General features: G+C 65.9%; 205 protein-coding genes, 2 pseudogenes and 1 riboswitch (2 of these 208 cut by a window edge). Of the genes and pseudogenes, 93 read left to right on the top strand and 114 right to left on the bottom strand.

Annotated elements, in window-relative coordinates; all coding sequences use genetic code 11:
• Positions 1 to 1,451, bottom strand: the 5' portion of a protein-coding gene (gene mdeB / locus ACSFBL_RS18990) for an alpha-ketoglutarate dehydrogenase (RefSeq protein ID WP_435517343.1). 1,207 nt of this gene lie to the left of the window's left edge; 1,451 of the gene's 2,658 nt are visible here — the first part of the coding sequence; it begins with the start codon at positions 1,449 to 1,451; its stop codon lies off the left edge, out of view.
• A gap of 106 nt (positions 1,452 to 1,557) precedes the next feature.
• Between mdeB and ACSFBL_RS18985 the strand changes: the two genes are divergently transcribed.
• The gene (locus ACSFBL_RS18985; protein WP_435517342.1) at positions 1,558 to 2,043 is read left to right on the top strand and encodes an Lrp/AsnC family transcriptional regulator; all 486 of its coding nucleotides are present in this window, start codon (positions 1,558 to 1,560) and stop codon (positions 2,041 to 2,043) included.
• A gap of 112 nt (positions 2,044 to 2,155) precedes the next feature.
• On the opposite strand, the gene ACSFBL_RS18980 is transcribed toward ACSFBL_RS18985, so the two are convergent.
• Entirely contained in the window at positions 2,156 to 2,461 is a 306-nt protein-coding gene (locus tag ACSFBL_RS18980; protein WP_435517341.1) for a helix-turn-helix domain-containing protein, read from the bottom strand.
• Positions 2,462 to 2,789: 328 nt separating this feature from the next.
• Between ACSFBL_RS18980 and ACSFBL_RS18975 the strand changes: the two genes are divergently transcribed.
• Entirely contained in the window at positions 2,790 to 4,256 is a 1,467-nt protein-coding gene (locus ACSFBL_RS18975; RefSeq protein ID WP_435517340.1) for a carotenoid oxygenase family protein, read from the top strand.
• Between the two features lie 38 nt (positions 4,257 to 4,294).
• Here the strand turns inward: ACSFBL_RS18975 and ACSFBL_RS18970 are convergent, their stop codons facing one another.
• Complete coding sequence (locus tag ACSFBL_RS18970) at positions 4,295 to 4,531, bottom strand: response regulator transcription factor (protein WP_435517339.1); 237 nt, start codon at positions 4,529 to 4,531, stop codon at positions 4,295 to 4,297.
• Between the two features lie 151 nt (positions 4,532 to 4,682).
• Between ACSFBL_RS18970 and ACSFBL_RS18965 the strand changes: the two genes are divergently transcribed.
• The 3 genes from ACSFBL_RS18965 (at position 4,683) to ACSFBL_RS18955 (ending at position 7,888) form a co-directional block, all read left to right on the top strand.
• The gene (locus ACSFBL_RS18965; protein ID WP_435517338.1) at positions 4,683 to 5,111 is read left to right on the top strand and encodes a hypothetical protein; all 429 of its coding nucleotides are present in this window, start codon (positions 4,683 to 4,685) and stop codon (positions 5,109 to 5,111) included.
• A gap of 16 nt (positions 5,112 to 5,127) precedes the next feature.
• A complete protein-coding gene (locus ACSFBL_RS18960) occupies positions 5,128 to 5,394 on the top strand; it encodes a hypothetical protein (protein WP_435517337.1) in 267 nt (88 codons plus the stop codon).
• Positions 5,395 to 5,485: 91 nt separating this feature from the next.
• Entirely contained in the window at positions 5,486 to 7,888 is a 2,403-nt protein-coding gene (locus tag ACSFBL_RS18955; RefSeq protein WP_435517336.1) for a PhoX family protein, read from the top strand.
• A gap of 63 nt (positions 7,889 to 7,951) precedes the next feature.
• Here the strand turns inward: ACSFBL_RS18955 and ACSFBL_RS18950 are convergent, their stop codons facing one another.
• Both ACSFBL_RS18950 and mltA read right to left on the bottom strand, forming a co-directional pair.
• Entirely contained in the window at positions 7,952 to 8,326 is a 375-nt protein-coding gene (locus ACSFBL_RS18950) for an SMR family transporter (RefSeq protein WP_435517335.1), read from the bottom strand.
• A 60-nt stretch (positions 8,327 to 8,386) separates the two neighbouring features.
• On the bottom strand, positions 8,387 to 9,529 hold the full coding sequence (gene mltA, locus ACSFBL_RS18945; RefSeq protein ID WP_435517334.1) for a murein transglycosylase A: 1,143 nt from the start codon (positions 9,527 to 9,529) through the stop codon (positions 8,387 to 8,389).
• On the opposite strand from mltA, the gene ACSFBL_RS18940 reads away from it, so the two are divergent.
• Complete coding sequence (locus ACSFBL_RS18940; protein WP_435517333.1) at positions 9,528 to 9,677, top strand: hypothetical protein; 150 nt, start codon at positions 9,528 to 9,530, stop codon at positions 9,675 to 9,677. The genes mltA and ACSFBL_RS18940 overlap by 2 nt on opposite strands.
• A 204-nt stretch (positions 9,678 to 9,881) precedes the next feature.
• Positions 9,882 to 10,529, top strand: coding sequence for a YiaD family glycine zipper/OmpA-like lipoprotein (locus ACSFBL_RS18935; protein ID WP_435517332.1), 648 nt, complete (start codon positions 9,882 to 9,884; stop codon positions 10,527 to 10,529).
• A 125-nt stretch (positions 10,530 to 10,654) separates the two neighbouring features.
• On the opposite strand, the gene ACSFBL_RS18930 is transcribed toward ACSFBL_RS18935, so the two are convergent.
• The 4 genes from ACSFBL_RS18930 to ACSFBL_RS18915 form a co-directional block, all read right to left on the bottom strand.
• Positions 10,655 to 11,281 (bottom strand): response regulator transcription factor, encoded by a 627-nt coding sequence (locus tag ACSFBL_RS18930; RefSeq protein ID WP_435517331.1) that lies wholly within the window; start codon positions 11,279 to 11,281, stop codon positions 10,655 to 10,657.
• 235 nt (positions 11,282 to 11,516) lie between these two features.
• On the bottom strand, positions 11,517 to 13,472 hold the full coding sequence (locus ACSFBL_RS18925) for a two-component system sensor histidine kinase NtrB (protein WP_435517384.1): 1,956 nt from the start codon (positions 13,470 to 13,472) through the stop codon (positions 11,517 to 11,519).
• 113 nt (positions 13,473 to 13,585) lie between these two features.
• A complete protein-coding gene (locus ACSFBL_RS18920; protein ID WP_435517330.1) occupies positions 13,586 to 14,401 on the bottom strand; it encodes a carbon-nitrogen hydrolase family protein in 816 nt (271 codons plus the stop codon).
• Positions 14,402 to 14,423: 22 nt separating this feature from the next.
• On the bottom strand, positions 14,424 to 18,596 hold the full coding sequence (locus ACSFBL_RS18915) for a YhdP family protein (RefSeq protein ID WP_435517329.1): 4,173 nt from the start codon (positions 18,594 to 18,596) through the stop codon (positions 14,424 to 14,426).
• Positions 18,597 to 18,621: 25 nt separating this feature from the next.
• On the opposite strand from ACSFBL_RS18915, the gene glnE reads away from it, so the two are divergent.
• Together glnE and ACSFBL_RS18905 are read left to right on the top strand one after the other, a co-directional pair.
• A complete protein-coding gene (gene glnE, locus ACSFBL_RS18910) occupies positions 18,622 to 21,402 on the top strand; it encodes a bifunctional [glutamate--ammonia ligase]-adenylyl-L-tyrosine phosphorylase/[glutamate--ammonia-ligase] adenylyltransferase (RefSeq protein ID WP_435517328.1) in 2,781 nt (926 codons plus the stop codon).
• Positions 21,395 to 22,450: a septal ring lytic transglycosylase RlpA family protein gene (locus tag ACSFBL_RS18905; RefSeq protein ID WP_435517327.1), complete on the top strand. Its 1,056-nt coding sequence runs from the start codon at positions 21,395 to 21,397 to the stop codon at positions 22,448 to 22,450. The genes glnE and ACSFBL_RS18905 overlap by 8 nt, the downstream gene beginning before the upstream one ends.
• Before the next feature lie 220 nt (positions 22,451 to 22,670).
• Here the strand turns inward: ACSFBL_RS18905 and ACSFBL_RS18900 are convergent, their stop codons facing one another.
• Entirely contained in the window at positions 22,671 to 23,528 is an 858-nt protein-coding gene (locus tag ACSFBL_RS18900) for a ferritin family protein (RefSeq protein ID WP_435517326.1), read from the bottom strand.
• Positions 23,529 to 23,657: 129 nt separating this feature from the next.
• Here ACSFBL_RS18900 and ACSFBL_RS18895 point away from each other — a divergent pair, with 129 nt between their 5' ends.
• On the top strand, positions 23,658 to 24,239 hold the full coding sequence (locus tag ACSFBL_RS18895) for a glutathione peroxidase (protein ID WP_435517325.1): 582 nt from the start codon (positions 23,658 to 23,660) through the stop codon (positions 24,237 to 24,239).
• A gap of 375 nt (positions 24,240 to 24,614) precedes the next feature.
• On the opposite strand, the gene ACSFBL_RS18890 is transcribed toward ACSFBL_RS18895, so the two are convergent.
• Positions 24,615 to 25,226: a glutathione S-transferase N-terminal domain-containing protein gene (locus tag ACSFBL_RS18890; RefSeq protein ID WP_435517324.1), complete on the bottom strand. Its 612-nt coding sequence runs from the start codon at positions 25,224 to 25,226 to the stop codon at positions 24,615 to 24,617.
• Between the two features lie 102 nt (positions 25,227 to 25,328).
• Here ACSFBL_RS18890 and ACSFBL_RS18885 point away from each other — a divergent pair, with 102 nt between their 5' ends.
• The 4 genes from ACSFBL_RS18885 to ACSFBL_RS18870 are packed head-to-tail and all read left to right on the top strand — an operon-like array spanning position 25,329 to position 29,508.
• Positions 25,329 to 26,471, top strand: coding sequence for a YjgN family protein (locus ACSFBL_RS18885; RefSeq protein ID WP_435517323.1), 1,143 nt, complete (start codon positions 25,329 to 25,331; stop codon positions 26,469 to 26,471).
• Positions 26,468 to 27,532, top strand: coding sequence for a M48 family metallopeptidase (locus ACSFBL_RS18880; protein WP_435517322.1), 1,065 nt, complete (start codon positions 26,468 to 26,470; stop codon positions 27,530 to 27,532). The genes ACSFBL_RS18885 and ACSFBL_RS18880 overlap by 4 nt, the downstream gene beginning before the upstream one ends.
• Before the next feature lie 36 nt (positions 27,533 to 27,568).
• Positions 27,569 to 28,948, top strand: coding sequence for an adenylosuccinate lyase (gene purB / locus ACSFBL_RS18875; RefSeq protein WP_435517321.1), 1,380 nt, complete (start codon positions 27,569 to 27,571; stop codon positions 28,946 to 28,948).
• Positions 28,948 to 29,508, top strand: coding sequence for a YaeQ family protein (locus tag ACSFBL_RS18870; RefSeq protein WP_435517320.1), 561 nt, complete (start codon positions 28,948 to 28,950; stop codon positions 29,506 to 29,508). Before purB ends, ACSFBL_RS18870 begins: the two co-directional genes overlap by 1 nt.
• Before the next feature lie 77 nt (positions 29,509 to 29,585).
• Here the strand turns inward: ACSFBL_RS18870 and ACSFBL_RS18865 are convergent, their stop codons facing one another.
• Both ACSFBL_RS18865 and ACSFBL_RS18860 read right to left on the bottom strand, forming a co-directional pair.
• Positions 29,586 to 29,891 (bottom strand): DUF2007 domain-containing protein, encoded by a 306-nt coding sequence (locus ACSFBL_RS18865; RefSeq protein ID WP_435517319.1) that lies wholly within the window; start codon positions 29,889 to 29,891, stop codon positions 29,586 to 29,588.
• An 8-nt stretch (positions 29,892 to 29,899) separates the two neighbouring features.
• The gene (locus ACSFBL_RS18860) at positions 29,900 to 30,361 is read right to left on the bottom strand and encodes a DUF3717 domain-containing protein (RefSeq protein ID WP_435517318.1); all 462 of its coding nucleotides are present in this window, start codon (positions 30,359 to 30,361) and stop codon (positions 29,900 to 29,902) included.
• 418 nt (positions 30,362 to 30,779) lie between these two features.
• Between ACSFBL_RS18860 and ACSFBL_RS18855 the strand changes: the two genes are divergently transcribed.
• From ACSFBL_RS18855 to ACSFBL_RS18845, 3 genes are read left to right on the top strand one after another with little or no spacing between them, the layout of a single operon-like run.
• Complete coding sequence (locus ACSFBL_RS18855) at positions 30,780 to 31,517, top strand: TerC family protein (protein WP_435517317.1); 738 nt, start codon at positions 30,780 to 30,782, stop codon at positions 31,515 to 31,517.
• 48 nt (positions 31,518 to 31,565) lie between these two features.
• A complete protein-coding gene (locus tag ACSFBL_RS18850; RefSeq protein WP_435517316.1) occupies positions 31,566 to 32,033 on the top strand; it encodes a hypothetical protein in 468 nt (155 codons plus the stop codon).
• A gap of 15 nt (positions 32,034 to 32,048) precedes the next feature.
• Positions 32,049 to 32,402 carry a phage holin family protein gene (locus ACSFBL_RS18845; protein ID WP_435517315.1) on the top strand — a complete coding sequence of 118 codons (354 nt, stop codon included), beginning with the start codon at positions 32,049 to 32,051 and terminating at the stop codon, positions 32,400 to 32,402.
• 21 nt (positions 32,403 to 32,423) lie between these two features.
• On the opposite strand, the gene ACSFBL_RS18840 is transcribed toward ACSFBL_RS18845, so the two are convergent.
• Positions 32,424 to 33,998, bottom strand: a complete 1,575-nt coding sequence (locus ACSFBL_RS18840) for a M48 family metalloprotease (protein ID WP_435517314.1) — start codon at positions 33,996 to 33,998, stop codon at positions 32,424 to 32,426.
• Positions 33,999 to 34,052: 54 nt separating this feature from the next.
• On the opposite strand from ACSFBL_RS18840, the gene moaC reads away from it, so the two are divergent.
• The 14 genes from moaC to ACSFBL_RS18770 all read left to right on the top strand — a co-directional run bounded on the left by moaC (position 34,053) and on the right by ACSFBL_RS18770 (position 50,626).
• Complete coding sequence (moaC, locus tag ACSFBL_RS18835; RefSeq protein WP_435517313.1) at positions 34,053 to 34,532, top strand: cyclic pyranopterin monophosphate synthase MoaC; 480 nt, start codon at positions 34,053 to 34,055, stop codon at positions 34,530 to 34,532.
• A 254-nt stretch (positions 34,533 to 34,786) separates the two neighbouring features.
• Positions 34,787 to 35,284, top strand: a complete 498-nt coding sequence (locus ACSFBL_RS18830; RefSeq protein WP_435517312.1) for a type IV pilin protein — start codon at positions 34,787 to 34,789, stop codon at positions 35,282 to 35,284.
• A gap of 19 nt (positions 35,285 to 35,303) precedes the next feature.
• Positions 35,304 to 35,891, top strand: a complete 588-nt coding sequence (locus tag ACSFBL_RS18825; protein ID WP_435517311.1) for a GspH/FimT family pseudopilin — start codon at positions 35,304 to 35,306, stop codon at positions 35,889 to 35,891.
• A gap of 15 nt (positions 35,892 to 35,906) precedes the next feature.
• Positions 35,907 to 36,350, top strand: coding sequence for a type IV pilus modification PilV family protein (locus ACSFBL_RS18820; RefSeq protein WP_435517310.1), 444 nt, complete (start codon positions 35,907 to 35,909; stop codon positions 36,348 to 36,350).
• 10 nt (positions 36,351 to 36,360) lie between these two features.
• Entirely contained in the window at positions 36,361 to 37,497 is a 1,137-nt protein-coding gene (locus ACSFBL_RS18815; RefSeq protein WP_435517309.1) for a PilW family protein, read from the top strand.
• An 8-nt stretch (positions 37,498 to 37,505) separates the two neighbouring features.
• On the top strand, positions 37,506 to 38,198 hold the full coding sequence (locus ACSFBL_RS18810; RefSeq protein ID WP_435517308.1) for a pilus assembly PilX family protein: 693 nt from the start codon (positions 37,506 to 37,508) through the stop codon (positions 38,196 to 38,198).
• 50 nt (positions 38,199 to 38,248) lie between these two features.
• Positions 38,249 to 42,190: a pilus assembly protein gene (locus tag ACSFBL_RS18805; protein ID WP_435517307.1), complete on the top strand. Its 3,942-nt coding sequence runs from the start codon at positions 38,249 to 38,251 to the stop codon at positions 42,188 to 42,190.
• Positions 42,191 to 42,496: 306 nt separating this feature from the next.
• Positions 42,497 to 42,958: a type IV pilin protein gene (locus tag ACSFBL_RS18800; protein ID WP_435517306.1), complete on the top strand. Its 462-nt coding sequence runs from the start codon at positions 42,497 to 42,499 to the stop codon at positions 42,956 to 42,958.
• Entirely contained in the window at positions 42,955 to 43,536 is a 582-nt protein-coding gene (locus tag ACSFBL_RS18795) for a pilus assembly FimT family protein (protein WP_435517305.1), read from the top strand. Before ACSFBL_RS18800 ends, ACSFBL_RS18795 begins: the two co-directional genes overlap by 4 nt.
• Before the next feature lie 2 nt (positions 43,537 to 43,538).
• Positions 43,539 to 43,955 (top strand): type IV pilus modification protein PilV, encoded by a 417-nt coding sequence (gene pilV, locus ACSFBL_RS18790; protein WP_435517304.1) that lies wholly within the window; start codon positions 43,539 to 43,541, stop codon positions 43,953 to 43,955.
• Positions 43,952 to 45,151 carry a PilW family protein gene (locus ACSFBL_RS18785; RefSeq protein ID WP_435517383.1) on the top strand — a complete coding sequence of 400 codons (1,200 nt, stop codon included), beginning with the start codon at positions 43,952 to 43,954 and terminating at the stop codon, positions 45,149 to 45,151. Before pilV ends, ACSFBL_RS18785 begins: the two co-directional genes overlap by 4 nt.
• Before the next feature lie 8 nt (positions 45,152 to 45,159).
• On the top strand, positions 45,160 to 45,801 hold the full coding sequence (locus ACSFBL_RS18780; protein WP_435517303.1) for a pilus assembly PilX family protein: 642 nt from the start codon (positions 45,160 to 45,162) through the stop codon (positions 45,799 to 45,801).
• An 8-nt stretch (positions 45,802 to 45,809) separates the two neighbouring features.
• Positions 45,810 to 49,946 (top strand): PilC/PilY family type IV pilus protein, encoded by a 4,137-nt coding sequence (locus ACSFBL_RS18775; protein WP_435517302.1) that lies wholly within the window; start codon positions 45,810 to 45,812, stop codon positions 49,944 to 49,946.
• Between the two features lie 176 nt (positions 49,947 to 50,122).
• Positions 50,123 to 50,626 carry an energy transducer TonB gene (locus tag ACSFBL_RS18770; RefSeq protein WP_435517301.1) on the top strand — a complete coding sequence of 168 codons (504 nt, stop codon included), beginning with the start codon at positions 50,123 to 50,125 and terminating at the stop codon, positions 50,624 to 50,626.
• Between the two features lie 397 nt (positions 50,627 to 51,023).
• Here ACSFBL_RS18770 and ACSFBL_RS18765 read toward each other — a convergent pair.
• From ACSFBL_RS18765 to ACSFBL_RS18750, 4 genes and pseudogenes are all read right to left on the bottom strand, one after another.
• A pseudogene (locus ACSFBL_RS18765) lies at positions 51,024 to 51,330 on the bottom strand (IS5/IS1182 family transposase); the annotation flags it as partial.
• 161 nt (positions 51,331 to 51,491) lie between these two features.
• Positions 51,492 to 52,598, bottom strand: a complete 1,107-nt coding sequence (locus tag ACSFBL_RS18760) for a glycosyltransferase family 4 protein (RefSeq protein ID WP_435517300.1) — start codon at positions 52,596 to 52,598, stop codon at positions 51,492 to 51,494.
• A complete protein-coding gene (locus tag ACSFBL_RS18755) occupies positions 52,595 to 53,494 on the bottom strand; it encodes an FkbM family methyltransferase (RefSeq protein WP_435517299.1) in 900 nt (299 codons plus the stop codon). Before ACSFBL_RS18755 ends, ACSFBL_RS18760 begins: the two co-directional genes overlap by 4 nt.
• On the bottom strand, positions 53,491 to 54,891 hold the full coding sequence (locus ACSFBL_RS18750; protein ID WP_435517386.1) for a lipopolysaccharide biosynthesis protein: 1,401 nt from the start codon (positions 54,889 to 54,891) through the stop codon (positions 53,491 to 53,493). The genes ACSFBL_RS18755 and ACSFBL_RS18750 overlap by 4 nt, the downstream gene beginning before the upstream one ends.
• On the opposite strand from ACSFBL_RS18750, the pseudogene ACSFBL_RS18745 reads away from it, so the two are divergent.
• Positions 54,873 to 55,061 (top strand): annotated as a pseudogene (locus ACSFBL_RS18745) (IS3 family transposase); the annotation flags it as partial. The gene ACSFBL_RS18750 and the pseudogene ACSFBL_RS18745 overlap by 19 nt on opposite strands.
• 14 nt (positions 55,062 to 55,075) lie before the next feature.
• Here the strand turns inward: ACSFBL_RS18745 and ACSFBL_RS18740 are convergent.
• The 12 genes from ACSFBL_RS18740 to sucC all read right to left on the bottom strand — a co-directional run bounded on the left by ACSFBL_RS18740 (position 55,076) and on the right by sucC (position 69,133).
• Positions 55,076 to 55,795, bottom strand: coding sequence for a glycosyltransferase (locus ACSFBL_RS18740; protein WP_435517298.1), 720 nt, complete (start codon positions 55,793 to 55,795; stop codon positions 55,076 to 55,078).
• Entirely contained in the window at positions 55,792 to 57,495 is a 1,704-nt protein-coding gene (locus ACSFBL_RS18735) for an FkbM family methyltransferase (RefSeq protein WP_435517382.1), read from the bottom strand. Before ACSFBL_RS18735 ends, ACSFBL_RS18740 begins: the two co-directional genes overlap by 4 nt.
• An 88-nt stretch (positions 57,496 to 57,583) precedes the next feature.
• On the bottom strand, positions 57,584 to 58,852 hold the full coding sequence (locus ACSFBL_RS18730) for a glycosyltransferase family 2 protein (protein WP_435517297.1): 1,269 nt from the start codon (positions 58,850 to 58,852) through the stop codon (positions 57,584 to 57,586).
• On the bottom strand, positions 58,812 to 60,872 hold the full coding sequence (locus ACSFBL_RS18725; protein WP_435517296.1) for a glycosyltransferase 87 family protein: 2,061 nt from the start codon (positions 60,870 to 60,872) through the stop codon (positions 58,812 to 58,814). The genes ACSFBL_RS18730 and ACSFBL_RS18725 overlap by 41 nt, the downstream gene beginning before the upstream one ends.
• Positions 60,873 to 60,940: 68 nt before the next feature.
• Positions 60,941 to 61,384 carry a pilin gene (locus tag ACSFBL_RS18720; RefSeq protein ID WP_435517295.1) on the bottom strand — a complete coding sequence of 148 codons (444 nt, stop codon included), beginning with the start codon at positions 61,382 to 61,384 and terminating at the stop codon, positions 60,941 to 60,943.
• 204 nt (positions 61,385 to 61,588) lie between these two features.
• A complete protein-coding gene (locus ACSFBL_RS18715) occupies positions 61,589 to 62,386 on the bottom strand; it encodes an MBL fold metallo-hydrolase (RefSeq protein WP_435517294.1) in 798 nt (265 codons plus the stop codon).
• A gap of 35 nt (positions 62,387 to 62,421) precedes the next feature.
• Positions 62,422 to 64,689: a CHASE2 domain-containing protein gene (locus ACSFBL_RS18710; protein ID WP_435517293.1), complete on the bottom strand. Its 2,268-nt coding sequence runs from the start codon at positions 64,687 to 64,689 to the stop codon at positions 62,422 to 62,424.
• Between the two features lie 39 nt (positions 64,690 to 64,728).
• Positions 64,729 to 65,385 carry an FHA domain-containing protein gene (locus ACSFBL_RS18705; RefSeq protein ID WP_435517292.1) on the bottom strand — a complete coding sequence of 219 codons (657 nt, stop codon included), beginning with the start codon at positions 65,383 to 65,385 and terminating at the stop codon, positions 64,729 to 64,731.
• A 68-nt stretch (positions 65,386 to 65,453) separates the two neighbouring features.
• Entirely contained in the window at positions 65,454 to 66,263 is an 810-nt protein-coding gene (locus ACSFBL_RS18700; protein WP_435517291.1) for a Stp1/IreP family PP2C-type Ser/Thr phosphatase, read from the bottom strand.
• A 27-nt stretch (positions 66,264 to 66,290) separates the two neighbouring features.
• Positions 66,291 to 66,971 (bottom strand): TerC family protein, encoded by a 681-nt coding sequence (locus ACSFBL_RS18695; RefSeq protein ID WP_435517290.1) that lies wholly within the window; start codon positions 66,969 to 66,971, stop codon positions 66,291 to 66,293.
• Between the two features lie 92 nt (positions 66,972 to 67,063).
• On the bottom strand, positions 67,064 to 67,957 hold the full coding sequence (gene sucD / locus ACSFBL_RS18690; RefSeq protein WP_435517289.1) for a succinate--CoA ligase subunit alpha: 894 nt from the start codon (positions 67,955 to 67,957) through the stop codon (positions 67,064 to 67,066).
• 9 nt (positions 67,958 to 67,966) lie between these two features.
• Positions 67,967 to 69,133, bottom strand: a complete 1,167-nt coding sequence (gene sucC, locus ACSFBL_RS18685) for an ADP-forming succinate--CoA ligase subunit beta (RefSeq protein ID WP_435517288.1) — start codon at positions 69,131 to 69,133, stop codon at positions 67,967 to 67,969.
• A 182-nt stretch (positions 69,134 to 69,315) separates the two neighbouring features.
• Here sucC and argC point away from each other — a divergent pair, with 182 nt between their 5' ends.
• Positions 69,316 to 70,239, top strand: coding sequence for an N-acetyl-gamma-glutamyl-phosphate reductase (gene argC / locus ACSFBL_RS18680; protein ID WP_435517287.1), 924 nt, complete (start codon positions 69,316 to 69,318; stop codon positions 70,237 to 70,239).
• 4 nt (positions 70,240 to 70,243) lie between these two features.
• Here the strand turns inward: argC and recX are convergent, their stop codons facing one another.
• Positions 70,244 to 70,693, bottom strand: coding sequence for a recombination regulator RecX (recX, locus tag ACSFBL_RS18675; RefSeq protein ID WP_435517286.1), 450 nt, complete (start codon positions 70,691 to 70,693; stop codon positions 70,244 to 70,246).
• Positions 70,694 to 70,763: 70 nt separating this feature from the next.
• Positions 70,764 to 71,840, bottom strand: a complete 1,077-nt coding sequence (gene recA, locus ACSFBL_RS18670; protein WP_435517285.1) for a recombinase RecA — start codon at positions 71,838 to 71,840, stop codon at positions 70,764 to 70,766.
• A 146-nt stretch (positions 71,841 to 71,986) separates the two neighbouring features.
• Here recA and ACSFBL_RS18665 point away from each other — a divergent pair, with 146 nt between their 5' ends.
• From ACSFBL_RS18665 to ACSFBL_RS18655, 3 genes are all read left to right on the top strand, one after another.
• Positions 71,987 to 72,472, top strand: coding sequence for a MarR family winged helix-turn-helix transcriptional regulator (locus tag ACSFBL_RS18665; RefSeq protein ID WP_435517284.1), 486 nt, complete (start codon positions 71,987 to 71,989; stop codon positions 72,470 to 72,472).
• A 69-nt stretch (positions 72,473 to 72,541) separates the two neighbouring features.
• Complete coding sequence (locus ACSFBL_RS18660; protein WP_435517283.1) at positions 72,542 to 73,216, top strand: response regulator; 675 nt, start codon at positions 72,542 to 72,544, stop codon at positions 73,214 to 73,216.
• Positions 73,217 to 73,379: 163 nt separating this feature from the next.
• On the top strand, positions 73,380 to 74,846 hold the full coding sequence (locus ACSFBL_RS18655; RefSeq protein WP_435517282.1) for a sensor histidine kinase: 1,467 nt from the start codon (positions 73,380 to 73,382) through the stop codon (positions 74,844 to 74,846).
• On the opposite strand, the gene ACSFBL_RS18650 is transcribed toward ACSFBL_RS18655, so the two are convergent.
• The 3 genes from ACSFBL_RS18650 to ACSFBL_RS18640 are packed head-to-tail and all read right to left on the bottom strand — an operon-like array spanning position 74,843 to position 76,453.
• Complete coding sequence (locus ACSFBL_RS18650; RefSeq protein WP_435517281.1) at positions 74,843 to 75,031, bottom strand: sporulation protein; 189 nt, start codon at positions 75,029 to 75,031, stop codon at positions 74,843 to 74,845. The two genes, ACSFBL_RS18655 and ACSFBL_RS18650, sit on opposite strands and share 4 nt — an antisense overlap.
• A complete protein-coding gene (locus ACSFBL_RS18645; RefSeq protein WP_435517280.1) occupies positions 75,028 to 75,825 on the bottom strand; it encodes a biotin--[acetyl-CoA-carboxylase] ligase in 798 nt (265 codons plus the stop codon). Before ACSFBL_RS18645 ends, ACSFBL_RS18650 begins: the two co-directional genes overlap by 4 nt.
• 1 nt (position 75,826) lies before the next feature.
• Positions 75,827 to 76,453 (bottom strand): SET domain-containing protein, encoded by a 627-nt coding sequence (locus ACSFBL_RS18640; protein ID WP_435517279.1) that lies wholly within the window; start codon positions 76,451 to 76,453, stop codon positions 75,827 to 75,829.
• Positions 76,454 to 76,668: 215 nt separating this feature from the next.
• Here ACSFBL_RS18640 and ACSFBL_RS18635 point away from each other — a divergent pair, with 215 nt between their 5' ends.
• A complete protein-coding gene (locus tag ACSFBL_RS18635) occupies positions 76,669 to 79,599 on the top strand; it encodes a DNA topoisomerase III (RefSeq protein WP_435517278.1) in 2,931 nt (976 codons plus the stop codon).
• Positions 79,600 to 79,613: 14 nt separating this feature from the next.
• Positions 79,614 to 79,781, top strand: a complete 168-nt coding sequence (locus tag ACSFBL_RS18630; protein ID WP_435517277.1) for a hypothetical protein — start codon at positions 79,614 to 79,616, stop codon at positions 79,779 to 79,781.
• On the opposite strand, the gene ACSFBL_RS18625 is transcribed toward ACSFBL_RS18630, so the two are convergent.
• Complete coding sequence (locus ACSFBL_RS18625) at positions 79,778 to 80,659, bottom strand: gamma-glutamyl-gamma-aminobutyrate hydrolase family protein (RefSeq protein WP_435517276.1); 882 nt, start codon at positions 80,657 to 80,659, stop codon at positions 79,778 to 79,780. The genes ACSFBL_RS18630 and ACSFBL_RS18625 overlap by 4 nt on opposite strands.
• 176 nt (positions 80,660 to 80,835) lie before the next feature.
• On the opposite strand from ACSFBL_RS18625, the gene ACSFBL_RS18620 reads away from it, so the two are divergent.
• Positions 80,836 to 81,891: a sugar phosphate isomerase/epimerase family protein gene (locus ACSFBL_RS18620; protein WP_435517275.1), complete on the top strand. Its 1,056-nt coding sequence runs from the start codon at positions 80,836 to 80,838 to the stop codon at positions 81,889 to 81,891.
• A gap of 126 nt (positions 81,892 to 82,017) precedes the next feature.
• On the opposite strand, the gene ACSFBL_RS18615 is transcribed toward ACSFBL_RS18620, so the two are convergent.
• Complete coding sequence (locus ACSFBL_RS18615) at positions 82,018 to 83,100, bottom strand: S1C family serine protease (protein WP_435517274.1); 1,083 nt, start codon at positions 83,098 to 83,100, stop codon at positions 82,018 to 82,020.
• Between the two features lie 448 nt (positions 83,101 to 83,548).
• Here ACSFBL_RS18615 and ACSFBL_RS18610 point away from each other — a divergent pair, with 448 nt between their 5' ends.
• The 6 genes from ACSFBL_RS18610 (at position 83,549) to ACSFBL_RS18585 (ending at position 87,208) form a co-directional block, all read left to right on the top strand.
• Positions 83,549 to 83,797 (top strand): hypothetical protein, encoded by a 249-nt coding sequence (locus tag ACSFBL_RS18610; RefSeq protein ID WP_435517273.1) that lies wholly within the window; start codon positions 83,549 to 83,551, stop codon positions 83,795 to 83,797.
• Between the two features lie 53 nt (positions 83,798 to 83,850).
• A complete protein-coding gene (infA, locus tag ACSFBL_RS18605; RefSeq protein WP_286519699.1) occupies positions 83,851 to 84,123 on the top strand; it encodes a translation initiation factor IF-1 in 273 nt (90 codons plus the stop codon).
• An 8-nt stretch (positions 84,124 to 84,131) separates the two neighbouring features.
• Positions 84,132 to 85,526: an ATP-dependent RNA helicase DbpA gene (gene dbpA / locus ACSFBL_RS18600; protein ID WP_435517272.1), complete on the top strand. Its 1,395-nt coding sequence runs from the start codon at positions 84,132 to 84,134 to the stop codon at positions 85,524 to 85,526.
• 33 nt (positions 85,527 to 85,559) lie between these two features.
• Positions 85,560 to 85,730, top strand: a complete 171-nt coding sequence (locus ACSFBL_RS18595) for a hypothetical protein (protein WP_286610847.1) — start codon at positions 85,560 to 85,562, stop codon at positions 85,728 to 85,730.
• 81 nt (positions 85,731 to 85,811) lie between these two features.
• The gene (locus ACSFBL_RS18590; RefSeq protein WP_435517271.1) at positions 85,812 to 86,135 is read left to right on the top strand and encodes a hypothetical protein; all 324 of its coding nucleotides are present in this window, start codon (positions 85,812 to 85,814) and stop codon (positions 86,133 to 86,135) included.
• Positions 86,136 to 86,296: 161 nt separating this feature from the next.
• Entirely contained in the window at positions 86,297 to 87,208 is a 912-nt protein-coding gene (locus ACSFBL_RS18585) for a c-type cytochrome (RefSeq protein ID WP_435517270.1), read from the top strand.
• A 15-nt stretch (positions 87,209 to 87,223) separates the two neighbouring features.
• On the opposite strand, the gene ACSFBL_RS18580 is transcribed toward ACSFBL_RS18585, so the two are convergent.
• Together ACSFBL_RS18580 and ACSFBL_RS18575 are read right to left on the bottom strand one after the other, a co-directional pair.
• Entirely contained in the window at positions 87,224 to 88,198 is a 975-nt protein-coding gene (locus ACSFBL_RS18580; RefSeq protein ID WP_435517269.1) for a tripartite tricarboxylate transporter substrate-binding protein, read from the bottom strand.
• Positions 88,199 to 88,231: 33 nt separating this feature from the next.
• Entirely contained in the window at positions 88,232 to 89,437 is a 1,206-nt protein-coding gene (locus ACSFBL_RS18575; protein WP_435517268.1) for a M20 aminoacylase family protein, read from the bottom strand.
• A 125-nt stretch (positions 89,438 to 89,562) separates the two neighbouring features.
• On the opposite strand from ACSFBL_RS18575, the gene ACSFBL_RS18570 reads away from it, so the two are divergent.
• Positions 89,563 to 89,748, top strand: coding sequence for a hypothetical protein (locus tag ACSFBL_RS18570; protein WP_435517267.1), 186 nt, complete (start codon positions 89,563 to 89,565; stop codon positions 89,746 to 89,748).
• Positions 89,749 to 89,778: 30 nt separating this feature from the next.
• Here ACSFBL_RS18570 and ACSFBL_RS18565 read toward each other — a convergent pair whose 3' ends face one another.
• The gene (locus ACSFBL_RS18565) at positions 89,779 to 90,090 is read right to left on the bottom strand and encodes a plasmid stabilization protein (protein ID WP_435517266.1); all 312 of its coding nucleotides are present in this window, start codon (positions 90,088 to 90,090) and stop codon (positions 89,779 to 89,781) included.
• A 183-nt stretch (positions 90,091 to 90,273) separates the two neighbouring features.
• On the opposite strand from ACSFBL_RS18565, the gene ACSFBL_RS18560 reads away from it, so the two are divergent.
• Positions 90,274 to 91,044, top strand: coding sequence for an SGNH/GDSL hydrolase family protein (locus tag ACSFBL_RS18560; protein WP_435517265.1), 771 nt, complete (start codon positions 90,274 to 90,276; stop codon positions 91,042 to 91,044).
• Between the two features lie 4 nt (positions 91,045 to 91,048).
• Here ACSFBL_RS18560 and ACSFBL_RS18555 read toward each other — a convergent pair whose 3' ends face one another.
• Both ACSFBL_RS18555 and ACSFBL_RS18550 read right to left on the bottom strand, forming a co-directional pair.
• Complete coding sequence (locus ACSFBL_RS18555) at positions 91,049 to 93,331, bottom strand: helicase C-terminal domain-containing protein (RefSeq protein WP_435517264.1); 2,283 nt, start codon at positions 93,329 to 93,331, stop codon at positions 91,049 to 91,051.
• Positions 93,332 to 93,446: 115 nt separating this feature from the next.
• On the bottom strand, positions 93,447 to 93,854 hold the full coding sequence (locus ACSFBL_RS18550) for an EF-hand domain-containing protein (protein WP_435517263.1): 408 nt from the start codon (positions 93,852 to 93,854) through the stop codon (positions 93,447 to 93,449).
• A 137-nt stretch (positions 93,855 to 93,991) separates the two neighbouring features.
• Here ACSFBL_RS18550 and ACSFBL_RS18545 point away from each other — a divergent pair, with 137 nt between their 5' ends.
• Genes ACSFBL_RS18545 through ACSFBL_RS18530 form a run of 4 tightly spaced genes read left to right on the top strand, consistent with a single transcriptional unit; the run spans position 93,992 to position 96,122 of the window.
• A complete protein-coding gene (locus ACSFBL_RS18545; protein WP_435517262.1) occupies positions 93,992 to 94,465 on the top strand; it encodes an ASCH domain-containing protein in 474 nt (157 codons plus the stop codon).
• Between the two features lie 20 nt (positions 94,466 to 94,485).
• Entirely contained in the window at positions 94,486 to 94,947 is a 462-nt protein-coding gene (locus ACSFBL_RS18540; RefSeq protein WP_435517261.1) for a GNAT family N-acetyltransferase, read from the top strand.
• Positions 94,948 to 94,963: 16 nt separating this feature from the next.
• A complete protein-coding gene (locus tag ACSFBL_RS18535; RefSeq protein ID WP_435517260.1) occupies positions 94,964 to 95,536 on the top strand; it encodes a methyltransferase family protein in 573 nt (190 codons plus the stop codon).
• A gap of 19 nt (positions 95,537 to 95,555) precedes the next feature.
• Positions 95,556 to 96,122, top strand: a complete 567-nt coding sequence (locus ACSFBL_RS18530) for a cold shock domain-containing protein (RefSeq protein WP_435517259.1) — start codon at positions 95,556 to 95,558, stop codon at positions 96,120 to 96,122.
• 18 nt (positions 96,123 to 96,140) lie between these two features.
• On the opposite strand, the gene ACSFBL_RS18525 is transcribed toward ACSFBL_RS18530, so the two are convergent.
• Positions 96,141 to 96,632, bottom strand: coding sequence for a cupin domain-containing protein (locus tag ACSFBL_RS18525; RefSeq protein ID WP_435517258.1), 492 nt, complete (start codon positions 96,630 to 96,632; stop codon positions 96,141 to 96,143).
• Between the two features lie 52 nt (positions 96,633 to 96,684).
• On the bottom strand, positions 96,685 to 97,980 hold the full coding sequence (locus ACSFBL_RS18520) for an Nramp family divalent metal transporter (protein ID WP_435517257.1): 1,296 nt from the start codon (positions 97,978 to 97,980) through the stop codon (positions 96,685 to 96,687).
• Positions 97,981 to 98,159: 179 nt separating this feature from the next.
• Here ACSFBL_RS18520 and ACSFBL_RS18515 point away from each other — a divergent pair, with 179 nt between their 5' ends.
• The gene (locus tag ACSFBL_RS18515) at positions 98,160 to 99,161 is read left to right on the top strand and encodes an SDR family oxidoreductase (protein ID WP_435517256.1); all 1,002 of its coding nucleotides are present in this window, start codon (positions 98,160 to 98,162) and stop codon (positions 99,159 to 99,161) included.
• On the opposite strand, the gene ACSFBL_RS18510 is transcribed toward ACSFBL_RS18515, so the two are convergent.
• The 3 genes from ACSFBL_RS18510 to ACSFBL_RS18500 form a co-directional block, all read right to left on the bottom strand.
• Positions 99,136 to 100,089 carry a YihY/virulence factor BrkB family protein gene (locus ACSFBL_RS18510; protein ID WP_435517255.1) on the bottom strand — a complete coding sequence of 318 codons (954 nt, stop codon included), beginning with the start codon at positions 100,087 to 100,089 and terminating at the stop codon, positions 99,136 to 99,138. The two genes, ACSFBL_RS18515 and ACSFBL_RS18510, sit on opposite strands and share 26 nt — an antisense overlap.
• A gap of 99 nt (positions 100,090 to 100,188) precedes the next feature.
• Positions 100,189 to 109,464, bottom strand: a complete 9,276-nt coding sequence (locus tag ACSFBL_RS18505) for an autotransporter-associated beta strand repeat-containing protein (protein WP_435517254.1) — start codon at positions 109,462 to 109,464, stop codon at positions 100,189 to 100,191.
• Positions 109,465 to 109,646: 182 nt separating this feature from the next.
• Positions 109,647 to 110,534, bottom strand: a complete 888-nt coding sequence (locus tag ACSFBL_RS18500; RefSeq protein ID WP_435517253.1) for a LysR family transcriptional regulator — start codon at positions 110,532 to 110,534, stop codon at positions 109,647 to 109,649.
• A 136-nt stretch (positions 110,535 to 110,670) separates the two neighbouring features.
• On the opposite strand from ACSFBL_RS18500, the gene ACSFBL_RS18495 reads away from it, so the two are divergent.
• Both ACSFBL_RS18495 and ACSFBL_RS18490 read left to right on the top strand, forming a co-directional pair.
• The gene (locus ACSFBL_RS18495; RefSeq protein WP_435517252.1) at positions 110,671 to 111,429 is read left to right on the top strand and encodes an SDR family oxidoreductase; all 759 of its coding nucleotides are present in this window, start codon (positions 110,671 to 110,673) and stop codon (positions 111,427 to 111,429) included.
• A gap of 80 nt (positions 111,430 to 111,509) precedes the next feature.
• Positions 111,510 to 111,989, top strand: coding sequence for an FKBP-type peptidyl-prolyl cis-trans isomerase (locus ACSFBL_RS18490; RefSeq protein ID WP_435517251.1), 480 nt, complete (start codon positions 111,510 to 111,512; stop codon positions 111,987 to 111,989).
• On the opposite strand, the gene ACSFBL_RS18485 is transcribed toward ACSFBL_RS18490, so the two are convergent.
• A complete protein-coding gene (locus ACSFBL_RS18485; protein WP_435517250.1) occupies positions 111,907 to 113,187 on the bottom strand; it encodes a DUF2252 domain-containing protein in 1,281 nt (426 codons plus the stop codon). The genes ACSFBL_RS18490 and ACSFBL_RS18485 overlap by 83 nt on opposite strands.
• A 128-nt stretch (positions 113,188 to 113,315) precedes the next feature.
• Here ACSFBL_RS18485 and ACSFBL_RS18480 point away from each other — a divergent pair, with 128 nt between their 5' ends.
• Both ACSFBL_RS18480 and ACSFBL_RS18475 read left to right on the top strand, forming a co-directional pair.
• Complete coding sequence (locus tag ACSFBL_RS18480) at positions 113,316 to 113,447, top strand: hypothetical protein (protein WP_435517249.1); 132 nt, start codon at positions 113,316 to 113,318, stop codon at positions 113,445 to 113,447.
• A 147-nt stretch (positions 113,448 to 113,594) separates the two neighbouring features.
• Positions 113,595 to 114,665, top strand: coding sequence for a pirin family protein (locus tag ACSFBL_RS18475; RefSeq protein ID WP_435517248.1), 1,071 nt, complete (start codon positions 113,595 to 113,597; stop codon positions 114,663 to 114,665).
• A gap of 4 nt (positions 114,666 to 114,669) precedes the next feature.
• Here the strand turns inward: ACSFBL_RS18475 and ACSFBL_RS18470 are convergent, their stop codons facing one another.
• Entirely contained in the window at positions 114,670 to 115,944 is a 1,275-nt protein-coding gene (locus ACSFBL_RS18470) for an extracellular catalytic domain type 1 short-chain-length polyhydroxyalkanoate depolymerase (protein WP_435517247.1), read from the bottom strand.
• Between the two features lie 90 nt (positions 115,945 to 116,034).
• Positions 116,035 to 117,012: a Bug family tripartite tricarboxylate transporter substrate binding protein gene (locus ACSFBL_RS18465; RefSeq protein WP_435517246.1), complete on the bottom strand. Its 978-nt coding sequence runs from the start codon at positions 117,010 to 117,012 to the stop codon at positions 116,035 to 116,037.
• 148 nt (positions 117,013 to 117,160) lie between these two features.
• On the opposite strand from ACSFBL_RS18465, the gene ACSFBL_RS18460 reads away from it, so the two are divergent.
• From ACSFBL_RS18460 to ACSFBL_RS18445, 4 genes are read left to right on the top strand one after another with little or no spacing between them, the layout of a single operon-like run.
• Positions 117,161 to 117,733 (top strand): VOC family protein, encoded by a 573-nt coding sequence (locus ACSFBL_RS18460; protein ID WP_435517245.1) that lies wholly within the window; start codon positions 117,161 to 117,163, stop codon positions 117,731 to 117,733.
• Positions 117,726 to 119,228 (top strand): bifunctional 3-(3-hydroxy-phenyl)propionate/3-hydroxycinnamic acid hydroxylase MhpA, encoded by a 1,503-nt coding sequence (gene mhpA, locus ACSFBL_RS18455; protein WP_435517244.1) that lies wholly within the window; start codon positions 117,726 to 117,728, stop codon positions 119,226 to 119,228. Before ACSFBL_RS18460 ends, mhpA begins: the two co-directional genes overlap by 8 nt.
• Before the next feature lie 21 nt (positions 119,229 to 119,249).
• Complete coding sequence (locus ACSFBL_RS18450; RefSeq protein WP_435517243.1) at positions 119,250 to 120,002, top strand: IclR family transcriptional regulator; 753 nt, start codon at positions 119,250 to 119,252, stop codon at positions 120,000 to 120,002.
• Between the two features lie 37 nt (positions 120,003 to 120,039).
• Positions 120,040 to 120,888, top strand: a complete 849-nt coding sequence (locus tag ACSFBL_RS18445; RefSeq protein WP_435517242.1) for a fumarylacetoacetate hydrolase family protein — start codon at positions 120,040 to 120,042, stop codon at positions 120,886 to 120,888.
• Between the two features lie 15 nt (positions 120,889 to 120,903).
• Here the strand turns inward: ACSFBL_RS18445 and ACSFBL_RS18440 are convergent, their stop codons facing one another.
• Positions 120,904 to 121,803, bottom strand: coding sequence for a LysR family transcriptional regulator (locus tag ACSFBL_RS18440; protein WP_435517241.1), 900 nt, complete (start codon positions 121,801 to 121,803; stop codon positions 120,904 to 120,906).
• A gap of 71 nt (positions 121,804 to 121,874) precedes the next feature.
• On the opposite strand from ACSFBL_RS18440, the gene ACSFBL_RS18435 reads away from it, so the two are divergent.
• Positions 121,875 to 122,876, top strand: coding sequence for a bile acid:sodium symporter family protein (locus tag ACSFBL_RS18435; RefSeq protein WP_435517240.1), 1,002 nt, complete (start codon positions 121,875 to 121,877; stop codon positions 122,874 to 122,876).
• Between the two features lie 153 nt (positions 122,877 to 123,029).
• Here ACSFBL_RS18435 and ACSFBL_RS18430 read toward each other — a convergent pair whose 3' ends face one another.
• From ACSFBL_RS18430 to ACSFBL_RS18410, 5 genes are all read right to left on the bottom strand, one after another.
• Complete coding sequence (locus tag ACSFBL_RS18430) at positions 123,030 to 124,031, bottom strand: aldo/keto reductase (RefSeq protein ID WP_435517239.1); 1,002 nt, start codon at positions 124,029 to 124,031, stop codon at positions 123,030 to 123,032.
• A gap of 72 nt (positions 124,032 to 124,103) precedes the next feature.
• On the bottom strand, positions 124,104 to 124,529 hold the full coding sequence (locus ACSFBL_RS18425) for an Lrp/AsnC family transcriptional regulator (RefSeq protein WP_435517238.1): 426 nt from the start codon (positions 124,527 to 124,529) through the stop codon (positions 124,104 to 124,106).
• 35 nt (positions 124,530 to 124,564) lie between these two features.
• A complete protein-coding gene (locus tag ACSFBL_RS18420) occupies positions 124,565 to 128,944 on the bottom strand; it encodes a DEAD/DEAH box helicase (protein ID WP_435517381.1) in 4,380 nt (1,459 codons plus the stop codon).
• Between the two features lie 72 nt (positions 128,945 to 129,016).
• The gene (acuI, locus tag ACSFBL_RS18415; protein WP_435517237.1) at positions 129,017 to 130,006 is read right to left on the bottom strand and encodes an acrylyl-CoA reductase (NADPH); all 990 of its coding nucleotides are present in this window, start codon (positions 130,004 to 130,006) and stop codon (positions 129,017 to 129,019) included.
• Between the two features lie 19 nt (positions 130,007 to 130,025).
• Positions 130,026 to 130,490, bottom strand: coding sequence for a ferritin-like domain-containing protein (locus tag ACSFBL_RS18410; protein WP_435517236.1), 465 nt, complete (start codon positions 130,488 to 130,490; stop codon positions 130,026 to 130,028).
• Positions 130,491 to 130,662: 172 nt separating this feature from the next.
• Here ACSFBL_RS18410 and ACSFBL_RS18405 point away from each other — a divergent pair, with 172 nt between their 5' ends.
• Positions 130,663 to 132,465 (top strand): NAD(P)-binding domain-containing protein, encoded by a 1,803-nt coding sequence (locus ACSFBL_RS18405; protein WP_435517235.1) that lies wholly within the window; start codon positions 130,663 to 130,665, stop codon positions 132,463 to 132,465.
• A 3-nt stretch (positions 132,466 to 132,468) separates the two neighbouring features.
• Here the strand turns inward: ACSFBL_RS18405 and ACSFBL_RS18400 are convergent, their stop codons facing one another.
• Positions 132,469 to 133,131: a TetR/AcrR family transcriptional regulator gene (locus tag ACSFBL_RS18400; RefSeq protein ID WP_435517234.1), complete on the bottom strand. Its 663-nt coding sequence runs from the start codon at positions 133,129 to 133,131 to the stop codon at positions 132,469 to 132,471.
• A gap of 133 nt (positions 133,132 to 133,264) precedes the next feature.
• Here ACSFBL_RS18400 and ACSFBL_RS18395 point away from each other — a divergent pair, with 133 nt between their 5' ends.
• Positions 133,265 to 133,696, top strand: a complete 432-nt coding sequence (locus tag ACSFBL_RS18395; RefSeq protein WP_435517233.1) for a VOC family protein — start codon at positions 133,265 to 133,267, stop codon at positions 133,694 to 133,696.
• Positions 133,697 to 133,702: 6 nt separating this feature from the next.
• Here the strand turns inward: ACSFBL_RS18395 and ACSFBL_RS18390 are convergent, their stop codons facing one another.
• Genes ACSFBL_RS18390 through ACSFBL_RS18380 form a run of 3 tightly spaced genes read right to left on the bottom strand, consistent with a single transcriptional unit; the run spans position 133,703 to position 139,041 of the window.
• Complete coding sequence (locus ACSFBL_RS18390; protein WP_435517232.1) at positions 133,703 to 136,909, bottom strand: type I restriction endonuclease subunit R; 3,207 nt, start codon at positions 136,907 to 136,909, stop codon at positions 133,703 to 133,705.
• Positions 136,902 to 138,416 (bottom strand): type I restriction-modification system subunit M, encoded by a 1,515-nt coding sequence (locus ACSFBL_RS18385; protein WP_435517231.1) that lies wholly within the window; start codon positions 138,414 to 138,416, stop codon positions 136,902 to 136,904. Before ACSFBL_RS18385 ends, ACSFBL_RS18390 begins: the two co-directional genes overlap by 8 nt.
• A gap of 22 nt (positions 138,417 to 138,438) precedes the next feature.
• On the bottom strand, positions 138,439 to 139,041 hold the full coding sequence (locus ACSFBL_RS18380) for a restriction endonuclease subunit S domain-containing protein (RefSeq protein WP_435517230.1): 603 nt from the start codon (positions 139,039 to 139,041) through the stop codon (positions 138,439 to 138,441).
• Positions 139,042 to 139,146: 105 nt separating this feature from the next.
• Here ACSFBL_RS18380 and ACSFBL_RS18375 point away from each other — a divergent pair, with 105 nt between their 5' ends.
• The 4 genes from ACSFBL_RS18375 to ACSFBL_RS18360 all read left to right on the top strand — a co-directional run bounded on the left by ACSFBL_RS18375 (position 139,147) and on the right by ACSFBL_RS18360 (position 142,119).
• Positions 139,147 to 140,103, top strand: coding sequence for a ComEC/Rec2 family competence protein (locus ACSFBL_RS18375; RefSeq protein ID WP_435517229.1), 957 nt, complete (start codon positions 139,147 to 139,149; stop codon positions 140,101 to 140,103).
• Positions 140,104 to 140,187: 84 nt separating this feature from the next.
• Positions 140,188 to 140,496 carry a putative quinol monooxygenase gene (locus tag ACSFBL_RS18370; RefSeq protein WP_435517228.1) on the top strand — a complete coding sequence of 103 codons (309 nt, stop codon included), beginning with the start codon at positions 140,188 to 140,190 and terminating at the stop codon, positions 140,494 to 140,496.
• Positions 140,497 to 140,584: 88 nt separating this feature from the next.
• On the top strand, positions 140,585 to 140,860 hold the full coding sequence (locus ACSFBL_RS18365; protein ID WP_435517227.1) for a helix-turn-helix domain-containing protein: 276 nt from the start codon (positions 140,585 to 140,587) through the stop codon (positions 140,858 to 140,860).
• A complete protein-coding gene (locus ACSFBL_RS18360; protein ID WP_435517226.1) occupies positions 140,860 to 142,119 on the top strand; it encodes a type II toxin-antitoxin system HipA family toxin in 1,260 nt (419 codons plus the stop codon). Before ACSFBL_RS18365 ends, ACSFBL_RS18360 begins: the two co-directional genes overlap by 1 nt.
• Before the next feature lie 48 nt (positions 142,120 to 142,167).
• Here the strand turns inward: ACSFBL_RS18360 and gap are convergent, their stop codons facing one another.
• Positions 142,168 to 143,169: a type I glyceraldehyde-3-phosphate dehydrogenase gene (gene gap / locus ACSFBL_RS18355; protein ID WP_028249889.1), complete on the bottom strand. Its 1,002-nt coding sequence runs from the start codon at positions 143,167 to 143,169 to the stop codon at positions 142,168 to 142,170.
• 42 nt (positions 143,170 to 143,211) lie between these two features.
• The gene (tkt, locus tag ACSFBL_RS18350; protein WP_435517225.1) at positions 143,212 to 145,263 is read right to left on the bottom strand and encodes a transketolase; all 2,052 of its coding nucleotides are present in this window, start codon (positions 145,261 to 145,263) and stop codon (positions 143,212 to 143,214) included.
• Positions 145,264 to 145,364: 101 nt separating this feature from the next.
• Here tkt and ACSFBL_RS18345 point away from each other — a divergent pair, with 101 nt between their 5' ends.
• Positions 145,365 to 145,754, top strand: coding sequence for an S-adenosylmethionine decarboxylase family protein (locus ACSFBL_RS18345; protein WP_435517224.1), 390 nt, complete (start codon positions 145,365 to 145,367; stop codon positions 145,752 to 145,754).
• A gap of 11 nt (positions 145,755 to 145,765) precedes the next feature.
• Positions 145,766 to 146,470, top strand: coding sequence for a nucleotidyltransferase family protein (locus ACSFBL_RS18340; RefSeq protein WP_435517380.1), 705 nt, complete (start codon positions 145,766 to 145,768; stop codon positions 146,468 to 146,470).
• A gap of 36 nt (positions 146,471 to 146,506) precedes the next feature.
• Here the strand turns inward: ACSFBL_RS18340 and ACSFBL_RS18335 are convergent, their stop codons facing one another.
• The gene (locus tag ACSFBL_RS18335) at positions 146,507 to 148,561 is read right to left on the bottom strand and encodes a hypothetical protein (protein WP_435517223.1); all 2,055 of its coding nucleotides are present in this window, start codon (positions 148,559 to 148,561) and stop codon (positions 146,507 to 146,509) included.
• 138 nt (positions 148,562 to 148,699) lie between these two features.
• Here ACSFBL_RS18335 and ACSFBL_RS18330 point away from each other — a divergent pair, with 138 nt between their 5' ends.
• Positions 148,700 to 150,085, top strand: a complete 1,386-nt coding sequence (locus ACSFBL_RS18330) for an aminopeptidase P N-terminal domain-containing protein (protein ID WP_435517222.1) — start codon at positions 148,700 to 148,702, stop codon at positions 150,083 to 150,085.
• A 23-nt stretch (positions 150,086 to 150,108) separates the two neighbouring features.
• Here the strand turns inward: ACSFBL_RS18330 and ACSFBL_RS18325 are convergent, their stop codons facing one another.
• From ACSFBL_RS18325 to ACSFBL_RS18305, 5 genes are read right to left on the bottom strand one after another with little or no spacing between them, the layout of a single operon-like run.
• Positions 150,109 to 151,701, bottom strand: coding sequence for an FAD-dependent oxidoreductase (locus ACSFBL_RS18325; RefSeq protein ID WP_435517221.1), 1,593 nt, complete (start codon positions 151,699 to 151,701; stop codon positions 150,109 to 150,111).
• A 1-nt stretch (position 151,702) separates the two neighbouring features.
• Positions 151,703 to 153,244 carry a polyamine aminopropyltransferase gene (locus ACSFBL_RS18320; protein WP_435517220.1) on the bottom strand — a complete coding sequence of 514 codons (1,542 nt, stop codon included), beginning with the start codon at positions 153,242 to 153,244 and terminating at the stop codon, positions 151,703 to 151,705.
• Between the two features lie 11 nt (positions 153,245 to 153,255).
• Positions 153,256 to 153,474 carry a DUF350 domain-containing protein gene (locus ACSFBL_RS18315; RefSeq protein ID WP_435517219.1) on the bottom strand — a complete coding sequence of 73 codons (219 nt, stop codon included), beginning with the start codon at positions 153,472 to 153,474 and terminating at the stop codon, positions 153,256 to 153,258.
• A gap of 24 nt (positions 153,475 to 153,498) precedes the next feature.
• Positions 153,499 to 154,977, bottom strand: a complete 1,479-nt coding sequence (locus tag ACSFBL_RS18310) for a DUF4178 domain-containing protein (RefSeq protein ID WP_435517218.1) — start codon at positions 154,975 to 154,977, stop codon at positions 153,499 to 153,501.
• Between the two features lie 10 nt (positions 154,978 to 154,987).
• Complete coding sequence (locus ACSFBL_RS18305; protein ID WP_435517217.1) at positions 154,988 to 156,025, bottom strand: SPFH domain-containing protein; 1,038 nt, start codon at positions 156,023 to 156,025, stop codon at positions 154,988 to 154,990.
• Between the two features lie 393 nt (positions 156,026 to 156,418).
• Here ACSFBL_RS18305 and ACSFBL_RS18300 point away from each other — a divergent pair, with 393 nt between their 5' ends.
• The 4 genes from ACSFBL_RS18300 to ACSFBL_RS18285 all read left to right on the top strand — a co-directional run bounded on the left by ACSFBL_RS18300 (position 156,419) and on the right by ACSFBL_RS18285 (position 160,032).
• The gene (locus tag ACSFBL_RS18300) at positions 156,419 to 158,758 is read left to right on the top strand and encodes an NADP-dependent malic enzyme (protein WP_435517216.1); all 2,340 of its coding nucleotides are present in this window, start codon (positions 156,419 to 156,421) and stop codon (positions 158,756 to 158,758) included.
• Between the two features lie 181 nt (positions 158,759 to 158,939).
• Positions 158,940 to 159,353, top strand: a complete 414-nt coding sequence (locus tag ACSFBL_RS18295; RefSeq protein ID WP_435517215.1) for a guanyl-specific ribonuclease — start codon at positions 158,940 to 158,942, stop codon at positions 159,351 to 159,353.
• Positions 159,354 to 159,400: 47 nt separating this feature from the next.
• Positions 159,401 to 159,832, top strand: a complete 432-nt coding sequence (locus ACSFBL_RS18290) for a barstar family protein (protein WP_435517379.1) — start codon at positions 159,401 to 159,403, stop codon at positions 159,830 to 159,832.
• Positions 159,811 to 160,032, top strand: coding sequence for a hypothetical protein (locus ACSFBL_RS18285; RefSeq protein ID WP_435517214.1), 222 nt, complete (start codon positions 159,811 to 159,813; stop codon positions 160,030 to 160,032). The genes ACSFBL_RS18290 and ACSFBL_RS18285 overlap by 22 nt, the downstream gene beginning before the upstream one ends.
• Positions 160,033 to 160,165: 133 nt before the next feature.
• Here ACSFBL_RS18285 and rsmA read toward each other — a convergent pair whose 3' ends face one another.
• From rsmA to ACSFBL_RS18270, 3 genes are read right to left on the bottom strand one after another with little or no spacing between them, the layout of a single operon-like run.
• The gene (gene rsmA / locus ACSFBL_RS18280; RefSeq protein WP_435517213.1) at positions 160,166 to 160,939 is read right to left on the bottom strand and encodes a 16S rRNA (adenine(1518)-N(6)/adenine(1519)-N(6))-dimethyltransferase RsmA; all 774 of its coding nucleotides are present in this window, start codon (positions 160,937 to 160,939) and stop codon (positions 160,166 to 160,168) included.
• A 19-nt stretch (positions 160,940 to 160,958) separates the two neighbouring features.
• Positions 160,959 to 162,353, bottom strand: coding sequence for a peptidylprolyl isomerase (locus ACSFBL_RS18275; protein WP_435517212.1), 1,395 nt, complete (start codon positions 162,351 to 162,353; stop codon positions 160,959 to 160,961).
• Positions 162,354 to 162,367: 14 nt separating this feature from the next.
• Complete coding sequence (locus ACSFBL_RS18270; protein ID WP_435517211.1) at positions 162,368 to 164,830, bottom strand: LPS-assembly protein LptD; 2,463 nt, start codon at positions 164,828 to 164,830, stop codon at positions 162,368 to 162,370.
• A 98-nt stretch (positions 164,831 to 164,928) separates the two neighbouring features.
• On the opposite strand from ACSFBL_RS18270, the gene ACSFBL_RS18265 reads away from it, so the two are divergent.
• The 5 genes from ACSFBL_RS18265 to ACSFBL_RS18245 all read left to right on the top strand — a co-directional run bounded on the left by ACSFBL_RS18265 (position 164,929) and on the right by ACSFBL_RS18245 (position 169,917).
• Positions 164,929 to 166,023, top strand: a complete 1,095-nt coding sequence (locus ACSFBL_RS18265) for an aminoglycoside phosphotransferase family protein (protein WP_435517210.1) — start codon at positions 164,929 to 164,931, stop codon at positions 166,021 to 166,023.
• Positions 166,020 to 166,748, top strand: coding sequence for a 16S rRNA (uracil(1498)-N(3))-methyltransferase (locus tag ACSFBL_RS18260; RefSeq protein ID WP_435517209.1), 729 nt, complete (start codon positions 166,020 to 166,022; stop codon positions 166,746 to 166,748). Before ACSFBL_RS18265 ends, ACSFBL_RS18260 begins: the two co-directional genes overlap by 4 nt.
• Before the next feature lie 38 nt (positions 166,749 to 166,786).
• Positions 166,787 to 168,142, top strand: a complete 1,356-nt coding sequence (locus ACSFBL_RS18255) for a M20/M25/M40 family metallo-hydrolase (RefSeq protein WP_435517208.1) — start codon at positions 166,787 to 166,789, stop codon at positions 168,140 to 168,142.
• A 36-nt stretch (positions 168,143 to 168,178) separates the two neighbouring features.
• Positions 168,179 to 168,646: a YidB family protein gene (locus ACSFBL_RS18250; RefSeq protein ID WP_435517207.1), complete on the top strand. Its 468-nt coding sequence runs from the start codon at positions 168,179 to 168,181 to the stop codon at positions 168,644 to 168,646.
• A gap of 98 nt (positions 168,647 to 168,744) precedes the next feature.
• Complete coding sequence (locus ACSFBL_RS18245; RefSeq protein ID WP_435517206.1) at positions 168,745 to 169,917, top strand: MFS transporter; 1,173 nt, start codon at positions 168,745 to 168,747, stop codon at positions 169,915 to 169,917.
• Here ACSFBL_RS18245 and ACSFBL_RS18240 read toward each other — a convergent pair.
• Positions 169,914 to 170,750: an alpha/beta hydrolase gene (locus ACSFBL_RS18240; RefSeq protein ID WP_435517205.1), complete on the bottom strand. Its 837-nt coding sequence runs from the start codon at positions 170,748 to 170,750 to the stop codon at positions 169,914 to 169,916. The two genes, ACSFBL_RS18245 and ACSFBL_RS18240, sit on opposite strands and share 4 nt — an antisense overlap.
• Positions 170,747 to 172,240, bottom strand: coding sequence for a M20 family metallopeptidase (locus ACSFBL_RS18235; RefSeq protein WP_435517204.1), 1,494 nt, complete (start codon positions 172,238 to 172,240; stop codon positions 170,747 to 170,749). Before ACSFBL_RS18235 ends, ACSFBL_RS18240 begins: the two co-directional genes overlap by 4 nt.
• Before the next feature lie 173 nt (positions 172,241 to 172,413).
• Between ACSFBL_RS18235 and ACSFBL_RS18230 the strand changes: the two genes are divergently transcribed.
• The gene (locus ACSFBL_RS18230; protein WP_435517203.1) at positions 172,414 to 173,220 is read left to right on the top strand and encodes a DUF72 domain-containing protein; all 807 of its coding nucleotides are present in this window, start codon (positions 172,414 to 172,416) and stop codon (positions 173,218 to 173,220) included.
• 7 nt (positions 173,221 to 173,227) lie between these two features.
• On the opposite strand, the gene ACSFBL_RS18225 is transcribed toward ACSFBL_RS18230, so the two are convergent.
• The 5 genes from ACSFBL_RS18225 to ACSFBL_RS18205 form a co-directional block, all read right to left on the bottom strand.
• The gene (locus ACSFBL_RS18225; protein WP_435517202.1) at positions 173,228 to 173,758 is read right to left on the bottom strand and encodes a bactofilin family protein; all 531 of its coding nucleotides are present in this window, start codon (positions 173,756 to 173,758) and stop codon (positions 173,228 to 173,230) included.
• Positions 173,759 to 173,889: 131 nt separating this feature from the next.
• Complete coding sequence (locus ACSFBL_RS18220; protein WP_435517201.1) at positions 173,890 to 174,486, bottom strand: IMPACT family protein; 597 nt, start codon at positions 174,484 to 174,486, stop codon at positions 173,890 to 173,892.
• Between the two features lie 27 nt (positions 174,487 to 174,513).
• Positions 174,514 to 175,101: a methionine biosynthesis protein MetW gene (gene metW / locus ACSFBL_RS18215; RefSeq protein WP_435517200.1), complete on the bottom strand. Its 588-nt coding sequence runs from the start codon at positions 175,099 to 175,101 to the stop codon at positions 174,514 to 174,516.
• The gene (metX, locus tag ACSFBL_RS18210; RefSeq protein ID WP_435517199.1) at positions 175,098 to 176,285 is read right to left on the bottom strand and encodes a homoserine O-succinyltransferase MetX; all 1,188 of its coding nucleotides are present in this window, start codon (positions 176,283 to 176,285) and stop codon (positions 175,098 to 175,100) included. Before metX ends, metW begins: the two co-directional genes overlap by 4 nt.
• 115 nt (positions 176,286 to 176,400) lie before the next feature.
• The gene (locus ACSFBL_RS18205; RefSeq protein ID WP_435517198.1) at positions 176,401 to 176,967 is read right to left on the bottom strand and encodes a TMEM165/GDT1 family protein; all 567 of its coding nucleotides are present in this window, start codon (positions 176,965 to 176,967) and stop codon (positions 176,401 to 176,403) included.
• Between the two features lie 7 nt (positions 176,968 to 176,974).
• Positions 176,975 to 177,157: riboswitch (yybP-ykoY riboswitch) on the bottom strand.
• A 250-nt stretch (positions 177,158 to 177,407) separates the two neighbouring features.
• Here ACSFBL_RS18205 and ACSFBL_RS18200 point away from each other — a divergent pair.
• Positions 177,408 to 177,923 (top strand): RNA recognition motif domain-containing protein, encoded by a 516-nt coding sequence (locus ACSFBL_RS18200; protein WP_435517197.1) that lies wholly within the window; start codon positions 177,408 to 177,410, stop codon positions 177,921 to 177,923.
• An 84-nt stretch (positions 177,924 to 178,007) separates the two neighbouring features.
• Here the strand turns inward: ACSFBL_RS18200 and ACSFBL_RS18195 are convergent, their stop codons facing one another.
• The 4 genes from ACSFBL_RS18195 to ACSFBL_RS18180 are packed head-to-tail and all read right to left on the bottom strand — an operon-like array spanning position 178,008 to position 180,998.
• A complete protein-coding gene (locus tag ACSFBL_RS18195) occupies positions 178,008 to 178,769 on the bottom strand; it encodes an SDR family oxidoreductase (protein WP_435517196.1) in 762 nt (253 codons plus the stop codon).
• Positions 178,770 to 178,810: 41 nt separating this feature from the next.
• Positions 178,811 to 179,452, bottom strand: a complete 642-nt coding sequence (lptC, locus tag ACSFBL_RS18190; protein WP_435517195.1) for an LPS export ABC transporter periplasmic protein LptC — start codon at positions 179,450 to 179,452, stop codon at positions 178,811 to 178,813.
• The gene (locus ACSFBL_RS18185; RefSeq protein ID WP_435517194.1) at positions 179,449 to 179,997 is read right to left on the bottom strand and encodes a KdsC family phosphatase; all 549 of its coding nucleotides are present in this window, start codon (positions 179,995 to 179,997) and stop codon (positions 179,449 to 179,451) included. Before ACSFBL_RS18185 ends, lptC begins: the two co-directional genes overlap by 4 nt.
• Positions 179,997 to 180,998, bottom strand: coding sequence for a KpsF/GutQ family sugar-phosphate isomerase (locus ACSFBL_RS18180; protein WP_435517193.1), 1,002 nt, complete (start codon positions 180,996 to 180,998; stop codon positions 179,997 to 179,999). Before ACSFBL_RS18180 ends, ACSFBL_RS18185 begins: the two co-directional genes overlap by 1 nt.
• A gap of 76 nt (positions 180,999 to 181,074) precedes the next feature.
• Between ACSFBL_RS18180 and ACSFBL_RS18175 the strand changes: the two genes are divergently transcribed.
• Positions 181,075 to 183,060 (top strand): monovalent cation:proton antiporter family protein, encoded by a 1,986-nt coding sequence (locus ACSFBL_RS18175; RefSeq protein WP_435517192.1) that lies wholly within the window; start codon positions 181,075 to 181,077, stop codon positions 183,058 to 183,060.
• Between the two features lie 6 nt (positions 183,061 to 183,066).
• On the opposite strand, the gene ACSFBL_RS18170 is transcribed toward ACSFBL_RS18175, so the two are convergent.
• The 7 genes from ACSFBL_RS18170 to rpmH form a co-directional block, all read right to left on the bottom strand.
• The gene (locus ACSFBL_RS18170) at positions 183,067 to 183,921 is read right to left on the bottom strand and encodes a hypothetical protein (RefSeq protein ID WP_435517191.1); all 855 of its coding nucleotides are present in this window, start codon (positions 183,919 to 183,921) and stop codon (positions 183,067 to 183,069) included.
• Between the two features lie 89 nt (positions 183,922 to 184,010).
• Positions 184,011 to 184,478 (bottom strand): cyclic nucleotide-binding domain-containing protein, encoded by a 468-nt coding sequence (locus ACSFBL_RS18165; protein ID WP_435517190.1) that lies wholly within the window; start codon positions 184,476 to 184,478, stop codon positions 184,011 to 184,013.
• An 84-nt stretch (positions 184,479 to 184,562) separates the two neighbouring features.
• Complete coding sequence (mnmE, locus tag ACSFBL_RS18160) at positions 184,563 to 185,975, bottom strand: tRNA uridine-5-carboxymethylaminomethyl(34) synthesis GTPase MnmE (RefSeq protein ID WP_435517189.1); 1,413 nt, start codon at positions 185,973 to 185,975, stop codon at positions 184,563 to 184,565.
• A 65-nt stretch (positions 185,976 to 186,040) separates the two neighbouring features.
• The gene (gene yidC / locus ACSFBL_RS18155) at positions 186,041 to 187,789 is read right to left on the bottom strand and encodes a membrane protein insertase YidC (RefSeq protein ID WP_435517188.1); all 1,749 of its coding nucleotides are present in this window, start codon (positions 187,787 to 187,789) and stop codon (positions 186,041 to 186,043) included.
• The gene (gene yidD / locus ACSFBL_RS18150) at positions 187,786 to 188,073 is read right to left on the bottom strand and encodes a membrane protein insertion efficiency factor YidD (protein ID WP_435517187.1); all 288 of its coding nucleotides are present in this window, start codon (positions 188,071 to 188,073) and stop codon (positions 187,786 to 187,788) included. The genes yidC and yidD overlap by 4 nt, the downstream gene beginning before the upstream one ends.
• Complete coding sequence (locus ACSFBL_RS18145; RefSeq protein WP_435517186.1) at positions 188,073 to 188,462, bottom strand: ribonuclease P protein component; 390 nt, start codon at positions 188,460 to 188,462, stop codon at positions 188,073 to 188,075. Before ACSFBL_RS18145 ends, yidD begins: the two co-directional genes overlap by 1 nt.
• Before the next feature lie 74 nt (positions 188,463 to 188,536).
• Positions 188,537 to 188,671 carry a 50S ribosomal protein L34 gene (gene rpmH / locus ACSFBL_RS18140; RefSeq protein WP_007834827.1) on the bottom strand — a complete coding sequence of 45 codons (135 nt, stop codon included), beginning with the start codon at positions 188,669 to 188,671 and terminating at the stop codon, positions 188,537 to 188,539.
• A 312-nt stretch (positions 188,672 to 188,983) separates the two neighbouring features.
• Between rpmH and dnaA the strand changes: the two genes are divergently transcribed.
• The 3 genes from dnaA (at position 188,984) to gyrB (ending at position 194,496) form a co-directional block, all read left to right on the top strand.
• Positions 188,984 to 190,363 (top strand): chromosomal replication initiator protein DnaA, encoded by a 1,380-nt coding sequence (gene dnaA, locus ACSFBL_RS18135; protein ID WP_435517185.1) that lies wholly within the window; start codon positions 188,984 to 188,986, stop codon positions 190,361 to 190,363.
• A 269-nt stretch (positions 190,364 to 190,632) separates the two neighbouring features.
• A complete protein-coding gene (gene dnaN / locus ACSFBL_RS18130; RefSeq protein WP_435517184.1) occupies positions 190,633 to 191,739 on the top strand; it encodes a DNA polymerase III subunit beta in 1,107 nt (368 codons plus the stop codon).
• A gap of 135 nt (positions 191,740 to 191,874) precedes the next feature.
• Complete coding sequence (gyrB, locus tag ACSFBL_RS18125) at positions 191,875 to 194,496, top strand: DNA topoisomerase (ATP-hydrolyzing) subunit B (protein ID WP_435517183.1); 2,622 nt, start codon at positions 191,875 to 191,877, stop codon at positions 194,494 to 194,496.
• Positions 194,497 to 194,542: 46 nt separating this feature from the next.
• Here the strand turns inward: gyrB and ACSFBL_RS18120 are convergent, their stop codons facing one another.
• Positions 194,543 to 195,772 (bottom strand): MFS transporter, encoded by a 1,230-nt coding sequence (locus ACSFBL_RS18120; protein WP_435517182.1) that lies wholly within the window; start codon positions 195,770 to 195,772, stop codon positions 194,543 to 194,545.
• 279 nt (positions 195,773 to 196,051) lie between these two features.
• Between ACSFBL_RS18120 and ACSFBL_RS18115 the strand changes: the two genes are divergently transcribed.
• The 3 genes from ACSFBL_RS18115 (at position 196,052) to ACSFBL_RS18105 (ending at position 198,394) form a co-directional block, all read left to right on the top strand.
• A complete protein-coding gene (locus ACSFBL_RS18115) occupies positions 196,052 to 196,549 on the top strand; it encodes a hypothetical protein (RefSeq protein WP_435517181.1) in 498 nt (165 codons plus the stop codon).
• Between the two features lie 101 nt (positions 196,550 to 196,650).
• Positions 196,651 to 197,112 carry a hypothetical protein gene (locus ACSFBL_RS18110; protein ID WP_435517180.1) on the top strand — a complete coding sequence of 154 codons (462 nt, stop codon included), beginning with the start codon at positions 196,651 to 196,653 and terminating at the stop codon, positions 197,110 to 197,112.
• A gap of 40 nt (positions 197,113 to 197,152) precedes the next feature.
• Positions 197,153 to 198,394 (top strand): metallophosphoesterase, encoded by a 1,242-nt coding sequence (locus ACSFBL_RS18105; protein WP_435517179.1) that lies wholly within the window; start codon positions 197,153 to 197,155, stop codon positions 198,392 to 198,394.
• 3 nt (positions 198,395 to 198,397) lie between these two features.
• Here the strand turns inward: ACSFBL_RS18105 and ACSFBL_RS18100 are convergent, their stop codons facing one another.
• The 3 genes from ACSFBL_RS18100 to ACSFBL_RS18090 form a co-directional block, all read right to left on the bottom strand.
• Entirely contained in the window at positions 198,398 to 198,820 is a 423-nt protein-coding gene (locus tag ACSFBL_RS18100; RefSeq protein ID WP_435517178.1) for a PaaI family thioesterase, read from the bottom strand.
• Positions 198,817 to 199,233: a MerR family DNA-binding transcriptional regulator gene (locus ACSFBL_RS18095; protein WP_435517177.1), complete on the bottom strand. Its 417-nt coding sequence runs from the start codon at positions 199,231 to 199,233 to the stop codon at positions 198,817 to 198,819. Before ACSFBL_RS18095 ends, ACSFBL_RS18100 begins: the two co-directional genes overlap by 4 nt.
• 74 nt (positions 199,234 to 199,307) lie before the next feature.
• Complete coding sequence (locus ACSFBL_RS18090) at positions 199,308 to 199,763, bottom strand: polyhydroxyalkanoate granule-associated phasin (protein ID WP_435517176.1); 456 nt, start codon at positions 199,761 to 199,763, stop codon at positions 199,308 to 199,310.
• 215 nt (positions 199,764 to 199,978) lie between these two features.
• Here ACSFBL_RS18090 and ACSFBL_RS18085 point away from each other — a divergent pair, with 215 nt between their 5' ends.
• Positions 199,979 to 200,551 carry an acyloxyacyl hydrolase gene (locus ACSFBL_RS18085; protein WP_435517175.1) on the top strand — a complete coding sequence of 191 codons (573 nt, stop codon included), beginning with the start codon at positions 199,979 to 199,981 and terminating at the stop codon, positions 200,549 to 200,551.
• A 6-nt stretch (positions 200,552 to 200,557) separates the two neighbouring features.
• Here ACSFBL_RS18085 and ACSFBL_RS18080 read toward each other — a convergent pair whose 3' ends face one another.
• The 16 genes from ACSFBL_RS18080 to ACSFBL_RS18005 form a co-directional block, all read right to left on the bottom strand.
• Entirely contained in the window at positions 200,558 to 201,370 is an 813-nt protein-coding gene (locus tag ACSFBL_RS18080; RefSeq protein ID WP_435517174.1) for a DUF4130 domain-containing protein, read from the bottom strand.
• Between the two features lie 9 nt (positions 201,371 to 201,379).
• Positions 201,380 to 202,357: a lysylphosphatidylglycerol synthase domain-containing protein gene (locus tag ACSFBL_RS18075; RefSeq protein WP_435517173.1), complete on the bottom strand. Its 978-nt coding sequence runs from the start codon at positions 202,355 to 202,357 to the stop codon at positions 201,380 to 201,382.
• A 23-nt stretch (positions 202,358 to 202,380) separates the two neighbouring features.
• Positions 202,381 to 203,631, bottom strand: a complete 1,251-nt coding sequence (gene clsB / locus ACSFBL_RS18070; protein WP_435517172.1) for a cardiolipin synthase ClsB — start codon at positions 203,629 to 203,631, stop codon at positions 202,381 to 202,383.
• A complete protein-coding gene (locus ACSFBL_RS18065) occupies positions 203,628 to 204,356 on the bottom strand; it encodes an endonuclease/exonuclease/phosphatase family protein (protein WP_435517378.1) in 729 nt (242 codons plus the stop codon). Before ACSFBL_RS18065 ends, clsB begins: the two co-directional genes overlap by 4 nt.
• 529 nt (positions 204,357 to 204,885) lie before the next feature.
• Positions 204,886 to 205,407, bottom strand: coding sequence for a Spy/CpxP family protein refolding chaperone (locus tag ACSFBL_RS18060; RefSeq protein ID WP_435517171.1), 522 nt, complete (start codon positions 205,405 to 205,407; stop codon positions 204,886 to 204,888).
• Positions 205,408 to 205,550: 143 nt separating this feature from the next.
• Positions 205,551 to 206,456, bottom strand: coding sequence for a pirin family protein (locus ACSFBL_RS18055; RefSeq protein ID WP_435517170.1), 906 nt, complete (start codon positions 206,454 to 206,456; stop codon positions 205,551 to 205,553).
• A gap of 82 nt (positions 206,457 to 206,538) precedes the next feature.
• The gene (locus ACSFBL_RS18050; protein ID WP_435517169.1) at positions 206,539 to 207,270 is read right to left on the bottom strand and encodes an aspartate/glutamate racemase family protein; all 732 of its coding nucleotides are present in this window, start codon (positions 207,268 to 207,270) and stop codon (positions 206,539 to 206,541) included.
• The gene (locus tag ACSFBL_RS18045) at positions 207,270 to 208,160 is read right to left on the bottom strand and encodes an ABC transporter permease (RefSeq protein ID WP_435517168.1); all 891 of its coding nucleotides are present in this window, start codon (positions 208,158 to 208,160) and stop codon (positions 207,270 to 207,272) included. Before ACSFBL_RS18045 ends, ACSFBL_RS18050 begins: the two co-directional genes overlap by 1 nt.
• Positions 208,157 to 209,074 (bottom strand): ABC transporter permease, encoded by a 918-nt coding sequence (locus ACSFBL_RS18040; RefSeq protein WP_435517167.1) that lies wholly within the window; start codon positions 209,072 to 209,074, stop codon positions 208,157 to 208,159. Before ACSFBL_RS18040 ends, ACSFBL_RS18045 begins: the two co-directional genes overlap by 4 nt.
• A 137-nt stretch (positions 209,075 to 209,211) precedes the next feature.
• The gene (locus tag ACSFBL_RS18035; protein WP_435517166.1) at positions 209,212 to 210,483 is read right to left on the bottom strand and encodes an ABC transporter substrate-binding protein; all 1,272 of its coding nucleotides are present in this window, start codon (positions 210,481 to 210,483) and stop codon (positions 209,212 to 209,214) included.
• A gap of 77 nt (positions 210,484 to 210,560) precedes the next feature.
• The gene (locus tag ACSFBL_RS18030; protein ID WP_435517165.1) at positions 210,561 to 211,673 is read right to left on the bottom strand and encodes an ABC transporter ATP-binding protein; all 1,113 of its coding nucleotides are present in this window, start codon (positions 211,671 to 211,673) and stop codon (positions 210,561 to 210,563) included.
• A gap of 87 nt (positions 211,674 to 211,760) precedes the next feature.
• Positions 211,761 to 213,038 carry a biosynthetic peptidoglycan transglycosylase gene (locus ACSFBL_RS18025; protein ID WP_435517164.1) on the bottom strand — a complete coding sequence of 426 codons (1,278 nt, stop codon included), beginning with the start codon at positions 213,036 to 213,038 and terminating at the stop codon, positions 211,761 to 211,763.
• A 7-nt stretch (positions 213,039 to 213,045) separates the two neighbouring features.
• Positions 213,046 to 213,618, bottom strand: coding sequence for a hypothetical protein (locus ACSFBL_RS18020; protein WP_435517163.1), 573 nt, complete (start codon positions 213,616 to 213,618; stop codon positions 213,046 to 213,048).
• A complete protein-coding gene (gene xrtQ / locus ACSFBL_RS18015; protein ID WP_435517162.1) occupies positions 213,599 to 214,393 on the bottom strand; it encodes an exosortase Q in 795 nt (264 codons plus the stop codon). Before xrtQ ends, ACSFBL_RS18020 begins: the two co-directional genes overlap by 20 nt.
• Entirely contained in the window at positions 214,333 to 214,530 is a 198-nt protein-coding gene (locus ACSFBL_RS18010; protein ID WP_435517161.1) for a hypothetical protein, read from the bottom strand. The genes xrtQ and ACSFBL_RS18010 overlap by 61 nt, the downstream gene beginning before the upstream one ends.
• Positions 214,531 to 214,542: 12 nt before the next feature.
• Entirely contained in the window at positions 214,543 to 216,609 is a 2,067-nt protein-coding gene (locus tag ACSFBL_RS18005; protein ID WP_435517160.1) for a VIT and vWA domain-containing protein, read from the bottom strand.
• A 326-nt stretch (positions 216,610 to 216,935) separates the two neighbouring features.
• Here ACSFBL_RS18005 and ACSFBL_RS18000 point away from each other — a divergent pair, with 326 nt between their 5' ends.
• Positions 216,936 to 219,320, top strand: coding sequence for a penicillin-binding protein 1A (locus tag ACSFBL_RS18000; RefSeq protein ID WP_435517159.1), 2,385 nt, complete (start codon positions 216,936 to 216,938; stop codon positions 219,318 to 219,320).
• Positions 219,321 to 219,384: 64 nt separating this feature from the next.
• The gene (locus ACSFBL_RS17995) at positions 219,385 to 219,990 is read left to right on the top strand and encodes a hypothetical protein (RefSeq protein ID WP_435517158.1); all 606 of its coding nucleotides are present in this window, start codon (positions 219,385 to 219,387) and stop codon (positions 219,988 to 219,990) included.
• Here the strand turns inward: ACSFBL_RS17995 and creC are convergent.
• A complete protein-coding gene (gene creC / locus ACSFBL_RS17990) occupies positions 219,984 to 221,423 on the bottom strand; it encodes a two-component system sensor histidine kinase CreC (protein ID WP_435517157.1) in 1,440 nt (479 codons plus the stop codon). The two genes, ACSFBL_RS17995 and creC, sit on opposite strands and share 7 nt — an antisense overlap.
• Positions 221,420 to 222,151, bottom strand: coding sequence for a two-component system response regulator CreB (gene creB / locus ACSFBL_RS17985; RefSeq protein WP_435517156.1), 732 nt, complete (start codon positions 222,149 to 222,151; stop codon positions 221,420 to 221,422). Before creB ends, creC begins: the two co-directional genes overlap by 4 nt.
• A gap of 78 nt (positions 222,152 to 222,229) precedes the next feature.
• Here creB and ACSFBL_RS17980 point away from each other — a divergent pair, with 78 nt between their 5' ends.
• Positions 222,230 to 223,186: a YcjF family protein gene (locus tag ACSFBL_RS17980; protein ID WP_435517155.1), complete on the top strand. Its 957-nt coding sequence runs from the start codon at positions 222,230 to 222,232 to the stop codon at positions 223,184 to 223,186.
• A 21-nt stretch (positions 223,187 to 223,207) separates the two neighbouring features.
• Here the strand turns inward: ACSFBL_RS17980 and ACSFBL_RS17975 are convergent, their stop codons facing one another.
• The 3 genes from ACSFBL_RS17975 to ACSFBL_RS17965 form a co-directional block, all read right to left on the bottom strand.
• Entirely contained in the window at positions 223,208 to 223,978 is a 771-nt protein-coding gene (locus ACSFBL_RS17975) for a TIGR04325 family methyltransferase (protein WP_435517154.1), read from the bottom strand.
• 126 nt (positions 223,979 to 224,104) lie between these two features.
• Positions 224,105 to 224,299, bottom strand: a complete 195-nt coding sequence (locus tag ACSFBL_RS17970) for a heavy-metal-associated domain-containing protein (protein ID WP_435517153.1) — start codon at positions 224,297 to 224,299, stop codon at positions 224,105 to 224,107.
• 53 nt (positions 224,300 to 224,352) lie between these two features.
• Complete coding sequence (locus ACSFBL_RS17965) at positions 224,353 to 224,631, bottom strand: acyl carrier protein (RefSeq protein ID WP_435517152.1); 279 nt, start codon at positions 224,629 to 224,631, stop codon at positions 224,353 to 224,355.
• A 172-nt stretch (positions 224,632 to 224,803) separates the two neighbouring features.
• Between ACSFBL_RS17965 and ACSFBL_RS17960 the strand changes: the two genes are divergently transcribed.
• On the top strand, positions 224,804 to 225,109 hold the start of the coding sequence (locus tag ACSFBL_RS17960) for a response regulator transcription factor (protein WP_435517151.1). Its footprint extends 384 nt past the window's final position; 306 of the gene's 690 nt are visible here — the first part of the coding sequence; it begins with the start codon at positions 224,804 to 224,806; its stop codon lies beyond the right edge, outside the window.

The following is a 225,109-nucleotide window of genomic DNA, read 5'->3' as shown; positions in this document are numbered from 1 at the left end:
GGCATGCTGCCGCCGAGCGCGGCCCGGCGGCCCAGCAGGTAGTGCATCTCAGGGCTGTTGTCGGCCGGCTTGTAGAAGGCAGCCTGCGTCGCCTGCTCGTCGGTGAGCGGCAGGTTGAAGCGGTTGCGGAATTCGATGAGGTCCGTGTCGTCCAGCTTCTTCTGCGAGTGCGTGGTCATCTTGCCCTGCCCCGCGGTGCCCATGCCGTAGCCCTTCTTCGTGTGGGCGAGGATCACCGTCGGCTGGCCCTGGTGGGCGGCAGCCGCGGCGTAGGCGGCGTGGATCTTCACGAGGTCGTGGCCGCCGCGCTTGAGGCGGTCGATCTGCTCGTCGGTCATGCCCTGGGCAAGCCGCACGAGTTCCTCGTCCTGGCCGAAGAAGGTGTCGCGGTTGTAGCGGCCGTCCTTGGCGGCAAAGGTCTGCATCTGGCCGTCGACCGTGTTGGCGAAGGCGCGCACCAGGGCGCCGTTCACGTCGCGCGCGAAAAGGCCGTCCCAGTCGCTGCCCCACACGAGCTTGATCACGTTCCAGCCGGCGCCGGCAAAGAGCTTCTCCAGCTCGTCGATGATGCGGCCGTTGCCGCGCACCGGTCCGTCGAGGCGCTGCAGGTTGCAGTTGACCACCCACACGAGGTTGTCGAGCTTCTCGCGCGCAGCGAGCGTCAGCGCGCTCATGGACTCTGGCTCGTCCATCTCGCCGTCGCCGAACACGCCCCAGACCTTGCGGCCTTCGCAATCGAGCAGGTTGCGGTGCGTGAGGTAGCGCATGAAGCGCGCGTGGTAGATCGAGCTGATCGGGCCGATGCCCATCGAGCCTGTCGGGAACTGCCAGAAGTCCGGCATCAGGTATGGATGCGGATAGCTGCTGAGCCCTCGTGCGCCCTTGCCCTCTGTGAAGGCGGGCGCGGTGAGTTCCTGGCGGTAGTGGGTCAGGTCTTCCTCGCTGAGGCGGCCTTCGAGGAAGGCGCGCGCGTACACGCCCGGTGCGCTGTGCGGCTGGAAGAAGACGAGGTCGCCGCGATGCGTCTCGGTCCGCGCATGGAAGAAGTGGTTGAAGCCCGTCTCGAACAGGTCCGCCGCACTGGCATAGCTGGCGATGTGGCCGCCGAGTTCGCCATACGCCTGGTTGGCGCGCACGACCATCGCGAGCGCGTTCCACCGCATCAACGACGCCAGCCGCTCCTCGATCGCGAGATCGCCCGGGAAGGCGGGCTGCGCTTCGGGGGCGATGGTGTTGACGTACGGCGTCGAGAGTTCGGGCTGCCAGCCGATGCGCTGCGCCCGGGCCATCCGCGCGAGTTCGTCGAGCATCCAGCGGGCACGCTCGGGGCCGTGCGTCTCGGCCAGCGCGACGAAGGCGTCGCGCCATTCGGCGGTTTCGACGGGGTCGGCATCGTGGAGGGACATGTCGAGCAATGCGCGCATTTGGTCGGGGGACATCGGGGCGTTCATGAACCGCACTTTAGGCCGCGAGATTTGAAATGGGATGCTGTTTCATGGCATTTACACGCATAGCGGCCACATAGAATGCCGCGATTCCCCCCTTTCGCAGCATTTCATGCAACTCGACACCATAGACCTCCGCATTCTGGACGAACTGCAACGCGATGGCGCGCTTTCGAATGTGGAGCTTGCGCGCCGGGTCCACCTGTCGCCCTCGCCCTGCCTGGCGCGCGTCAAGGCGCTCGAAAACACCGGTGTGATCCAGCGCTACGTCGCGCTGGCCAGTGCGACGGCGCTGGGGCTCGGGCTGAATGTGTTCATCTCGATCAGCCTCAAGACGCAGAGCAAGCAATCGCTGGCGGACTTCGAGCAGCGCATTGCGGAGCACGACGAGGTGATGGAGTGCTATCTGATGACGGGGGACAGCGACTACCTGATTCGGGTCGCGGTGGCGGACATTGCGGCGCTGGAGAAATTCATCCTCGAGCAGCTCACGCCGATTGCCGGGATCGAGAAGATTCGGTCGAGCTTTGCGTTGAAGCAGGTGCGCTACAAGACGGCGTTGCCGCTGCCGCAGGAGGCGGCATTGGCGCGCAGGTAGAGAAAGGCCAAGGTCTGCACAGTCCGGCAGGGCATGAGCCCTCACGTTCGAGCAGCCAAAAAGAATGCGCGAACGAAAAAGTCCGCCTGAACATGTCGGTTCGATCAGCGCCTCAGCGCTGCAGCGCACGCACGTGCTCGTAGTACGCACGCGCATCCGAACTCGCTGAAAGCAGCCGTGACGAAATCGGCGCCTGCGCCCGCGCCTCGCTTGGGCTGTAGCCGAAGTGCCGCCGAAAGATGCGACTGAAGTGGGAGGCGTCGACGAGCCCGAACTCCTCGGCGATACCAACGAGTTGTCGCGTGGCATGTTCAGGCGCGACGATGGCCGCGTGGATGCGCTTCAGTCTGCGCTCCTTGATGTAGTCGGCGACGCCGCCACGCGCCTCGAACAGGCGGTACAGCGTGCTGCGTGACACCTTGAATGGTTGAACTGGTCAGCCCGTGCGAGCCGGGCCGTTCGCTTCGAGATCATCGGCGTGTAGTCGCCCGTTGTCAGGAGGTGAGGCCCGAGATTCCACAGCCGGGTCCGGCAGGCTGGCGTCGAAAGTGATGGGCGAAACGACACGCGCCGCCTCGCCTTCATGCGAACCGACCCTGTCCTGGGGCACTGATCGCTCACTCATGAGGGGCCGAGTTTCCCACCTTTGAATCAGGCGGAACAGACATGGGACGCGCAGTCAACGACAGACGAAGCGGTGCTCCCTAACATTCCTGTGTCGGCAAGATTGAAATGCAGGAGGCCGAATGAACAGCCAATTTGACCGCGACCGACGCGAGTTTCTATTGAAAGGGGCCGCCATGGCTTTGACCGTTCCCGCCAGCTTGAGCGCGGCCAGCGTGCATGCGGCGTCCGTGATGGACGACCGGCCGCCCGAGTGGACCAGCGAGAACCCGTTTCTTCAAGGCGCGTTCGCGCCGGTATTCGATGAGCGGGACGACATCGACCTGCACATCGAAGGCGAATGGCCCAAGGGCCTGAATGGGGCTTTCATGCGCAACGGCCCGAACCCGGAATTCGAACCCGACGCGCACTACGGCTACCCCTTCGACGGCACCGGCATGCTGCACGCGGTGTTCGTGCAGGACGGGCGCGCCCGCTACCGCAACCGCTGGGTACGGACGAAGGAGTTGCTGGAAGAGCGGGCCGCCGGCCGTCGCCTCTACAACTCGACCTTCTCGGCGCCGCCCCATGCCAACCTGGCGAACACCAACGTCATTCATCACGCCGGGCGCTACCTGGCCTTGTACGAAGGCGGCGCGCCCTACCTCGTCGACGGAAATCTCAATACCGTCGGTGCCTTCGATTTCGGCGGGAAGCTCCCTGGCCACATGTCGGCGCATCCGAAGATCGACCCGCGGACGCATGAGTTGCTGTCGATCGAGTACGACCTGCACACCGGCGACATGCTCTACACACGCGCCAGTGCCGCCGGGGTGCTCGACCGGGTCGTTCCCTTCCGTGCGCCCTGGAAGGCGATGGTCCACGACATTGCGATCACCGAACGCCATGTGATCGCCTTCTTCTGCCCGCTGGTCTTCGACCTCTCGGGCAAGGGCCCGCCGGCCGAATGGGAGCCCGAGCGCGGAACGATGATCGCCCTGGTGCCGCGGGATGCGAAGGTCGCCAACGAAGTGAAGTGGATCAAGGGTCCCCCGTTCTTTAATTGGCACACGGTCAATGCATTCGAGCAAGGCGATCGCATCGAGGTGGTGTTCCCCTGGTACGACGCTTTCTCCCTCACTGCGCGTTCGAAGCGACTGGAACTGCACAGGCTCGTCATCCACACCGCGACCGGTGCGGTGGAAGACCACGCGTTGGACGACCAGGCCTGCGAGTTTGGGCGCATCAATCCGGCCTACCTGGGACGCAAGGCGCGCTATGGCTATGTGGGACTTCGCGATCCCAGGCCCGGCGAGCGGCAGCAGAGCGGTGCATTCGAGGCCATCGCAAGGTATGACCTGGCGACGGGAGAGAAGGTCGTCCATCGATTCGCCGCGGGCGCGACGGTGTGTGAACCCGTGTTCGTCGCCGACCCCCATGGGCGCGGCGAAGCCGACGGATTCGTGCTGAGCTTCGTGCACCAGGCCAGCAGCCCTGAGGGAAGCTTCGTGGTGCTCGACGCCCGGCATCTCGACGCGGAGCCGGTCGCCCGCATCGTGCTTCCGCGCCGGGTCCCTGCCGGCTTGCACGGGTCCTGGATCAGCAGCTGAGTTGGAGGCTCCGTCCGGCACGCCAGCGCCCGACCGTCTCAATGCACGCGGGCGTCTGGCCTGACAGGCGGCGTCGAGCGATGCAGGAGACTCAGGAGGTCGGCCTGCCTGGAAGTCCCCGTCTTGGAGAAGATGCGCTGCAGGTGGGTGCGAACGGTCGGCTCGCTGATGCCGAGCATCTCCGCCGATTCCATGCCGCCCAGGCCCTGGGAGAGCGCCAGCAGGACGCGCAACTCGCCGCCGGATAGCAGCTTGAACAGCCGCAGGTCGTGCAACTGGTAGTGCGACCCCTGGTCGATATCAGCGCGAAACCAAATTCACCAGCGATCCGGGCCGCTTCGTCATCGCTTCGGATGACGCCATTCCGGGAGCGATCTTCTACGCTCGCTCGCGAGTCACGGGGCTCTCCCGAAGAAAGGTTTGCCGATGTTCGACCGCACCATCGAATACCTGTCCACGGCCGCGAGGAGGACATCGCCGCGCTACATGGTCACGCTGGCGATCTGCATCCTTGTGGCGCTCGTCTGGAAGACGCCGGTCGGACATGTCGAGGCCGCCATCAAGAATCCGGCGCCGAAGGGCACCGCCGCGTTCGTTTCGCCGGACGCCCCGAAGTTCGATGCGCTGCGCAGGGAAGCGGCGAGTGGAGACGAACGCTCCAACCCCGAACTCTCCAACGCCCTGATGGACAGGTACGACCAGAACGGCAACCCGGATGACCTCTACGAGGCCCTGGAATGGATCGACAGGCGATGGGACGTGTCCGCCAACGCGGAGCTGGCCGGCCGCGTCGTCGCGAACTATTGCGGGCAGCGCGTGGTGCAGTGGCACCGGTTATGCGTGCATGGCGAATGATTCAAGGAGAAGCCCTGTGAAACCTGATGCCGATCCCGGCCGCGCGCGGGAGTTCGAAGTGTTGGCGATCCTGATCCTGTTCGCGCTGGCCGCGGCATCGATGGCGGATTTCCTGCGCGCACCGGTCTGGCCAACGCTGGTCGATGTGTCGCAGCCCGCGGACGACGACGAACTGCATGGCACTCTCATCGAGCCCTGGATTCCGGAAGTGCCGGACAGCGACCCGCCGGCGCCGGTCCACGCGACCCAGGGCGGCGCATCCGCCGTGGCACACCGCTCCTGAGACGAGGCACGAATGCGCAAGCGCGAAGCACTGCAACAAAAGTTTCATCTTGCGTCGCTATGGTCAGGCTCCCCTCAGCAAAGCCTGTCCAATGAAGAATCTTCCCACGCCTCCCGCTCCCGACAACCACATCGACCCGGACGACCTGGACAACAACCCGACCTCGAACACCAGCCTGCATGAAGTCATCGCGGCGCGCGTGCATCGCCGCCACCTGCTGCGCGGCGGCGTCGGCGCACTGACGGCCGCGACGCTCGGCCCGCTGGCCTTGAGCGCCTGCGGTGGCGGCGGAAGCAACGGCGTCTTCCCCATCGCACCGCCCGCACCCGCACCGGCACCGCCTCCCCCCGCGCCGGCGCCCGCACCCGCTGCCGACCCCAAGCTGGGCTTCTCCGCCGTCGGCAAGGACCTGGCCGACCGCATCACCGTGCCGGCCGGCTACACCGCCACGGTGATCTACGCGACCGGCGATTCGATCGACCCGGCCGTCACCGACTACAAGAACGACGGCACGGACGACACCTTCGGCCGCCGCAGCGGCGACCAGCATGACGGCATGCACTATTTCGGCCTGACCCCCGACAGCAAGCCCTCCCTCAGCAGCACCGAGCGCGCGCTGATGTGCATCAACCACGAGGCGATCAATGGCACCGTGATGTTCATGCATCCGAACGGGCAGACCAACATCGCTTCCAGCGCCGGCCCGCGCCCCGAAGCGGAAGCCCTGAAGGAAGTCGAGGCGCATGGCGCTTCGGTGGTCGAGATCGCCAAGTCGGGCGGCAAGTTCGGCGTGGTCAAGAACTCCACTTTCAATCGCCGCGTCACGCCACGCACGCCGATGGAGTTCGGCGGCCCGGCGCGCGGGTCGGCATTGCTCAAGACGGCGTACTCGCCGACAGGCACCGGCACGCGCGGCATGATCGGCAACTGCGCCTCGGGCTACACGCCCTGGGGCACCTACCTCACCTGCGAGGAGAACTTCGCGGGCTTCTTCCGCCGCGGCTCGGCGGACGATGCGAAGCGCAGCGCCAAGGAACTGGTCGCTTTCAAGCGCATCGGCCTGGCGCAAGGCGCGCCTGGCGGCCAGCGCTGGGCCACGGTCGTGCCGGCCGATGGCACGAACACCGAATACGCGCGCTGGGACACGAGCAGCCTCGGCGCCTCGACCGACGGCACGGACGACTTCCGCAACACGGCCAACACCTTCGGCTGGGTGGTGGAGATCGATCCGTACAACCCGACGTCGACGCCCGTCAAGCACACCGCCCTCGGCCGCTTCGCGCACGAAGGCGCATGGCCGAGCAATCCGGTCGTCGGCAAGCCGCTGGCCTTCTACATGGGCGACGATTCGCGCAGCGAGTACGTCTACAAGTACGTCTCGAAGGCCGTCTGGAGCGCGGCGGACGCGAATCCCGCCGACCGCCTCGCGACGGGCAGCAAGTACCTCGACGACGGCACGCTCTATGCGGCCAAGTTCAATGCCGATGGCTCGGGCACCTGGCTCAAGCTCGACCTGACGAACAGCGCCATCTCGGGCAACAGCGCCTACGCCTTCGCCGACCTGGCCGACGTGCTCATCAACGCACGGCTCGCAGCCGATGCCGCCGGCGCCACCAAGTGCGACCGGCCCGAATGGACCGCCGTGAACCCGAGGAACGGCGAGATCTACATCACGATGACCGAGAACCCGGACCGCGGCTCGGTCGGCACGACCAGCAGCAACAACGTGCCGAACCCCGACGTGGACCCGGCCTTCCCGCGCTACTGGCTCGACAACAAAGGCGTCTCCACGCAGAACGCCGCGGCGTCGGTCTCCAAGGGCGACGTCAACGGGCAGGTCATGCGCATTCGCGAGACCGGCAACGATGCGTCGGCCACCACTTTCAACTGGGACATCTTCCTGTTCGGCAGCCAGGCCAAGGCCGATGCCGGTCTGGACGATGCGAACTACCAGAAGAACGTGAACCTGTCCGGCCTGTCGGACTTCAACGACTTCTCCAAGCCCGACGGTTGCTGGTTCTCGCGCGCGAGCGGCATCCTCTGGATCGAGACGGACGACAACGCCTACACCGATGTCACCAACTGCATGCTGCTGGCGGCAGTGCCGGGCACCTACGGCGACGGCGGCAAGATCGACGTGGTCAACCAGGCCAACGGCAAGCCCGGCGCGGCGGGCACGGGGCCGGTGACCGTGACGACCTACGCCGGCAAGAAGATGAACGACACGATCTTCAAGCGCTTCCTCACGGCGCCGCTCGGTGCGGAAGTCACCGGTCTGGCCGAATCGCCAGATGGCAAGGCCTTGTTCATCAACATCCAGCATCCCGGCGAGAACACGGCCGCTGCCAACATTGCCGACGCGAGCAAGTACGAAAGCCATTGGCCCGGCGACGGTGCCGGCGTGACCGCCTACGGCGCGGGCGGCAGCACGGCACGTCCGCGCTCGGCGACGGTGATGATCACCAAGGACGACGGTGGCGTGATCGGGCTCTGACGCAGGCAGGCAGCGGCGGAGGCGACATCCGATGCGGGTGCCGTCTTCGCGGCGGGCCCGCGCTCAGTTCCTGGCGAGCACGACGACGCCGACCAGGATGATGGCGATCCCGAGGATCCGGCCCGCGGTCAGGGGCTCGCCGAGCAACTGCCATGCGAGCAGCGCGGCGACCACGTAGCCGATCGACAGCATCGGATAGGCGATGGTGACGTCCACACGGGTCAGCGCGACGATCCACAGCCCGACACTCACGACGTAGCAGAACAAGCCCAGCAGGATCCAGGGCTGGGCGGCCGCGCTCAGGGCCGTGGAGAAGAGCGAGGCCATGCTTCCCATGGACACCGAGCCCAGTGTCCTGGCTCCCGCCTTGAGCAGGAGCTGCGCCACCGAATTCAGGAGCACGCCGCCGAGGATGATGGAAAAAGTGTTGAGGTTCATGGAGTCTTCTCGCCGCTACGGCATGCGCGGATCATGCCGCACGCGAACATCGGGCCCCGCCTACTTCGGCCACAAGGCCCACAGCCGCAGCGGCTGGTTCATGCGCGCGGCGAGGCGGCCCGCGTCCGCACCGGTGCCGGCGAAGTAATCCGCCCGAACCGCGCCGACGATGGCACTGCCGGTGTCCTGCGCGACCACCAGCTTGGCCAGCGGGACGGCCGGGCCCGGCGATGCGAGCCAGACCGGTGTGCCGTAGGGAATGCTGTCGCGGTCCACCGCGATCGAGCGGCCGGCCGTCAGCGGCACGCCCTGCGCACCGATCGGCCCCGAGGACGCATCGACCTCGTTCAACGGCTCTTCGCGAAAGAACACGTAGCGGGGATTGCTCCACAGCAGCTGCGACAGGCGCTGCGGGTTCTGCGCGACCCAGAGCTTGGTGTCGTCGGGCCAGAGGCTCACCTTGGTCACGCCCTGGTTCGTCAGCCATTGCTGCACGCTGCGATAGGGTTGCTCGTTGGTGGCCGCGAAGGCCACGCGCACCGTGCGCTGCGAGCCGTCGGGCTCTGTGATGCGAAGGCGCCCCGAGCCCTGGATGTGGAGCATGAGGACATCGATGGGGTCCACGAGCCAAGCGATCTCGCGGCCACGCAGCGCGGACTGGGCCTGCGGCAGCGTGTCGATTTCCTGCCGCGTGTACCAGGGACGCTTGGGCACCAGCCCGGCAGGCGCCTGGTAGAGCGGCACGGTGTTGGTCACCGTCGGCCTGCGCGTGGCTTCGAACACCGGCTCGTAGTAGCTGGTGAGCTTGCCGTCCGTGGGGCCGGTGTACGACTCGATCCGGAAGGGCTGCAGCCGCTGCATCATCCATTCACGCTGCTCCGCGGTTTCCGCGAGCGCCAGCTGACGCACCTCGCGGCACAGCGGCGCGAACGCGGCATTCGGACGCGTGCAATTGGAGAGCATGGCGACCCAGCCCTCGTGCAGCGCGTCTTCGTTGAAGCCGGGAAGCTCCGACCACGCGACCGGCACCCACCGGCTCTTCGGATGCGCGAGCGAGCCGGTGAGCGGTCCCAGATCGCGTGAGGCGCCGGGGCCCGGTATCGGAGTGAAGACAGGCGCTTCGGGCTGCCGCGTTCCGGTCGAGCAGGCGGCGAGCGTTGCTACGATCGCGAGCCCAACCAGCCACTGGAGTCCTTTTTTCATGGGTCTGATTTTGCTTGAAGCACTTGGCGCGGGAATCGTGTTCATCCTCATCATCTGGTGGACCATGTTCTCCGGCCGCAAGCGTGGCGAGCTCGATGCCGACGCCGAAGACGCGCCCGCACCGAAGGACCCTTCTCCGCGCGATTGACGTCGCGTCGTTCGATGGCGCTTGCGCATGTCGGCGTGCGCCTGCACGCTATTTATTCGATAGCGGGCGTGCGAGATTTGGCGCGCTTCTCCAGACCATGACCGAAATCGGAACATTACATGCGGAAACGTCTGGGCGGGCAGATTCACTTGCAGCACTCGGGATAATCGGCGCTCTTTGAATCCATGGTCGAAAGGGACTGACATGAAAAAATTCGTACTCGCCACCTGTGCCGCAGCAATCGTTCTCACAGGCTGCGCGACCGGCATGAGCGACACGCAACGCAACACCGCAATCGGCGCCGGCGGCGGCGCACTGGCCGGCGCGGCGATCGGCAGCGCGACCGGTGGCAAGGCCGGCACCGGTGCGGCCATCGGCGCACTGGCGGGTGCGGCAGGCGGCTACCTGTGGTCCCAGCGCATGGAAAGCCAGAAGCGTCAGATGGAAGCCGCCACTCGCGGCACCGGCGTTGCCGTGACCCAGACGCCCAACAATGAGCTGAAGCTCGCGATCCCGAGCGACATCTCCTTCGACGTGGGCCGTGCGGCGATCAAGCCCAACTTCTCGCCGATCCTCGACCAGTTCGCGACCGGCCTGCGCAACAACCCGAACGCCGACGTGCGCATCATCGGCCACACCGACAGCACCGGCACAGATGCCATCAACAACCCGCTGTCGATCGAGCGTGCCGCAGCCACGCGCGACTACCTCGTCGCACGCGGCGTGCCTCCCACCGCGTTCCGCATCGAAGGCCGCGGCTCGCGCGAACCGGTTGCGGACAACAGCACCGATGCCGGTCGCGCGCAGAACCGGCGCGTAGAAATCTACGTCGGCGAACGTCCGCAAGGGTGACACCCTCTCCAACTGACCCGGTCCCAAGCCAGTAACACCGGGGAACCGGCTCCGCCGGGCCCCAGGTGTTGCCCCCGGCAGGGGGTAGGCGAAGCGACACGAAGTGCGCGAGCCTGGGGGCGAGTTCACTTATCGCGTAGAAGGTTGGCCAACTCCACGGCCGATTTCACTTCCATCTTCTCGAACACGCGCGCACGGTGAACTTCCACCGTGCGCACGCTGATCGCGAGTTGTTCCGCGATCAGCTTGTTGGGTAGCCCTTCCACCACGCAACGCATCACGTCGCGTTCGCGGTCGGTCAGTTCATCGATGCGGTGCTTCAGCAATTGCCGCGCGCGCTTCGCCTCGATGGCCCGCAAGGACGCGCCGAGCGCATGTTCGATGCGGTCCACCAGCGCGTTGTCGGAAAACGGCTTCTCGCAGAAATCGAAAGCGCCGCGCTTCACTGCGTCTACCGCTGTCGGCACATCGGCATGCCCGGTCAGGAAGATCACCGGCATCGTCTCCAGCAGCCCCCGCTCCGCGAGACGATCGAACAACACCAACCCACTCGTCCCCGGCATGCGCACGTCGAGCAGCAGGCAGTGCGGCTGGCCGAGCAGAGGTTCGTCGGCAAGACGCGCCTCGAAAGCTTCCGCACTCGCAAAGTTCTCACTCACCAGTCGTCGCGAACGCAGCAGCCACGCCAGCGCCTCGCGAACACTGGCGTCGTCATCAACAATAAAAATAAGCGCATCAATCAGCGGTTGCACACTTGGCTCCCCCCCAGGCTGCGCGCACTTCGTGTCGCTACGCCTACCCCCTGCCGGGGGCAATACCAGCAGCCCGGCAAAGCCGGTTCTGCGGTATTTCCCGGATTGAGGCGGGCTTGATCGGGGCGTCCTGCATTCTTCCAGAAATGCCGCGGAACCGGCTTTGCCGGTCCGCTGGCGTTGCCCCCTGCAAGGGGGTGGAGAGCGACACGAAGTGCGCGAGCCTGGGGGTTAGTCATGCCGCCAGGGGTAGGGTGAAGCGGAAGATCGTGCCGCGGGGGCGGTGGGGCTCGTACATGAGGACGCCGCCGTGCTGTTCGACGACGGTGCGGCAGAGGCTCAGGCCCAGGCCCATGCCGTCGGGGCGGGTGGTGAAGAAGGGGGTGAAGAGGCGCTGGGCGACTTCGTCGCTGATGCCGCAGCCGAGGTCCGCGACAGAGAATTCGAGCCAGCGGCGCGCATCGGCGGGCATTGCGCCGTCGCCGTCCCGGCCGGTGCTGCCTGCGCGCACGACTTTCAGGCGCAGCACGCGGTCGGTGAGTTCGGGCATGTCCATGGCCTGCATGCCGTTGCGCGCCAGGTTCAGCAGCACCTGCTCGACGAGGGTGCGGTCGCAGAACACGGCAGGCAGGCGATCTTCGAGCGACAGCTCGATGCGCACACCCAGCTTGCGCGCCTGCAGTCGCACCAGGGGCAGCACCGCGTCGATCAGCGCATGGGGCGCGACGGCTTCCCGGGTGCGATCCCGCCGGCGCACAAAGTCATGCACGCTGCGGATCACCTGGCCGGCGCGGTCAGCCTGCTCGGAGATGCGGCGAACGGCCATCGCGATGTCATCGTGGTCGCGACTTCGCGGGGAGCGGTCGGCATTCAGCAGATTGAGCGAGCCGTTCGCATAGCTGGTGATCGCGGCCAGCGGTTGCGTGAGTTCGTGGCTGAGCAGCGATGCCATCTCGCCGACCGTGGCCAGCCGCGCGCTGGCCTGCAGGCGCTCCTGGCTGGCGCGCGACAGTTCCTCGATATGCCGCTGCTCGCTGATGTCGATGAAGGCGCTCATCCAGCCGGTCTGCGAGCCATGCGCATTGATGAGGGGCGCCTCGAAGATCAGCACCGGAAAGCGGCTGCCGTCCTTGCGCATGAAGACCGACTCGAAGCCTTCGCGCGGCGGCACGGCGCCCGCCAGGCGCACGGCCTGTCGCCGCTGGTACTCGTGCGCGAGTTCGGTCGGCCAGTAGGGCGTGCCTTCGCTGGTCATCAACTCCTCGGCGCTGAAGCCCACCATCTCGCAGAACGCGGGGTTGACGTAGGTGATGCGGCCCTGCAGGTCGCGCGCACGCAGGCCGGTGATGACCGAGTCCTCCATCGCCTTGCGGAAGGCAAGCGCGTCGGCCAGGTCGCGCTCGGCGCGCAGGCGCCTTCGCGTGTCGCGGGCGAGCAGCACCAGCACCGACACGAGGGCGATCGAGATCGCCGTGACCAGCGCGGTCAGCATGTTCGGGAACAGGTCCGGCACCGCGCGCCAGCCATCGACGCGCAGCATCATGGGGGCGCCCGGCAGGTCGATGAGTTGCTGCGCGGTGAAGACGCGCGTGCCCACGCGGCGCGGCGCACCGATGGCCACGAGCCGGGTGCCGTCGACTTCGGTAAAGGCCACCTCCTGCCCGCGGCTGAGCGTGGGCGCCACGAGTTCGATGAGCGTGTCGCGCAATGAATACGAGGCCACCAGGTAGCCCCCGCCTTCCACCGGCAGGCAGAGCTCCATGACTTCGAGGCCGCTGCCCTGGGCGACGGGGACGTAGTGGCTCGGCGAATATGCTGGCGCCGACAGCTTGCGCGCAGCGGCGCAGGCGAGCATCACATCGGGCTGGTCGGCACCGCCCCGGCCTTCGTCGAAGATGTGCTGGCGGTAGGGCGTGTCGACTGCGCCTTGCAGCCGAAAGGCGGCGTCGCGCCATTCGAGCCGCAACCACTCGCGGTGCTGGCGCAGCAGGTCCGATGCGCGGCTTCCCCAACGTTCGCGATCGACGCCTTCGCCGAGCGAGGCGCGCAGCGTCTGGGCATTGCGCTGCAGGCCGACGCGCAGGTCGGACACGGCGTCGGCCGTGTCGCGGTCGAGCACGCTCTGGGTCTGCTCGACTTCGTGCCGTCCGGCCAGCCAGACGACGGTGACGAGCAACGCCAGCACCAGCATGGCGAGCAGTACCCACAGGAACCAGCGCCGCCACACGGAGCGCAGGAAGCGCAACCGCGCGAACGCGGGGCGGAGGACGCGGGAGACAGGCAGCGGAGGCGAGGACACCGTCTTCAGAGTACGCAGTGGGTCAGCACCGGCAGTTGCGATCGCGCGCGCTCCACCTGCATGGCGTCGATGTCGAACAGCACTACGGCTTCGTCGACCGCCTGCTGCGCCACCACCGCGCCCCAGGGATCGACCACCATCGACTGGCCCCATGTGTGCCGCCCGTTCTCGTGGGTGCCGCCCTGCGCGGGCGCGACGACCCATGCGAGATTCTCGATCGCGCGCGCACGCAACAGCACCTCCCAGTGGGCCGCGCCCGTCGTCCGGGTGAAGGCACTGGGCACGAGCATCAATTCGGCGCCCTCACGCGCCAGGGCGCGATAGAGCTCCGGAAAGCGCAGGTCGTAGCAGACGCTCATGCCGATCCGCCAGCGGTGGCCGTCGCGCGATGGCAGGTCGAAGCACACGGGCTGCGAGCCCGGCGCGATGACGCGGCGTTCGTCGTAGCGCTCGCGGCCGTTGTCGAAGAAGAAGAGGTGGATCTTGTCGTAGCGCGCGATGCAGGCGCCGTCCGGCGCATAGACCAGCGAGCTGTTGAAGACGTGGTTGTCATCCTCCGTTTCGAGCGGCAGCGTGCCGCCGACGATCCAGAGCCCGAACTCGCGTGCGGCATCGGCAAGGAAGCTCTGCACGGAACCGGCGCCGGCCGTCTCGCGCAGGGCGAGCTTGTCGGTGTCGCGCGCACCCATCATGCAGAAGTACTCCGGCAGCACCGCGAGCTCGGCGCCTTCCGCCGCGGCCTCGGCCAGCAATGCGTGGGCTCGCGCGAGGTTGGCCTCGCGTGCGATGGCCGACACCATCTGGATCGCAGCGACTTTCATGGCGAGTCTCCTTGTGCTTGTTCTATCGTACGGCCGGTGCGGCGGGCGGACTCACAGGGCCCAGCGCCTCGGGTGTCGAGCGGCGGGCCACCTTGGTGATCTTGGGGTCGGTCCAGGTGCCGTCGATCTGGAACTCCTGCGTGGCCGCGGCAATCAGCGGTCGGCTCAGCACCATCTGCGCGAGGAAGGTGCCGATGCCGATGGCCGGGTTGATCGCCGTCGCGACCAGTGCGGCCGTGCCCGCGCTGATCTCAGGCACGACGACCACGCGGATGTTCTGGGTCTCGCGCGCGATGTCCGCCGACCCGTCCATCAGCACGGCGGCATTCACGCCCTTCATCTGCAGGTTGTTGGTGGATGCCACGCCCTGGTCGATCTTGACGTCCCCACGCAGGAAGTCGAAGGCAAAGCCTTCGCTGAAGATGTCGCGGAAGTCCAGCGTGAGACGCCGCGGCAAGGCCTGCAGGCTGAGCACGCCCAGCAGCTTGGCGATGCCCGGGTCGGCCTTGAGGAACTGTCCGGATTCGACGTTGATCTGCAACTGCCCGCCCAGGGTCGGATAGTCGAGCGAGAAGGGCGACCCGGTCCAGTTCACGCCGCCTTCGAGCCGGCCACGTCCTCGCCGCACGACGTCCTTCATGCCGAAGCGCGTCAGCAGGCCGCCGGCATCGGTGATGTCGAGCTTGAAGTCCATGCTGGTGCGACGCTGGTCGCGCCCGGCGGCCGCGGTGGTTCCGGGCGGCGTGGCCCAGCTGCCCTGTGCGGTGAAGGTGGCATCAGGGTTGGTGAGGGCCAGCCGGTTGAGCCGCCATTCGCGGCCGGCGCCGCCACGGTTGACCGCATCGATCTCGGCGCGGCCCAGGCGATGCCCGAACAGTTCGAAATCGTCGACGACGATGTCGAGCGCCGGCAGCGTGCTGGGTTGCTCGTCGAGCAGCGATTCGACGGCCGTGGCCTCGCTGCGCGCGATCTTGAGGCGCGCGAGCCGAGCGAAGAGGCGCCCCGCCTGCGCATGCCGGTATTCCGCGTAGCCGCTGAGTTCGGTGGCGTCGAGGTTCGCGCGCCAGACCTGCCCCTCGCGGGTGCCGCCGAGCACGACGTTGTTGAGCGTCCGGCCGCCGAACACCAGTTCCTGCGCCCGCAGCGCGATGACGGTGGGCAGGTAGGCCTGCATCTCGTCGGGGCCGTCGGCAACAGCTGCCGCTTCAGCCGGCTTGCCGGTCGCGGCACTGAAGATCGACTGCCAGGCGCCCACGTCCAGCCGCGAGAACCGCAGGTTCGCAAACACGCCGCGATCGGGCGGCGCGGCGGATTCGCCCGCCGCCAGGCCGATGCCGATGCCGCCGCGCAGCACCTTCGCGTCGTTGCCGGAAATGTCGCGCACATAGACCACCGACGCGACACGCCCCAGGTCGACCGAAATCTGGTCGTTGACGACCGGCGCCGAAGGCGCACGTGCGTCGCGCGGCATCACCTTCTTCTCGACGCGCAGCGCCATCGATTCGTCGGCGGCCTTGGTCATCGGCGGCGGCAACTGCAGGGCGAGCCCCTGCAGCGTGCTGGTGAGCAGGAATTCGGTCGCGCCGTCGCGCACCGAGAAGTTGAGGGCGTAGGGTGTGCTGCCGGTCGCCTTGGCGGCGATCCGGGTGAGCCAGTCGACCTCGCGCGCCGCGCGCAGCCCGTCGGCGGTCGCGGTGCCCTGCACCCGGAAGTTCAGGTCCTGCGAGGCGTCGCCGAAACGCCCGCTGCCTTCGATGCGCATCGCGCCACCCAGGCCGCGGGCCTGCACGCCTGCCAGTGAGAAGCCGCTTTCCGTGAAGTTCAGCGTGCCTTTCGCCTGCGACAGCGTCGGCGCCTGCGGCGAGAGCTGGATCTCGTTGTCCGCCAGCGCGACGCTGGCCTGCACCTTCGATTTGTCCAGGGCCGCGAGCGGCAGTTCGAGCTTCAGCTTGTAGTCGGCATTGCCGGTCGTGCGAATGGCCGCGAGGGTCGGCTCGGCCGATCCGGTGAGAGGCGCGCCGGCTCGCAGCAGTTCGTTGATCGGCCCCTTCGCCTGCGCGTCGACCTTGAGCTGCGCCGCATGGTGCGTCATGTCGGGGATTTGCGCCTCGGCCCGGGTCACTTCGATGCCGGGCGCGCCGACGATGCGGCCGCGCGCGTTGCGCACCAGCATGCCGGCGCGCTCGAAAACGAGTTCGCCCGACAGGCCGCTCAGGGCGGGCCAGGCGACCTTGGCGCCCGACGTGGGAGGCACGTAGGCATAGGTCACATCGGCAACCCGCGCGGCGATGCGGAAGTCGCCTTGCTTCGGATCCATGAAGGGCATGTCGTGCAGGTCGCCCCTGACCTTGAAGTCGACGGTGCTCGCGGTGCCCTTGGTGACCGCGTCGCGCACGTAGTCGCGCGTGTGCTTGGGGATGTGCAGCGGCAGGTAGCGGTAGACCCGCGTTCCGTCGGCGCGCGTGAGCTTGCCCTGGAGGTCGAGCACCCCCGGGTAACGCCCCGCACTGCGCGAGACGGCTGGATCGCTCGTGTGCCAGCTGGCTTGCGCCTCGCCGTCGGCATCGGGGTTGGAGAAGCGGAGGCCGGAGACCTGGAGCTGGGCTGCCTCGCCGTCGATCTTCCACTGAAGCTGCGTCGAAAGCTGGTCGATGGGCACCACGGGCTCCTCGAACACGCCCGGCAGATCGAGCGCGCCCTTCGCGATCGACAGAGCCGCGCTGCCGCCGGCCTGGTTCGCGTCGAAGTCGATGGTGGCGCCGCGCACGCCGGGCGTTCCCACGGGAACGGGCGGCGGCTCGGCGGGCGCAGTTGCGGTTGCGCCGTTCGAAGCGACGGCAGGTCGCGCAGCGCTTCGGGCTGTCGCGTTGCGCGCCGCTTCGGCCGCCGGCGTCTCGACATGCTCGCCAGGCTGCGATGCGATGCTGAAGTTGCTCATGCGGCCACGCAACTGGTACTTGTCGGGCGCACCGGGCGGGCCCTGCCAGCTTGCATCGATACGCTCCACCAGTCCGCGCGGCTGGTACGCCTCGATGTGCTTGCGCGTGGGGGCGTCGAGCGGCAGGCGGTCGGCGATCAGCGCCAACGCGGCCAGGTCGAGCCGGTCCGCACGAAACGCCCCGCGTTCGGCAACCCGATCCTTCGCCGGCGTGCGCTGGAACCAGAGGTTGCCGCCTGGCCAGCGCATGCCGTCGGCGGTGTCGAACTGGAGGTTGGTCGTGGAGAACTCCAGCGTCTGATCCGTCATCTTGCCGGCGAGACGCCCCGTGACGGCACGCAGCACCAGCGGCTCGAGTCCCTTGGCGAGCGAGGCGTCGATCTTCACCAGTGCCAGGTCGGTCACTGCGCCCGTGAGCCGGCCATCGTCGACATCGGCCCACAGGCGCATGCCGCCGCTTCCCTCGCGAATCCGGGCGTCGAGTTGCACGTAGCTGCCGAGGCGGGTGATGTCGATGTAGGGCAGGTCCGCATAGATCTCGCCGCCCCATGTTCGCCAGTTGCCGCTGCGCACCGAAAGGAGGGGCTGGTGAAACTTGGCGCGCACGGTGAAACGCTCACCCCAGCCCGCGGGCGGCGTGGCATCGATGCGCATGTCGTGGCGACGGCTGCCGTTGCGGGCAATGAACTGCACGTCGGTCAGGGGCAACGGGGTGGTCTTGCGCATGTCGTCGGTCCAGCGCACCGTGCCGCCCTGGACGACCACCTCCCGCTGGGCGAAGAACCAGTCGGCGCCATCGCCTCCGCCGGTGGTGTCGGTGGACATGTCCAGGCCCGCCACGTGCAGCTTGCCGAGCGCATCGCGGCGCACCTCCACCTCGGGTCGTTCGATGTAGAGCTGTTCGAAGCTGAGCTTCCACAGTGATCGCGGGGAGACGCTGGCGACCACGCGTTCGAGCCGCAACGCTGCCTGCTGGTGGGCGTCCTGGAGCACCACGTCGCGCAATTCGACGGTGGGGAAGATGCCGCCCGACTGGGCCGAGATCGAACCGATCAGGACCGGCACGCCGATGGCGCGGGTGGCCTGCGCCTCGAGCGCGACACGGTAGTCGCCGATTCGCGGCACAATCCAAATGTGTAGGACAACGACTGACAGCGCCAGCAGGAGCCATGCACCGATCAGCAAACCCAACAACCAGCGCGCCGTCGCAGCGGTGATCTTGAGCAGACGTGAAGGGGAAGACGTCGTGTCGTTCATTGAGGATCGCGCTGTGTCAGGAATTATGACCGCCAGCTCCCACCCGGGTTCAACCGACGCCGACGCGACAGCGCATCGGCCGCCCTCGGCATCCACCTCGCCGGCTCCACTGTCCGCCTATTCGCGCTTCGTGCAACGGCTGCGGCGTCGCTATGCGGGCGAGCTTCCGCTGTTGCCGACCGGTGCGCCCGTGAAGACGCACATGGTCGAAGCCTACGAAGCCCTTCGGAAACGAGGGAATAGCGTTGCCGATTCGCTGCGCATCGTCAGGCAACTGGTCATGGAACGGCTCGTCACGCTCGACTGCGACGAACAGGCGCCGTTGTCCGTCGTCACCACCGCATGCACTGAACTCGCCGAATTCGCGCTCGACGTCGCGTGCCGCGAAGCCTGCGCCGAACTCGATGCCGTGCACGGCGCCCCCCTCGGTGCCGACGGCCAGCGCGCGCAGCTCTGGGTCGTGGGCATGGGCAAGCTGGGCGCCCGCGAACTCAACGTGTCGAGCGACATCGACCTCATCTATCTCTACGACCAGGACGGCGAGACGGCGGGCGACGGACGCTCGCGGCTGTCGAACCACGAATACTTCGCGCGCGCGGTCAAGCGCATCTATGCGCTGGTGGGCGACACGACGGAGCACGGCTTCGTGTTCCGCGTGGACCTGGCGCTGCGTCCCAATGGCAACTCCGGTCCGAGCGTGGTCTCGCTGGACGCGCTCGAAGAATATTTCCAGCGGCAGGGCCGGGAGTGGGAGCGCTTTGCCTGGCTCAAGAGCCGCGTCGTCGCGCCTTACGCGGTGGTGGCCGACCGATCGGCGCAGGCGCTGCGCGGCGTGGTGCTGCCCTTCGTCTTCCGGCGCTACCTCGACTACAACGTGTTCGATTCCCTGCGCACGCTGCATCGACAGATCCGCGAACAGGCGGCGCGCAGGAGCGCCGGCCGTCCAGAGCGCGCGAATGACGTCAAGGTGTCACGCGGCGGGATTCGGGAGATCGAGTTCACCGTGCAGCTGCTGCAAGTGGTGCGCGGTGGGCAGTTCCCGGAGCTTCGGACCCGTCCCACGCTCGACGCGCTGCAGCGCCTGGCGCGCGCCAATCTCATGCCGCAGGAAGCCGCGGATGCGCTGGCCGCCGCCTATGAATTCCTGCGCCGGGTCGAGCATCGCATCCAGTACCTGGACGACCAGCAGACCCATGTGCTGCCCGTCAATGACGATGACGTGCGCTGGATCGCGCAATCGCTGGGTTATGCCGACTGTTGCGACTTCCTGGTGCAGCTCGATGCGCATCGGGAGTTCGTGGCGCAGGAGTTCGACAAGCTGCTGGGCGGCAAGAAGCCTTGCACGGGTTGCAACGGCAAGTCCAAGGCCGTTCCCGTCATCGACCTCGCCGACTTGATCGACGGACTGCCAGAACCTTTCGCTGCGCGCATCAGGCTCTGGCGCGAGAATCCGCGCGTGCTGGCGCTGCGCGACGAAACCCGGCTGCGCCTGCGGCAGCTGGTGCAGCGCACCGGCCAGTGGCTGCGCGAGCCCGACAGCGACGCGCCGGGCAAGGTCGGCCACCACGTCGAAGCCGCGCTGCGCTGGGCCGACTGGATCGAGCCTCTGCTGCGCCGCGACAGCTACATCGCCTTGCTGGTCGAGCGGCCCGCGGTGCAGGAACGGCTGCTGCGCCTGCTCGGCTCCGCCAAATGGCCGGCACGCTACCTCATGCAGCACCCGGGCGTGATCGACGAGCTGGCCAGCGACGAAATGCTGTCGGGCCGCTTCGTCGCGGCCGAGTTCGAACGAGAACTCGAGAGTCGCCACCTGTCGCTGACGCGAACCGGGGAGGCCGACGAAGAACGCCTGCTCAACCTGCTGCGCCACGCGCACCATGCCGAGCTGTTTCGCACGCTGGCCCGCGATGTCGACGGTCGCATCACCGTCGAACAAGTGGCAGACGATCTCAGCGCGCTGGCCGATTCGGTGCTGCGCGTCACGGCGCGGTGGTGCTGGCCGCACCTGCGCAACCCGCATCGGGAGCAGCCGCAGTTCGCGATCATCGGCTACGGCAAGCTGGGTGGAAAGGAACTGGGCTACGGCAGCGACCTGGACATCGTGTTCGTCTACGACGATGACGACGAGCGCGCGGGCGAGGTCTACGCCGCCTATGTGCGCAAGCTGATCAACTGGCTGACGGTGAAGACACGGGAGGGCGATCTCTTCGAGATCGACACCGCGCTGCGACCGAACGGCAATTCGGGCCTGCTCACGACCAGCTTCGAGGCCTACGAGAAGTACCAGCTCGGCCGGGGCAGCAACACGGCGTGGACCTGGGAACATCAGGCCATGACCCGCGCGCGCTTCGTGCTGGGCGACGCCGCGCTGGGCGAACGCTTCGACCGCGTCCGGGAGGCGGTGATCACCGCGCCGCGCGATCGCGACGCGCTGAAGGCCGAGATCGTCGCGATGCGCGAGAAGGTGCGCGCCGCGCGCCCGGTGAAGCCGGACCGTTTCGACGTGAAGCACAGCGCGGGCGGCATGGTCGACGCGGAGTTCGCGGTGCAGTACCTGGTGCTGTCGGAAGCGAAGGCCCATCCGGAGCTGGTGCCGAACGTCGGCAACATTGCGCTACTGCTGCGCGCGGAAACCGCCGGGTTGCTGCCCGAGGGCATCGGCCAGAACGCGGCTTCGGCCTATCGCGAGCTGCGGAGGGTGCAGCACCGGGCACGGCTCAACGAAGAGCCGACGCAGGTGCCGATGACCTCGCTCGTGGCAGAGCGCGAGGCCATGCTGGCGTTGTGGAAGGCGGTGTTTGGCTAAGCGGCGCCTGCGGTCGCAACGCGCGCTCGCGCTGGCCGCGGGGGCGACGCTCCTTTTCCTTGCCGGTTGCGCCAGCGGACCCCGGGGCATCGGGCGCGACGGGGCGGACGCCAATCCGCCGGCGGGCCTCGGCCAGGTGCCGGATGCGGAGCCTCGGGTCGAGCCGATCCGCAGCAGCGGCGGCACGAGCAAGCCCTACGTCGTGCTCGGCAAGTCCTACGTGCCGATCGTCGACGACCGGCCTTTCCGTGAAAGCGGCCTCGCGTCGTGGTACGGCCGCAAGTTCCACAGCCAGTCCACCGCGAGCGGCGAACCCTACGACATGTACGCGATGACGGCGGCACACAAGACGCTGCCGCTGCCGAGCTATGTGCGCGTACGCAACCCGGCCAACGGGCGTGAGGCGATCGTGCGGGTCAATGACCGCGGCCCTTTCCACGAGGATCGCGTCATCGACCTCAGCTACACCGCGGCGCTCAAGCTCGATCTGCTGCGCGGCGTCGCGCCCGTCGAAATCGAGCGCATCACGAACGACGACATCCGGACCGGCGCGTGGCGACGCGGCAACGTGGATGCGACTCAACTGGCGCAGCATGCGCCACCGGTGACTCCCGCGCTTCCCGTCCAGCCCGCTGCCTCGGACAACGTCGCAGTCCCGGCAGCCTGGACCGCCCCGGTCGCCGCCGCCCCGCGCATCGAATCGATGGAAGTGACAGCGCTGCCGCCCCTGGCCCCGCTGACAGCCCCACCGGCACCAGCACCAAGCGCAACACCCCTTCCGTCCCCGGCCGAAGGAATCGCTTCCGCGCCGCCGCCTGGCTTCTGGGTGCAACTCGGCGCCTTCAGCCAGCGAGATGGCGCCGCCCGTTTCCAGCAGCAGGTCGCGCGTGAATTGCCCGCCTTGGCCCCGTCCCTCAACGTATTCACCGAACGCGGCACCCACCGGCTACAGGCGGGCCCCTACGCATCACGCGACCTCGCCCGCGACACGGCGGAGCAAGTCCGCAACGGACTCCAGCTCACCCCCGTCATCGTAGAACGCCGCTAGACCGCAAGCGGTAAACCCCAGAAATACCGCGGAACCGGCTTTGCCGGGCCGCAGGTATTGCCCCCGGCAGGGGGTAGACGAAGCGACACGAAGTGCGCGCAGCCTGGGGGTGAGCTCAGGAAACACCGCGGAACCGGCTTTGCCGGGCCGCAGGTATTGCCCCCGGCAGGGGGTAGGCGTAGCGACACGAAGTGCGCGCAGCCTGGGGGCGAGCCCGTTGCTAGGCTCCTTGGTACTCGGGCTTGGGGCCCAATGAAGCCGCCAGTTCCTTGCGGTACCGGTTCAACTCCTGCACGGTCTTGAAGCTCCTGTTCATCAACAGGCTCAGGTTGTGCAGGATGCGATCGCCGACCTTGTTTTCCCAGACGGCGTCGAACTTGATCTGCTTGTCGAGCCAATGCTCGAGCCAGTCCGGATCGGGAACGCGGCTCTGAATCGTGTCATTGGGAAACAGCGCCTTGTTCACGTGCAGATTGGTCGGATGCAAGGCCTGCGCCGTCCGGCGCGCGCTCGCCATCAGCACGCCGACCTTGGTGAAGGCCGAGCGCGCCTCGTCGCCGAACTTCTCCAGGGCGCGCTTCATGTAGCGCAGGTAGGCGCCGCCGTGGCGGGCTTCGTCCTGGCTGAGCGTGGTGTAGATGTGCTTGATGACCGGCTCGGTGTGCCATTCGGCCGCACGGCGATACCAGTGGTTGAGGCGAATCTCGCCGCAGAAATGCAGCATCAGGGTCTCGAGCGGAGGTGCCGGGTCGAAATCGAAGCGCACCTCGTGCAGTTCCTGCTCGGTCGGGGCGTATTGCGGGCTGAAACGCTTCAGGTATTCCATGAGCACGAGCGAGTGCTTCTGCTCCTCGAAAAACCAGATCGACATGAAGGCGGAGAAATCGCTGTCATGGCGGTTGTCGCGCAGGAACATCTCCGTGGCCGGCAGGGCTGCCCACTCCGTGATGGCATTCATCTTGATGGTCTGGGCCTGCTCGTCGGAGAGCCGCGTCGCGTCGAAAGACTGCCACGGAATATCCTTGTCCATGTCCCAACGGACGGATTCGAGTTGTCTGAAGAGTTCCGGATAGAGCATCTATGTCTTTCTTGTGCCGACGGATTTTAGTCGGCAGCTTTGGCGCGCCTGTGACAACAGCGCGATGATGCGTGGGTGCGCCGCTGGACGGCGCCGGTCCAAAGGGCTATTTACATAGGTAAAACCGTCATGCGAATCCCCATTCAGCGGCTAGTGCCATTTGCGTCGGCGATCGTCATCGCAGCCTGCTTCCTGCCCGGCCACGCCCGTGCCCAGGCGGCGCCGGCGGGTTGTCCGGCCATCCTCCAGCACACTTTTCCGCGCCTGCAGGATGAAAAACCCCAGACGCTCTGCCAGTACACCGGCAAGGTGGTGCTGGTCGTCAATACGGCGAGTTTTTGCGGGTTTACGCCGCAGTACAAGGGGCTGGAAGCGCTGGATAGCAAATACCGGTCGCGCGGACTGGTCGTGCTGGGATTCCCCTCGAATGACTTCGCCCAGGAATCAGGCTCCAACAAGGATATTGCCGAATTCTGCGAAAACACCTTCGGCGTCAAATTTCCGATGTTTGCGAAATCTTCTGTTCGGGGCGTGGACGCCAATCCACTGTTCAAGGAGTTGGCGCAGGCTTCGGGCACGACGCCGAAATGGAATTTCTACAAATACCTGATCGGCCGCGACGGGAAGGTCGTCGATTCGTATTCGAGCATGACGGCGCCGGACGATCGTTCGTTCGTGCGCGCGGTCGAGAAGGAACTCGGGCCTAACTGAAACCGCGGCCGGACGCCATCAGACGTCACAAACGTTTACCACTGCGGTGGGAACCGGGCCCGGCGGGGTGATCTCATACGGGTTCGGGCTTGGACGGCCCGACCGTTTTCATGTTGCGAGGTCTTCCGGGCGCTACCGTCTGGTTGAAATCCCGAGGCGATTCTTCTCCTCCTCCCTCCCTCCCTCCTTCGTCTTGGGGCGCCTCGCAACGTTTTTATTACTCGGGGCATTGCTCGCCCCCAGGCTTGCTCGCTTCGCGTAGCCGCCTACCCCCTACCGGGGGCAACACCTGCGGACCGGCGGAGCCGGATCCGCGGTGTTTCACGAACAAAAGCCCCGCATGCGGGGCTTTTTGTTTGATTGCGCTGTGCCGGCTCAGGGCTTGGTGTCGGCGAAGCTGGGGCGCAGCATGAGTTTGTCGTAAAGACGGGCGAGGTTGGTGTGGTCGCCGCGCCAGTCGATCTCGGGGAAGCGGTAGCCGACCCAGCCCAGGGCACAGCCGACCGCGATGTCCGACAGGCTCAGGTGGATTCCGCTGCAGAAGGGCTTGTCGCCCAGGCCCTTGGCCATGGCGGCAATGCCGCCCAGGACCTTGCCGCGCTGGCGGTCGATCCAGGCCTGGCTGCGTTCGCCATCGGCGCGGTGCGCCCAGGTCGCTTCGAGGCGCCAGAGCACGCCGGCGTCCATCACGCCATCGGCCAGCGCTTCCCAGGTCTTGACTTCGGCACGTTCGCGGCTTTGCTGCGGGATCAGCTTGCCGACGGGCGACAAGGTGTCGAGGTATTCGACAATCACGCGCGAGTCGAACATGGCCTCGCTGCCGTCCATGATCAGGCAGGGCACCTTGCCCAGCGGATTGGCGCTGGAAATCGTGGTGTCGGCAGACCAGACGTCTTCGATCACGAACTGGTAGTCGAGCCGCTTTTCGGCCATGACCACGCGTACCTTGCGCACGTAAGGACTGGCAGCGGATCCGATCAGTTTCATGCGAGCTTTCCCCCCATCAGGGCATCGTTGTAGCGCTTTGATTCTAGGGGAACGCGCGCGGTGCAGAATCCGGCCCCAACACCGAAGCGAGGGGGAGCGCGCGTGAACGAGGAATCCAACACACCGGGCGGGACGGCACTGCATCGCCATCCGATCGAATTCACGGCCACCGGCAGCGAGTACTTCCGCATCTGGATCGTGAACCTGCTCCTGACGCTGGTGACCCTCGGGATCTACCTTCCGTGGGCCAAGGTCCGCAAGCTCAAGTACTTCTACAGCAACACCTGGGTCGACGGCGATGCGCTCGACTTTCACGGCGAGCCCCGCAAGATGCTGCGCGGCACCTTGATCGCGGCGGCGTTCCTGATCACCTACTCGGTCGGCAGCAATTTCTCAGGCTGGGCTGCATTGCTGGCGGCCCTGGCCTTCGTGGGACTGTGGCCCGCGCTGTTCCGGGCCGCGATGCGCTTCCGCCTGGCCAATACGAGCTGGCGCGGGCTGCGCTTCCGCTTTCTCGGCGACATGCCGGGCGCATTTGCCTGCATGCTGCCGCCGCTTGCCCTGGCGCTGCTGCCGGTCGCCATCGCAGGGACCATGACGCAGCGTGGCATGCCGCCGGCGGCCTCCGGACTGATGGGCGTCGGGATGCTCGTCTTCCTTGCGGGACTGCCCTACTTCCTCTGGCGCGTGCGGCGCTACCAGCACGGCAACTACGCGATCGGGGAACTGCAGACGCGGCTCGACGCCGATGTGGGCGTGCTCTACGGGATTTTCATCAAGCTGGTCGGCGTCACGCTGCTGGCCCTGGTGGTCATCGGCATCCTGGTCGGTGTCTTTGTCTTCACCGGCAAACGCGTCGGCGCGGGTGCGGGATTCATCGGCCTGTCCGTGATGCTGGGATTCGCCGGCATCCTGCTGCTGAACATCCTTCCGAAGTCGTATCTCCAGGTCCGGCTGCAGAACCTGATCTGGTCGAAAACGGGAAACGACGTGCTCCGGTTCAAAAGCGGCCTGCGTCTGTCGAGCTACCTTCGCCTGCAGTGCAAGAACTACCTGCTGATCATCCTGACGCTCGGGCTGTACTGGCCATTCGCGGTGGTGAACACCCGGCGGGCGCAGGTCGAAGCCGTCGAGTTGCGCACCCGCATCGCGCTGGACGAGATCACGCAGGTGGCGGCGATCGAGCATCCCGGCGCCGTCGGCGACATGGCGGCCGACCTGTTCGGCGTGGACATCGGCATGTGACAAGCCTCGACGTTCGCTATTTCGACGGCTGCAGCAGCAAGCCGCATGCGGCACGCCTGCACGTGCTGGAAGACTGCCTGACGGTTGCGCCCGTCGCTGGCGACAATTTTCCGCCATTGACGATCTCCCTTGACCAGATCCGCTGGCCGGAACGCACCCGGCATGGCGGTCGCATCGCCCAGCTGCCACAAGGTGCCTGCGTGCAGGCGCTCGATGCGGCCGACTGGGACGCCTGGGTGTCGCAGTTCGGCCGCCGCGAGAGCTGGATCGTCCGCGCCCAGCAGAGCTGGCGCGGGGTCGCCATCGCCTTCGTGTTGCTGACGGTCGGGCTCGCGGCGATGTACCAATGGGGCCTGCCGTGGATTGCGCGCGGCGTCACGGCCATGGTGCCGCCGCGCGTCGACGCGATGATCGGCGCCCAGGTCCTCCAGTCGCTCGACCAATCGCTGCTGCAGCCCAGTGCGCTGGAGCCGGCAGACCAGGACCGAATCCGCAAGGCCTTCGCGCAGATGGTGCGGACCAGCCACCCCGACGATGCGCCGGCGTGGAAGCTCGAATTCCGCCGCAGCCGCGATTCGACCGGGAAGCTGGGCCCCAACGCGCTGGCCTTGCCAGGGGGCGCCATTGTCCTGACCGACGAGCTGGTTGCGCTGATGCCGGACAACGATGACGCCGTGCTCGGGGTCCTGGCGCATGAATTCGGCCATGTCCGCCAGCGCCATGCGATGCGGCAACTGGTTCAGGTGTCCGCGATCGGCATCGCGGCATCGGTTGCGGTCGGCGACTACGGCACGCTGATCAGCAGCGCGCCCGTCCTTCTCGCCTCGCTGGGCTACTCGCGCGATGCGGAGCGCGAGGCCGATGCCGAATCGCTGCGCCTGATGCGGGCGGCGGGCATCCCGCCCCGCGCGATGGTCGCCTTCTTCGAGGCCGTCGAACGGTGGCGCGAAACAACGCACCGCGGCGCCGGAGGGGATGGCGATGTCATCGGGCTCGCGTTCTCGTCGCACCCGGCCACGGTGGAGCGGATCGCCTACTTCCGGGACGCGCCGGAGGACTGAAATTGCTTCCCGCGGGGCGCAACCTAAAATTCGCCAATGAGTTTCTCCACCGTTTCCGCACTTTCTCCCCTCGATGGTCGCTATGCGGCCAAGCTCACGGCGCTGCGTCCGCTGATGAGCGAACAGGGCTACATGCACCGGCGGGTGCAGGTCGAAGTGGCGTGGTTCATCGCGCTGTCCGACTGCGGCTTTGCCGAATTCAAGCCCCTCACCGGAGGGGCCCGCAAGTACCTGCTGGGGCTCGTCTCCAACTTTTCCGAGGCGGATGCCGTCGCGATCAAGCAGATCGAGAAGACCACGAACCACGACGTGAAGGCCGTCGAATACTGGATCAAGTCGAAATTCGAGGCGCGCCCCGAGCTGCTCGCGGCGTCCGAGTTCGTGCACTTCGCCTGCACCAGCGAAGACATCAACAACACCAGCCATGCGCTGCAGATCCAGGCGGCACGCGAGAAGGTGATGCTGCCGGCCATCGACGGGCTGATCGCGACGCTGCGCGACATGGCGAACAAGTTCGCCGGGGTCTCGATGCTCTCCCGCACCCATGGACAGACCGCGAGCCCGACCACCGTCGGCAAGGAGCTCGCCAACGTCGCCGTGCGTCTCGCCAAGGCCCGCGAGCAGATCGCCTCAGTGCAGCTGCTGGGCAAGATGAACGGCGCGGTCGGCAACTACAACGCCCACATGGCGGCCTGGCCCGAGTTCGACTGGGAAGCCTTCAGCCGCAAGGTCGTCGAAACCCCGGCACCGCTGGGCCTGGGCCTCACTTTCCAGCCCTACAGCATCCAGATCGAGCCGCACGACTACATGGCCGAGTTGTTCGACGCGGTGGCGCGCACCAACACCATCCTGGTCGACTTCTCGCGCGACATCTGGGGCTACGTCAGCCTGGGCTATTTCAAGCAGCGCCTGAAGAAGGGCGAGATCGGCTCCTCGACGATGCCGCACAAGGTGAACCCGATCGACTTCGAGAACGCCGAGGGAAACCTGGGCCTCGCGAATGCCGTGCTGCGGCACTTGAGCGAGAAGCTGCCCATCAGCCGCTGGCAACGCGACCTGACCGACAGCACCGTCCTGCGCAACATTGGGGTCGCATTCGGCTACTCCACGCTGGCCTATGCCAGCCTCGCGACCGGCCTGGGCAAGCTCGAGCTGAACGAGGAGGCGCTGGCCGATGACCTCGACGCCTCATGGGAAGTGCTCGCCGAGCCCATCCAGACGGTGATGCGGCGCTTCGGCGTGCAAGGTGCCTACGAGCAGCTGAAGGAAGTCACGCGCGGCAAGACCGTGACTGCCGAGGCGCTGCACGGGCTGATCCGCTCGCTGGCCATTCCCGAAGAGGAAAAGGAACGTCTGCTGGCGATGACGCCTGCGAGCTACATCGGCAAGGCAGCCGAACTGGCCCGGCGGGTCTGATGGCGCTCAAGTCCACGGTCTTCAAAGCGAACCTGGCCGTCGCCGACATCGACCACAACTACTACGCCGACCACGCGCTGACGCTCGCGCGTCATCCCAGCGAGACCGACGAGCGGATGATGATCCGCCTCGCAGCGCTCGCGCTCAATGCCTACAAGCTGCAGGCGGTGTGCAACGGCGACGGCACGCTCGCCTTCGGCGCCGGCTTGTCGAACCCCGACGAGCCCGATGTATGGCTGCGTGATTTCACCGGCGAGATCAAGCTGTGGATCGAGGTCGGGCAGCCGGAAGACAAGCCCATCATCAAGGCCTGCGGCAAGGCCGACGAGGTCATCGTCTACTGCTTCAACCATGCCGCCGAGATCTGGTGGCGAGGGATCGAGAACAAGCTGACGCGGCCGCAGAACCTCAGCGTGTTTCGCGTGCCGACGGCGGCATCGCAATCGCTCGCGACACTCGCGCAGCGGTCTATGCAGTTGCAAGCCACGATCCAGGAAGGCGCGTTGATGCTTGGCGACGGCACCCACAACATCGACATCGAACCTGTAAAACTCAAATAGCTCGCCCCCCAGGCTTGCTCACTTCGGGCAACACCGGCGGCCCGGCGAAGCCGGTTCCGCGGTGTTTCTTGAACTTGCTACCCGAGCGGCATCATTGCGCCGCAGTGCCAGCATTGTTCGAAGCCGCCTTCGACGAGCTCGCCGCAAACGCAGTGCCAACGGTGCTGCGGTCGATGACGCAGATCGTGCAGAAGCCGCTCGGCGAGTGCGAACTGCGCGTCGTCCTCGATCCAGATCTCGGGCAGGCACTGGTCGGGCGGCAACTGGCCGGCGGCGGCGCCAAGATATTCGCGCTGGATGGATGCCTGCACGCCGTCTTCGCGCAACGCATGCACCCATAGCGTGGCGATGGCCAGGTTGGGGGCTTGCGCGAGACGACGCATGGCGAAGCTCAGTCCACCTTGCCGGAAGCGACTTCGCCCGCACCGTCATCGGTCCAGACGTGCTCGGCCTCGCGTGCGCGCTCCGCATACTTGTTGAAGCGCCAGGCGCTGTCCTGCATGGTGATGCGGCGCCAGGTCAATCGCTTCTCGGCCGGCGTCATCGCAGGCCAGTGCTGGACCTCGTCGAAGCTGCGGCCGCAGCCCTTGCATTCGTCATCGCCCTGGCTGGTCGAGCAGATCGCGATGCAGGGCGTGTCGGGCGTGCTGTGGTACCACGTGAGCCAGGCGGCCCACGCCTCGGCGGGGAAGCCGACTTCGTCGACCTCGTCTTCATGATGAAACACCATCAGCGCGTACACCTCTGCCAGCGCGCGCAACTCGGGCGCGAGCGTGATGCCGTCGGGCGAGGGTTTCCTGTCGCGCCAGTAGTTGATGGCGGCCTCGATGTCGGTGATGTGAATGGCGGCCATGGGGGGTCGAAAAAATGCGAGCGGGCATCATAGTCCGGCAAAGTCCCGCAACCCGCGAAGGAATTGATCGCTATCAAATACGTAGCATCGACTGCCCTGCCGGCGCAGGTTTCCAGCGCGTTTCGCTTATGAACCCATCGCCGGGAGGTTGCCTTGCAACGACTCCGATGCTCTAATCCCGCCCACGAAGGGGAGTAGCTCCCGCCCGCTTGCACGAGAGCGGGCATCGCCAGGTCGTCAATACGAAGCACAACACTTCCGGCCTGTCGGGCAGCCATTGCGCTGCCGAGCAAGACCTTCGATTTGAACCTGTGTCGGGTTTGATCGAAGCAATTGCAAGTTCCTCGAGGATCCCCGATTCTCAGTCAGCCGCTTCATCCGACCCGCACAGGCGGAATCGAAACGAATGGAGGACTTTATGGAACTGTTCATGACCCCCGAGTTCTGGGTCGCTGTCGGTCAGATCATCATGATCGACATCCTGCTCGGAGGCGACAACGCCGTCGTGATTGCACTGGCCTGTCGCAAGCTGCCGCCGGCGCAACGCACCAAGGGCATTCTCTGGGGCACCGCGGGCGCGATCCTGTTGCGCGTGATCCTGATCTTCTTTGCGCTCACGCTGCTCGCCATTCCCTTCCTGAAGCTGGCAGGCGCGCTTCTGCTGATGTGGATCGGGGTCAAGCTGCTCGCACCGGAGCATGACGACGCGCACGGCAACATCAGCGCGAGCGACAAGCTGTGGGCCGCCGTCAAGACCGTGATCGTCGCCGACCTGGTGATGAGCGTCGACAACGTGATCGCCATCGCTGGCGCCGCGCAAGGTGCCGGCGAGGGCCACCAGATGCCGCTCGTGGTTTTCGGCCTGCTGGTGAGCATCCCGATCATCGTCTGGGGCAGCCAGCTGGTCATCAAGCTGATGGACCGCTTCCCGATCATCATCACGCTCGGCGGCATGCTGCTGGGCTGGATCGCGGGCACCATGGCGATGTCCGATCCCGCGGTCGCCAACGCTGCGGACTGGACCTGGGTGCCGAAGGTGCCGCAAAGTGACGTGGTCCGCTACGCCGCGGGCGTCATCGGTGCGCTGCTGGTCCTCGCGATCGGCAAGTGGGTGGCGGCACGCCGCCCCAAGCCCGCAGCCCCCGTGACCGTCTGATCCCGCTCGATGCCTCTGACACTCCAACCAACGAAAGAAGGAGCACTCATGGACAAGATCATTCTGTATGTCGATGACGCAGCCTATGCGCGAGAGTTTCTCGCCAAGGTCGCGGCAGACGGCGGCAGCGGCGCCGGGCCACGCCATTGGGTGCTGGTGGCCTGCCCCCCACGCATGACGCAGCGCATCAGCAAGTGGGTGAGCCACAGTGCGCGCGAGAACTGGCGGGCCAAGTGGTTTGCGAAGGTGCAGGAACAGTTGCTTCCGCTGCTGGCGCAGGAAGGCGGTCAGGTCCTGCCGGTCCTCGCCAGGGGGCCGCTGACGGACTTGACCAAGCGCCTGAGGTTGCTGCACGGCGCCGCGCAGGTCGTCGACGCACGTCGGCCGAAGGTGGGCGTGGACCTCGAACCGGTGGCGCCCGACGTGGCGCCCCCCGGACAGTCGAGCTGGGCGTTGCCGGGTGCGGTGGTTGGCATGGGTGCCCTGCTCATGCTGGCCAACGAGATGGCCGAATAGGCGCGCAGCCACTGAATGCGACTTCTCATCAAGTGGCTGCTCAGCGCACTCGCGCTGCTCGCAGTGACCTACTTCTACAGCGGTGTGCAGGTGACGAGCTACACCTCCGCACTGCTGGCCGCCGCGGTGATCGGCCTGCTCAACATGTTCGTGCGTCCGGTGCTGATCGTGCTGACGCTGCCGGTCACCATCGTCACGCTGGGCCTGTTCCTGTTCGTGATCAACGCGCTGCTGTTCTGGGCCGCGTCCGGGCTGCTGTCGGGCTTTCACGTCGATGGCTTCCTGGCCGCGCTGATCGGCTCGCTGATCTATTCGCTGCTCGGGCTGGTCATCGAATCCGCGCTGGGCGGGCTGTTCTCAAAGCGTTGACGCGCGGTTGCTCGCGCCCTTCTATCTCGGCGGCCCCTCGGCCACCTGCTCCTTGTAGAGCGCCTCCACGGCGCGCGCACGGGTGTCGATGATCGACGCCTCGAAGTGGTCGATGGGCACGCCCTGTCCTCCGTTGCGGATCAGGTCCTGGGCGGCGCGGAAGCGATCACGCGCGCCTGCGAAGTCCAGGATGGCCACGTTGGCCTCGGCGTCGGCGCGCACCGCGCGGAGCGTGTCGTTCTGCGCCCCGTAGAGGTTGGCCAGGGTGCGCCAGGCGTACGCGTCGCGCGGATGGACGGCGACCCAGTCGCGCAAGGGCGGGATCATCGGCCCCGGGTTGCGCGTGGCGACCGCGGCCTGCGCCGCCAGCAGCATTTCAGGCCGGTCCTTGGCCTTGGGATCGAGCAGCGCCGCCGCCGCGGGCGCCGCATTCGCGCTGAGTTCGATCTCGGCGGACAGCAACCGGGCCAGGCGTGCGGAAGGTGCATCGCCCGCCGTGCGTGTGACGAGGCGCTGCGCGAGCGCTCGCGCTGCCTTGAAGTCGCGCAGTTCGCTGGCCGACAACGCCGCCGCGTAGAGCGTCCCCGCCTGCTGCGCGGGCGAACTCTTCGCAAACTCCCCGCCGGCAGCGGCATCGACCCACAAACGCAGCACATCGACGCCCGGACGCGTGAGCACCCTCGCTCGGGAGGCGATCATGGCGTGGTCCATCGCAAGGGGCAGCGGCGCTGGCGGCGATCCGGACTTGAACTGGAAGCGCCCCTGCATGTCCGCAATGCGCTCGCTGTTCAGCGGATGGCTGCGAAGGTAGGGATAGGAGCCGTTGTCATTGAGGCGCGATGCGTACTGGAGCTTCTCGAACATCGCGGCGGCGCCTTGCGGTGAGTAGCCGGCCTGCGTCATGACGCCGAAACCGACGCGATCGGCCTCGCGCTCCATGTCGCGCGAAAAACTGAGCTGGTTCTGCATGAAGGCGGCCTGGCTGCCCATGATCATGGCCTGCCCGGCGTCTCCGCTGTGGCTCTTGCTGGCGGCGATCACGCCGAGGATCATGCCCGCGAGCATCAGCGGCAACTGCTTGCTCTGCTTGGACATCATCCGCGCGATATGGCGCTGCGTGACGTGCGACAGCTCATGGCCCAGCACCGTGGCGAGTTCGTCCCGGCTGCCGACGACCGCGACGAGGCCCAGATTCACACCGAGATAGCCGCCCGGCAATGCAAAGGCGTTGATGTTGCGGTCGCGCCCCAGCACGACCGTCCAGGCGAAGCGCTCGTCGAGCTCGGGCGTCAGGTCGCCGCGCGTGCGCGCCGCCGCGAGGAGGCGCTGCCAGATATCGTCCACGTACTCCCCCAGCACCGGGTCGTCGATGAAGTCCGGGTCGCGATACAGCTCGCGGGCGATCTGGTCGCCGAGATGGCGCTCGGCGGCTGCAGTCATTTCGCCGCCGTCGCCCATGCCGGGCAGCTGCGCCCGGGCGGGGATCGGCAGCGCCAGCTGGGAGGCGATCAACAGGGCGGCACCCAGGCCCTGCAAGCGGCGGCGTACGGGCCGGCGCTTGCCCGAAGAAGGTGGAAATGGATTCAACCGAGACATTCCTCGTCAATGGTTCGGCCTCGTATGATGCGGCACATCGCGGATCGTTCACAGATGAGTTCCCTTACACATTTCGACGCCCAGGGCCAGGCGCACATGGTCGATGTGGCCGGCAAGGCCGCCACGCACCGTGTGGCGGTGGCGACCGGCCGGATCGAAATGCAGGCGGGGACCCTGGCGCTGATCGAATCGGGCACCGCGAAGAAAGGCGACGTTCTGGGCGTCGCGCGCATCGCCGGCATTCAGGCGGCGAAGAAGACCAGCGACCTGATCCCCCTGTGCCATCCGCTCGCGCTCACCCGCGTGGCGGTCGCATTCGCCATTTCCGACGGTGGGTTGCCGCAGGTGACCTGTACGGCCACGGTCGAGACCGTGGGCCCGACGGGCGTCGAGATGGAAGCCCTGACCGCCGTGCAGGTGGCGCTGCTCACGATCTACGACATGTGCAAGGCGGTCGACCGTGGGATGAGGATCACCGACGTCCATGTGCTGGAAAAGCACGGCGGGAAGTCGGGGAGTTGGGTGGCGGGCTGAGGCCCCGACACGGTCGCCAGACCTCCCTTCCGGTCCGTCCATCGCGCCGGGCCGTCCGGGCCACCCGTGGGCGACTGAAATAGCGCCCATCGCCGCCATCCGCCGTCTCGAATTGGCCGAACCTCTGACGGCGACCTGACGGAAGGCGCAATCATCGCGACCGGCGGCTTTGGACATGGGCCGGACACCCAAACACAATTCGACAGATTGTTAGTGAATTACCACTTCGCCAGCATTCCTTGAAAGGCGCCATCGTGAAGACTACGGCCCCATTCGCCACCGCCGGCCGGCGTCGCGCCAAGACGGGATTCACCCTGATCGAAGTGATGATCGTGGTGGCGATCATCGGCATCCTCGCCGCCGTGGCGCTTCCCGCCTACAACGACTACGTCCGCCGGGGCCAGGTTCAGGAGGCGTTCGGCTTCCTCTCCGACTATCGGGCAAAGCTCGAGCAGTACTACCAGGACAACCGCAACTACGGCACTTCCGCCGCGTGCGCGCCGGACGCGACGGCGAACACCTGGAACAGTTTCGCGCCGAGTTCAGCGAAGTACTTCGCCTTCTCCTGCGCGACGAACACCAACGCCGGCGACACCACCCAGCAAAGCTACACCCTCACTGCCACGGGCAACGCGGGCAACGCGATCGGGTTCGTCTACACGATCAACCAGAACGGCGACCGCGCGACCACGAAATTCAAGGGCAATACCGTCGCCGCGACCTGCTGGCTCACGAAGGCGTCCACCTGCTGACGCCCGACCGGAGAGATCCATGCGTCAACGCGGCTTTTCGCTGGTCGAGCTGGTCATCACACTGGCCGTCCTGGCGGTGATCTTCATGACCGCGTTGCCGAGCGTGGCCAGCTGGCTCGGCAACGCACGCATCCGCAATGTCGCGGACTCGCTCCAGAACGGCATCCAGACCGCGCGGGGCGAAGCCGTACGGCGCAACCAGAACGTGTCGTTCTGGCTGGTCGCGCTCGGCGATCCGGGCGTCCTGAGCAATGACTGCACGCTGTCCGCGAGCAGCGGCTCGTGGGTCGTCAGTGTGAACTCGCCTGTCGGCCATTGCGCCGACGCGCCTTCGACCGATTCTTCACCCATGCTGGTCACGGGCCGGGCCGTCGGCGACGGGGGCGGCAACGTGACCGTGGCTTCCGTGCAGTCCGACAACACGACCGCCGGCAAGTCCATCACCTTCGATGGCTTCGGACGCATCACGAATGCCGATGCCATCAGCCGGATCGACGTCACCGGCACCGCGTCGAGCGTGAACCTGCGCCTTGCCGTCTCCCCGGCGGGGATGGTGCGCATGTGCGATCCCCGGGTGACCGACTCCACCGATCCGCGCAAGTGCTGAAGGGAGGAAACCGAAATGCACGCCCAGAAGATGACCCGCGGAAAGCAAGGTCCCGTGGCTTCGCGCCGCGTCCGGGGCATTGCCTTGATCGAAGTGCTGGTGGCCATGTTGATCTTCCTGCTCGGGGTGATCGGCCTGGTCGGTCTGCAGGCGGCCATGACGCGCGCGCAGACCGAAGCCAAGTTTCGCGCGGACGCGGCCATGCTCGCCAACGACGTGGTCGGCCGCATGTGGTCCGACCTCACCGGCATGGCGAGCTACAGCGGGAGCGGTTGTGCATCGCAGGCCCGCTGCAAGGAATGGCAGAACAAGGTGGCGAACAACCTTCCGGCGGGCACCGGTGCGCTGGTCGTCGATGCACCAACGGGTGACGTCGAAGTGACTGTCACGTGGACGATGCCCAACGGGGAAACCCACAAGTACGTGACCCACACCACGGTCGCGAAGGCGGGGGGCTGAGATGCACAACATGAACGCAACCGCCCGCGCGCCCTCAGCCCAACGCGGCTTCACGCTGGTCGAGCTCATGGTGGGCCTGGTGCTGGGCATGCTGACGGTGCTGGTCATCGCCCAGGTGCTCGTCCTGTCCGAAGGCAAGAAGCGTTCGGTCTCGATGGGCAGCGACGCGCAGGTCAACGGCGCCATGGCGCTCTATACGCTGCAGCGCGACGTACAGATGTCGGGCTATGGCGCGACGTCCAGCCTGGATGCGCTGGGCTGCCCGGTGCATGCGAAGTTCGACACGGGCGCCGCATTCACCTTCACCCTGGCCCCTGTCGTCATCAACGATGGCGCCAACGATGCGCCCGACACGATCACGCTGCTTCGCGGGCGCACAGCGGGCTTCTCCGCGCCCATGGGCCTGTCGGGCGCCCACACCGCCACCGACAACCACTTCAACGTGAACTCGTCGTTCGGGGCGGTGGCCGGGAACATGATGATCGCGGTGCCGGTGATCCAGGGGCCCAGCAACTGGTGCGCTCTCTTCAGCGTCACCAACGACATCGGCGCACCAGAGACCACGCTCAGCGCAGGCGTGGTGCCGCACGTCCTGACCACCACCAGCAAATGGAACCAGAACAGCGTGTTTCCCGCCGGCGGCTATGTCAAGGACGACTATCTGCTGAACATGGGGTCGCTGGTTTCGCGCACCTATTCGATCAACACCGTCGACAACGCGAACAATCTCCAGGTCAGCGACCTGTCGCTCATCAGCGGGCTGCGGACATCACAGGATCTCTACCCGCAGATCGTCAATCTGCAGGCGCTCTACGGCAAGGGCACCCAGGACGCCAGCGGCAACGTCATCGTCGACACCTACGACAACGTCACACCGCTCACCAATGCCGACTGGCGCAGGGTCGTCGCGATTCGCATCGCCGTCGTGGCGCGAAGCAACGAGTTCGAGAAGGACATCGTGACGACTGCGGCGCCGCAATGGGATGTGGGCGCCACCGCAACCATCACCGGCCCCGCCACCACCACCTGCAACGGCGCCAGCAAGTGCATCGCCCTGAAGGTGAATCAGCTCGCCGATTGGCAGCACTACCGCTACAAGGTCTACGACACGATCGTGCCCTTGCGCAATGTGCTCTGGAACTCCTGAGTCGAGTCATGCAACGCCACGCGTCGCCCTCCGTTCCGCATCCGCGCGCGCAGCGCGGTGTCTCCCTGTTGTTTGCCCTGTTGGCGCTGGTGGCGCTGTCGCTCGCCACGCTGGCGCTGGTGCGATCGGTCGATACCAGCGCCCTGCTGTTGGGCAACCTCGGCTTCAAGCAGGACGCGACTTCAGCCGCGGACCAGGCCGCGCGGCAGGCCATCAACTGGCTGACGCTCAACAACGCCACACTGAACACCGACATCCCGACCAGCGGCTACTACGCCAGCACGCAGGAACTCGCGGCGGATGGCATCACGATCAAGCCGCCGATCGATGTGACCGGCCAGCAGATCAGCACGGCCAATCGCCAACTGGTGGACTGGGATGGCAATGGCTGCCGGAAATCGGCCAGCGACACCTACAGCGGCTGCACCGTGCTGCCGACGAGCGCCGGCACCATCAACGGCAACAAAGCGAGCTACGTGGTGTTCCGGCTGTGCTCCAAGCCCGGCGACTACATCGCCGACAAGAGCATCAGTTGCGCCAACCGGGCATCCAACACCGACTCCTGTGGATCGAAGGGCGCCCTGAGCTACAGCGACAACCCGCTCGCCTGCGCGACGAACAGCGCGTACTACCGGATCGTCGTGCGCGTGCTGGGCGCGCGCAATACCGCCAGCTTCACCGAGACGATCGTGCATTTCTGATTTCCGACGAGGGCGCGCCATCCGGCGCCAATTGAGAGAGGAACACTGCCATGGAGAACACATTCCTTGCAGCTGCCCGGGCCGTCGCCGGCCAGGGCAGCCTCGTCGGCCGATGTGCGAGATTGGCGTTCGCCGGCGTGCTGGTGATTGCAGCGTTCGGTCACGTCGCGAAAGCCGGTGTGACCGACTTGTCGAGCCAGCCGCTCGCGACGCGCCCCACCGTCCAGGCCAAGCCCAACCTCCTGTTCCTTCTGGACGACTCCGGCAGCATGAGCTCCGCCTTCATGCCGGACGACATGGACGACACAGCCACCTACGGCTACCGGTCCGCCCAATGCAATGGCGTGGCCTACGACCCCACGACCACCTACGCACCGCCCCTTTTCGCGAACGGCACGTCCTATCCGAATGCCAGCTTCACCGCGGCCAAGGACGACGGCTTCTCTTCATCGAGTTCCACCACCAATCTCGCGAACAGCTACTACTACGTCTACAACGGCACCAGCGGCACCGGTGCCGCGCGCCAGCCCAAGATGGGCTGGGTCTACACCAGCAGCGGCGTCGTCAACAACACGTTCTATCAGGAGTGCACGACGCGCACCACCGTGAACACCACGCTGTTCACGAAGGTCACAGTGACCAGTGCGTCGTCCGACTGGCAGAACTATGCCAACTGGTATTCGTACTACCGCAAGCGCTACCTGCTGATGCGCACGGCCATGGGGCGGGCGATCTCGGCGCTCGATTCCAGCTACCGCGTCGGCTTCAGCACCATCAGCGACAAGACGGCCGTGGACGGCACCAACTACTTCCGCGACGTGAAGGACTTCGACGCCACGCAGAAGGCCAACTTCTACAGCAGCCTGTATGGGGTTTCTCCCGATCCCTACACGCCGTTGCGGGGTGCGCTCTCGAAAGCCGGCCGCTATTTCGCGAACAAGGTGTCGGGGCAGACCTACGACCCCATGCAGTACTCCTGCCAGCGCAACTACGCACTGTTGTCGACCGACGGCTACTGGAACACGCACGACGAAAGCACGGGCTCGCCCAAGTTCGGGCCGTACCAGCTCGACAACGCCACGCTGGTCGGCAACCAGGACGGCACCGAAGTGCGCCCGATGAAGGACGACACGCGCGACGTCGCGACGACGGTGACGACCTACACCGCCACGGCGACCCGAAGCAGCAATTCGAGTCATTCGAGAACACTGACCTGGGAACGGACCTCCACCACCATTTCGTCCACGACGGGGGGCAGCTGCAGCAACACGCAATACCGGGTACGCAAGCGGCAGCAGCAGGCCAACGGAACCCAGACCGAAACCTTCAGCACACCGCAGTCCGCGACGGCGACCTACACCGTGACCACGGTGACGACCGATGGCGTCGTGACCTCCGGCCCGACGACCAGCGCAGTCAGCTACGGCGCCTGGACCAATTCGGGCGCCGCCGTCGTATCGAGCGACTCCGGCACGCCCACGGGTTCCTACGCCAACGTCGGTAGCAACGTCGATACGTGCCAGTCCACGAAAGGCACCGGCGTCGCGACGTTCTCGACCCCCGCGGTCGTGACCACGGGCTCCTATGGCAGCCTAACCACGACCAACACGAACCCTGTGGTCGGCACGTTCACCGCCGGTACGCCGAGCGTGACGCCGTCGACCATCGGCGGATCGCCGAACACGCTGGCGGACGTCGCCGAGTACTACTACAAGACCGATCTGCGGACCGACGCCCTGGGCAACTGCACGTCGAGCACCTCGGGCAGCAGCCAGGACGTCTGCGCCAACATCGTCCGGACGGCGGGCAGCGACACGGCGACGTGGCAGCACATGAACACGTTCACCATCGGACTCGGGGTGAGCGGCACCCTGCCCTACGACCGGAACTACCTCACCCAGACCGCAGGCTCCTACGTGGACCTCACCAGCGGCGCCGTGAGATGGCCGACGCCTGCATCGACCTCCAGCGGTGGCGACGCAACAAACGTCGACGATCTCTGGCACGCCGCCGTCAACGGGCGCGGCCAGTACTATTCGGCGCTCAATGCAAGCCTGCTCGCGGATGCCATCAACGGCGTCATCACGTCCGTCCAGCAGGTCTCCGGGTCCGCCTCCGCCGCTTCGACCAGTTCGCTCGAACTCGTGGCGGGCGACAACAACCAGGTCTATCGGGCCAGCTACACCACCGAGGCGTGGACGGGCGACCTGCAGGCCTTCGCGCTCAATGCCACGGACGCCACGATCGCCACCACCCCGACCTGGTCGGCGCAGGCCAAGCTCGATGCCACTGCCGTGGCGAACCGGAAGATCTACTTCCGCGGTGCGAGCGGGCTCCAGGCCTTCGCCTACAACAACCTGACGACGGCGCAGCAGGCCTATTTCAACAACCTGTGCTCGCAGGTGGTGGTCGCCGCGCAATGCGCGAACCTCAACGCCAGCGACAAAGCGCTTGCCAACACCGGGGCCAATCTGATCGACTACCTGAAGGGCGTCCGGAGCTACGAGGTGGCTGTTGCGACGGCATCCACCGGCGTGAGCGCCACCTCGTCGGCGCTCTATCGCAAGCGCGAGCATCTGCTCGGCGACATCATCAACGGCGCGCCAGTGCATGTGGGCAAGCCCCCCTTCAAGTACGGCGATGCCGGCTATGCCGACTTCGTGACGGCGCAGGCCAACCGCACCAACGTCATCTACGTCGCAGCCAACGACGGAATGCTGCACGCCTTCTCCGCCGACACGAGCAACGGCGGCACCGAACTCTGGGCCTATGTGCCCACGGCCGTGTTGCCGAACCTCTACAAGCTGGCCGACGCGAGCTATGCGTCGAAGCACCAGTATTTCGTGGACGGCGCACCGGTCATGGCCGACATCAAGGTGGGAAGCACGTGGAAGACCATCCTTGTCGGAGGGCACAACGCCGGTGGCCGTAGCTATTACGCGCTCGACATCACCGACCCGGCGAATCCGAAGTCGCTCTGGGAGTTCACCGATACGAACATGGGCCTGACCTTCGGCAATCCGGTCGTGGCCAAGCGAGCCGACGGTACCTGGGTCGTGGCGTTCACCTCGGGCTACAACAACACCGACGGCGACGGCAAGGGACATCTCTATGTCGTCAACGCCAACACCGGCGCCCTGCTCCTGGACATCGCCACCACCGCCGGCAGCAGCACCGACCCGAGCGGCCTGGCGAAGATCAACGGGTGGATCGACAACACGGCGGACAACACCGCCAAGCGCTACTACGGCGGCGATCTGAAGGGAAACGTGTGGCGGTTCGACGTCGACAACCTCGTGGCGCCGCTGCAGGGCGCGCTGCAACTCGCCAAGCTGCAGATCGACGCCTCGACACCGCAGCCGATCACGACCAAGCCCGAGCTGTCGCTGGTCAGCAGCAAGCCCGTGGTCATCGTGGCGACAGGACGCTACCTCGGCGTCTCCGACATCACGGACACGACGCAGCAGAGCATCTACGCCATCAAGGACAAACTGAATGCGACGGGCTGGGGTGATGTTCGCGCCGACACGACCAACTTCGTGAAGCAGACTTTCACGCTGAACGCATCCGCGGCAACCGCGACGATCGCCGCGGTCTCCGACACCACTGTCGACTGGACGACCAAGGGCGGCTGGTGGGTCGACCTGCCGCATTCCGGCGAGCGGGTGGCGACCAACATGGGCCTGCAGTTCAACACGCTGGCGATTGCGAGCGCGATCCCGAATGGCGATGCCTGCGCATCGGGGGGTTCTTCATGGCGCTACTTCCTCGACGTGACGAACGGCGGTGTGGTGACCACGAACCCATCCGGCATCCTGTGGAGCAGCAACTCGCTGATCGTGGGCCTGAGCTGGGTCAAGGACACCAACGGCAACATACGCATCATTGCCCAGGGCAGCAGCGGCGAGCTTCGGACGGAGATTCCGCCGATTCCGCCGATGACGGGGAGCGGGAGCGTTCATCGGTCGTCGTGGCGCGAGTTGACCGACTGATTCAGCCGATAGGGATCGGCGGGGCCCCGGACTGGCCTTGCCTCACCCGTGTGGCTGGACGAGGACAGGGCGCGCGCACGCGTTGCGATGGCGCCACGATGCGCCTCGACAATGGAGTGGGCGCTAACACTTCATCAAGAGCAGCCCATCAGGCCGTCTTCGGGTTAGCCGCTCCTCACCCCGCTCGATGTGACCAACGGTAAGAAATCGCCGATGGTCGGCGCGTCCAATCGGTGACGTATTGTCACAATTGCCAAGAATTGACACCCGCCGAAGCGGGCCACCCTTTCACTCAGGTTTTCGCGCATGCCCAACCAACATTCCGGCAAATCAATGCGGCCAAGCCGAGCGCGTGGCTTCACGTTGATCGAATTGATGATCACCGTCGCGATCATCGGCATCCTCGCTGCCATCGCGCTTCCGGCTTACAAGGACTACGCCTTGCGCGGCCAGATCACGCAGGCTACCAACGCCCTGTCCACCTTGCGCGCGAACATGGAGCGGCACTATCAGGACAACCGCCAGTACACGACGAGCGGCACCTTCACGTCCCCCTGCGACGGATCGACGACGGCCGGCACCTTCACCATCAGCTGCCCCACGCTGACGGCGACAACCTTCAAAGCGCAAGCGCAAGGCAGCGGCGGGACCAACGGCTTCACCTTCACCATCGATCAGACAAATACGCGTGCGACCCCGAATGTCGGCGCCGGCTGGACTGCATGCGACTCGGCCTGGTTGACGCAGAAGGGCATGGCGTGCCCATGACGCGCCGCGCCCGGGTCAATGGCTTCACCCTGATCGAACTGATGATCACGGTGACGCTGCTTGCCATCCTGATGGGGCTCGCGATGCCTGCCTTCATGACCTGGATCAAGAACAGCACCGTGCGGGCGACCGCTGAGGCCTTGCAGAACGGCATGCGACTGGCGCAGTCCGAAGCCCTCCGTCGAAGCCGCCAGACCGTGTTTTCGCTCACCAACAGCGCCACGCCGTCAGCCACCCCGGCGGCGGTGGCTGACGGCAAATTCTGGTCGATCAACACACTCGGCATCCAGAACGAGACGAGCGATGTCGGCGAATTCATCGAAGGGGGCGCGCTCGGCAACCCACGCAATGACGTGCAGATCACGGGTACTGGATCCCTCTGCTTCAGCTCCCTGGGCCGACTGATCGCGGTGCCGACACCCGGTTTCGGCGCGGCCTGCCCCGGTGGCCCGGTCGCCTACGAAATCACGATGCCGGGCGCCGATCGCAGACTGCGGGTCACGGTGGCGATCGGCGGCCAGGTTCGCATGTGCGATCCGAACAAGACGCTCTCGGCCAGCACGCCGGACGGATGCTAGCCATGACGAATTCCCATCGCTCCCTCCGCCCCCGCCAGCAGCGCGGCGTGGCCATGATCGAAGTGCTGGTGGCAGTGCTTCTCTTCTCCCTCGGCGTCCTCGGCCTGATGGGGCTGCAGGCGCAAGCCATCAAGTATTCGGTCGAGTCCGAGGACCGCAATCGCGCGGCACTGCTCGCCAACGAAATCGCCAGCGCGATGTGGACCACCAACACGGTCGCCAGCGATGCGAATGCATGGACCGCGCGGGCCCTTGTTGCGCCGTACTCACTTCCTTCAGCAGTGGTCGCGATCCAGCCGGAACCCACGGTCACCAACAGCGCGAACGTCACCATCACCTGGTCGCCACCACAGCGCACCGCGAACGAGGCGGCCACGAGCAGGCTCACCACGCGCGTCACTCTTCCCCCGCCGCCATGAACCGAATGCCAAGAACTCTTTCGCCTCGTCAGCGCGGCGTGACGCTGATCGAACTGCTGGTGGCCGTCGTCATCGGCATGGTCGTAGTCCTGGTGGCCACCAACGTGGTGGTCATTGGCGAGGCACACAAGCGAAGCACCACCAGCACTAACGACATCGGCCAGAGCGGCGCCTTCGCTGCCTATGCAATGGACAAGGCGCTGCGCAGCGCCGGCTCGGGCTTTGCGCAGGCGTGGGACCAATCCGTCTTCGGCTGCAAGCCGAACGTGTCGTCAACGGCTGCCGGGGGATCGATCCTGCCGCGTACGACCCCGTTCCCCGCGCCGTTTCAAGGCTTCCTCGGCGGAGGGGCCGCGCCCACGGCGGCCGCGCTCGTCCTGGCCCCGGTGCTGATCGGCCAGAACCAGTCGGCTGGTGGCTCGGACGTGATCATGGTCATGAGCGGCAACGGGTCGGCCGGTGACATCGCGCGGCCGATTCGCTCCTCTGTTGCCGGTACCAATCTGCGCTTGGACAGCACCGTGGGACTGCAGAACGGCGATCTCGGCCTGGTGACTCAGCCCGGAAACGCGACCTGCTATCTCGAGCAAGTTGCGGTCACCGACGCCGCCGCTTTCGGCGCCGCGGGCAACGATGTGCTTCCAATGGGCGGCAAGTATGGCAACACGGCCTCGCTCGGTGCCATAGCCGACAGCGGGACCGGCTTCTTCTCGGCGCTGGGCAACGTGAACGCCAACAACCTTCAGTTCCAGCTGTTCGGCGTCGACACCAATCGCACGCTCGTCGCCTACGACCTGCTTCGCAGCGCCGCTGTCGCGGGCAACACCGACCCGGTCCAGCCGATCGCCGACGGCGTGGCCGAGATCCACGCGATCTACGGCATCGACTCGACGAATCCGCACGACAACATCGTCGACAGCTGGCAACTGCCCACCGGCACGTGGGACATTGCCCAGTTAATCACGAAGCCCGACCTGATGCGGCAGATCGTGGCCATCCGCGTCGCCATAGTCCTGCGTTCATCGAACTATGAGCAGAAACCGGTGACCGCAGAACGGCCGGCACTTTTCGCTGACACCCCCACCCCGATTGCCGCTGTGCCGTATGTCGCGACCGACGACAACGCCCATTTCCGCCTGCGCGTCATCGAAACCACCATCCCGCTGCGCAACATGCTGTTGCTGCCCGCATCATGAAGCGTCCCTTGCGTTCACCCCGCGCCCACGCGCCGTCGCTTCAACGCGGCGTCGTGCTGCTCTTCTGCCTGATCGTCCTCGTCATCCTGCTTGCCGCCGGCGTCGCGGTCGTGCGGTCGATGAACTCCTCGATGTTCACCGCGGGCAACCTCGCCTTCAGGCGTGACCTGGTCAATCAGGGCGAGCAGGCCATCTCGCAGGTTCTGAAATCGTTCGCCGGTGGTGCCGCCCTGGATGGCGCGGTTTTTCCGAACGTGACGGCGACGAGCCTCCCCTCCGCGAACTACAGCGCGATCGAGCTACAGACGAATGCGCAGGGCATACCGAAGCTGCTCTTGATCAACGGCGCCTCTCCAAGCGGACCGGACGTCACCAACGCAACCTTCACGCCGACAGCCGGAGACATCACCGGCCGCGACGGCGTGAAGATCCGCTACGTGATCGATCGCCTGTGCAACACGACTGGCACTTTCGCCGCATTGGGCAACAACCGCTGTGTCTACTCACCCGTCAGCGCCGCGACCGGCGGTACCGCCGGCGAAGACCGCCCTGCCGTCAGCTCGCCACCCCTTTATCGCGTGACCGTTCGTGTCACCGGACCGCGCGAAACGCAGGTGTTTCTCCAGTCCTCCTTCAGCAAGCCGGAATAGGTCACCTCATGAACAAACGGATTCGACAAGGCGCCCTGGCTTTGCTGCGCGGCGCGATTGCCACCGCGGTCGGCCTGTCCCTGGGCGCGACGATGATCGCCTCGGCCACATCGCTGGCCGACCAGCCGGTGTTCTCCACTTCGAGCGTGCCCGGCAACCTCGCCCTGACGCTGTCGGTCGAGTGGCCCACCGCCTCGCGGACGGCGCATACCGACAACTACAGCAGCGCGAGCACTTACCTGGGGTACTTCGATCCGAACAAGTGCTATCTCTATCAGAGTGACACGACGTCCAACGGCGTCACCGCGGCCGACAAGGGCGACTCCAGCTATTTCTATCCCCAGGGTGCCGCAACCAATCGCAAGTGCTCGAATGCCTGGAGCGGGAATTTCCTGAACTGGGCATCCACGCCCACCATCGATCCGTTCCGCTGGGCGATGACCGGTGGCTATCGCGTGGTCGATACGCCGACCACCACCATCCTGCAGAAGGCCTATCACGCGGGGCAAGGCCTGTTCGACGACCGCTTGCTGACGCAAAGCGAGATCGCCGGCGCGACGCCGTTCAGCACGGCCACCAGCCTCAACGTGTCGATCGGCGGGCGCGGTTTCGTGATGCAGTTGACCGCCGGGGCGCCGAGTTCAGGACGCTCGTTCTCGGGCAACTTCTACCAGAACAATCCCTATCGGACGGTCGGGGGAACGGTTGTCGCGACCGTCACCAACGACTCCTTGAACCACATCTGGAACGGGGCGAACCCGGCGCCGGGCGTGAATCCCGAATACTTCTCGGTGACGTACACCGGGACCTTCACGGCCCCGGAAACCGGCAACTACCAATTCCAGACGACCTCGGACGACGGTGTTCGCGTGTTCGTCAATGGCACCAAGGTCATCGACAACTGGACGGACCACGGCGCGGTGACCGACACCAGCGGCAATGTTGCCCTGACCTCCGGCCAGAGCTTCTCCGTTCAGGTCGACTTCTACCAGGGCAATGGCGGCGACCAGGTGCAGCTGTTCTGGAAGAAGCCTTCCACCAACTCATTTAACCTGTTCACCAGCGACTCCTCCGTCACCAACTACACGATGCGCGTGAAGGTGTGCGACCCTTCGCTGGGCGTCGCACTGCTGGAAGCGAACTGCAAGGCCTACGGCAGCAACTACAAGCCCGAGGGCCTGATCCAGCAGTACTCCGACAAGATGCGCTACAGCGCGTTCGGCTACCTGAACGACAGCAGCGGCACGCGTGACGGCGCCGTCCTGCGCGCCCAGCAGAAGTTCGTCGGACCCACGTACCCGGTTCCGGGCGCACTCCCCGCTGCCAATTCCGCGCAGGAATGGAGCTCGGTCGACGGCACGATGACCCGGAACCCCGATGCGGCCGACGCCGCGACGACGACCTCCGACACCGGCGTCAACATCAGCGACAGCGGGGTCATGAACTACCTCAACAAGTTCGGCCAGCTGATTCCCGGCGGCTACAAGAACTACGACCCGGTCAACGAGCTGTACTACGCGGCGATGCGCTACTACCGCAAGCTGGGCAACGTGCCGGAATGGAGCGACACCAGCACCACCGGCGACACGAACACCCGGAGGACGTGGATCGACGGCTTCCCGGTGATCAAGAGCTGGAACGACCCCATCCAGTACGCCTGCCAACGCAACTTCGTTCTGGGCATCGGCGACATCTACACGTGGAACGACAAGAACGTCCCCGGCAACACGCGCACGGACTCGGAGCCGACGATGCCGGCGAAGGTCACGGCCGACACCACCGTCAACGCCATGACAGCCACGGATGCGGTGGGCGTCCTGCAAGGCATGGGTGCAAACCTGTCCGGCGCGGCCACCGGCGCCGGCGGCTCGAGCTACTACATGGCCGGCCTGGCCTTCGACGCCAACACGAAGGACATCCGACCGGACCTGACCGGCATGCAGACCGTGCAGACCTACTGGGTCGACGTGCTGGAGCAGCCCTTCCAGACCAACAACAAGTTCTACCTCGCCGCCAAGTTCGGTGGCTTGAACCAGCGGAAGCTTCCCGCCGGATTCGATCCTTACACCTTCGCCGGCACCATTCCGCTGGACTGGTGGTCGACCAGCGGCGACAAACTGACTGATCCGCGCACCAACGTCGCGGTGGACCGCCCCGACAACTACTTCGCGGCGGGGCGGCCCGACACGATGCTGGCGGGCCTGACCAAGGCGTTCCAGCGGATCTCGAACGAGATCGATGCGTACACCACGTCGTTCTCGCTTTCGACGGTGCAGGTTCAGTCGACGGGTGCGGCGTCCTATGGCGCCCAGTACGACGCCACGACCTGGACGGGCATCGTGAGCGGCAGCGAGATCGTCTTCGACTCCACGGGTGCCCCGTCGAGCGTGACCCAGAAGTGGGCCAGTTCGACCACGCTAGAAACGCAGTTCAGCGGAAGCGGCTGGAACAGCAACCGTCGGGTGGTGACGTGGAATGGCACTGCGGGAACGTCATTCCGCGCCGCCAACCTGAGTTCTGCGCAAACCAGCGCGCTCGACACGCCGTATGTCACCGGCGACGACAGTGGCAACTACCTGAACTACCTGCGCGGCGACCGCAGCAACGAAAAGTCCAATTCGGATGCCACCAAGCCCTACCGTCAACGTTCGCTGCTGCTGGGCGACATCGTGGACGCCAAGGTGACCCCGGTCGGGCCGCCGAACAGGACCTACTCGGACGCCATCAACCCAGGCTATGCGGCATTCAAGACCTCCAAGGCGGGGCGCTCCACCATGGTCTATGTCGGCGCCAATGACGGCATGCTCCACGCCTTCAACGGCGCGCTGACGGGGTCGTTGGCAGGCACCGAGCAGTTTGCCTATGTGCCGAGTGCCGTGATCACCGGACCGAGCGGAACCCCGCAAGTCGACGGCCTCGCGCAACTCGGCAGCCCCAACTACGACCATCACTACTACGTCGATGCGACCGCCAAGGCGTTCGACGTCGACTTCAACACGACCTACGGCAACTTCACGACCACCAACGCGGCGAGTTCGGAATGGCACTCGATCCTGATCGGCGGCCTGGGCAAGGGCGGCAGAAGCTTCTATGCCATCGACATCACCGATCCGGACAGCATGACGACCGAGACCGCTGTCGCGGGGAAAGTCTTGTGGGAGTTCACCGATCCGACGATGGGCTACAGCTTCGGCTCGCCCAACGTCATCAAGACCCAGAAGTACGGGTGGGTCGTGGTGCTGACCTCCGGCTACAACAACACCGGCGGCGGCGGAAAGAGCTACCTCTACTTCATCAATCCGAAAACCGGCGCACTGCTGGAAAAGGTTGCCACGGGCGCCAGTTCGGACGGCCTGTCGGAAGCCTCGGCCTACGTCCAGGACTTCTCGGACAACACGGCCGATGCGATCTATGCCGGCGACCTCAACGGTCAACTGTGGCGCTTCGACGTGACGGCAGCCCGGGGCAGCAGCACGGCCTATCCGGTGGGTACCATGCTGGCCGTCGTGACGGACAGCGCGAGCAACGCGCAACCCATCACCACGCCACCGCTGATCGAGATCCAGCCTCGGACACGGCAGCGCTTCGTGATGTTCGGGACGGGTCAACTGCTGGACGCGGTCGACATCGGGTCCAAGAAGGAGCAGAGCTTCTACGGCATCCTCGATGGCACGGCGACCTCCTTTGCGGCGGCGAGCGCGAGTCCGATCACGCGAACCCAGTTGACTGCGGTTACCGATGTGTTGAGTGGCGTGAGCTTGCCGGCCACATCGCTTGGCTGGTATTTGGATCTGGGCGTCGACACCACGACGGGCATCGCCTGGCGCGTGGTGAACAACTCGACGACCTTCAGCGGCATCGTTTCTTTTGCACCGCTGTTGACGACAGGCGATGCCTGCAGCCCGTCCGGTCAAAGCCGGCTCTATGCCTTGAACTTTGCGACAGGCCAGTCGGTCCTGACCAACAGTACGGCCTATGTCTCATACCCGAATGCACTCACGGACATCAAGTTCCTGGGCGTTGACGGTACGGCGCGGCTGGTGACGGGTGACGTCAAGGCCAACCTCAAGAAGGTGGATTTCACGCTCCCGGCCGGCCAAGGCATTCGCCTGCTGAACTGGCGTGAAGTGCCGACGGTCGATTGAGGAAGAAGGCAACGCAGTTGTGGGATGAGGGGGGCTGGGCGCTGCCGGTATGCGCCGGCATATCGGTGGCGGCGCATCTGCTTTTCCTGGGGACGTTGCACCCCGGCGCGCCACCAGGGCGGTCGGTCGAATCGCGGGCACTTGGCGCACCGGAGTCGATCAGCGCTCGCTTGATCTTGACCCAATCGACCATCGCCCGCGACGTCCCCGCGGTTCTTGAAACTGACCGCCGCGCGCCGCGAGACGAGGCGCGGACCGGGCAGCCGATAAAGCCCCTGCGTTCGACTCCAGGTGTTTCATCGGCAACTCCATCGCAGCGAGATCGCGCTACTGGGCCGCCTGGTGAGCGCTCAATCGACATTCCGACCGCGACGAGCGAATTGGACAGCTACATTCCGAGTTCGCTGCTCTCAACGCCGCCTCTTGCCTCGATGCCAATCCCGATCGTGTCACCGCAGGTCGAAGCCGCAGACCTGACCCTTGTCGCAGTTTTCTCCATCTACATCGACGAAACCGGGCTGGTTCGCCATGTCATTGCCGAGGAGCCGGCGCCGTTGCCCGAACTTGAACAGGCGGTGCGCAAGGCCTTTACGGACGCGCACTTCTTGCCGGGGCAAGTGGGCAGCGTGCTGGTCAAGTCAAAGATTCGGATCGAAGTGAGCTTTGGGGATGCGGGCTAGTTCAAACTTGATCCAGAGAGACAGTCCCCCAGCACCAACAACTGAACCAAGAGGGGCGTCCGCCGTGAAGATCACGACTGTCGGCATAGACCTGGCCAGGCCGATCGGCCTTTCGGCACCTCGTTGGAAGACATGTTTCTTTGACCGCTTACAGTTCAGACTTTGGCCAGCTCGCTGCGATCCGTACGCCGCGCGCTTCTGCTTTGGCCGCAGCCGCGGCGCTAGGTTCTATACCGTGCAGACGGCATGCTGATGGTAGTCCGGCCAGCAGATGCCCCGTGTAGCAGCCCACCTCGAGCACATCTATAGGATCATCGGGACTCATCAACTCGCCGCGACACAATCCTCATCCAGATTGTCGCGCGACTCGCACTTAGATTGACGCGCCAGAGCCTCATTGATTGCTCTTCTTGGTCTGATGCATCTCGGGATCGCGCGTGTTGTCTGCGTTCTTGGTCGGGCTGGGCGCCGCGATGATGGTTGCATCCACGATGGTGCCGGTGCGCATCAGAAGGCCTTGGTCGGCAAGGTGCGTGTTGATCTCGTCGAACATCGCCTTGGTGAGGTCGCTGTCCAGCAGCAGGCGCCTGCACTTGAGCAGCCTGGGGGCATCGGGGATTCGCGCGACAGCTCGATCCCCACAAAGTCGCGCAGTGCCTGGCTGCGTACAGAGCATCTTCTGGCGCCTCATCGGCCAGGCAGTACTGCGCAGCATCTTGGGCACGCCGATCGGCTGATGTCGACCGGAATGCGCAGCGCCGCGTGCGTTCCAGTGCAACGCCACGCGTCGCGGAACACGGTGATCACGGAGACAACGGTGTCGTGCATGGCCGCGTGCACCAGAAGCGCTTACTGTTCGAGATCATTACCGACAGGCCAGCGCGACCTCATAAGCAGCTGACGTTTCCCGTGCGCACTGGTCCCAAGAGAAAAACCGCAGCCGCCGCAGTCCAACTTGTACAAGTTGGCGTTGCCGATCCTGGTCCGACAACACGGACTCGACCGCGTGCGCGATCGAGTCCGGGTCGTTCGGATCGAAGAAGTCAGCAGCATCACCGATGACTTCGGGTAGTGAACCAGCGTTGCTGGAGATGACAGGGCACTCGCATGACATCGCTTCCAAGGGAGGAAGACCGAAACCTTCGTAAAGTGAGGGATAGACGAAGGCTGCCGCAGAACGGTAGCACGCCGCCAGCACCGCGTCGTTGCCACCCAGATGGTGCAGACCATCCACGCGCACGCCGGCGTCGAAGGCTGCTTGCCTTTCCTCTCTGCCGAAAGGCCGGCCACCGAAGGCTAGGATGTCATACGCTGACCGCAGTGCCGGACGGGAGCCGACAGCGCGCAGTAGGGCCCGGAAATTCTTGTAGCCATGGCGCTGCCCCACATACAACAGGAACGGCCGGCCCGTCTCCGTCGCAACGGTGCGATTCGGGTACGGCAGTGGGTCGAAGCCGTGGTAAACGACGCTCACCTTGTCCGGCGACACGTCGAATAGGTCGCACAGATCATTTTTCGCTGACTTCGAAACCGCGATCAGGTGATCGGCCCTGCTGGTCGAACTTTTCTTACGTCGTGTGGTCCCGTCCTGCAGACGGAAGCACTCGGGCATCCGTTCGTGGATCATGTCGTGCACAGTGACCACCACCCTGGTGCCGCCCAAGTTCACGGGGCGATCTGTGTAGTAGGTCTCGTGCACGACGTCGGGTCGCCAAGTTTGGCGGTTTCGCAGTTTGAGTATTGTTCGATTTGTCGCAAGCAGCAAAGGGGCAGCTTCAGGCGGGAAATACGGCAGGCGGATGCTGCCGCGCTGGGCAGCAAAATCATTCAGAAACTGGTTGATGTGCAATGGGGCGAAGATCCTGGCGTCGTGGCCGTATTGTCCAAGATACTCCGCCAGACGAACAACATAGCGGGAAACGCCTCCGAACGACTGAATGCTGAAGGCCTGGTGATCAAAGGTGATCTTCATGACGCCCTGATCCCCTCACGTTCATGCTGGATCAGAGCTTGGAAAATGTCCGCATCTGCGATCGAGAAGCAGCAGAGGTCGAAGTAGACTGCCCCGCCGCCTGCGCCGTGGCGTTGCATCACATTGGCGACCAGGTCTTGCGCCAAGCCGCGCGTGAGGTCGGTACCCATCAGATAGTTGCCATAGTTGTCATACACAACGACCGAGCGATAACCGATACCACCCAAGCCTTCGACTGCTGCGACGGCGTCCGAGGGGTTCGAATTCCCGATGAGAGGGTCAAATTCGAAGAACAGGATCGGCATGTCCAAGGCCAAGCTGTCCAGCGCCCCGAGCAAAATGGCAAAGTCGAAACCGTCCGTGTCTGTCTTGATGAGTTTGACGGGCCCAAGATCGGCATTCTTCGCCAATATTTCCCGCACCGTAGTCGTGCGACTGGCGCCCTGTTCACGCATAACCATCCGCCTTGGCATCAGATGCGCCGTGCCTCCCGTGGTCAGTACTTCGAAATCCACGTCGTCGGCCCCCGACGGACGGATGAAATTTGGAATCACGCGGTTCGTGCCGGGCAACGGTAAAAGGTTGGCCTGCAGATATGGCAGGAACGCCGAATTGCCTTCCACGCACAGGATCGGGCCGCTTACGATCGATCGGATTGCGACGGCTGAATCGCCAATGTTGGCGCCGATATCCAGCGTCACCATGCCTGAATACTTGCTGTCGACCAGTCTGGCGATGACGGGCAGTTTTCGATCGTAGTTGAGAAACGCCTGCTGGTATTCGTCCAGCCTGTGCCCAGGTGGCAGCGTGATACGGTGCGTCCCAACGACATAGTACCGATGTTGCCGTTTTGCGAGCCAGCGCTTGGCGAACTTCAGAAGAATCCAGATGCTCATTTGCGGTCGATTTTCGAGAAGGTGAGTCCTAACTGCCTCTCGATCTGGGGGCGATACAAGATGCCATACAGTGTGCCAAGTGTGATGGCAAAGAATGCGGTGAAGACATAGACCATAGCGTCGATGCCCGCCGTTCGGACCACAAGAAATTTCAAGGGAACCCCGACAGCAACGATGATTAGAACTGCAACGGCCTGCGGCCGGAGTATTCCCATGCCATTCATAAACATCGCAAAGCAATTAGCCATCGCCGCTGCAATGGTCCACGTGCCAAGGGCATAGACAAGACTGGCCGATGGGGCAACCTGACCGTCCGTCCAATAGCGCAGCAAGGGAGCGCTCAAAAAGGCCAAGACCGCCACCGACGTGGCGGAATATGCGAGCGTCAACTGGGCTGCCGAGCCAAGCGTCTTGCGGATGAACGCCCGGTCATTTCGTGCATTGGCATCTGCGTATGCGGGCCACAGTGGGCTGTTCAAGATGTGTATTGGCTGGGCAGCGAACAGGTACATGTGCTGAACCAGCGTGAAGGCGGCAACAGCGGACGCGCCCAGCGTGCTGGAGATGATCAAGCTGTCCATTCCCCACCCAAACGCAGTGCCGATCTGCAGGACGAAGAAAAGCAGACTCACGCGTAGCAACTTCGGTTTCTCAATTTTGGTTGAACGAACCAAGCCGGCAAGGCGAAACAATCCTTTGCGCCCCAGTTGAATCCACAGCCAGACTCCGGGCATCATGCCCCCCACCATGCTACATAGGAGCAGCACTAGCATGCCAGCGTGGTATCGCGTCGCGATGTACAACAACAAAAGCCCGACAAAGGTGCAGGGCACGCTGGTGGCGAAGACCTCAAAGCCACGCTGCAGGCCATGGTAGACCCGCAGCACGCCATTGGTGAAGATGGATGCGGCAAACAATCCTGCAAACGTCAATACAGTGATGCGGATTTCATCGACCAGTGCGTCCGAGGTGGTCTTGATCAACACCTGCCACGGCAGCAGCCATGCAGCGGCGCCCAGCAACAGCAACAGCGCGAAGGCTAGGATAGCCAGCACTCCAAGTCCGCCGCTGACGGCCTGCGAAAGTTCGTTGATCCCAAGCTCGGACGCAGCACGCGCGATGCGGTTGGTCAGGCCATTGCCGACCCCCAGGTCGAGGAAGCTCAACACAGCGGCCAAGCTGGCAATGGTCATCCATGCGCCAAAACGCTCTGCGCCGAGATAGGGGACTGTCCAACTAACGGATAGCACCAAGGCGAGCATGCTGGCGGCACTGCTTGCTGCGTGCGCCAACATGGTCCACGAGGCTCGCCGGTAGCGCTCGGCCGCCCGGCCTTCCTCGGTGTCGGCAGGGAAAGGCTTTATCCGCAGATGGCGCGCGACGACGACAAGATTCACGGCTACCGCCTAGCTTGCTCATCCAGATAAGCCACCTGACCGACGACGCTGTACTGGTGCATATCAAGGCCATTCATGCCGAGACGCGCGGCGGCTACGGCTGGCCGCGCATGTGCAAGAAATTGCTCGCGCGCGGCATCCGTGTAGGCAAGGGCAGGGCGCAAAGGCTCTCGTTGGAGGCGCATCAATTGCCCCTGTGCCATCGAAGCCGGAACCATTTGAATGGCTGCCAGAGTGCTGCTGCGATCGGCCCCAAGTAGCGCCCAATGATGGCTGGCTGCGCTCGGACGAAATTGACGTCGAAGGTACGTGATGACAACCCCGTGGCAGCGTACCAGGCAATCGGAACCGCCAGATATCGAACGCGCCGTCGCAGGTTCGCATCCCACAACAGGCGAATGTTCAGCAGATGGTCGGCATGCGTGCGAAAGCGACGCATGAAGGGTCCGTGCGTGGCAATTGACTCGCGAGAATAAACAATTCCCTGATGGCAGACGTTGAGCACCAGGATCTGGAAGCGGCTGGGTCGAGTCCGATGAAGACCCTTCGAGCCCCAATAAACGTCGGAGAAGACGGCTGCAGGCGCTTCGGCCGCGACTAGGCTCAAAACCTGGTGCACAGAAGGCAAGAGGATGTCGTCCTTGCCGAGAAAGTAGAGATAGCGTCCCGTACTGGCAGCAACGCCATCGTTCATGGCGGCGTACACGCTCGGTCGCGACTCGGCGACTACGCGAGTATTTGGAAACCGCTCGGCCGCGTCGACCAACTTGCTGTTGGGTAGCACGAGCACGATCTCGCGCATTTCTGAATCGGGGATTGCCAGACACACCGAATCCACACAGCGACGCAGCTCGAGGTCTACGTCGAGTGCCGGGATGATGATGCTTAACAGCGGAGGCGTCACGACTGCGCTGCCTGCTCACGACGGAAGATGCCGTCAATCTGCAGCAGTTGGCCGGTCTCGGCATTGCCGAAATTGTTTTCGACCCCGACCAGCACGTACCCCTTGCGACGCAGGTCGGCGTACAGGTCATCGAACAAGGCCTGACCCGCATAGAGCGGCGCCAACGACATCTCCACCTGTATCGTGTCGATTCGCTCCAGGCTGCGAACCGCGCCTCGAAGGACCTGGGCCTCGTAGCCTTGCGTATCGACCTTGAGGTAAATGTTGCGCGCATTGCCACAGGTCTTCTCGAACATGGCATCGAGCGTCTCGACCCGAATGGTTTCCTCGCCGATGTACCGGGAATGGGGCGCAGCATCCTCGTGCAGTTTCAGCATTTCCAAAATCGAACTGCTCTCGGAATTTCCCGCCACGTGGATCGTCTGAGTGCCCGAAGCATCGCCCAAGGCCATTTGCAGCACCTGCCAGTTGGCGTCCCCAAGTGCTGCGCGCTCCAGCTGAGCGTAGGCGGCGCTGAGCGGCTCAAACGACACGATGCGCCCTCGGTATCCGAATTGTCGACGCAGCTCCAATCCGAACTGACCGGTATTGGCCCCGACATCCAACACGGTGTCTATTCGATGGTGTTCGATCAAGCGCCGCCTCCGCGCGATCGGATGTGAACCCGGCTTGTAAGGTACGACGTCGACGCCAAAGCGACGAGCAACCAGCTGAGCGGATTTGAGAATACCCATCAGCATCGATGATCCTTCAGCCACTCTGCGGGCTGGCTGATATTTGGAACTCAAAGCGCACCGCATCGCGAACGGTCCGGTCGCCTTGCGCAACGCCAGCAGGCACCTCACGGCCACATCATTGATGAAAGACTGATGCCGCTGATGGGGACTGAACACCGAAGCCCAGCGAGGAACGGCAGTTTTTTCCCGGTCAATGAAATGCTGCGTAATCAAACTTTTGCCGTCGTGGGAAACCAGGTCCCCATAGTGGTCAAAGAATGCATGGATCTGACCCAGCAGGCTACTCGTCCAATCGTCGCGCACGATTACCTTCCAGGCTCGTTGCGAACGCTTCACCAGCCCGGGGTGTCGGCCGATCACGTTGGCGCCATGCTGGCGATACAGGAGCGTCGGCTCTTCGTCGTACACCACGACGCCGAAGGCGCTCACGACCAGATAGATCCACCAGTCATGAAAGCGAACCGACGTCGGTACGCCGGCCCGTTGCAACAGTAACAGTGCCGCGCGATTGATAGCCGCCGTGCAACCAACGATGATGTTCTCGGTCAAGGCGTTCGCCATTGAGGGACTGCGTGGCAGGGGCGGCGTTCGACCGAGCGGATGCAAGTTCTGGTCAACGAACGTCTGCGCGCTTCCGTACAGCCCGGGCACACTGCCAAGCTGGTTGAGGCGTTCCCACGCACGCTGAAGCTTGTCAGGGAACCAGACGTCATCCTGGTCGGCAAGCATGACCATGTCTACGTCTTTTGGAACCAGTGACAGCAAGGTGAGAAAGCTCTGTCCGAAACCCAAGTTCTGGCCGGCGATGATGGTGATCCGCGGGTCGGCCAGCGCCGCGATTTCGTCCACTGTTCTGTCGGTAGATCCATCGTCTCGTACAAGCACAGTGCCTCGCGCGGGAAGCTGTGACAAGACGGACAGCATTTGCTCTCGTACATAGCGCTCGCCTTGGAAGGTCGACATGATCACGACCACGTACGGCGCGTTTGCTGCAGTCCCCGGGCTTCTTGTTGCTGATGTCGAATCGGGCAGATTGTCACGGGCCACCACGTTAGCCCCCAACTGTTTGTCCTGTCGCCGCCGGCGGCCGGCGGGAATCGAATGCGCTGCGCAGCGCGGCAAAAAAAATCGATGCGAGCACCGATTGCGTTCCCATCAGCAGCAGCGCCACGCCGGGAATGATCTGACGCATCGCCGCTTCTGGTTGCAGTGCGCCGAATCCGCTGCTGCCCCATTGCCAAGTCAGGCTTGCACACAATGCCAGACCCGCGAAGGTAGCGAGTCCGCCGCCGGCGGGCAGCAACGACCCCCTCGCCACGTGGAGCGCCCACCGATCGCGAGGGTGAATCGTGTTCAGGTGAGCCCAGTGGCGCGCAAGCACCGCACCCATCGCAAAAAGCATGGTTTGGTACCCGAGCACCATCCCGGCGGCCGCAAGCAATTGAGTGTGAATGCCGACGGGCCATCGACCCCATCCTCCCGGGTGCGCATGCGCGAGTCCCAACTGGACCAACCCCAGCAGGGCGAGCGCAGCGCCCGGATAAAGAAACAGCCATCGCGGCGTGAACAGCAACAGAAAGCGCAGATGGCGCCACCCATCGCGCCATGTGCGCAAATGCGGCGGCCGATCGCGCCCATCGGGAGACAAGGTGGTCGGCACCTCGGCAATGCGCAGGTGGCTCAAGGATGCCTTGACGACCATCTCGCTGGCAAACTCCATGCCTTCACAGCACAGCCCCAATTGCGAGATCGCTTGCCGCTCAAAGCCGCGCAGCCCACAGTGAAAGTCGCCGATGGGTGACTTGAAGAACAACCGACCCACAAAACTGAGCACCGGGTTACCGAGGTAGCGATGCAGCGGCGGCATGGCGCCGGGCAAAATTCTGCCGCGAAAGCGGTTGCCCATCACCAGCTGACTGCCATTCCGCAGTGCAGCGACGAAGCCGTCGAGCTCGCCGAAGTCGTAGCTTTCATCGGCATCTCCCATAACGACATATTGCCCCCTTGCAGATGCAATGCCGGCGAGCAACGCCGCGCCGTAGCCACGCACGGGCGCAGAGACGACGCGCGCCCCGCATGCCATGGCCAAGGTTTGCGAGCCGTCGCTCGATCCGTTGTCCGAGACGAGGACTTCGCCTCGAACGCCGCTCCGAGTCAGGAAGTCTTGAGCCTTGGCAATGCAGGCCGGCAAAGTGAGTGCCTCGTTCAGGCATGGCATCAGAATGGTCAATTCGATCTTGCCGTCCTGGTCGCTTGCCGGCGCGACCTGCACCCACTCTTCAGAAATCACTTCGTTCGACATGGAAACGTCCTCGTTCACGCCAACACTTCAACGGGCGCGGCGACTTGATCCACTCATTCGCACTGCCCAAGCCCGAGAAGTCGCCACCGCCTCGAAGCAGATCCGCAAATCGCACCCAGCCATCATCATTCACCCAAATTGCGAAATCTGGATAGCCGCGGCGCCAGATGGAGCCGTTGCGCACGCTGGTCGTGTGTCGCGAGCGAAAAAGATCAGGGCAGGCGCGCTCGACGCGATCGAGCACCTGATCAGCCAGGCGCTTGCTCGCCAGCTCGGCGTCGCTCAGCCCGTCTCCGGGCACCAAGCGGCAGGTGTAGACATAAATCTGATCTCGCGAGCCAGATCTGGGCCCGACCTGCTCAATAGCATCGGAGTAGCCACGGTAGCGGATGTATTCGCAGTCGCTGACATCGACGCGCAGGCCGAGGCGCCGAAGTGGGTAGTCAAACGTGGCAGCAGCTGGAGCAATCGGCCGACCATCCAGTTCCACTTGCCGCACGAGCGTAAGCATCCGCAGTTGCGGCGAGTGGGTTTTGATTAGGGCGCGAATGCGCTGACCGTCGCGGCCCTCAGGATCGACGTCGGCGCCCATGCCGACGAAGGCCGAGCCCGGTGCCAAAGACGGCACCAAGAAGGACTGCGATTGTGAGTCCATCGAGAGATATAGAAATGGCTGCGACTTGAGATTCGTGGGCACAGTCGCCTGAGTCCAGGCACCGTCCCAAGGTTGTGCGCTCCATCTAAGATCCGCGGCTTCGTAGAGCAAGAGCGCTTGCACGCCCAGCAACACCATCACGGCGTAACCTTGGACGCGGGGCATGCCGCTCAGAACGCGGTGCACGCCAGCTATCAAAATCACGGCCGCGATGCAGGCCATGGGAATGAAATATCGGCTGTTACCGCTGATGAGCAACCAGAGCACCCAGGCGACAAGGAAGGACATTGTCAGGCTCGCCCAGGCGCGCTGGCTCGGTGGATAGGCAGCAAAAGGCGCCGACTGCGACCGGCGTCGCAGGGTAACGACCAGCCACAGCACGGGCAAGCACATCAGCGCCGCGTAGCGCATGTCAGCCGCCATCGTCTCCATGTGGATCATGCGCCGAGCGGCCAGCATGTCGAACGGGCGCATGAACGCCTCGGCCAGTGACGAGGGCAGGAAGCGCGGGTCGCGCATGACATCCATCGCCCCCAGCAATCTGAAAAGAGGCGACGCCGGCTCCGCGGCGACAGCGACCGCACCACCCACAGGTGCAGCCGGGTTGAAGAGACCGTCCAGCATCGGAAACAGCGGATTGCCGAATGTCGTCCAGAGCGCGTAGGCCCATGCTCCGCCGATCAGAACCAGAGCGCCCGCTGCACAGGCGCCAAATAGCAGCAGGCCCTGCCAGCGCGTGCGCCAGTTCCGCGCTGAGCCAAGCACCAGCGGCAAGGCAGGCATCAAGGCGAAGACGGCGTTCGACATCTTGAGGGCCGCAGCAGCGCCTAGCAAAACACCTGCGAGGGCTAACCGATTAACACGGTGAGCATGAAAAGAATTGACCAAGGCCACATAGCCGCCCAAGGCCAACGTGCCGGTCGTAATGTCGGTAAAGGACGAGCCCAAGGCCTGCAACAGAGCCGGGTTGGCCAAGGCCAAGGCAACTGCACTCCAGATCACCAGTGCCGGACTGCGGCCTTCTTCATCCCGGCTAACTGCACGGGCCAACTCCCAGGTCAGCCATAGCGCTAGGGAATGCAAACACGCGAACGCGATGCCAATAGCCAGCGACGGCCAGCCGGCGCCCACCATCAGCGACAGCGGCGCGTGCGCATAGGGAACAAAATAGGTTTGGGGGCCAGCCGGGAAATAATCTATGGCCACCCTGTCGTGAAAAACGCTATAGCCAGCGTATAGGTGGTAGTGCAGCGCGTCCCACGGCACATCTTTACCAGCAAATGCGGTCCATGCAGTCGCAAGAACGGTGCACAACACATACGCGCCAATGCGATCAGCCGACCTTCCCGCTGCAGGTTGGCAGGCCAGGAGCGTTGCAAGCATGTTGCGACAAACGTGTTGTCCGGCGAACAAAAAACCGCCCGAAGGCGGTTTTTGCAGAGCTCGCCAGCTTAGCGGCATTCCGAAGGCAGGTACTTGGCGGCGATATCCGCGGACGCGCACTTCCACGTCAGTTGACCAGTGCCGGCTGTCACCTCCTTGGGGGTCAGCGTCACGGTGCCAGTTGCGTTCGGGACGATCGAACTGATGGAGACGACGCCCGTCGTGTCAGCAATTGTGACGCCCCCAACGTACTTCGTGGCGCCGGGGAAACTGTAGCCACTGTTTACCAGGGTAACGGACGCAAGGGAGCCCAGCGACGAAGTCGTTTCAGCGACAGCAAGCTTGGCGGGCGCGCCCATGATGAGCACTTCGGTCATCTTCGAACGGGTCGTGTAGTCCTGATAAGCCGGCAGAGCCACGGCAGCCAAGATACCAATGATCGCCACGACGATCATCAATTCGATAAGGGTGAAACCCTTTTGCACATTGCGTGCGATGGAACGACGGTTCATTTCAGTTACTCCAGGTTAGTTGCAAGGGCCCGAGGAGAGCCCCCGGTGCGATCAACTAACCGCAGCATCTGTGCCATCCCGGTTTCTTAGTTTGCGCCCCCGGTTGCTGCGGATTTGTTCACGTTCTAGTTACAACGTGTGACCAAAACTGTTGCCGGGAGCCGACGTCGACTGACATTTTTGTCACCAACTCGGCAAGCATGGTCACACTTCCAGCACGCCAGCCGCCTGCAACCACCGAATGTCGATGCCACGCGTTTGCGAGCCGTCAGACAGATCGTCAATCTGGCTCATGATTTCATCCGTCTCAGCCGGCTTGGTATGCGTGATGTAGATCGGGTAATCCTTCCCCTCAGCAATCTGCGCCAATTCCCCCGCCAGCGTCGCCGGCGAAAGATGCAAACTCCGCCGCGCCAGCGCCTGCTCCCGATTGCTGAAAGCCGTCTCGATTACCAGCATCGCCACTTCGAGCTGATTGACCCGCTCCCAGAACGGCGCATTCCGCTCCGTATCCCCGCTGAACACCCAGTTCGGTCCGCCCTGCGCGCACCGCACGGCAAATCCGCATGCCGGCACCGTGTGTACGGCAGGTAGCACTTCAATATGCTTGAGCTTGCCGGTCCCGATCTGCAATTGCTGGCCGATCACCAGGTCATGAAAGCACACGAATGGCGCTTCCCGGCTGGGAATGCTCGCGAAGTCGGGCCAGATGACGTTGTTGAAGACATGCGCCCGGAGCGCCTCGATGGTCGCGCGAAGCGCATGCACACGCAGCGGCCGTGTGCGGCGGCTTGCCACGGCGTCGATCATCAGGGGGAGAGCAGCAACGTGGTCGAGATGCGAATGGGTAAGCACCACGTCGTCGATGCCGGCCATTTCGTCGAGGGTCAGATCGCCAACGCCAGTGCCGGCGTCGACCAGCAGGTCGCTATCGACCAGGAAAGAGGTCGTGCGGCAGTCCTTGGCGATGGCGCCTGAGCACCCCAACACACGCACCTGCATTCGCGAGACCCTTCATCTGCCAGCCTTGTGGGCTGTTATTTTGTTTCGAACCGGGTTGCGCCATCCCAGTTCGGATCCTTGGGCTGCAACGACATCGAGGCTAAACGCTGCGCATAGAGCTGGTAAAGGACTTTTTTGGCATCCGGCTCGCGCAGGGGCGCAAGCATAACTTGACCTTCCTGCCAATCTTGCGCTCTATAGGCCGCAAGGACCTGGTTCCAGCGTTCGAGATTTTCATCCCGCGCTCGGTTGCCGTCGCCCACAGTGCCGACAGGGGTAAAGATCCGAACGACTCGAAGCTTGCCTTGCACTTGCACGCAGTCGAGTTCCTGCCAGACGAATGCGGGCGCCAGCCGCGTCGTAGCCTCGCTGGCGACGATCTCGACGCCATAGTGATATCCCAAGCCCTCGATCCTTGAAGCGAGATTGACCGCGTCTCCGACGACGGTATAGCTCCGGCGGACGGCCGAACCCATGTCCCCGACGCTCATCACCCCCGTATTGATGCCGATGCCGACGCTGATTTCGGGTCGTCCGCTCTCGCGGTGTGCGGCATTCAGTTCCTTGACCGCGGCGACCATCTCGACGGCCGCGCGGACGGCCAGCTCGGCGTGGTCGGGCGTGTCGACCGGCGCACCCCAGAACGCCATGACGCAGTCGCCCATGTATTTGTCGACGGTTCCGCGGTGCGCGCTGATGACCTCCGTCAGGCGGCTGAAAACCCTGTTCAGAAAGTCCTGCAGCGCGACGGGCGCCATTTCCTCGGCCAGCTTCGTGAAGCCGCGCATATCGCAGAACATCACGGTGAGCTCCCGGCTTTCCGCACGCATGCTGTAGCGCTCGGGGTCGGCGCGCATTTCGCGCACCAGCTCCGGCGGAACGTAGGTGCCGAAAAGATGGGCCAGGTTCCGGCTTGCGCGCGCCTCGACGAGATAGCCCCAGCTCATGTTCAGGACGAATGCCAAGGCAATCAGCGCAAGCGCGGCCGCCAGGGGCAGCACGAGGCCAGCCTGGATGAAGAGCCATGTGTTGACGCCGACGAGGACCGCGGTCGTGATCGCGGCAATCAGAACGGCGCGCACCGCGGAGCTCAGGGTGAGGCCGAAGGCCAGCACCAGACCGGCTGCGAGCACCGTCACCAGCTCGTAGCCGGGCGCGTAGTCCGGCACAGCGGGCATCCGGCCGTCTAGCAGACCGGAGACGATGTTGGCATGCACTTCGACGCCCGGGTACGCCGCGCCGACCGGCGCGGAGCGCAGATCCTCCAGGCCCGGAGCCGTGGAGCCGACCAGCACGATCTTGTCCTTCAGTTCGCCAGGGGCCAGCGCACCGCCGATGACATCGGAAGCAGAGATGTGACGGAACGAGCCCCCGCGCGCGCCTCCGAGACCGCGAAACGGTACGAGCGCGCTGGCCGTGGAATCCACGGGGATCCGTAGCGACCTGCCGCCTGCCTTCAGCAAGAGCGCTACGAGAGGGGGCGGACCGGTGCCTGCACCGACGGGCGCAAACACGGGTACGACGGCGTCCGCGCCGACCGCCTCGCGGTAGACGGCGAGCCCAAGGGATTCGTAATAGCCGGGCTGGCCCTGTGTACCGGTGTACTGCGCGATCAATGGGACCGATCGCACGATGCCGTCGCGGTTCGCGTCGAGGACGACGTTGAGGAAGCCGGCCATGGGCGCGGCCTTGGCCAACTGGGGGATGGTTCCGACGAAGCCGTTCCAGCGTGTCGCGTACCAACGACCCTCGGGAAAGGCGCCCGGGGGCAGGATCGGTTCGGGCAGTACGCCGTTGGCGCGAGGCTCCAGCGTCTGGGTCAGGTAGAAGCCGAGTGCGATGCGTTGTCCCGCCAGCGCGTTCGCGAACGCCGCGTCATGGTCAAGATACGGAGCGACTCGCTCGATTTCCTCGGCGAGTCCCGCTTGTCCGCGCAGGGGCCCCTTCGCCAGACGCCTGAGCATCTCGAGCCCGGAGCTCTCGTCGGGCTCGACGAACAAAACGTCGAAACCGAGCACCACCGCCTGCTGACGCTCCATCACCTCCGTGGTGAGACGGGCCAACTTGTCCCGGCTCCACGGCCATTGGCCAAATTGCTGAAGGCTTGGGTCGTCGATGTCGACGATCACGATGCGCGGATCCAGCGTGCGCGGCATGGTGGCACGCAGGCGGGCGTCGTAGATGAAGTTGTCGATCTTTTCGAGGAAGGGAAAGCGCCAGATTCCCCCCACGTGCGCAACGGCCAACGCAACCGGGACCAGGGTGATGGCAAGGCGCGCCCAGCGTTGGCGCAGCGCGTTCATCGCGCCCCGCATCCGCTCATCCGAGTCGAAGGTGACAGGTCAGGTGACGACGAACTGCATCCGCGTGCCGCCAAGCTCGAGCACGTCGCCATCCTGCAACGCAACAGCTTCGCTGCCGAGCGGCTCCCCATTGAGGGCGGTGCCGCCATCGATCGGGGCGACGACATAGCCATGCAGGCGTCGGGTGACTGCCGCCACGGCCACGCCGGGCTTGCCGATGGTGGTGACGACCTTCTGCAGAGAAAGCTCCCGTCCGGCGCCAGTACCGGAAAGCACGCGGATGACTGCCACGCCAGCGGTGCCGCCGCCCAGCGGTGCCTGGACCGTCGGTGCAGACGAGAGCGGAATCGGACCCGAGGGTGCAGGCGATACGACCGTGCGAGTGGCGGTACCGCTTTCAGGCGCACCGGCAGTCGCCATGTAGCGCACCTTGTACTTGCCGACCTCGATGATGTCGTTCTGTTCGAGCGCCTGCTTCTTGATGGCCCGCCCGTTGACGTAGGTGCCGTTCGTGCTGTTGAGATCTTCCAGGTAGACATCGCCGCCGATCATGTGCAGCACGGCATGCTCGCCGCTGATGGCCAGATTGTCGACCACGATGTCGTTGTACGGCCGCCGCCCCAGCGTCGTGCGGTCCTTCGCGAGCGTCACTTCCTTGATGACGACACCGTCGATCGAAACGATCAATTTCGGCATGGCCGACTCCTGAATCTCATTTTTCTATTCACAGCGGGCCCTTGCGGTGGATGGTTTTCCTGAGCTTGCTATCCGGTGGCCTCGGGCGCCTCGTTTCCTCCCGCCCTGGCCAGGACGACTGAAATGTTATCCCGGCCACCATTGTCGTTGGCAGTTGCAACCAAAAGTGTTGCTTTTTCCGATAGGTCGATATTCTGTAACAAAAGTGTGAAAATCTGCGCGTCCGTAACCATCTCGCTCAGCCCGTCGGAGCAGAGCAGGAAAAGATCGCCAGCTCTCACACTGTGTTCGTGCATCTCCAGTTCGACTTGGCGTTCGATGCCCAGCGCACGGGTGACCAGGTTGCGATGCGGTGACTGAACCGCCTGCTCGGGCGTGATGGCACCTGCGTCGAGTTGCTCTTGCAAGAGCGAATGGTCACGCGTGAGCAACTCGAATTTGTCGCCGCGCAATCGATAGCACCGCGAATCGCCGATGTGGCCGATGATCGCGCGCTTTTGACCGAATGCGGCCAGCACGAGGGTTGTCCCCATGCCTTGAAGCTGCACATTCGCGATGCCTGCTTCGAGGATCGCCGAATTGGCCTCGTCGGTGCCGGCCTGCAAGGCGCGACGCACCGCCTTCGGATTGGCGTTAGGCCCCGCATGCGCAAGCCAGCGGCCGAAGCTGGCCTGCAGCAGCGCGATAGCCATCCCGCTCGCGACCTCGCCGCCGTTGTAGCCGCCCATCCCGTCGGCCAGGAGAACAAGCCCCAGCGACGCATCGAAGGCAATCGTGTCCTCGTTGTTCGCGCGCACCTTCCCCGGGTCGGTCAGCGCGGCGAAATCCCAGTTGAGCACGCCGGAATCGGTGGAAACGGGTGCACCGGGGTTTGCCATGAATCAGTCAGTCAGAGATGAGGAGGGTCAGTGCTTGGTGTGCGCACGCTTCTGCAGCCCGCGGCCCACGGCCACGACGAAGGCCGCGCCAGCGGCGGCCGCTGCGTAGTGCAGCCAGGGGTTGGCCGCCAGGACGTCGCGCAGGATCGTGTCGCTCACGATCGTCTCGCCACCGACCCAACCGATGAGGGCGGCGCCGAGCATGACGATGATGGGGAAACGTTCCATGAGCTTGATCATGAGCGTACTGCCAAAAATCACCAACGGAATACTGATTGCGAGGCCGAGGATCAGGAGCACAATGCTGCCCTGCGCGGCTGCCGCGACAGCGATCACGTTGTCCAGGCTCATGACGAGGTCGGCCAGGAGAATGGTCCGCACCGCGGCCAGCATGCTGCCGTATTCCTTGTCCTCGCCTTCGCCGTCTTCCTCTTCGCTGAGCAACTGGGTGCCGATCCACAGCAATAGCAGGCCGCCGACGATCTGGAGGTAAGGCAGCGCGAGCAGCTTCGCCGCGACGACCGTTAGGGCGATCCGCAGGACCACCGCAGCGCCCGAGCCGAACAACACCGCCGTGCGCTGCTGGTGCGGCGGCAGCGAACGCGCCGCCATGGCGATGACCACCGCGTTGTCTCCGGAAAGGATGATGTTGATCCAGACGATCTTGAGCAGGCCGATCCAGAAGTCCGCGGTTTGCAAATATTCCATGTCTCTATTCCACTGTTATTGATTGAAAAAGCGCCCGCAACCTGAATTGCGGGCGCTTCCTCTTTGTGTGGTTCAGTGAGGGAGCAAGTGTCTCAGATCAGTGCCTTGAGGCGCTTGGCCAGCTCGGAGAAATTGCGCGTGACCGTGAAGCCGCACTCTTCCATGATGGCGAGCTTGGCATCCGCGGTATCGGCGCCGCCGGAGATCAGCGCGCCGGCGTGGCCCATGCGCTTGCCGGGGGGCGCCGTCACACCGGCGATGAAGCCGACGATCGGCTTCTTCATGTTGTCCTTGCACCAGCGTGCCGCATCGGCTTCGTCGGGGCCGCCGATTTCGCCGATCATGATGACGGCGTCGGTGTCCGGATCGTCGTTGAAGGCCTTCATCACGTCGATGTGCTTCAAGCCGTTGATCGGGTCGCCGCCGATGCCGACTGCCGACGACTGGCCGAGGCCGATCTCGGTGAGTTGCGCCACGGCTTCATAGGTCAGTGTGCCGGAGCGGCTGACCACGCCGATGCGGCCCTTGCGGTGGATATGGCCGGGCATGATGCCGATCTTGATCTCGTCGGGCGTGATCAGGCCGGGGCAGTTCGGGCCAAGCAGCAGCGTCTTCTTGCCGCCGGCAGCTTCCTTGGCCTTCATCTTGTTGCGCACTTCGAGCATGTCGCGAACGGGGATGCCCTCGGTGATGCAGATCGCCATGTCCAGGTCGGCCTCGACGGCTTCCCAGATCGCGGCGGCCGCGCCGGGCGGCGGCACGTAGATCACCGACACGGTGGCGCCGGTCTGCTGGGCTGCTTCCTTGACGGAACCGAAGATGGGGATGTTGAAGATCGACTCGCCGGCCTTCTTCGGATTCACGCCGGCCACGAAGCAGTTCTTGCCGTTCGCGTATTCCTGGCACTTCTCGGTGTGGAACTGGCCGGTCTTGCCGGTGATGCCTTGCGTGATGACTTTGGTGTCTTTGTTGATGTAGATCGACATGACGTTTCCTTAGGCTTTCTTGACTGCTGCCACGACCTTCTGGGCCGCTTCCGCCATGGTGTCGGCGCTGATGATCGGCAGGCCCGAATCGGCCAGCAGCTTCTTGCCTTCGACTTCGTTGGTGCCCTTCATGCGCACGACCAGCGGCACTTGCAGGTTCACGGCCTTGCAGGCTGCGATCACGCCGGTGGCGATGGTGTCGCACTTCATGATGCCGCCGAAGATGTTGACGAGGATCGCCTCGACATTCTTGTTCTTCAGCATGATCTTGAAGGCTTCGGTGACCTTCTCGGGGGTGGCGCCGCCGCCCACGTCGAGGAAGTTGGCGGGCTCGCCGCCGAAAAGCTTGATGGTGTCCATCGTGGCCATCGCGAGGCCGGCGCCGTTCACCAGGCAGCCGATGTTGCCGTCGAGGCTGATGTAGGCGAGGTCGAACTTGCTGGCTTCGACTTCGGCTGCGTCTTCTTCGTCGAGGTCGCGCAGCGCCACGATTTCGGGGTGGCGGAACAGCGCGTTGCTGTCGAAGTTGAACTTGGCGTCCAGGGCGATGATGTTGCCCTTGCTGTCACGGTTGAGCGGATTGATCTCGACCAGCGAGGCGTCCGTCTCCATGTAGCAGGTGTAGAGCTTCTTGAAGATGTCCACGGCCTGGGCGGTGGAACCGGCCGGGATGCCGATGCCGTCGGCGATCTGCTTCGCCTGCGCGTCGGTCAGGCCGTCCTTCGGGTCGGCGTAGACGGTGATGATCTTCTCGGGCGTGGAGTGGGCCACTTCCTCGATGTCCATGCCACCTTCGCTCGAAGCGATGAAGGCCACCTTCTGCGTGGCGCGGTCGGTCACGGCCGAGACGTAGTATTCCTTCTGGATGTCGGCGCCGTCCTCGATGTAGAGCCGGCGGACCTTCTGGCCTTCGGGGCCGGTCTGGTGCGTCTTGAGCTGCATGCCGAGGATTTCGCCGGCGAGCTTCTTGACGTCTTCGATCGACTTGGCGACCTTGACGCCGCCGCCCTTGCCGCGGCCACCCGCGTGGATCTGGGCCTTGACAACCCAGACCGGGCCGCCGAGCTTCTGAGCGGCTTCGACCGCCTCCTGCACTGTGTACGCCGGGATGCCGCGCGGCACAGGCACGCCGAACTTGGCAAGAATTTCCTTGCCTTGGTACTCGTGAATCTTCATGAGGGTGTCTCTCGGAACGAGGTGTTGAGAACGGGAGAATTTGGCTGTTGTCCACGGGCCACGGCGCCCAGAGGACGGGGGCGGCGAACAGCGGAGGACTGTATCATGGGGCGCCGTACCAACGTCAGACCCGTCACTGTGGTCAATACGTAGTTTCTCCAGAGGCACCCCGAGGCTCCCCTATGGTCAAGGTCTTCATCGATGGCGAAGCCGGCACCACCGGTCTCCAGATCCGCGAGCGGCTGCAGCAAATGCCGCAAATCGAACTCGTCAGCATCGCCCCCGAACTGCGAAAGGACGTCGCCGCCAAGCGCGAGCTGATGGCCGGCGTCGATCTCGTCGTGCTGTGCCTGCACGACGACGCCGCGCGCGAATCCGTGGCACTCATCGACGAGCTCGAGGGCCGCCGCCCCAAGATCATCGACGCCTCGACCGCGCACCGCACGGCCGCGGGTTGGGTGTTCGGCTTTCCCGAACTGGTGGCCGGGCAGAAGGACGCCGTGGCAAAGGCCGAGCGCGTGGCCAATCCCGGCTGCTATGCGACCGGTGCCATCGCGATCGTCCGCCCGCTGGTCGACGCAGGGCTCCTGCCGCCCGATTTCCCGATCGCCCTCCCCTCGGTCAGCGGCTATTCCGGTGGCGGACGCACCATGATCGAAGCCTACGAGAGCGGGGCGGCGCCCCTGTTCGAAACCTATGCGCTGGGACTGAAGCACAAGCACATTCCCGAGATCATGAAATACACCGGCCTCACGCGCCGGCCGGTTTTCATTCCCTCTGTGGGTAACTTCAAGCAGGGCATGCTGGTGCAGCTCCCGCTGCATCTGGATGACCTGCCCGACCGCCCCAAGGCCAGCGACCTGCATGATGCCTTGGCGGCCCACTATGCGAAGAGCAACACGCCGGAACAATTCGTGAAGGTGCTTCCGCCCACCGAGGACGGGAAGATCGACGCGCTGTCACTCAACGACACCAACCAGCTCGACATCCGCGTGTTCCCGAACGAGGACCATCGCCATGCGGTCGTCATTGCACGGCTCGACAACCTGGGCAAAGGCGCGAGCGGCGCCGCGGTGCAAAACTTGAAGCTCATGCTGGGGGTCTGACCCCTCACTCGTCGGGGTCGTGGCGCAGCACTTTCGCGACCACGGCGCTGGCGAATCCGCGTGCCAGGAGAAAGCGCACTTGCCTCGCGCGCTCCGTCGCATCCTGCGGTAGCTCGCCGAAGCGGCGGCGCCAGACTTCACGCGCCCGTTCCAGTTCGTTGCCCTGAAGGCTCGCGACGGCTTCGGCGACCGCGTCGAGGGCGATGCCCTTGTGCAGCAGTTCCTGGCGCACGCGGGCGGCACCATGGCGCCCTGCCCGCTGGTGCAGGACCGACTGGACCACCCTCGCCTCGCTGATGAAATCCTTGGCGGACAGTTCGTCGAGCGCGAGCGCCAGCGTGCCGGGTTGTTCCTCGTATTTCGCGAGCTTGCGTTCGAGTTCGGCACGCGAATGCTCCCGCTGGCTCAGCAGTCGCAGGGCGCGCCCCTTGAGAGATGGAGCGGCAAAGGCCATGGCTTGCTTTGAATCACTGCGTGTCAAGGCCCACCCGCCGCTCAGGGCGGGTGGCGCGGGCGAATCGACCTTACTTCTCGGCCTTCTCGGCCGGCGCGTCGCCCGCCTCGGCCAGGAGGAGCGGAATGCCCAGGGACTCGCGCACCTTGTTCTCGATCTCGCGCGAGAGCTCGCGGTTCTCGCGCAGGAACTCGCGGGCGTTGTCGCGGCCCTGCCCGATCTTCTCGCCGTTGTAGGCGTACCAGGCGCCCGACTTGTCGACGATCTTGGCGGCTACGCCCATGTCGATGATCTCGCCCTCGCGGCTGATGCCCTCGCCGAACAGGATGTCGAACTCGGCCGTCTTGAAGGGCGGCGAGACCTTGTTCTTGACCACCTTGACCTTGGTCTCGTTGCCGATCGCCTCGTCGCCCTTCTTGATGGTGCCGATGCGGCGGATGTCCAGGCGCACCGAGGCGTAGAACTTCAGCGCATTGCCGCCGGTGGTGGTTTCGGGCGAACCGAACATCACGCCGATCTTCATGCGGATCTGGTTGATGAAGATGACCATGCAGTTGGTCTTCTTGATGGTGGCGGTCAGCTTGCGCAGCGCCTGGCTCATGAGGCGGGCCTGCAGGCCGGGCAGCGAGTCACCCATTTCGCCTTCGATTTCGGCCTTGGGCGTGAGCGCGGCGACCGAGTCGACCACGATCAGGTCGACCGCGCCGGAACGCACCAGCGAATCGACGATCTCGAGCGCCTGTTCGCCGGTGTCGGGCTGGCTGATGAGCAGGTCGGAGAGATTCACGCCGAGCTTCTGCGCGTACTGCACGTCGAGCGCGTGCTCCGCATCGACGAAGGCACAGGTGCCGGCCTGGCGCTGCATCTCGGCGATGACCTGCAGCGTGAGCGTGGTCTTGCCGGACGATTCAGGGCCGTAGATCTCGATCACGCGGCCGCGCGGCAGGCCGCCGACGCCGAGCGCGATGTCGAGGCCCAGCGAGCCGGTGGAAACCACCTGGATGTCCTCCAGCGCTTCGCCTTCGCCGAGCCGCATGATCGTGCCCTTGCCGAACTGCTTTTCGATCTGGGCCAGTGCGGCCTGGAGGGCCTTGGCCTTTTCGCTGCTGGCGACCGAGATGCTTGCGCCCTTGACGACTGCGTCCATGTGGAAAACTCCTTGAATATCAACGGGTTGTGTTGGATTCATCCCGCTGCTTTTAATTACAGGCTGGATGCTTGAACAGTAGTGTAGGGGCCAATGGAGAGGAGTAAACCTGTTTTTTGGTCAGTTTGATTTACTATCGCCGAGCCATGGCAGACCCTCTTTTTCCGATCGACCACGACGCCTGGCGCCAGACCCACCTCGGTCGTCTGCTCGGCCACGCCATGCGCCGTTTCGACGAGCGCGTGCTGGCGCTGATGGCCCATGACGCCGAGGTGCCGCTCGCGCTGTCGAACCTCGCGGCGCGCGCGCAGGTGAGCGCCGCGCACATCCACATCACCCGTCACCTCTCCCGCGACGGCTCGCGCCTGACCGAACTCGCCGAGCGTGCCGGCATGACCAAGCAGGCAATGGGGACCCTGGTCGATCAGTGCGAGGCATGGGGTCTCGTGACACGCGGGCCCGACCCGCTCGACGCGCGCGCACGCCGCGTGCAGTTCACCGCCGACGGCCTGGCGTGGCTGGAGGCCTTCCGCAATGCCGTCGCACAGGCGGAAAAGGAGTTCCGCGCCAGCGTCGGCGACGAGATCGCCACCGTGGTAACCATCGGTCTCGAAGCCTATGCCGCCGCCTAGAATTCGACGGGGAGTCGATGGGTGGAAGGGTCTGGCGGCAGTGTTTGCCGCGACGTCTGGAGGCACGGCATGCGGATACTGATTGCGGAAGATGACCAGGTGCTGGCCGACGCCCTCCTGCGCAGCTTGCGCACTTCCGGCTCGGCGGTCGACCACGTCGCGACCGGCTCGCAAGCCGATGCCGCGTTGATGACCAACAGCGAGTTCGACCTCCTGATCCTCGACCTCGGCCTGCCGAATCTGCACGGGCTCGAAATCCTCAAGCGACTGCGCGCACGCGGCTCGCAGCTGCCGGTGCTGGTGCTGACCGCCGCCGACAGCGTGGAAGAAAGAGTCAAGGGCCTCGACTACGGCGCCGACGACTACATGGCCAAGCCCTTCTCCCTGCAGGAACTCGAAGCACGCGTACGTGCGCTCACCCGGCGCGGCATGGGCGGCACCAGCAATGCGATCAAGCACGGCCCGCTGGTCTACGACCAGGCCGGCCGCGTCGCGACCATCGACGGCAAGATGGTCGAACTCTCCGCCCGCGAACTCGGCCTCCTCGAAGTGCTGCTCCAGCGCGCCGGACGCCTGGTCAGCAAGGACCAGCTGGTCGAGCGCCTGTGCGAGTGGGGCGAAGAGGTCAGCCTCAACGCAATCGAGGTGTACATCCACCGCCTCCGCAAAAAGATCGAGAAAGGCCCGGTGCGCATCGCCACCGTCCGCGGCCTCGGCTACTGCCTCGAAAAAATCCCCTCTTGATGCCCCAAGGCGCATCCCCCAACCCGCACCCCATGACCCCCCCGGCCGGCGCAGCCCGGCCCGTTGGTGAAACACCGCGGAGCCGGCTCCGCCGGGCCGCCGGTGTTGCCCCCGGCAGGGGGTTGGCGAAGCGACACGCAGTGCGCGAAGACTGGGGGCGAGCGTGAAGCTCTTTCAACGCGCACAGCGCTCCCTCTTCGGCGAAATCCTCGACTGGATGCTCACGCCGCTGCTGCTGCTCGTGCCGGTCAGCATCGGCGTCACCTGGCTCGTGGCGCAGGGCATCGCCAACGCGCCTTTCGATCGTGCGCTGGAATCCAACATCCAGATCCTCGCAAGACTGGTCGACGTCGAGAACGGGCGCGTCCAGTTCGTGCTGCCGCAGCCGGCGCGGGAGATCCTGGGCGGCGACGACACCGACCACGTCTACTACCAACTGCTCGACGAGCACGGCACGCTGCTCAGCGGCGAGCGCGAGATTCCGTTTCCGGGCACCGACGATCAGCCGACGCCCGGCGTGGTCTACCTGAGCAATGGCCAGATCCACGGCAAGCCGGTGCGCGTGGCATCGCTCTGGCTGGCCGGCGCCACCCCCGATTCACCGCCGACGCTGCTGCAGGTCGCGGAGACGCGCGAGAAGCAGTCGGTGCTGGCCACCGAGATCATCAAGGGCGTGCTTCTGCCGCAGTTCGCGATCCTGCCGCTGGCAGTGCTGCTCATCTGGCTCGCCCTGGTGCGCGGGATCAAGCCGCTGTCCGTGGTGGAGGCGCGCATCCGCGAGCGCCGGCCGGGCGACCTGAGCCCGCTCGACGAGTCCTCCGTGCCGCTGGAGGTGGTGCCGCTGGTGTTGTCGGTCAACGATCTGCTCAACAAGCTCAATGACTCGATCGGCACCCAGAAACGCTTCCTGGCCGACGCTGCGCACCAGCTCAAGACGCCGCTGGCGGGCCTGCGCATGCAGGCCGACCTGGCGCAGCGCGAAGGCGCGAATGCCGACGAACTGAAGCAATCGCTCAAGCAGATCGGCCGCGCGAGCGTGCGTGCAACGCACACGGTGAACCAGCTCCTGTCGCTCGCACGCGCCGAAGGCAGCGGCGCCAACATCGGGCGGCAGCCTTGCGACTTGGCGAAGCTCACGATCGAAGTCGTGCGCGAAGCGGTGCCGCGCGCCATCGACAAGCGCATCGACCTTGGCTACGAAGGCGCTGAACCGGGCGCGCCGGGCGTGACGCTTGAAGGCAATCCGACGCTCCTGAAGGAGCTGGTGCGCAACCTGCTCGACAACGCCATCAACTACACGCCCTCCACGCCGGAAAGGCCAGGCGTGATCACCGCCCGGATCTTGGCCGACCCCTTCGGCCGCATCGTCGTGCTGCAGGTCGAGGACAACGGGCCGGGCATCCCGGAAAACGAGCGCGACCTGGTCTTCCAGCCTTTCTACCGCGTGTTGGGCAACGAGGCGGACGGCTCCGGCCTGGGCCTGCCGATCGTGCTGGAAATCGCGCGGCAGCATTTCGCGACCGCCCGCCTGGAAGACGCACATCCCGGCCAGCATCCGCCGGGCACGCTGGTCAGCCTGCGATTCGACGCGAACGAGAGCGAGCGCCATGCCGGGCGGCCGCGCACCTAAGGCTTCGGCGGCTCTTCCTTGCGGATCTGCAGCATCTGCGGCCGCACCTGTTGCGTCAGGCGCTGCGGCTCGCGTTCGCTGAAACGGGCCGGCTCCATGCCGAACACGGCGAGTCCGCCGCGCGTCCAGGCGTAGTAGCCCAGGTTCGCCACCAGCAACACAACCACGATCAGGCGGATGATCATCGCGGCACGCGCACCGGCCGCACGCTGACCTCGGCGCTGGTGATCGTCTTCATGCCCGAAGCCGTGCGAACGAGCAGCTCGCCGCCCCAGCCCACGCCCTCGCAGACGCCTTCGGTGCCGTCGCTGAGCAGCACCTCGCGGCCGCACAGTACGTCGCGGGCGGCGAAGCGGGAAGCGAAGGGCACGAATCCCTTTTCATCGAAAACCAGGACGTCGCGCAATAGCGGCAGCGCCACGTCACGCAGCACCTCGGGCGGTCTCGCGAGCGGGCGCCATTCCTGCAACCAGGCCGGTGCGGTGCTTAGTCCGCTGGCCTCGCGCGGCCCGACGTTGATACCGATGCCGATCACCAGATAGCGCTCAGGCGCATCCGGCTGCAGGAGCGCGGTTTCGATCAGGATGCCACCGAGCTTGCGGTCACGGACCCAGAGATCGTTGGGCCACTTGAGTGCAAGACCCGAGGCGATGGATGGATCGAGACTCTCCGCAACACTCACGCCTACTGCGAGCGACAGGCCCGACCAGTCTCGCGGCGCCAGCGGAAGGCCCAGCGAAAAAGTCAGCGATGCGGGTTCGAGCCCGTCTTGCGCGCTCTGCCACTGGCGGCCCAGCCGGCCCCGTCCGGCGGTCTGCCGCTCGGCCACCAGCAGCACCGGTTCGCGCCGTCCGTCGCGGGCGCGCCGCATCAATTCGGTGTTGGTGGAGTCGATCTCGGCGACGACTTCGACGCGCAGCCCGGGCAACAGCGGCGCCAGTGCGCCGGCGATCTCGTCCTCGAACCAGGGCCCGACCATGTCAGCGCTTGCCGGACTTGGCGGACTTTTCGCCCTTGCCCGACTTGGCCTTCTTCGAACCCTTGAGGGGCTCACCGGCCTTTCCGTTGAGCTTCTTCCCGCTTTTCTCGCTCTTCTTGCCAGCCTTCTTGTCCTTCCTCTTGCTTTTCTTGTCCTTGTCTTCCTTCGGCGCCAGCAGCGTGCCGCGGCAATTCTCGGAGCCGCACCAGCAGGGGAACTCGGCCTTGAGCTTCTTCGTGTACGGTTCGTCGATGATCAGTCCGTAGTCGTAGCTGAGCTCCTCACCGGCTGCGATGTTGCGCAGGGCCTTGATGAAGACGCGGCCGTCCTGCTCGTCGGCTTCGCAGCTCGGTTCGCAGGAATGGTTGATCCAGCGCGCCGCATTGCCGTTCACGCCGCCGTCGATCACACGGCCGTCATCGATATGGAAGTAGAAGGTGTGGTTGGGCTGGGTCGGGTCGTGCGGATGGCGGCGCAGCGCTTCCTTCCAGGTGATGACCTCACCCTTGTACTCGATGAGCGTTTCGCCCTCCGCTATATCCTGCACGGCAAAGACGCCGTTGCCATGGACGCCGGAGCGCCGGGTCTGGATGCGGCGGCCGCCGGAATTGGGGGATTTGGATGGCATCGCCGAAGTCTGTTAGTTTGAATATGTACGCATGCGCGTGCGCGTACGCACGCGAGAAGCGCCAGATTGTAGATGTGGCCCCCACGCTCCCGCACTGCGTGTCGTCGCTGCCCCCCGAGGGGGCCGCAGGCCGCCTTGGGGCGGCCCGGCGGCGGCCTGAGGGCCGGCGCCTCGGCGATGGTGGTGAAGAACAGAATTTTTAGGATGACGAGTCAATGAAGACTTTGGTGATTGCAGAGAAGCCGTCGGTGGCCCAGGACATCGTCCGGGCGCTCACGCCCGTGGCTGGCAAGTTCGACAAGCACGATGAACACTTCGAGAACGAGAAGTACGTCGTGACCAGCGCCGTGGGCCACCTGGTGGAGATCCAGGCGCCGGAGGAGTTCGACGTCAAGCGCGGCAAGTGGAGCTTCGCCAACCTGCCGGTGATCCCGCCGCGCTTCGACCTCAAGCCGGTCGACAAGACCAAGACCCGCCTCAATGCGGTCGTGAAGCAGGCCAAGCGCAAGGACGTGACGCAACTCGTCAATGCCTGCGACGCGGGCCGCGAGGGCGAGCTGATCTTCCGCCTGATCGAGCAGTACGCCGGTGGCAAGTCGCCGCTGGGCAAGCCGGTCAAGCGCCTGTGGCTGCAATCGATGACGCCACAGGCGATCCGCGACGGCTTCGACCAGTTGCGCAGCGAGCAGCAGATGCAGGGCCTGGCCGACGCGGCGCGCTCGCGCTCGGAGGCGGACTGGCTGGTCGGCATCAACGGCACGCGCGCCATGACGGCGTTCAATTCGCGCGACGGCGGGTTCTTCCTGACCACCGTCGGCCGGGTGCAGACGCCGACGCTCTCGGTCGTGGTCGAGCGCGAGGAGAAGATCCGCAAGTTCGTCAGCCGCGACTACTGGGAAGTGCATGGCAGCTTCCTGGCCGAGGCGGGCGAGTACCCGGGCAAGTGGTTCGATCCGAGCTGGAAGAAGCCGCCACCCGGACCCGACGGCGTGGCGGACCCCGAGCAGCGCGCCGACCGCGTGTGGAACGAACGTGAAGCCCGCGAGATCGCCGATGCCGCACGCGGCAAGCCCGCCACCGTCACCGAAGAAAGCAAGCCCACCACGCAGGCTTCGCCGCTGCTCTTCGACCTGACCTCGCTGCAGCGCGAGGCCAACGGCCGCTTCGGCTTCAGCGCCAAGACCACGCTGGCACTGGCGCAGAGCCTCTACGAGCGCCACAAGGCCCTGACCTACCCGCGGACCGATTCGCGCGCGCTGCCCGAGGACTACCTACCGGTCGTCAAGCAGACCATGGGCATGCTGGCGAACAGCGGCATGCGCCACCTGGCGCCCTTTGCGCAGCAGGCGATCGACGGCAACTACGTCAAGCCCTCGAAGCGCGTCTTCGACAACGCCAAGGTCAGCGATCACTTTGCGATCATCCCGACCCTGCAAGCGCCGAGCGGCCTTTCCGACGCAGAGCAGAAGCTTTACGACTTCGTGGTCCGTCGCTTCATGTCGGTGTTCTTCCCGAGCGCCGAATACCAGGTGACGACGCGTATCAGCACCGTCGAGCAAGCTGGCAAGAAGTATCCGTTCCGCACCGACGGCAAGGTGCTCGTCAAGCCGGGCTGGCTCGCCATCTACGGCAAGGAAGCCCAGGACGACGAAAAGGAAGACGACAAGGACGGCAAGCGCCTCGTGCCGGTGAAGCCCGGCGAAGTGGTGAAGGTCGCGTCCGCGGACCCCAAGGCCCTGAAGACGCGTCCCCCGGCGCGCTACTCGGAAGCCACGCTGCTCGGCGCGATGGAAGGCGCCGGCAAGACCATCGACGACGACGAACTGCGCGAGGCCATGCAGGAGAAGGGTCTCGGCACGCCAGCCACGCGCGCGGCCATCATCGAAGGCCTGCTGGCCGAGAAGTACATGCACCGTGAAGGCCGGGAGCTGATCCCGACCGCGAAGGCCTTCCAGCTCATGACGCTGCTGCGTGGCCTCGGGGTGGAGGAACTCTCCAAGGCCGAACTGACCGGCGAATGGGAATACAAGCTCGCGCAGATGGAGCACGGCAAGCTCAGCCGGGAAGCCTTCATGCGCGAGATCGCCGAAATGACGGAACACATCGTCAAGAAGGCCAAGGAGTACGACCGCGACACCGTGCCCGGCGACTACGCCACGCTCGCCACGCCGTGCCCCAACTGCGGCGGCGTCGTGAGGGAGAACTACCGTCGCTACACCTGCACCGGCAAGCCGGGGCAGGAGCCTTGCGGCTTCTCCTTCGGCAAATCGCCTGCGGGCCGGACCTTCGAGGTGGAAGAGGCCGAGCAACTGCTGCGCGACAAGCACATCGGCCCATTGGAAGGCTTCCGCTCCAAGGCCGGCTGGCCCTTCACCTCCGAGATCATCCTCAAGTTCGACGACGATGCGAAGAACTGGAAGCTGGAGTTCGACTTCGGCGACGACAAGAACGCCGAGACCGGGGAGATCGTCGACTTCGCCGGCCAGCAGTCGCTCGGCCCGTGCCCGAAATGCGCCTCGCGCGTGTTCGAGTACGGCAGCAACTATGTGTGCGAGAAGTCGGTGCCGACGGAAGCGCAGCCCACGCCGAGCTGCGACTTCAAGACCGGCAAGATCATCCTGCAGCAGCCGGTGGAGCGTGCCCAGGTCGAGAAGCTGCTCGCCACCGGCAAGACCGACCTGCTCGACAAGTTCGTCTCGATGCGCACGCGCCGTGCGTTCAAGGCCTTCCTGGCATGGAACAAGGAAGAGGGCAAGGTGACCTTCGAGTTCGAGCCCCGGACCAGCAAGTTCCCGCCGCGCAAGACCTTCACCAAGGCGGCGGCGCCGGTCGCGGCGAAGAAGACGGCCGCGAAGACACCCGCGGCCAAGAAGGTCGCGGCCAAGAAAACCGCTGCCCCGAAGGCCCCGCGCAAGCCCGGCGCCGGCCTCAAGCCCAGCGACGCGCTGGCCGCGGTGATCGGCGCGGAACCCGTGGCACGCACCGAGGTCATCAAGAAGCTGTGGGACTACATCAAGGCCAACGGCCTGCAGGATGCGACCAACAAGCGTGCCATTAACGCCGACGCCAAGCTGAAGCCGGTGTTCGGCAAGGACCAGGTCACGATGTTCGAATTAGCCGGGATCGTCGGCAAGCACCTGGCCTGACTCGGGAGATTCACATGAAGCAGTTCTTCGCCATCTCGTTCACGCTCGCCCTATGTCTCCTTGCCGGCTGCGCGTCGCGCGGCGGTGGTTCGGCGAGCACGGACGACACCGGTGGCAGCGGCATCACCGTGTTCGGCACGATCGATGCCGGCGTGAGCCACACCAGGAACCAGAGCCGCTAGCCCATCAGCAGCGCCTGGCGCAACAGACGCGCGGCCCGGTTGCGGATGCGGCCGGGGGCGGTGCGCAACGGCCCGCGCGGACTGACCTTCGCGGTCGCGCAAGCCCACAGGAAGTCCTGCAGGATGGCCGTGTCGTCCACCGTATCGGTCGCGCCGTACTGATGGAACTCCGGATGCCACTGCGTGGCCGCGATGTAGCTGCGCCCACGCTCCGGACGGCGACGGATGGCCTCGGCCACATGGTCCGGAAGGCTCCAGGCCTCGACCTCGAAGCCGGGCGCCAGATCCTTGACCCCCTGGTGGTGAATGCTGTTGACCCGCGCCGTCTCCATGCCGGGATAGAGACTCGAAAGCCGTGATCCGGGGCTGACGCGGATCTCATGGAAATTCTGGTCGTAGGTCACCGGGTCGCGGTGCCGCTGCGCGTTGGGATGCTGCGCCTCGATGTCCTGGTAGAGCGTCCCGCCGAAGGCCACGTTGATCAACTGCAAGCCGCGGCACACGCCGAAGATCGGCTTGCCGGCCTCCTCGAAGGCCTCGACCAGCGCGAGGTCGTAGAGATCGCGGACGCGGTCGCCGATCCATGCGTCCTTGAGCGGCACCTCGCCGTAGCTGCCGGGCCAGACATCGGCGCCGCCGTGCATCACGACACCGTCGAGCCATTCGGCGTAGTGGGAGAGCTTGGTATCGCCGCGCGCCGTCTCGCCGGTGGGGCAGGGGACCATGACCACCATCGCGCCGGCCGACATCAACCAGTGGGCGATCGACTGCTCCACATACTGCAGCGTCTTGTTCGTGAACAGGGACCGTGCAGGATCAGCGTGGGAGAAGCAGGCGGACAAGCCGATCTTCAGGCGCCCGGAAACCGTTTGTGACATCGCTCTTTCGGGCCGCCGCGCGAGCCGCGTCGCCCCCGGTTGGAAAGAGATCCATTGTGAGTTGTTCCATCGCGGAGCGCACACACCATCGACCAATGGGGCGTGTCGGACGGCGCCTTGCGTTGCGTCGGCGCAAACGAGTGCATCATTTGCACCGAACGACAAGGAGACAACGGATGAAGACCATCAAGGGACCTGCCATTTTCCTGGCCCAGTTCGCGGGCGACACTGCCCCATTCAATTCGCTCGACGCCATCGCCGGCTGGGCCGCGGGGCTCGGCTATAAGGGCGTGCAGATTCCGAGCTGGGACGGCCGCATCTTCGATCTCGCGAAGGCTGCCGAGAGCAAGACCTATTGCGACGAAGTGAAGGGCACTCTCGCACAGCACGGGCTCGAGATCACCGAACTGTCCACCCATCTGCAAGGCCAGTTGATTGCCGTGCATCCGGCCTACGACGCTGGCTTTGACGGCTTCGCCGCGCCCGAAGTCCGCAACGACCCGGTCAAGCGCCAGAAGTGGGCCGTCGAACAGCTGCACTACGCCGCGCAGGCATCGGCCAACCTCGGATTGACGGCCCATGCCACTTTCTCCGGCGCCCTGGCGTGGCCCTACCTGTATTCGTGGCCGCCGCGCCCACCGGGCCTCATCGAGGAAGCCTTCGACGAACTCGCCCGACGCTGGAAGCCGATCCTCGACCGCTTCGACGAGGCCGGCGTCGACGTCTGCTACGAGATCCATCCCGGCGAGGACCTGCACGATGGCGTGACCTACGAGATGTTCCTCGACCGCGTGAACAACCATCCCCGCGCCTGCCTGCTGTACGACCCGAGCCACTTCGTGCTGCAGCAGCTCAACTACCTCGACTACATCGACCACTACCACGAGCGCATCAAGATCTTTCACGTGAAGGATGCCGAGTTCAACCCGACCGGCAAGCAGGGCGTCTACGGCGGCTTCCAGTCCTGGCTCAACCGCGCCGGCCGCTTCCGCTCGCTGGGCGACGGCCAGGTCGACTTCGGCGCCATCTTCTCGAAGATGGCCGCCTACGACTTCCCCGGCTGGGCAGTGCTTGAATGGGAGTGCTGCCTCAAGCACCCCGAGGACGGCGCCCGCGAAGGGGCCGAGTTCATCGCCAAGCACATCATCCGCGTAGCCGACCGCGCCTTCGACGACTTCGCGGCAGGCAGCGTCGACACGGCAGCGAACAAGAAGACCCTAGGCATCGCCTGAGCACAAGGCCGCGAAGCAAGGCCCGTTCGCAAAACACCGCGGATCCGGCTCCGCCGGTCCGCCGGTGTTGCCCCCGGTCAGGGGGAAGGCGAAGCGACACGAAGTGCGCGAAGCCTGGGGCGAGCTCTAGATCCCCTCGGGTTTGCGCAGAGTCTGCATGCGATCGACCGCGTGCACCCTGACCTTGCGCACCTCCGAACCCTGCTGCACTGTCAGCTCGACATCCGCATCGGCGCCCGGACGCTTCCATAGCTGCTTGTAGAAGGCCTCGAGCGTCGTGACCTGGATCCCGTCGATCTCCAACACCACATCGCCCGGCTGGAGGCCGGCCTCGAGCGCCGGCCCAGAGCGGTCGACCCGCACGATTTCCACGTGCCCCCCGCGCTCCGAGGACGACAGGCCCAGCCACGGCCGGATGCTGGCCCGACTCCTCCCCGTGGACTCCATCTCAGCGAGCACCGGCCGCAGAAGGTCGACCGGCACGAACATGTTCCCGGGCAAGGTCCGATCCGGCCCCTCGGCTTCCAGCACGAACAGGCTGCCGATGCCGAGCAACTCGCCGTTGGCGTTGAAGAGCGATGCGCCGCTGTGATTCGACACCGGCGGGCTGGTGAAGATCGCGGCCTCAATGTGATATTCCCAGTAACCCGAGAACGGTCGCGTCCCGACCAGGAGGGTGAAACCCACCTCCGTCCCGCTGCTGCTGCCGGTGGCGACGAGCAGGGGTTGCCCGGCCTTCAGGGTGGACACCCCCCCCAGCGGAACGGGCTCGACCCCTCGCAGCGGCACCAGCGGGCGAAGCAGCCCGAACCCGGTCGCGATGTCATAGGCCACCTGGCGTGCGGGCAGGACACGCTCATCCTGGGTAATGACCTCTATGGTTTCGGCTTCGAGCAGCAGGTACCCAATGGTGAGGATCAGTCCGTCGGAACCGATGACCACGCCGGAACCCGAACGACGCTGACCCAGGCTGTCGGCCGAGGTGGCACCTTCGGTCGCGGTGACGTTGACGGCGACGACTGCATCGCCGGCACGCTTGAGCGCCCGGATCTGCGCATTGGCGGACTTGCTTTCCGGTGAGTTGGGGGCCGGAGCGACCGGCAGGCACACGAGCGCGGCGCTGCTCGCCAGCAGGCAACCGATCCAACGAACGCGCGCGCCTGAAAGCCAGCCCCGCGAAGACCGATCAGGTGATCCTTGCACTTGCATGGCCGCGCTCCTTGGAACGATGGACTCCATGGTGCGCCGCAAGCGCTGCGCTCGCAAGTCCGGGTCTCTTCCGCCGGCAGCAAGATGCGAGGACCGATGCGATGCGCTGGCGATGGGTGACGATTGCCCGAGGGTCGCGCTGTCACGCGAATGAAATAGCAACTGTCGTGCCAGATCGGCTAGAATCAAGGGTTCGTTTCGATACCACGACGAAGCACTTCGTCAATTCGCTGGCTGGCCTGGAGTTTCCAGGCCCTTTTGTTTCAAGCCGGCTCTCACAGTGTGTTGGTGCGCCAGATCGGGCGCCCATGATTGCCACCACTGCCTTCGTACTTGTTGAAGCGAACAGCGCGCTGTCCGCTCCGGTGGGCGCCTTTTCCGGCCGGCCTGCGCTCGTTTTTTTCAATTGTTTTCAGCGCAACGCGGCGTCGCGGAGTGCAAGGCTTTCATGGACATCATTCAACACAGCATTGCAGTGGGCAAGTATCTCGTCTCACCGCTCATCAAGGACCTGGACGACGGCCGCTTCGCGGCTTCCGTATCGATCCGATCCGGCCAGGGAAGCGGCACGCACGATCGCGTCATCCGCCTGACCCCAAGCTTCGGAAACCGTGCCGCCGCCGTGCGCTATGCCGTCGAGCAGGGCCTGGGCTGGGTGCGCGAACGCACGGCCCCGCGAGTGCACTGCGCCGCTTGAACCGCCCCCCCTTTTTCCTATCCAATCACGATAACCATTCAAGAAGGTAATTCATGCCCAAGGAAGAACTGATCGAAATGAACGGCGCAGTGACCGAAGTCCTGCCTGACTCGCGCTACCGCGTGACGCTCGACAACGGCCACCAACTCATCGCCTACAGCGGCGGCAAGATGCGCAAGCACCACATCCGCATCCTGGCGGGCGACAAGGTGTCGCTGGAGCTTTCGCCCTACGACCTGACGAAGGGCCGCATCACGTTCCGCCACCTTGAACGCCGCGGTCCTCCGCCGGTGAACAGCGGCGGCAACAACTCGCAGCGCCGCTGAATCCCGCAGTGACCGGTCCCGCCACCGACTTCGCCACGCTGCCGCTTTCGCCACAGACGCTGGCGAACCTGACGCAGCTCGGCTATCTGCAGATGACGCCGATCCAGGCGGCCAGCCTGCCCGTGGCGCTGCTCGGCAAGGACCTCATCGCGCAAGCCAAGACCGGTAGCGGCAAGACAGCGGCCTTTGCCCTGGCATTGCTGGCCAACCTCAATCCGCGGCGCTTCGCCGTGCAGGCCATGGTGCTGTGCCCGACCCGCGAACTGGCCGACCAGGTGACGACGGAAATCCGCCGTCTCGCGCGCGCCGAGGAAAACGTCAAGGTCGTCACCCTCTGCGGCGGTGTCGCGTTGCGCGGCCAGCTCGCCAGCCTCGAGCATGGCGCGCACATCGTGGTCGGCACGCCGGGCCGGATCATGGACCACCTCGATCGCGGCAGCCTCTCTCTCGAAGCCCTCAATACGCTGGTGCTCGACGAGGCCGACCGGATGCTCGACATGGGCTTCTTCGACGACATCGCCAAGGTCGCGCGGCTATGCCCCAAGGAGCGCCAGACGCTGCTTTTCTCGGCCACCTACCCCGAAGGCATCGCCAAGCTGAGCGCGCAGTTCATGAAGAGCCCGCAGCAGATCACCGTGCAGGCCCAGCATGACGAAGCCAAGATCCGGCAGCGTTGGTACGAGGTGGACGACAGCGAACGTCTCCATACGGTGAGCCGGCTGCTGAACCACTTCCGCCCGCTCAGCACGCTCGCCTTCTGCAATACCAAGCAGCAATGCCGCGACCTCGTGCAGGTACTGCAGGCGCAAGGTTTCAGCGCGCTGGCGCTCTTCGGCGAACTCGAACAACGCGAGCGCGACCAGGTGCTGGTGCAGTTCGCGAATCGCAGCTGCTCCGTGCTGGTCGCCACCGACGTGGCGGCACGGGGCCTCGACATCGCCCAGCTCGAAGCGGTGATCAACGTCGACGTCACGCCCGACCCCGAGATCCACATCCACCGCATCGGTCGCACTGGCCGCGGCGATGCCGAAGGCCTGGCGCTCAGCCTCGCCAGCATGGACGAGATGGGCAGCGTCGGGAAAATCGAGCAACTGCAAGGCCGTGAATCCGAATGGCATCCGTTGGCGGAACTCGCCGGCGATCCGACGCCCCTGCAGCCGCCCATGGCCACCCTGCAGATCGTCGGTGGCCGCAAGGAGAAAATCCGGGCCGGCGACGTGCTCGGCGCGCTGACCGGCGAAGCCGGCTTCGCCAAGGAGCAGGTCGGCAAGATCAACGTCAACGAGTTCTCCACCTATGTGGCGGTCGACCGGCGCATTGCGCGCGAGGCCGTGCACAAGCTTTCCACCGGCCGCGTCAAGGGCAAGTCCGTCAAAGTGCGGCTGCTCGACGATGTGGCTTAATTACGTCCTTCGATTCTTTTTACCGAGCTTTCCATGCCCAAGAAAATCCGCACCGAGGCAGACCGCATTGCCACCCCCAAGCCCGTTCCGATGGCCGGCTACAACGTTCCCAAGTCGGGCGGCGGCCAGAAGGTCAGCCTCGAACGCGGCACCGCGACCCGCAGCAAGAAGAACCCCGGCAAGCGGGCCAAGAAGGGCGGCTGATAGCCTTCGCGATCGCCGAGCTTTGCCTCTTCTAGCCAAAACGCGCCTCCGGGCGCGTTTTTCTTTGGATGGTCCCGAACCATGGCCGACGACTACCAGATCGACAATCCTCCCTCGTTCTTCGCGGTGTTCACCGACGGCAGGCAGCGCCTGAGCGAGCCGCTCGCCGTCGTGCGCCAGCGTTACGAAGTCTGCGAGGACCTTGCCAACCATCTGGTGCAGCACGCGCAGATCCTGCATCACGCCGAAGTGCCGTCGGAGAGCGAAATCCTGCGCCGGATTCTTGCGGGCCTGGAATCGCCGGATGCGGGCGTTTCGGGCGTCGAAGGGCGCTGGATCGTGCAGCGGCTCGCCGAACTGCTCGGATGGGCCTGTCCTCCGCTAGACGACACGCCCGCCCCTTGAGCGCGCTCAGGCCGCTGCGCGCGCGGCCACCACACACTTTCGGCCAGGGCCCCCGGCAGAAGTGATATTGACGCTGCTTCAAAATTGACGCCATCATGCATTTTTTTGAACATTCAATCCATGAATGAGCGCCATTACTCGCTTGCGCTGAAGGTGCTGGCGTGAGCACGACGGCCGGCAAGCGCTGGCTGAAGCGCATCGTCGTCGCGCTGGTGGCACTTCTTGCACTCGCCGCGGCAGCACTCTTCACGGGCGACCAATTGGCGCGCCACAAGATGGAGCGCAAGGTCGACATCGCCGTACAAGGCGTTCCCTTTCGCGATGACGCCGCGTCGCTCGAACGGGGACGCTACCTCTTCGCATCGCGCGGCTGCGTCGACTGTCACGGCGCGAAGGGCGGTGGCGCGGTGTTCGTCGACGACGGGAAGGGCATGCGGATCGCAGGCCCCAATATCAGCCCCGGCCCGGGCAACGTCGTCGCAGGCTACACGCCCGAGGACTGGGTGCGTTCGATCCGCCACGGCGTCAACCCGAAGGGCCACGCGCTCATGGTGATGCCCAGCGAGGACTACAACCGCCTGACCGACGACGACCTGGCTTCGCTGGTCGCCTACCTGCGCCACATGGCGCCCGCATCCGGGGGCGGCCCGGTGCTCGACCTGCCCCTGCCCGTGCGCGCCTTCTACGGCTTCGGCCTGATACAGGATGCCGCCTCCAAGATCGACCACGTGCGGCCGCCCGAGCAGCCCGTGCCCGACGGCGTGAACGTGACGCACGGCGCCTACGTCGCCAACATGTGCCAGGGCTGCCACGGCGCCAAGCTCAGTGGGGGCAAGATTCCCGGCGGCCCACCGGATTGGCCGGCCGCGGCCAATCTCACGCCGGGCGAGGGCACCGCGATGACACGCTACGCCGATGCCGACGCGTTCGCCGCCATGTTCAAGAGCGGCAAGCGTCCCGACGGCACGCCGGTGAAGGTGATGCCCTTCGGCTCGCTCAGCGCGATGAGCGACACCGACGTGCGCGCACTGTTCCTGTACCTCAAGACCTTGCCGGCAAGTCCGCACGGCTAGGGCGGCGGCACGGCGTCAGTCGACCTTCGCGCCCGACGCCTTGACCACCGCGCCCATCGCATCCCAGTCGGCGCGCAACAGCTTCTGGAACGCCTCGGCGCTCTGGCTGCGAGGCTCGACGCCCAGGCGCTTGAAACGCTCCTGGATCGCCGGATCCGCTAGCACCTTGTTGGTCGCGGCGTTGAGCCGGTCGACCTCCGCCTTGGGCGTTCCCGCCGGCGCGAGCAGGCCGATCCAGGAATCGAAGGCGTAGCCCGGCAGGCCGCTCTCCGCGACAGTCGGCAGGTTCGGCAGGAAGGGACTGCGCTCCTGGCCGGTGGAGGCCAGCAGTTTCATGCGGGGATCGTTCTGGAAGCCGATCACGCCGATGCTCGACGAGATCACCGCCTGAACGCGGCCCGCGAGCACTTCGTTCACAGCCTCGCCGGTCGACTTGGTCGGGATGTGCGTCATGTGCAGGCCCGCCTTGGCGAGGAACGATGCCATCGCCAGGTGCGTGGCACTGCCATTGCCGGCCGATGCGTAGTTGAACATCCCCGGATTGGCCTTGACCAGCTTGATGAAGTCGGCCGTGCTCGACACGTTCAGGTCGCCCGCCACCGCCAGCACGTAGCCGGCGTTGCCGATGTTCGCGACGCCCACGAAGTCCTTCAGCGGGTCGTAGGGCAGCTTGCTGTAGAGAAAGCCCGCGATGTGATGGCTGGCCGCCGCGAGCACCAGCGTATTGCCATCGGCCGGGGCCTTGGCCGCGATGGCCGCGCCCACCGTGCCGCCCGCGCCGGCGCGGTTCTCGACGATCACCGCGGCGTTGAGCGCGGTGCCGAGTTCGCTGTTGAAGGCGCGCGCGACCGTGTCCTGCACCGCGCCCGTGCCGAAGGGCACGACGATGTGGATCACGCGCTGCTGCGCAAGGGCAGGGCCCACGGCCCCGAGCGCCAGTGCGCTGGCTGCCGCGAGAACGGCCGAACGTCGTGTGGAGTGAAACGTCATCGTTGAGAGCACTTTCCGTATCGGTGGAGGGGATCAGGCGCCGGCGCCGACCGGGAGCCAACGCTCCACCAGCTTCACGAAGTAGCTGGCACCGATCGGGATGATCTCGTCGTTGAAGTCGAACGAGGTGTTGTGGATGATGCAGGGCCCGGGCCCATGGCCGTCGAGCCGATGGTCGCCGTCGCCATTGCCGAGGAAGGCATAGCAGCCCGGTCGTACCTGCAGCATGTGGGCGAAGTCCTCCGCGCCCATCACGGCCGGGAAGTCGTCGGTCACCATGTCGTCGCCCACCACTTCACGCATCACGCTCGCCGCGAAGCGGGCCTCGGCCGCATGGTTGACGATTGGCGGCGACGCACGGTTGAAGATGATCTCCGCCGTGCACTCGTGGGCAGCGGCCACGCCCTCGGCGACCGTGCGTAGGCGGGCCTCGATCTTGTCGAGTGCGTCGATCGAGAAGGTACGCACCGTGCCGCCGACCGTGGCCGAATCGGGAATGACGTTGGGCGCGTCCGAACCCTGGAGCTGCGTGACGGCCAGCAGGGCGCGCTCGGTGCTCGCGATGGTGCGCGGCACGATCGTCTGCAACTGCTGCGCGAGCGTGACGACGGCCGCCACCGGATCGATGCCGGTATGCGGCATCGAGGCGTGCGTGCCGCGGCCGCGCAGGGTGATCCTGTAGGTATTGCTCGACGCCATGAGCGCGCCTTCGTTGAGCGCGAAACGCCCCACGTCGCCCACAGGGAAGTTGTGCAGCGCAAACACCGCATCGCACGGAAAGCGCTCGAAAAGGCCGTCCTGGATCATCTTCTTCGCGCCCGCCTTGCCCATCTCCTCGGCCGGCTGGAAGATGAAGTGAACCGTGCCGTCGAACTGGCTGCCCTTCTGCGCCAGGTGCCAGGCGGCCGCCAGCAGCATGGCGGTGTGGCCGTCGTGGCCGCACGCGTGCATGCGGCCGGCGTTGGTGGATTTGTGGGCGAACTCGTTCGCTTCGTGCAAGGGCAACGCATCCATGTCCGCGCGCAGGCCGATGGTGCGCGTGCCAGTGCCGCGACGGAGCACGCCGACAAGACCGGTGCCGGCAATGCCGCGATGCACCTCGATGCCCCATTCCTCCAGCAGCTTGGCCACCTTTTCGGAAGTGCGGTGCTCTTCGAAGCCGAGCTCCGGATGGGCGTGGATGTCGCGGCGGATCGCGACGAAACGGGTGACGTCCGCAAAGGAATCGGCAAGGTTCATGGAGCGAGGTCGGAAGGAACGAGCCACGGATTCTGGCTCAGTCCGGCACCGCGCGTGCATGCGCAGTTGGCCCCGACGACCTGAAGCCCTACGATGGCTCCAATGCCCCCCGATGGAGTTTCGACATGAGCAACGAACTGCGCAACAAGCTGCATGAACTGCAGGAGCTATCGAACAACGCGCCCGATCCGCAGACGCGCGCGATCATCGAGGCGCTGCGGTTGCAGACCGCGATCCTCAACGAGCGCCTGTTCCGGATCGAGCTTCAGCTCACCGAAGTCACCAGGCGCTGGGACGCCGACCCCGCCTGATCCGGCGGAGAAGCGCCTCGGCGCCGCCGGTCAGCTCCGGTGCTCGGCGTTGCGCTTGCGAGTGGCCGCGGCCTTCTTCGCCGAAGCGGAACGCTCTGCCGCACTTCGCGACGCGGACGCCGCGCCGCCCAGCTTTCCGCCCTTGTGGGCCGGCGCATGGTTCTCGGCCTTGCCGCGGCCGGAGCTGCTCTTCTTGCCACCGCCGGTCTCCGCATTCACGGTCGCCCAGGCGCGGCGCTCCGCTTCACCCTTACCGACGCCGCGATGCTCGTAGCCCTTCTCGATGTGCTCGGCCTGGCGCTTCTGCTTGCCCGTGTACGACGACTTGTCACCCTTTGGCATGGTGTTGCTCCTTTTGATCTGGAGCAACCCATGTTTGCCAACTCGCTTGCGCAGTGGGTAGGAAGAGCCGGGCGGTCCGTGTCAGTGCTCGCTTTCACGGCGCGCACGCTGGCCGTTCGGCCGCTTCCTACACGCCGGCGAACTCGCTACCTTTACGCTTGAGACATTCGACGAGGAAAGCGCGTGAAACGCCACAACACTGCAGCTATCGCCGGCCTGTCCGTGCTGGTCGGGCTGGCCGCCGCCACCGCAGGCTATGCCGCCATTCGCCTGCGCGAATCGGCCCGCCTGGCACGCAAGAGCCACCCCTTCGACAAGCTCGCGCGGCCCGAGGGCGCCCGCCTGCTCGTGGTCGGCGACAGCACCGCCGAAGGGACGGGCGCTACCGACCCGGCCTGCAGCCTGCCGGGCCTGCTATGCCGGGCGAACCCGTGGCTGACCGTCGTCAACAGGGGCCATGCCGGCGCGAGGTTCGAGGACTTCCTCTCGCAGCTGAAAGGGGACGAGCGCTTCGATGCCGTGCTGGTCGTCGGCGGCGGCAACGACGTCATCCGCATGACGCGCGATGCGGCCCTGCGCGACAGAATCCGGCGCGTCGCCCAGCGCGCGCGGGTGCGGGCCGACCTGGTGGTGTTCATGCCGCCGGGCAACCTCGGCAGTGCGAAGTTCTTCCTTCCGCCGTGGAACTGGTGGATGACCTACCAATCGCGCCGGCTGCAGGCCATCGTCGCGGCCGAGGCGCAGGCCAACGGCGCCCTGCATGTCTCGCTGTTCCGCGAGCGCGAGGATGATCCGTTCGCGCGCCATCCCCAGCGCATGAGTGCGCGAGACGGCCTTCATCCCAGCGACGCGGGCTACGAACTCTGGCAGCGCGAACTCGAAACGCAGACACAGTTGTCCGCCAAGCTCCGCAAGATCGGCCGCGGCGCCGCGACGCGCGGCCCCGCCTTCTGATCGCCTACCGCTGCGCCGCGAACAACGGCTGCACGCGCCACCAGGCGGGCAGCAGCGCGCGGATTTCCTGTCGGGCAAAGCGGTCGTCCAGCAGGTAGAGCACGCCCGCATCGGTCTCCGTGCGGATGACGCGGCCGGCGGCCTGCACCACTTTCTGCAAGCCGGGGTAGACGTAGGTGTATTCGTAGCCGTCGCCGAACAGCGCGTGCATGCGCTCGCGCATGACTTCGTTGGGCTCGTTGTACTGCGGCAGCCCCAGGCTCGCGACGAAGGCGCCGACCAGCCTGTCGCCCGGCAGGTCGATGCCCTCGCCGAAAGCGCCGCCCAGCACCGCGAATCCGATGCCTTGGCCGCCGGTAGCGAAGCGTGCCAGGAAGGCATCGCGATCCGCCTCCCGCATCCCGCGGGACTGCGACCATGAAGGGATCTGCGGATGCGCCTCGGCGAATGTCGCGGAAGCACTCGCGAGATAGTCGAAGCTGCTGAAGAAGGCGAGGTAGTTGCCCGGGCGCTCGGCGAACTGGCTCGCGATGATGTCGGTCAGGGCCTTCAGCGATCGTTCGCGGTCGCGGAAGCGGGTCGAGACATCCATCGCCACCCTCACCGTCAATTGCTCGCTTCGGAAGGGCGAGCCCACGTCGAGCGTGGCCGTGTCCTCCGGCAGGCCCAGCGTGTCGCGATAGAACGAGAAGGGCGCCAGGGTGCCGGAGAAGCAGGCTGCGGAGCTGCAGTCGGCGAACCGGCTCTGGAGGAAGGGCGCAGGCACGAGGTTGCGGATCGCCAGGCTGCGCGCGCCGTCATCGCCCACGCTGCACTCGAAGACCGAATGCTTGCCAAAAGAGTCGGCCAGGCGCGCGAAGCGGAGAAGCTCGAAGAAGCACTCCTGCAGCAGGCCTTGCGCATCGTCCGGCCTCGCCGTGAAATGCTCCGCCATCGTGCCGACCGCATCCAGCAGGGCACGCGCGAAACGCTCGGGGATCTCGTCGCGCGCCTCGTAGGCAGCGACCTGGTCCCTCTGCAGCAACTGCCACTCGCGCTGCAGCTGCCCGAGCACCGTCTTGATGAAGGCCGGCGCCTTCGCGCGCACGGCATCCACGGTCGAAGCGTCCAGCTGCGCGGAATACATGCCCCGCGCGCGATCCAGCAGGTTGTGCGCCTCGTCGACCAGCAGCGCGACGCGCCACTCCTCCTCTTTCATCAATCCGAAGAGGAAGGCACTGCCGTCGAAGTAGTAGTTGTAGTCGCCGACGATCACGTCGCTCCACCGCACCATTTCCTGCGCGAGGAAGTAGGGGCAGATCTCGTGCGAGAGCGCGATGCGCCGCAGGGCGGTCCGATCGAGCCACGCGTCCTGCACCGCCTCGCTGCGCGCGGCCGGCAGCCGGTCGTAGAAGCCACGCGCCAGCGGGCAGGCTTCGCCATTGCAGGCGCGGCCGGGGTATTCGCAGGCCTTCTCGCGCGCAGTGAGTTCCAGCACGCGCAGCGGTGCGCGCTCGCGGTCCAGCGTGCGCAGTGCGTTCAGTGCGATTGATCGGCCGGAAGTCTTGGCGGTGAGGAAGTAGATCTTGTCCAGCTTCTGCGCGGGCCGGGCCTTGAGCAGCGGGAAGAGGGTGGCGACCGTCTTGCCGATGCCCGTGGGCGCCTGCGCAAGCAGGCAGCGCTTCGAGAGCGCACCGCGGTACACCGCCTGCGCCAGATCGCGCTGCCCCGAACGGAATTCGCCGTGCGGGAAGCTCAACGCACCGAGCGCTCCGTCGACTTCGGCGCGGTGTCTGGCCTCCTGCTCGGCCCACGCGAGGAAGCGGCTGCCGAGCAGTTCGAAATGCTCGCGCAGGCCCTGTCGCGTGCAGGCCTCTTCGAGCACCACTTCGCGTTCCGTGCCCAGATCGAAATAGACCAGCGCCACTTCGACCCGTTCCAGCGCGTCGCGCTCGCACAGCATCCAGGCGTAGGTCCGGGCCTGTGCCCAGTGCAGCGCGCGATGGTTGGCCTTGATGGCCTCGAAGTCGCCGCGGAAGGTCTTGATTTCCTCGACCCGCCGACGATGCGGGTCGTAGCCGTCCGCGCGTCCGCGCACGTGCAGCCGCTCGTACTGGGAGGCGAGCGAGATCTCGGTTTCGTAGGCCGGGCCTCGGCGCGCCTGGACCGTGCGATGGCCGGCCTGCCCCTCCTGCGCGCTCGGCGCAGGGACGAAGCGCAGATCGAGGTCGCCCGCCTTCGCGGCGAACGCGCAGAGCGTCTTCACCGAAACCGTGAAAGCGGGGGACGAGGATGTTGCGGCGGGCATGCGGGCTCCAGCGCCTGGACACTGGATGGACGTACACATGTTAGCGGTGAATCGCCGCTTTCGATGGCTCGCGCCGATGCATAGCGCACCGCCTCTGCCCGCGTGCGAAAGGCTCCTACTTGGCCTTCAGCGTCAATGCCCGAAGGTATTCCGACAGGTCCAGCGTGCCGTCGTTGTCCGGATTGGCCTGATCGAAAGTCTTCTTGCCCTTGATGCCCGCGTTCGCCGCTTCCTTGCGATCGAGCGTTCCGTCCTTGTCGGGATTGGCCTTCTCGAACTGATAGCTCACAGCCGCCATGAACTCCTTGATGTCGAGGGTCCCGTCCTTGTCAGGGTTCGCATGGTCGAAGGCTTGTCTGGAGATGCCGAACTTCGCGGCTTCGGCTCGGCTGACCGTGCCGTCGTTGTCGGGGTCGGCCTTCCTGAATGCCGCGGCAATCTCTGCTTCCGTCGGCTGCCCGCCGGCTGCGAGCGCGGTCAAGGACACCAGGGCCGTCGCGACTGCTGTCAGAAGCGCTTTCATGGAATACCTCGCTTTCGATGCGCAAGCATGCGTGCGCGGCCGTCGCTCACCTGTCGGCAATGAACCTATGATCCGGTCGGTTCGAATCCGGCAATCGTTGCCGCTCGACGCTGTCGCCCGCCCCTGTGTGAGAGCTCGTGAACATTCCTTCAAGCATCGCCATGTTCTGGGCCGCCTTCTGTACTGAAGTCGGAGAAGACTGCTCCGCCCGGTTCTTGGAGGCCTTCCACTTCGACGACAACGAGCCCAGCGCCAACGAACTGGCCGATCTCGTGCTGGCCGACGTCAAGCGGGCTACCGCCAGTCTTGTGTGGTCGTTGGAGAGCGCAGGTCGCTCCCCACCCCGGCCGGGCGCCCTCAGCGTGGTCACCTACTGGGATGGAACCCCTGCCTGCGTCATCGAGACCCTGCAAGTCGAAGTCATGCCGTTCGAGCAAGTCAACGCTGAGTTCGCTGCGGCCGAGGGGGAAGGCGACGGGTCGTTGGCGTATTGGCGCCGCGTGCACTGGGCATACTTCGGCCGTGAGTGCGCCCGTGTGGGCCGTCAACCCAGTCTCGCCATGCCTGTCGCGTGCGAGCGTTTCAACGTCGTCTACCGGCCCACCGGCTGAAGCCCACGGAGTCGTCTTTCGTGCCTGAACAATTCATCATCCGCCCGGCCGTCGAAGGCGACTTCGCTGCATGGCTGCCGCTCTGGGATGGCTACAACGCGTTCTACGGCCGCAGCGGAGCGACCGCATTGCCGGCCGGGGTCACGCGGACGACGTGGTCGCGTTTTCTCGACGACAACGAGCCCATGCATGCGCTGATGGCCGAAGGCCCATCAGGGCTCCTCGGCCTCGCTCATTTTCTTTTCCATCGCAGCACCAACCAGCTCGGTCGGAGCTGCTATCTGCAGGATCTGTTCACGGTCGAGGCTGCGAGAGGAAAGGGCGTCGCGCGCGCGCTCATCGACGAGGTCTATCGACGAGCGAAGGCCGCCGGTGCCGCGCGGGTGTACTGGCAGACCCATGAGACCAACGCCGTTGCGATGGCGCTCTACGACAAGGTGGCCGAGAAATCGGGCTTCGTCGTCTATCGGAAGATGCTCTGACCCAAGGGCCTTCGCCATGCATCTCGTCTACCGATACCTGTTCCCCGCCCTGTGGCTGAGCTGGGCCGCCTATTGGTGGGCGATGTCGCGCAACGTCAAGGCGACCGTGCGCCATGAGTCGGTTCGCTCGCGGATGGCGCACATCGTTCCGCTCGCGATGGCTGCGGCCCTCCTGTGGATCCCGAACCCGTCACTCCGGCTCCTCGCGGAACACATCCTTCCTCGTACCGCATGGGCCTTCTGGATCGGCGCGGCCGTCACCCTTTTGGGCCTGCTGTTCAGCGTCTGGGCGCGCGTTTATCTGGGCAGGAATTGGAGCGGCACGGTCACGCTCAAGCAGGGCCACGAACTCATCACCGGCGGGCCCTACGGCATCGTCCGTCATCCGATCTACACCGGGCTGCTGCTGGGCGTCGTGGGCTCAGCCTTCGCCCGAGGCGACCTCGCAGGCGCAGTGGCCGTCGCGCTGGCCGTCTGGGCCTTGTGGCGCAAGCTCCGCATCGAGGAGCGCTGGATGCGCGAGCAGTTCGGCGAAGCGTATGTGGCCTATAGCCGGCGCGTGGCGGCGCTTGTTCCGTTTGTCCTGTGAGTCGCGGGGAGGCGGAAACATGGATCTGACCGGAAAGCTCAGTCGATGGAATGACGACCGCGGGTTCGGCTTCATCGCGCCGCGAAACGGTGGCCGCGAGTTGTTCGTCCACATCAGCGCGTTTCCAAAAGATGGATCGCGTCCAACGGTGGGCGAGACGCTCACCTATGAACTGGGCCGCGGCAGGGACGGAAAGCCGCAGGCGGTGAACGTCTATCGGCAGGCGCTCGGAAAGCCATCCACATACCCGCGTAGCCAGTCGAAGCGCACCTACGAGCGACGCTCTCCGGTCAGCGGGCTTGTCGGCCTCGTCCTGGTGGTCGCCATCGGGGCCTTCGGTTACGCGCAGTACCAGCGGCATCGGGTGCGTCTGGCGCCAGTCGCCGAACTGCCGACCCGAGAACCGGTCCTCGCCGAGCCCATGCCCAGCCGTTTCCGATGCGACGGGCGGACGCATTGCTCGCAGATGACCTCGTGCAGCGAGGCCACGTTCTTCCTGAAGAACTGTCCCGGCACTCAAATGGATGGAAACCACGACGGCGTGCCCTGCGAGCAGCAATGGTGTACGGGCCCCTTCGCAAAGTAATCGTGGATTCGCCGGGCGCTATGGCAAGCGAACGCCAGCCGCCGCCGCAGCGGCCCGAACCCGCGGCGGCCAGTTGATGTTGCCCGGATCGCGCCCGCTGGCGATGCCGATGAGATAGGCGGGCTCGGAGGCGATGTTCCTGAAGCCGCGGGAAACGCCCGGCGGTATCGCGATCGTGTCCCAGGTCTCGAGCACCACGCTGCGCTCGCCGGCCGGGCCCCAGAAAATCTCCCATCGACCCGAGAGGGCGACGAAGACTTCCTGCGTCAGATGGTTGTGAAGCGGCGCCGACTTGCCGGGATCGCAGCACACGATGTTGAGATGAAAGTCCTCGGCCGGAAGGGGTGCGGCGGGCTGCGTTCCAACGACGCGCCAGGTGCTTCGCTCGCAACCCGGAATGGACGAATCGACGTAGTCGTCGGTCGGGCTCAGCGAACGGAAGCGCGCGACGCAAGCCTCCATCTCCGTGACGGTCGGATTCGCGTCGGTGATCGGGGCCGTGGGTGACATGGCTTGCTCCTCAGGCATCGGCAGGCCAGTGTAGTTTCCTGCGTGCTTCCGATCATCCGATGGAAACCACGCCCAGCGCCACGGATGCCGCCCCCATCGCCCCGGTGGCAAGCCAGCCCAGCACTACCCACTTGCGCGGCAGCACCATCTCGCGCATCACCTTGCGGCTCGACGCCGCGATCATCACGGCCGCCATCACCGGCACGGAAATGACGGCATTGATCACCGCGGCCCAGTAGAGCGCCGAGATCGGGTTGAGGCCCGAGAGACTGATCGCGACGCCGATCGCCATGGCGGCGGCCAGGATGCCGTAGAAACTGCGACCCTGCGCCGGCGTCAGATCCAGGCCCTTGCGCAAGTGGAAGTAGCTCGCGACCGCCTCCGCGGCGGAGCCGGCGAGCACGGGCAGCGCGAGCATGCCGGTACCGATGATGCCGAGCGCGAACAGCAGGAAGGCCGCGTCGCCTGCGATTGGACGCAATGCGGCAGCCGCCTGTGCGGTGGAGTCGATCTGCGTCTGGCCATTCGCATGCAAGGTCGCGGCCGCGGCGGTAATGACGAAGAAGGCGATCAGGTTCGAGAACCCCATGCCCACCGCCGTGTCGATGCGAAGGCGGCGCAACTGGCGCCGCGCCTGCTCGGGCGCGATGCGCAGCGGCTGGTCCTCGGGGACGCGCTTGATGTCCTGAACTTCCTGCGAGGCCTGCCAGAAGAAGAGGTAGGGGCTGATGGTGGTCCCGAGGATGGCGACGATGGTCGTCACGTACTCCCTGCTCCAATGGAAGGACGGCGCGAACACGCCGCGCATCGCCTCACCCCAGTCGACGTGGACCGCAAAGACGACGCCCACGTAGGCGAAGAGCGAGAGCGTGAGCCACTTGAGCACGCGCACGTAGCGCTCATAGCTCATGAAGACCTGCAGCAACAGAGACAGCACGCCGAAGCCCGCCGCATACCAGGCCGCATGGCCGTGCAGCACGAGCGCGGCCGAGTCGCCCATGGCGCTCAGGTCCGCGCCGAGGTTGATCACGTTGGCGACCAGCAGCAGCAGCACCAGCGAAGCCACCATCCAGCGGGGACAAAAGCGCGCGAAGGTCTCGGTGAGGTTCTTGCCGGTCACGCGGCCGATGCGCGCGCTGGCCAGCTGGATGCCCATCATCAGCGGAAAGGTGATCAGCAGCGTCCAGCCCACGCCGTAGCCGAACTGGGCGCCGGCCTGCGAATAGGTGGCGATGCCGCTGGGGTCGTCGTCCGCCGCGCCGGTGATCAGTCCGGGCCCGAGCTTCGACCACCAGCGTTCACTGGTCGGTGGGGTACCGCCGGTCGCAAGGTTCGAAGGGGCGCTCATGAAGACTCCGCATGTCGCAGCGTCCGGACTTTGATGCGAAGTCGCGGCAAGCGAGATAGGTGCGGGGCCCGGCGCACTGTGGGACGTCATCGACGTCTGCGCGGGGGATGCGGCCTTGGATGACACGGCGCACCGCGAAGCCTGCCTACGGTGGGGCATTCTTTCCAGGAGCGCTTCAAATGACTTCACCCCACGACCCATCGAGTCCCGACACCGGCGACGTCGCCGTCCAGCACCGAAAGGTGCAGCGCGAGCAGGACGACAAGGACCGCGCCGCCGACACCAAGGCCAAGAGCAAGAAGCCGATGCAGGCCGGCCACGTGCCCGAGCCCGAGAACCCCATGCCGTCGCAGCATCTGAAAAAACCCGGCATCGAGGCCGACATGGACCTCCAGCCGCGCTTCAAGGCCTCCGGCTATCTGGGCAGCGGCAAGCTCAACGGAATGGTCGCGCTCGTGACGGGCGGCGACTCGGGCATCGGTCGTGCGGTGGCGCTGCTGTATGCGCGGGAAGGTGCGGAAGTCGCGATCGTCTACCTCGAGGAAGAGCAGGTCGATGCGGAGGAAACCAAGCGCTGCATCGAGGCCGAGGGCCAGCACTGCGTGCTGATTCCGGGCGACGTGCGCGATCCCGCTTTCTGCAAGCAGGCGGTGCAGGAAACGCTGCAGGCCTTCGGCAAGCTCGACATCCTCGTGAACAACGCGGCGTTCCAGCTGCACGCGGCATCCATCGAGGACATCACGGACGAGCGGCTCGACCTCACGTTGCGGACCAACGTCGTCGGGTACTTCCAGATGGCGCGCGCGGCGGTACCGCACCTCCCGAAGGGTGGATCGATCATCAACACAGGTTCGGTCACGGGGCTGGAAGGCAGCGCGCAACTGCTCGACTATTCGACGACCAAAGGCGCGATCCATGCCTTCACCAAATCGCTCGCCAGCAACCTGCTGGACAAGGGCATTCGCGTGAACGCGGTGGCGCCTGGCCCGGTGTGGACGCCGCTCAACCCCGCTGACCGCTCCGGCGACGAGGTTAAGGACTTCGGCAAGGACACCGACATGAAGCGTCCCGCCCAGCCCGAGGAACTGTCGCCGGCCTATGTGTTCCTCGCGGCGCCGTGCTGCTCGAGCTACATCACCGGCATCGTGCTGCCGATCACGGGGAGTGTGGGCGCGGTCTAGCGTGGGGCGGGGTCGGCACGCGATCCGTGCCGGCCTCGGCCTCCTTCGCCATGACCTTGGTGGCGGCCAGGGCCTTGGCGCCTGCGACCGAGCCGTGCTCGTTGGCATACACCTTGGTGAACTCCGCGCCGAGCAGGAAGATCTGCGCGGCGTAGTAGACCCACGCGAGCAGCACCACGAGCGAGCCGGCGGCCGCGAAGGATTCGGTGACGCCGCTCTTGCCGATGTAGAGCCCGATCAGCAGCTTGCCGACCTCGAACAGAACCGCGGTCACGGCGGCACCGATCCACACATCGCGCCACGCGATCGGCGCCGTCGGCATGAGCTTGAAGATCATCGCGAAGAGCAGCGTCGTGATCGTCAGCGACACGAGCACGTTGAGTACCTGCAGCAGGACCTCCCAACCCGGGAGCATCCCGCCGGCCCAGGTGCCGAAGGCGGCCACGGCGGCGCTCACGATCAGCGACACCATCAGCAGGAAGGCGAGCCCCAGGATCAGGCCGAAAGACAGCAGCCGTGCCCGCAGCACGGCCCAGACGCCGGAAGGCTTGTCTTTTTCCGGCACGTGCCAGATGCGGTCGAGCGCACTCTGCAGTTCGGCGAAGACTGTCGTCGCACCCACCACTAGCACGACGATGCTGACCACCCCGGCGATCAGGCCCCGCTCAGGCTCGCTCGCGCTGCGCACCAGCCCCTGCACCGCGATCGCGCCATCGCGGCCGATCAGCCCGGTGAGCTGCGCGACGATCTCGCCCTGCACCGCTTCGCGCCCGAACAGCGCGCCTGCAATCGCGATGACGATCACCAGCAGCGGCGCCAGCGAAAACATCGTGTAGTACGAGATGGCGGCACCCATGCTCGGTGCCAGGTCGTCGATCCAGGCCATCACGGCCTTGCGGCAGAGGTCGAAGAGATGACTGGGCTTCATGGCTATTGGGCGGAGTCGAGAGCGACACTGTCGCTCCCGCGCGGCCCATCGCCATGCGCCAAGTTTGCAAGTTGAAGTAGGCGCCGGCCCACTCCGGGCTCAGAACTTCCAGAGCAGGTTGGCCTTGATGCCGTAGTCGGTGAGGCCGCTGCCCACCTGCCCGATGTAGGTCAGGCCCAGGGTCACGTCACGGCGGAGCGCAAGGTCGAGGCCGCCCTCGATCACCGCAACGTTCTTCGCGATAGGCACCCCTGCGACCGTGAAGGCCGGCTGTGCTGCCAGCGCGAGCGTCGCCGTCTGGTCCACGCTGCCGAAGGCGTGGCGCCAACCCAGCATGCCGCGCAGCGTGGCCTGCATGCTGCCGATCTCGACCTGGCTGCTGCCGCGAAGGCCGAGCGTGCTGAAGGTGCTGTCGGTGCTGCTGCCGCCGGCGCCGAGCGCTGCGACGCCGCCGCGTTCGGCAAAGCCGTCGGTGTGCAGGTGCACGTACGCCAGTCCGGCGAAGGGCTCGATCGTGCCGCTGCCCGCGTCGAGGCGCCAGCCCAGCTCGCCGAAGGCCTGGGCCGTCTGCGCCTTGTAGCTGCCCGCCAGCATGTCCGCGAAACCGGTGAAGCCGACGGCGCGATGCGTGTCGATGCTGCTGTCGGTGTAGCCGGCGCCTGCGCGCAGGCCCAGCGCGCCCCATTGCCGGCCGCCATACACGCCGAGGTGATAGTTGTCGCTGCTGGCCGAAGAAAAGCGGCCGTCGACGTCGACGTTGGCATAGCTGTAGCCGCCGAGTGCGCCCACGCGCCAGTCGTCGCCGACGCGCGTGTCGCCGCCGATCAGCACGCCGCTCGTCGACCGGTCGATGGCACCGGCATTGCCGTCGCCGACGGTGTCGCCGCGGGCGCCGAAGGCATAGGCCCAGACGCCGTTGTTGGCGGTCATGTCGGCCGGTGCGGCCACGCCGCCGAGGGCCTGGCGCACGCGACTGAGGCTGGCGTCGCGCACGAAGCGGCTGTCCTCGACGAGCGCGGACTTCACCGATGCATGCACCTCGCCCGAGAGCTGGCGGAAGGCCAGCTGCGCGGTCGGCGCATCGAGCTGGACCACCGCGTTGAAGAGGGTGCCTGCGGTCTGCGCCTGGACGGCGGCGCCGGTCGCGCTTTCGTTGGGCGTGGTGCCGATCGATTCGAAACTCACGTCGTTGCGCTGCAGGCGCAGCGCCACGTTCCGCCCGTCGTAGCTGAGCGTCGGGTCGAGGAAGGCGAAGTTGCTGGTGACGCCGCCGAAGCGGCCGGTCACGCCGTTGCCCGCGCTCACGATGGTGTACGTGGTGGTCGGGTTCCAGCGGCCGTCGGCCAGCACGCTGACGGCGCCGCCTTGCAGGTTGATCGCGCCGGTCGCGCGGATCTGGTCGACGCGACCATCGCCGTTGGCTTCCACCTGGTAGAGCGAGCCCGCGGCCAGTGTCATGTCGCCTGCGACGTGCAGCGTTCCGATCGAGTTGCCCGGGGCCACGGTCGCGCCGGCCTGCACGACGGTGGTGCCGACGGTGCCGGTGCCCTTCAGCGTGGTGCCGCTGCCCATCGTGAGGGTGCCGCCGAGCGCGCCGTTGACCGCGAGCGTGCCTGCCGTCACCTGCGTGCTGCCGGTGAAGGCGCTGCTGTCGGCGGTGAGGTTCAGCGCACCGGCGCCGCTCTTGGTAAAGCGGCCGTTGCCCGACAGGGGGTTGGTGAAGGTGGCGTCGGTCGGCTGTCGGACCTCGAGCGCGGCGTTGTCGACGATCGCGCCGGCGCCGAAGCTGGCCGCGTTGCCGATCAGCGTGCCGGCCGAGATGGTCGTGCCGCCGGTATAGGCATTGGCGGCGCTCAGCGTGGTCGTGCCGGTGCCGATCTGCTTCACGCCGCCAGTGCCGGAGATCAGGCCTTCGAAGCTCACTGCGTCGCTGCGATTGAAGGCCAGGGTGCCGTTGTTGCTCACGTCACCCGTGATGGAGCCGGTCGTTCCACCGTTGCCGAGTTGCAGGGTTCCTGCCGAGATCGTGGTGCCGCCGGCGTAGGTGTTGGTGGCGGTGAGCGTCGTGGTGCCGGTGCCGATCTGGCGCACGCCGCCGGTGCCGGAGATGACGCCATTGAAGTTTGCGGCATCGCTGCGGTTGAAGGCGAGCGTGCCGTTGTTGGTCACGTCGCCCGTGATCGAGCCCGTGGTGCCACCGTTGCCGAGCTGCAGCGTGCCGGCCGAGATCGTGGTGCCGCCCGTGTAGCTGTTGGTGGCGGTCAGCGTGGTCGTGCCGGTGCCGATCTGCTTCACGTCGCCCGTGCCGGAGATCACGCCATCGAGGCGCAGGGCGTCGCTGCGGTCGAAGGCCAGCGTGGCGTTGTCGGTCACGTTCCCGGTGATCGAGCCGGCCGTGCCGCCGTTGCCGAGTTGCAGCGTGCCGGCCGATATCGTCGTGCCGCCGGTGTAGGTGCTGTCGGCGGTCAATGTGGTTGCGCCTGTGCCGGTCTGCTTCACGCTGCCGGTCCCGGAGATCGCGCCGTCGAAAGCCACGGCGTCGCTGCGATTGAAGGCCAGCGTGCCGTTGTTGGTTACGGTCCCGGTGATGGCCCCTGTCGTCCCTCCGTTGCCAAGCTGCAGCGTGCCGGCGGAGATCGTGGTGCCGCCGGTGTACGTATTGGCGCCGGTCAGCGTGGTAGTGCCGGTGCCGATCTGCTTCACGCTGCCGGCGCCGGAGATCACGCCATCGAAGCTGACGGCGTCGCTGCGGTTGAAGGCCAGCGTGCCGTTGTCGGTCACGTTCCCTGTGATCGAACCAGTCGTGCCGCCGCTGCCCAACTGCAGCGTGCCGGCGACGATCGTCGTGCCGCCGGCGTACGTGTTGGCGGCCGTCAGCGCGGTGGTGCCGGTGCCGATCTGGCGCAGGCTGCCACTGCCGCTGATCGCGCCGCCGAAGATGTTGACGTCGCTGCGATTGAAGGCCAGCGTGCCATTGTTGGTGACGTCACCGAGGATCGATCCGGTGGCGCCGCCGTCGCCGAGTTGCAGCGTGCCGCCCGAGATCAGCGTGCCACCGGTGTAGCTGTTCGCGGCCGTCAGCACGAGCGTGCCCGAGTCGGTTTTCTCGAGCCGTGTGGCGCCTGCCAGTTCTGAACGGACGGTCGCGGTAACGGGCGTTGCGCTGCCGTCGCCGACGCGAACGATCGCCTGCGGGCCCGTCATCTGGATGGGGCCGCCCTGCACCACATAGCCATCGCTGGCGAACTGCATGCCGGTGACCGCCACCGCGCCTTGCGAGTTGTCGACCGTCACCGTGCCCGCGGTGCCCTGGAAGATCGCAAAGCCGGGGCGGGGCGTCATCACCGAATCGATCGTGCCGTCCTGGTTCGCCCAGTTGCCGCTGGTCGCAGTCCATGTGCCCGTGCCGCCGTCGACGATGCCGTTGTTGAGGTGGGCGATGCTGCCGCCGTCCCAGAAGGCCAGCGTCTGGCCGGCGGTGTTCACCAGGTTGACCTGGCTGGGAATGGCGGTCTGGACCGACAGGACGGAGCCCGTCGGCGCGGCGCCGATCTGCAAGCCGTTGTCGACCAAGGCGCCGCTGTAGTTGAAGAGCCGGTACACGCCCGCGCCGAAGCCGCCCATGTCGGTGACGTTGACTTGCCCGTCGAGCGTGAGCGCGCCGTTCACCTGGAACAACGTGGGCGCGCCGGCTGCACCGAGGGTCGCGTTGATGCTGGAGGTGCTGCCCAGGGTGAGGGCGCCCGTGGTGAGCGTCTGGCCGCTGCGGCCTTGCAGGGTGGCGCCGTTGGCGATGCTCACAGCGCCGCCGATGGTGCCCGCGCCGGCCAGCGTCGCGCCGGAAGCGACACCGACTGCGCTATTGAGCAGTGCGCCGTCGACCTGCAAGGTGCCGCCCGTCACGCTGGTGTTTCCGGTGTGCGTGCTGACGCCGGTGAGGATGGCCGTGCCGGTGCCGGCCTGGGTCACGGTGCCGGTCCCGAAAATCGAGCCGCCATAGGTCATCGCGCCCGAGCGATTGAAGACCAGCGCACCCGCGTTTGCGATGTTGCCGGCGATCGAGCCGGTGGCGCCTCCGTTCCCGACCTGCAGCGTGCCGGCCGAGATGGTCGTGCTGCCGGTGCGGCTGTCGTCGCCCGTCAGTAGCAGCGTGCCGCTGCCGAGCTTGGTCAGCTGGCCGATGCCGGTGACCGCGCCGCCCAGCGTCACCGTGTTGCCGTTGGTGTTGAGGGTGCCGCCACCGCCGTTGACGGAAACGGCCCGCGTCGCCGCGACGATGTTGCCTGTGGCGTTGAGCGTGCCGCCGTCGAAGGTGATGCCGCCATTGGCGTTGCCGAGATTGCCGTTCTGCGCGACGGAGATCGTCCCGCCCGTGATCCTGGTGCCGCCGGTGTAAGTGTTGGCGGCGTTGCCCAGGACCAGCGTGCCGCTGCCGTTCTTGGTGAGCGCACCCGTTCCCGCTGCGCCGGACACGACGCCAGTGAGCGTCAGCGTCGTGCCGCTGTCGGGGCTGAGCGCCCCGCCGGCCGCGCCGAGGGCCACTGCGCGCGCCGAGGTGAGGGTCTGCGTGGTGTCGAGCGTGCCGCCGCTGAGCGTAAGACCGCCGCTCGTGGCCCCCAGGTTCCGGTTGTCGGCGATCGAGAGCGTGCCGCCCGACACGATCGTGCCGCCGGTGTAGTTGTTGCCGACGTTGGTCAGGACCAGCGTGCCGCTGCCACTCTTGGTGAGAGCACCGGTGCTCGTGACCTGGCCCGAAAGCGTCAGCGTCGTGGCGGCGTTGGTGTTGAAGTTGCCGCCGCCTGTGCCGAGCGTGACGACGCGGTTCGAGGTGAAGCCTTGGGTCGTGTTGAGCGTCCCGCCGCCGCTGAGCGTGAGTCCACTGGCCGCAGTGCCCAGGTTTGTGCCCAGGCTCGCGTCCTGCGAGATCGACAAGGTGCCGGCGGAGACGGCGGTTCCACCGCGGTAGCTGTTGTTGCCCGCGAGCACGAGCACGCCGGTGCCTGCCTGGGTAAGGCGTCCGGTGCCCGAGACCGCGCCCAGCAGCGAGAGGGTCGTGGCCGCGCCCGTGTTGATGGTGCCGCCCCCGGCGAGTTGGACTGCGCGGTTCGTGGCAAGGCTGGCCGTGGTGTTGAGCGCGCCGCCGTTGAAGATCACCGTGCCACCGTTGCCGAGGTTCGCGTCGCTGGCGATCGAGAGCGCACCTGCGGTGATCGTGGTGGTTCCGGTGTAGCTGCTGTTGCCGCTCAGTGTGAGCACGCCGGCGCCGAGCTTGGTCACGGTGCCGGTGCCGGAAATCGCACCGCCGTAGCTGGATGCGTTGGAGCGGTTGAAGACGAGCGCGCCGCTGTTGCTGACGTCGCCGACGATGGAGCCCGCCGTGCTGGCGTTGCCGATCTGCAGTGTGCTGCCGCCGGAAACCGTCGTGAGGCCGGTGTAGGTGTTGGTGCCGGCGAGCACGACGGTGCCGCTGCCGAGCTGGTTCACTGCGCCGGTGCCGGAGATTACGTTGGCGAATGTGCGCGTGTCGCTTCGGTTGAAGGCGAGGGTGCCGTTGTTCACGATCGCCCCGCCGGCGATCGCTCCGGTCGTCCCGCCGTTGCCGATCTGCAGCGTCCCGGCCGTGATGGTGGTGGTGCCGGTGTAGGTGTTCGTGCCGGTCAGGACTGTCGTGCCGCCGCCGATCTGCGCGACGCCGCCCGCGCCGCTGATCACGCCGCCGAAGGTGGCGGTGTCGTTGCGATAGAAGGCGAGCGTGCCGGCGTTGGCCACGTCGCCGACGATCGAGCCGGTGTTGCCTCCGGTACCGATCTGCAAAGTGCCTGCCGAGATGGTGGTTCCGCCCGTATAAGTTTCCGTGCCGCCGAGCGCAAGCACCCCGGCTCCCGCCTTGGTCAGACGACCCGCGCCGCTGACGGTACCGCCCAGCGTCAGGGTGGTGCTCGCCGCCGTGTTGATCGTCGCGCCGGCGCCGAGCTGCACCGCGCGGTTCGTGGCGAATGTGCCCGTCGTGTTGAGCGCGCCGCCGCTGAAGACGAGGTTGCCGCCGTTGCCCAGGTTCGCGTCGCTGGCGACCGAGAGCGCCCCCGCCGCGATCGTCGTGGCGCCCGTATAGCTGCTGCTGCCGCTGAGCGTGACGGTGCCCGTGCCGAGTTGGCTCACACCGCCGGTGCCGGAGATGGCGTTGCCGATGGTGAAGGCGGTGGTCCGGTTGAACGCCAGGGTGCCGTTGTTGACGATGGCGCCCGTCGCGTCGATCGAACCCACCGTGCCGCCGTTGCCGATCTGCAGCCTGCCGGCGGAGATGGTGGTGATGCCGGTGTAGGTGTTCGCGCCCGTCAGCACCGTGGTGCCGCTGCCGAGTTGGTTCAAGCCGCCAGCGCCCGAAATCACATTGGCAAAGGTACGGGTGTCGGTCCGGTTGAAGGCGAGGGTGCCGTTGTTCACGATCGCGCCGCCGGCGATCGCTCCGGTCGTCCCGCCGTTGCCGATCTGCAGCGTCCCGGCCGTGATGGTGGTGGTGCCGGTGTAGGTGTTCGTGCCGGTCAGGACTGTCGTGCCGCCGCCGATCTGCGCGACGCCGCCCGCGCCGCTGATCACGCCGCCGAAGGTGGCGGTGTCGTTGCGATAGAAGGCGAGCGTGCCGGCGTTGGCCACGTCGCCGACGATCGAGCCGGTGTTGCCTCCGGTACCGATCTGCAAAGTGCCTGCCGAGATGGTGGTTCCGCCCGTATAAGTTTCCGTGCCGCCGAGCGCAAGCACCCCGGCTCCCGCCTTGGTCAGACGACCCGCGCCGCTGACGGTACCGCCCAGCGTGAGCGTGGTGCTCGCCGCCGTGTTGATCGTCGCGCCAGCGCCGAGCTGCACCGCGCGGTTCGTGGCGAATGTGCCCGTCGTGTTGAGCGCGCCGCCGCTGAAGACGAGGTTGCCGCCGTTGCCCAGGTTCGCGTCACTGGCGACCGAGAGCGCCCCCGCCGCGATCGTCGTGGCGCCCGTGTAGCTGCTGTTGCCGCTGAGGGTGACGGTGCCCGTGCCGAGTTGGCTCACGCCACCGGTGCCGGAGATGACATTGCCGACGGCGAAGGCGTTGGTCCGGTTGAACGCCAGGGTGCCGTTGTTGACGATGGCGCCCGTCGCGTCGATCGAACCCACCGTGCCGCCGTTGCCGATCTGGAGCCTGCCGGCGGAGATGGTGGTAGTGCCGGTGTAGGTATTCGCGCCAGTCAGCACCGTAGTGCCGCTGCCGAGTTGGTTCACGGCACCGGTGCCGGAGATTACGTTGGCGAATGTGCGCGTGTCGCTTCGGTTGAAGGCGAGGGTGCCGTTGTCCACAATCGCCCCGCCGGCGATCGCTCCGGTCGTCCCGCCGTTGCCGATCTGCAGCGTCCCGGCCGTGATGGTGGTGGTGCCGGCGTAGCTGTTCGTGCCCGTCAGGATCGTCGTGCCGCTGCCGAGCTGGCTGATGCCGCCGGTGCCGGACACCACGTTGGCGAAGGTCCGGCTGTCGCTTCGGTTGAAGGCGAGCGTGCCGCTGTTCACGATGGCACCGCCCGCGATCTCGCCGGTGGTCCCGCCGTTGCCGAGCTGCAGCGTGCCGGCCGTGATCGTGGTGGTGCCGGTGTAGGTGTTCGTGCCTGTCAGCACGGTCGTCCCTGTGCCGATCTGCCTCACGGCACCCGCGCCGCTGATGATGCCGCCGAAGGTCGACGTGTCGCTGCGATTGAAGGCGAGCGTGCCGGCGTTGACCACGTCGCCGGCGATCGAGCCGGTGTTGCCCCCGGTACCGATCTGCAAGGTGCCCGCCGAGATGGTGGTGCCGCCCGAATAGGTGTCGGTGCCGCCGAGCGCGAGCACGCCGCTTCCTGTCTTGATCAGTCGACCCGCGCCGGAGACCGTGCCTCCGAGCGTCAACGTGGTGTTCGTGGCGGTGTTGAAGGTGCCGTTGCCCGCGTCGATCTGGACTGCGCGCGTCGGCGCGGTTGTGGCGGTGGTCAGCAGCGTGCCGCCGTTCAGCGTCAGCAGGCCCGCGCTGTCGCCGAGGCTCGCGTCCGTCGCGATCGACAGCGTGCCGCCGGCGATCGTCCAGGGCGTGAGCGCGGTGGTCGCGCCGGTCAGCGTCCAGGTGCTGGTGCCCTCCTTGCGGAAGGAAGCGAAATTGCGGTACTGCGACGTGTTGCCGATGTTCGCGGCATTGAAGCTGCCGTTGGCCGTGCCGCCCAGGATCAACCGGTCGTTGCTTCCCGCGGTCGCCACCACATTGCCCGTGATCGCGGAGCCCGCTGTAAGCGACAGCGTGTTGTTGCCGCCGAAGAAGCGGATGGCGTCGGCCCGCGCAGTGCCCACGAGGCCGCCGGAGATGGCCCCGCTGTTGGTGACCGTGACGCCACCCCCCGTGGCAATGATCCCGACGCCGCCAGCGCCCGCCGCCCCTGCCGTACCGCCCTGGGTGGCCGCACCGCCCGCACCGCCCGTGCCGCCTGAGATGGTGCCGAGGTTGGTGAGGTTCCGCGTCCCGGTCAGCAGCACGCCGGCGCCGCCATCCCCGCCTGCGCCTGCCGAGGCCGCGGTCGACGCGCCGCCGGCGCCGCCGGTCCCGCCGCCCACGGTCCGGCCCGCATTGACTGTCACGTCGCCGCCCGCACCGGTGACGAGAAGGCCAGTACCTCCCTGTCCGCCGCCGCCAGCGCCACCGTACCCCCACGCCGTCGGATTGAAAGGCGAGGGCGCGCCAGCCGCGCCACCGGCAGCACCGTTGCCACCGGTGACCGTCGCGTTGATCGCCACGGTGCCGCCGGTCGACGTGGCCACGCCAGCGCCCCCGGCACCACCGCCGCCGCCGCCGCCATCGATGAAGCCGCCCACCACCGCCGACGCGGCCGCACCCGCGGTGCCGTTGCCGCCGGTGGCGTTCGCGCCGATGGCGATGTTGCCGCTCGTGGAGCGCTGCGCGGTCGTGCCGCCCGTGCCGCCGGCCGCCACGGCACCGCCGCTGCTGCCGCCCGTGCCGCCGGCCGCGCCGTCGCCGAAGGTCGTGCCGGTGGTCAGGGTCGCGCCACCGCCGCCGCCGCCGCCCTGCGTGAAGGAGGTCCACGCCCCCGACCCGCCAGCAACGCCCGCCGGTTGCGACAACGTCCCGCCAGCGCCCCCTGCACCGGCGTTGCGCCCGCTGCCACCGTTACCGCCGTCCGCCCATCCGTTGCCCGCAGCCATCGCGGCCAGCGCCATGACGCAAGCCGAAGCGAGCACCGACCGGCGTGGTGCCGAAGAGATCACGGCCCCGGAGCCGCTCGCGCTGCCCCGCACGGAGGTGGCCGTCTCCGACACGGCCTGGCAGACGCCGGTGGCGCGGTTGAAGACGATCCGGTGCACGCGATTCATTCGATGTCTCTGGCGGTTTGATTACTAAAGATACACATTGTGGATTTCACGCCACGAATATGTAACTACTTCGTGCTAGTTTTTTGCGCAAAACCGCGAATTATGTTGGCGCGCTCGGCCGCGTGCGAGGGCGTGTCGCGCCGAAGTAACGCGCGCCCGCCGAACGGTCCCTGCCGACCGCCTCAGCCCAGAACCCGCACCAGCTCGTCGTAGACCAGCCGAACGCGCGCCGGCACCGGCGAGCGCCGGGACCGATAGACGTACATCGGCCAGGGGTCCGGCGCCTCGGCGTCGAGCACGGATACCAGCGCGCCCGATTGCAGTCCCGGCTCGGCCAGCGAAGCGACCAGTTGGCCGAAGCCCAGCCCGACGGTCACGGCGGCGCATTCGGCGTCGGTGTCGTCGGTGATGAAGGCCGCCGGCGGCATCGTCACGTGCCGCCCCCGGCTGAAGAGCCAGGCCCACGGGCGGCCGGAGTTGCCATCGATGAGCGCGGTGATGGGCAGCGTGGCCAAAGCGTCGACATCCTCCGGCATGCCGACGCGCGCGATCAGCGACGGGGCGGCGACGACCTTGAGCGGCACCTTGCCGATGGGGCGCGCGACGAAACGGCTGTCGCGCAACGGGCCGATGCGCACGCCGACGTCGATCTGCTGGTCGACCACGTCGGCGAGTTGTTCCGAGAGGCGCAGGTCCAGCGTCAGCCCCGGATGGGCGAGCAACATCGGCCCCAGCGCCCGCGGGATCAGCCGACGCCCGAGCACGCCCGGCGCCGCGACGCGCACGACGCCGGCATGCTGCGAAAGCGCCCGGCGGTCGATGCGGTGAAAAAGCTCGTCCACGCCGCCGACCGCAATGCGGGCACGGTCAGCCAGTTGCCGCCCGAAGTCGGTGAGCTGCACGCCGCGCGTGCTGCGGTGAAAGAGCGGCTCGCCCAGTTCCTCCTCCAGTTCCCGCACGGCGCGCGTCACGACCTGGGGCGAGACGGACAGCCTCACCGCGGCGTCGCGGAAATTCGCGGCATCGGCGGCCGTGCAGAACACGCGGAGGGCTTCGAGGCGGTTGGACACGTGGGTTCGTTGGGGCGGGGGCGGGGATCAGTATTCCGGAATGGCGAATTCTGAAGTCGCCAGAGTTCCATTTACGGAAACACGCGGATTTTCCACACTGACGCCATCCCATCAACCACGTCCCAAAGGAACTGTCATGACTGCAACCATCGAGAACAACATCGCCGGCAAGGTCGCCATCGTCACCGGCGCGAGCAGCGGGCTCGGCGAATCCACCGCGCGGCACCTCGCTGCACGCGGCGCGAAGCTCGTGCTCGCGGCCCGCCGCACCGACCGGCTCGACAAGGTCGTCGCGGAAATCCGCGAGGCCGGCGGCGACGCGATCGCGGTCGCCACCGACGTGTCGAAGCGCGCAGACCTCGAAAAGCTGGCCTCCGCGGCCGTCGAGGCCTTCGGCCGCATCGACGTGCTCGTCAACAACGCGGGCGTGATGCCGCTGTCGCCCATCGAGAAGCTCAAGGTCGACGAGTGGGACCGCACGATCGACGTGAACATCAAGGGCGTGCTCTACGGCATCGCGGCCGTGCTGCCCCGCATGAATGCACAGGGCAGCGGCCACATCATCAACATCGCTTCGGTCGCCGGACTGAAGGTGTTCACGCCCATCGGCACGGTCTACAGCGCGACCAAGTTCGCGGTGCGCGCGATTTCCGAAGGCTTGCGCGCCGAGACCGGCAACGGGATCCGTGTGACCATCGTGTCGCCCGGCGCGGTCGAATCCGAACTGAAGCACGGCACGAGCGACGCCGAGAGCGCCGCAGGTGTGAAGGCCTTCTACGACGCCAACCAGATCCCCGCCGACTCCGTGGCGCGCGCGGTGGTCTACGCGGTCGAGCAGCCCGCGGACGTCGACATCAACGAGATCGTTCTGCGCCCGGTGACGCAGGACTTCTGAGTCGCTGCCGGAATGCCGCGCAGGGCGAATCCGATGCCCGTGCGCGGCATCGTCGTGCTTCCTTTATGCTGCGCGACGCTATGAAGATTCAAAAAGACTCCGTCGTCACCCTCCGCTACAAGGTGGCCGACGCCACCACCCAGAAGCTCATCGAAGAGAGCCGCGACCCCATGGTCTATCTGCATGGTGGCTACGACAACACCTTCCCGAAGATCGAGGCGGCGCTCGACGGCAAGGAAGCCGGCTTCCAGACCACGTTGAACCTGCAGCCGGAAGACGCATTCGGCCTGCGCGACGAATCCCTGGTGCGCACCATCCCGAAGAGCGACTTCCCGCCCGGCGTGAAGGTGGGCGGGCAGCTCGAAGGCCGCAACGACGAGGGCGAACCGCAGGTCTTCAACGTGATGAAGATCAAGGGTCCGCAGGTGATCCTCGACGGCAACCATCCGCTGGCCGGCAAGGCGCTGAAGTTCAGCGTCACCGTGACGGGCGTGCGCGCCGCGACCGAGGAGGAGATCGCGCATCGCCACGTGCACGGCGAGCACGGCCACCATCACTGAGGTTGAAAGCACCGTCGTCGTACGCCGAAGCGTAGGTCGCCCAGTCGCGGCGCACCTGCGCGGCACACTCGACGGAAGCGTCGAGCATGCGTGCCCTCCACTTGTTGCGCTTGCCGAAGTCGATCAGTTCGTCGGCAATGGCCGAACCTTCGCGACCGGCGCTGCGCAGCTGCGCCCACGCGACCAGCTTTCCCATCACGGCGATCACGCCTTCGAGATCGGTCGCGCCTTGCGCTGACTTGCCGCCCAATGTCACGCGGTCCTCGGTCGGTTGCAGGCCGCGCAGCACGTAAGGCGATCCGTCCACCATCACCGGCTGCAGAAAGGCCATCGAGACGGCCTGGAGGCGACGCTGCAATGCGACGACGCGATGGGCTTCCGACTTCCACTTCGGCTGCGGCACCTTCAGGTGCGGCACCAGTGACGACGGGAGCGCCTGCTTCAGGTCCAGCACATAGTTGCCTTCGGTCGAGCCCTTGCCCTCGACCAGGATGGCATATCGGTCCACACCGAGGCTGCCCGTGCCGGCGATTCGCCGCGCCACGTCCAGCACGCGGTAGAACTTCGGATTCGCCTGAGCTGCTGCGTATCGATCGACGACCTCGATCACCTTCGCCCGCTGTTCGTCGGATGCGGCCAGGGCCTTCTTGCCGTCCGTTCGCAGCACGCGAAGTCGGCCATCGATGTCCGTTCGGCCCGCGAGAAACTGCGAGCGCTGCCGCTCCCGCAGGCCGTCGAGCAGCGCGCGCACCAGCCCCTGCGCGGTGTCGCGCTCCACCCAGTAGGCCTTGCCGCCCGACAGGGCCAACGCATAGCTGTCGAGGAAGATCTCGCAGAGCTTGCGCGCCTCACGCGGGCGCACCGGGATGCTTTCCGCGCCGACCCGGAGGCTCGTGAGAAAGCGGACCAGGTCCCAGCTTGCCGGGGCCAACGCCGCCTCGTCGAAATCGTTCATGTCGAAATAGACGAGACGGTTGTCGCCCTTGAAGCTGCCGAAGTTCTCGAGGTGCAGGTCGCCGCAGACCCAGGTCAGCGGCGCCGCGCGCGGCACGCCGATGCGGGAGAGCCGGTCGTAGAACAGATGACATGTGCCGCGCAGGAAGACGAAAGGGCTCGCGCGCATGTTGCGGTACTTGAGCAGCAGGCGATCCGGGTCGCGGCCTTCGTTGAAGACGCGGATCTCACGCACGACATCCATGGCGGACCTCCTGTTTCGACATGCCTCGAAAACGCTCCCGGCCACGATACGCGATACGGCACGAGAAGGCACTTCCGCCGTCAGGGAGCCATCAGCCTCGCAGATGCACAGTTCAACCCATGACGCGGATGTCCATCAGAAGCAGGCGCTGGAAGCGCATCAGGCATGCGCGCCCACTGTCCGTCGTGCTCAGCGCCTTCGCGGCGCTGGTGGCAGTTTTTGCCGCGGCATATTCGATCAACCTGCTGATCCATCACTGACGCGGCTCGCGTCGCATCACGACACGATCGTTGCACGCGTGACGCCACTGCGTTGCGCGATCCGCCCTTTCGTGGCTGCCGAATGGCCCCATATTCCATGGACCGTCCCTGTCGCATCGACCGGGCAATCCAAAGGAATCGCGCGCCATGACCACCGCCAGCCCCATCGTCCAGATCAAAGCCCTCGGGTTTCCGTGGGAAACGATCGATCCGTTCCTGTTCTGCGCCTACCACGACGACGCCTACCCACGCGCCAACGCGCAGATGGGGCCCGACGTGCCGCTCGCGGGCCGCAACCTGGGGCAGGACTTCAGCCGCAAGGACGGCTGGAGCATGTACCACGGCGACACCGTGCCCGGTTTTCCGGGGCATCCGCACCGCGGCTTCGAGACGGTGACCATCGTGCGCAAGGGGCTGATCGACCATTCCGACTCGCTCGGCGCGGCGGCGCGCTTCGGCGGCGGCGACGTGCAGTGGCTCACCGCCGGCAAGGGCATCGTGCATTCGGAAATGTTCCCGCTGATGAACACGGGCGCGCCCAACCCGCTGGAGCTGTTCCAGATCTGGCTCAACCTGCCCGCCCGCAGCAAGATGGCGGAGCCGCATTTCACGATGTTCTGGTCGGAAGACATTCCGCACTTCACCGCGACGGACGCCGAAGGCCGCAAAACCGAGGTCGCCAGCGTGGCGGGCCGCATCGGGCCGGTGGACGGCGCGCCGGGCGAAGGCGGTCCGCTGGCGCCGCCGCCGGATTCGTGGGCCGCGCAAGCCGACGCGGATGTGGCGATCTGGACCTTGCGCATGGAGCCCAGCGCGCGCTGGACGCTGCCGGCCGCAACGGGCCAAGGCACCCGCCGCACGCTCTATTTCTTCAAGGGCCGCACGGTGTGCGTGGCGGGCCAGGTCGTGGACGGCCACGCGGCGATCGAACTGCGCGCGGACGCCGCGGTGGAGCTGATTAATGGCGACGAGGTGAGCGAGTTCCTGGTGCTGCAGGGCCGTCCGATCGGCGAGCCGGTGGTGCAGTACGGTCCCTTCGTGATGAACACGCAGGCCGAGATCGCCCAGACGATGGCCGACTACCGCCGCACCCAGTTCGGCGGCTGGCCGTGGCCCGGCGAAGCGCCGGTGCACGGCCGCGATCCGGCCCGCTTTGCGCGGCATCCGGGCGGGCGCGAGGAACGGCCCGAAGGCGTGGTCGAGCCGGCCCGCGCCTGACCCGTCAATTGCAGCCCGCGGGCGCCTGCGCGAACCAGCGCCCGCCGGTGCCCTGGAACAGGCGCACCTGCGAGAAGTAGAAGTCCCAGACGAGCCCGATGTCGCGCATGTCGCCGGTCGTCAGCGCGCGCAGGTTGAAGAAGCCGCCCGGCACGGCGCGGCCCGTGCTGACATGCGAGCCCGGCGCGGCATTCACCGAAGTGCAAGCGGGCGGCGGTGGAGGAGGTGGCGGCGGCGTTGTCGACGTGTCCATCGCGTGGCGCGAGAAGAAGTCCCACACGATGTCGGGATAGCTCGGTCCCTGGCGGATGGCCCAGGGCCCGTCGCGGCCGTCCTGCCCGCCGATCCAGTAGTGGCCATGGTCGGTGTCGCTCGTGTTCGGCGTGTCGATCGGGCCATCGAAGAACACGGTTTCGACCAGCGAGCGGCTGCCCGGCTGCGCATCGCCCGTGTAGAAGATCTGTTCGCATCCGAAGCTGTTGCCGAACACCGGTGCGCAGGGTTGCTGGCGTGCTTTCGCACTGGCCGGCGTGTCGTGCGCGGCGTCGCCATTGAGCTGGAGCTGGGCGTCGCGGATGTTCCGCCCCGCGGGCTGGATGACGGTGCAGTCCTTGTTGTTCTGCAGGACCATCAGCGGGATCGCGTACGGGCTGTCGCGCTCGCTGCGCATGGCGGCGACGATCTGGCTTACCGGACGGAAGGTGGCGGAGCCCGGGCAGCCCGAGAACGACACCGAGGCCGCGTCCTCGCCATACGGCAGGCCCGAGGCACTCGCGGCAGCAGCGAAGTACTCGTTGTGGGTGACGGACAGCACCACCGCCATCGCCGCACCCGATGACAGCCCCGTCACGTAGCGCCGCTTCGGATCGATGCCGAAGCGCGATTCCACCTGAAGGCCGATCTGGTGCAGGTCCTCGGGTTCGCCGCGGCCCTGGTGGCGGTGCTGGTCGAGCCAGAAGCCCCAGCAGTTGGTGTTGCGCAGCCCGTCGTAGCTGGTGATGAAGGGCGCGACGAGGATGAAGCGGTAGCGGTCGGCGGCAGCGACCATGCCCCAGTCGCGCAGGACGTCGTCATGGGTCTGCTGGCAGCCGTGCAGCACCATCACCATCGGCGCCGGAGCGCTGAGACCATCGGGGACGTAGACCTTGTACAGGCGGGCCCGCGAGCCCGGGTAGCCTTGTGCCGCGAGCGTGAACGCACTGGTGGTGCCCGCCGGTGCGGGCAGTGCCGAGAGCACGAGCAGGACGACGGCGACCCAGCGTGTGAGCAAGCGAATCATGGCGCACCGTCCTCGGGATGGGGTGCAGGGACCTTAGCCCGCCGTCATCGAGGTCGCAAGAGGACGGTCGCCATACGGCGACTGGCCGACTCATTCGAGCTTGACGTTGGCCTGCTTGATGACCGCGCCCCACATCGCGCGATCGGCATTGATGAAGGCGGTGAACTCGGCCGGCGTGTTGCAGCGCAGTTCGCCGCCGTACTGGCGCCACTTCTCTTCCAGTTCCTTCGACTCGCAGGCCTTCTTCATCGCGGCGCTCAGCTTGTCGATGATCGGCTGCGGCGTGCCTGCGGGTGCCAGCAGCCCCTGCCAGGCGATGGGCGCGTAGTCGGGCAGGCCCGATTCGGCGAAGGTCGGCACGTCCGGGAAGCTCGGATGGCGCGCCTTGCCGGTGATGGCCAGCAGCTTGAGCTTGCCGGCGCGGATGTTGGCGGCCGCGGCGGGCAGCCCGTCGAACATGAGCTGCACCTGGCCGGCGATCAGGTCGGTGTAGGGGCTGTTGCTGTTGTAGGGCACGAGGTTGGTCTTCACGCCCGCCGCGTTGTTGAACCAGACGCCCGACAGGTGCGAGTAGCTGCCGATGCCCGCGGTCGCGACCGTCGCCGAGTCGGGCTTGGCCTTGAGCTCGGCGATGAGGGCACGGGCGTCCTTGGCCGGCACAGCGGGGTTGGCGATGAGCCCGGTGTTGAGCACGCCCATCAGGCTGATGGGTGCGAAGTCCTTCTCGGCATTGAAGGGCAGCTTCGCATAGAGATGCGGCACGACAGACAGCGAGCTGGTGGTGCCGATGTAGAGCGAGTAGCCATCGGCCGGCGCCTTGGCGGCGACTTCGGTGCCGATGATGTTCGATGCGCCCGGCCGGTTCTCGACGAAGAAGGACTGGCCGAGCACCTTGGTGAGCTCCGCCGCGATCTCGCGCGCATTGGCATCCGGTCCGCTGCCGGCCGGGAAGGGGGCAATGATCCTGACGGGCTTGGCGGGGTAGTCCTGCGCGTGGGCGGCCAAGGCCGTCAGGACCAGCATGCAGGACGCCAGCAGGCGGGCGGAAAGGGCATGTCTCTCGTGCATCGATGTCTCCATGTGATAACGCGTGCAACCCGCACACGTCGCGATCATACGAAAACTATGTTGATTGTCAAAATACGATAATCTAGATATTATTTCTCCGACGCTGACGCGAAAATCCTTTTCTCGTTATCGAAGAGAGACACTGGCGATGACACCTACCACCCCCACGACAACCGATGGCTTGGCACTGCAGTTCAGTCATATCGGCTTCTATGTGCGCGACTTGCCGCGAATGGCCGGCTTCTACAAGGACGCGCTCCGCTTCACGCAGACCGACGCGGGCGACCTGGGCACGGTGCAGCTCGTGTTCCTGAGCCGGGATCCGTCGGAGCACCACCAGATCGTGCTGGCGACCGGCCGGCCCGAGGACCTGCCTTTCAACGTGATCAACCAGATCTCCTTCCGCGTGCCCGATCTCGCGACGCTGCGGCGCTTTCACGATCGGCTGCTGGCGCACGGCGCGCGCGACGTGCAACCGGTGACGCATGGCAACGCGATCTCCATCTACTGCCGCGACCCCGAGGGCAACCGGATCGAGCTCTTCGTCGACACGCCCTGGTACTGCGAACAGCCGCTGCGCGAGCCCATCGACCTGGGCCGGTCCGACGAGGAGATCCTGGCGCGCGCCGAGGCCATCGCGAAACGGCTGCCCAGGTTCATGAGCCGCGCCGAATGGCAGGCCGGCGTCGCCCGCCGCATGCTGGAAGACCAGCGTGTCTGACCGCGACGACACGATGTTCGACGTCGCGATCGTCGGCTTCGGCCCGACCGGCGCGACGCTCGCCAACCTGCTGGGCAGCGCGGGGCTCTCGGTGCTGGTGCTCGAGAAGGAAGCGGAGGTCTATCCGATGCCGCGCGCGATCCACTTCGACGGCGAGGTGATGCGCATCTTCCAGAGCATCGGCCTGCGCGACGAGGTGATCGCGATCTCCCGGCCGGGCACCCAGGGCATGCACTTCGTCAATGGCGCGGGCGAGACGATGCTGATCCGCGGCGGCACGGCGGCGCTGGGGCCGCACGGCTGCGCCAACAACTACTACTTCCACCAGCCAGAACTCGAAGCGCTGCTGCGCCGGGGCGTTTCCCGCTTCGGCAGCGTGTCCGTCAGGCTGCGGCACGAGCTGGTCGGGCTCGCGCAGGATGACGACGGCGTCGCGCTCTCGGTGCGCGATCTTGCCGGCGACCGGTGCAATGACTTCAGGGCACGCAATGTCGTCGGCTGCGACGGCGCGCGTTCGCCGGTGCGCGCAAGCATGGGCACGCCGATGGTCGACCTGGGCCTGCGCCAGCCCTGGCTGGTGTTCGACGTCATGCTGCAGCGCGAAGTCGACCTGCCCGACCACACGGTGCAGCACTGCGACCCGACGCGGCCGATGACCTATTGCAACGTGATCGGCGCCCGCCGCCGGTGGGAGATCATGGTGCTGCCGGACGACGACCGCACCGCCCTCGTCGCGCCCGACAACCTGTGGCGAATGGTCTCGCGCTGGGTGCGGCCCGAGGATGCGCGGCTGGAACGCGCGGTGATCTACACCTTCCATTCCGTCATTGCCGAAGGCTGGCGACAGGGCCGGCTGCTGCTGGCGGGCGATGCCTGCCACCAGACGCCGCCCTTCCTCGGGCAGGGCATGTGCGCGGGCATCCGCGACGCGGCCAACCTGGCGTGGAAGCTTGAAGCCGTGTTGCGCAACCGCGCGCCGGAGAGCCTGCTCGATACCTATGAAAGCGAACGCGCGCCGCACGTGCGCTCGCTGATCGAACTGGCCGTGCGACTCGGCAACCTCATCCAGACCACCGATCCCGCGCTTGCGCGGGAACGCGATGCGAAATTCCGCTCCGGCCAGCCCGAGATCTTCGAGCTGCCGGCACAGTTGCTGGGCGAGGGCGCCTTCGATTCGCAGCAGGGCACGCCCGCTGGCAGGCCCTTTCCGCAGCCGAGGCTGGCCGATGGCCGCCTGCTCGACGAACTGCTCGGCCGGCGCATGGCGGTGATCGGGCGCAACGGCACGATCTCCGGCGTGTCGGCCGCAACCACCGAACGCTGGCAGCGCGCGGGCGCGATCGTGATCGACCGGCCCGATGCCGGACTCGCCGCATGGCTGGACGCCCACGACGCCGATGCGGTCGTGCTGCGCCCCGACCGATATATCGTCGGGGTCGCGCGCACGGCCGGAGACCTGGAACGCATTTCGCAGCACATGCCGGTCGCGCCATGAACTCACGAGGAAGGAATCGGCGTGCCGGAAAAATCAATGTCCAGCCTGGGGCGCATGCTGGGCGTGCTCGACCTGTTCGACGACACGCGGCTCACGCGCACCGCGGAGGACATCGCGGCGGCGATGGAGGTCTCGCTGCCCACGGGCTATCGTTACGTGCGCACGCTGCTGGAGGCCGGGCTGCTGCAGCGGGTGGAGAACTCGCACTACACGCTGGGGCCGCGCATCATCCTGCTCGACCACTACATCCGCAAGGCCGATCCGGTGCTGCGGGAGGGCATTCCGGTGATGCGGGAGCTGGTCGAGAAGACGGGCTTCGACTGCGTCACCTCCGGTCTCTTCGGCACGCAGGTACTGGACACGCACCGCGAGATGGGCGGCGCACCGGCCACGCTGGCCTATGGGCGCGGGCGTCCGCGTCCGCTGTTCGAGGGCGGCGCGCCGAAGGTGCTGCTGGCGAGCTTCACGCCCGCGCAGTTGCGCAAGGTCTTCGACGCGCGGCACGCGGAGATCGTCCGCTGCGGGCTGCCGGCCGAGTGGAGCGAATTCCGCAAGTACTACGCGGCCATCCGCAAGGCCGGCCACTACGTCTCGGTGGGCGAACTGGAGCCGCAACTGGCCGCCGTCGCCGCGCCAATCCTGAAGAGCGACGGCAGCGCGTGGGCCGCGCTGTCGATCGTGCTCGACACCTCGCGGCTCGCGATCGTCGACACCCGCAAGCTGGTCCAGCTCGTCACCGAGGGCGCCGCCCGGATCGGCGCACGGCTGACCTGACGGATTTCCTTCCACCCCTTCGTTTCACAGGCACACCATGAAGCTCAGCAGTTACCAGTACAACGGCCAGGACGGCTACGGCACCGTGCAGGGCGACCGCGTCGTCCCGTTGCGCAGCGTCTTCGGCGACCGCGCGCCCGATCTCAAGGCGTTGATCGCCGCCGGCCTCCTGGCCGAAGCCGCGAGCGCGGCCCGGACCGCGACGGCGACGCTGCCGCTCAGCGAAGTGCGCTTGCTGCCGGTGATTCCGAATCCAGGAAAGATCGTTTGCGTCGGCCTCAACTACGGCGACCACGTGCGCGAGACCGGCCGGGAGATCACCGAGAAGCCGACGCTCTTCCTGCGCGTCGCCGAATCGCAGGTGGCGCACGGCGAGGACATCGTGCTGCCGCCGGAATCCTCGCGGCTGGACTACGAGGGCGAGATCGCCGTCGTCATCGGCAAGGGCGGTCGCCGCATCGCGGAGGCCGACGCGTGGGCGCACATCGCGGGCTACGCCTGCTACAACGACGGCAGCATCCGCGACTGGCAGTCCGCCACGCCGCAATGGACCGCCGGCAAGAACTTCTGGCGCACCGGCGGCTTCGGCCCGTGGATGGTCACGCGCGACGAGATCGGGGACGACCAGGTGATGACGCTCGTCACGCGCCTGAACGGCGAGGAGATGCAGCGCACCACCACCGACAAGCTGATCCACAGCATCCCGCGGCAGATCGCGCACATCTCGGCCTTCACGCCTTTGTCGCCCGGCGACGTGATCGTGACCGGCACGCCGGGCGGCGTCGGCGCCAAGCGCACGCCGCCAGTCTGGATGAAGCCGGGCGACGTGGTGGAAGTGGAAGTCGACGCGATCGGCGTGCTGCGCAACGGCGTGCGCGCGGAGTAGCGGCCGACCGGCGGCTCAGCCTTCGCTGCGCTGGGCGGCCACTTCGCGGATCAGGTTCCACACCCGCTGCGCCAGCGGCGATGGCGCGCGGTTGCGGCGATGCACCAGCATGATCGATCGCTTCACCTTCGGTACCAGCGGACGCACGACCAGCGCCGGCAGGCCCATCGGCGGTATCGCGAAGGCCGGCATGACGCTGATGCCGAGGCCCTGTTCGACCATGCGGAACGCCGTCGTCGGATGGCCGACCTGCTGACGCACCTCGCAGCGCGCACCTTGCAGTTCCAGCGCCTCGTCGATCAGGCGACGGCTGCCGGAGGAATGGTCGAGCAGCACCAGCGGCTCGCCGTCGAGCGCCGGCCAGCGCACCGATGGCTTGCCCGCGAGGCGGTGTCCCGGCGTCATGACGAGGCAGAAAGGGTCGTCCAGGATGGCCTCGCAATGCAGATCGTCGGTGGAGGGCGGCTCGACCACCACGCCGAAGTCGACCTCGCCGGCCCGAACGCTGTCGAGCACGTCCTGCTGGATGCGGTCGAGCAGCATGAAGTCGACATCCGGATCGCGCCGGGCGCATTCGGCGATGCAGGCCGGCATGAGGTTCGCCGACAGTGTCGGGCTGCTGGCCACGCGCACCTTGCCGCGCCGCGCACCGGCCATGCCGTGGACTTCGGCGAGCGTCTGGTCGAGATCGTCGAGCACGCGATCGAGCCGCATCGCGAGCGATTGGCCGGCATCGGTGAGCACGACTTCGCGCGTGGTGCGATCCAGCAGCTTGAGGCCCAGTTGCGATTCGAGCTCGACGATGGACCGGCTCACCGCCGGCTGCGTCAGGCCGATCTGGTCACCCGCGCGGCTGAAATTGCGGGTCTCGGCGATGGCCTGAAATACGCGCAGTTGCCGCAGGGTGACGTTCATGCGTGCAAATCATATATCTATCAGATAAATCCATTTCTCTTTTGAATGGCGCGCGCGTCCAATTGCTCCCCATGACACGCTCACGCTTCCTCCCCGACAACTTCACCCTGACGCTGGTTGCGGTCGTCACGCTCGCCAGCCTCTGGCCCGCGAGCGGCGTCACCGCCCACGTCTTCGAGCAGCTCACCACGGTCGCGATCGGCCTGCTGTTCTTCCTGCACGGTGCCAAGCTCTCGCGTGAGGCGATCCTCGGCGGCATCACCCACTGGCGGCTGCACCTCCTGGTCTTCGCCAGCACCTTCATCATGTTCCCGGTGCTTGGCTTGCTGCTCAAGCCGGTGCTGACGCCGCTGGTCACGCCCGAGCTCTACACCGGCGTCCTCTTCCTCTGCGTGCTGCCCGCGACGGTGCAGTCGGCGATCGCCTTCACCTCGATCGCACGCGGCAACATCCCCGCGGCCGTGTGCAGCGCCTCGGCATCCACGTTGCTCGGCGTGTTCGTGACGCCCTTGCTGGTCAACCTGCTCGTCGTGCAGCACGGCGCCGCCGGCGCATCGCTCGACGCCATCGGCCGCATCCTCTTGCAATTGATGGTGCCCTTCATCGCCGGCCATCTGCTGCGCCCATGGATCGGCGGCTGGATCAAGCGCCGCGCCTCGGTGCTCACCCTCGTCGATCGCGGCTCCATCCTGCTGGTGGTCTACACCGCCTTCAGCGCCGCGGTGATCGAGGGCCTGTGGAAGCAGGTGCCGCCGTCCGCATTGGCCGGCCTGCTCGTCGTCTGCGCCGTCCTCCTCGCCCTCGCACTGGCCGTCACCACCTGGGCCGCTCGCACCCTCGGCTTCGACAAGGCCGACGAAATCACCATCGTCTTCTGCGGCTCCAAGAAGAGCCTCGCCAGCGGCATCCCCATGGCCAAGGTCCTCTTCGCCTCCCACGCCGTCGGCGCCATCGTGCTCCCCCTGATGCTGTTCCATCAAATGCAGCTCATGGTCTGCGCAGTGCTCGCACAGCGCTACGCCCGCCGTCAGGAAGCAGCAAAGCCGCCCACTGCCGCACAAACCCCAGCCTGATCCAGAAATGGAACCGGCTCCGCCTACAGGCATTGCCCCCGGGAGGGTCCGAGCCCAGAAACACCGCGGAACCGGCTCCGCCGGGCCGCAGGTGTCGCCCCCGGTAGGGGGTAGGCGAAGCGACACGAAGTGCGCGCAGCCTGGGGGCGAGCCTTATCTAGGTGCGTCGCCCTTGCGGTACTCGGCGGTGAGCTCGTCCAGGCGCTGCTTGAGGCCCGCATCCAGCTTGTATTCCGCAGCAGCCAGCGTGGCATCCAGCTGCTCCGGCCGGCTCGCACCGAGCAGCGGCGCAGTGATCAGCGGATTCGCCATCACCCATGCCACAGCCAGCGTCGCGAGCGGCACCCCCGCTTCGTCCGCCAGCTTGTGCAACTGCGTGACGGTCGCGAAGCTGCGCTCGTTCCAGTAGCGGTCCTGGTACATCGACCCCGCCGTGCCGAGCGTGAAGCGGGTGTTCTCCTCCGGCTTGCCGCCGGCCTTGTACTTGCCCGTCAGCAGGCCGCCCGCGAGCGGGTTGTACGGGATCACGCCCAGCCCTTCCTCGCCCGCCAGCGGCAACAGTTCGCGCTCGATTTCGCGGAACAGCAGGCTGTAGCGCGGCTGCACGGACACGAGGCGCGTCAGCTTGTGCAGCTCGGCCCGGCCGATGGCGCGCGCGAGCCGATAAGCCAGGAAGTTCGACACGCCGATATAGCGCGCCCGGCCCGACCTGACGATGGTGTCGAGCGCTTCCAGACTCTCGTCCACCGGCGTCTCGCGGTCATCGCTGTGCAACTGGTAGAGGTCCACATGGTCGGTCTGCAGCCGCTTGAGCGAGGCATCGATGGCGTCGAGCAGGTGCTTGCGCGACGCGCCCTGGTCCCAGGTGTTCGGACCGACCTTGCCGACCGCCTTGGTCGCGAGGATGAAGCGGCCGCGCCCTGTCGCGCGCAGCCAGCGGCCGATGATCTCCTCGGTGCGGCCTGTGGTCTCGACGGGGCCGCCGAGCGGGTACACGTCGGCGGTGTCGAGGAAGTTGATGCCCCCGTCGGTCGCCTTGTCGAGGATGCTGTGCGACACCGCTTCGTCGGTCTGCAGGCCGAAGGTCATGGTGCCGAGGGCGAGCCGCGACACGGTGAGGCCGGTGCGGCCGAGACGGGTGGTGGGGATGCTCATGGAAGGAACTCCGATCGCTGGGGGCGGAAGGCCATCATAGTCAGCGGCGCGATTTCCTTCAGGGCGCCGCGGCTAGCGGTAGGTCGCGAGGTGGATGCTGGTTTCGGTATTGCGGATGCCCTTGAGCAGCCGGATGCGTTCGAGCACCTGCGACAGCTCCGTCATCGACGCGGCGCGCAGTTCCGCGAGCAGGTCCCAGCGGCCGTTGGTGTCGTAGAGCGCCGCCACACCGGGCTCGCCGAGCAGGTTGGCAATGACCAGCCGGGTCTGGTTGCCTTCGACCAGGATGCCCATCCAGGCGCGGATCTCGTCGACCCGCGCCTCGGGGCGCAACTGCACCGCATAGCCGACGATGACGCCGCCGTCCTCCAGCTTGCGCAGCCGGTTCGTCACCGTGCCGCGCGAGACGCCGAGCTTCTGCGCCAGCGTCGCGGCGGGCAGGCGGGCGTCCTGGCGGAGCAGTGCGATCAGCCGATGGTCGATTTCGTCGAGTTGCATGCCGACACTGTGGGTCAGTCCCGGCGTTTTGCCAATCAGCCGCCGGCGGCCGCCAGTTCCAAGAAGCGCATGGAAGGCTCCGACGAAAGCGCGCGCGTCGCGGCCTTCGTCTCCTCGGGGCTCAGCGGCACCAGCAGTTCCACCTGTCCGGCAACGCTGGTCGCGAGCGGGATACCGTCGCGATAGAGGACGCGCGAACCCGCGACGCGGGCCACCTTGGGCCCGGGCAGGATGGTGCCCAGAAGGTTGGCAGGATCGGTGGCCGCGAGGCAGACCAGGCCATCGTCCGGCGGCTGGCGCCGCACCTGCCGCATGAGCCCGATGGCTTCGGGCAATGCGAACTGCTCGCCCGCCACGCCGGCGATGAACCGACCGCCCCGGATTTCGCCCCGCGCTTCGAGCCGGCGATAGGCGCGCACCAGGTCGCGCCACGGCGGCAGCCATGTCGGCTCGCGCTCCAGGATGCGCCAGCACACGACGCCATAGCGGCGCAGCAGGATGCGCGCGACCTGCTCGATCGCCTCCGGTGCAATGGCGGGGGCCGCGTCGGCGGCAGCAGGCGCACGTTGGCGCACCAGCGACCAGCGCCCCGCATCCTCGATCCCGAAAAGCGTGGAGCGGCGACGCCGGCGGGCGTGCGTCGACGCGCGCTTCGAGGGCGGAATAAGCAATGCACGCAAGCCTGCATAGCTGTCGCAATGCGCGCGGCCGCGCACCACGAGTTCGCTCAGTGCATCTTCGAGTTCGGTGCCCAGCAGGTGCGTGCCGTGGACGATCTCATCGAAGAAGGAGGCGCCATGTTCGGCCAGGAAAGTGGCGACACGCTGGGCCCGCGAGCCCAGCCCTGCTTCGGCCTCCGGCTGTGGGACGAGGCCGGTCCACAGCGATGCGGTTCGGCGCGGCAGGAGAAGAATCGGCGTCGTGCGCAGCGATGTACCACCGCCAGCCCGTGCATCGCCGGCAACGGGACGCAGGCGTGTCCACAGCGTGCGGCCGGCGGTGCAGAGGTCATCCAGCCACACCGCCGTGTAGTCCTTGACCCGGGCCGGCAGCAGCTCGGCCTCCCAGGTTCCGGCCGGTGCCTCGTAGCCTTCGAGCTGCATGAGGATGCCGGCGAGGGCATCGGGGCCGCTGACCCGGCTCGCGGCGCCGACGCGCTGCCACTCAAACAAGAAGCGCACGAAGTCGCGCGGCTCGACAGGCTCGATCTCGCGTCGCAGGCGCTTCAGGGTGTAGCGGTGGATGCGGGCGAGCAGGTGGCGCTCGCACCACTCGATCGCTTCAGCACCGGGGGTGAAGCGGCCCTGCAACACGTAGCCTTCTGTCTGCAAGGCGGACAGGGCGGCGTCGATGTCGATGTGCGGCAGGCGCAATTGCGCCGCAAGCGCGTCCGCCGACAAGGGTCCGAGGCCCGTCAGTCGCGAGCGAAGCAGTTCGCGCAAGGTGTCTTCCGCCTCACCCTGTGCCGCGTATTCCTCCGGCGGCTGGATGACGGGCTGCATCGTCGTGAAGGTGTACAGCGTGGCGATCTGCGCAAGACGCTCGGCCGGCACCCACAGGCCCGCGCCGTGTGCATCGCCCTTGGCCGGAACCAGCCGTGTCGCGCGGCCGGCCTGCGCGAGCGCCGTCAGCCACTGCAGCCAGTCCGCGTTGTTCGTTGCCTCCGCATCGGTGACGACGCCGAGCCCGTTCAGCGCCTCGTGCATCTCGTCGGCATTGCGCGCCCGGGGCCAGGCCTCCTGCCTCACGCTCTCGATCGCATCGGCGTCGAGCTGGCCGAGGTCGTCGGCGCTTTCCGGATCGACGTAGCGCCGGCTCTGCACGGCCTGCGTGCGGCGCTCCTCCAGCGGCGCGTCGTCGAGGAAGGCGTAGGGTCGCGCGTTCAGCACTTCCGCCGCGAGCGGCGAGGGTGCAGGCAGGTCGCGCGCCACGACCTCCACCTCGCCGGACTCCATGCGACGCAGCAGGCGAAGCCAGCCGTCGGCATCCATCGCGTCGTAGAGGCAGTCGTAGAGCGTCTGCGCCACCAGCGGATGCGCCGGAACCTCGCGCTCGCCCGCGATGTTCTCGGCGCACGCCACCTGATCGGGGAAGACCGCAGCCAGCAAGTCCTCGGACTTCATGCGCTGGAGTTGCGGCGCGACCTTGCGCCCGCCGACGAAGCGCGGCAACGCCAGCGCGGTGGTCGCGTTCCAGCGCCAACGCGCGCCGAACAGCGGCGCATCGAGCAGCGCCTGGACGAGCACGTCGAGGGCCGTCGCCGAATGGAGGTAGCGCGCCACTTCGTCCAGCGGGAAGCTGTGGCTGGTCGACAGCGACAGCACGATCGCGTCCTCGGTCGCGGCCGCTTGCAACTCGAAGTTGAACTGGCGGCAGAAGCGCTTGCGCAGCGCCAGGCCCCACGCGCGATTGAGCCGGCTGCCGAACGGCGAATGGACCACCAGCTGCATTCCGCCGGATTCGTCGAAGAAGCGCTCCATCACGATGCGCTGCTGCGTCGGCAGCGCGCCGAGCGCACGCATCGCACGGGCGAGATGGTCGACGATCTGGCGGGCAGCCTCCGCCGCCATGCCAATGTCGCGCGCCAGCCACTCGACCGTCGCGGGAACACCCCGGTCCGCGAGGCTCTCGCCGATCTCGCCACGCAGGCGCGAGACGCCGAAGGACAGCTCATCGGTACGACCGGGCGCCTCGCCCAGCCAGAAGGGAATGTTGGGCGCGGCGCCATGCGCGTCCTCCACCCGCACGCGGCCGGGCTCGATGCGCAGGATCCGGTAGCTGGTGTTGCCGAGCTGGAAGACGTCGCCCGCCAGGCTTTCGACCGCGAAGTCCTCGTTGACCGTGCCGATCTTGTGCGCCTGCGGTTCGAGCATCACGGTGTAGTCGCCGGTCTCCGGAATCGTGCCGCCCGAGGTCAGCGCGGTAAGGCGCGCGCCCTTGCGCTCGCGCAACTGGTGATGCACGGCGTCGCGATGCACATAGCTCGCGCGCTGGCCCAGGCGCGTGGTGAAGCCTTCGACCAGCATGCGAACGACGGATGCGAAGCTCTCCCGCGTCAGCGCGGCATACGGCCAGGCACGCCGCACGAGATCGAAGAGTGCATCCTCGTCCCACTCGCGCGATGCGGTCTCGGCAACGATCTGCTGCGCCAGCACATCGAGCGGCGCAGGCAGCACGCGCAGCGCGTCGAGTTCGCCGCGGCGCACGCAATCGAGCAGGGCGGCGCATTCGACCAGTTCGTCGCACGACTGCGGGAAGAGCCGCGCCTTCGGCACGCCGCCCACGGCATGGCCGGAGCGCCCGGCGCGCTGCAGGAAGGTGGCGATCGACCTTGGGGAACCCAGCTGGCACACGAGATCCACATCGCCGATGTCCAGGCCGAGCTCCAGCGAGGCCGTGGCCACCAGCACCTTCAGGTCGCCGCGCTTGAGGCGCTGTTCGGCATCCAGCCGCGTTTCCTTGGCCAGGCTGCCGTGGTGGGCGGCGACCACTTCCTTGCCCAGGATCTCGCCGAGGTGCCGCGCGGCGCGTTCGGCCATGCGCCGGGTGTTCACGAAGACCAGCGTCGTGCGGTGCGCATGCACCATCCCCGCGATGCGCGCGTAAACCTGCTCCCACTGCTCGTTGGACATCACCGCGGCGAGCGGCGTAGGCGGCAGTTCCAGCGCGAGATCGCGTTGCTTGGCATAGCCGATGTCGACGATCTCGCAATCGGCGACGCCCTGCCTGACGGCACCGGCCCCGACGAGAAAACGCGCGATCTCGTCGATGGGCTTCTGCGTGGCCGACACGCCGATGCGGGTGAGCGGTTTCGCGCAGATCGACTGCAGCCGTTCGAGCGAGAGCGCCAGGTGGCTGCCGCGCTTGGTGGCGACGACCGCGTGGATCTCGTCGACGATCACCGTGCGCACCGTCGAAAGCATGCGGCGGCCCGACTCCGAGCCCAGCAGCACGTAGAGCGACTCGGGCGTGCTGACCAGGATGTGCGGCGGCTTGCGAAGGCTCTGCTGGCGCTCCTTGGCCGGCGTGTCGCCGGTGCGGACGGCCGTGCGGATGTCCACATCGGGCAGCTTCAGCCTTGCGAGTTCGCGGCGGATGCCGGCCAGCGGTGCCTTCAGGTTGAGCCCGATGTCGTTGGAAAGGGCCTTCAACGGCGAGATGTAGAGCACCGAGGTCTCGTCAGGCAGGCCGCCAGGCTCCAGCCCGTCACGGACGAGGCGGTCGAGCGCGGCCAGGAACGCGGTCAGCGTCTTGCCGGAACCCGTAGGCGCCGCGACCAATGTGTGGCGGCCTGCGGCGATGACCGGCCACGCCGCGGCCTGGGCCTCGGTGGGGCCCGGGAAGGTGGCGTTGAACCAGTTGGCGACGGCGGGATGAAAGTCTTGGAGCACGGCGGGCGCGGTCTTGCTGCGCAGTGTGGCGCAGGAACTGAAGTCAGGCCGGCCGTGTGGATGTCAAGGCGCCCGCAAGGCCGGCGGTGTATCCATTCATGACGCGCCCAGATCCACGAGCACGCGGCCGCGCACCTGCCCCGCGAGCAGTCGCGGTGCGAGGTCGGCGACGGCGGCCAGGCCGATGGTCTCGGTGTTGGCGTCGAGCAGATCACGCGGCAGTTCGTCGGCGAGGCGCTGCCAGGCGGCGAGGCGGCGTGCCTGCGGCGCATAGACGCTGTCGATGCCCGCCAGCGTGATGCCGCGCAGGATGAAAGGCGCCACGCTGGCGGGCAAGTCCATGCCTTGGGCGAGGCCGCAGGCGGCGACAGTGCCGCCGTATTTCAGGCTCGCGCAGACGTTCGCCAGCGTGTGGCTGCCCACGCTGTCGACCGCCGCGGCCCAGCGCTCCTTCTGCAAGGGCTTGCCGGGCTCGCCGAGCGTGGCGCGGTCGATGATCTCCCGCGCGCCCAATTTCTGGAGGTGCGCCCCCTCGCTTGTCCGGCCGGTCGATGCATGCACTTCGAAGCCGAGCTTTGCCAGCAGCGCGATGGCGATGGTGCCCACGCCGCCGTTCGCGCCGGTGACCAGCACGGGCCCGGCGGCCGGCGTCACGCCGTGCTGCTGCAGCGCCATCACGCAGAGCATCGCCGTGTAGCCGGCAGTGCCGATCGCCATGGCATGGCGCGCGTCCATGCCCTTGGGCATCGGCACCAGCCAGTCGGCCTTCACCCGCGCCTTGCGTGCAAGGCCGCCCCAGTGCGTCTCGCCGACACCCCATCCGTCGAGCAGCACCGCATCGCCGGGCTTGAAGCGCGCGTCGGTGCTTTCCGCCACGGTGCCCGCGAGGTCGATGCCGGGCACCATCGGGAATTTGCGCACCACCGGCGACCTGCCGGTGATCGCGAGTGCGTCCTTGTAGTTGACGGTGGAAAAGGCCACGTCGACGAGCACCTCGCCCTCTGGCAGTTGGGCTTCATCGATGGCGGTGACGGCGGCTTTCGTGGTGCCGTCGTCGGCCTTGGTCAGCAGCAGGGCGTCGAACATGCGCGCGTTCCTTTCCGATTCAATCGTTGCGGGTGGCGAAGGCACGCACCTCGCCCGGCTTGCGCAGCATCTTGTCGACATCGGCCGCGTGGAGCTCTTCCGACTGGATCATCTGCCGCGCGAACTCCTCCAGCGCGACGGAGCGGCCTTCGACCAACTTGAGCAGGTCGCGGTACAGGTCGAGCGCCTTGCCTTCCGTCGCGAGCGATTCCTGCAGGATCGCCGACATGTCGTGCTTGTGCGAATCGAGCAGCTCGCCGATGCCCAGCGACGGATATGCGCCGAGCGTAGTGATCCACTCGCCGACCTGCTGCGCGTGCAGCAGCGATTCGTCCGCCTGCTCGCGCAGCCACGAGACGATCGGGATGCGCGAGAAGCCGAACACGAGGAAGGAGTAGTGGGTGTAGCGCACCACGCCGGCCAGCTCGGCCTCCAGCAGACGGTTCAGGACGTCGACGACCTGGGCCTTGTCGAGTTGGGTCATGAAGCACCTCCGCCACCGAAGTCGACGCCACGGCGGCGCCGCGCAAAGGCTCGCACGAAGCACGCGCTTGCGCAAGCGCCGAACGGCGTTTGACGCCGGCGGACGATGGGCGTACGGTTGCCGCCCGGCCCGCATGCGAGTGCATCGGGACCGGCAAGAAGGAGACAAAGAGATGACGGATCTGTCCACTCATCCGACGCAGATCGCCAGCGCCTGGCTGGCCGATTTCACCTCTGCGCTGGAACGGCAAGACATCGATGCGGCGGTCGCGCTCTTCGAGCCCGACTGTTACTGGCGCGACCTGGTCGCTTTCACATGGAACATCCGGACACAGGAAGGCCCGGAGGCCATCCGGAAGATGCTCGAGGCGCGATTGGCCGACACGAAGCCCACCGCGTTCACCGTCGAAGGCGACGCGACCGAGGCCGGCGGCGTGGTCGAAGCATGGTTCACCTTCGAGACCGCGGTCGCACGCGGACGCGGCCACCTGCGGCTGCGCAACGGCAAGGCCTGGACCCTGCTCACGACGATGACCGAGCTGAAGGGATTCGAGGAGCGCAGGGGCGAGCGTCGCATCAAGGGTGCGGAGCACGGTGCGAACCCCGGACGCAAGACCTGGCTCGAAAAGCGCGACGAGGAGGCGAAGACGCTCGGCTTCACCGAACAGCCTTATGTCGTGATCGTCGGTGGCGGGCAGGGCGGCATCGCGCTGGGCGCGCGCCTGCGCAAGCTGGGCGTGCCGACGATCATCGTCGAGAAGAACGCACGGCCCGGCGATTCCTGGCGCAAGCGCTACAAGAGCCTGTGCCTGCACGACCCGGTCTGGTACGACCACCTGCCCTACCTGCCCTTCCCCGAGGACTGGCCCGTGTTCTCGCCCAAGGACAAGATCGGCGACTGGCTGGAGATGTACACGAGGGTGATGGAACTCAACTACTGGAGTTCCACGACCGCGAAGAAGGCGCGCTACGACGAGGCGAAGAAGGAGTGGGAAGTCACCGTCGAGCGCGACGGCAAGGAGATCACGCTGCGGCCGAAGCAGCTGGTCTTCGCGCTGGGCGTCTCGGGCTATCCGAACGTGCCGAAGATTCCCGGCGCCGAGAGCTTCGAGGGCGAGCAGCACCATTCCAGCGCGCACCCCGGGCCCGAGGCTTGGCGCGGCAAGAAGTGCGTGGTGCTCGGCTCCAACAACTCGGCGCACGACATCTGCGCCGCGCTGTGGGAGAACGGCGCCGACGTGACCATGATCCAGCGCAGCTCGACGCACATCGCGCCCTCCGATTCGCTCATGGAACTGGCGCTCGGCGGCCTGTATTCCGAGTCCGCGCTCAAGGCCGGCGTGACCACCGACAAGGCGGACCTGATCTTCGCCTCGGTGCCCTACAAGATCATGGCGCCGATGCAGGTGCCGGTGTACGACGAGATGAAGAAGCGCGACGCCGACCTCTATGCGCGCCTCGAGAAGGCGGGCTTCCTGCTGGACTTCGGCGTCGACGGCTCGGGCCTCTTCATGAAGTACCTGCGGCGCGGTTCGGGCTACTACATCGACGTGGGTGCCTCGGAGCTGGTGGCCAATGGCAGCATCAAGCTGCGCAGCGGCGTGACCATCGAGCGCATCAACCCAAGTTCGGTGACGCTCAGCGACGGCAGCGAATTGCCGGCCGACCTGATCGTCTATGCCACCGGCTACGGCTCGATGAACGGCTGGCTCGCCGACCTGATTTCGCCGGAGCTGGCCGACAAGGTCGGCAAGGTCTGGGGACTGGGTTCCGACACACCGAAGGACCCGGGCCCTTGGGAAGGCGAGTTGCGCAACATGTGGAAACCCACGCAGGTGCCGCAGCTGTGGTTCCACGGCGGCAACCTGCACCAGTCACGCCACTACTCGCAGTTCCTGTCGCTGCAGTTGAAGGCGCGCATGGAGGGTCTCGCGACGCCCGTGTACGAACTGGCTCCGACGCACCACAAGCGGTGATTCCTACAGACCCTTCTCGACCATGTCGAGCAGGCGTTGGCCCAGCGGATCGGTCTGCGCGCGGGGGAGGCCGCGCAAGGGTCCGTCGATGATCAGCATCGCCAACCCATGCACGGCCGACCAGGCAAGGAACTCTGCACCGGGGCGACGCTCGGGCGGCATCACGCCCGCGTCGACGAGGCGGTCGAGCGCAGCGCCGAGCAGCTCGAAGGGGTTCATGCCGCTGTGGCCGCTCTTGGTCTCGGCGGGCGCGTCCTCGACGTCCACCGCGGTGGCAAATGCGGTGCGGAACAGGCCCGTCTCGGCCTGCGCAAACCGCAGGTAGCCGGTGCCGACCGCACGCACGCTCGCACGCGCGAAGTCGGCCGGTTTGCGCGAAGGGCGCAGCGTGGCGAGTTCGGCCTCCATGGCGACGGCGACTGCGGACAAAGCCGCGGCACGCACCGCCTGCAGCAGCGCCTGCCGGCTCGCGAAATGGCGATACGCGGCATTGGGCACCACGCCCGCACGCCGCGTGGCCTCGCGCAGCACGACGGCATCGGGACCACCGGCGCGCGCGAGTTCGACACCCGCGTCGAGCAAGGCGCGTCGAAGGTCGCCATGGCGATAGGTGCTGCGAGCGGGCGGGCCGGCGGCAATCAGGTGGGCGTGGGTCGGCTTTTTCATGTGGACAGCGTCCATTATCTTTGCTATTGTCTTGTGGACGTTGTACACAACGTGACGCGGTTTTCCCTCACCCGGCATGACTCTGCAAGGCCGAGTCGATGCTTCCCCTCCCATCCACAGCAAGGAGCACTCCATGGAAGTCCAGACCTATCTATTCTTCGACGGCCGTTGCGACGAGGCGCTCGAGTTCTATCGCAAGACCCTCGGCGCCGAGGTCACGATGCTGATGCGCTTCAAGGAAAATCCCGAGCCCGCACCCACCGAGGGATGCGCGGGTTCCGAAGGAATGGCCCCGCCGGACGGCGAGAAGGTGATGCATGCGGCCTTCACCGTGGGCGGCACCACGCTGATGGCCTCCGACGGCCGCAACACCGGCAAGCCCGTGTTCCAGGGCTTCTCGCTCTCTTTGCTGGCCAAGGACGAGGCCGAAGCCAAGCGCCTCTTTACCGCGCTGGGCGAGGGCGGCGAGGTACAGATGCCCCTGACCAAGACCTTCTTCTCGCCGGCTTTCGGCATGGTCGCGGATCGCTTCGGCGTGTCGTGGATGGTGCTCGTCAAGACCTGAGCCTGCTCACGGCCGGCGGCTGGGCCCGACGCGCGTGATCCGGAGCACGTGCCCGATCACCTCGCTGGCCTTGTCCAGGCCCAGCGGAGCGTAGAGGCGGGTCAGCAGGCCCTTGCGAATGGCCGATTCGAGGCCTTGCGGATTCAGCGAGTGCTCGGCCATCGCGCGCTGGACAACCTGGCTGATGACCAGGGCGTGATCGACGAAGCTGCTGCGCTGCGCGGCGTCGAGGGCCGCGACGGCTTCGTCCCCCAACGCCATCAGGATCGCGCCGAAGTACGCCCTGGCTTGCGGGTTGTTCGCCAGGACGTCCGGCATGCCCGGGGTCTCGCGCGCATCCACGCGCCGCTCGAATTCGCGCAGCAGGGCGTACTGCTTGCGGGGATGTTCGAACATGGCTTCTGCCGCCGCGATGGCGCTCTTCAACTGTCCGGAGAAGACCTTCTGCGCGTAGGGATCGTCGGCCAGGTCCAGCGCGATGGTCCTGCGAAGGCGCGTCGTCATGAGGGCCGCCTCGTTGCGTGCCTTGTCGTCCGTCCAGGCATCGTCCGTCCAGGCATCGTCCGTTCCGGCATGGGCCAGTGGGTGCACGACATAGCTGCCGCCGGCCTCGCGCACTTCCATACCCGTCACATGCTGATCGACGAGCGTCCAAAGCTGCTCCTCATGCGCGCTGAAGTCCACTGCTTCCATGGCGTCGCTGCGCGCCGTCCGTCGCACCTCGCCGAGAAGTCGAAGGTCCTGCTTGTAGCGCTCCAACAGGGCTTCGGAGAAGCCCGGATCCTCGAAAAAGCTCCGCGATGACAACGCGGTCCGCAGGCACAGGCCGAAGGCAGTGAGCGCCACGGAGAAGTCGTCGCGCAGTTGCTGCCGCTCGTCGTATTCGATGCCGCGACCAGCGGGGACGAGGCGCGGGCTCAAGGCTTGGCGAAGCTGTCCGGGATCGTCGCGATCCGCCACGTCCTCGAAGAATGTCCACATCGCTCGATGCAGCGAGGGGAGCCGCTCGTACTCGGTATCGATCTGCGCGTAGAGGCCCGCGAGGTCAACCGCATCGAAGCCGCCCTGCGTGCGCGTCTGGAGGTCCTGGTAGGCGCGCATCGCCGTGTCGAGATGCGCAAGGACGCCGCGGTAGTCAACCAGCAGGCCATGGCGCTTGGCGGCATGCAGGCGGTTGACGCGGGCCACGGCCTGGATCAGGTTGTGGCCCTGGAGCGGCTTGTCGATGTAGAGCACGGCATTGCGCGGTTCGTCGAAGCCGGTGAGCAGGCGATCGACCACGATGAGCAGGTCGGGGCCGTCGTCCGTGGCGAAGGTGCGCAACGCTTGTCGTTCGTACTGCAGTGCGTCGCTTCCGCTGGCCAGCACGTTCTGGCGCCACCAGCTTCGGACTTCATCCGGGGCCGCTTCGTCTTCGTTGTCGTCCCCTTCGCGCACGTCGGGTGGCGAGATGACGACCACGCTCGTGACCAGCCCCGTATCGTCGAGCGCTTTCTTGTAGCGAATCGCGTCGCGCTTGCTCGCGGTCGCGAGCTGGCCCTTCAGCCCCGGCGCGACCTTCCCGATGTTCTCGCTGAAGTGAGTCGCGATGTCCCACGCAACCAGCTCGTAGCGCTGGAGCGCGCTGTAGACGGTGCCACGACGGGCAAACTTTTTCTTGAGGCCGGCACGCTGCGCGTCGCCGAGGCCTGCGGCGATCCGGTCGAACCAGCGGTCCACTGCCTGTGCGTCGATCGTCAGGCCGGGCACGCGCTCCTCATAGAGCAGCGGTGCCACGGCGCGATCCTGCACTGCGTCCTGCATCGTGTAGGCGTGGACGACAGGGCCGAACTTGTTCGTCGTCTTCTCGTGCTTCAACAGCGGCGTTCCGGTAAAGGCAACGCGGGCCGCACGCGGCAGCGCCTTCTTCATTCGCTGGTGCATCTCGCCGCCATGGCTTCGATGCGCTTCGTCGACCAGCACGATGATGTTGGGCGATTCGTTGCGGCATTCCGGCAGTCGCGAAGCAGTGTTGAACTTCTGCACCAGCGCGAAGGTGATCCGCTCCGTGCCCACGCCGATGCGCCTTGCCAGGTCCCGCCCCGTCATGGCCCTGCTGCGCTCGCCTTCCTTCTGCGTGGCGACTGAAGCGCCGAAGGCGCCGCCCGTCGCGAAGTTGCGTGCCAGCTGGCGTTCCAGATCCACCCGGTCGGTGACCACGACCACGCGGCATTCCTTCAGCGCAGCGCACAGCAACAAGGCCCTGGTGAGGAACACCATCGTGAAGCTCTTGCCCGAGCCGGTGGTGTGCCAGACCACGCCACCTTCGCGCGAACCATCGGGCCGCAGCGGAACGAGGCGCCTGAGCAATGCGCGTACGCCGAAGAACTGCTGGTGCCGCGCAATGATCTTGCCGGCCCTGCGGTCGAAGAGGATGAAGCTGCGGATCAATTCGAGCAGCCTGGATGGCGTCAGCAGGCTCATCAGAAGACGGTCCTGCGCGTTGGACGGTGACGACTTCGCGCCCAAGGCCAGTTCTTCTTCCCGGTTCCACTGCGCCCAGAAGCCGGCCGGCGTGCGCGTGGTGCCGTAGCGCGCATCGGTCTCACCGAGCGAAAGCAGCAGCTGCGCATACGCGTAGAGCAACGGAACCTCGTCGTCGCGCTGGTTGCGCAGGTGGCGGGCGATGCCTTCGTGCACCAGGGCTTCGCCACGGCGTCTTCCCGGTGCCTCTTGCGAGATCGCCTCGATGACGACAAGCGGCAGGCCGTTGACATAGCCCACGATGTCCGGCGCGCGCTCGTGCGTTCCATGGCTGGAGAGCACGCGCGGTTCCTCGGTCACTTCGAAGCGATTCGCGGTGGGATCGCTCCAGTCGATGAGGGCGATCGTCGGCTGATGCTTCTTGCCGTCGGCCATGAACTCGGTAACGGTGATGCCGTAGGTCAGCCTGGCGTAGAGGCGTTCGTTGGCGGCGAGCAGGCCGTCGCTTAGTCCGAGGGTGGTGAGTTCGCGCAGGATCTGCTCGATCGCATTCGAAGACAGCGCGCACGGCGTGCCCTTGTAGTCGAACCGGCGCGTTCGCAGGTACTCAACGAGGCGTGGCCTGAGGATGACCTCACGGGTCCCGCCTCGAAGTCCAAGGCAGTCGGACTTGCTAAGCGCGTGCCAGCCGAGCTTGCGGAGCACGCGGAAGACGGCTTCCAGCGCGGGCGATGCCGCAGCGTCACTCATAGCCCAGCTCTTTCAGGTAGCCCGCCATCTCCTCCTCGATCCCGGCGCATTCGTTCCTGATCTCCTGGCGTTCACTCCGCAGCTCGGCGATGTCGATGCCCTGCGCGCTGCGGGTGGTGTCGACATAGCGGGCGATGTTGAGGTTGTGGTCGTGCGCCGCGATGTCCTCGAGTGACACGAGCCTCGCGTACCTGTCGATGGAAACCCGCGCTGCACAGGCCGACAGCATCCGGTCCACGACGGCCTGGTGCAGCGTGTTCTGGTTGCGGCCGGGCTGGAAGTCGCGGCTGCCGTCGATGAAGAGCACCGTGTCGTCCGCCTTGTGCACGCGAAAGACCAGGACCGCCGCCGGAATGCCCGTGCCGTAGAAGAGCTTCTCGGGGAGGCCGATCACCGCGTCGAGCATGTTGTCGTCGACGAGCTTCCGCCGAATCCGCCCCTCAGCGCCCCCACGGAACAGGATGCCGTGCGGCACGACGACCGCCATGCGGCCGGTGCCGGGCTTCATCGTTTCGACCATGTGCAGGATGAAGGCGAAGTCGGCCTTGGTGCGCGGCGGCACGCCGCGGCGGAAGCGATCGAACCTGTCGCCCTCCGCGCTCTCGTGGCCCCAGTTCTCCAGGCTGAAGGGCGGATTCGCGACCACCACATCGAAGCGCCGCAGGCGGGTGTCGCTCGCCAGCAGCTTCGGATTGCGAAGGGTGTCGCCCCATTCGATGCGGTGGTTGTCCTCGCCGTGGAGGAACATGTTCATCTTGGCCAGCGCCCAGGTGCTGCCGATGGCCTCCTGCGCGTAGAGCGCGTAGCGGCGCGATCCCGTGCGGGCGCGGATCAGGCGCCCGCACTGCAGGAGCAGCGAGCCGGAGCCGCAGGCCGGGTCGCAGATCTCCTCGCCTTCGCGCGGGTCCATCAGGCGGGCCATCAATGCCGAAACCTCGGGCGGCGTGTAGAACTCGGCGGCCTTCTTTCCGCTGGTCGAGGCGAAGCTCTTGATGAGGTATTCGTAGGCATTGCCGATGACGTCGATCGAGTCGACGCGGCTCGGGCGCAGGTCGAGTTCGGGCCTGGCGAAAACTTCGAGCAGCTGCCGCAGGAGCTCGTTCTTCTGTTGCTCGTGGCCGAGCTTGACGGCATTGAAGTTGATGTCCTGGAAGACGTCGCGCAGCTTCGCCATGTTGGCGCCCTCGATGGCGTTCAAGGCCCTGTCGATGCGCTCGCCATTGCCGGGCTCGAAGCGCGCCGCATGCAGCGCGCGGAAGCCGGTGCCCGGCGGAAGCACGAAGCGCTCGGTCTTCAGCAACTCCTCGATGAGGCGGGGTTCGGCGTCGGCGTATTCCTTCCTGTAGCGAGCGCACTGGTCCTCCCACACGTCGGAGACGTACTTGAGGAAGAGCATCGTGAGGACGTAGTCCTTGTAGATGCCCGGGTCGACGATGCCGCGAAAAGTCTCGCACGCGCTCCAGACGGCAGCGTTGATGCTGTCCTGGCTGATCGTGGCCTGGATCATTGTTTTCTCCCTGCTGTTTTTCTTAGTTGTCGCCGCCCGCAGCGGCCACTGATTCGGCGATGGATTCGAAGAGCCGCTCGCGGTTGCGGATGAGCCGCTCGTGCAACTGTCGCTCGCGCCGCGCGAGCCGGGCCAGTTCGACGATGCGACGCTGGTCGGCCGGCGGCGGGATGGCGATCGGCAAGGCCTCCAGCACCGGTCGCCGCACGCTCAATTGGCTGGAGCCTTCGGCCGCGCGTCGCAAGGCGCGCTGGAAGGGCGGCTGGTTGATCTGCCAGACCAGGAAGGCCGGGATCAGATCGCTGCCCGGCTTGATGCGCAGGCGGAAGAGATGCGGGCCGCCGACGGCAGGTCCGGGCGTGGCACCGACACCCGCCGCGTAGAACCTCGACCCGCGCGTGACGAACAGCACGTCGTCGGGCAGGAGCCAGTCGGCCCGGCGGCGCCCGGCGAGTTCGGTGCGAACGACCGACTGCCAGCGAATGCCTTCGACCGGGTCCATGTCTTTCATCTGGACCGCGCGCGCGGACCCGTCCGGCACCTCGCCGATCGAGCCGCGAAAGGGGTAGCCGGCCCTGACGCCGACGACTTTCGACAGTGCAACTCGAATTGCATGAATTGACATGATGCAAATATTTGCTTGCGGCTTGAGAGTGACTTGATTAACTTCTTGTCCCACAAGTCAATGCATCAAGGCAAGTGATGCAAATTGACGATCAGGGAGTTCAGCATGGGATACGAAGTCGATTTCCTGCCGGTCAAGGCGGGCGGCGCAGCCATCTGCGTTCGATGGGGCACGCCGGGTTACTACAAGGTGCTCGTCTACGACGGCGGGACCGCGGTTTCAGGCGAACGCGTGGTGGCCCATGTCGAGCATCTGTACATGACCTCGCGCGTCGACTACGTGGTGAGCTCGCACCCTGCCTGCGATCACGCGGCCGGCCTGGCAGTGGTCCTGCAGAAGCTGCAGGTCGGCGAACTCTGGATGCAGCGGCCGTGGGCCTATTCGGTCGGGCTGCGCAAGGAGTTGCCTTCGGCACGCGCCTTGAAGCAGCTTGCCGACGCCAGGCGCATCCCGGTACGCGAACCCTTCGCAGGTGCGGAAATCGGGCCATTCACGGTGTTGTCCCCCGAGCGCGACTGGTACCTGAATGACTTGCTCCCGCAGTTCGGCCGTTCGGCCTCACGGGCGGAGCATGGGCTTGCGGCCTTCCTTCGCCACTGGACCCGGCCGCGCCTGTCGGACCGGGCCAACACCACGCCCGAGAACGAATCGAGCGCCGTGCTCTATGCCGAATTCGACGGCCGCGGCGTGCTGCTGACCGGGCGGGCCGGCGTGCGCACGCTCGACGCGGCGGCGACTTTCGCGGAGCAACTGGGCATCGACCTGCCGGCCCGGCTCCGGCTGCTGCAGGCACCCAACGGGGGCAGCCCTGACCATCTGTCGCCGACGGTCCTGAATCGCATCGTCGGCCCCTGCAAGCCGCGAGAGGGCGAGCACCACACGAAGTCGGCGTTCATTTCGGTCAGCCTCGAAGCCCGGCAGCGCGCGAGCCGCGCCGTGACCCGGGCACTCGACCAGCGCGGCGTCCTCAGCTTCGTGACGCAGGGCATGAGCCTCCACCATTGGCACCGGATGCCGGACCGGGGGTGGTACCGGGCCCGGCCCGCCTCCATGGAGGCCTGACTTGCGGCTTCGGCCTCCAAGGCGACAGCGCATGACGCCCCGTTCCACGTAAATTCGACGCTCCATCCACAGGAGCATCCGCACATGATTCACGTCGTCGCCGTCATCACCGCCAAGCCGGGTCAACGCGACCTCATCCTCGAGGCCTACCGCGCCAATCGCCCGGCCGTGCTCGCCGAGGAAGGCTGCATCGAATACATCGCCACCATCGACGCCGCCGGCATGCCGGCCTCGCGGGGCACCTTCGGGCCGGACACCTTCGTGGTGGTCGAGAAGTGGGCAACACTGGCTGCGCTGCAAGCGCATGCCGCCGCGCCGCACATGGCGGCCTATGGCGCGAAGGTCAAGGATTGGACGGAGAACCGGGTGATCCATGTGCTGGAGCCGGTGTGAGGGGTGTCGGTTACCGAACGGTAAATTTTCGTTGACAGACCAGGCGTCCGAGCTCAATATTACCGAAAGGTAACTTGACGACGCTTGTATGGCTGATCCTAACTCCCAATTACCGCTCGGTAATTTACCCAAAACCGGTTCGGTCGTCCACTCCACAGCGGAGTTGGGCGAATTGATCCGCCAGCGGCGACGCTCGCTCCACCTCAAGCAACTCGACATTGCAGGACTGGGCAACACCGGCAACCGTTTCGTCGTCGATTTAGAGGGTGGAAAGCCGACGGTTCAGCTTCAGAAGGCGCTGGACGTCTTGAGCCTGCTGGGCCTGGAGGTCGTGGTGCGGCCTCGTGACACCGGAGCGGCGTGATGGCGAGGCCCGATCGCCTGGACCTCTACTACGGCGAGGACCGGGTGGCCGCTGTCCATGACAGCTCGCCCCTCGAGTTCGAGTACGCGGCGGAATGGCTCGCAGGACCCGAGCCTCTGCCTGTGGCGGCCATTCCTCTGGCGCCCGGGCGCCAGTCATCGGCTGCCGTCCAGGCCTTCCTGGAGAACCTGCTGCCGGAAGGCGAGTTGCGCGACTATCTCGCGCAACAGCGAAAGGCTTCGACACTCTTCTCGCTGCTCTACGAAGTGGCCGGCGACACGGCCGGCGCATTTGTGATGTTGCCGGCTGGGGAGCATCCGGAGCCACCGTCCTACGAGGCCACCACCTGGCAAGCGCTGGCCCGAGCGCTCACAGGCAAGTCGGCTTCGGCCATGGACATCAAGGGGGATCACGCCCGTATTTCTCTCGCGGGAGCCCAGGACAAGACATCCATCGCGTTGTTCGAGGATGGCATTCCGCGACTTCCTCTGGGCACATCGCCATCGACGCACATTCTCAAGCCGGACATCCGTCGTCTGGCGAAGGTGTGGCACTCCGCGACGAACGAAGCGGTGGTGATGCGCACCGCCTCGTTGTGCGGACTGCCGACGGCGGAAGTGTTCTACGAGCCGAACACGAAGGCCTGCATCGTCAGGCGCTTCGATCGCATCCAAAGGGCCGACGGCACGCTGGGTCGGCTGCTGCAATACGACTTGTGCCAACTGGCCGGCACGGTCTCCGAGAAGAAATACGAGGTCGAGGGAGGCCCGGGCGCCGCACGCTGCGCGGAATTGATCCGCCAGTACAGCGCCCAGCCGGCCGTGGACTTGAAGAATTTCGTCGCATGGCTCTTCTTCAATCTCTACACAGGCAACAACGACAGCCACGCCAAGAATCTGTCGCTGTACCGCGTTCCGGGCGAGGGGATGAGGCTGACGCCCTTCTACGACCTGATGTGCACGCGGATCTATCCGGCCCTGTCGCCACACTTCGCCTTCTCCATTGGCGGCGAAACGATGCCCGGAGCAATAGCGCGAGTGCATGCGACAGCGCTGGCGGAATCACTCGGAATGCGCCCTGCCTTCGTACTGGGCATCGCCCAAGAGCTCGCCGGCAAGCTGCCGGACGCGCTTGGCCGTGCGATCACATCCCTGTCGCCCGACTTCCCGGCAAGCGCCCGGACACTCGCCGAGCGGCTGCAACAGTTCGTGGTGACCACCACCCGACAGGCATCGAAGCGGCTCCATGCCGCGCCATGAAAAAACGCGCCCGAAGGCGCGTCTCTTTTTCCGCTGTAGCGAAGCTGCTTACTTCGCAATCACGCGAACCATCTCCAGGCACTTGTTCGAGTAGCCCCACTCGTTGTCGTACCAGCTCACGAGCTTGATGAACGTGCCGTCCAGGGCGATGCCCGCCTCGGCGTCGAAGATCGAGGTGCGCGGGTCGCCGCGGAAGTCGGTGGCGACGACCTTGTCTTCCGTGTAGCCGAGCACGCCCTTGAGCGCGCCTTCGCTCTGTGCCTTCATCTCGGCGCAGATCTCGGCGTAGGTGGCTTCCTTGACCAGTTCGACCGTGAGGTCGACGACCGACACGTCGGAGGTCGGCACGCGGAAGCTCATGCCCGTCAGCTTCTTGTTGAGCTCGGGAATGACCACGCCCACGGCCTTGGCTGCGCCGGTGCTGGACGGGATGATGTTCTCGAGGATGCCGCGGCCGCCGCGCCAGTCCTTGTTGCTCGGGCCGTCGACGGTCTTCTGCGTGGCGGTGGCCGCGTGCACGGTGGTCATCAGGCCTCGCTTGATGCCCCACTTGTCGTTCAGCACCTTGGCCAGCGGCGCCAGGCAGTTGGTCGTGCAGCTGGCGTTGCTGATGATGGCTTCGCCGGCGTACTTCTTGTCGTTCACGCCGTAGACGAACATGGGGGTGTCGTCCTTGCTGGGCGCGGACAGGATGACCTTCTTCGCGCCGGCGTCGATGTGCTTCTGCGCCGTTTCCTTCGTCAGGAAGAGGCCGGTGGATTCGAGCACGATGTCGGCGCCGACGTCGCTCCACTTCAGTTGCGCGGGGTCGCGCTCCTGCGTGAGGCGGATCTTCTTGCCGTTGACGATGAGGGTGTTGCCCTCGACGTTGACCTCGCCCTGGAAGCGGCCGTGCACCGAGTCGTACTGCAGCATGTACGCCAGGTATTCAGGCTCGAGCAGGTCGTTGATCGCGACGATCTCGATGTCGTTCTTGAAGTTCTGCACCGCCGCGCGAAGCACGTTGCGACCGATGCGACCGAAGCCGTTGATGCCGAGTTTGATAGCCATGTCTTTTGCTCCTGGATGGTTGAAAACTGGGGGCGATCGACTTCAGCGCTTAAGCGCCGCTTCGACCGTGGCAGCGACGTTCTCTGCCGTGAATCCGAAATGCTTGAACAGCACGCCTGCGGGCGCCGATTCGCCGTAGGTGTCGATGCCGACGACAGCCGCGACGCCGTACTTCCACCAGCCGTCGGTGGCGCCCATCTCGACCGCGATGCGCGGTGTTCCCTTGGGCAGCACGCTCTTCTTGTAGGCCACGTCCTGGCGGTCGAAGGTGGTGGTGGAAGGCATCGAGACGACGCGCACCGCGATCTTCTTCGCTGCCAGCAGCTCCTGCGCCTTGAGCGCCAACTGCACTTCGGAACCGGTCGCGATGATGACCGCCTTGACGTTCTTGTTCTTCAGGCCGACCGCTTCGGGTTCGGACAGCACATAGGCGCCCTTGCTGATGTCGCTCAGGTCCTTCTTCGGCGAATAGGGCAGGTTCTGGCGCGACAGCAGCAGCGCGGTCGGACGGCTGGCGTTCCGCAGCGCGACAGCCCAGGCCACGGCCGTTTCCGCGGTGTCACCCGGACGCCAGACATCGAGGTTGGGAATCAGGCGCAGCGACGCGGCATGCTCGATCGACTGGTGCGTCGGGCCGTCTTCGCCCAGGCCGATGGAGTCGTGCGTGAAGACGTGGATCACGCGCTGCTTCATCAGCGCCGCCATGCGGATGGCATTGCGGCTGTAGTCGCTGAACGTCAGGAAGGTGCCGCCGTAGGGGATGTAGCCACCATGCAGCGCGACGCCGTTCATGATGGCGGCCATGCCGAATTCACGCACGCCGTAGTTGATGTGCCGGCCCGGCAGCCCGTCTGGGAACTGCTCGTTGCCTTCGCTGCGGACCACGTTGCCATGGCTGTCGAAGCGCAGGCTGGGCGTGCTCTTGGTGTTGGTGAGGTTGGAGCCGGTCAGGTCGGCGCTTCCGCCAAGCAGCTCGGGCAATGCAGAGGTGAAGGCTTCGAGCGCAAGCTGCGAGGCCTTGCGCGAGGCCACGGTCTCGCCCTTGGTGTGCGCGGCGACGACGGTATCGAACGCGGTCTGGTGGAAGTTCTTCGGCAGCTCGCCCTTCATGCGGCGCGTGAACTCGTTGGCCAAGTCAGGGAAGGCTTGCGCATACGCCGCGAACTTGTCGTTCCAGGCGGCTTCGGCCTTGGCGCCGGCGGCCTTGGCATCCCATTCCTCGTACACCGCGGCCGGCAGTTCGAAGGGCGGGTGGGTCCATTGCAATGCGCTGCGCGTGAGGCCGATCTCGTCGGCGCCCAGGGGCTCGCCATGGGCCTTGGCGGTGTTGGCGCGGTTCGGGCTGCCCTTGCCGATCTGCGTCTTGCAGATGATGAGCGTGGGCTTGTCGCGATGGTTCTTCGCCTTTTCGATGGCCTTGGACACGTCTTTCACGTCATGGCCGTCGATCGGGCCGATCACGTGCCAGCCGTAGGCCTTGAAGCGTTCCTCGGTGTTGTCGACGAACCAGGGCTTGACCGGGCCGTCGATCGAAATGCCGTTGTCGTCGTAGAGCGCGATCAGCTTGCCGAGCTTCCAGGCACCTGCGAGCGCCGCCGCTTCGTGGCTGATGCCTTCCATCAGGCAACCGTCGCCGAGGAAGGCGTAGGTGTGATGGTCGACGATGTCGTGACCCTTGCGATTGAATTCGGACGCCAGCAGCTTTTCGGCGAGCGCGAAGCCGACGGCGTTGGTGATGCCCTGGCCGAGCGGACCGGTGGTGGTTTCGACGCCGGGCGTGACGCCCGTTTCGGGATGGCCCGCCGTCTTGCTGTGCAACTGGCGGAAGTGCTTGAGTTCCTCGATGGGCAGCGCGTAGGCGGTGAGATGCAGCACCGAGTAGATGAGCATCGACGCATGGCCGTTCGACAGCACGAAGCGGTCCCGATCGAACCAGTGCGGATTGACGGGGTTGTGCTTCAGATGGTCGCCCCACAGCGCGACAGCCATGTCGGCCATGCCCATCGGTGCGCCAGGATGCCCTGAGTTTGCGAGTTGAACGGCATCCATTGCCAGCGCGCGAATCGCGTTGGCCATCAAGGCTTGGTTGGCCATCTGTGGCTTCCTGGGAGCAAGTTAGGGGGAACCGGGCATTTTAGCGGCCGTGTCGCGAGGTCTCGCGAACGAGGGCCGAAGGGGCTGCTAGAGTGCCGCCCATGCATGGCCTTCACCTCACCGCCGATCTTCACGATTGCCGCTGCGCGACGCATTGGCTGGTGGACGCGCAAGCCCTGGGCGCCGCCTGCGTGAGCGTGGCGGAAGGGGCAGGCCTGCAGGTCGTGGGCAAGCTCGTTCATGCGTTCCCTGCGACCTCGCGCGGACCCGGCGGCGTGACGGCCACGGTCCTGCTTGCGGAATCGCATCTGTGCGTCCACACCTGGCCCGAGCAGGCCGGCGTGACGCTCGACGTCTACGTCTGCAATTTCGGCGGCGACCATTCGGCGAAGGCCAGGGCGGTGATGGATGCGCTGCAGGCGCTCTTCCTGCCCGGCGACGTGGAGCGGCATGCGCTGCAGCGCGGAACGACAAGGGCCGAGGCAGCGTGAGCATCAAGGCGATGATCCTGGCCGCGGGACGCGGCGAACGCATGCGTCCGTTGACGGATGCGACCCCCAAGCCCCTGCTCGAGGTGCAGGGCAAGCCGCTGATGCAGTGGCCGATGGAAGCGCTGGCTTCGGGCGGCTTCACCGAACTCGTGGTCAACACCGCGTGGCTGGGCGAGCAAATCCCCGCGCGTTTCGGCGACCGGTTCGAGGTTTCGACCCTCTCCTATTCGCACGAAGGGCGCGATTTCGGCGGTGCGCTCGAGACGGCCGGCGGCATCGTGCGGGCGCTGCCCCTGCTGGGCGAGATGTTCTGGGTTGTGGCGGGCGATGTGTTCGCGCCGGACTTCGCTTTCGCGCAGGCGGCGGTCGACCGCTTCGCGGAGAGTGGACGCCTGGCCCATCTCTGGCTGGTCCCCAATCCCGCGCACAACCTGAAAGGTGACTTCGGCATCGATGGCAATGGCTCGGCAATGAACGATGCGCCGCAGAAGTACACCTTTTCGACCATCGCGCTATACCGCGCCGAGCTGTTTGCCGCCCCGTATTGCACGATTCCGCCGGGCAACGCCGAGGGCATCAAGGCGGCACTGGCGCCACTTCTGCGAACCGCCATGGCTGCGGGATGCGTCAGCGCCGAGATGTACATGGGCCGGTGGGCCGATGTCGGGACGCCCGAGCGCCTGCGTGAGCTGAACGAAAAAAAACGGCCCGCGTGAAGCGGGCCGTCTGCGTGGTCTCGATCCCGCGCGCGATCAGGGCACGTTGGCGGTCGTGATCTGGAACGGCTTGCCGGGCAATGCCAGGCTGCCACCGTATTCGATCTGGACGCCGCCGGTCGGCGTCACCGGGCAACCGTTCGGCTTCGGGCAGGCGCCGCCTTCGGAGAAGGTCACCGGCCCGTAGCGGAAGTTCTTGATCGACTTGTCCGCATAGTCCGCCACGCTCAGCACGTAGCCTGCGTTGGCGAAGTTGTCGGAATCCTCGACCGCGACCGGGTCTTTCAGGCGCTGGTCCTGCAAGGTCCGGACGATGCTGCCGCTGTTGCCGTCCCCAGCGAAGCGAACCCAGGAGATCTTCCGGTCGCCGCGCGACGCCACGATCACTTGCTGGTTGATGGACTCGATGCTGGCACCCGGCTCGCCCTTGGAGGTCGCGAGCGAGGTCGGGTTGCGACCGATGCCGCCCACGGTGCCGACTTCCGCAATGGCGCTGGCAGCCGGCGAAGCGACCGCGCCGCCCGGCGCGTACCCGCCGAGGCTGTAGATGCGCAGCGTGCCGTCCTGTGTCGCGATCCATGCGCGCTGGGTGTTGCCCGACACCGTGGTCTTGACCGCCGTCGGCTTCGCCGGGAGCGCAACGGTCTTGATGACCGTCGGCGCCTGCGAAGGCTGCTGCGTGAAGGTGTACGGCCATTGGCCGTCTGCCTGGCCCAGGTTGCCAGTGCTGCTCACGCTCGAGCTGAAGTACGTGCCGTTGAAGTAGCTGAACAGCGGCTTCAGGTCGATGAAGGCGGCCTTCTGTTCCGACTTGGAGGTCACCACGGCGACGCCACCCTTGGCGTAGCGGCCGTAGTTTTCACCACCGCTGGCGAACTTCTGCCAATTGCTGGAAAGCGGGCTGTTGTCCAGGCCCATGAAGTTGCCGCCGACCAGGACGGTCCCGAACTGGTCCATGCCCGTCGTGACGGCGATATCGGTCGGCGCCGTGATGCCGGGCAGGTCGACATAGCCGAGGATCTTCATGAAGGCGATGTTGCCCATGTTGGGCAGGCCCGGGTAGGTGCCCATCCATTCGTGCCACCAGTCGTAGTACGCGCGCTTGCCGTTGGTGCCGTTGCTGTATGGATCACAGCCATCGCACAGGCCGGCCAGCGCGATCACAGCGACCTGGCCCTTCGACGCGGCGGTGTCCCACACGGTGACCAGGGCGAACTCGCTATCGTTGGTCATCGCGATGCCGGTCGGCACCTTGTTGGCGGGCAGCTTGACGGTCGTGTCGTTGCTCGCCGTGTTGCTGCCGACGGTGCCGATCACGCCGTTCTGGAACGCGACCAGCGCCTGCGCACAGAAGCCCGGACGGCCGGCGCAGCGCGCCATTGCGACCGGATCGCTGCTGATCGTGCCAGCAGCCTTGTAGGCCATGGCGTTGAGGCTGTCGAGGCCGCCGCCGTTCGCGGCCGTCACCGTCCAGCTCAGCTGGGGCGATTGCGCAAAGACGTTGTACATGTAGCCGGTGACCTGGAAATCGGTGACGCCGATGCCGCCCTTGCCGGCCGCCGCGGCGGTGTTGTCCGGCACGAACAGCGCATTGGCCTGGTTGGTCGAATAGGCGCCGGCATTGCCGGAAGGCGGGCCACCCACTTGCCAGAAGAACTGGTAGTCGGGCGATGTCAGTCTCGAGTCGGCGCGCTTGTACAGCAGCGGCAACACGGCGTCGGCGACGCCGTACGCCGCGGCGCTCGGGCCGAAGCGATAGTCGATGCCGGCATCCTTGCTCAACTGGGTCGCCATGTTCGTCGCGGCGCCCGGGAGGACGGTGAGCGAGCCATCGACGATGTCCGGCTGCTGTGTGGGGGTCGTCCCGGTGCTCGGGGCTGCAGAACCGCTGCCTGACGACGCGGTACTGCCGTTGCCTGTTGACGATCCATTGGAGGCAACAGCGGCCGCAGTCGCCGCGGCCAGCGCCGTTGCCGGGTCTGCGCTCGCGGCGGCACCAAAGCCTCCGCCGCCGCCGCCACCGCCGCCACAACCCGCAAGGACAGCGGCCCCGACTCCGAGCAGAATCGCGCTCTTATGAAGAACTTTCAACAAAAAACACCTCCAAAATAACAAGTTGTCGCTTTGTACGTGGGATAGGTCCTACGCGGCAAACCTTCTTGCAAATCTTTTCCTTGTGTTTTTCGTGGCCCTTAGGAGCTGCTTACAAAGGTATCGAATAGTGACGTTATGACCGCAAATCATCAAGCCCCCCGTCGATTACATCTTTCTACTTATTTAGGCAACGACGGCATTGCCATCATTCCGACCGCTCCGGAGCGCCAGCGCAACCGGGACAGCGACTTCCTCTACCGCCACGACAGCTACTTCTATTACCTGACCGGCTTTGCGGAGCCGAATGCGTGGCTGGTGTTGTCAGGGGATGGCCGGTCGACCCTGTTCTGTGCACCGAAGGATCTGGAGCGGGAAATCTGGGACGGCTACCGGCTCGGTCCCGAGGCGGCGCCGGCCGCCCTGGGCGTCGACGAGGCCTATTCGATCGACGAACTCGACACGCGCCTGCCGCGCCTGCTCGAAAACAAGTCCGTCGTCTGGTACCCGTTCGCGACGCACAAGGGACTGGAAACGCGGGTGGACGGTTGGCTTTCCGCCGTGCGTGCGCGGGTGCGCTACGGCGCCCTGTGTCCCGAGGAACAGCGCGACCTCTGCGGTCCGCTCGACGAGATGCGGCTCGTCAAGGATGCCTACGAGCAGGATGTGATGCGCCGCGCCGCCCAGATCAGCGCCAGGGCCCACGTCCGCGCGATGCAGTTGTCGGCACGCATGCTGCGTGAGGGCAAGGACGTGCGCGAGTACCACCTCGACGCCGAGCTTCTGCACGAATTCCGCCTTGGTGGCTCGCAATATCCAGCCTACGGCTCGATCGTGGCTGCGGGCGCCAACGCCTGCGTGCTGCACTACCGTGCCGACACGGCGCCGGTGCGCGACGGCGAGCTGGTCCTGATCGACGCGGGCTGCGAACTCGACGGCTATGCGAGCGACATCACGCGAACCTTTCCCGCCAACGGCAAGTTCAGCGGGCCGCAGCGGGCGTTGTACGACCTGGTCCTGGCCAGCCAGGAAGCGGCGGTCGCAGCCACGCGCGCGGGGCAGCGCTTCAACGATCCGCACGAAGCAACGGTCAAGGTCCTGTCGCAGGGCATGCTGGACCTGGGACTGCTCGACGCCAACAAGGTGGGCAGCGTGGAAGACGTCATCGAGAAGCGCGCGTACTTCCCGTTCTACATGCACCGCACCGGCCACTGGCTCGGCATGGACGTGCACGACTGCGGCAGCTATGTCGAGCCCACGCAAGTGGGCGAGGTGAGCGAGCGCCGGGACCCGCTCTCCAACGAGCTCATCAAGAACAGGCCGAGCCGCATCCTGCATCCGGGCATGGTGCTGACGATCGAGCCGGGCATCTACGTGCGGCCGGGCGAGGGCGTGCCGGAACAGTTCCACAACATCGGCATCCGCATCGAGGACGACGCCATCGTCACCGAGGACGGCTGCGAACTCATCTCCCGTGGCGTGCCCGTGCACGGGGACGAGATCGAAGCGCTGATGCGCAACTGAGCTCGCTGGTCGGCGCGCCGGCCTCAGCGCACCGCGGACGCGGCCAGATGGCCGCGCGTGAAGGCTTCCTCGAAGATCGAGTAGCCGGACCAATCGCTGTGCGCGAAGGCCAGGCGCGCCGTACCCACGCGACCGCCTGGCGATAGCGGGCCGAGCACGCGCCGCAAGCCGGGTGCGGGAATCGCCATCGCATGGCCATAGCGGGTGATGTCGATGCGGGTCGCGGTGGCCGGGAGATCCGGATGCGGCACCGAGAGCTCCGTCAGCAGGTCATCTCGCCAGGCACTCCATGGGCGGTCGAGCAAGCGTCGCCGACCATCCGCTTCGTCGAACGCGCTCGGCCCGAGGGGCCGATACCACGTCAGCACCGTGGCACGAGGCGTCGGGTCGAGCGTCTGGTGGCGGGCATCGACATAGCCGAGGCCGCGCGTACCGTAGAGCACATTGTCCCAGCTGGGCGCAGCGCCGGACCGATCGACCAGCGGCGAACGCACGTGCACGTTGGCGACGAGCCAGGGCGCTTGGCGCAGGTGCAATGCGGCCTGGCGCAACGACTCGGGCGGGTTTTCGACAACGCGCGCGGCAATGAAAACCGGCAGCGCGACGATGCAATGCCGGGCCTCCCAGCGAACGCGCGATCGGCTCACGAAGTCGAAGGCATCGACCTCCACGCCGCCGCGCGTTTCGGCGATGCGCGTCACCGCGTGGCCCGACTTCAAACGATCGCCCAGCGGATCGGCCAGTCGGCGAGTCAGCCAACCGTTGCCTTCGGGCCAGGTGAGCACGGCGTCGCGTTCCGCGTTGTCGTCACCCGGCGCGTGGAAGCCGTGGCGGCTGGCGAAGTAGTGAATGCCGGCCCATGCCGACACGTACGCCAGACCGGCACCATAGTCGTCGCGGCAACAGTAGTCGAGATACCAGCGCAGGTGCGGATCGGTAAAGCCTTCCCGCTCGAGCCAACCATGGAATGACAAGGCATCCAACGCCATCCAGAGAGGCGCGGGCTCCGCCCGGAACGCGGGGATGCAAAAGCGCGCCTCGCGCCGCAATGCTTCGACGCGCTGCGAGAACTGGCGGTATTGCGCGAGGGTCGCTTCCTCCACGCCCTGCACCGGTAGCAGGCCATCCTGCCATGCACCACGAAAGAAGAGCCGCTCCTGCGGACTGTGGCAAAGGTAGCGTTCGTCGTACGCCCAGCGGCCTGCCACGCGCTGCCTGAGCCCCAGTTCCTCGAGCAGGTCCTGGACTTCGTGCGCATCGTCGCCCGGCACGGGCAGGTAGTGGGCACCGAGCGGGCAGGGGATGCCGCCGACCATGCCGCCGCGGCTGTTCCCGCCCGCGACGTCTTCCAGTTCGATCAGCACGAAGTCGTCGATGCCCGCGAGGCGCAATGCACGCGCAGCCGCAAGCCCTGCAACGCCGCCGCCGGCGATGACGATGCGCGTGCGTCGCGTGACCTCCGGCGCGGCGCCGGCGCGCAGCGTGTCGTCCCGCATTGCATGGCCACGCGTCACGTCGATGCCCGTGAACCCGCCCTCGATGTCGTGTCGGGCCTCGCAACCCGCCACGGCGGCGGTCCCTGCCAGTGCGGCACCCAGAAATTCGCGACGCTTCATCCTAGTGGCCGACGACCTTGCCCCATTCCTGCTCGTAGGTCGTGACGAGTACCTGGTTCGACAGCCGGTTCACTTCGGCCGGCACGCGGGCCATGTCGCGCGGAAAGTCGAACAGCAAGGGCAGGCTTTCCGCAGAGAGGAAGCGCAGCCCTTCAGGCAGCGCGGTTGGCTGCCGGTAGGGTCGACGGCTTGCGATGATGTAGCCCCACTCGCCGAAGCTCGGTACATGCGCGTGGTACGGCGTCGCCAGCAGCCCGACCGATTCGATGGTCGCCGCGACGGTCCAGAAACTCTGGCGTGCCACCAGCGGCGACGTGGTCTGGATCACCGCATAGCCGCTTGCCGAAAGGCGCTTGTCGAGCAGCGCGTAGAAGGAGTTCGTGTAGAGCTTGCCGATCGCGAAGTTGGTCGGGTCGGGAAAGTCGACCACGATCACGTCGAACATGTCGCCGGGCTGCTGGAGCCACTGGAACGCATCGGTGTTGACGATTCGCACCTTGGGGGATTTCAGCGATCCACCGTTGAGCGCCGCCAGGGTCTCGTGCTCGGTGAACAGGCGCGTCATGTTCGGGTCGAGTTCGACCAGCGTGATGCGCTCGACCGAGGGGTACTTGAGGATCTCGCGCACCGCCATGCCGTCGCCGCCACCGAGCACGGCCACTTTCTTCGGCGAACCATGCGCGGCCATCACCGGGTGGACCAATGCTTCGTGGTAGCGGTATTCGTCGCGCTCGGCGAATTGCAGGTTGCCGTTGAGGAACAGCCGGTGCCCCGCGTTGCCGCGCGTGACCACGATCCGCTGGTAGGGCGAGGTCTCGCTGAAGACGATGCGGTCCTGGTAGAACTTGTCCTCCGCCAGCGTCGTGATGTGCTCCGCGAAGACGAAGGCACCGATCAACGCGAGAAGTGCCAGCGCACAGGCAAGCGCGTGCGCGCCGGCACGACGCAGTTCGTGTCGAAACAGCCAGAGCGCCCAGACCGCGACCGCCGCGTTCATGAGACCGAAGAGGAGCCCGGTGCGGATCATTCCGAGTTGCGGCACGAGCAGCAGCGGGAACGCGATCGACACCGCCAGCGCGCCGAGGTAGTCGAAGGTCAGCACCTGCGAAACCAGATCCTTCAGCACGATGTTGCGCCGGAGGATGCGCATGACGAGCGGGATCTCGAGGCCCACCAGCGTGCCCACGACCAGCACCATTCCGTACAGCAGCAGCCGGAAGGCCCCCGGCACGTAGGCGTTGGCGATGAAGAGGGCCGCGGGCAGCATGCCGCCGATCAACGCCACCATCAGTTCGATGCGCAGGAAGTGCGCGGGCAACTGTCGCTCGAAATAGCGCGAGAGCCAGGATCCCACGCCCATCGCGAAGAGGTAGGTGCCGATGATGGTGCTGAACTGCAGCACCGAATCGCCGAGCAGGTAGGAGCTGAGCGCGGCCGCACTCAGTTCGTAGACCAGCCCGCAGGCCGCGACCACGAACACACTCGCGAGCAGCGCGATCTCGACCGGCTGCGGGCCGCTGCGTGCGGCCGGAATCGCGGACAAGGCCGCCTCCCTCAATGAATCGCGGCAGCGACGATGATGCAGATGCCCAGGCTCATCGCTGCAACCACCACGCCGAGCGCCACGTTCTGCTTCTCGACGATCTCCTGCCACAGGTCATAGGGCGTGACCTTGTCGATGATGAGGAAGCACAGCCAGAACACCACCACCCCGATCAGCGCGTAGACGATCGACCCGAGGATGACAGCCGGCTTCAACCATTCAATGCCCATGATGAGGACCTCCGGAAAAAAACATTACTTGTGGCCACCGCCACTGGAATAGCCACCATACGACCCGCCCGAGCTGCGCGAGCCGCCCGAACCGCTGCTGCAGGTGCTGAGGATGATCAGCAGGATGATGATGATCACGACGATCAGGATGATGGTGCCGCAGCCCAGACTCGATGCGGCGCTCACCGGCAGCGCATCGTTGCGCTTGAACATGTCCTTGTTGCCGCCGAGCTTGAAAGCCGCCGCCACCGCGGCGCTGTCGATCCTGCTACCGGACGACCAGGTCAGCTCGTTGGCCGAACGCTCCATCGACAGGAGCGCGGCGCCGTTGGCAAAGTCGCGGTTGAAGGTCTTCTGGCCTCGCTGCACCTGCCAGTAGAACTCGCCCGCGACGTAGGTCGTCTCGGCGTTGTAGGCGTATTGCTGCTGGTAGACCTTACCGAGATAGGTCGCCCTGGCGCCGCTCTCGGCCATCGTCGGCGCGCCGGTCGTGGGCTTCACGACGCTCCAGCCGTCTTCGGCGTCGACCAGGAAGCTGAAGCCGCGCTTCTTGTTGTAGAGCAGGTATTCGCTCCAGCCGAAATGCTCGTCTTCGCCGGGCGCCACGCCCATGCGATGCTGGAAACCGACCACCTGCCAGTCCACGCCCTGCAGCTGGCCGACGGTGCCGACGGCAATCAACGGCTGGACCGGTTCGTCCTGAATGGCATGCCGCAGTTCGCCGCCGATGCCCTGCGAGAGATCGATGATGCTGTTGCACGCAGGGCAGGTGACGCTCTTGCTGTCGACCAGGTTGACGGTGACCGGCGAGCCGCAGTTCGGGCAGTTGAAGCTGCGGCCCTTTTCTTCCTTGGCCGATTCGTCGCGCAGACCGGTGAGCTGCAGGTCTTCGAGACGCACCGCGCGGCCCAGGTACGCGCCCGGCGGGTCGGTGTCGTAGTCGAGGCTGAGCACCTCGCCCCTGTCGCTGCGCAACTCGACCACCGGAAACCGGTGCCCGAGTTCGGGCAGACGGGGAAGCTCGCCCTGGGCGGACACCAGCGCGACCTGCTCGTTCGAGGCGACCGTGAAGTTCTGGCCGTTGAAAGCCGTCGTCGCGCCGACGCGCAGTTCGGCGGCCGGCGGTGCCGCGCGCTGTAGCTGGAACGGCAGCGCGAACACGAAGGCGCCGTTGTCTTCGCTCAGGATGCCGGTGCGGTCACCGTCGAGTGCGGCGATCCATTCGGTCCAGCGACCGCCGTCGTAGCTGTACTGCAGCCGCCCGATCAGCGTGAAGGGCTTGTTCTCGATGCGCCCCGCGGCGAACAGCTGCAGCGGACTGAAGTCGTCGAACAGCTCCGCCATCTTGCCGGTGCGAGCGAGCGTCTCGCCCTGCCGCACCACGGTGCTCTGGCAATAGGGGCAGACGGCATGCGTCGATTGCGCCGAGCGGAATTCGACCGGCGCGCCACAGCCGGGGCAGGGCGCCCGGTAGTAGCGCTGCTGAGGAGAGTCGGTGGCCAACGCGAGCGGGTCAGACCAGCTTCTTCAGAAGCTCCGCCTTCTTGGCGTCGAATTCTTCCTGGGTGAGGATGCCCTTGGTCTTGAGTTCGCCGAGCTTTTCCAGCGTGGTCATCACGTCCGCCGGATTGATGACCGCCACGGCGGGCTGCTGCGCCGGCGCCGCGGCGCCCTGGCTCAGCCCCTGGGAAAGGTTCTGCGCCAGAACCTGGCCCAGTGCGACACCCGCGCCCAGCCCCATCGCGTCGCCCGCGATGCCGCCGCCGCTGCCGGCGCCTTCCGCGAATTTCGGAATGGCCTGCGCCGTCTGGTACCGCATGAACTTGCCCATGTCATTCCCGACCATGCCCATGCCGATCTTCTGGTCGAGGATCTTCTGCAGCTCTTCCGGCAGCGAAACATTCTGGACCGTGATGTTCTCGAGCTTGATCCCGATCTTGGCGAACGCGGGCACGAGCTGCGTCGCCAGCGCTTCCGCGAACTGGATCTGGTTGGCGGCGAGATCGAGAAAGGGCACGCCGCTCGAGGCGATCGCGTTGCTGATGTTCTGGAGCACGAGTCCGCGCAGCTGACCGTCGAGATCGGCCACCGTGTAGATGTCCCGCGTGCCCGAGATCTCGGTGTGGAACAGCTTGGCGTCGCCGATGCGGAAGCTGTAGTTGCCGAAGGCCCGCAACCGCACAGCACCGAAGTCCTTGTCGCGGATGGTGATCGGCTGGGGCGTGCCCCATTTCTGGTCGACCTGCTGGCGGGTACTGAAGAAATAGACGTCGCTCTTGAAGGGCGATTCGAAGAGCTTGTCCCAGTTCTTGAGATAGGTGAGGACGGGCAGCGTCTGCGTCGTCAGCTTGTACATGCCCGGGCCGAACACGTCGGCCACCTGGCCCTCGTTGACGAACACGGCGATCTGCGACTCGCGCACGGTGAGCGAGCCGCCGTTCTGGATCTCCATGTCGGCCATCGGGAAGCGCCAGGCCAGCGTGCCGTCGCCGGTCTCGGTCCACTGAATGATGTCGATGAACTGCTTCTTGATGAAATCCATCAGCGCCATGGTCGCTCCTCGTTGCAGGTTGCTGTGCCGGGCATATTGCCACAGCGCCAGAAGGACAACCCTGGGGATAGTTCCGGCACAACACCGCACTTGTCCACAGGTCCGCCGCATTGTCCGAAGTTGTTCGCCTCGGCGCGACAGCACGGAAGCGACGCTGCGCACAGCTGTCGAGCGACGACAAGCCCTTGTCGGCAATGAAGAAAGTGACCCTGTCCACAGCACAGGCCGGCCCTTACTACTACTACTAATCTAAATAGGAAGACTAAGTAGAAGAGATAGCAACAGCCGCGTTCCGCCGACTTTCGAGCCACTGCGCGACGCGCCCGCGTGGCTTCGAATCGAGGTCTACAATCGGCGCCCTTCACAAGAAGCGCCCCAGGAGGCACGGCCCAAATGTCCGATTCGACTTCGCAGATTCCCACGCCCGAAGACAAGCGAGCTGAGCTTCGCCGCGCGGCGCTCGAGTACCACGAGCATCCGGTCCCTGGAAAGATCTCGATCGCGGCGACCAAGCAGATGGTCAACCAACGCGATCTGGCGCTGGCCTACTCCCCGGGTGTCGCGGCGCCGTGCGAGGAAATCGTCAAGGATCCGGTCAACGCCTTCAAGTACACCGCGCGCGGCAATCTCGTCGCGGTCATCACCAACGGCACGGCGGTGCTGGGTCTCGGCGACATCGGTCCGCTGGCTTCGAAGCCGGTGATGGAAGGCAAGGGCGTCCTGTTCAAGAAGTTCGCCGGCGTCGACGTGTTCGACATCGAGATCGACGAGAAGGACCCGGCAAGGCTTGTGGAAGTCATTGCAGCGCTGGAGCCGACCTTCGGTGCGATCAATCTCGAGGACATCAAGGCACCGGATTGCTTCTATGTCGAGCGCGAGCTGCGCAAGCGCATGAAGATCCCGGTCTTTCACGATGACCAGCACGGCACGGCCATCACCGTCGCCGCGGCGATGCTCAATGGCCTGAAGGTGGTGGGCAAGGACATCGGGCAGGTCAAGCTGGTCACGTCGGGCGCAGGTGCGGCGGCGCTGGCCTGTCTCAACCTGCTGCTCAAGGTCGGGTTGAAGCGCGAGAACGTCTACGTGACCGACCTGGCAGGGGTGGTCTACGAAGGTCGTACCGAACTGATGGACGACGACAAGCGCCAGTACATGCAGAGGACCGAGGCACGCAAGCTCTCGGAAGTGATCGAAGGCGCCGACGTGTTCCTCGGACTGTCCGCCGGTGGTGTCCTCAAGCCCGAGATGGTGGCGAAGATGGCGGCGAAGCCGGTGATCTTCGCGCTGGCCAATCCCAATCCGGAGATCTCGCCGGAAGATGCGCACGCGGTGCGCGGCGATGTCGTCATGGCCACGGGCCGCACGGACTACCCGAACCAGGTCAACAACGTCCTGTGCTTTCCGTACATCTTCCGCGGCGCGCTGGATTGCGGCGCGACCACCATCACCGACGAGATGGAAGTTGCGGCCGTGCACGCGATTGCCGAACTCGCACAGGCCGAGCAGAGCGAGCGCGTGGCCGCTGCGTATGCCGGGGAGAAGTTGAGCTTCGGGCCCGAATACCTGATCCCGAAGCCTTTCGACCCGCGCCTGATGATGAAGATCGCGCCCGCGGTCGCCAAGGCCGCGGCCGAGAGCGGCGTCGCGCTGCGTCCGATCACCGATCTCGATGCCTACCGCGACAAGCTCCAGACCTTCGTCTACACCTCCGGCAGCATGATGAAGCCCATCTTCGACGCGGCGAAGCGCGCGCCGAAGAAGCGGGTCGCCTACTGCGAGGGCGAGGAAGAGCGCGTGCTGCGCGCCGCGCAGATCGTGGTGGATGAAGGCATCGCCCGACCGACCCTGATCGGCCGTCCCGCAATCATTGCGCAGCGCATCGAGAAGTTCGGCCTGCGGCTCAAGGAAGATCTCGACTACGACATCGTCAACGTCGAGCAGGATCGCCGCTACCGCGACTTCTGGCAGACGTACCACCGGATGACCGAGCGCAAGGGCACGACGGTGCAGACGGCCAAGATCGAGATGCGTCGCCGCCTCACGCTGATCGGCGCCATGTTGCTTCACAAGGGCGATGTCGACGGGATGATCTGCGGCACCTGGGGCACCACCGCCATCCATCTGCACTACATCGACCAGGTGATCGGCAAGCGCCCCGGCGGCTGCGCGAGCACCCCGCAGAACGTGCCGATCTATGCCTGCATGAATGGGCTGCTGTTGCCCGATCGCCAGGTGTTCCTGGTCGACACCCACGTCAACTACGACCCGACGCCGGAAGAACTCGCCGAGATCACCACGATGGCGGCGGAAGAGATGATGCGCTTCGGGCTGAAGCCGAAGGCGGCGCTGCTGTCGCATTCGAACTTCGGAAGCAGCAACCTGCCTACCGCCGTCAAGATGCGCCAGACGCTCGACCTGCTGCGCGTGCAGGCGCCCTGGCTCGAAGTCGACGGGGAAATGCACGGAGACGTTGCTTTGGATGGCAAGCAGCGTGCGGCGGTCATGCCCCACAGCGCGCTGGCGGGCGATGCCAATCTGCTCGTGTTTCCGAATATCGATTCGGCCAACATTTCGTACAACCTCCTCAAGACTGCGGCTGGCGGGAATATCGCGATCGGCCCGGTTTTGCTCGGCGCGGCCAAACCTGTGCACATCCTCACCGCCAGCGCGACCGTGCGGCGCATCGTGAATATGACAGCTCTGACCGTGGCGGACGCCAACGCCGAACGATAGGCGCACCAGCGACAGCGGTCGCTAACTTCACCAGCGCGCAGATAGCCCCGCGCCTGCTCAAAGATTGGGCAGGTGCTTGCTATTTGCGTGCCTCTGGTGCACACTTGCGGGCTTGAATTTGCGGGTTAACCCCAAGGTTAAACCCCCAATTCGGTCCCCGCCCCTTTTCCTTTGATGCCTCATGGCGGCTTACGCCTCGATCACGTGCCCGGCTTCCAAGTTTGCGCTCACTAGCTTGTTGCTGGTAAGCCTCTTCACTGGAGTCCAGGCGCGCGAATGGTTCGGCAGCAGCGCCGCACAGCCAGCACAGGAAACGATCGCGTTGGCCGAATTGCCGGTGCAAGGCCAACGTACTTATGGGGCCATATTGAGTGGTGGTCCCTTCCGATACGAAAAAGACGGTGCGGTGTTCGGCAATCGCGAACGCGTGTTGCCGCAGGAACGGCGAGGCCACTACCGAGAGTACACGGTCGAAACGCCCGGTTCGCGTGACCGTGGTGCACGGCGCATCGTCTGCGGAGGCGAGCGCACGGCGCCATCGAACTGCTGGTACACGGCAGATCACTATGCGAGCTTCCGGCGGATCGTGCCATGAGCGATGAACTGAATTGGAGCGGCGCGCCAAAGCGCCCCGAAGTAATGATGACGACAACCATGGAAAGACCTGCGGAGATGACCTTATCCCTTCGTGCCGTACGACCCAACATCGTGCAGTCGATTCGCGCATTTCGCGTGAACGACCTGCAGGAAGCGGCGCACGCGGCCGGTCAGCACTTTCTCTATGCCAACCTGGGCAACGCCCAGACCAAGCAGGACGTGCTGGACCTGATTGCGCAGCAATTCACGTTCCCGCAGCACTTCGGCAAGAACTTCGACGCACTGTACGACTGCATGACCGATCCCTTGCACAAATCGGGCCCGCAGCCGGGTTTCGTGATCGTGCTCGAGCAGATCCCGGCCAATGCCAAGTTCGACAAGGAAGCGCGCGAGCAGTTGCTCGACATCTTCCGTGACGCCGCGGACTACTGGGGGGACCGCAAGATACCCTTCAGGTGCTTCTATTCTTTTCTGTAGCCCGTTCTGCACACACTAGCCAAGCAGAACGGGCGAACGAGGCTCAGCAAAACGGTGCCGACCCGGCACCCGACGTAGAAATCCAGAACGCGGACCCGGCGGCAGAAAAAATGCCGACCGACAAGTTGGTCGATGTATCGCCGCTCGCGCTGCGCATGAGCAGCCCGTTCAATGCGGGGTACTGGCTTGCGGCGGCTTGACTGTTGCTCGCCCCCAGGCTGCGCGCACTTCGTGTCGCTTCGCCTTCCCCCTGACCGGGGGCAACACCGGCGGACCGGCTGAGCCGGATCCGCAGTGTTTCACGAAGAAAAGCCCGTCACTGACGGGCTTTTTTTATTGGGTCGCTTGCTGGGCCAGGGCTACGTATTGATCGACGGGGACTTCCTCGGCGCGGCGCTGGGTGTCGAAGGTGCCGGCGAATCCGTGTTGGTCGAGCCATTTTCCGAGGGTATGGCGCAACAGTTTGCGACGCTGGCTGAAGGCCACCTGGACGATTTCACCCAGGCGCGCGGAATCGACCTTCGGGGGGTCGGCAAAGGGCACCATTCGGACGACGGCGCTGTCGACACGCGGAGGCGGATCGAAGCTCTCGGGGGGCACGAACAGCACGTTGTCCATCGCGTAGCGCCATTGCAGCATGACGCTCAGGCGGCTGTAGTCGGAGGTCGCCGGTCTGGCCACCATGCGGTCGATCACTTCCTTTTGCAGCATGAAGTGCTGGTCGGCGATCAGGTGCGCGAAGCCCAGGAGATGGAACAGGATGGGCGTCGAGATGTTGTAGGGCAGGTTGCCGACGACGCGCAGTGCCTTTCCCGGTGACGTGACCAAGGTCGTTGCGAGGTCGGCGAAGTCGACCTTCAACACGTCGGACTCGATCACGTTGAGCTGGCCGTGGCCGCGCAGGCGCTGCGCGAGATCGCGGTCCAGTTCGATGACCGTCAGGCGGCCCAGCCGTTCGACGAGGGGCTGCGTCAGCGCCGCGAGGCCGGGGCCGATCTCGACCATGGCATCGCCGGGCTGCGGCGCGATCTCGCGGACGATCGCATCGATGATCCCGCCATCGGACAGGAAGTGCTGGCCGAAACGCTTGCGAGGAATGTGCTGCATCAAGCGCAGGCTGTGCCGGTCACGATTGCGGAGGCTCGCGGTATTCGACGTAGGCCCGTGCGCGCACTTCCTGCGCCCAGGTTTCGGTGCTTTCCGCGATCCTCTTCTGGCGCAACACGGCCCGCGCGGCTTCGCGTTGCTCGGCCTGGCTCAGCTTGGCGTCGCGACGCCCTGTCACCTGGATCAGGTGAACCCCGAATCGCGAAACCACGGGGTCGCTGAGCTGGCCCGGAGCCAGTCGGTTCATGGCTTCCTCGAACTCGGGCACGAACTGGCCGGGTCGCGCCCAGCCCAGGTCGCCGCCGTCCTTGGCACTGCCGTCCTGCGAGTTGTCGCGCGCGAGGACGGCGAAATCGGCCGCGCCCTTCTGCACTTGCTGCTTGAACTCGTTCAGCTTGGCAACCGACTCGGCCGTCGGGTGCTTCGCGTCGTTGAGCAACAAGATGTGGCGGACCTGCGTTTGCGTCACCACCGCGTCGCTCGCACCGGGTGGGGACTTGGCCAGCAGCTTGAGCACGTGGAACCCGGTACTCGAACGAATCGGTCCGACGATGCCGTTGACAGGCGTGGACTGGACCGCGTCGACCAGAAGCGGCGGATACCGGTCGGCGCCGCGCATGCCGATCGCACCGCCGGAAGCCCGGTCCGGTGCATCGGAGAATTCCTGCACGAGCTTCGCGAAGTCCTCGCCAGCGCGCGCCCTCTGGGCAAGGCCTTGTGCGCGCTGCTGCAGCTTCGACACGTCCGCTTCGCTGGCGGACTCGGGCACCGCGACCAGCAGCTGGGCGATGTTGATGTTCGGGGGAATGGCGGCATTTGTGCCGCTGCGCTGGTCGCGGATGAACTGGTCGACCTCCACGTCGCTGATCTTGACCTTGCCTTCGATTTCTCGATCCCGCAGCCGTATCAGCGTGAGTTGCTCGCGGAGTTCGCGACGGAATTGTTCCTGCGACAGGCCTTCCTCCGCGACGCGTCGACGCAACTCGGCCACGCTGATCTGGTTTTGCCGTGCGACGGATTGCTCGGCCTGGTCGACCGCGACATCGTCGATCTTGATGCCTTGTTCCTTCGCCGCCTGCAGCTGGGCGCGCTCGCTGATGAGGCGCTCCAGCACCAGGCGCATCAGTTCCGGCCGCGGATAGCGCTCCGCTTCCGGGTTCTCGCGCAGGATGCGGACCGCACGCGCCTGCACTTCGTTGTTGGTGACGGGTTCGGAGTTGACCAGCGCAACGATGTACTCGGCCGAGCGCTGGACATTCGCTGCCGGGGCGCGTGGTGCTGCCGGCGCAGTCGGCGCGGGCGCGAGGCGCGGACCGGCGCGCATGATGTCCGTGATGCCGGCTCCTTGCGCACCGGCGGCGGCGGCCAGCGTGGCAAGGCAGGCCAGGGTCAGGATGGAGCGAAAGTGATTCATGGCGGTGCTCGGTCTCAGTCGTAATTGGTGAAGCGGCTCGGTCCCGCGATCGGCTGGCGCAGGGGGGTGTACCGCTGGATGTTCTGCGTCAATGTGCGTCTCGGGCTCGATCCCACGCTGGCAAAGCCGACAAATTCAAGCTGGAACATGATCCGCGTATTCGCGGTGACTTGCCCGGTCGTGACGCGTTCCAGCACTACGCGTCCGATCCAGCAGCAACCGTCGTATTCGAAGCCGATGACGCCGTCGGTCAGCTTGCTGTCCTGCAGGCTGTAGTTGAGCCGACCCACTGCGTACCAGCGCCCGCCACCCTGACCACGGCCCGCGCCGAGCTCCTTGCCCATGTCGCCCCACAGATCGTTGATCGGCCACTGCCAGCTCACGTCGATCGACTTGTTTCCGTCCTCGGAAGTCGGCGTGCTGTTGGCCTGGTAGCGGTACGCGGCGCTGATCGAGCGATAGGGCCCGGGGTTGTAACGCGCGCTGATGGCCGTGCGCGTCGACGTTTGCGTATCCGGATTGTATTGGACCGTGCCGTCCACACTCCATTTGGGGGTCCAGTTGATCTGGGCACCCAGCAGGATGTCGCTCAGGCGATCGGTCACGGGAGGGACGCCGGGCAAAGTCACGAGCTGGTCTTCGAAGCGCAGGCGCTGTGCGATGCCGAAACGGGCGGCTTCCGCACCGGTGTCGGGATCGATGAATCGGGTGCTCACGCCCAGGGTGAGCAGGTTGCTGTCGGAGATGCGGTCGTTGCCCGAAAAAGCGTTCTCGGTATAGATCGTCGCGAAGTTGAAGTCGTTCTGCGCCGAGTCGTAGTTCGGCAGGTAGTTCTGGTTGCGGTACGGCGTATACACGTAGTAGGCGCGCGGCTCCAGCGTCTGCACGAAGGCGCGTCCGAACAGGCTGGTGTCGCGCTCGAAGACCAGGCCGCTGTCGAGGCTGAATGTCGGAAGCGTTCGTGTGGCGCTCTTGGCTACATCGAAAAGCTGGGTGTTGCCGATGTCGAAGGTCTTGGTCACCAGCGGCGCATCGAACTGGTAGGCCGTGGCATTCAGCATCACCTTCGGGATGATGAAGGTACCCGGGGTCAGGAAGGGCCTGCTCAGGGTCGCGATGCCGAAGACACGCTCGCCATTGGGCTGGCAAGCCACGGACGCGTTGGACGGAAGCGAGCCAAGGCACTGCTCGATCGGGTTCGTCTCGAACCGCGTGTAGTCGGTGTTGATCGAAAAATCGAAGCCGTTCCAGTCGAACTTGTTGTAGTTCGCGGTGATCTGCGGCATCCGGTCGTACGGCGGAACGATCGGCGCAGGGGCGTACTGCAGCGTCTGGTAGCTCAACGCACGCGCCATCCCGCTCCAGTCGCCCTTGCTCCAGTTGAGCGTGCCGTCGTTCGACAGCAGCCGTTGCGTCAGCGATGGCGTACGGGTGAAGTCGCGCCAGTAGTCGTTGTCACTCACCCGATTGATGTTGAGCGTGCCGACCAGCGAATCGAGGCCGAAGTACGGACCATCGAATCGCTGCTCGTGGTGCGTCCAGACGCCCCAGCGGTCGCGGTCGCGCAGGCGGTCGTCGGGCATGTAGTCGGCCCGGATCTCGCCGTTGTAGGTGTTCTCCAGATAACGGAACTCGGTGCCGATGTTGATGCCGCGCTTCGACATCAACTCGGGATAGATCGTCGCGTCGCGATTGGGCGCAATGTTCCAGTAGTACGGGACCGTGATGTCGACGCCGTTGACATTGTCGATGCCGATGACGGGCGGGAGCAGGCCGCTCTTGCGATCGTTGCTGAGCGGAAAGCTCAGCGAAGGGAACGGCGGCGTGCTCACGCCCATGAACGTGAGCCGCGCATTGGTGGCGACGCCCACGTTTTCCTCGGTGTCGGTGGTGAGCGTCGCGGCACTCAGCAGCCACGCGGGCATCCAGCCCGGATAGTCTTCGGGCCGGCAGGTGGTGTAGGTCGCGGAGCGCGCCACGGACACATTGCTGTCCACGAAGTCGATGCGTTCCGCAGAGCCGTGCCCCCCGTTGACCAGGAAGCGATATCGGACATTGTTGAAGAAGCCCTCGAAGGTCTCGAGGCGAAGCTGGAGCTCTGGCCCTTCGTAGACGTTGCCGGCCTGGTTGACGTGCACGTTGCCGGTCGCCTTGGCGAGATCCTCGGGCTGGTAGTACTCCAACCGGTCCGCTGTGATCAGGGTGTCCCCGCGACGCAGCGTTGCATTGCCTTCCACCACCGTCTCGAGGTCGGGACGCCCGGAAATGCGATCACCGTTCACGAAGCTCGGCAACTGGCCGCGCTGCTCGGGGGTGATGGTTTCGGTCAGTTGCGGTGTGCGCTTGAGAACCATCGGCGCATCGAGACCAGAATCCTGTGCATGCGCGCCATGCGCATGCAGCAGTGCAAGAGACAGCACCGCCAGCGGCAAGGGCGGGCGGGACCGGCGCCAGGCGGCTCGGTTCAGGTCAGGCATCGGTACGGAACAAATAGCGTCTGGAGGGGGATGGGGGCGCCGGGAGACCGGCGGGTTGCGAAGCTCCGCGCCAGGCGGATTTGTAGAATTGATTATCCATGACAGCCTCCCCGCCACCGGCCCACGGCGCCGCGACACCTTCCGATCCACCCGTCTGGAGCGACCCGGCTCGCGCGCAGGCATTCAGCCAGTGGATGGCGCGCATCGCGGCAACGCATCAGCTGCTGCCTTCCACCGTGCGTCTTGCCTCGGCCGATGCCAGCTTCAGGCGCTATTTCCGTGTCGACACGAGCGAAGGCGGGCCGACCCGCATCGTGATGGACGCCCCGCCGGCCCAGGAGAACAGCGCGCCCTTCGTGCAGGTCGCGAAGCTGATGACCGAAGCCGGGGTGACGGCACCCCAGGTGCTCGAATGGGACCAGGCCAACGGCTTCCTGTTGCTGGACGACCTCGGCGTGCAAACGATGCTCGATGTGATCGATCCGTCCCGTCCGGACGCGGCACGCCCGCTCTACGCGCAGGCGATCGATGCACTGATCCTCTGGCAGAAGGCCTCCCGCCCCGGCGTTCTCCCACCCTACGACCAGGCGCTGCTGGAGCGCGAACTCTCGCTGTTCCCGCAGTGGTACATCACGCAGCACCGCGGATTGCCCGTGGAGGGCAAGCTGCAGGAGCGCCTCGAACGCAGCTTCAAGCTCATCGTCGCGAACAATCTCGCGGCACCGAGCGTCTACGTGCACCGCGACTTCATGCCGCGCAACCTGATGGTCAACGGAGGGCCTTCGCTCGGGGTACTGGATTTCCAGGACGCCGTGTACGGCCCGATCACCTACGACATTGCCAGCCTGATGCGGGACGCCTTCCTGAGCTGGGACGAGGAATTCGTGCTCGATGTGACGGTTCGCTACTGGGAACAGGCCCGCAAGGCCGGATTGCCGGTTGACGAGGATTTCGGCGCGTTCTACCGGGCGGTCGAATGGATGGGCCTCCAACGGCACCTGAAGGTCGCCGGCATCTTTGCGCGGCTCACGCTTCGCGACGGCAAGCCCAAGTACCTCGCCGACACGCCGCGCTTCATCGCCTATATCCGGGCCACCGCAAGCCGCTACACCGAACTCACGCCCCTGCTTCGCGTCATCGACGAAGTCGAAGGCACCACCGCCCTGAGCGGCTTCGCATACGGGCGGGTGTGACGGCGCGCTTTCACTGCGCGACGGCGCTGACTGCGAACAGCGCGCTGACGCTGCCACCCGGCGCTGCGCGCCACGTGCAGGTGCTGCGGATGCAGCCGGGCGATGCGTTGACCCTGTTCGACGGCAGCGGTGGCGAATACGCCGCGACGGTCGAGCGCATGGGCCGCAGCGAAGTCTCGGTCCAGGTCGGGGCGCATGCCGCGATCGAACGCGAGGCACCACGCGCCGTGCACCTGGCGGTCGGCATGCCGGCGAACGAGCGGATGGACTGGTTGGTCGAGAAGGCCACTGAACTCGGCGTGGCGAGCGTCCAGCCGCTCATGACGGCGCACGGCGTGTTGCGACTGTCGGGCGAGCGCGCGGACAAGAAGCGCGGGCATTGGGAGGCCATCGCCATCGCGGCCTGCGAGCAGTGCGGCCGCAACCGCGTGCCTGTGATTCATCCGGTCCAGTCATTGGCTGGGTGGCTGGGCAGGCCGGTCGCCGATGCCGACAGATTCATCCTGAGCCTCGCCGATGGAACGCAACCGATTTCGGCCGTGCGCGACGGCGCTTCCAGTCATCTGCGCGACGCGTGGGTCCTGAGCGGCCCGGAAGGCGGCCTCAGTGGCGCCGAGGAACATGATGCGCTTGCACTCGGCTTTACGCCCCTTAACCTCGGCCCGCGCATCCTGCGTGCCGAGACGGCCGCACTGGCGGCGCTTGTGATGCTCGCCGGTCAGTAAGCGTCGCGTTCTTCGACCCGCCTTCAACCCTCACCCTCATGCCATCCCGTTCCATCCCCTCGCGCCTTGCGCCCATCCTGCTCGCGGCGCTTTGCGCTGCGGGTGCCGTTCATGCACAGGGCTCGGCCGTGGCGCCGACGCCATCGCAGGTAAAGCCTGCGGTTGACCAGGCGTACACCCAGCTTCTGGCCGCACCGTCCGTCACGCAACTGCTCGACGCCCTGAAGGCCGATCACGAACGCTCCGTCGAAGACCTGAAGACACTCACCGAGATCGAGGCGCCGCCCTACAAGGAACAGAAGCGCGCCGAGGCCTTTCTCGCGCGCCTGAAGGCCCTCGGGTTGACGGATGCGCATATCGACGGCGAAGGCAACGTGATCGGTGTGCGCAAGGGCACCGGCAACGGGCCGAAACTCCTGATCTCGGCGCACCTGGATACCGTCTTCCCGGCCGGGACCGATGTGAAGGTCAAGGAGCGCGACGGGAAGCTGTACGCGCCCGGCATCTCCGACGACACCCGCGGGCTCGCGGTGCTCTTGTCTTGGCTCAAGGTGCTGAACGACAACAAGATCCAGACCGTGGGCGACCTCATCTTCGTCGGCAATGTCGGCGAGGAAGAACTGGGCAACCTGCGGGGCATGAAGGCGATCTTCCGCGATCACCTCGACATCGACGGGATGGTGGGCGTCGAGCCGGCGGCCGATGGCAGCGTGCTCGTGCTCGGCACCGCGAGCCATCGCTACGAGGTGAGCTTCAAGGGACCGGGCGGCCACAGCTATGCGGCCTTCGGGCAGGTGCCCAGTGCGATCCACGGCATGGGCCGCGCGATCGCCAAGATCGCCGACATCAAGACACCGAGCTTTCCGAAGACGACGTTCACCGTCGGCACGGTCGGAGGTGGCACCTCGGTCAACACCATTGCGCCGGATGCGCGCATGGCGGTCGACATTCGCTCGGACGACATGGCCGCGCTGCTCGACACCGAGAAGAAGGTGCTGGCTGCGATCGACGAAGCCGTGGCCGAGGAAAACAAGCGCTGGAACGTCACGACGCTGAGCGCGTCCACCAAGCTGATCGGCGACCGGCCGGGAGGTCGCACCTCGTCGGACTCGGTGATCGTCGAAGCAGCGGTGCGAGCAAACACCGCCTTCGGCCACAAGACGCTGCTGACGGGGGCGAGCACCGACGCGAACGTACCGATGTCGCTGGGCATCCCGGCCATCATCATTGGCGGCGGCGGAAAGACAGGCGGCTTTCACGCACTCGCGGAATGGATCGACGTGACAGGCGGCTGGATGGGCGCGCAGAATGCCCTCGTGACGGTGCTCGGGCTGGTCGGGGTCCAGGGCGTGAGCGAGCCCCTCTTGGCAAAACGCCCCCCACGCACGAAGTAAAGTCGCACCCCCAAATTACATGTCAGGAGGCCCATCATGGGATTGCTAGATTCAGTTCTCGGACAGGTGCTAGGCGGCACACAGGCACAACCACAGGCAGGCGGCGTCGGCAGTCTCGGCGGCCTTGCCGGAATGGGTGACCTCGGCGGATTTGCCGGCGCGCTCGGTGGCCTGCTCGCCAACAACGGCGAGCTCGGCGGTCTCGGAGGCCTGGTCTCGAAGTTCGAGCAGGCCGGCATGGGCGATGTGATCGGGTCCTGGGTCGGCAAGGGCGAGAACGCGCCGATCTCGGGCGGGCAATTGCAGCAGGTGCTCGGCAGCGACGCCATCTCGGGCATCGCGCAGAAGCTCGGGATCAACGCTTCTACGCTCCTGCCGTTGCTGGCGACCATGCTGCCGACGCTGATCGATCAGCTCACGCCGAAGGGCCAGGTGCCTGCCGAAGGCCTGGGCAATCATGAGGACCTGCTGTCGTCGCTGAGCGGCTTGCTGCAGAAGGGGTAGTGCACGCCTGTCTGGGCGTTCGCATCGAACATGGCGCCCCAGGGCGCCATTTTTTTGGGCCGTGATAGAACCGGACTCCACTCCCCCGTCCCCGTCGCATGAATCGAAATCTCTGGCTGCTCACCATCTGCCAAGGCCTGTTCCTGACGAACAACGTCACCTTCATGGCGATCAACGGCCTCGTCGGTCTTGCACTGGCGCCGCGGGGCTGGATGGCGACACTGCCGGTGATGGGCTACGTGGTGGGCGGTGCGCTGGCCACCAGCCTGGTTGCCCGTGCGCAGAGGCGCTTCGGTCGCCAACGCTCGTTCCAGATCGGAATTGCGGTAGCACTCGGCTCGGCGCTGCTTTGCGCGCAGGCGGCGATCTGGAAGGAATTCTGGCTGCTTTGCCTCGCGACCGTGGTGGCGGGCTACTACAACGCGAATGCCAGCCTCTATCGTTTTGCCGCAGCCGAACTCGCGGCACCCGACTGGCGCGAGAAAGCAGTCTCGCTCGTGATGGCCGGCGGTCTGATCGGCGCGGTCGCAGGTCCCAATCTCGCGGCCGTGACACGCAACTGGTTCGCGGTGCCTTTCGCGGGTGCCTACCTGGCCTTGGCGGCCGTCGCGCTGCTCTCGATGGTGATGATGCAGTTCATCGACTTTCCCGCGCCGCCGCTCAGGACCGCGGCGACAGGCGGTCGCTCTCTCGGCGAGATCGCGCGCCAGCCGGTATTCATCGTCGCGGCCGTGTCCGGGGCCCTCGGATTCGGCGTGATGAACCTCCTCATGGCCGCGACGCCGATCGCGATGCAGGTCTGCAGCATGCCTTTCAACGACATCGCCTTCGTCCTCGAATGGCATGTCATCGGCATGTTCGCGCCGGGCTTTTTCACCGGGCACCTGATCCGCCGCGTGGGCGTGCTGCCGGTGATGGGCGCGGGCCTGGCGCTCAACCTCGGCTGCATTGCGGTGGCACTCTCCGGGGTCGACCTGCATCAGTTCCTGATTGCGCTCTTCATGCTGGGCGTCGGCTGGAACTTCCTGTTCACCGGCAGCACGACGCTTTCGCTCTCGGCCTACACGGCCGAAGAGAGGGACCGGGCCCAGGGCGCGCTCAACTTCTGTGTCTTCGCGACGCTCGCGTTGAGTTCGTTCGCATCGGGCGTGCTGGTGACGACGCAGGGCTGGCGTCTGCTGAACCTGGGCTCACTGGTTCCAGTGCTGTTGACAGGCATTGCGCTGTTGTGGCTCGCGCGCCGCCGGCGCACCGCGCCCGCAGTGGCTTAGCGCGCAGGAAAGCGCGCGTCGAGCCAATGCTGGAGCGTATTGAACACCGAGGTGGCGTCGAGCTCGTTGAAGATCTCGTGATAGTGAGAAGGAAAGCAGGTCGCACTGACGATCGACGCGGGCGCCGCTGACGCGAAGGCGCGACTTCCGGCAGGGCTCACCAGTTGATCGTCGCCGGCGTAGATCAACAGCGTGGGCACATGCCATCCGGATGCCGCCGACTGGATGAATGCGCCTTCGTCCGCGAGAAACCGCGCCAGCCGCGCGCCGATGCGGTCGTGGCACAGCGGGTCGCTGCGATAGGCCGGCGCGACGGCGGGGTCGTGCGACAGGTATTGGATGTCGAGGCCGTTGCTCACGCGCAAGTCCGGCGCCAGGCGGGAAAGCGTTGCGACAAGAAAGCGCTGGAACGCACTGAGCCCGGCGTCGAGCGCCGGGGATGAGAGCACCAACCCATCGACGGGGCGCACATTGCGGGCCACGAAGCTCGCGGCGACCAGGCCACCGAGGCTGTGTCCGAGCAATACAAGAGGAAGGCCCGGACAGGCCCCGCGCGTGTCATCGACAACGAGCGCGAGATCGTCGACCAGTCGATTGGACGCGGGCAGGCCACCACGGGCGCCGCTCGACGCGCCGTGCCCATGATGGTCCGCCGCGCGCACTGCGAATCCCCAGGCGTTGAGGCGATCGGCCACGTGCGCATGACGCCCGGCGTGTTCGCCAAGGCCGTGGACGAGGACGACGACCCCCCTGGCGCGACTGGCTTCCAAGGGCCAGTCGTACAGCGCCAGCGTCTCACCGCCCGGCGCCTGCAGCGTATTTGGCGTCTTCAAGCCGCGACGGCGCGGGCAATCGGCAGGGCGGCGATGACCTCGGCCACGGCAGCGGTCAACTTCTTGGCATACGGCACGTGCAGGAACTCGTTGGGGCCGTGTGCGTTGCTCTTCGGCCCCAGCACGCCGCAAACCATCATCTGGGCCTTCGGGAAGCCGACGCTCAGCATGTTCATCAGCGGAATCGTGCCGCCTTGCCCGATGTACCCGCAGTCCGCGCCGAAGTGCGCGCGCGAAGCGGCATTGAGCGCGCTTTCGAACCACGGCGCCGTCTCGGGCGCGTTCCATCCGGTGGCACCACCGTTGCTGTCGAACGTGACCTTGGCCTGGTACGGCGCGTTGTCCTCGAGCAGCGTCTTGAGCTGCTGCACGGCCTGGTCGGCATCGACCAGCGGAGGCAGGCGCAGGGAGAGCTTGAAGGCGGTATACGGGCGCAGGACGTTGCCCGCATCCTTGAGGGCCGGGAAGCCTTCGGCGCCGGTGACCGAGAGCGTCGGCTTCCAGGTGCGGTTGATCAGCGCTTCGACCGGATCGGTGGTGGTCGGCAGCGCGAAGGTCGTGGAACCGCCGCAATCGAAGTGCGCCCAAGGGAAGCGCTTGTAGACCTCTTCGCCGAGGATGGCGGCCGTCGCCTTGGCCTGCGCCAGTCTTTCGGCCGGCACGGTGCAATGAAAGCTTTCGGGCAGCAGGCGGCCGGTCTTGCTGTCTTCGAGCCGGTCCAGCACCTGCCGCATGATCCGGAAGCTCGACGGCACGAGGCCAGAGGCGTCGCCGGAGTGCACGCCCTCGGTGAGGATCTCGACCTTGAGCGTGCCGCTGGCCATGCCGCGCAGCGAGGTGGTGAGCCACAACTGGTCGTAGTTGCCCGCACCCGAATCCAGACAGATGACGAGCGATACGTCGCCGAGGCGCGGGCGCAATGCATCGACGTAGGGGAGCAGGTCGTAGGAGCCGGACTCTTCGCAGGTCTCGATCAGGCCGACGATGCGCGGATGCGCCGCGCCCTGCGCCTTGAGCGCCTGCAGTGCGGCGACGCTCGCATAGACCGCATAGCCGTCGTCGGCGCCGCCGCGTCCGTAGAGCAGGCCGTTCTCGTACTTGGGCGTCCACGGACCGAGGTCGTTGCGCCAGCCGGTGAACTCGGGCTGCTTGTCGAGGTGGCCGTACATCAGCACGGTCTCCTTCATGTCGGTACCGGTGGCGGGCACCTCGAAGAAGAGCACGGGGGTGCGGCCTTCGAGCCGGACGATTTCCAGCTTGAGGCCTTCGACCTTCTGGGCCTCGACCCAGCTCGCCGCGTTGCGCAGGACGGTTTCAAGGTAACCGTGCTGCGCCCATTCCTTGTCGAAACCGGGCGACTTGGCCGGAATCGCGATGTAGTCGGTCAGTTGCTTGACGATGTCGTTGTCCCACTTGGACGACACATCGGACAGCGCGCGCCCGGCGTCGAGCAGACCGGCGGGCAATTCGCGGTGGAGGGGGGCGTTCATGAAGTTCTCCGCGGGGTTGGGGAAACGATGTTAGTGCCTATGGGCGCATCGTGCGCAGGTGACATGGAGCCGGTGGATGCGATAAAAGGCGTGCTTCGCCAACGTCGAAGGGAAGTCATGACTGCGCACATGGAAGTTTCCAGCCTGATCGCGCTTGCGCAAGGAGGGCGGCCGTGAACGCGGCGGGCGAACGCATCCGGGTCGGCGTGGGCGGCTGGACGTACGAGCCATGGCGCAACAACTTCTATCCGGCCGGGCTGCCTCAGTCGCAGGAATTGAACTATGCGAGTCGGCATCTCACCGCCATCGAGGTGAACGGCACCTACTACAGCACCTTCAAGCCGACGACTTTCAAGAAGTGGCATGACGACACGCCTGACGGCTTTATGTTCTCGCTGAAGGCGTCACGCTTTTCGACCAATCGCAAGCTGCTCGCGACGGCCGGTGATTCGATCAAGCGCTTCGTGGACAGCGGGATCGGCGAACTCGGCAGCAAGCTCGGGCCGATCGTCTGGCAGTTCATGCCGACCAAGGTGTTCGATCCGGAGGATCTCGCGGGCTTTCTCGAGCTGTTGCCGAAGAAGGAGGGCAGCCGCGCGCTGCGGCACGTGCTGGATGTGCGGCACGAGAGTTTCCGTACGCCCGACTACCTGGCACTGGCCCGCAAGCACGGCGTCGCCACGGTCTTCACCGATTCGGACAAGTTTCCGTCGTTCGCGGACCTGACCGGCGACTTTGTCTACGCGCGGCTCATGAACAGCGATGCGAAGTTCGAGAACGGCTATGCGCCCAAGGCACTCGACGAGTGGGCCGAGGCCGCGAAGACGTGGGCCAAGGGCGGCACGCCCGCGTCGTTGCCACGTGTCGAGGTCGGCAAGTCCCAGCCATCGAAGGCGCGCGATGTCTTCGTCTACTTCATCAATGGCGCAAAAGAAAAGGCACCGGCTGCTGCCGGTGCCTTGATCAAGAGACTGGGCTGAGCCGGACTCAGGCGGCTGCTTGCAGGGTGGCTGCGGGCTTGCTGCCGGCAGGGGCCGCACCGAAGCTGATCTCACCGGAAAGCTGTCCGCCTTCTTCGACGACGATCTTGCCGTAGCGGATCTTGCCGGTGACCTTGCCGGTGGAATGGATCACGAGCTTCTCGCGCACCGTCAGGTTGCCATCGAACAGGCCCCGGATTTCCGCGATGTCGATCTCTGCGGAACCCTTGAAGGCACCTTGCTCGGCGATCTGCATCACACGCGAATCCATGGTGGCTTCCACCAGACCTTCGACAACGAGCGTGTCGCAATCCGTGATCTCGACGCCCTTGAGCTTGATGTTCGGACCGACGGTGAGTTTGCTGCCGCCTTCCTTCGCGACGCTGGCAACAGCGTTGGCGGCCTGGGTCGTGAGCGTGGAGGGGCTGACCGGCGTGCCCGAGAGATTGGTGCCAGAACCCATCAAAGGCGCGGGGCGGGAGGTGAGATTGTCGGCTTCGCGTTCACGTTTGCCGAAGAAGGGGGACTGTGTGGCCAATGGGGAGCTCCTCAGAAACGCCTATCGTAAGAACGGCTCCGCGCGCGATGGCACTTCATTGCGAAAGAAGCGTAACTGAATAAATCGCGTTTTCCATCTATTGGGAACTTTGGTGTTCCTCAATCGACGCATCAGCGGATTGATTCCGACAGCCAGGCTACTCGCCCCTGGGCCACATCGTCGAGCCGCGCGACGAAGTCGAGGGCTGCGTGTTCCGGCATTGTGAAGGAGAAATGCACGAGGCTGTCATGGCGCACTTCGTTGATGGTGGCACCGGCCGCCGCGATCTCGCGACGTAGGGGTCCTTCGAACGCATAGGGCACGGCGCAACGAAGCGTGCGCTGCCGCACCAGAGGCACGAGTGCGGCGCCGGCCAGCGCCAGCGCGATGCTGTCGGTGTACGCGCGAACGAGTCCGCCCGCTCCGAGCTTGACGCCGCCGAAGTAGCGCACGACGGTGGCCAGCGCGCTTTCGAGATCGTGATGGCGGAGCACTTCGAGCATCGGCCGTCCGGCAGTACCGCCCGGCTCGCCGTCGTCGTTCGCTGCCGATTGCCCGCCTGCCATGAGGGCCCAGCAGACGTGGGCCGCGCCCGGATGTTCGCTGCGCAAGGCATCGACCACCGCCTGTGCCGCGGCGCGGTCGACCACCGGCTGAACGCACCCGATGAAGCGGCTCTTCTTGACGATCAGCTCGCTGTGAAGCGGCGCGGCCAGAGTGAACGGCATGGGGTCAGGCGCGGCCGTCGCCGATGGCTAGCGATCCCGCTCGAACTTGAAGACAGCGGTGCTGGCACGTGCGTTCGGCAACCAACGCACTTCGCGGCCATCCTGAAGGCCGAAGGCATCGAGAACACGAAGGCGGTTCTTGCGCGCCAGCACTTCGAAGTCCTTGAAGGTCCCTACGCGGATGTTGGGCGTGTCGTACCACTGGTAGGGCAGGCGTCGCGTCACGGGCATGCGGCCGCGCGCGATGCTGATGCGATTCGGCCAATGCGCGAAGTTGGGGAATGCGACGATGCCGATGCGGCCGACGCGCGCGGTCTCGCGCAACATGACCTCGGCATTGCGCAGGTGCTGCAGCGTGTCGATCTGCAGCACGACATCGAAGGATGCGTCGTCGAACATCGCGAGGCCTTCGTCGAGGTTGAGCTGGATCACGTCCACCCCTCGGCGGACGCACTTCAGCACATTGCCGTCGGCGATCTCGATGCCGTAGCCGGTGCAGCCCCGTTCCCGCTGCAGCAGGTCGAGCAGTGCGCCGTCGCCGCAACCGAGGTCGAGCACGCGTGCGCCTTCCGGCACGAGGCGTGCGATGAGCTGTTGGGTGTCCTGATCGCTCATGCCAGTGAAGCTCCGGCGGAGGCCTTCGACTCCGACGCCTGCGTCGCGAAGGTGATTCGGTCGAAGTAGGAGCGCACCACGCTCATATAGCGCACGTCGTCGAGCAGGAACGCGTCGTGGCCGTGCGGTGCGTCGATTTCCGCGTAGCTCACGTTGCGGCTGTTGTCGAGCAGGGCCTTGACGATCTCGCGGCTGCGTGCTGGCGAGAAGCGCCAGTCCGTCGTGAAGCTCACGAGCAGGAACTTGGCCTTCGCGCGTGCCAGCGCTGCGCGGAGGTCGCCGCCGTGCTCGCGCGCGGGATCGAAGTAGTCGAGTGCACGCGTGATGAGCAGGTAGGTGTTGGCGTCGAAGTACTCGCTGAACTTGTCGCCGTTGTAGCGCAGGTAGCTTTCGATCTGGAACTCGACCTCCTGCGTCGAATAGAGGAAGTCCGTGTTGTCCGCGGCGCCCTCGACCGCGCTGCGCAGCGCACGGCCGAACTTCTCGTTCATCAGATCGTCGCTCTGATAGGTGATATGGCCGATCATTCGGGCGATGCGAAGTCCCCGCTTGGGGATCACTCCGTGCTCGTAGAAATGGCCGCCGTTGAAATCCGGGTCCGTCACGATCGCGCGGCGTGCGACTTCATTGAACGCGATGTTCTGCGCCGTCAGGCTGGGCGCGCTGGCCACCACGACAGCGTTCTGCACGCGATCGGGGTATTGCAGCGTCCAGGACAGCGCCTGCATGCCGCCGAGGCTGCCGCCCATCACCGCCGCGAGTTTCCGGATGCCGAGGGCGTCGAGGAGTGCTGCTTGCGCATTGACCCAGTCCTCGACCGTCACCACGGGAAAGTCGGCGCCGTATGCGAGGCCCGTGGCGGGATTGACGTGCATCGGCCCCGTCGAGCCGAAACACGAGCCGAGGTTGTTGATGCCGATGACGAAGAACCGGTCGGTGTCCACCGGTTTGCCCGGACCGATCATGTTGTCCCACCAGCCCTCCGATTTTTCCTGCCCCGCGTACACCCCTGCGACGTGGTGGGAGGCATTCAGCGCGTGACAGACCAGCACCGCGTTGCTGCGGTCCGCGTCGAGTTCGCCGTAGGTCTCGAACGCGAGCGTGTAGTCGCTGATCGAAGCGCCGCTGGTGAGAGCCAGCGGACCGGCGAAATGCATCGATTGCGGAGTGACGACGAACGACATGAATGAAAAACCCGGCCTCGCCAAAAACGAGCCGGGTCCGGCATCCGTCTTTAGCTGCATTTGTTAAGCGCCCGCAAGCTGGAGCAAATCGGCGCGTCCGGGAAGTATATGCCGGTCAACCCCAGCCGATCAACGCAGCCACGCCGAGCACCATGAAGATGACGGCGGAGATGCCGTGCACGAGCTTGATGGGGACACGCTTCACGATGCGCTCGCCCAGCCATACCACCGGCGCGTTGGCCAGCATCATGCCGAGGGTGGTGCCGAAGACGACCCACGCATAGGCGTCGACGTAGCGAGCGGCCAGCATCACGGTGGCGATCTGCGTCTTGTCGCCCATCTCCGCGAGAAAGAAGGCGACGAGGGTGGTGCCGAAGACGCCGAAGCGCGATGACTTGGGCACTTCGTCGTCGTCGAGCTTGTCCGGAATCATCATCCAGAGCGCCATCGCGATGAATGAGCCGCCAAGGATCCATCGCAGCACGACGGGGCCGAGGAAGTGGGTCACCCAATTGCCGACGGCGCCCGCGAGGGCATGGTTCAGGACCGTGGCCGCGAAGATGCCCAGGACGATGGGCCAGGGCTTGCGGAATCGTGCGGCAAGAACGAGAGAGAGCAGTTGGGTCTTGTCACCCATTTCGGCGAGAGCGACCACGCCGGTTGCAACGAAAAATGCTTCCATGAAAAAGGGATTCCTACGGCCGAAGGACGCAATTGACCGCACGACACCTTCGGCCGAATCCCGAAGTCGTGCGGTCAAAGGTCTCGCCAGGCTGGACACTGTCTGCGCCATGTCTTGCACGAGGCAAGACAAGTCTGTTGACGCAAACCCTTCTCACGATGGAAGGCGGCTACTCCCCAATGACCGTTGAAATTGTAGTGCCTCGGGGAGCGCATTTGTAAGCGTGCGCCAACATCAACAATTTTTCGAGGTCGGCGGCGGAGGGGGCAAATTCCTACTTGCACTTGACGTATTTCACCCATAATGCACGAGCCTTCCTCCAAATTCTGGGGGTGGGGATTCGGTGATCGGACAGTTTCGCGCAACTCGGCGGATTTTTCCTTTGGGTGGTGCTCTCGGGACTCCATCGCTTTTCTTGATGTGTTTATAGGAGTCCCTTGATGGGCAACAAACTGTACGTCGGTAACCTGCCTTACTCGGTACGTGACGGTGATCTCGAGCAGGCCTTCGGGCAATTCGGTGCCGTGACGAGCGCCAAGGTCATGATGGAGCGCGACACAGGCCGCTCCAAGGGCTTTGGCTTCGTCGAAATGGGCAGCGATGCGGAAGCACAAGCAGCCATCAACGGCATGAACGGTCAGCCTCTGGGCGGCCGCAGCGTGGTCGTGAATGAAGCGCGTCCGATGGAAGCACGTCCCCCGCGCAGCGGTGGCGGCGGCTACGGCGGCGGTGGTGGTTATGGCGGCGGTGGTGGTGGCGGCTACGGCGGTGGCGGCGGCGGTCGCAGCGGCGGTGGCGGCTATGGCGGCGGCGGCGGTGGTTACGGCGGTGGTGGCCGCAGCGGTGGCGGTGGTGGCGATGGCGGTTTCCGCAGCCCCTACGGCGCCGGCCCGCGTGGCGGCGGCGGTGGTCGCGGCGGCTACGGCGGCGGCAACGGCGGCAACAGCGGCTATTGAACCCGCGCACAAACCGAACGCACGACAAAAAGGCTCCCTGGGGAGCCTTTTTTCATGGTCTGCCGGGACCGGCGCCGATGCGGGTCATTCCCCCGCGCGCCGCTTGCGCCCACGGCCCTTCACGGCGCGGTCGAACACGGCGTTGGGAAGCAAGCGCATGATCTTGGCGACCACCCCCATCTGCCACGGAATCACGCGATAGGTCGTTCCAGCGTCGATGGCTCGAAACGCCTGGGCCGCGAATTCGTCGGGTGTCATCAGGAAAGGCATGCTGTAGCGATTGCCCTGCGTCAACGGGGTGTCGACGTAGCCCGGGCAGATCGTCACGACCTTGATGCCGCTCTGGGCCAACTCGCCCCGCAGGCTCTCGCAGTACGCGACAACGCCGGCTTTGCTCGCGCAGTACGCGCCATGACCCGGAAGGCCACGTATCGCCGCAACGCTTCCGATACCGACCAGGCGGCCGCTTCCTCGCGCCTTCATGGCGCCGATGAAAGGATGGAAGGTCCCCGCGAGTCCAATGTTGTTCGTCGCGAACGTCCGCGCCAGCACGTCGAGATCCTCGCGCTCGGCCGTGTCCATGCCGATGCTGATGCCGGCATTGGCAATAACGACGTCCGGTGCGCCCTGTCGTTCGATGCAGGCCGCACCGGCACCCACGATGCTGTCGACCACGGCCACGTCGGCGCCGTAGACCTGGAAGCGGTCGACATCGAGGTGCCGCCCAGCCGCCCACGCTTCGATTTCCGCCGTACGTCGCGCGACAAGCGCGAGCGAGTAGCCCTCCTCGTAGAAGCGCAAGGCCAGCGCCTGCCCGATCCCACTCGACGCCCCGGTGATGAACACGAGGGGCCTGCTCCGAGCTTGGTCCTGAAAGGTGGAGGCGGTCAGCGCTTCGCTCCCGGCGCGGGAACGCGCGGCATCAGCACACCACGGACGCGTCCCTTGAGATCGGCGACGCCTGTGATGCTGTCGTAGTCCAGCGAATCCGCCGTGAACTGGTCTGTGCCGCGGATCAACGTGACCGGCTTGTGCGACTTGACGCGCTCGCTGTCCAGGAATGCGTGCAGGAACTCGCCGCGAAATTCCAGACGCGGTGTTGCCTTGCCGTCGGCGGTCGATGCGGGGTCACGAATGATCACTGCATTCCCGAACAGTTGGATTTCGGACCCGTCGCCGTTGGACAAGCCACGCGTCGCGGAACCGTGGGTAACAAGGCCCTCATCGGAAATGGCGCGCCACCGCACATCGTCGACTTCGAGCGTGTCGTTGTCCGGATAGTGACGGCCTTCCTTGCCGAACAATTCGCTGCGCAGTTCGCCGTTGGGAAGGAAATTCTTCACCACGAAGCCTCGCATGAAGAAATCGGGTTCATGCGTCGGGGCTTCCGCCGGCGTCGGCGCGGTGAGCTTCGGCGCGCTGCGCACCAGCCAGTAGGTGCCCAGGGCGAGCGCCGCGGTCAGGATGAGCGGAAGGTAGATCGTCGCGCGATCGATTCCTTTGCGCAGCAGGCGCCAGGCCGACCTCATGCGGGCAGGCCCCGCGCACCGTCCAGCAACCGGCGGTAGTGGCCGCCCGCCGTCAGCAACAGATCGCAGAACTCGCGTGCGGCGCCTTCGCCGCCCCGCGCGGCCGTCACATGGTGGGCAATCGCACGGACCTCGGTGTGCGCATTGGCGGGCGCAGCGGAGAAGGCCACACGGGACAGCACCGGGAGGTCGGGCCAATCGTCGCCGATGGCGGCGGCCTGAGTCCACTTGAGGCCGAGGAGTGCGAGCATGGCCTCGGCCGCCGGCAGCTTGTCTTCGGTGCCGTAGCGCACATGTTCGATACCGAGCGCCGTGAGCCGCACCCGCAGCGGCTTCGAATCGCGTCCCGTGATCACCGCCGGGGTGATGCCCGCCATGCGAAGCAGCTTGAGGCCGTAGCCGTCCAGGATGCTGAAGCGCTTGAGGGTTTCGCCGTGCTCGCTGAAATACACACCCCCGTCGGTCAACACGCCGTCGACGTCGAAGAACGCGACGCGGACGTCCTGCGCGGCGAGCAAGGTCTCCGCCTTGAAGTCGATGGGCATCAGATAACCTTCGCGCGCATCAGGTCGTTGATGGTGAGGGCACCGATCAGGATGCCGGAAGCATCGACCACCAGCACGCTCGTGATGCGGTGCTGCTCCATCAGCTCGGCGGCTTCGGCCGCGAGCGCCTCGGCCCGCAGCGTTCGCGGGCCGACATGCATCACGTCGCCTGCCGTCAGGGCTCGCAGGTCGGCACCGGTCTCGACCTGTCGACGCAGGTCGCCGTCGGTGAAGATGCCGATGGCCCGGCCGTCCGGATCGACGACCGCGGTGGCGCCCAATCCCTTTGCGCTCATCTCGCGCATCAGTTCGCTCAGGCTCGCGCCGGGTCCGACACGCGGCACGGCATCGCCCGAACGCATGACGTCGCCCACGTGGGTCAGGAGCTTGCGTCCCAATGCGCCGCCGGGGTGCGAGCGCGCAAAGTCTTCGGTGCCGAAGCCGCGCGCATCGAGCAAGGCGACCGCGAGCGCGTCGCCGAGGGCCATCTGGGCCGTCGTGCTGGCGGTGGGCGCGAGGTTGAGAGGACAGGCTTCCTTCTCGACGCCGCTGTCGAGGACGATGTCGGCATGGCGCGCCAATGTGGAATCGGCGCCGCCGGTCATGGCGATCAAGGGCACGCCTTGGCGCTTGACGACCGGGAGGATGACGGTGAGTTCCTCGACCTCGCCGCTGTTCGAGATCGCGAGCACGAGATCGACCGCCTTGATCATGCCGAGGTCGCCATGGCTGGCCTCGGCCGGATGCACGAACATGGCCGGCGTACCGGTCGACGCGAGCGTGGCGGCGATCTTGCGACCGACGTGGCCGCTCTTGCCCATGCCCATCACGACAACGCGGCCGCGCACGTCGAGGATCTTGCGAACGGCCTCCACGAAGCTCGGCCCGACGCGCTCCTTGAGGCCGAGCACGGCCGCTGCTTCGATATCGAAGGTGATACGCGCCCGCGCGAGCATTGCGGCGGGTTCGGCCGTCGGGGCCAGGTCGGGGCGGGAACTCATCGACGGATTTTATCGGGCAGGGCCGGCCGGCACACATGGGGCGGGAACCATGGGGAACATTCAGTAGCATCGGGCCATGTCGTCGCTCGATCTCACGTTGATGTACCTGCTTGCTGCGGTGATCGGCGTGGTGGTCTGCCGCTTCTTCAAGCTGCCGCCCATGCTGGGCTATCTGTCGGCCGGCGTGCTGATCGGACCGCATGCGTTCGCGCTGGCCCAGAACTCCGAGGGCATCCAACACCTGGGCGAGTTCGGCGTCGTTTTCCTGATGTTCGTGATCGGCCTGGAGTTCAGCCTGCCCAAGCTGCGAACCATGCGCAAGCACGTGTTCGGGCTGGGACTCCTGCAGGTGATGCTCACGATCGCGATCGCGACCGGCGGCGCATTGCTGATCGCTGCCTGGCTGCCGCCCGGCTGGCGCCTGGGCTGGCAAACGGCATTCGTGCTGTCCGGCGCGCTCACCATGAGCAGCACCGCGATCGTCGTGAAGCTCATGGCCGAGCGTCTGGAACTCGACAGCGAGCACGGCAAGCGGGTAATGGGCGTGCTGTTGTTCCAGGATCTCGCCGTGGTGCCTTTGCTGGTGCTGATCCCGGCCTTGGGCGCGCCGCCGGAAGCCCTGCTGAAGGCATTGGGTGTCGCGCTATTGAAGGCCACGTTCCTGATCGCAGTACTGCTTTATGGCGGGCCGCGGGTGATGCGCTGGTGGCTGACGCTGGTCGCTCGCCGGCGCAGCGAGGAGCTCTTCATGCTCAACCTGCTGCTGGTGACCCTCGGGCTGGCCTGGCTGACCGAGCTTGCCGGGCTGAGCCTGGCACTCGGTGCCTTCGTTGCCGGCATGCTGGTCTCGGAGACCGAGTTCAAGCACCAGGTCGAAACGGACATCCGGCCCTTTCACGACGTCCTCCTGGGGCTGTTCTTCATCACGATCGGGATGTCGCTCGACTGGCACATCGTCGTCGAGCGCTGGGCCCTTGTCGCGGTGCTCCTGCTGTTGCCCCTGGCCTTCAAGCTCATGCTGGTCACAGTGCTGGCTCGTTTGCTCGGCGCGACGATGGGCGTCTCGCTGCGCACGGGCCTCTACCTCGCGCAGGCCGGCGAGTTCGGCTTCGTGCTGCTGGCGCTGGCCCAGGGGAAGAATCTGCTGCCGCAGTGGCTGCTGAACCCGGTGCTGGCGTCGATGGTGCTGTCGATGCTCTCGACGCCTTTCATCATCATGTACAGCAACCGCATCGTGCGAAAACTCGTGGCCAGCGACTGGCTCCAGCAGTCGCTGCAGATGACGACGATCGCGCGAAAGACGATCAATACCGCGCAGCACGTGATCATCTGCGGCTACGGGCGTTGCGGGCAGAACCTGGCCCGTGTGCTGGAGCGCGAGGGCATCCCCTACCTGGCGCTGGACCTTGACCCGGACCGCGTCCGCCAGGCCACGGCGGCCGGCGATTCGGTGGTCTTCGGCGACGCCGCACGCCTGCAGGCGCTGATGGCTTCCGGCCTGGCGCGCGCCAGCGCCGTGGTGGTGACGTACCAGGACGTGCCGGGCGCCCTCAAGGTCCTGGCCAACACCCGCGCGCACGCGCCGCAGGTGCCGGTGATCGTGCGCACGCAGGACGATCGCGATCTCGAGAAGCTGCAGGCCGCCGGCGCGACAGAGGTGGTGCCCGAGGCGATCGAAGGTTCACTGATGCTGGCCAGTCATGCGTTGGCGCTTGTCGGCGTGCCGATGCGGCGCGTGATCCGGGTGGTCCAGGACCAGCGGGACGCGCGCTACAACCTGCTGCGCGGCTACTTCCATGGCGCCGACGACGACAACGCCGACGAGCTCGACCACGAGCGCCTGAATACCTTCACGCTGTCCGGCGGCGCGCGCGCGATCGGTCAGCCGCTTGCCCGGGTTGCGCTCCATGCCCTCGGCGTGCGCGTGGCAAGTCTGCGTCGGCGCGATGGCAAGGCTGCCGACGCCACCGACGACACGGTGCTGGCGGATGGCGACACGCTGGTGCTGTCCGGCAAGCCGGGCGCGCTGGCCATGGCGATCGACAAGCTGCAGAAGGGCTGATCGGAATCAGTTGATCAGCGTCGGATTCCGCTTTTCTTCCTCGATCTGCTGTTGGCGTCGAACGGCTTCGCACTGGGCGTGCAATCTGAAGTCTGCCTTGGCACACTGCGCGGCCATGCACTGGGCGCGAGCGATGAAGTTCAGGCCGGCGCACAGCGACTGTGGGCTCGCCGGCGCAACGGGCTCGGGCGGTGGCGGTGGCGCGGGTTCCGACACCGGTGTGGCAGCGGGTTGCGGCGCGACCGCCACTGGCGCTGCGGCCTTGCGAGGTTTGGCGGGCGCCGAGGCGGGTTTCGCGGGAACGGGGGGCGGCTCTTCCATCGGCGGCGCTTCGGTGACAACAGGTGCAGGCTCGATCATTTTCGCGATCACTGGGGGAGCCGTCACAGGCTCGGCAGGTGCCGGTACTGGTAGGGCGACCTCCTTCGCAACAGCGGGCACCGCCGAGTTCCGGGCGTTGTAGACATAGCCCCAACCGAGCGCGACGGCGGCGACCACCGCAATCACCAGGCCCCACGTACCGAGTCGACTCACCAGGGACTGACGCTCGCTGGCGACGCTTCTCGAACGCGAGGACCGCCTGGCGGCGGACCGACGGGCGCTTCGAGCCAGCGACGACGAGGAGGGCGAAGCAGGCAGGGGGGGCGGCAACGTCCGCCGCGCGCGAGACAGCACTTCAGCCGCCCCGGCAACTGCCGTTGCGGGGATGGCACGGTTGAAAAGCGCATCCGGGGCGAGGTCGGGGTGATACGCCATGCGCTGGGTCGCGGGCCATTCGTCCTCGATGCCCGGCAGCGTGTCGGCAGGTTCCGCGACCTCGATGGCGCCAGCAGTCACCGCAGAAGCGACAGGGACGTTCATCCGCCGGCCGCACCCCTTGCAGAACTTGCTGTTCTCGTCACGGTTTGCCGTTTGGCATTCAGCGCAGACCACCGCAATGCAACCCGTCGTCAGGTCACCGCGACGCGCTTGGGCTTGTTCACCATGCGCTTGGCGATGACGGCGCCCAGTCCCATCGTCAGTTCCAGGGCGAGATTCGGTTGCCGGTTCGACATCTCGGCGAACCGGATGGCGGTCAGTCTCCAGACGCGGGCCGAGCCGGTTGCAACGACGTTGGCCGAACGCGGCAGGCGCGAGAAGAACGCGCCTTCACCCACCACCGATCCGGGGTTGAGGATGGCCAGTTGCATCTGGCCCCTGTCACCGATGAGGTGCACGCTGAGCGCGCCGCTCTCGATGAAGAAAAGCGTTCGGTCGTTCGCGCCCTGGTCGATCAGCACCTGGCCCGCCGACAAGTCGAAGGGTTGCAGATAGCTGGCCAGGGTCTCCCATTGCTGGGCGTTGAGCGCTGGCGCAAAGGCGTCATAGCTGGTGTTTTGCGCGATGGCGCGGCAAAGATCCTGAATGCTGGATGACATCGATGTAAGCCCCTGCTGTGGGTCGAGTATCTGCGAAACCACAAATGCGCGGTGACACATATCACACAAACTCACATTTTCAGCTCATTTGCCGATGCAGAAGCGGGAAAAGATCACGCCGAGCAAGTCGTCGGCGCCGAACTCGCCGGTGATTTCACTGAGCGCGTTCTGCGCGAGGCGCAGTTCTTCAGCCAGCAGGTCCAGGGCCTGGGCACGCGAAGCAAGGTGCTCTGCCGCAATGGCAATGTGCTGGTCGACACGCGACAGCGCCTGGACGTGCCTCGCCCTCGCAAGGTAGACGCCCTCGGGGACGGACTGCCATCCCGCCACCTCGAGCAAACGGCTCCGAAGCGCCTCAATTCCGAAACCGGTCCGGGCGGACAGGCTGACCCCCGCGTCCGAGCTCGGGTTTGCGCCTGGTGCCGCATCCAGCTTGCTCCAGATGTCGATCACCGGGACGCTCGGAGGCAATTTGGTCGTCAGGACGCGCGCGATCTCCTCGTCCGCCTGCGAGTACTCGGCCGCGGTCATCCGTGTCAGGTCGTGCAGGAACAACACCGCGTCCGCGCCTTCGATCTGCCCCCATGCGCGCGCGATACCGATCTGCTCGACTTCGTCGATGCTGTCGCGCAGGCCGGCCGTGTCGACCACATGAAGTGGTACCCCATGGATCTGGATGGTCTGCGAGACGACGTCCCTCGTGGTGCCAGCGACGGCGCTCACGATGGCCAGTTCCGCGCCGGCCAGGGCATTGAGCAGCGAACTCTTGCCCGCATTCGGTTGCCCTGCAATCACGACCTTGATGCCTTCCCGCAACAGGGCGCCCTGGCGCGCGCGCTGCTGCACCGCGTCGAGTTGCACCTTGAGCGCTGCCAGTTGCCCGACGGCGTCGGCCTCCTGAAGAAAGTCGATCTCCTCGTCGGGAAAGTCGAGTGTTGCCTCGACGAGCATACGCAGGCGCACCAACGCGTCGAGCAAGGTATGGATCTCCTCCGAAAAGGCCCCGGAAAGCGAACGCCCGGCACTGCGCGCCGCGGCTTCCGTGCTGGCATCGATCAGGTCGGCAATCGCCTCGGCCTGGGCCAGATCGATCTTTCCGTTGAGAAAGGCACGCTGGCTGAACTCTCCCGGTTCCGCCACACGCAATCCGGCCAGCCGGCGTTGGCCGTTGGCAGGGTCGATTTCTTCGGCCGCCTCGAGGCAGCGCGCGAGCAGCAACTGCAGCACCACCGTCCCGCCGTGCGCTTGCAGCTCGAACACGTCCTCGCCGGTGAAGGAATGCGGCGCGGGGAAGTGGATCGCCAATCCGTGATCGATCGCCACACCCTCGGCATCGAGGAACGGAAGGTAAGTCGCCTCGCGTGGTTTCAGAGGGCGCGCGCAGATGGCCTCGATGAGGGGCGCCATCCGCGCACCGGACACCCGCACGATGCCGACGGCCCCCCGGCCGGAAGCCGTGGCGATGGCAACGATCGGATCGGTGGTGCGCGCGAGCATGGCGGGATTCTTCCAGCAAAAAGGGCCGCTTTCGCGGCCCCTCGTCATGGCGTCAGGGTTGACGCCTACTTCTTGCCAAGCACGCCCAGGCGCTTGTTGATGAACCACTGCTGCGCGATCGACAGCACGTTGTTGGTGATCCAGTACAGCACGAGGCCCGCAGGGAAGAAGATGAACATCACGCTGAACGCGAGCGGCATGATCCACATGAGCTTGGCCTGCATCGGGTCCGGCGGCGTCGGGTTGAGCCAGGTCTGGAAGAGCGAGGTCGCCGTCATCACCACCGGAAGGATGAACCAGGGATCGGGTGCCGAAAGGTCCTGGATCCAGAGAACCCACGGTGCGTGGCGCATCTCGACGGACGACAGAAGCACCCAGTAGAGCGCGATGAACACGGGGATCTGGATCACGATCGGGAAGCAGCCGCCCATCGGGTTGACCTTTTCCTCGCGATAGATCCGCATCATCTCCTGCTGCATTTCCTGCGGCTTGTCCTTGAGGCGCTCGCGCATTTCCATGATCTTGGGATTGATCGCCTTCATCTTGGCCATGCTTGCGTAGGCCTTGGCGTTGAGCCAGTAGAAGGCGGCCTTCAGCAGGACCACAAGCGCCACGATCGACCAGCCCCAGTTGCCGAGGATGCCGTGCAGTTGGTTGAGGAGCCAGTACAGCGGCTTGGAGATGATCGCGAAGATGCCGTAGTCCTTGACGAGGTCGAGGCCGGGCGCAAGCGCTTCCAGCTTCTTCTCTTCCTCGGGACCGGCGAAGAGATTGCTCTCGATGGTCTGCGCCGCTCCGGGCGCCAGCTTCGGCACCTGCAGCACCATGGCCACCGAGAACAGGTTGTTGCCGAGATCCGCGACCCGGAACTCGCGCTTGATGTTCTCGCTGCCGGGCACGTTCAGCAGCCAGGCCGAGACGAAATAGTGCTGCACCATGGCGACCCAGCCATCGGTGGCAGGCGCTGGCAACTCGACCTTGCCCTTGGCGATGTCGGTGAAGGCGATCTTCTGGAACTTCTTCTGTTCCGTGAAGATGGCCGGACCGGTGAAGGTATTGGTGCCGAACATCGTGCCCGCAGCGACGGTGCCGTGGCGCACGAATTGCAGATAGAGCTGTGCGTCGCGCGGCTGGTCGCTGACGTTGACGATCTGGTGCTTGACGTGGATCGAATAGTCGCCGCGCTGGAACACGTAGGTCTTGACGTATTTCATGCCGCCCACGGGCTGCGATTCGAAGACCACTTCGAGCGTGTTCTGCCCGTCGGCCAGTTGGCGCGGTCCCGGGCGGGCCGTCATCAGGCTCAGGTGGTTGGGGAAGCGGTCACCGGTGTCCACGGTGTTCAACAGGCCTGTCTGGGCGACGTAGCGGGTCGCGGGCGAGCCGTTTTCCATCAGGGTGACGGGCTTGAGTTCGTTCTCCGCGACCGGAAGACCGAAGAGTCGCCGAACCCATTCGACGAGCCCATGGTTGTTGGTCTGGTCGACGAACTTGAGCAGCTGCAGTTCGGAGAGGGTGCCGCCTTCTCCGTCAATCACGGCCTTGAAAACGTCAGTGGAGACGGTGAACTTTTCGCCGATTGCCGGAGCAGCGGCTTGAGCAGGTAGCGCGCCGCTTGCAGGCGTGCCTGCGGCGGCAGGGACGCCGTTGCTGGAGGTTGCCGCCGGCGCGACCGGTGGGTTGGCGGGCGCAGCCGTCTTCGTCGAAGGAAGGAAAGTCGGCTTGTGGCCGTTGTAGACCTGCCATTGGTCCCACAGCAGCACCAGCGAGAAACCAAAAATCACCCACAGGATGGTGCGGCGGATATCGTTCATGAAGAAGACTTCTTGTCGTCGGAAGAGAGAAAGGCAAACAGCGAGCCCGAGCGCGAGGTCGGGTGTTGTGCCTTGGGAGGAACCGGATCATGCCCGCCTTGGCACCAGGGCTGGCATCGGGCGATCCGGCGCAGCGTGAGATAGCTGCCGGCTGCCGCGCCGTGCTGCTCGAGCGCGGCGATGGCGTAGATGGAACAGGTGGGCTCGAAACGGCAGGACTGGCCGAGCCAAGGGCTCAGCAAAAGTCGGTAGGCCTTTACGAGGCCGATCAGCAAGCGGTTCATCATGCGCGCGCCGCGGCGGCCCGCTCTAGCAATTGCTGGAGTTCGGCCCGCACGGCGGCCTTGAGCTTGTCGGACGTCGCGCTGACGAACTCCTTGCGGTCGAAGCCCGCGCGCAGGCGCACGACGTGCGCGGCCTGTGGCAATGAAGCTTCGGACGCGGCTGCGCTCACGATATAGATCTGACGTTTGATCGCGTTGCGGGTGACCGCACGGCGAGCCCAGCGTTTGGGAACCATCGCCCCAACCCATACGTCCTGCTCATTGAACAGGGGTGCGGCGCCGGACGAGACGTCCAGCGCACAGCGATGCAGTGCAAAGTGGGCGGTCCGCGCCACGGTTACACCTGCGAGTACGGCCTGGAATTGCGCGCGGGTCTTGAGCCGCTGCATGAAAGCCAACCGCAAGGCGCCGTCAGGATGTGATGGCGGCTGCGATGCGACTGGCAACGGTGCGGGCGTGCCGGTTAGACGGCGAGACGCTTGCGGCCCTTGGCGCGGCGAGCGTTGATGACGGCACGGCCGCCACGGGTCTTCATGCGGACCAGAAAGCCGTGGGTACGGGCGCGGCGGACTTTGGATGCTTGGTAAGTGCGTTTCATGATGATTTTCCTGATTCACCGGCTGGCCGGCGTTTGAGCCTCTCGGCCCGGAAGGCCATTGGCGACCTTGGTTTTCCCGGGAGATCCGAGAGATACCCCGAAACACACAAAGAGGTTTTCAGGGAAACCCGCGATTATCGCAAACATTCTTGCAGGCGACAATCCCGGCAGGCCCCCACACCTATTGACGGCCCGTTGACATGGTGTGGATAAGTTTTTGACAAGTTAGAATCGACGACGCATCGCGGGTGCGACTATCCACAACACAAACACGAGAGATGGCTGAGGGACAAACCACTTTTCAGAGCACCCATGCCGGGTGACGGCGTCGGTGACAGCCTTTGGCAGGCCTGCGTCGATCAACTCGCGCAGGAGTTGTCCGAACAGCAGTTCAACACATGGATCAAGCCGCTGACCGCGAAGGTCGCGGATGATCTTTCGCGGGTCACGGTCTTCGTTGCTAACCGCTTCAAACTGGACTGGATCCGGGCCCAGTACGCCGGCAAGATCGCCGCCATGGCGGAAAAGCTCTATGGTCAGCCAGTGCTAATAGAGTTAGCGCTCGCTCCTCGGGAAATCGCTACGCGGCCTGTCTCCCTGGCCGTCGTGTCCGAAACCGATGTGCCGCGCGAGATGGCCAGTCCAGGCGAGGACCTCTCCGCTTCGGCGTTCAAGAATCGCCTGAACGCGGGCCTTACTTTCGACACCCTCGTCGAGGGTACGGCCAACCGCATGGCGCGCGCCGCCGCCATGCACGTGGCAGGCATGCCGGGGCATCTCTACAACCCGCTGTTCATCTATGGCGGCGTCGGTCTGGGGAAGACTCACCTGATGCATGCAGTGGGCAACCGGCTGCTCGCGGACCGCCCCGATTCCAAAGTTCTCTACATCCACGCGGAGCAATTTGTATCCGATGTGGTCAAAGCCTATCAGCGCAAGACTTTCGACGAGTTCAAGGAGCGCTATCACTCGCTCGATCTGCTGCTGATCGACGACGTCCAGTTCTTCGCCAACAAGGACCGAACCCAGGAAGAGTTCTTCAACGCCTTTGAAGCCCTGCTCGCCAAGAAGTCGCACATCGTGATGACGAGCGACACCTATCCGAAGGGTCTGGCGGACATCCACGAGCGACTCGTGTCGCGCTTCGATTCCGGCCTGACGGTCGCGATCGAGCCGCCCGAGCTCGAAATGCGCGTGGCGATCCTGATCAACAAGGCGCGGGCCGAGAGCGCCGAGATGCCCGAGGAAGTCGCCTTCTTTGTCGCGAAGAACGTCCGATCGAACGTGCGCGAACTCGAAGGCGCGCTGCGAAAGATCCTGGCGTATTCGCGCTTCAACCAGAAGGAAATCTCGATCGCGCTCGCGCGCGAGGCACTGCGCGACCTGCTGTCGATCCAGAACCGGCAGATCTCGGTCGAGAACATCCAGAAGACGGTGGCCGACTATTACAAGATCAAGGTCGCCGACATGTATTCGAAGAAGCGCCCGGCATCGATCGCCCGGCCGCGACAGATCGCCATGTACCTGGCCAAGGAACTGACCCAGAAGAGCCTGCCGGAAATCGGCGAGTTATTCGGCGGCCGCGATCACACCACCGTCCTGCATGCCGTCCGCAAGATTTCAGGCGAGCGCCAGCAGCTCACCGAGCTCAACCAGCAACTGCACGTTCTGGAGCAAACCCTCAAGGGCTGACGAATGAAGGCGCTACGCAGATTCGTCGAAGGCTGTCAAAGGACAACTCTGTGACCAGTTGCTGCACAAGGCGGCGCTTGTCCACAGGCCAGGCGTCCGACGCGAAGTTGTTCGCCCTGTCGCGACAGCGCCGAAGCGCGGCTGCGCACAGCCGTCCGGGCGCTGCAAGTGCTTGTCAGGAAAGCGGAAAATCGACCTGTCCACAGGGCGGTGCGTCCCTTATCTACTACTACTAATTTGAATTAAAGAAATAAAGGAAGAGGTAAGACATGATCGTTTTGAAGGCAACACAAGACAAAGTCCTCGCGGCGCTGCAGTCGGTGGCTGGGATCGTGGAACGGCGCCACACGCTGCCGATCCTGGCCAACGTGCTCATCCGCAAGACCGGTGGCCAGCTGCAGCTCACCACCAGCGACCTTGAAATCCAGATCAGGACGCATGCCGAGCTCGGCGGCGACGAGGGCAACTTCACGACGACCATCGGCGCACGCAAGCTGATCGACATCCTGCGGACGATGCCGTCCGACCAGACGGTGAGCCTTGAATCGAGCGCGAGCAAGCTGGTGCTGAAAGGCGGAAAGAGCCGCTTCACGCTGCAGTCCCTGCCGGCCGAGGACTTTCCCCTCGTTCAGGAGTCCGCGAATTTCGGCCCTGTGTTCAGCGTGCCGCAGAAGACCCTCAAGGACCTGCTGAGCCAGGTGTCCTTCGCCATGGCGGTACACGACATCCGCTACTACCTCAACGGCATCCTGTTCGTCGCCGAGGGCAAGCAGCTCAGCCTGGTCGCGACGGATGGCCACCGCCTGGCCTATGCATCCGCCACGCTCGACGTCGAGGTGCCGCGCCAGGAGGTCATCCTGCCGCGCAAGACCGTGCTCGAAATGCAGCGCCTGCTGTCCGATGCCGAAGGCGCCATCGAGATGCAGTTCGCGAACAACCAGGCGAAGTTCAGCTTCGGCGGCATGGAGTTCGTCACCAAGCTGGTCGAAGGCAAGTTCCCCGACTACAACCGCGTGATCCCGAAGAATCACAAGAACACGGTGACGCTGGGTCGCGCGCCGCTGCTGGCCAGCCTGCAGCGCACGGCGATCCTGACCAGCGAGAAGTTCAAGGGCGTGCGGCTCAACATCGAGCCGGGGACCTTGCGCATCGCGTCCAACAACGCCGAGCAGGAAGAAGCGCAGGATGAACTCGACATCGACTACGGCGGCGATGCCATCGAGATCGGTTTCAACGTGACCTACCTGATCGACGCGCTCGCCAACATGAGCCAGGACATGGTGAAGCTGGACCTCGCCGATTCCAACAGCTCGGTGCTGATGACGATTCCCGAGAACGCGTCATTCAAGTACGTGGTCATGCCGATGCGCATTTAGCACACCCCCAGGCTTGCCCACTTCGTGTGGCCGCCTACCCCCTTGCAGGGGGCAATACCTGCGGACCGGCGGAGCCGGATCCGCGGTATTCCTGAAATGAGGTAGTTCGTGAGCTACCGAGAGAGAAAGATTCTGATGAGCGAAGACAACAAGCCGGACGTGCCACACACCGAGCCGGTCTACACACCCGAAATCGACAACGCGATTCCGATCGAGGTGACACCGGCTGGCGATACATCGTACGGTGAAGGCTCCATCACGATCCTCGAAGGGCTGGAAGCGGTTCGTAAGCGGCCGGGGATGTACATCGGCGACACGTCCGACGGCACGGGCCTGCACCACCTGGTGTTCGAGGTGGTCGACAACTCGATCGACGAAGCACTGGCCGGCTACTGCGACGACATCGTCGTGACGATCCACACCGACAACTCGATCTCCGTCACCGACAACGGCCGCGGCATTCCGACCGGCGTCAAGATGGACGACAAGCACGAGCCCAAGCGCTCGGCGGCCGAAATTGCGCTCACCGAACTGCACGCGGGCGGCAAGTTCAACCAGAACAGCTACAAGGTTTCAGGCGGCCTGCATGGGGTGGGCGTGAGCTGCGTGAACGCGCTCAGCAAGATGCTTCGACTCACGGTTCGCCGCGAGGGCAAGGTGCACACGCTGGAGTTCAGCAAGGGCTTCGTGCAGAACCGCATCGTCGACGTCGTCAACGGCATCGAGGTGTCGCCGATGAAGGTGACGGGCGAGACCGAGAAGCGCGGCACCGAAGTGCACTTCCTGCCCGACACGGAAATCTTCAAGGAAAACGCGGATTTCCATTACGAGATCCTGAGCAAGCGCCTGCGCGAACTCAGCTTCCTGAACAACGGCGTGCGCATCCGGCTGCTCGACGAGCGGACCGGCAAGGAGGACGACTTCTCCGGCGCCGGCGGCGTGAAGGGCTTCGTCGAGTTCATCAACAAGGGCAAGACGGTCCTGCATCCGAACGTTTTCTACGCGGCGGGCGAGAAGCCGGCCGATACCTACGGCGGCATTCCCGGCACGCACATCGGCGTCGAAGTCGCGATGCAGTGGAACAGCGGCTACAACGAGCAAGTGCTGTGCTTCACCAACAACATCCCGCAGCGTGACGGCGGGACCCACCTGACCGGCCTGCGCGCGGCAATGACACGGGTCATCAACAAGTACATCGAAGAGAACGAGCTCGCCAAGAAGGCCAAGGTCGAAGTCACCGGCGACGACATGCGCGAAGGCCTGTGCTGCGTGCTGAGCGTGAAGGTGCCCGAGCCGAAGTTCTCGAGTCAGACCAAGGACAAGCTGGTGTCGAGTGAAGTTCGCGCGCCGGTCGAGGACATCGTCGGCCGGCTGCTGGGCGACTACCTGCAGGAACGGCCGAACGACGCCAAGATCATCTGCGGCAAGATCGTCGAAGCGGCCCGTGCGCGCGAAGCCGCACGCAAGGCGCGCGAAATGACGCGCCGCAAGGGTGTGCTCGACGGCATGGGCCTGCCCGGCAAGCTGGCCGACTGCCAGGAAAAGGATCCGGCGCTGTGCGAGGTTTACCTGGTGGAGGGCGACTCCGCAGGCGGTTCCGCGAAACAGGGCCGTGACCGGAAGTTCCAGGCCATCCTGCCGCTGCGCGGCAAGATCCTGAACGTCGAGAAGGCACGCTACGAGAAGCTGCTGACCAGCAACGAAATCCTGACCATGATCACTGCGCTGGGCACCGGCATCGGTCGGGCCGGGGCGACGACCTCGGGCGGCGGCGCCGACGACTTCAACGTCGCGAAGCTGCGCTACCACCGCATCATCATCATGACCGACGCCGACGTGGACGGTGCGCACATCCGCACGCTGCTGCTGACCTTCTTCTACCGGCAGATGCCGGAACTGGTCGAGCGCGGCCACATCTACATCGCGCAGCCGCCGCTCTACAAGGTCAAGGTCGGCAAGGAAGAGCAGTACCTGAAGGATGGTCCCGCGCTCGATGCATTCCTGCTGAAGGTCGCGTTGAAGGATGCCAGCGTCTCGACCGGCGGCGACAACCCCGCCACGCTGAGCGGCGACACGCTGGCCGAACTGGCGCGCAAGCACCAATTGGCTGAAGCCGTGATCGCGCGCCTGGGCGTGTTCCTCGACGCGGCGGCCTTGCGCGCGATCGCCGATGGCGTTTCGCTCGACCTCGACACCACGGCGAGCGCAGAAGCCTCGGCCGTTGCGCTGCAGAACAAGCTGCGCGAGCTCAACACCACCGGCGCACCGGCAGACGTTGCGAGCGAGTTCGACGCCCGCACCGACAAGCCACTGCTGCGAGTCAGCCGCCGCCATCACGGCAATATCAAGAGCAGTGTGCTCACGCAGGACTTCGTCCACGGCGCGGACTACGCTGCCCTTGCCGAAGCTGCCAAGACCTTCCGGGACCTGCTGGGCGAGGGCGCGGTGGTCAAGCGCGGCGAAGGCGAGAGGGCCAAGGAAGAAAAGGTCGGCGACTTCCGCGAGGCCATGCGCTGGCTCATCGGCCAGGCCGAGAACGCGACCTCACGCCAACGCTACAAGGGCCTTGGCGAAATGAATCCCGAGCAGTTGTGGGAGACGACCATGGATCCGGCCGTGCGGCGCTTGCTGCGCGTCCAGATCGATGACGCGATCGAAGCCGATCGGGTGTTCACCATGCTGATGGGCGATGAGGTCGAACCGCGCCGCGAATTCATCGAGCAGAACGCGCTGCGGGCCGCGAACATCGACGTTTGAGGCGGGTGTAGGCGGCGAGAGGCTCGCTGGGTTCTCCCCCGAGCCCTCACCGCCCGGACGCGGCCAGCGACACCCCACGAGGCGCGCGACCCAGCGCACCGACGATGGCCGCTGCAACGAGCACGAGACCTCCGCTCAGCACCATGGTGTTCGAGACGCCGTACGCATCGACCGTCACGCCGCCGAGCAGGGCGCCCGACGCGATGGCGACCTGGAATCCGCTCACGAGCAGCGCCTGCCCGGCCTCGGGCGCGTCGGGCACTGCTTCCAGCATCCAGGCGGTGAGCGCAACCGGAATCAGGCCGAAGGCCACACCCCAGAGGATGACGATCGCACCGCCGGCCACGAAGCCGGTGCCGACCATCGTCGACAGCAACAGCGCCGCCGCAAGCAGCAAGGCCGCCAGCAGCGTAGCCGCGCGCACGCTACGCGCCACCAGATTTCCACCGATGAAGGTCCCTACGAACCCGGCCGCGCCGTAGATCAGCAACAGTGCTGTCACGGCGCCCGGCCCCAGTCCGAACACTTGCTGCAGCAGCGGCTTGAGATAGGTGTACGCGCCGAAGTGGCCGGCGATGAGGAAGAGCACGGCCAGCAGCCCGACCTGCGCCATGCGGCGTGTCAGCGGCGTGAGCAGGTCGCGTGGCTGGATGGCGCGCGCGGGCGGCATGGCCAGCAGCAGCCACATCTGAACCAGCAGGACACCCGCTGCCAGCAAGCCGGTCACGCCGAAAGCAGCGCGCCAGCCGGCGAGGGTGCCCACCAGCGCACTGGCCGGTACGCCGAGCACCGTGGCGACCGAGATGCCTGCCAGCACCAGCGACATGGCGCGCCCCTGCGATGCCGAGCGCACCAGTTGAGTGGCAGCGCTCGGCGCAAAGGTCCAGAAACCGCCGACACAGAGCCCGAGGAGAAGACGGGCGACCAGCATGGTGGCGAAGTTCGGCGCGAACGCCGCAAGCACGTTCGACGCCACCAGCAGTGCCGTGAGCGCGACCATCACCGTGCGCCGATCGAGCCGTCCGGATGCCACGATCAGCGCCGGCCCCGCGAAGGCAGCCAGCACACCCGGCATCGTGACCATGAGGCCGGCCGTACCGTCCGAGACCTGGAGGCCGTTGCCGATATCGGTCAGAAGCCCTATCGGCAGGAATTCCGTCGTGACCATGGCGAAGGTGCCGACGGCGATGGAGCCCACCGCGAGCCAGGCGGATCGCCTGCTTTCGGTGATTTCAGGGGGCAGCGCATCGGCGCAGGTCGTGCAGGGAGCATTCATCGGAGGGTCCTGAAAAGGCCGCCGGCGAAGCTTCACCGGTGGCTGTTGCGGAGGCACCAAGTTTGGAGGCGCTCCGCCCGCCGTGAAGTGGCCCGCCGGAACATCTCAATTTCCGGAATGCCAACAGTCGGAAAACGACGTTGCTTATACGAATTCGGCACTGCCTGTCAGTCGGCGCGCTTCGAGAATTGGCGTAAACGCTATTCCTAGCCCGAGTCTTGCTAAGGAAAATCACCGGTGGCCAGACGCCACTTTCGAGCAAGCAAGGACAGCACAGCAATGAATCCGATCCGGTTTTGGCGGCCCGCGGCGGCCCTGGCAATCTTCGGCGCACTCCTTCCGTCCCACGCGATGACGAATCCGCCCATCCGGGTGGCACAGGGCATCGAATACATGTGCGGCGGGAAGAGCAGCGAAGAAGCCGAATTCATGCAGACCGTGTCGCCGCGCTGGGCCGCGACACTCGAATTCGGCATCAGCCGTGCCAAGCCGGGCATCACCTTTCCTTCCGAGGTAAAGGTCATGGTGCGCGAGCGCTACTCGAACAGGCCGGTCATGGAAACCTCCACCGGCGCCCCCTTCATGCTTGCCCGGCTCGATCCGGGTGCCTATGAGGTCGAGGCGACGATGGGCGGGGTGACGCTCCGGCAACCGCTGGTCGTCTTCAATGGCATGGCGTCCAAGGCCGTGTTCATGTGGCCGTCGAATGTCGATTTCGCTGCGGCCATGGGCCTTTCGCGGCCCGAGCATCAGGCGTCCGTCACCACCGGCGAGTGATGAGCGGGGCCATTTCGCGCCCGAGATCAGGTTCTCCTAAGTCTTGCTGCGGATAGTGGTTGCGTGAAATTATTCACGCCCAATGAGCAAAGGACACAGCGATGAGAACTCAGAGGATCTGGCAGCCCGCGGCTGCCATCGTCATCGGCAGTGCGTCACTTCTCGGTGCATTGGCGGCGCATGCCGTCTACAACCCGCCCATTCACATGTCGAACGGCATCGAATACATGAGCGGCGGCGTGAGCACCGAGGAGGCCGAACTGATGGAGAACGTCGCGCCCCGCTGGCCGGCAACCTTCGAGTTCGCCGTCAAGAACGGCAAGCGATCGGAGTTCGCTGCCGAGGTCGTGGTGACGGTGCGCTCTTCCTCCGGGCAGGTGGTCTTGAGCCAGGTGGTGGCCGACGGCCCTTTCATGGTGGCCCGGCTCGAACCTGGCCGCTATGAGGTCGAAGCCACCCTGGCCGGCCAGACGCTGAAACAGGAGGTGGAGATCTCGGCGGGCAGTGCCACCCGCACGCTTTTCGTGTGGCCGGCCGGGACGAACATCAGCGCGCATTCCTGAGGGCCGAAAATAGCCGCCATCAGGGTGGCATGCACCTTGAATGTCGAGCCTGTCGCTCGCACATGGTGTGTCCGGGCCTGCGCCCGTCTTCAAGGCCCCGATGCCGCTTCGCCCCCTGATCGCCCTGACCACGCTGTTGCACGTCTACATCGGCCTGCGGCTGCTGCCTTCGCTGACCGGCGCCGCAGCCGGCTCTTGGGTCCTGCTCCTCGCGCTGTCGGTTTCCGCCGCGACGATGCCGTTGCCGTTCGTCGGCATGCGGTCCGAACGGCGGCAACTGGCCGACGGATGGAAATGGATCGGCCTCCTGAGCATGGGCTGGTTCTCCTCCATGTTCGTCCTGACCCTGGTGCGCGATGCCGGCCTGCTCCTGGCCTGGCTGGCGACGTTCCCGCTTGGCGTGACACCCGACTGGCCCCGGTGGCAGATGGCCAGCGCAGCGGCGGTGCCGTTGCTGGCCACCGCGATCACGCTGGTCGGATTCCTCAATGCGCGCCGGACGGCCGGCGTGGTCCGTGTCGACGTGCCGATTCGCGACCTGCCTTCGGCGCTGGACGGCTTCACGATCGCGCAGCTGAGCGACATCCACGTGGGCCCGACCATCAAGCGCGGCTACATCCAGCGCATCGTCGACGCGGTCAACGGACTGGGTGCCGACATGGTCGCGATCACCGGCGACCTGGTCGACGGCACGGTGCAGGAGCTTCGGGAGCACATTGCACCGCTCGAGGGCTTGCGCGCCAGGCACGGCACCTTCGTGGTGACCGGCAACCACGAGTACTACGCCGGTGCGCACGCCTGGATCGACGAATTGCGGCGCCTCGGCCTGCGCGTGCTGCTCAACGAGCACGTGGTGCTCCAGACGCGCAACGTGAAGGGCGCACAGACCGACGAGGAGATCATGGAAAGCGCCCTCGTGGTTGCCGGCGTGACCGACTACACAGCGGTGCATTTCGATGCGGCGCACGCAAGCGATCCGCACCTCGCAGTGCACGACGCGCCGCCGCTGGTGCACACGCGGGTGTTGCTGGCCCACCAGCCGCGGACTGCGTCCGTCGCTGCCGATGCGGGCTACCACCTGCAGCTCTCCGGCCACACCCACGGTGGCCAGTTCTTTCCGTGGAACCTGTTCGTGCCGCTCCAGCAGCCCTTCACGGCGGGGCTGCACAAGTTGCGCGAGATGTGGGTCTACACGAGCCGGGGCACCGGCTACTGGGGCCCGCCGAAGCGCTTCGGTGCGCCGTCGGAGATCACCTTGCTGCGCCTGGTGCCGGCGGCCTGAACCTCACGCCGGCTTGATATTGCGTGCGGTGCCGAGGAGCGTGGCGCACAGCGTCTCCGTGCCTTCGGCATCGACGGCAAAGACGTCGGCTGCACACACGGTCAGCAGCTTGCCCGCACTCACCACGCGTCCGCGCGCCCGGACGACGCGGCCCACCGCGGGCGCCACCAGTTTCAGCGAGGTATCGACCGTCGCATTGCGCCATCCCTCTGGCAGCACGCTGCCGGCGGCGGCAACCGCAGCGAAATCCGCGACCGCGAAGACCGGCGTGGCCTGCAGCTGGCCGGGCCTGAACGTGAAGGCTTCGGCGACCGGCATCTCGATCTCGACCTGGCCCGGCGCCAGTTGCGTGAAGCGCAACCCGAGCGTGCGAGCCATCGGCATCGCGAGCACGGCCTGTTCGACGTGTTGAAGCTGAGTACTCATCGCTTTTCCTTTCGTGCGAGGGGTGTGGGCCAGGGCTTGGGCTTCTTTGCGCCCGCGCGCTGCTTGCGCTCCTGGGCGCGCAGCCACGACGCGTGCTCGAGCACCTGCGTGCGCAGGGCCTGAAGCTCGGTGATCTGCCGATCCAGCGCCTCCGCCCGCGCCTGGAGCGCATCCGTCATCGTCGCGATGCTGAGGCGGCCGGCACGGTAGGCCGGGAGCAGTTCGCCGATCGCGTGAAGCGAGAAGCCGATGCGGCGCGACATCGCGATGAATACCACTTCACTCCGCATCGATTCGGGGTAGTCGCGATAGCCCGATGCCGTGCGCGCCGGCTGCAGCAGCCCGAGCCGTTCGTAGTGGCGCAGTGCATGCACCGTCACGCCGGCGCGTTGGGCGAGTTCGGAGATCCGCATGCGCCAAGGCTAGCAAGCCTCGCGTTGCGCAAAGCTTGTGGCTCGGCGATTTTTTCCCGGGTGGGGCCGGCGGCTCAGGCTTGCGTCAGGGCGAGCCGGCGCGCGTTCGACGTTGCCTTGGCGTGAATCGGCTTGAGCCCTCTCTGCACGATGCGCGCGCTGGCGCTGCTCAATTGGCTCACAGCAGCGGCCGAGCGCGTGGCAGCGGTCCCGACTTCTTCGGCATAAGTCAGGGCCTGGACGGGCGTGGTGCTCGTGGCAAGCGAGAAGAGGGCGACGCCGCTGCCAAGCCAATGCTTCATCGCGCGGTTGATGAGCGCGAACTGCGTGGTGTGTAGCTGATTTGCCATAGCGGCACCGGCTTCGCTCGCGGCGGCGAGTTTCTCGTGACCCATCAGCTGAAATTCGGCAATATCGGCATCACTGGGAGACAGTCCCGCCTTGGCGATGCGCTCGGTGCGCATCTGGATCACGGAGCCGGACGACAGGAGCATTTCGTTGGTCTTGACGGCAACGTCGACCCACAGCATGAGCGGGTTGAAGAAGCGGGGCGATGAAAGGCTGGGCGTCATGGTCGGTTCTGCAGAGGGAGTTGACGAACTATAGGCCTCCGGCGCGGTCTTTGCTGCGCTGCAACATTCTTTGGGGACGCAGTCCTACTTTGCGGTGCGGCAAACAAACACTTTGCCCATTTTCGAGATCTGAGATGCTTGTTACATATAACCATAGGAAGTCATCAAGTCGAATGTCCAAATCAGCGATCTGCTTCAAAACGGCCCTGTCCGCTGGGCTCCTGCTGCTTTCCCTGGGCGCTGCTGCGCACCCTCAGGATCAGGCGCCCGGTGTCTATCTCCAGGCGGGCCAGGCGCCTCACAGCGAGGGCGACACCAACTCGGTCACCGTGGGTTATGTCATGCCGTGGCGGTACAAGGAATCCCCGGCGCTCGGTGGTCCGTTGTCCTTCTATTGGGACTTCTTTGCCAGCGCATGGCGGGCACCGCAGACCGGCGGCGAACAACAAAACTATGCGCAGATCGGCGCGATTGCCAACTGGCGGTGGCGTTTCAATCAGGGTGAGTCGCCCTGGTTCGCCGAAGCGGGCATCGGTGCCACGGTGATGGACAGTCTCTACCGCACCACCAGCCGCGAGTTCAGCACGGCCTTCCAGTTCACCGAACAGATCGGCTTCGGGCGCAACTTCGGCGAGCGCGGGGAGCATGAGGTGTCCGTGCGCCTGCAGCACTTCTCGAACGGCAGCATCAAGGAGCCGAATCCCGGCGAAAACTTCTGGCGGGTGCGCTACCTTTATCGCTTCTAAGGCGGATCACACGCTCTGGGCGTCGGAGCCCTGGGTCAGTGGTTTCGGCGCAGCCTGCAACTGGGCGGGGCTGAACACCTGGCGGTAGCGCGCGAGCCAGGCATCCGGGGCCGCCTCTTCCGATGGCATCGTTGCGGCGCTCAGACCCAATCCGAACTCCAGCGCTTCGGCGTTTCGGCGAACACTGCATTCCGGTGTCAGGATCGCCCAGCGCGCTTTCACGAGTCGACGGGCAAAGAACGGTGCGACCGCTTCGACGATGTGATGGTCGGGCTCGAACCACCCGATATGCAGGGGTTCGGCGCCGCCGTCCTCGTCGATCACCTTGAAGTGGATCAGCGACTTCATCTTCTGCATGTCGCGCCGAACCGCCTGGGCCATGTGAAGGGCCCGCATTCGATCGGGATCGAGCGGATTGCGGCGCAGGTCGGGCTCATGCACCAGGCGCCACAGCAACCTGTAGAGCAACACGAAGCGCGAGGGATCGTTGTGCAGGATCACCGTCTCGCACAGTGACAGGAAGGAGCGCGGAAGGAAGAGGTTGGACGCCGCAGGTGCTGCGCGCGCGGTCGAAGCGACGGTCCTCTCGCGCTTCGCCGCCTCGACCGCGGCGTCGATTCGCGCATGCCAGTGCGTGTCCTCCGGTGGCACCAGACCCGCCAGCAGTGCCCGCGCTTCGCGGCGAAAGCCAGGTAGATCGATCTCGCCCGCGAGAGTGACGGTGTGGTGCGACATGGGCGCTAACTTAGGCCGCAGCCCGCGTGCAGCCTGTAGGCGTTCAGGCGAAAAAGGACGAGGCCTGCGCTGGCGCAGCACCATCCGGAGGCATCACGCCTGGGGCGCTGGATGGGATCGCCGCAGCCGCCTCGCACGCAGTTCGGTGACCACGTAGAAGAGACTTGCGACGATGAGGGGCAGCAGGTAATAGATGGCGCGGTACGCCAGCAGCGCGCCCAGGAGCTTCCCTTGTGGAACGACATGCCCGAGCAGCGCGATGAACACGGCCTCGAGCACGCCGAGCCCACCCGGCACATGGGTGATGACGCCGGCCACGGCCGCGACGAGGAATACCGCGAGCACCGTCGGATAAGCCACCTGTTGCTGTAGCAGGAACCAGATCACCCCGCCGATCAGGACCCAGTTGCCGCACGACATGGCGAGCTGGAGCAGTGCGATGCGCAGCGGCGGCGTGTCCAGGTCATGGTCGCGGATGTGCCACGTGTGCTCCCGCGCGATGGTGCACAGGGCAAGGTAGGCGACCCCCACGAGCAGCAGTGCGGCTCCGAGGATGCGCAAGCCTCCGCTGTCGACCTTCCAGTCGGGCGGCAGGGACATGGGCCAGAAGCAGAAGGCTGCGCCCGCGACCACGAAGTAGCCGAACCAGTTGGTCAGCATGCTGAATCCGAGCACGCGCGTGATGGTGTTGTTGTCGAGGCCGAGGCGCGAATACAGGCGGTACCGGAAGGCGACACCACCGACCAGCGAGCCGAGGTTGAGGTTGAAGGCGTAGCTGATGAAGGTGACGCCCATCACCGTGCCGGTGCCCAATCTGTGTCCGGTCATACGCCGGCCGAGCAGGTCGTAGGTGCTGTAGAGCACATGGCTGCACACGGCAAGGAGCAAGGCTGCCAGCAGCATGGGCGAGGGGATCGCCTTCACCGAATCGAGCACGTCGCTCCAGTCGATGGTGCGCGCCTGTCGCACGATCAGGTAGACGACGACCGCGAAGAAGACCCAGGCCGCGATGCGTTTCGCCCAGGGCCACCAACCGTGTGCCTGAAGTTCTTGCGCCCCGACGGCATCCACGGCAATCCCTTCCGTCGGTGAGGTCAGGCCACGTCCGTCTGCGTCGCCCCGCCGCCGCGCGCCTCGGGCGCTTCCAGCGGCTTCAGGCGCGGCGCATGGCGCGGCAACCAGCCTGCCCACGACGGATACCAGCGCAGCAGGTGAAAGATGAAGAAGCTGCGCACCAGGCGCCAGCCGCTCCATTCGGTCAGGTCGGACGTGTTCACCTGCTTGCAGCTGTGCTCGATCAGGCGCTCGAGCCGTTCCGAAAGAAGCTGATTGAAGGCCCGGTCGCGAATGATCACGTTGGATTCGAGATTCAACGACAGGCTCAAGGGGTCGAGGTTGCTCGATCCGACGGTGCTCCATTGATCGTCCACCAGCGCGACCTTCCCGTGGAGGGGCCGTTCACAGTACTCGTAAATGCGCACGCCGGCATGCAGCAGGTGGTGGTACAGCATGCTGGCCGCCACCTTGACGATCGGCATGTCCGGTTCGCCCTGGAGGATCAGCCGCACGTCGACACCGCGCCGGGCGGCCCGTCGCATCTCCTTGATCAGCCTGTAGCCTGGGAAGAAGTAGGCATTGGCGATCACGATGCGCTGCCGCGCGCTGCGGATGGCGGCGCGATAGTGCCGCTCGATGTCGTTGGTGTGCCGTCGGTTGTCGCGCGTCACGAACTGGGCTTCGGCTTCGCCCGCAGGGGCGTTGTGCTGGTGCGTGGCCTTCAGGCGCCGCCGGAACCAGCCCGCTCCCTTGCCGCCGACCGCGATCGCGTGCAGGACGAAGCGGTGGATTTCCGAAACGATCGGTCCGGCCAGCTCCACGGCATAGTCCTGCTTGGCCTTGGGACCGAAATCCAGCAGGTGATCGGCCGAGTAGTTGATGCCGCCCACGAAGGCGATCGAACCGTCGATCACGACGATCTTGCGGTGCATGCGGCGAAAGAGGTTGAGCCTCTTGCCGAAGAGGGGCTTGCCTGGATCGAAGACGCGCACGTTGACGCCGGCAGAGGTGAGCCCGGCTATGAACTCCGATGACAGGCCCGATGAGCCGAAGCCATCGATCATCAGGTCGACTTTCACGCCGCGCTGCGCAGCCGCCCGGAGGGCTCCGTGCAACTGGGTGCCGACGTTGTCCTCGAACAGGATGAAGGTCTCGACGACCACTTCGCGCCGAGCCTCGCCGATCGCCTCGAACACGCGCGGAAAGAATGCCTCGCCGTTCTCCAGCAGATCAATGCGATTGCCGCCGATCCAGCGCTGGTTGCTTGCAGTAGGTTCGGAGATGCTCACAGCTCGATCTCCGCGACCAATGGGGCATGGTCCGACAAATGCGACCAGGGTTTCCGCGGCAACACCACTGGCGCATGGACGCCCGCGTTGCGCACGTAGATGCGGTCGAGCGGCAGCAGGGGAAAGCGCGCCGGGAAGGTCTTGGCCGCGCTGCCGTTGGCATGCACGAAGACCTCCCGCAACGAGGCGCCCTGCGCCAGGATTTCATGCGCGCGGCCGCGCCAGTCGTTGAAGTCGCCCGCGACGATCAGCGGGGCGTCGGCAGGCACTTCGTCGCGAACGATGTGACAGAGCAATTCGAGCTGCTGCAGCCGGTGCGCTTCGGACAGACCCAGATGGGCGCAAATCACATGCACGTCGACCGGCCGCGCAGGCAGGCGCAGGACGCAGTGCAGCAGCCCGCGCTTCTCGGGGCCCGTGATCGACACATCATGATTGCGGTAGTGAATGATCGGGAACTTCGACAGGACTGCGTTGCCATGGTGGCCCTTGGGGTACACCGCGTTGCGGCCATAGGCGTATTGCGGCCACATGGTGTCCGCGAGGAACTCGTAGTGCGGTGCCTCGGGCCAGTTGTCGACCCTGCGCGAGTGGCGCGAATGGGTTCCGAGGACTTCCTGCAGGAACACGACGTCCGCCCCCACCGTCCGGACCGCTTCCCGCAACTCGGGCAAGATGAACTTGCGGTTCAGCGCCGTGAAGCCCTTGTGGGTGTTCACGGTCATGACCTTGAGCGAGGTCGTCGGAGCCGCCACGGCGGCGGAATGGGATGCAGGCTTCACAGGAGTGGTTGTAAGTCGAGGGGTTCGATGAGGGTGTAGGAACGCGCCACCTCCTTGTTCTGCCTTCGCGGCCCGGCGGCCGGTTCCTACAGGGAGGGCTGCCGCATCCCCCACATGGTGCCGCCGAACGCCCTCCTACGTTGGAATCCAGAGCTTGAAGGAAAGGCTCTCTCTCGATCGGAAACCACAAGAAGCCAACACCATGAAGCAAGGATATCTCGCAACCGCACTGCTCACCGGCCTAATGGGCATCTCGGGCGTGGCCCCACCGGTGAGAGATCGCGGCAGGAGGTGAGCCTGGCGGACCGCAAGGTCAAGCCGAGCTTCGGCGAGAAGGGCGAACGGCCGGAGGTTCCGACCAACCCGACTGACAAAGCGGGAACGCCGAAATAACCGGGTCCCGACCTTCAGAAAGAAAAGAAAAGGCCCGCGACGCTTCCACGTCGCGGGCCTTTCTGCTGTCCGGCAGAGATCAGCTCTTGGCGGATGCCGCATTCGGGTGGTGACGCGGGCCGCCATGGTCACCGAAGCGCGCCATCGACTCGGCGTCGAAGGTCTTCTGCTGTTCCGGCGTCAGCGCCGCATAGAAGCTTCGCGTGGCGTCGGCGCGCTTGGCGAACATCGCGCTGCGTTCGGCCTGTCGGGCCTGCATGCGGTCGAGGCGCTGCGGCGTGGTCAGCTTGGCGAACTCGGCACGGGCCTGGCCGGCAGGGCGTGCGGGCGGTTGTTGCGCAGAGGCAAAGCTGCTCCAGGCGCCTTCCTGCGCCGGCGTGAGCTTGAGTTTTTCCTTCAGGGCCGAGAGGCGTTCCGCCCGCTGCTTTTGCACGCGCTCGAAGCGCTGCGCGCGGTCTTCGCGGTTGTGGCGCTGCTCGGCCTGGGGTTGTGCCCCCGGTTGCTGCACGCCGGGCTGTGCCTGCGCGAATGCGCCGGCCGACGCGAAGGTGGCGGAGGCCAGGAGAGTGGCCAGGAGAAGGCTTTTGCGAGACGAGGTCATGAGTGCTTCCTTTCGAAGAAGCCCGCCGCCGATGGGCAGCAGGTGAAGGGAAGTTTGGCCGCGCGATGTATCGCAACCGTGAGGCGGGAGTTAGCGCGCGTAAAGAAAAATGTACGGCGCCACGGTCCTTCATGCGGGCCGGTTCAGGCCAGCTTGCCGTTCTGGAAGTCCTGCACCGCCTGCATCACCTGCTCGCGGGTGTTCATGACGAAAGGGCCGTACTGCGCGATGGGCTCGCGCAGCGGCTTGCCTGCGATCAGCAGCGCACGTGCCGGGCTGTGATTGGAGGCAGGCGCATGCAGCACGACGCCGTCGCTGCCCGGTTCGTTCGCGAGGATCGCCATGCGCTTGGTAGGAATCTCGCTGCTTCCGATGTAGAGCGATTCGCGAAACACGTAGAGCAGCGCGTTGTGCGTGTCCGGCAGTGGCTGCGCGAATTCGGCGCCGGGGGGCAGGGTGATGTCGAGGTAGAGCGGTTCGGTGTGCTCGCGCTGCACTGCGCCCGGGATGCCGTGGCTCTCGCCGGCGATCACGCGCACATGTACGCCGGTCAGCGTGGTGAACTCGGGGATCTCCTCGCTCTGGATGTCGCGATACCAGGGTTCGCGCATCTTTTCCTTGGCCGGCAGGTTGAGCCAGAGCTGGAAACCTTCCATCAGCCCTTCTTCCTGCTCGGGAAGTTCGCTGTGGACCAGCCCCCGCCCGGCCGTCATCCATTGCACGCCGCCGTTCGACAGCAGCCCTTCGTGGCCACCGCTGTCCCTGTGGCGCATGCGGCCGGAGATCATGTAGGTCACGGTTTCGAAGCCGCGGTGCGGATGACTCGGAAAGCCGCCGATGTAGTCGCCGGGGTTGTCGCTGCCGAAAGCGTCGAGCATGAGGTAGGGGTCGAGCCGCTGCTGCAGGGTCTGGTGCAGCACGCGGGTGAGCTTGACGCCGTCCCCGTCGCTGGTCGAGACGCCGGCGACGATCTGGTCGATGCCCCGGGGCTGGGCGAGCGCAACCGGATCGATGCCGTGCGCGTTGTGAGCGTGGCTGGAGGTGGTCATCCGGCGATGGTGGCACGGTCGCGACGACCGTGTTGTCGGAGGGGGCGCCGGTTTCCTGGCTGGGCGCGGGATGCGGGTGCCTTCAGCCCAGCGCTTCGAGTTCCCACGAGACGTTCTGCCACGCCACGCCGAAGCCCTTTGCGGCAGACGGTGCCGGCGCCCGCCGGATCGCATCCGCGGCCCACTCGGCGCCTGCGCTCACGCTGTCGATCAGCGGCACCGGCACTCTGTCGGCAATGTCGGCCGCCATGCCGGCCAGGCCTGCGCCACCGAGGATCACGGCATCCGCTTCGAAGCGGATCGCAGCCTCGCGGCATGCCTCGGCCAGCAGGGTGCGAGCGCCTTGCGGATCGGCGGCGAGTTGCGCGCCCGTCGGCGCCACGGTGTGGATGCCCGCGAGCGAGGAAGCCTGCCCGAGCGACCATGCGAGCCGTTCGAGCATCGGCCGCCAGGCCTCGCCGCCCGTCACGATGGCGAAGCGGCCGTGCTTGCTCGCAGACAGGAAGGCCGCCTCCGCCAATCCGCTGACCGGTACGCCGGCGCCCGCGCGCAGCGCGAAGAGACCCGGGTCGCCGAAGCAGCCGATCAGGATGGCGTCTGGCCGTTCGCCATGCGCATGCGCCGCGGCCCAGGCATCCAGCGTTGCGTGCTGTGCGACGGCGTAGCTGGCCTCGCAGGCAATGTACGACGCGCCGAAACGCGCGGTGACGACACGCACCTGCAAGGCGTCCCCCGCCTGAGCCTGCAAGTGCCGTTGCAGCAACTCGCTGACCGAGGCCGAGGTGTTGGGGTTGATGACGAGCAGGCAAGCCATCAGCGACGTTGCGTGGACCGCCTGCGCAACAGGGCCGCGGAACCGAGCGCGAGGGCCATCACCGCGAAGGACACGACGGTGGTCACCGTGCCGAGTGCGTAGATGGATGGCGTGGTCACGGTCGATGTCAGGCCCTGCAGTTCGAGCGGCAGGGTGTTGACGTCGCCGATGGCTTGCGAGGTGCGCGCGATCTCGTCCCAGCTCAGCGTGAAGCCGAACATGCCGATACCGACGATGGACGGGCCGATCAGCGGCAGGACCACGTGGCAGAAGCTCTGCCAGGGCGTCGCACCGAGGTCGCGGGCGGCTTCCTCGTAGGCCGGGTTGAAGCGGTTGAACACCGCGAACATGATCAGCAGGCCGAAGGGCAGCGTCCACGTCAGGTGGGCACCGAGTGCGGACGTCAGCAGTCCGAGGGCGGTTCCGTAGTTCTCGAGCGTGCTGGTTGCGTCCATGGCGGTGAGCGCACTCTTGATGCCGCCATCGAGCAGCCGGAACTGCAGGCCGATGCCGAGCGACACGATGATCGACGGCATGATGAGACTCGCGACCGTGATGAAGAACAGGGCGTTGCCACCCTTGAGCCGCTTGCGGAACGCGAGGCCTGCGAGGACCGACAGCACGACGGTGAAGAGCATCACCACCGCGCCGAGCATCAGCGAGCGCCGGAACGCGGCACCGATGTCGACGGTCCCGAGGCCCTCGGCGAGCTTGTGGAACCAGTGCAGCGAGACACCCCGCAGCGGAAAGGTCAGGCCCCCCTCCGGACCCTGGAAGCTGAGCACGAAGATCGTGATCATCGGCCCGTAGAGAAACAGCACGAAGAGCGAGAAGACGATGGCCAGCGGCCAGAAGCCTGCCGAACGCCGTTCGCCGATGCGGTTGCTCATAGTTCCTTCCGGATGTCCACGAGCCGGGTCAGGCCCCAGATGATCATCAGCACCACGGCCAGCAGGATCATCGCGTTAGCCGCCGCGAGCGGGAACTGCAGGTACGAGGTCTGCACCTGGATGATCTTGCCGATGGAAGCGATCTGCTGGCCGCCCATCACGCCAATGGTGACGAAGTCGCCCATGACGATGGTGATGACGAAGATCGATCCGATCAGGATGCCGGTGCGCGACAGCGGCACGATCACGTTCCACAGCGTCTGCCAGCCCGATGCGCCGGAGTCGCTCGCGGCTTCGAGCAGGGAGCGGTCGATGCGCATCATCGAGTTGAAGATCGGCACGATCATGAACATCGTGTAGAGATGCACGAAGGCGAGCACCACCGAGAAGTCGGAGAACAGCAGCCACTCGACGGGCGAGTCGATCAGACCCATGCCCATCAGGCCCTGATTCACGAGGCCGTTGCGCCCGAGCAGCGGCACCCACGAGATCATGCGGATCACGTTCGAGGTCCAGAAGGGCACCGTGCACAGCACGAAGAGTAATGTCTGGATGCCCGGCGAGCGCACATGGAACGCGAGGAAATAGGCCACCGAGAAGCCGACCACGAGCGTGATGGCCCAGACCAGCACGCAGAACTTCAGCGTGCTGATGTAGGTGGACAGCGTGACGCAGAAGTCCCCGTTGTCCGTGAGGTGCGAGCAGCCCTCGAAGATGCTCAGGTAGTTGCGTGGCGACAGCGCGGGGATGAGCTCGTACTCGTTGAAGTTCCACAGGCTGACCATCGCGATCAGCGCCAGCGGAATCAGGAAGAACAGCAGGAACACCAGCGCAAACGGCGCCGCCTGCCACCACGCGCCGATGGTGCGGGTGGCGGAAGCGGCCTTGGTCGTTGCGATGGTGACAGCGTTCATGTCGAAGTTCTTGCCCCCCAAGGCGAGCCCGCGATGCCTGTCCAAAGGACACCGCGGAACCGGCTTCGCCGGGCCGCCGGTGTCGCCCCCTCACAGGGGGTAGGCGAAGCGCAGCGCAGCCTGGGGGTCAGCCTTGTTCAGGCAGCCACAAACTCGTTCCACTTTCTGACCATGTATTCGTTCTCGTCCATGACCGCATTCCAGCAGGCGATGCCGCCCATGCGCTCCTCGTAGCTGCCACCGTCGCGCACAGCGCCGGCCTTGGCGATGACGTCGCCTTGCGGGCTCTTGATGTCCTGCGTCGCGGGCTTGCCTTCCATCCAGTAGGCCCACTCGTAGGGCTCCATCTTGGCCTTGGCGGTTTCCAGCACGGCGCTGTAGTAGCCCTGGCGATTGAGGTACGCACCCGCCCAGCCGTCGAGGAACCAATTGATGAACTCGTAGGCGCCGTCGAGCTTCTTGCCCGACAGCGTGGCCGGCAGGCCGAAGCCCGAGGCCCAGGCGCGATAGCCTTCCTTCAGCGGCTGGAAGGTGCAGGCGATGCCCTTGCTGCGCACGGCCGTCACGGCAGGCGACCACATCGACTGGATCACTACTTCGCCGGAGGACATCAGGTTGACGGATTCGTTGAAGTCCTTCCACAGCGCGCGGAACTGGCCCGCCTTCTTGGCCTCGATCAGCGTCTTGATCGTGAGGTCGATCTCCGCCTTCGTCATGTTGCCCTTGTCGGCGTACTTGTGGATGCCCTTCGACTCCACCACCATCGCGGCGTCCATGATGCCGATCGACGGAATGTTCAGGATCGCGGCCTTGCCCTTGAACTCGGGGTTCAGCAGCTCGGCCCACGAGCCGATCGGGCGCTTGATGAGGTCCGGGCGGATGCCTAGCGTGTCGGCGTTGTAGGTCGTCGGAATCAGCGACATGAACTGCGTTGGCGACTTGGAGAAGGCCTTGCTCTTCTCGCCTTCGAGGAAGATCACCTTGATCGGCGCCGTGCCCTGGTCGCCCACCTTCTTGCCCGCGACCTCGCCCTTGGTGAAGAGCGTGGTGATCTTGTCCGCGTTCTTCACGCGCTTGGTGTCGATGCCCTTGAGGTTGCCGGTGGGGACGATCTTCTTGAGGGAGAAATACTCTGTGTCGATCAGGTCGAAGCTGTTCGGCGCGGTGACGGCACGCTTGGTGACGTCGTCGGTCGTGACGGCCACGTACTGGATCTCGATGCCGGTGTCGGCCTTGAACTTCTCTGCGATGGCCTTGTCCTGGTTGACCGCGGTGCCGAGGTAGCGCAGCACGATCTTTTCCTGTGCGTGAATCGCGGGGAACACGCCCGTCGCCAGGATGCCCGCGGTGCCCTGCAGCAGGGTGCGGCGCTGCACGCCGGTGGATGACGTTTCGGTTTTTTTGGACATGGCAGGTCTCCTGGGAGGCAGTGATGAAGAAAGGGTGGAAAGGAAAAGCGAAAGACGGGGAGGACGCACGGCCGTGTTCAGGCCGCCATCGCTGCCAGCGCGGCCAGTGGCTCATGGCGCGGGGGCGGCGTGCCGTTCGTCGTGCCGGAGGGCCGCGCGGCGCCCGGTCCGAGCTTGCGCGCATCGGCTTCGGCCCAGGTCAGGCGCACGCTGTCGCCGACCTGGTAGGTGCGCGTGACGAAGGCCTTTTCGGACAGCAGCACCGACACGCTGCTGTGCTCCGGCCGGACGCCGGTGAGGCGGAGGCCGAGCAGCACGTAGGTGCCCTGGTATTCGACGTCGGTCACGTGGGCCGGAACACCGACTTCGCCGACCGCACCCGTGGCCGGGACAATCTGCATGTGGTCGTTGCGCACCGCGATCAGCGCGTCGTGCACCGCGAACACGTTGTGGCCGCCCATGAAGCGCGCGACAAACTCGCTGGAGGGGTGGTTGTAGACCTCGTGGGGCGAACCGACCTGCTCGATCAGCCCGTGGTTCATCACCACCATCGTGTCGGCGAGCGCCATCGCCTCTTCCTGCGAATGCGTGACGTGGATGAAGGTCAGCCCCAGTTCCTTCTGCCAGCGGCGCAGTTCGGCGCGCATCTGGATACGCAGGAAGGGGTCGAGGGCGGAGAGCGGTTCGTCGAGCAGCAGCACGCGCGGCTCCGTGATGAGGGCGCGCGCCAGCGCGACACGCTGCTGTTGGCCGCCGGAGAGCTCGCCGGGCTTGCGCTCGGCCAGGTGCCCCATCGCGACGCGCTCGAGCAGGTTCCTGGCGCGCTTGTGGCGTTCGCTCTTCGACACGCCCTTCATCTTGAGGCTGAAGGCGACGTTGTCGAGCGCCGACAGGTGCGGGAACAGCGCGAAGCTCTGGAACATCATCGCCGTACCGCGCGCCGCAGCGGGGAGGTTGGTGATGTTGCGGTTGTCGAGCAGGATGTCCCCGCCGGACACCGATTCGTGCCCCGCCACCATGCGCAGCGTCGTGCTCTTGCCGCAGCCGGAGGGGCCGAGCAGGCAGCAGTAGCTGCCGCTGGCGATCCGCAGGTCGATCTGGTCGACGGCGGGCGGCGCACCGGCTGCGTAGCACTTGCTCAGTGCGACGATTTCAACAGCTGCGGGCGGAAGGGCGGTGACAGCATCCATTGACGCTGCTGGTGCAAGACATGTGCCAGCGATCCCGGGAGATTCCGGCCCATCGATGCGCCGATTTGGTGCGGCTGGCCAGCCGCTTCAGGGTGGTGCGAAGCGCGCGGTGGCGAGGTTCCGAAGCAGGGCATCGCGCTGCGGCTTGGTGATGCCGCGGACGCCTTCGGCGATGTTCTTCGTCCGGGCGGCGTCGATGCTGCCGTCGCGCTGCCATTTCTCGACCGCGGCCGTCGGGTTGTGCAGCATGGCGGCGAGCCAGACGGCCTGGGCCGGTTCGAGGTTGCGGGCGCTGCGCTTGAAGTAGCGGCGCGCCGCGGACTCGGCGCCGCACAGGTTGCTGCCCCAGGGTGCGTTGTCCAGATAGAGCTGGAGGATGCGCGCCTTGCCCAGCGTCTCTTCCATCTCGACCCCGTAGAGCAGTTCGCGCAGCTTGCGGTGGGCGCTGCGCTCGTCGCCGGTCACGAGCAGCTTGGCGAGCTGCTGGGTGAGGGTGCTGGCGCCGCGTTCCACCTGGGCCGCCTTCTGGTTGCTCTCCAGCGCCGGCATGAGTTCGGCCAGGTCGTAGCCCGGATGGGTGAAGAAGCGCTGGTCTTCCGCCGCGATGACCGAACGGGCGAGCCAGCTGTCGTTCGTGAGCCGGCTTGGTGCGCCGCAACTGGTGCGTGCGTTGACCATCGCCTCGGTGCCGAGTCCTTCGACGGTGAACTGCGTGACCCGGGGCTGGAGCGAAAAGGTGCCGGCAGGCAGCGCAACCTGTGCGTGCAGCCCGAAGGTGCCGCCGATCCGGGCGCGCTGCAGTTCTGGGAGGTCGGGCGCAAGGACCGCGTACCAGCCGGTGACGGGCGCATCCGTGACGTTGATGTCGAGCAGCAGGGTCTTCTGCGTGAGTCGGCCGTCCCAGCGGGCATGCAGGACGCCATCGGCCGTGCTGTTCGCGGCTGGGGCCGGGCCGGGAGGCCAGGCGTCCAGGGTGCCGCCCAGCGTGGCGCCGTCGCGACGCACTGTGGCGCGCAGGCGCTCGAGCCGGATGGGCGCCTCGCCCAGCGCCGGCACCGTCGCGGTGCAGGGCGCACATTGCAGCTCCAGCGTGCCAGTAGGTTCGTTCCATCCGAAAAGGATGGGGCCGAAGTCGGTGTTGACGGTCCGCCCTGCCAGCCAGGGCGCGAACCACGAGGAGGTGGCGAGCCGGATGGCGGTCGGCACGCCGATGTCGACGGAGACCGGCCCGGCCTTGACGCGAGCCGGCCACTCGTCGTGTCCGGGCGCAAGGGCCAGCTTGACGATCAGGTACGCGGCGACGCCCGCCGTCAGCACCAGGGCCAGGGTCGCAAGAAGCAGGTAAAGCAGCGCTTTTTTCAGCAAATCTCTCTCACTCGATCCGTCTCGCCAGGGTCACAGCTTGCCATGGTCCGGTCGACCGGCCGCTGGCGGCGGCCCAGTACCAGGCTGAAGTGTCGGTGAAAGCGACGCCTTGGGCATCGACGATCCGCTCGCAGACCTGCATTTTCTGAGTGCCGCGGCGTTCGGCGACGAAACAGCGCCACAGTCGGGCGTGGACGTCACGTTCAAGGCGCGCCTGGGCGATGCCGTAGCCGAGTGCGCGGTAGCAATCGGCGGCGGGGTGAAGCATGCGTGTCGGCGTGTGGACCTGGCGCAGCACCAGCATGTTCTCGCCATCGGTCATGCGGGCGATCGCGCCGGGAAACTGCTGCGCGAAGCGCTGCTCGACTTCGCTGAGGGCGAGGGGGCGCACCGGCACGCCGTCCCACTCGCTCGGCCATTCCTCGAACACCGCCGCGGCGGCAGGGGCCGCTGGCCGATGCAAGGCGAAAGCGGCCGACCAGATCACGCAGAGCAGCATGACGATTGCGAAAGCCGCCTTGTGCCCGATGCGGTTGACGAAGCGGTTGGCGAGCCATCGGTCAAGGAGCTGTTTCGGCATGGTGGCCTCCAGTGGAAGTGATCATGCCGGGGATGGCGTCGTTGCCAGCGCCTCGCCGGGTCGTCCTGCCGTGGGCCATGACCCGGGCGATGCCGCCGCAGACCAGTGCAAGCAGCACGAGACCGAGTGCGTCGTGCAGCCACGGCGGCGGGGCGTGCCCTGCGGCTTCGAGGGCGACCAGCACGCTATTGCGCGCGATGTTGCCGGCCAGCACGAGCAGGCCGACGACCGGCAGGCGTGCGAGGAAGCCACGGTCATTGCGTGCCGCCCAGAGTGCCACGACGCAGGCCGTGAAGTACCCGAGCCAAGCCATCTGCACGCCGGAGCAGGGCGCATCGACGATGACCAGGCGCCCATCGACCAGCAGGCTGCTGCCCTCGCGCGCGACGCTGAACCCGGGCGCGAGCAGCCAGTGGCTGGCTTCGGCAGTGATCACGCGCAGCGGATAGCCCGCGTAGAACTGGAGCGAGGACAGCAGCGGCAACGCCAGCACGGCGAGAGCGACGACGGGCAGCGCTGCAACGCGCCGAGGAAGGAAGGCGAGCAGGCCACAGGCGAAGGCCAAGACTGCCAGCAGGCTTGACGCCAAGGGCGGCAGGCCCGCCAGCGGGCCGATGCCCGTGCGCAGCATCGTTGCAACGAGGGTGCCGCAGGTGGCCAGCGCCAGCCAGCCCAAGCGTGGCGCGGGGCGCAGTTCGTGCCGCAAGGTCCACGTCAGCACTGCCAGGGCAGCGACCGCGAGGAGGCCGAGCGGATCGTCGGACCCGTCACGCATGCGCTGGGCATCCAGGTCCATACGGGCGTGAACGCGGCGGCTTGCAATGCGAGCCATCCGGCGGCCGGCGCGCGGTCGAGATGAATGCCCCAGTCGATGATCCGGGGATGCGTACAAGCGAGGCGAGCGAGCGTCATGGCAGTGCCTCCTTAGGACGTGAAGCGCCGTGCATCGGTGCGACGCACGCGACGCCGCAGCATCGCCAGCATGGACAACACCACCGCGATCGCTCCCAGCATCTCGGGCTCCGGCGTGCTCGGCACTTCGGCGCCAAGGCTCTGGCCCACGGCCAGCTCACTCACGCCCTTGGGCAGCGGCACGGGCTGGTCGACGCCGATGCTGTTCTGCGGCGCCACGTTGCGAACCACCTGGTCCACGGCGATGAAGCTCGTGTATTGCGTGAGCAGGCCGTAGCGAAGGCCGAGGTCGGTGATGCGCTGCCTCAGTGTGTCGCCGCCTTCCAGCGTCTCCTGGTCGCCCAGACTCGCGATGCGGTGGCGTGCCCACAGGCTGCGCAGTGCGGCCGCGTCCTGGCGCGTGTGCGCGTCGACCTTGAGTTCCTGACGGTAGGCGCCTTCTGCGCCGCGCCCTTCGATGACCACGCGGCCCTTGGCCTCGCCCCGCCACTTGCCGAACACGATCACCGGCCGCTCGCCGAGCACGTCGGGGAGCGCGGCGGGTTCCACGTCGTAGACATCGAGTCCTTCGAAGCGGGCCTTCACGCTGGTGAGCACCGGCGACTCGATCATGCGGCGGAAGCGCGCCGCCTGTTCGGGCGCCTGCACGGGGTCGGTGATGATGAAGGGCTCGCCCATGCCGGCGCGGGCGATGCCCTCCATCAGGTGCCGGTTGACCGACGAGCCGATGCCGAAGGCGAAGACGTTGGCCTTGGAGAGGTTCTTGCGCACCAGTTCGAAGGCCTCGCGCTCCACCGTGACATAGCCGTCGGTCACCACCACGATCGTGCGCGAGACCTCATCGGACTTGGGTTCGGCGTAGGCGCGCTTCAGGGCCGGGATCAGCTCCGTGCTGCCGCCGCCGTTGTAGTTGCGAAGGGTGGCGAGCGCCTGCTCGATGTTCGCGCGCGTCGCGGGCACGGAGTGCGGCGACAGCATCCGGTTGCTGCCCGAGAACAGCAGCACGTTGAAGGTGTCGCTGGGGCGCAATCCGCCGATCAGCCGCTCCAGCACGACCTTCGCGGTGTCGAGCGGAAAGCCGTGCATCGAGCCCGAGATGTCCACCACGAAGATGTAGTCGCGTGGCGAGATGGCGCTCGCGGCCACCGAGCGGGGCGGCTCGACCATCGCGAGGAAGAAGTTCTCGGCCTTGTCCCCCTGGCCCTTGTAGAGCATCAGTCCCGACTCGATGCGTTCGCCCGCGAGCCGGTAGTCGAGGACGAAGTCGCGGTTGTCGGCGGGCTCGCTGCCGCGGGCCAGCGCGATGTCCGCGTGTTCGTCGCCATCGCGTTTGTGGACGTCGATGGCGTGCGTGAGGGATCGGACTTCCTTGATGCCCAGCGGCGTGTCAAGTGCGACCTTGAGATCGAAGCGCGTGTTCGGCGCGACGTCTGCGCGAAGCACCGGCTGCGCCACCCAGGGCGCTTGCGCGTTCTGCGATTGCGGACTGTTGTAGCGCGGTCCCACCGCCATCGGAAAGACGAACTGGTAGTTGCCGCCTTGGGGAACCAGCAGTTCGGTGTAGCGCAGCGACACCTTGACCTCATCGCCCGGCAGGATGTTCGCGACGTTCATCTGGAACACGTTGGGCAGGTGCTGTTCGAGCAATGCGGCCGTCTTTCCTTCCTTCTTCGCGGTGTCGTATTCGATGCGGGCCTGCTGCTTCTCGCGGATCTGCGCGGTGATGAGCCGGTCGCCGAGCCGGACGTTGAGGCCGCCGACCGCCGCCCTGGTGGAGCCCGGGAACACGTACCGCGCCTCGATTGCGCGTCGCCCCTCGTTGCGATAGGTCTGCGTGACGGTGACGTCCGCGATCACGCCCGAGATCTTCACGTCGACCTCGGTGCCCTTGAGCGGGAGACGATCGGTTTCGGGGTCGTCGCTCTTCACGAAGAAATACGGGCTCTCGGTCTTCAGCCGCGGGCCCGGCGCGTCCTGCGCGTGCACGGGCCGGGCGACCAGCATGACGAAGCAGGTGGACGCGAGGCCGAGCGTGGTGAGCCAGAGCCAGCGGCCGGGGCGGGGTATGGAGCTTTCCATCACTTGGGTCCTTGTCCCTCGAAGGGTGTCGTGCAACGGTGCACGGGAGCCAATGTCGTGGTCTGCCGAGAAGGCAATTGGAAGCCTGTTCGAAGCTTCCGGCGTTGTGTGAAGTCTGTGTGAAGTCATGTCCAGGGAGGACTTCACACTGGCTTCGGTTCGCTGCCGGAGTATTAGGGCTTCATCCCTTATGCCAGTTCGATGGGGAACTCGATAACTCCGGCCGGCTCCTACCGCGGTCGACGGCGCTATCCAATCGATAGCAGCTCATGCCCATCTGTCATGAGGTTTTTCTCATTTCCACCCGCGTCGACGTCTCTTCTGCCATGTCCAAAACATCACCTTCAAGCGAGCCGGCGCGCACGGACCGGTCGAATCGTCTTCGGCGCATTGCGCTGTTGGGCGCCGGGGTCGCCGCGGCGGGCGCGCTCGTCCTGCTGATCGCGGCCGGCATCGCCGCAGTCACCATCTATCCCAAGCTGCCGAACGTTTCCGATCTCGCCGACTATCGGCCCAAGCTGCCGTTACGGGTGTATTCGGCCGAAGGCAGTCTGCTGGGGGAGTTCGGCGAAGAGCGGCGCAATCTCACGCCCTTCGCGGCCATTCCAAAGGTCATGAAGGATGCCGTCCTCGCCGTCGAGGATGCACGCTTCTACGACCACGGCGGCGTCGACTACAAGGGCTTCGTGCGCGCCGCCGCGGCGAGCTTCAAGGGCGGAAGGCAACAGGGCGCCTCCACGATCACGATGCAGGTGGCGCGCAACGTCTACCTCAGTTCCGAGCGGACGCTCAGCCGCAAGACGTACGAGATCCTGCTGGCGCTGCGGCTCGAGCAAGAACTCACCAAGGACCAGATCCTCGAGATCTACCTGAACCAGATCTACCTGGGCAATCGCGCCTATGGTTTCGCGGCAGCTTCCGAAACCTACTTCGGCAAGCCCATTCAGAACCTCACGATCGCCGAAGCCGCCATGCTGGCCGGCCTGCCCAAGGCACCGGGCACCAACAACCCGGTGAGCAATCCGCGCCGCGCACGTGCACGCCAGCTCTACGTGATCGACCGCATGCAGGAGACCGGCTTCATCACCGCCGAGCAGGCTGACGAGGCGAAGAAGGAAGAACTGCACCTGCGCGATGCAGCCGATCCGGATCGCCTGCATGCGGAATACGTGGCCGAGACGGTTCGGCAGATGATGCATGCGCAGTACGGCGACAGCATTTATACGAGCGGCCTCAAGGTCTACACGACGCTGGTCGCGGCCGATCAGGCGGCGGCCTACAAGTCGCTGCGCAAGGGCATCATGGACTACGAGCGCCGGCAGGCCTATCGCGGTCCCGAGCAGTTCGTCGACCTGCCCACCGATCCGAAGGAACTCGACGACGCGGTGGACGAGGCGTTGTCCAGTCACCCCGACAACGGCGACGTGATCTCGGTCGTGGTGCTCCAGGCGAGCAACAAGGAGGTGGTCGCGGTTCGTGCCAACGGAGAGACGCTGCAGATCAACGGTGACGGCTTGAAGCCTGCGCAGTCGGGGCTCTCGGAGAAGGCGGCGCCTGCCATCCGAATCCGCCGCGGTGCGGTGATCCGGGTTGCGAAGACACCGAAGAACACCTGGGAGATCACGCAGCTGCCTGAAGTGGAAGCGGCCTTCGTCGGCCTGGATCCACGGACGGGCGCCATCAAGGCGCTGGTGGGCGGCTTCGACTACGGTAAGAACAAGTTCAACCATGTCACGCAGGCATGGCGGCAGCCGGGCTCGAGCTTCAAGCCCTTCATCTATTCGGCGGCGCTGGAGAAGGGCTTCACGCCGAGCACGGTCGTCAACGATGCACCGCTGTATTTCGAAGCCGGGGCTGGCGGCCAGGCCTGGGAGCCGAAGAACTACGACGGCACCTACGACGGCCCGATGTCGCTGCGTCGTGCACTTCAGCAGTCGAAGAACCTGGTCACCATCCGCGTGCTGCAGTCGATCGGTGCGCCCTACGCGCAGGACTGGATCACCCGATTCGGCTTCGACCGCGACAAGCATCCGGCGAACCTGCCCATGGCACTCGGTGCGGGCTCGGTCACGCCGATGCAGATGGCGGCTGCTTACTCGGTGTTCGCCAACGGCGGCTATCGCGTCACCCCCTATCTCGTCACGCGCGTCACGGACATGAAGGACAAGGTTCTGCTCGAGACCGAGCCGCCGGTGCTCGACGAGGAGCGGCGCGCCATTCCGGAACGCAATGCCTTCGTCATGAGTTCGCTGTTGCAGAGCGTGGTCAATGGCGGCACTGCGATCAAGGCGCGCCAGGCGCTCAAGCGGGACGACCTTTATGGGAAGACCGGCACGACCAACGATTCCTTCGACACCTGGTTCGCGGGCTTCCAGCCGACGATGGTCGGCGTCGCCTGGGTGGGCTACGACACGCCGCGCCAACTCGGCGTCCGTGGCGAAACCGGCGGCAGCCTGAGCCTGCCAATCTGGACGGGCTACATGCAGACGGCGCTCAAGGGCGTGCCCGTCAGCGAGCCGTCGGTGCCGGGTGGCTTGCTTCGCGTCGACGGCGACTGGTATTTCGACGACTACGCACCGGGCCGCGCCGTGGCCAGCCTGGGCATGGACACCACTGCGCCGCTGCCGCCGGTCGAGGACCTGGCGGGCCCACAGGTGGGCCCCCCGGCCGCGCCCGAGGAGCGCAGCCGCATCCTCGACTTCTTCAGGTAGAGGCCATCCCGGACGAGGAAGGCCGGGGTATCTACACTCCACATCCCCTTCCTCGAACGCCGTCATGGAATCTCTTACCCTGGTGGCGCTGATCGTCATCGGCGCCTATCTCCTCAAGTCCCGCGACCAGAAGCAGCGCATCGCGCTGCTCGCGAGCCATCTGGGCAATTACCAGATCGAGAAGCTGATGGAGAACCTCACCGAAGGCTACCTGCGCTGTCTTGGCGAAGACGACCGCGAACGCCGCGAGCAGATCTGGGCCTTGCTGGACACCACAGAGGAGAAGCTCTCGGCGCAGTTCGACGCCTTTGCTGCCGAGTTCGAGCGTGTCGACGAATCGGAAGCGCGCGTGAGCAAGTTCCCGGTGGCGATCCCCTATGCGGATCGGCTGCTTCCAGGCGCCTCCTTCGACCTGCGCAAGGCCTTCGCCATTCACGCGCGCGGCATCTCCGAAGTCATGAAGAACGGCGCCGGCCGCAGCGCCAAGGCCAAGGCTTTCACGATGTCCGCCGAGCTCTTCCTGATGCAGCACACCTGCCACTGGTTCTGCAAGTCCAAGACGGTCGCATCGGCGCGGATGCTCGCGCGGCACAAGACGTCCTACCAACAGGTGGTCGATGCGGTCAGTCCTGAAACGCGCAACGCCTATCGCGCCCTGATCGGTCAGTGACTCGACAGCAGCGGCAGCGTGAGCGTCGCGAGGGCGCCGCCGCGTGGTGCGTTCGCCAGCTCGATGCGGCCGCGATGCAAGGTCGCGATCTCCTTCACGAAGGCGAGGCCGAGGCCGGTGCTCTTCTTCTGGTTGTGCGGCCGGGCGAGCGAATAGAACTTCTCGAACACCTTGTCCTTCGCGTAGTCGGGAATGCCCTTGCCGCGATCACGCACGCTGATCCTGGCCTGGCGTGAACTGGTTTCGAGCGCGAGCAGGACTTCGGCGCCGGAGGGCGAGAAGTCGATGGCGTTGTCGAGCAGATTGCTGACCGCGCGGCGCAGCAGGAAGGGGTCGCCCTCGACACGCGCTTCGGCGTGGATCGCCACATTGATATGGATGTCCCGCGCCGCCGCTGCGGCCTGTGCGCCGCCGGCAACGTCCTGAAGCAGCGGCGCCAGCGCGACCACTTCGGAGCACTCCAGCGCGCGCCGCGTCTCGAGCGCGGTGAGCTCCATCATGCGGTCGACGATCTCCTGGATGCGCTGCGTCTCGTGCGCGATGTTGGCGAGGAAGCGCTCGCGCTCCGCCTGCGGCATCGAGGGTTCCTGGATGAGCTCGGCCGCACCACGGATCGCCGACAGTGGGCTCTTGATCTCGTGCGTGAAGGTCTGCACGTAGTCGGCGACGTAGTTGCGTCCGGTGAACGCGTCGCGCATCTCGTGCACGCCGCTGCGCAGCGTGTCGAAGGCCCGACGCACCATGCGCGACAGGCTCAGATTGCGTTGGCTCCGCATCCAGCCGAAGTAGTCGGAAATCAGTCCGAAGGGCCGCACGAGCCAGATGGACACGATGATCGCCAGCACCAGCAGCGCGAAGGCGGAGCCGACGCCGACCGCCAGCGTGCGGGCACGCGCATCCTGAACGAACTGGCCAAAGCTCTGCACTGGTTTGCCGACGCTGACCATGCCGACGATTTCGTTGTCCCAGCGCACGGGTGCGCCGACGTACATCACGGACGTCATCGGGTCGCCCGCGATGTCGCGCGAAGTCCGCGCTCCGTACACGCCGGCCAGCGAGCGGCTGACGTCGCTGCGCTGCGAGAAGTCGGCGCCGGTGCTGCGACCCAGCGAGTCGAAGAGCACATGGCCGTTGCGGTCCGTGACGTAGACGCGCAGCTCGACATGGCTCTTGTGCAGGTTGTAGATCTGCGCGGAGAACTGGCGTGCATAGACGGAGCGGAACAGCGGCTCCAGCCGCGCCGTGTTGATCGCGCCGGCGATCACGTCCTGCTCGATCAGGCTGGCGAGCAGTTGCGAGGTCTCCACCAGCGATTCCTCGGCCGATTCACGGTAGCGCGGATCGATGTCCGCAACCACGCGATACAGCAGGAACGCGATACCCGCCGTGTAGATCAGCAGGATGCCGATGAAGATGCGCGTTCTTCGGGTCACACGCTCGGCGGCAGCTCTTCGTTGAGTGCGTAGCCGGTGCCGCGAAGCGTGCGGATCGGCTCGACGTCGGGCGCGACCGCCTTGAGCTTCGCGCGCAACGTCTTGATGTGGGCGTCCACCGTGCGATCGAAACTGTCGCTTGCTTCGTCCCACACCTGGCCGAGGAGCTCGTCGCGCGTGAACACGCGGCCAGGGCGCTGGACCATCAGGCGCAGCAGCCCGTATTCGTAGCGCGAGAGTTCGAGCAGGCGGCCGTAGTAGCGGATCTGCATGCGGTCGACGTCGAGGGCGAAGGGCGCGGGCGGCGGGGTGCTGGCGGGGCTTTGCGTCGATGGGCCCTGCTGCGTGCGTGCGCTGCGCCGCAGGATCGTTCGGACGCGGGCCACGAGTTCGCGCGGCGAGAAGGGCTTGGCGATGTAGTCGTCCGCGCCGAGTTCGAGGCCGACGACGCGATCGATCTCATCGCTGCGCGCGGTGAGGAACAGCATCGGCACTTCGGCACCGCCTGGAAGTTTCTGCAGACGCTTGAACAGCTCGAAGCCATTCATGTCCGGCAGCCCGACGTCGAGAATTGCGAGCGCAGGCGGCTCGGCGGCGAACTGCGCGATCGCCTCTTCGGCGGTCGGGCACCACACGGGGACGAAGCCGTCGGTCCGCAGCACGTACTGCAGGGTGTCGGCGATGCCGGATTCGTCTTCGGCGATGAGGATCCGCGGGTGAGCAGGCATGGCCCGGATGGTAGCGGGCCGGAACCTTTGCGACGTGCGGGAAACGAACGAAGCCGATCATTCAGGAGGACAGTCTTCATGAGCCCATCCGAAACCAGGTCCATCGTTACGCTGAGCCTGCTGGCCGCCTTCGTCGACGGCGAGAAGCACGAGCGGGAGCGCGCCGAGATCAAGCGCATCGCAGAGGGCCTCTCGCAAGCGGACGGCGTCCACCTTCCGACGCTTTACCAGGACGTCCTGATGAAGCAAGTGGGCCTCGCCGACGTGACAGCGCAGCTGCAGGGCGAAGACGCCCGGCAACTGGCCTACGAGATGGCGGTGTGCGTGTGCGATGCCGACGGAACCCAGTCCGAAGCCGAGCGCAAGTTCCTGGCGGAGGTCCGCACCGCGCTCCGGCTCGACACGCCAGCCGCACAGCAGTTCGAGAAGGACGCGGAAGCGATCGCCGCCGTGCAGCTGACCCCGGCTGCGGTCCCGTCGCCCGCGCCCGCCGGCGGTCCGAAGGCTGCTTCCACGGTGCCCGATGCGGAGCTCGACCAGGCCATCCTCAACGCGGCCATCCTGAACGGCGCACTCGAACTGCTGCCCGAGACGCTGTCGACGATGGCGATCATTCCCCTGCAGATGAAGCTGGTCTATCGCATCGGGCAGGCCTATGGCTATCAGCTCGACAGCGGCCACGTGAAGGACTTTCTCGCCACGGTGGGCGTGGGTCTCACGTCCCAATATCTCGAACAGGCCGGCCGGAAACTGCTCGGCGGCTTGCTGGGCAAGGTCGGGGGCGGCCTGCTGCGCGGCGTCGGCAAGCAGGCCGTGAGTTCGGGCATGAGCTTCGCCACGACCTATGCGCTGGGCCACGTGGCGAAACGCTACTACGCGGGCGGCCGCACGCTGTCGACGCAGATGCTGAAGGACGCCTATGCGAACGTCACGCAGGAGGCACAGGGGCTTCAGTCGCGCTACCTGCCGGCCATGCAGGACAAGGCCCGCACGCTCGATGCGGGGAAGATCCTGTCGATGGTGCGCGGCGTTTAACTGTGCGCTAGCTGCCGCTGCTCAGTGAAGATCGAAGCAGCAGCCCGCATAGAAGGCCTTATCGCCACCTTCCACGAAAGGCACTTCGATCGGCTTGCCTTCGTTGCGCCACGCGTCGCGTCGCTTGTAGCCGGACGCCGCCAGGTCCGCCAATAGCTCGTCGTGATGCTGTATCCGGTAAGGACACACCGCGAATCCGATGCTGTTGAGCGTGTAGAGCGTCCGCTCCTCATGAACCGCCGCCGTGTTGATCACGATGCGCCTGGGCTTGACGGGTAGCTGCGCGATGATTTCCGACATGCGCAAGGGAAGGTATTGCAGGCTGCCTGATGCGTAGAGCACGTCAAAGCCGCTGGCATCGCGGAAGTCGGTGGTGAAGCCCAATTGGTCGGTCGCTTCCCGCTGGACGGCCAAATCCTGACCGGTCTTCACGACGCCTGGCACGTCGCAGACCTTCCAACGCAGGTCTGCCGGAAAAGGCAACACGCGGCGGAACGCGTAGTACTTGATCCCCACATGCCCGCCCAGGTCGAACACGCTGCGCATCCCTTCGTCCAGGGCGCGACTCAGCCAGAACAGGCCGGGATAGTCGTAGAAATAAAGCTGATGGCTGTAGAGGGCCTTGGCCGCCTCGGCGTTGTCGTAGCCGATCGCCTTGGAGGGCGGCGCGCCGGCTTCGGCTGCGGCGAAGCTCTCGAAGGAGCCCATGAAGAGGTTCTCTTCACGGTTCTCCAGAAACTTGCGGCGGTAGGCCGCTTCCCGGACGGAGGATGGCAGCAGACTCGACAGCATGGGACCCCTTTGGTGTCATTGTGAAATGCCGTACGCATTTTGCACTTTGAAACACAAAGTATTCAACTATCTGCGTTTTTTTCCACACTTCCTGGACTTTTGGCCCGGGAAAGCGGTTCTGATCGCCTATTGGGCTTTATAGCCCGCGTTTTCGATCGCCAGGATGATGTCCTGTCGCGGGTGACCGCTCATGACGTCGACGTGGCCGGTCTCGAGGTCGACCGTGACCTGCGCTTCCGGATCGATGGTCTGTACCGCCTGCTCGACCATGCTGACGCAGTGGCCGCAACTCATGCCCGTGACCTGGAACTTCTGGCTCATCGTGGTTGCTCCTTCATTTGGAAGAGACCCCCAGTGTGAACCTTCTCACGATGTCAATGTCCAGCAAGGGGACGCTGGGGCAGGGTATTGAAGTACGTGTCTTCGATCAGTTCGCAAAGGCGTTGCAGCGTGATGGCGCCCTGCCGCGGATCGAGCGTGGCACCGGGAATGCGCAGCCGGAAGGCGTCTTCGACGGCAAACACCAGTTCCAGCTGATCGAGTGGCTTGAGGCCGAGTTGCGCCAAGGCTACGTTGGGCTGGAGCACGTCGCGCGGCAAGCGGAAGTCGTTTTCCAGGATGGTCGCGATGGTGTTGAAGGTCGGCGAACTCATGGTCTGAATCTCCTTGCCCGCAGGCTTGCACCATCGGCGCGAAGCCCATGAAAAAGGCCGCGCAAGCGGCCTACGGTCGTATCCTCATCGGTCGTTTATCGCGTCGTTGCGCTGACGGCCTCCTGACCCTCGCGTACGGTACAAACACATACCTTTTTTCACCTCACACCCCATGCGAATCCTCCTGGTCGAAGACGATGCCGTGCTGCGCAGCGTGATGCTGCGAAGCCTCGGGGATGCGGGCCACCGCGTCGATGTTGCAGCGAGCGTCGAGGAGGCCGACCACCTCTGGCGTGTGCAGACCTTCGATGCCGTGCTGCTCGACCTCAACCTGCCCGCGACGGCCAGCCCGACCAGCGGACTGGCGAGCGGGCTCACGGCCCTGCGCCACGCGCGCGCGCGCGGCGACCGCACGCCGGTGCTCGTGCTGACCGCACGCGATCGCACGGAGGAGCGCATCGCAGGGCTGGACGCCGGC

The organism is Variovorax glacialis, from assembly GCF_051216375.1.
Classification (GTDB): Bacteria; Pseudomonadota; Gammaproteobacteria; order Burkholderiales; family Burkholderiaceae_C; genus Variovorax.
Note: the sequence above shows the minus strand (reverse complement) of the source record. Positions and strands in the feature narration are given on the sequence as shown.

What these genes read in the sequence shown, in the direction of transcription:
- recX (WP_435517286.1), bottom strand. Translation starts at nt 70,693, where the DNA reads ATGGCCTTTGCCGCTCCATCTCTCAAGGGGCGCGCCCTGCGACTGCTG.
- ACSFBL_RS18290 (WP_435517379.1), top strand. Translation starts at nt 159,401, where the DNA reads ATGACGACAACCATGGAAAGACCTGCGGAGATGACCTTATCCCTTCGT.
- ACSFBL_RS18495 (WP_435517252.1), top strand. Translation starts at nt 110,671, where the DNA reads ATGACTGCAACCATCGAGAACAACATCGCCGGCAAGGTCGCCATCGTC.
- ACSFBL_RS18975 (WP_435517340.1), top strand. Translation starts at nt 2,790, where the DNA reads ATGAACAGCCAATTTGACCGCGACCGACGCGAGTTTCTATTGAAAGGG.
- dnaN (WP_435517184.1), top strand. Translation starts at nt 190,633, where the DNA reads ATGATCGTTTTGAAGGCAACACAAGACAAAGTCCTCGCGGCGCTGCAG.
- ACSFBL_RS18625 (WP_435517276.1), bottom strand. Translation starts at nt 80,659, where the DNA reads ATGTCACAAACGGTTTCCGGGCGCCTGAAGATCGGCTTGTCCGCCTGC.
- ACSFBL_RS18380 (WP_435517230.1), bottom strand. Translation starts at nt 139,041, where the DNA reads ATGTCAATTCATGCAATTCGAGTTGCACTGTCGAAAGTCGTCGGCGTC.
- ACSFBL_RS18470 (WP_435517247.1), bottom strand. Translation starts at nt 115,944, where the DNA reads ATGATTCGCTTGCTCACACGCTGGGTCGCCGTCGTCCTGCTCGTGCTC.
- ACSFBL_RS18245 (WP_435517206.1), top strand. Translation starts at nt 168,745, where the DNA reads ATGAATCGAAATCTCTGGCTGCTCACCATCTGCCAAGGCCTGTTCCTG.
- ACSFBL_RS18490 (WP_435517251.1), top strand. Translation starts at nt 111,510, where the DNA reads ATGAAGATTCAAAAAGACTCCGTCGTCACCCTCCGCTACAAGGTGGCC.
- ACSFBL_RS18755 (WP_435517299.1), bottom strand. Translation starts at nt 53,494, where the DNA reads ATGAGCATCTGGATTCTTCTGAAGTTCGCCAAGCGCTGGCTCGCAAAA.
- metW (WP_435517200.1), bottom strand. Translation starts at nt 175,101, where the DNA reads ATGAGCGATCAGGACACCCAACAGCTCATCGCACGCCTCGTGCCGGAA.
- ACSFBL_RS18950 (WP_435517335.1), bottom strand. Translation starts at nt 8,326, where the DNA reads ATGAACCTCAACACTTTTTCCATCATCCTCGGCGGCGTGCTCCTGAAT.
- ACSFBL_RS18650 (WP_435517281.1), bottom strand. Translation starts at nt 75,031, where the DNA reads ATGATCATCCGCCTGATCGTGGTTGTGTTGCTGGTGGCGAACCTGGGC.
- ACSFBL_RS18405 (WP_435517235.1), top strand. Translation starts at nt 130,663, where the DNA reads ATGACGGATCTGTCCACTCATCCGACGCAGATCGCCAGCGCCTGGCTG.
- rpmH (WP_007834827.1), bottom strand. Translation starts at nt 188,671, where the DNA reads ATGAAACGCACTTACCAAGCATCCAAAGTCCGCCGCGCCCGTACCCAC.
- ACSFBL_RS17975 (WP_435517154.1), bottom strand. Translation starts at nt 223,978, where the DNA reads ATGCTGTCGAGTCTGCTGCCATCCTCCGTCCGGGAAGCGGCCTACCGC.
- infA (WP_286519699.1), top strand. Translation starts at nt 83,851, where the DNA reads ATGCCCAAGGAAGAACTGATCGAAATGAACGGCGCAGTGACCGAAGTC.
- ACSFBL_RS18325 (WP_435517221.1), bottom strand. Translation starts at nt 151,701, where the DNA reads ATGAAGCGTCGCGAATTTCTGGGTGCCGCACTGGCAGGGACCGCCGCC.
- ACSFBL_RS18435 (WP_435517240.1), top strand. Translation starts at nt 121,875, where the DNA reads ATGACACGCTCACGCTTCCTCCCCGACAACTTCACCCTGACGCTGGTT.
- pilV (WP_435517304.1), top strand. Translation starts at nt 43,539, where the DNA reads ATGACGAATTCCCATCGCTCCCTCCGCCCCCGCCAGCAGCGCGGCGTG.
- ACSFBL_RS18695 (WP_435517290.1), bottom strand. Translation starts at nt 66,971, where the DNA reads ATGGAATATTTGCAAACCGCGGACTTCTGGATCGGCCTGCTCAAGATC.
- ACSFBL_RS18800 (WP_435517306.1), top strand. Translation starts at nt 42,497, where the DNA reads ATGCCCAACCAACATTCCGGCAAATCAATGCGGCCAAGCCGAGCGCGT.
- ACSFBL_RS18525 (WP_435517258.1), bottom strand. Translation starts at nt 96,632, where the DNA reads ATGTCACCCACGGCCCCGATCACCGACGCGAATCCGACCGTCACGGAG.
- ACSFBL_RS18035 (WP_435517166.1), bottom strand. Translation starts at nt 210,483, where the DNA reads ATGTCCAAAAAAACCGAAACGTCATCCACCGGCGTGCAGCGCCGCACC.
- ACSFBL_RS18430 (WP_435517239.1), bottom strand. Translation starts at nt 124,031, where the DNA reads ATGAGCATCCCCACCACCCGTCTCGGCCGCACCGGCCTCACCGTGTCG.
- ACSFBL_RS18340 (WP_435517380.1), top strand. Translation starts at nt 145,766, where the DNA reads ATGATCCTGGCCGCGGGACGCGGCGAACGCATGCGTCCGTTGACGGAT.
- ACSFBL_RS18610 (WP_435517273.1), top strand. Translation starts at nt 83,549, where the DNA reads ATGGACATCATTCAACACAGCATTGCAGTGGGCAAGTATCTCGTCTCA.
- recA (WP_435517285.1), bottom strand. Translation starts at nt 71,840, where the DNA reads ATGGACGCAGTCGTCAAGGGCGCAAGCATCTCGGTCGCCAGCAGCGAA.
- ACSFBL_RS18165 (WP_435517190.1), bottom strand. Translation starts at nt 184,478, where the DNA reads ATGTCATCCAGCATTCAGGATCTTTGCCGCGCCATCGCGCAAAACACC.
- ACSFBL_RS18375 (WP_435517229.1), top strand. Translation starts at nt 139,147, where the DNA reads ATGGGATACGAAGTCGATTTCCTGCCGGTCAAGGCGGGCGGCGCAGCC.
- acuI (WP_435517237.1), bottom strand. Translation starts at nt 130,006, where the DNA reads ATGTTCGACGCCCTGCTGCTGACCAAGGCCGACGACGGCACCACGAAA.
- ACSFBL_RS18030 (WP_435517165.1), bottom strand. Translation starts at nt 211,673, where the DNA reads ATGGATGCTGTCACCGCCCTTCCGCCCGCAGCTGTTGAAATCGTCGCA.
- ACSFBL_RS18100 (WP_435517178.1), bottom strand. Translation starts at nt 198,820, where the DNA reads ATGAGTACTCAGCTTCAACACGTCGAACAGGCCGTGCTCGCGATGCCG.
- ACSFBL_RS18005 (WP_435517160.1), bottom strand. Translation starts at nt 216,609, where the DNA reads ATGGAAAGCTCCATACCCCGCCCCGGCCGCTGGCTCTGGCTCACCACG.
- ACSFBL_RS18090 (WP_435517176.1), bottom strand. Translation starts at nt 199,763, where the DNA reads ATGCTGTGGGTCGACGTTGCCGTCAAGACCAACGAAATGCTCCTGTCG.
- ACSFBL_RS18520 (WP_435517257.1), bottom strand. Translation starts at nt 97,980, where the DNA reads ATGAGCGCCCCTTCGAACCTTGCGACCGGCGGTACCCCACCGACCAGT.
- ACSFBL_RS18330 (WP_435517222.1), top strand. Translation starts at nt 148,700, where the DNA reads ATGACCGCAAATCATCAAGCCCCCCGTCGATTACATCTTTCTACTTAT.
- ACSFBL_RS18055 (WP_435517170.1), bottom strand. Translation starts at nt 206,456, where the DNA reads ATGACCACCTCCAGCCACGCTCACAACGCGCACGGCATCGATCCGGTT.
- ACSFBL_RS18095 (WP_435517177.1), bottom strand. Translation starts at nt 199,233, where the DNA reads ATGCGGATCTCCGAACTCGCCCAACGCGCCGGCGTGACGGTGCATGCA.
- ACSFBL_RS18555 (WP_435517264.1), bottom strand. Translation starts at nt 93,331, where the DNA reads ATGCCCGCCGCAACATCCTCGTCCCCCGCTTTCACGGTTTCGGTGAAG.
- ACSFBL_RS18020 (WP_435517163.1), bottom strand. Translation starts at nt 213,618, where the DNA reads ATGCCGAAACAGCTCCTTGACCGATGGCTCGCCAACCGCTTCGTCAAC.
- mnmE (WP_435517189.1), bottom strand. Translation starts at nt 185,975, where the DNA reads ATGCTCGCGCGCACCACCGATCCGATCGTTGCCATCGCCACGGCTTCC.
- ACSFBL_RS18345 (WP_435517224.1), top strand. Translation starts at nt 145,365, where the DNA reads ATGCATGGCCTTCACCTCACCGCCGATCTTCACGATTGCCGCTGCGCG.
- ACSFBL_RS18205 (WP_435517198.1), bottom strand. Translation starts at nt 176,967, where the DNA reads ATGGAAGCATTTTTCGTTGCAACCGGCGTGGTCGCTCTCGCCGAAATG.
- yidC (WP_435517188.1), bottom strand. Translation starts at nt 187,789, where the DNA reads ATGAACGATATCCGCCGCACCATCCTGTGGGTGATTTTTGGTTTCTCG.
- ACSFBL_RS18370 (WP_435517228.1), top strand. Translation starts at nt 140,188, where the DNA reads ATGATTCACGTCGTCGCCGTCATCACCGCCAAGCCGGGTCAACGCGAC.
- ACSFBL_RS18925 (WP_435517384.1), bottom strand. Translation starts at nt 13,472, where the DNA reads ATGCTGGTGCTGGCGTTGCTCGTCACCGTCGTCTGGCTGGCCGGACGG.
- ACSFBL_RS18640 (WP_435517279.1), bottom strand. Translation starts at nt 76,453, where the DNA reads ATGCCATCCAAATCCCCCAATTCCGGCGGCCGCCGCATCCAGACCCGG.
- ACSFBL_RS18115 (WP_435517181.1), top strand. Translation starts at nt 196,052, where the DNA reads ATGAATCCGATCCGGTTTTGGCGGCCCGCGGCGGCCCTGGCAATCTTC.
- ACSFBL_RS18890 (WP_435517324.1), bottom strand. Translation starts at nt 25,226, where the DNA reads ATGAAACTGATCGGATCCGCTGCCAGTCCTTACGTGCGCAAGGTACGC.
- ACSFBL_RS18705 (WP_435517292.1), bottom strand. Translation starts at nt 65,385, where the DNA reads ATGCCGAAATTGATCGTTTCGATCGACGGTGTCGTCATCAAGGAAGTG.
- ACSFBL_RS18595 (WP_286610847.1), top strand. Translation starts at nt 85,560, where the DNA reads ATGCCCAAGAAAATCCGCACCGAGGCAGACCGCATTGCCACCCCCAAG.
- ACSFBL_RS17965 (WP_435517152.1), bottom strand. Translation starts at nt 224,631, where the DNA reads ATGAGTTCGCCGACCTTCAACACCATCGCGACCATCCTGGAAAACGAC.
- ACSFBL_RS18840 (WP_435517314.1), bottom strand. Translation starts at nt 33,998, where the DNA reads ATGTCTCGGTTGAATCCATTTCCACCTTCTTCGGGCAAGCGCCGGCCC.
- ACSFBL_RS18170 (WP_435517191.1), bottom strand. Translation starts at nt 183,921, where the DNA reads ATGAACGTCCCTGTCGCTTCTGCGGTGACTGCTGGCGCCATCGAGGTC.
- ACSFBL_RS18855 (WP_435517317.1), top strand. Translation starts at nt 30,780, where the DNA reads ATGGAACTGTTCATGACCCCCGAGTTCTGGGTCGCTGTCGGTCAGATC.
- ACSFBL_RS18785 (WP_435517383.1), top strand. Translation starts at nt 43,952, where the DNA reads ATGAACCGAATGCCAAGAACTCTTTCGCCTCGTCAGCGCGGCGTGACG.
- ACSFBL_RS18920 (WP_435517330.1), bottom strand. Translation starts at nt 14,401, where the DNA reads ATGAAAGTCGCTGCGATCCAGATGGTGTCGGCCATCGCACGCGAGGCC.
- ACSFBL_RS18045 (WP_435517168.1), bottom strand. Translation starts at nt 208,160, where the DNA reads ATGAGCAACCGCATCGGCGAACGGCGTTCGGCAGGCTTCTGGCCGCTG.
- tkt (WP_435517225.1), bottom strand. Translation starts at nt 145,263, where the DNA reads ATGGCCAACCAAGCCTTGATGGCCAACGCGATTCGCGCGCTGGCAATG.
- ACSFBL_RS18850 (WP_435517316.1), top strand. Translation starts at nt 31,566, where the DNA reads ATGGACAAGATCATTCTGTATGTCGATGACGCAGCCTATGCGCGAGAG.
- ACSFBL_RS18275 (WP_435517212.1), bottom strand. Translation starts at nt 162,353, where the DNA reads ATGAATCACTTTCGCTCCATCCTGACCCTGGCCTGCCTTGCCACGCTG.
- ACSFBL_RS17980 (WP_435517155.1), top strand. Translation starts at nt 222,230, where the DNA reads ATGAGCCCATCCGAAACCAGGTCCATCGTTACGCTGAGCCTGCTGGCC.
- ACSFBL_RS18265 (WP_435517210.1), top strand. Translation starts at nt 164,929, where the DNA reads ATGACAGCCTCCCCGCCACCGGCCCACGGCGCCGCGACACCTTCCGAT.
- ACSFBL_RS18810 (WP_435517308.1), top strand. Translation starts at nt 37,506, where the DNA reads ATGCAACGCCACGCGTCGCCCTCCGTTCCGCATCCGCGCGCGCAGCGC.
- ACSFBL_RS18480 (WP_435517249.1), top strand. Translation starts at nt 113,316, where the DNA reads ATGTCCATCAGAAGCAGGCGCTGGAAGCGCATCAGGCATGCGCGCCCA.
- ACSFBL_RS18220 (WP_435517201.1), bottom strand. Translation starts at nt 174,486, where the DNA reads ATGCCGTTCACTCTGGCCGCGCCGCTTCACAGCGAGCTGATCGTCAAG.
- ACSFBL_RS18510 (WP_435517255.1), bottom strand. Translation starts at nt 100,089, where the DNA reads ATGAAGCCCAGTCATCTCTTCGACCTCTGCCGCAAGGCCGTGATGGCC.
- ACSFBL_RS18305 (WP_435517217.1), bottom strand. Translation starts at nt 156,025, where the DNA reads ATGGCGCTGATGGATTTCATCAAGAAGCAGTTCATCGACATCATTCAG.
- ACSFBL_RS18820 (WP_435517310.1), top strand. Translation starts at nt 35,907, where the DNA reads ATGCACGCCCAGAAGATGACCCGCGGAAAGCAAGGTCCCGTGGCTTCG.
- ACSFBL_RS18715 (WP_435517294.1), bottom strand. Translation starts at nt 62,386, where the DNA reads ATGCAGGTGCGTGTGTTGGGGTGCTCAGGCGCCATCGCCAAGGACTGC.
- ACSFBL_RS17995 (WP_435517158.1), top strand. Translation starts at nt 219,385, where the DNA reads ATGGAATCTCTTACCCTGGTGGCGCTGATCGTCATCGGCGCCTATCTC.
- ACSFBL_RS18865 (WP_435517319.1), bottom strand. Translation starts at nt 29,891, where the DNA reads ATGCGTCGTCTCGCGCAAGCCCCCAACCTGGCCATCGCCACGCTATGG.
- ACSFBL_RS18400 (WP_435517234.1), bottom strand. Translation starts at nt 133,131, where the DNA reads ATGAAAAAGCCGACCCACGCCCACCTGATTGCCGCCGGCCCGCCCGCT.
- ACSFBL_RS18180 (WP_435517193.1), bottom strand. Translation starts at nt 180,998, where the DNA reads ATGAGTTCCCGCCCCGACCTGGCCCCGACGGCCGAACCCGCCGCAATG.
- ACSFBL_RS18985 (WP_435517342.1), top strand. Translation starts at nt 1,558, where the DNA reads ATGCAACTCGACACCATAGACCTCCGCATTCTGGACGAACTGCAACGC.
- ACSFBL_RS18460 (WP_435517245.1), top strand. Translation starts at nt 117,161, where the DNA reads ATGACACCTACCACCCCCACGACAACCGATGGCTTGGCACTGCAGTTC.
- ACSFBL_RS18360 (WP_435517226.1), top strand. Translation starts at nt 140,860, where the DNA reads ATGGCGAGGCCCGATCGCCTGGACCTCTACTACGGCGAGGACCGGGTG.
- ACSFBL_RS18700 (WP_435517291.1), bottom strand. Translation starts at nt 66,263, where the DNA reads ATGGCAAACCCCGGTGCACCCGTTTCCACCGATTCCGGCGTGCTCAAC.
- ACSFBL_RS18145 (WP_435517186.1), bottom strand. Translation starts at nt 188,462, where the DNA reads ATGCAGCGGCTCAAGACCCGCGCGCAATTCCAGGCCGTACTCGCAGGT.
- ACSFBL_RS18940 (WP_435517333.1), top strand. Translation starts at nt 9,528, where the DNA reads ATGGGTCTGATTTTGCTTGAAGCACTTGGCGCGGGAATCGTGTTCATC.
- glnE (WP_435517328.1), top strand. Translation starts at nt 18,622, where the DNA reads ATGACCGCCAGCTCCCACCCGGGTTCAACCGACGCCGACGCGACAGCG.
- purB (WP_435517321.1), top strand. Translation starts at nt 27,569, where the DNA reads ATGAGTTTCTCCACCGTTTCCGCACTTTCTCCCCTCGATGGTCGCTAT.
- ACSFBL_RS18720 (WP_435517295.1), bottom strand. Translation starts at nt 61,384, where the DNA reads ATGAACCGTCGTTCCATCGCACGCAATGTGCAAAAGGGTTTCACCCTT.
- ACSFBL_RS18010 (WP_435517161.1), bottom strand. Translation starts at nt 214,530, where the DNA reads ATGACGCTCGCTCGCCTCGCTTGTACGCATCCCCGGATCATCGACTGG.
- rsmA (WP_435517213.1), bottom strand. Translation starts at nt 160,939, where the DNA reads ATGCAGCACATTCCTCGCAAGCGTTTCGGCCAGCACTTCCTGTCCGAT.
- metX (WP_435517199.1), bottom strand. Translation starts at nt 176,285, where the DNA reads ATGTCGTTCGTCGTCACTCCGCAATCGATGCATTTCGCCGGTCCGCTG.
- ACSFBL_RS18870 (WP_435517320.1), top strand. Translation starts at nt 28,948, where the DNA reads ATGGCGCTCAAGTCCACGGTCTTCAAAGCGAACCTGGCCGTCGCCGAC.
- ACSFBL_RS18620 (WP_435517275.1), top strand. Translation starts at nt 80,836, where the DNA reads ATGAAGACCATCAAGGGACCTGCCATTTTCCTGGCCCAGTTCGCGGGC.
- ACSFBL_RS18120 (WP_435517182.1), bottom strand. Translation starts at nt 195,772, where the DNA reads ATGAATGCTCCCTGCACGACCTGCGCCGATGCGCTGCCCCCTGAAATC.
- ACSFBL_RS18515 (WP_435517256.1), top strand. Translation starts at nt 98,160, where the DNA reads ATGACTTCACCCCACGACCCATCGAGTCCCGACACCGGCGACGTCGCC.
- ACSFBL_RS18110 (WP_435517180.1), top strand. Translation starts at nt 196,651, where the DNA reads ATGAGAACTCAGAGGATCTGGCAGCCCGCGGCTGCCATCGTCATCGGC.
- ACSFBL_RS18710 (WP_435517293.1), bottom strand. Translation starts at nt 64,689, where the DNA reads ATGAACGCGCTGCGCCAACGCTGGGCGCGCCTTGCCATCACCCTGGTC.
- xrtQ (WP_435517162.1), bottom strand. Translation starts at nt 214,393, where the DNA reads ATGCGTGACGGGTCCGACGATCCGCTCGGCCTCCTCGCGGTCGCTGCC.
- ACSFBL_RS18270 (WP_435517211.1), bottom strand. Translation starts at nt 164,830, where the DNA reads ATGCCTGACCTGAACCGAGCCGCCTGGCGCCGGTCCCGCCCGCCCTTG.
- ACSFBL_RS17970 (WP_435517153.1), bottom strand. Translation starts at nt 224,299, where the DNA reads ATGAGCCAGAAGTTCCAGGTCACGGGCATGAGTTGCGGCCACTGCGTC.
- ACSFBL_RS18300 (WP_435517216.1), top strand. Translation starts at nt 156,419, where the DNA reads ATGTCCGATTCGACTTCGCAGATTCCCACGCCCGAAGACAAGCGAGCT.
- ACSFBL_RS18425 (WP_435517238.1), bottom strand. Translation starts at nt 124,529, where the DNA reads ATGCAACTCGACGAAATCGACCATCGGCTGATCGCACTGCTCCGCCAG.
- ACSFBL_RS18485 (WP_435517250.1), bottom strand. Translation starts at nt 113,187, where the DNA reads ATGGATGTCGTGCGTGAGATCCGCGTCTTCAACGAAGGCCGCGACCCG.
- yidD (WP_435517187.1), bottom strand. Translation starts at nt 188,073, where the DNA reads ATGAACCGCTTGCTGATCGGCCTCGTAAAGGCCTACCGACTTTTGCTG.
- sucC (WP_435517288.1), bottom strand. Translation starts at nt 69,133, where the DNA reads ATGAAGATTCACGAGTACCAAGGCAAGGAAATTCTTGCCAAGTTCGGC.
- ACSFBL_RS18845 (WP_435517315.1), top strand. Translation starts at nt 32,049, where the DNA reads ATGCGACTTCTCATCAAGTGGCTGCTCAGCGCACTCGCGCTGCTCGCA.
- ACSFBL_RS18900 (WP_435517326.1), bottom strand. Translation starts at nt 23,528, where the DNA reads ATGCTCTATCCGGAACTCTTCAGACAACTCGAATCCGTCCGTTGGGAC.
- ACSFBL_RS18805 (WP_435517307.1), top strand. Translation starts at nt 38,249, where the DNA reads ATGGAGAACACATTCCTTGCAGCTGCCCGGGCCGTCGCCGGCCAGGGC.
- ACSFBL_RS18085 (WP_435517175.1), top strand. Translation starts at nt 199,979, where the DNA reads ATGTCCAAATCAGCGATCTGCTTCAAAACGGCCCTGTCCGCTGGGCTC.
- ACSFBL_RS18250 (WP_435517207.1), top strand. Translation starts at nt 168,179, where the DNA reads ATGGGATTGCTAGATTCAGTTCTCGGACAGGTGCTAGGCGGCACACAG.
- ACSFBL_RS18795 (WP_435517305.1), top strand. Translation starts at nt 42,955, where the DNA reads ATGACGCGCCGCGCCCGGGTCAATGGCTTCACCCTGATCGAACTGATG.
- ACSFBL_RS18965 (WP_435517338.1), top strand. Translation starts at nt 4,683, where the DNA reads ATGTTCGACCGCACCATCGAATACCTGTCCACGGCCGCGAGGAGGACA.
- ACSFBL_RS18530 (WP_435517259.1), top strand. Translation starts at nt 95,556, where the DNA reads ATGGATCTGACCGGAAAGCTCAGTCGATGGAATGACGACCGCGGGTTC.
- gyrB (WP_435517183.1), top strand. Translation starts at nt 191,875, where the DNA reads ATGAGCGAAGACAACAAGCCGGACGTGCCACACACCGAGCCGGTCTAC.
- ACSFBL_RS18535 (WP_435517260.1), top strand. Translation starts at nt 94,964, where the DNA reads ATGCATCTCGTCTACCGATACCTGTTCCCCGCCCTGTGGCTGAGCTGG.
- ACSFBL_RS18200 (WP_435517197.1), top strand. Translation starts at nt 177,408, where the DNA reads ATGGGCAACAAACTGTACGTCGGTAACCTGCCTTACTCGGTACGTGAC.
- ACSFBL_RS18565 (WP_435517266.1), bottom strand. Translation starts at nt 90,090, where the DNA reads ATGCCAAAGGGTGACAAGTCGTCGTACACGGGCAAGCAGAAGCGCCAG.
- ACSFBL_RS18580 (WP_435517269.1), bottom strand. Translation starts at nt 88,198, where the DNA reads ATGACGTTTCACTCCACACGACGTTCGGCCGTTCTCGCGGCAGCCAGC.
- ACSFBL_RS18825 (WP_435517311.1), top strand. Translation starts at nt 35,304, where the DNA reads ATGCGTCAACGCGGCTTTTCGCTGGTCGAGCTGGTCATCACACTGGCC.
- ACSFBL_RS18315 (WP_435517219.1), bottom strand. Translation starts at nt 153,474, where the DNA reads ATGGGCATTGAATGGTTGAAGCCGGCTGTCATCCTCGGGTCGATCGTC.
- ACSFBL_RS18000 (WP_435517159.1), top strand. Translation starts at nt 216,936, where the DNA reads ATGTCCAAAACATCACCTTCAAGCGAGCCGGCGCGCACGGACCGGTCG.
- ACSFBL_RS18645 (WP_435517280.1), bottom strand. Translation starts at nt 75,825, where the DNA reads ATGGTCGGGCCCTGGTTCGAGGACGAGATCGCCGGCGCACTGGCGCCG.
- ACSFBL_RS18665 (WP_435517284.1), top strand. Translation starts at nt 71,987, where the DNA reads ATGGCAGACCCTCTTTTTCCGATCGACCACGACGCCTGGCGCCAGACC.
- ACSFBL_RS18630 (WP_435517277.1), top strand. Translation starts at nt 79,614, where the DNA reads ATGAAGCAGTTCTTCGCCATCTCGTTCACGCTCGCCCTATGTCTCCTT.
- ACSFBL_RS18040 (WP_435517167.1), bottom strand. Translation starts at nt 209,074, where the DNA reads ATGAACGCTGTCACCATCGCAACGACCAAGGCCGCTTCCGCCACCCGC.
- mltA (WP_435517334.1), bottom strand. Translation starts at nt 9,529, where the DNA reads ATGAAAAAAGGACTCCAGTGGCTGGTTGGGCTCGCGATCGTAGCAACG.
- ACSFBL_RS18105 (WP_435517179.1), top strand. Translation starts at nt 197,153, where the DNA reads ATGTCGAGCCTGTCGCTCGCACATGGTGTGTCCGGGCCTGCGCCCGTC.
- ACSFBL_RS18080 (WP_435517174.1), bottom strand. Translation starts at nt 201,370, where the DNA reads ATGGTGCTGCGCCAGCGCAGGCCTCGTCCTTTTTCGCCTGAACGCCTA.
- ACSFBL_RS18065 (WP_435517378.1), bottom strand. Translation starts at nt 204,356, where the DNA reads ATGACCGTGAACACCCACAAGGGCTTCACGGCGCTGAACCGCAAGTTC.
- gap (WP_028249889.1), bottom strand. Translation starts at nt 143,169, where the DNA reads ATGGCTATCAAACTCGGCATCAACGGCTTCGGTCGCATCGGTCGCAAC.
- ACSFBL_RS18185 (WP_435517194.1), bottom strand. Translation starts at nt 179,997, where the DNA reads ATGCCCATCGACTTCAAGGCGGAGACCTTGCTCGCCGCGCAGGACGTC.
- dnaA (WP_435517185.1), top strand. Translation starts at nt 188,984, where the DNA reads ATGCCGGGTGACGGCGTCGGTGACAGCCTTTGGCAGGCCTGCGTCGAT.
- ACSFBL_RS18465 (WP_435517246.1), bottom strand. Translation starts at nt 117,012, where the DNA reads ATGCACGAGAGACATGCCCTTTCCGCCCGCCTGCTGGCGTCCTGCATG.
- ACSFBL_RS18635 (WP_435517278.1), top strand. Translation starts at nt 76,669, where the DNA reads ATGAAGACTTTGGTGATTGCAGAGAAGCCGTCGGTGGCCCAGGACATC.
- creB (WP_435517156.1), bottom strand. Translation starts at nt 222,151, where the DNA reads ATGCCTGCTCACCCGCGGATCCTCATCGCCGAAGACGAATCCGGCATC.
- argC (WP_435517287.1), top strand. Translation starts at nt 69,316, where the DNA reads ATGGTCAAGGTCTTCATCGATGGCGAAGCCGGCACCACCGGTCTCCAG.
- ACSFBL_RS18175 (WP_435517192.1), top strand. Translation starts at nt 181,075, where the DNA reads ATGTCGTCGCTCGATCTCACGTTGATGTACCTGCTTGCTGCGGTGATC.
- ACSFBL_RS18760 (WP_435517300.1), bottom strand. Translation starts at nt 52,598, where the DNA reads ATGAAGATCACCTTTGATCACCAGGCCTTCAGCATTCAGTCGTTCGGA.
- moaC (WP_435517313.1), top strand. Translation starts at nt 34,053, where the DNA reads ATGAGTTCCCTTACACATTTCGACGCCCAGGGCCAGGCGCACATGGTC.
- ACSFBL_RS18475 (WP_435517248.1), top strand. Translation starts at nt 113,595, where the DNA reads ATGACCACCGCCAGCCCCATCGTCCAGATCAAAGCCCTCGGGTTTCCG.
- ACSFBL_RS18815 (WP_435517309.1), top strand. Translation starts at nt 36,361, where the DNA reads ATGAACGCAACCGCCCGCGCGCCCTCAGCCCAACGCGGCTTCACGCTG.
- ACSFBL_RS18390 (WP_435517232.1), bottom strand. Translation starts at nt 136,909, where the DNA reads ATGAGTGACGCTGCGGCATCGCCCGCGCTGGAAGCCGTCTTCCGCGTG.
- ACSFBL_RS18395 (WP_435517233.1), top strand. Translation starts at nt 133,265, where the DNA reads ATGGAAGTCCAGACCTATCTATTCTTCGACGGCCGTTGCGACGAGGCG.
- ACSFBL_RS18295 (WP_435517215.1), top strand. Translation starts at nt 158,940, where the DNA reads ATGGCGGCTTACGCCTCGATCACGTGCCCGGCTTCCAAGTTTGCGCTC.
- ACSFBL_RS18440 (WP_435517241.1), bottom strand. Translation starts at nt 121,803, where the DNA reads ATGAACGTCACCCTGCGGCAACTGCGCGTATTTCAGGCCATCGCCGAG.
- ACSFBL_RS18255 (WP_435517208.1), top strand. Translation starts at nt 166,787, where the DNA reads ATGCCATCCCGTTCCATCCCCTCGCGCCTTGCGCCCATCCTGCTCGCG.
- ACSFBL_RS18235 (WP_435517204.1), bottom strand. Translation starts at nt 172,240, where the DNA reads ATGAACGCCCCCCTCCACCGCGAATTGCCCGCCGGTCTGCTCGACGCC.
- ACSFBL_RS18575 (WP_435517268.1), bottom strand. Translation starts at nt 89,437, where the DNA reads ATGAACCTTGCCGATTCCTTTGCGGACGTCACCCGTTTCGTCGCGATC.
- ACSFBL_RS18860 (WP_435517318.1), bottom strand. Translation starts at nt 30,361, where the DNA reads ATGGCCGCCATTCACATCACCGACATCGAGGCCGCCATCAACTACTGG.
- ACSFBL_RS18915 (WP_435517329.1), bottom strand. Translation starts at nt 18,596, where the DNA reads ATGAACGACACGACGTCTTCCCCTTCACGTCTGCTCAAGATCACCGCT.
- ACSFBL_RS18895 (WP_435517325.1), top strand. Translation starts at nt 23,658, where the DNA reads ATGCGAATCCCCATTCAGCGGCTAGTGCCATTTGCGTCGGCGATCGTC.
- ACSFBL_RS18660 (WP_435517283.1), top strand. Translation starts at nt 72,542, where the DNA reads ATGCGGATACTGATTGCGGAAGATGACCAGGTGCTGGCCGACGCCCTC.
- ACSFBL_RS18725 (WP_435517296.1), bottom strand. Translation starts at nt 60,872, where the DNA reads ATGCTTGCAACGCTCCTGGCCTGCCAACCTGCAGCGGGAAGGTCGGCT.
- ACSFBL_RS18775 (WP_435517302.1), top strand. Translation starts at nt 45,810, where the DNA reads ATGAACAAACGGATTCGACAAGGCGCCCTGGCTTTGCTGCGCGGCGCG.
- ACSFBL_RS18050 (WP_435517169.1), bottom strand. Translation starts at nt 207,270, where the DNA reads ATGGCTTGCCTGCTCGTCATCAACCCCAACACCTCGGCCTCGGTCAGC.
- ACSFBL_RS18365 (WP_435517227.1), top strand. Translation starts at nt 140,585, where the DNA reads ATGGCTGATCCTAACTCCCAATTACCGCTCGGTAATTTACCCAAAACC.
- ACSFBL_RS18410 (WP_435517236.1), bottom strand. Translation starts at nt 130,490, where the DNA reads ATGACCCAACTCGACAAGGCCCAGGTCGTCGACGTCCTGAACCGTCTG.
- ACSFBL_RS18615 (WP_435517274.1), bottom strand. Translation starts at nt 83,100, where the DNA reads ATGCAAGTGCAAGGATCACCTGATCGGTCTTCGCGGGGCTGGCTTTCA.
- ACSFBL_RS18735 (WP_435517382.1), bottom strand. Translation starts at nt 57,495, where the DNA reads ATGTCGACCTTCCAAGGCGAGCGCTATGTACGAGAGCAAATGCTGTCC.
- ACSFBL_RS18060 (WP_435517171.1), bottom strand. Translation starts at nt 205,407, where the DNA reads ATGACCTCGTCTCGCAAAAGCCTTCTCCTGGCCACTCTCCTGGCCTCC.
- ACSFBL_RS18445 (WP_435517242.1), top strand. Translation starts at nt 120,040, where the DNA reads ATGAAGCTCAGCAGTTACCAGTACAACGGCCAGGACGGCTACGGCACC.
- ACSFBL_RS18385 (WP_435517231.1), bottom strand. Translation starts at nt 138,416, where the DNA reads ATGATCCAGGCCACGATCAGCCAGGACAGCATCAACGCTGCCGTCTGG.
- ACSFBL_RS18570 (WP_435517267.1), top strand. Translation starts at nt 89,563, where the DNA reads ATGAGCAACGAACTGCGCAACAAGCTGCATGAACTGCAGGAGCTATCG.
- ACSFBL_RS18590 (WP_435517271.1), top strand. Translation starts at nt 85,812, where the DNA reads ATGGCCGACGACTACCAGATCGACAATCCTCCCTCGTTCTTCGCGGTG.
- lptC (WP_435517195.1), bottom strand. Translation starts at nt 179,452, where the DNA reads ATGAGGTCGGCCTGGCGCCTGCTGCGCAAAGGAATCGATCGCGCGACG.
- ACSFBL_RS18505 (WP_435517254.1), bottom strand. Translation starts at nt 109,464, where the DNA reads ATGAATCGCGTGCACCGGATCGTCTTCAACCGCGCCACCGGCGTCTGC.
- ACSFBL_RS18550 (WP_435517263.1), bottom strand. Translation starts at nt 93,854, where the DNA reads ATGAAAGCGCTTCTGACAGCAGTCGCGACGGCCCTGGTGTCCTTGACC.
- sucD (WP_435517289.1), bottom strand. Translation starts at nt 67,957, where the DNA reads ATGTCGATCTACATCAACAAAGACACCAAAGTCATCACGCAAGGCATC.
- ACSFBL_RS18935 (WP_435517332.1), top strand. Translation starts at nt 9,882, where the DNA reads ATGAAAAAATTCGTACTCGCCACCTGTGCCGCAGCAATCGTTCTCACA.
- ACSFBL_RS18955 (WP_435517336.1), top strand. Translation starts at nt 5,486, where the DNA reads ATGAAGAATCTTCCCACGCCTCCCGCTCCCGACAACCACATCGACCCG.